Origin of the sequence: Aquibaculum arenosum (genome assembly GCF_029222965.1) — a bacterium.
Lineage (GTDB): Bacteria > Pseudomonadota > Alphaproteobacteria > Kiloniellales > DSM-21159 > Aquibaculum > Aquibaculum arenosum.
This window is the reverse complement of record NZ_JARHUD010000006.1, coordinates 1-225,156: the sequence shown is the minus strand read 5'-3', so window position 1 is coordinate 225,156 and position 225,156 is coordinate 1. Positions and strand designations below refer to the sequence as shown.

203 protein-coding genes, 2 tRNA genes and 1 pseudogene (1 of these 206 only partly in view) are annotated in these 225,156 nt (G+C 65.8%); 87 read left to right on the top strand and 119 right to left on the bottom strand.

Going from position 1 to position 225,156, the window contains the following annotated elements:
• Positions 1-1,877: the 5' portion of a CTQ-dependent glycine oxidase GoxA gene (gene goxA / locus P2G67_RS11460; RefSeq protein WP_275823181.1), read on the bottom strand. 187 nt of this gene lie to the left of the window's left edge; 1,877 of the gene's 2,064 nt are visible here — the first part of the coding sequence; its start codon is at positions 1,875-1,877; its stop codon lies beyond the left edge, outside the window.
• A 102-nt stretch (positions 1,878-1,979) separates the two neighbouring features.
• Positions 1,980-5,135, bottom strand: a complete 3,156-nt coding sequence (gene putA, locus P2G67_RS11455; protein WP_275823179.1) for a bifunctional proline dehydrogenase/L-glutamate gamma-semialdehyde dehydrogenase PutA — start codon at positions 5,133-5,135, stop codon at positions 1,980-1,982.
• A 158-nt stretch (positions 5,136-5,293) separates the two neighbouring features.
• On the opposite strand from putA, the gene P2G67_RS11450 reads away from it, so the two are divergent.
• Complete coding sequence (locus tag P2G67_RS11450) at positions 5,294-5,791, top strand: Lrp/AsnC ligand binding domain-containing protein (protein ID WP_437124258.1); 498 nt, start codon at positions 5,294-5,296, stop codon at positions 5,789-5,791.
• A gap of 45 nt (positions 5,792-5,836) precedes the next feature.
• On the opposite strand, the pseudogene P2G67_RS16430 reads toward P2G67_RS11450, so the two are convergent.
• Positions 5,837-5,971 (bottom strand): annotated as a pseudogene (locus tag P2G67_RS16430) (DsrE family protein); the annotation flags it as partial.
• A 47-nt stretch (positions 5,972-6,018) separates the two neighbouring features.
• On the opposite strand from P2G67_RS16430, the gene P2G67_RS11440 reads away from it, so the two are divergent.
• From P2G67_RS11440 to P2G67_RS11420, 5 genes are all read left to right on the top strand, one after another.
• The gene (locus P2G67_RS11440) at positions 6,019-6,207 is read left to right on the top strand and encodes a hypothetical protein (RefSeq protein WP_275823177.1); all 189 of its coding nucleotides are present in this window, start codon (positions 6,019-6,021) and stop codon (positions 6,205-6,207) included.
• Positions 6,208-6,426: 219 nt separating this feature from the next.
• On the top strand, positions 6,427-7,098 hold the full coding sequence (locus P2G67_RS11435) for a tetratricopeptide repeat protein (RefSeq protein WP_275823175.1): 672 nt from the start codon (positions 6,427-6,429) through the stop codon (positions 7,096-7,098).
• 113 nt (positions 7,099-7,211) lie between these two features.
• Positions 7,212-8,006 carry an SDR family oxidoreductase gene (locus P2G67_RS11430; protein WP_275823172.1) on the top strand — a complete coding sequence of 265 codons (795 nt, stop codon included), beginning with the start codon at positions 7,212-7,214 and terminating at the stop codon, positions 8,004-8,006.
• A 123-nt stretch (positions 8,007-8,129) separates the two neighbouring features.
• The gene (locus P2G67_RS11425; protein ID WP_275823170.1) at positions 8,130-9,737 is read left to right on the top strand and encodes a carboxyl transferase domain-containing protein; all 1,608 of its coding nucleotides are present in this window, start codon (positions 8,130-8,132) and stop codon (positions 9,735-9,737) included.
• A 20-nt stretch (positions 9,738-9,757) separates the two neighbouring features.
• On the top strand, positions 9,758-10,561 hold the full coding sequence (locus P2G67_RS11420; RefSeq protein ID WP_275823168.1) for an enoyl-CoA hydratase-related protein: 804 nt from the start codon (positions 9,758-9,760) through the stop codon (positions 10,559-10,561).
• A gap of 30 nt (positions 10,562-10,591) precedes the next feature.
• On the opposite strand, the gene P2G67_RS11415 is transcribed toward P2G67_RS11420, so the two are convergent.
• Positions 10,592-12,388 (bottom strand): acyl-CoA dehydrogenase, encoded by a 1,797-nt coding sequence (locus tag P2G67_RS11415; protein WP_275823166.1) that lies wholly within the window; start codon positions 12,386-12,388, stop codon positions 10,592-10,594.
• 277 nt (positions 12,389-12,665) lie between these two features.
• Between P2G67_RS11415 and P2G67_RS11410 the strand changes: the two genes are divergently transcribed.
• Genes P2G67_RS11410 through P2G67_RS11395 form a run of 4 tightly spaced genes read left to right on the top strand, consistent with a single transcriptional unit; the run spans position 12,666 to position 16,086 of the window.
• Complete coding sequence (locus tag P2G67_RS11410; RefSeq protein WP_275823163.1) at positions 12,666-13,643, top strand: ABC transporter substrate-binding protein; 978 nt, start codon at positions 12,666-12,668, stop codon at positions 13,641-13,643.
• A 55-nt stretch (positions 13,644-13,698) separates the two neighbouring features.
• Positions 13,699-14,550: an ABC transporter ATP-binding protein gene (locus tag P2G67_RS11405; protein ID WP_275823161.1), complete on the top strand. Its 852-nt coding sequence runs from the start codon at positions 13,699-13,701 to the stop codon at positions 14,548-14,550.
• Positions 14,550-15,302 (top strand): ABC transporter permease, encoded by a 753-nt coding sequence (locus tag P2G67_RS11400; protein WP_275823159.1) that lies wholly within the window; start codon positions 14,550-14,552, stop codon positions 15,300-15,302. Before P2G67_RS11405 ends, P2G67_RS11400 begins: the two co-directional genes overlap by 1 nt.
• Positions 15,303-15,306: 4 nt before the next feature.
• A complete protein-coding gene (locus P2G67_RS11395; protein ID WP_275823158.1) occupies positions 15,307-16,086 on the top strand; it encodes an ABC transporter permease in 780 nt (259 codons plus the stop codon).
• 6 nt (positions 16,087-16,092) lie between these two features.
• On the opposite strand, the gene P2G67_RS11390 is transcribed toward P2G67_RS11395, so the two are convergent.
• From P2G67_RS11390 to P2G67_RS11380, 3 genes are all read right to left on the bottom strand, one after another.
• Positions 16,093-16,959 carry an isocitrate lyase/PEP mutase family protein gene (locus P2G67_RS11390; protein WP_275823156.1) on the bottom strand — a complete coding sequence of 289 codons (867 nt, stop codon included), beginning with the start codon at positions 16,957-16,959 and terminating at the stop codon, positions 16,093-16,095.
• A 29-nt stretch (positions 16,960-16,988) separates the two neighbouring features.
• Positions 16,989-18,425 carry an FAD-binding oxidoreductase gene (locus P2G67_RS11385; protein WP_275823153.1) on the bottom strand — a complete coding sequence of 479 codons (1,437 nt, stop codon included), beginning with the start codon at positions 18,423-18,425 and terminating at the stop codon, positions 16,989-16,991.
• 86 nt (positions 18,426-18,511) lie between these two features.
• A complete protein-coding gene (locus tag P2G67_RS11380) occupies positions 18,512-20,308 on the bottom strand; it encodes an SLC13 family permease (RefSeq protein WP_275823151.1) in 1,797 nt (598 codons plus the stop codon).
• Between the two features lie 583 nt (positions 20,309-20,891).
• On the opposite strand from P2G67_RS11380, the gene P2G67_RS11375 reads away from it, so the two are divergent.
• The 4 genes from P2G67_RS11375 (at position 20,892) to P2G67_RS11360 (ending at position 24,906) form a co-directional block, all read left to right on the top strand.
• Positions 20,892-21,389, top strand: coding sequence for a hypothetical protein (locus P2G67_RS11375; protein ID WP_275823149.1), 498 nt, complete (start codon positions 20,892-20,894; stop codon positions 21,387-21,389).
• Positions 21,376-22,140, top strand: a complete 765-nt coding sequence (locus P2G67_RS11370) for a response regulator transcription factor (protein ID WP_275823146.1) — start codon at positions 21,376-21,378, stop codon at positions 22,138-22,140. The genes P2G67_RS11375 and P2G67_RS11370 overlap by 14 nt, the downstream gene beginning before the upstream one ends.
• Positions 22,141-22,148: 8 nt before the next feature.
• Positions 22,149-23,672: a sensor histidine kinase gene (locus P2G67_RS11365; RefSeq protein ID WP_275823144.1), complete on the top strand. Its 1,524-nt coding sequence runs from the start codon at positions 22,149-22,151 to the stop codon at positions 23,670-23,672.
• A 79-nt stretch (positions 23,673-23,751) separates the two neighbouring features.
• Entirely contained in the window at positions 23,752-24,906 is a 1,155-nt protein-coding gene (locus P2G67_RS11360) for a mitochondrial fission ELM1 family protein (protein ID WP_275823142.1), read from the top strand.
• A 25-nt stretch (positions 24,907-24,931) separates the two neighbouring features.
• On the opposite strand, the gene P2G67_RS11355 is transcribed toward P2G67_RS11360, so the two are convergent.
• From P2G67_RS11355 to P2G67_RS11335, 5 genes are all read right to left on the bottom strand, one after another.
• Positions 24,932-26,212: a TRAP transporter large permease gene (locus tag P2G67_RS11355; RefSeq protein ID WP_275823140.1), complete on the bottom strand. Its 1,281-nt coding sequence runs from the start codon at positions 26,210-26,212 to the stop codon at positions 24,932-24,934.
• A gap of 5 nt (positions 26,213-26,217) precedes the next feature.
• Complete coding sequence (locus tag P2G67_RS11350; RefSeq protein WP_275823138.1) at positions 26,218-26,712, bottom strand: TRAP transporter small permease; 495 nt, start codon at positions 26,710-26,712, stop codon at positions 26,218-26,220.
• Positions 26,713-26,859: 147 nt separating this feature from the next.
• A complete protein-coding gene (locus P2G67_RS11345) occupies positions 26,860-27,849 on the bottom strand; it encodes a C4-dicarboxylate TRAP transporter substrate-binding protein (RefSeq protein ID WP_275823136.1) in 990 nt (329 codons plus the stop codon).
• Positions 27,850-27,954: 105 nt separating this feature from the next.
• Positions 27,955-29,025, bottom strand: a complete 1,071-nt coding sequence (locus tag P2G67_RS11340; protein ID WP_322099694.1) for an Ldh family oxidoreductase — start codon at positions 29,023-29,025, stop codon at positions 27,955-27,957.
• Positions 29,022-29,765: an SDR family oxidoreductase gene (locus tag P2G67_RS11335; RefSeq protein ID WP_275823134.1), complete on the bottom strand. Its 744-nt coding sequence runs from the start codon at positions 29,763-29,765 to the stop codon at positions 29,022-29,024. The genes P2G67_RS11340 and P2G67_RS11335 overlap by 4 nt, the downstream gene beginning before the upstream one ends.
• Positions 29,766-29,885: 120 nt before the next feature.
• Between P2G67_RS11335 and P2G67_RS11330 the strand changes: the two genes are divergently transcribed.
• Both P2G67_RS11330 and P2G67_RS11325 read left to right on the top strand, forming a co-directional pair.
• Entirely contained in the window at positions 29,886-30,656 is a 771-nt protein-coding gene (locus tag P2G67_RS11330) for an SDR family NAD(P)-dependent oxidoreductase (RefSeq protein ID WP_275823132.1), read from the top strand.
• A 25-nt stretch (positions 30,657-30,681) separates the two neighbouring features.
• Positions 30,682-31,656 carry a GntR family transcriptional regulator gene (locus tag P2G67_RS11325; protein ID WP_275823130.1) on the top strand — a complete coding sequence of 325 codons (975 nt, stop codon included), beginning with the start codon at positions 30,682-30,684 and terminating at the stop codon, positions 31,654-31,656.
• A 23-nt stretch (positions 31,657-31,679) separates the two neighbouring features.
• On the opposite strand, the gene P2G67_RS11320 is transcribed toward P2G67_RS11325, so the two are convergent.
• Entirely contained in the window at positions 31,680-32,129 is a 450-nt protein-coding gene (locus P2G67_RS11320; RefSeq protein ID WP_275823127.1) for an Lrp/AsnC family transcriptional regulator, read from the bottom strand.
• Between the two features lie 152 nt (positions 32,130-32,281).
• Between P2G67_RS11320 and P2G67_RS11315 the strand changes: the two genes are divergently transcribed.
• Entirely contained in the window at positions 32,282-33,535 is a 1,254-nt protein-coding gene (locus tag P2G67_RS11315) for a D-amino acid dehydrogenase (protein WP_275823125.1), read from the top strand.
• Between the two features lie 9 nt (positions 33,536-33,544).
• Here the strand turns inward: P2G67_RS11315 and P2G67_RS11310 are convergent, their stop codons facing one another.
• The 9 genes from P2G67_RS11310 to P2G67_RS11270 all read right to left on the bottom strand — a co-directional run bounded on the left by P2G67_RS11310 (position 33,545) and on the right by P2G67_RS11270 (position 41,797).
• The gene (locus tag P2G67_RS11310) at positions 33,545-34,246 is read right to left on the bottom strand and encodes an ABC transporter ATP-binding protein (RefSeq protein ID WP_275823123.1); all 702 of its coding nucleotides are present in this window, start codon (positions 34,244-34,246) and stop codon (positions 33,545-33,547) included.
• Between the two features lie 10 nt (positions 34,247-34,256).
• Positions 34,257-35,015, bottom strand: coding sequence for an ABC transporter ATP-binding protein (locus tag P2G67_RS11305; protein ID WP_275823121.1), 759 nt, complete (start codon positions 35,013-35,015; stop codon positions 34,257-34,259).
• Positions 35,008-35,973, bottom strand: a complete 966-nt coding sequence (locus tag P2G67_RS11300; RefSeq protein ID WP_275823119.1) for a branched-chain amino acid ABC transporter permease — start codon at positions 35,971-35,973, stop codon at positions 35,008-35,010. Before P2G67_RS11300 ends, P2G67_RS11305 begins: the two co-directional genes overlap by 8 nt.
• A 3-nt stretch (positions 35,974-35,976) precedes the next feature.
• Positions 35,977-36,900 carry a branched-chain amino acid ABC transporter permease gene (locus P2G67_RS11295; RefSeq protein WP_275823116.1) on the bottom strand — a complete coding sequence of 308 codons (924 nt, stop codon included), beginning with the start codon at positions 36,898-36,900 and terminating at the stop codon, positions 35,977-35,979.
• Between the two features lie 112 nt (positions 36,901-37,012).
• Positions 37,013-38,191: an ABC transporter substrate-binding protein gene (locus P2G67_RS11290; RefSeq protein WP_275823114.1), complete on the bottom strand. Its 1,179-nt coding sequence runs from the start codon at positions 38,189-38,191 to the stop codon at positions 37,013-37,015.
• 332 nt (positions 38,192-38,523) lie between these two features.
• Positions 38,524-39,030 carry an Lrp/AsnC family transcriptional regulator gene (locus P2G67_RS11285; protein ID WP_275823112.1) on the bottom strand — a complete coding sequence of 169 codons (507 nt, stop codon included), beginning with the start codon at positions 39,028-39,030 and terminating at the stop codon, positions 38,524-38,526.
• Positions 39,031-39,041: 11 nt separating this feature from the next.
• Positions 39,042-40,079: a succinylglutamate desuccinylase/aspartoacylase domain-containing protein gene (locus P2G67_RS11280; RefSeq protein WP_275823110.1), complete on the bottom strand. Its 1,038-nt coding sequence runs from the start codon at positions 40,077-40,079 to the stop codon at positions 39,042-39,044.
• A gap of 25 nt (positions 40,080-40,104) precedes the next feature.
• Positions 40,105-41,076: a hydroxyectoine utilization dehydratase EutB gene (gene eutB, locus P2G67_RS11275; RefSeq protein WP_275823108.1), complete on the bottom strand. Its 972-nt coding sequence runs from the start codon at positions 41,074-41,076 to the stop codon at positions 40,105-40,107.
• A 1-nt stretch (position 41,077) separates the two neighbouring features.
• On the bottom strand, positions 41,078-41,797 hold the full coding sequence (locus P2G67_RS11270) for a GntR family transcriptional regulator (protein WP_275823106.1): 720 nt from the start codon (positions 41,795-41,797) through the stop codon (positions 41,078-41,080).
• A 334-nt stretch (positions 41,798-42,131) separates the two neighbouring features.
• Here P2G67_RS11270 and P2G67_RS11265 point away from each other — a divergent pair, with 334 nt between their 5' ends.
• Both P2G67_RS11265 and P2G67_RS11260 read left to right on the top strand, forming a co-directional pair.
• Complete coding sequence (locus P2G67_RS11265) at positions 42,132-43,289, top strand: M24 family metallopeptidase (protein ID WP_275823104.1); 1,158 nt, start codon at positions 42,132-42,134, stop codon at positions 43,287-43,289.
• A 130-nt stretch (positions 43,290-43,419) separates the two neighbouring features.
• Positions 43,420-44,868, top strand: coding sequence for a TrkH family potassium uptake protein (locus P2G67_RS11260; RefSeq protein ID WP_275823102.1), 1,449 nt, complete (start codon positions 43,420-43,422; stop codon positions 44,866-44,868).
• 17 nt (positions 44,869-44,885) lie between these two features.
• Here the strand turns inward: P2G67_RS11260 and P2G67_RS11255 are convergent, their stop codons facing one another.
• Positions 44,886-45,740: a C40 family peptidase gene (locus P2G67_RS11255; RefSeq protein WP_275823100.1), complete on the bottom strand. Its 855-nt coding sequence runs from the start codon at positions 45,738-45,740 to the stop codon at positions 44,886-44,888.
• Entirely contained in the window at positions 45,737-47,821 is a 2,085-nt protein-coding gene (locus tag P2G67_RS11250; protein ID WP_275823098.1) for a 4Fe-4S binding protein, read from the bottom strand. The genes P2G67_RS11255 and P2G67_RS11250 overlap by 4 nt, the downstream gene beginning before the upstream one ends.
• 265 nt (positions 47,822-48,086) lie before the next feature.
• On the opposite strand from P2G67_RS11250, the gene speB reads away from it, so the two are divergent.
• Entirely contained in the window at positions 48,087-49,052 is a 966-nt protein-coding gene (gene speB / locus P2G67_RS11245; RefSeq protein ID WP_275823096.1) for an agmatinase, read from the top strand.
• 99 nt (positions 49,053-49,151) lie between these two features.
• Here speB and P2G67_RS11240 read toward each other — a convergent pair whose 3' ends face one another.
• Positions 49,152-49,346, bottom strand: coding sequence for a hypothetical protein (locus P2G67_RS11240; protein WP_275823094.1), 195 nt, complete (start codon positions 49,344-49,346; stop codon positions 49,152-49,154).
• 231 nt (positions 49,347-49,577) lie between these two features.
• Between P2G67_RS11240 and fdhD the strand changes: the two genes are divergently transcribed.
• The 12 genes from fdhD (at position 49,578) to P2G67_RS11180 (ending at position 60,265) form a co-directional block, all read left to right on the top strand.
• Complete coding sequence (fdhD, locus tag P2G67_RS11235; RefSeq protein ID WP_275823092.1) at positions 49,578-50,519, top strand: formate dehydrogenase accessory sulfurtransferase FdhD; 942 nt, start codon at positions 49,578-49,580, stop codon at positions 50,517-50,519.
• Positions 50,509-51,177 carry a molybdenum cofactor guanylyltransferase MobA gene (gene mobA / locus P2G67_RS11230; protein WP_275823089.1) on the top strand — a complete coding sequence of 223 codons (669 nt, stop codon included), beginning with the start codon at positions 50,509-50,511 and terminating at the stop codon, positions 51,175-51,177. Before fdhD ends, mobA begins: the two co-directional genes overlap by 11 nt.
• The gene (locus P2G67_RS11225; protein WP_275823087.1) at positions 51,174-51,791 is read left to right on the top strand and encodes a DUF3305 domain-containing protein; all 618 of its coding nucleotides are present in this window, start codon (positions 51,174-51,176) and stop codon (positions 51,789-51,791) included. Before mobA ends, P2G67_RS11225 begins: the two co-directional genes overlap by 4 nt.
• Complete coding sequence (locus P2G67_RS11220; protein WP_275823085.1) at positions 51,791-52,510, top strand: DUF3306 domain-containing protein; 720 nt, start codon at positions 51,791-51,793, stop codon at positions 52,508-52,510. The genes P2G67_RS11225 and P2G67_RS11220 overlap by 1 nt, the downstream gene beginning before the upstream one ends.
• 209 nt (positions 52,511-52,719) lie before the next feature.
• On the top strand, positions 52,720-53,313 hold the full coding sequence (locus tag P2G67_RS11215; RefSeq protein WP_275823083.1) for a TorD/DmsD family molecular chaperone: 594 nt from the start codon (positions 52,720-52,722) through the stop codon (positions 53,311-53,313).
• Positions 53,314-53,401: 88 nt separating this feature from the next.
• On the top strand, positions 53,402-53,596 hold the full coding sequence (locus tag P2G67_RS11210; protein ID WP_275823081.1) for a formate dehydrogenase: 195 nt from the start codon (positions 53,402-53,404) through the stop codon (positions 53,594-53,596).
• A gap of 44 nt (positions 53,597-53,640) precedes the next feature.
• Entirely contained in the window at positions 53,641-56,535 is a 2,895-nt protein-coding gene (locus P2G67_RS11205; protein ID WP_275823079.1) for a formate dehydrogenase subunit alpha, read from the top strand.
• Positions 56,536-56,561: 26 nt separating this feature from the next.
• The gene (gene fdh3B / locus P2G67_RS11200) at positions 56,562-57,158 is read left to right on the top strand and encodes a formate dehydrogenase FDH3 subunit beta (protein WP_275823077.1); all 597 of its coding nucleotides are present in this window, start codon (positions 56,562-56,564) and stop codon (positions 57,156-57,158) included.
• A gap of 119 nt (positions 57,159-57,277) precedes the next feature.
• Positions 57,278-57,478, top strand: a complete 201-nt coding sequence (locus P2G67_RS11195) for a hypothetical protein (protein ID WP_275823075.1) — start codon at positions 57,278-57,280, stop codon at positions 57,476-57,478.
• Positions 57,479-57,538: 60 nt separating this feature from the next.
• Positions 57,539-58,678, top strand: coding sequence for a formate dehydrogenase subunit gamma (locus P2G67_RS11190; protein ID WP_275823073.1), 1,140 nt, complete (start codon positions 57,539-57,541; stop codon positions 58,676-58,678).
• A 25-nt stretch (positions 58,679-58,703) separates the two neighbouring features.
• Positions 58,704-60,044 carry a WD40 domain-containing protein gene (locus tag P2G67_RS11185; protein ID WP_275823071.1) on the top strand — a complete coding sequence of 447 codons (1,341 nt, stop codon included), beginning with the start codon at positions 58,704-58,706 and terminating at the stop codon, positions 60,042-60,044.
• A 98-nt stretch (positions 60,045-60,142) separates the two neighbouring features.
• Positions 60,143-60,265: a hypothetical protein gene (locus tag P2G67_RS11180; RefSeq protein ID WP_275823069.1), complete on the top strand. Its 123-nt coding sequence runs from the start codon at positions 60,143-60,145 to the stop codon at positions 60,263-60,265.
• An 84-nt stretch (positions 60,266-60,349) separates the two neighbouring features.
• Here P2G67_RS11180 and fdhF read toward each other — a convergent pair whose 3' ends face one another.
• The 3 genes from fdhF to P2G67_RS11165 all read right to left on the bottom strand — a co-directional run bounded on the left by fdhF (position 60,350) and on the right by P2G67_RS11165 (position 65,095).
• Entirely contained in the window at positions 60,350-63,118 is a 2,769-nt protein-coding gene (gene fdhF, locus P2G67_RS11175) for a formate dehydrogenase subunit alpha (protein ID WP_275823066.1), read from the bottom strand.
• Positions 63,118-64,824 carry an NAD(P)H-dependent oxidoreductase subunit E gene (locus tag P2G67_RS11170; RefSeq protein ID WP_275823064.1) on the bottom strand — a complete coding sequence of 569 codons (1,707 nt, stop codon included), beginning with the start codon at positions 64,822-64,824 and terminating at the stop codon, positions 63,118-63,120. The genes fdhF and P2G67_RS11170 overlap by 1 nt, the downstream gene beginning before the upstream one ends.
• 85 nt (positions 64,825-64,909) lie before the next feature.
• Positions 64,910-65,095 carry a DUF3553 domain-containing protein gene (locus P2G67_RS11165; RefSeq protein ID WP_275823062.1) on the bottom strand — a complete coding sequence of 62 codons (186 nt, stop codon included), beginning with the start codon at positions 65,093-65,095 and terminating at the stop codon, positions 64,910-64,912.
• A 140-nt stretch (positions 65,096-65,235) separates the two neighbouring features.
• Here P2G67_RS11165 and P2G67_RS11160 point away from each other — a divergent pair, with 140 nt between their 5' ends.
• The 5 genes from P2G67_RS11160 to P2G67_RS11140 all read left to right on the top strand — a co-directional run bounded on the left by P2G67_RS11160 (position 65,236) and on the right by P2G67_RS11140 (position 72,917).
• Positions 65,236-65,862, top strand: coding sequence for a histidine phosphotransferase family protein (locus P2G67_RS11160; protein WP_275823060.1), 627 nt, complete (start codon positions 65,236-65,238; stop codon positions 65,860-65,862).
• Between the two features lie 374 nt (positions 65,863-66,236).
• Complete coding sequence (locus P2G67_RS11155; protein ID WP_275823058.1) at positions 66,237-67,283, top strand: Fe(3+) ABC transporter substrate-binding protein; 1,047 nt, start codon at positions 66,237-66,239, stop codon at positions 67,281-67,283.
• Positions 67,284-67,592: 309 nt separating this feature from the next.
• Positions 67,593-67,790 carry a toxin-antitoxin system HicB family antitoxin gene (locus tag P2G67_RS11150; protein WP_275823056.1) on the top strand — a complete coding sequence of 66 codons (198 nt, stop codon included), beginning with the start codon at positions 67,593-67,595 and terminating at the stop codon, positions 67,788-67,790.
• A gap of 146 nt (positions 67,791-67,936) precedes the next feature.
• Positions 67,937-69,433 carry a DegQ family serine endoprotease gene (locus P2G67_RS11145; protein WP_275823054.1) on the top strand — a complete coding sequence of 499 codons (1,497 nt, stop codon included), beginning with the start codon at positions 67,937-67,939 and terminating at the stop codon, positions 69,431-69,433.
• Between the two features lie 622 nt (positions 69,434-70,055).
• Positions 70,056-72,917 (top strand): Rne/Rng family ribonuclease, encoded by a 2,862-nt coding sequence (locus P2G67_RS11140; RefSeq protein ID WP_275823052.1) that lies wholly within the window; start codon positions 70,056-70,058, stop codon positions 72,915-72,917.
• 115 nt (positions 72,918-73,032) lie between these two features.
• On the opposite strand, the gene accC is transcribed toward P2G67_RS11140, so the two are convergent.
• The 6 genes from accC to nthA form a co-directional block, all read right to left on the bottom strand.
• A complete protein-coding gene (gene accC / locus P2G67_RS11135; RefSeq protein WP_275823050.1) occupies positions 73,033-74,376 on the bottom strand; it encodes an acetyl-CoA carboxylase biotin carboxylase subunit in 1,344 nt (447 codons plus the stop codon).
• A gap of 21 nt (positions 74,377-74,397) precedes the next feature.
• A complete protein-coding gene (gene accB / locus P2G67_RS11130; protein ID WP_275823048.1) occupies positions 74,398-74,847 on the bottom strand; it encodes an acetyl-CoA carboxylase biotin carboxyl carrier protein in 450 nt (149 codons plus the stop codon).
• Entirely contained in the window at positions 74,844-75,302 is a 459-nt protein-coding gene (aroQ, locus tag P2G67_RS11125; RefSeq protein WP_275823046.1) for a type II 3-dehydroquinate dehydratase, read from the bottom strand. Before aroQ ends, accB begins: the two co-directional genes overlap by 4 nt.
• A gap of 212 nt (positions 75,303-75,514) precedes the next feature.
• Positions 75,515-75,838, bottom strand: coding sequence for a nitrile hydratase accessory protein (locus tag P2G67_RS11120; protein ID WP_275823044.1), 324 nt, complete (start codon positions 75,836-75,838; stop codon positions 75,515-75,517).
• Positions 75,825-76,484, bottom strand: coding sequence for a nitrile hydratase subunit beta (nthB, locus tag P2G67_RS11115; RefSeq protein WP_275823042.1), 660 nt, complete (start codon positions 76,482-76,484; stop codon positions 75,825-75,827). The genes P2G67_RS11120 and nthB overlap by 14 nt, the downstream gene beginning before the upstream one ends.
• The gene (nthA, locus tag P2G67_RS11110; RefSeq protein ID WP_275823040.1) at positions 76,481-77,158 is read right to left on the bottom strand and encodes a nitrile hydratase subunit alpha; all 678 of its coding nucleotides are present in this window, start codon (positions 77,156-77,158) and stop codon (positions 76,481-76,483) included. The genes nthB and nthA overlap by 4 nt, the downstream gene beginning before the upstream one ends.
• Before the next feature lie 190 nt (positions 77,159-77,348).
• Here nthA and can point away from each other — a divergent pair, with 190 nt between their 5' ends.
• Complete coding sequence (can, locus tag P2G67_RS11105; protein ID WP_275823038.1) at positions 77,349-77,981, top strand: carbonate dehydratase; 633 nt, start codon at positions 77,349-77,351, stop codon at positions 77,979-77,981.
• A 3-nt stretch (positions 77,982-77,984) separates the two neighbouring features.
• Here the strand turns inward: can and hemB are convergent, their stop codons facing one another.
• From hemB to P2G67_RS11090, 3 genes are all read right to left on the bottom strand, one after another.
• Positions 77,985-79,031, bottom strand: coding sequence for a porphobilinogen synthase (gene hemB / locus P2G67_RS11100; protein WP_275823035.1), 1,047 nt, complete (start codon positions 79,029-79,031; stop codon positions 77,985-77,987).
• A 103-nt stretch (positions 79,032-79,134) separates the two neighbouring features.
• On the bottom strand, positions 79,135-79,695 hold the full coding sequence (locus tag P2G67_RS11095) for a hypothetical protein (RefSeq protein ID WP_275823032.1): 561 nt from the start codon (positions 79,693-79,695) through the stop codon (positions 79,135-79,137).
• Between the two features lie 327 nt (positions 79,696-80,022).
• A complete protein-coding gene (locus P2G67_RS11090) occupies positions 80,023-80,466 on the bottom strand; it encodes a host attachment protein (protein WP_275823030.1) in 444 nt (147 codons plus the stop codon).
• A 155-nt stretch (positions 80,467-80,621) separates the two neighbouring features.
• Here P2G67_RS11090 and P2G67_RS11085 point away from each other — a divergent pair, with 155 nt between their 5' ends.
• Positions 80,622-83,057 carry a Lon protease family protein gene (locus P2G67_RS11085; protein ID WP_275823028.1) on the top strand — a complete coding sequence of 812 codons (2,436 nt, stop codon included), beginning with the start codon at positions 80,622-80,624 and terminating at the stop codon, positions 83,055-83,057.
• Positions 83,054-83,827, top strand: coding sequence for a hypothetical protein (locus tag P2G67_RS11080; RefSeq protein WP_275823026.1), 774 nt, complete (start codon positions 83,054-83,056; stop codon positions 83,825-83,827). The genes P2G67_RS11085 and P2G67_RS11080 overlap by 4 nt, the downstream gene beginning before the upstream one ends.
• A 6-nt stretch (positions 83,828-83,833) precedes the next feature.
• Here the strand turns inward: P2G67_RS11080 and P2G67_RS11075 are convergent, their stop codons facing one another.
• A complete protein-coding gene (locus P2G67_RS11075) occupies positions 83,834-85,204 on the bottom strand; it encodes a sodium-dependent transporter (RefSeq protein ID WP_275823023.1) in 1,371 nt (456 codons plus the stop codon).
• A 142-nt stretch (positions 85,205-85,346) separates the two neighbouring features.
• On the opposite strand from P2G67_RS11075, the gene P2G67_RS11070 reads away from it, so the two are divergent.
• Positions 85,347-86,210: a universal stress protein gene (locus tag P2G67_RS11070; RefSeq protein ID WP_275823020.1), complete on the top strand. Its 864-nt coding sequence runs from the start codon at positions 85,347-85,349 to the stop codon at positions 86,208-86,210.
• A 16-nt stretch (positions 86,211-86,226) separates the two neighbouring features.
• Here the strand turns inward: P2G67_RS11070 and P2G67_RS11065 are convergent, their stop codons facing one another.
• Together P2G67_RS11065 and P2G67_RS11060 are read right to left on the bottom strand one after the other, a co-directional pair.
• Complete coding sequence (locus tag P2G67_RS11065) at positions 86,227-86,631, bottom strand: DUF3775 domain-containing protein (RefSeq protein WP_275823018.1); 405 nt, start codon at positions 86,629-86,631, stop codon at positions 86,227-86,229.
• A gap of 110 nt (positions 86,632-86,741) precedes the next feature.
• A complete protein-coding gene (locus P2G67_RS11060) occupies positions 86,742-88,433 on the bottom strand; it encodes a thiamine pyrophosphate-binding protein (RefSeq protein ID WP_275823016.1) in 1,692 nt (563 codons plus the stop codon).
• Positions 88,434-88,632: 199 nt separating this feature from the next.
• On the opposite strand from P2G67_RS11060, the gene P2G67_RS11055 reads away from it, so the two are divergent.
• Complete coding sequence (locus P2G67_RS11055; protein ID WP_275823014.1) at positions 88,633-91,056, top strand: thiamine pyrophosphate-binding protein; 2,424 nt, start codon at positions 88,633-88,635, stop codon at positions 91,054-91,056.
• Positions 91,057-91,097: 41 nt separating this feature from the next.
• Here the strand turns inward: P2G67_RS11055 and P2G67_RS11050 are convergent, their stop codons facing one another.
• Together P2G67_RS11050 and P2G67_RS11045 are read right to left on the bottom strand one after the other, a co-directional pair.
• Positions 91,098-91,652 carry a DUF924 family protein gene (locus tag P2G67_RS11050; protein ID WP_275823012.1) on the bottom strand — a complete coding sequence of 185 codons (555 nt, stop codon included), beginning with the start codon at positions 91,650-91,652 and terminating at the stop codon, positions 91,098-91,100.
• Positions 91,633-93,252, bottom strand: a complete 1,620-nt coding sequence (locus P2G67_RS11045; RefSeq protein WP_275823010.1) for a sensor histidine kinase — start codon at positions 93,250-93,252, stop codon at positions 91,633-91,635. Before P2G67_RS11045 ends, P2G67_RS11050 begins: the two co-directional genes overlap by 20 nt.
• Positions 93,253-93,297: 45 nt before the next feature.
• On the opposite strand from P2G67_RS11045, the gene P2G67_RS11040 reads away from it, so the two are divergent.
• On the top strand, positions 93,298-93,894 hold the full coding sequence (locus P2G67_RS11040) for a GNAT family N-acetyltransferase (protein WP_275823008.1): 597 nt from the start codon (positions 93,298-93,300) through the stop codon (positions 93,892-93,894).
• Positions 93,895-93,928: 34 nt separating this feature from the next.
• On the opposite strand, the gene P2G67_RS11035 is transcribed toward P2G67_RS11040, so the two are convergent.
• The 3 genes from P2G67_RS11035 to P2G67_RS11025 all read right to left on the bottom strand — a co-directional run bounded on the left by P2G67_RS11035 (position 93,929) and on the right by P2G67_RS11025 (position 96,961).
• Positions 93,929-94,002 (bottom strand) — tRNA-Gly (locus tag P2G67_RS11035).
• Between the two features lie 92 nt (positions 94,003-94,094).
• A complete protein-coding gene (typA, locus tag P2G67_RS11030) occupies positions 94,095-95,927 on the bottom strand; it encodes a translational GTPase TypA (protein ID WP_275823006.1) in 1,833 nt (610 codons plus the stop codon).
• 41 nt (positions 95,928-95,968) lie between these two features.
• Positions 95,969-96,961: an adenosine kinase gene (locus P2G67_RS11025; protein ID WP_275823005.1), complete on the bottom strand. Its 993-nt coding sequence runs from the start codon at positions 96,959-96,961 to the stop codon at positions 95,969-95,971.
• Positions 96,962-97,334: 373 nt separating this feature from the next.
• On the opposite strand from P2G67_RS11025, the gene P2G67_RS11020 reads away from it, so the two are divergent.
• The 3 genes from P2G67_RS11020 to P2G67_RS11010 all read left to right on the top strand — a co-directional run bounded on the left by P2G67_RS11020 (position 97,335) and on the right by P2G67_RS11010 (position 99,227).
• On the top strand, positions 97,335-98,075 hold the full coding sequence (locus P2G67_RS11020; RefSeq protein ID WP_275823003.1) for an EI24 domain-containing protein: 741 nt from the start codon (positions 97,335-97,337) through the stop codon (positions 98,073-98,075).
• A 39-nt stretch (positions 98,076-98,114) separates the two neighbouring features.
• Entirely contained in the window at positions 98,115-98,786 is a 672-nt protein-coding gene (locus tag P2G67_RS11015) for a bactofilin family protein (RefSeq protein ID WP_275823002.1), read from the top strand.
• Between the two features lie 75 nt (positions 98,787-98,861).
• Positions 98,862-99,227: a hypothetical protein gene (locus P2G67_RS11010; protein WP_275823001.1), complete on the top strand. Its 366-nt coding sequence runs from the start codon at positions 98,862-98,864 to the stop codon at positions 99,225-99,227.
• 32 nt (positions 99,228-99,259) lie between these two features.
• On the opposite strand, the gene P2G67_RS11005 is transcribed toward P2G67_RS11010, so the two are convergent.
• Positions 99,260-100,042, bottom strand: a complete 783-nt coding sequence (locus tag P2G67_RS11005) for an EipB family protein (protein WP_275823000.1) — start codon at positions 100,040-100,042, stop codon at positions 99,260-99,262.
• A 326-nt stretch (positions 100,043-100,368) separates the two neighbouring features.
• On the opposite strand from P2G67_RS11005, the gene P2G67_RS11000 reads away from it, so the two are divergent.
• Positions 100,369-101,409 carry a dienelactone hydrolase family protein gene (locus P2G67_RS11000; protein ID WP_275822999.1) on the top strand — a complete coding sequence of 347 codons (1,041 nt, stop codon included), beginning with the start codon at positions 100,369-100,371 and terminating at the stop codon, positions 101,407-101,409.
• 94 nt (positions 101,410-101,503) lie between these two features.
• Complete coding sequence (locus P2G67_RS10995) at positions 101,504-102,262, top strand: HpcH/HpaI aldolase family protein (protein ID WP_275822998.1); 759 nt, start codon at positions 101,504-101,506, stop codon at positions 102,260-102,262.
• A 25-nt stretch (positions 102,263-102,287) separates the two neighbouring features.
• On the opposite strand, the gene P2G67_RS10990 is transcribed toward P2G67_RS10995, so the two are convergent.
• The 4 genes from P2G67_RS10990 to P2G67_RS10975 form a co-directional block, all read right to left on the bottom strand.
• Complete coding sequence (locus tag P2G67_RS10990) at positions 102,288-103,241, bottom strand: ABC transporter permease (RefSeq protein WP_275822997.1); 954 nt, start codon at positions 103,239-103,241, stop codon at positions 102,288-102,290.
• Entirely contained in the window at positions 103,238-104,182 is a 945-nt protein-coding gene (locus P2G67_RS10985) for an ABC transporter permease (RefSeq protein ID WP_275822996.1), read from the bottom strand. Before P2G67_RS10985 ends, P2G67_RS10990 begins: the two co-directional genes overlap by 4 nt.
• Positions 104,183-104,217: 35 nt before the next feature.
• A complete protein-coding gene (locus P2G67_RS10980) occupies positions 104,218-105,912 on the bottom strand; it encodes a peptide ABC transporter substrate-binding protein (protein ID WP_275822995.1) in 1,695 nt (564 codons plus the stop codon).
• Positions 105,913-105,973: 61 nt separating this feature from the next.
• Positions 105,974-106,819, bottom strand: coding sequence for an aldo/keto reductase (locus tag P2G67_RS10975; RefSeq protein WP_275822994.1), 846 nt, complete (start codon positions 106,817-106,819; stop codon positions 105,974-105,976).
• 277 nt (positions 106,820-107,096) lie between these two features.
• On the opposite strand from P2G67_RS10975, the gene thrC reads away from it, so the two are divergent.
• Genes thrC through P2G67_RS10960 form a run of 3 tightly spaced genes read left to right on the top strand, consistent with a single transcriptional unit; the run spans position 107,097 to position 110,407 of the window.
• A complete protein-coding gene (thrC, locus tag P2G67_RS10970) occupies positions 107,097-108,506 on the top strand; it encodes a threonine synthase (RefSeq protein WP_275822993.1) in 1,410 nt (469 codons plus the stop codon).
• Positions 108,503-109,789 (top strand): M16 family metallopeptidase, encoded by a 1,287-nt coding sequence (locus P2G67_RS10965; protein ID WP_275822992.1) that lies wholly within the window; start codon positions 108,503-108,505, stop codon positions 109,787-109,789. The genes thrC and P2G67_RS10965 overlap by 4 nt, the downstream gene beginning before the upstream one ends.
• Positions 109,790-109,798: 9 nt before the next feature.
• Positions 109,799-110,407 carry a GNAT family N-acetyltransferase gene (locus tag P2G67_RS10960; RefSeq protein WP_322099693.1) on the top strand — a complete coding sequence of 203 codons (609 nt, stop codon included), beginning with the start codon at positions 109,799-109,801 and terminating at the stop codon, positions 110,405-110,407.
• A 29-nt stretch (positions 110,408-110,436) separates the two neighbouring features.
• Here the strand turns inward: P2G67_RS10960 and P2G67_RS10955 are convergent, their stop codons facing one another.
• The 3 genes from P2G67_RS10955 to P2G67_RS10945 are packed head-to-tail and all read right to left on the bottom strand — an operon-like array spanning position 110,437 to position 114,432.
• A complete protein-coding gene (locus P2G67_RS10955; RefSeq protein ID WP_275822991.1) occupies positions 110,437-111,411 on the bottom strand; it encodes a TRAP transporter substrate-binding protein in 975 nt (324 codons plus the stop codon).
• A 41-nt stretch (positions 111,412-111,452) separates the two neighbouring features.
• The gene (locus P2G67_RS10950; protein WP_275822990.1) at positions 111,453-113,309 is read right to left on the bottom strand and encodes a TRAP transporter large permease; all 1,857 of its coding nucleotides are present in this window, start codon (positions 113,307-113,309) and stop codon (positions 111,453-111,455) included.
• The gene (locus P2G67_RS10945) at positions 113,287-114,432 is read right to left on the bottom strand and encodes a CaiB/BaiF CoA transferase family protein (RefSeq protein WP_275822989.1); all 1,146 of its coding nucleotides are present in this window, start codon (positions 114,430-114,432) and stop codon (positions 113,287-113,289) included. Before P2G67_RS10945 ends, P2G67_RS10950 begins: the two co-directional genes overlap by 23 nt.
• A 118-nt stretch (positions 114,433-114,550) precedes the next feature.
• Here P2G67_RS10945 and P2G67_RS10940 point away from each other — a divergent pair, with 118 nt between their 5' ends.
• Positions 114,551-116,170, top strand: coding sequence for a FumA C-terminus/TtdB family hydratase beta subunit (locus P2G67_RS10940; RefSeq protein WP_275822988.1), 1,620 nt, complete (start codon positions 114,551-114,553; stop codon positions 116,168-116,170).
• Between the two features lie 27 nt (positions 116,171-116,197).
• On the opposite strand, the gene P2G67_RS10935 is transcribed toward P2G67_RS10940, so the two are convergent.
• Entirely contained in the window at positions 116,198-116,842 is a 645-nt protein-coding gene (locus tag P2G67_RS10935) for an XRE family transcriptional regulator (RefSeq protein WP_275822986.1), read from the bottom strand.
• A gap of 132 nt (positions 116,843-116,974) precedes the next feature.
• On the opposite strand from P2G67_RS10935, the gene P2G67_RS10930 reads away from it, so the two are divergent.
• Together P2G67_RS10930 and P2G67_RS10925 are read left to right on the top strand one after the other, a co-directional pair.
• Complete coding sequence (locus P2G67_RS10930; RefSeq protein ID WP_275822984.1) at positions 116,975-117,349, top strand: hypothetical protein; 375 nt, start codon at positions 116,975-116,977, stop codon at positions 117,347-117,349.
• On the top strand, positions 117,346-117,891 hold the full coding sequence (locus tag P2G67_RS10925; RefSeq protein WP_275822982.1) for a hypothetical protein: 546 nt from the start codon (positions 117,346-117,348) through the stop codon (positions 117,889-117,891). The genes P2G67_RS10930 and P2G67_RS10925 overlap by 4 nt, the downstream gene beginning before the upstream one ends.
• A 63-nt stretch (positions 117,892-117,954) precedes the next feature.
• Here the strand turns inward: P2G67_RS10925 and P2G67_RS10920 are convergent, their stop codons facing one another.
• The 5 genes from P2G67_RS10920 to P2G67_RS10900 all read right to left on the bottom strand — a co-directional run bounded on the left by P2G67_RS10920 (position 117,955) and on the right by P2G67_RS10900 (position 124,120).
• Complete coding sequence (locus P2G67_RS10920) at positions 117,955-119,265, bottom strand: O-acetylhomoserine aminocarboxypropyltransferase/cysteine synthase family protein (protein WP_275822980.1); 1,311 nt, start codon at positions 119,263-119,265, stop codon at positions 117,955-117,957.
• A 297-nt stretch (positions 119,266-119,562) separates the two neighbouring features.
• Positions 119,563-120,345: a DUF2182 domain-containing protein gene (locus tag P2G67_RS10915; protein ID WP_275822978.1), complete on the bottom strand. Its 783-nt coding sequence runs from the start codon at positions 120,343-120,345 to the stop codon at positions 119,563-119,565.
• Positions 120,346-120,348: 3 nt separating this feature from the next.
• Complete coding sequence (locus P2G67_RS10910; protein WP_275822976.1) at positions 120,349-120,948, bottom strand: DUF1326 domain-containing protein; 600 nt, start codon at positions 120,946-120,948, stop codon at positions 120,349-120,351.
• 111 nt (positions 120,949-121,059) lie between these two features.
• Complete coding sequence (locus P2G67_RS10905) at positions 121,060-123,018, bottom strand: winged helix-turn-helix domain-containing protein (protein ID WP_275822974.1); 1,959 nt, start codon at positions 123,016-123,018, stop codon at positions 121,060-121,062.
• Positions 123,019-123,238: 220 nt separating this feature from the next.
• Positions 123,239-124,120, bottom strand: a complete 882-nt coding sequence (locus P2G67_RS10900) for a hypothetical protein (RefSeq protein WP_275822972.1) — start codon at positions 124,118-124,120, stop codon at positions 123,239-123,241.
• A gap of 316 nt (positions 124,121-124,436) precedes the next feature.
• On the opposite strand from P2G67_RS10900, the gene P2G67_RS10895 reads away from it, so the two are divergent.
• The 4 genes from P2G67_RS10895 (at position 124,437) to P2G67_RS10880 (ending at position 128,276) form a co-directional block, all read left to right on the top strand.
• Positions 124,437-125,576 carry an isobutyryl-CoA dehydrogenase gene (locus P2G67_RS10895; RefSeq protein WP_275822970.1) on the top strand — a complete coding sequence of 380 codons (1,140 nt, stop codon included), beginning with the start codon at positions 124,437-124,439 and terminating at the stop codon, positions 125,574-125,576.
• Positions 125,577-125,628: 52 nt separating this feature from the next.
• Complete coding sequence (locus P2G67_RS10890; protein WP_275822968.1) at positions 125,629-126,693, top strand: enoyl-CoA hydratase/isomerase family protein; 1,065 nt, start codon at positions 125,629-125,631, stop codon at positions 126,691-126,693.
• Between the two features lie 72 nt (positions 126,694-126,765).
• Positions 126,766-127,662 (top strand): 3-hydroxyisobutyrate dehydrogenase, encoded by an 897-nt coding sequence (mmsB, locus tag P2G67_RS10885; RefSeq protein WP_275822966.1) that lies wholly within the window; start codon positions 126,766-126,768, stop codon positions 127,660-127,662.
• Positions 127,663-127,811: 149 nt separating this feature from the next.
• Positions 127,812-128,276, top strand: coding sequence for a MarR family winged helix-turn-helix transcriptional regulator (locus tag P2G67_RS10880; protein WP_275822964.1), 465 nt, complete (start codon positions 127,812-127,814; stop codon positions 128,274-128,276).
• A gap of 58 nt (positions 128,277-128,334) precedes the next feature.
• Here P2G67_RS10880 and P2G67_RS10875 read toward each other — a convergent pair whose 3' ends face one another.
• From P2G67_RS10875 to P2G67_RS10825, 11 genes are all read right to left on the bottom strand, one after another.
• Complete coding sequence (locus P2G67_RS10875) at positions 128,335-129,579, bottom strand: EAL domain-containing response regulator (protein ID WP_275822962.1); 1,245 nt, start codon at positions 129,577-129,579, stop codon at positions 128,335-128,337.
• A gap of 346 nt (positions 129,580-129,925) precedes the next feature.
• Entirely contained in the window at positions 129,926-130,219 is a 294-nt protein-coding gene (rpmB, locus tag P2G67_RS10870; protein WP_275822960.1) for a 50S ribosomal protein L28, read from the bottom strand.
• Positions 130,220-130,347: 128 nt separating this feature from the next.
• Positions 130,348-130,674: a thioredoxin TrxA gene (trxA, locus tag P2G67_RS10865; RefSeq protein WP_275822958.1), complete on the bottom strand. Its 327-nt coding sequence runs from the start codon at positions 130,672-130,674 to the stop codon at positions 130,348-130,350.
• Positions 130,675-130,809: 135 nt separating this feature from the next.
• Positions 130,810-133,896: a molybdopterin dinucleotide binding domain-containing protein gene (locus tag P2G67_RS10860; protein ID WP_275822955.1), complete on the bottom strand. Its 3,087-nt coding sequence runs from the start codon at positions 133,894-133,896 to the stop codon at positions 130,810-130,812.
• Positions 133,889-135,067 (bottom strand): NrfD/PsrC family molybdoenzyme membrane anchor subunit, encoded by a 1,179-nt coding sequence (gene nrfD / locus P2G67_RS10855; RefSeq protein ID WP_275822953.1) that lies wholly within the window; start codon positions 135,065-135,067, stop codon positions 133,889-133,891. The genes P2G67_RS10860 and nrfD overlap by 8 nt, the downstream gene beginning before the upstream one ends.
• A complete protein-coding gene (gene dsrO / locus P2G67_RS10850) occupies positions 135,048-135,827 on the bottom strand; it encodes a sulfate reduction electron transfer complex DsrMKJOP subunit DsrO (RefSeq protein WP_275822951.1) in 780 nt (259 codons plus the stop codon). The genes nrfD and dsrO overlap by 20 nt, the downstream gene beginning before the upstream one ends.
• 300 nt (positions 135,828-136,127) lie before the next feature.
• Positions 136,128-139,661 carry a double-strand break repair helicase AddA gene (addA, locus tag P2G67_RS10845; protein ID WP_275822948.1) on the bottom strand — a complete coding sequence of 1,178 codons (3,534 nt, stop codon included), beginning with the start codon at positions 139,659-139,661 and terminating at the stop codon, positions 136,128-136,130.
• The gene (gene addB, locus P2G67_RS10840; protein ID WP_275822946.1) at positions 139,658-142,675 is read right to left on the bottom strand and encodes a double-strand break repair protein AddB; all 3,018 of its coding nucleotides are present in this window, start codon (positions 142,673-142,675) and stop codon (positions 139,658-139,660) included. Before addB ends, addA begins: the two co-directional genes overlap by 4 nt.
• A gap of 31 nt (positions 142,676-142,706) precedes the next feature.
• Complete coding sequence (locus tag P2G67_RS10835; protein ID WP_275822943.1) at positions 142,707-143,882, bottom strand: acetyl-CoA C-acetyltransferase; 1,176 nt, start codon at positions 143,880-143,882, stop codon at positions 142,707-142,709.
• Positions 143,879-145,105, bottom strand: a complete 1,227-nt coding sequence (locus P2G67_RS10830) for an alpha/beta fold hydrolase (protein ID WP_275822941.1) — start codon at positions 145,103-145,105, stop codon at positions 143,879-143,881. The genes P2G67_RS10835 and P2G67_RS10830 overlap by 4 nt, the downstream gene beginning before the upstream one ends.
• Complete coding sequence (locus tag P2G67_RS10825; RefSeq protein ID WP_275822939.1) at positions 145,089-145,517, bottom strand: hypothetical protein; 429 nt, start codon at positions 145,515-145,517, stop codon at positions 145,089-145,091. The genes P2G67_RS10830 and P2G67_RS10825 overlap by 17 nt, the downstream gene beginning before the upstream one ends.
• Positions 145,518-145,649: 132 nt before the next feature.
• On the opposite strand from P2G67_RS10825, the gene phaR reads away from it, so the two are divergent.
• Positions 145,650-146,306, top strand: a complete 657-nt coding sequence (gene phaR, locus P2G67_RS10820; protein WP_275822937.1) for a polyhydroxyalkanoate synthesis repressor PhaR — start codon at positions 145,650-145,652, stop codon at positions 146,304-146,306.
• A 63-nt stretch (positions 146,307-146,369) separates the two neighbouring features.
• Here phaR and P2G67_RS10815 read toward each other — a convergent pair whose 3' ends face one another.
• From P2G67_RS10815 to P2G67_RS10805, 3 genes are all read right to left on the bottom strand, one after another.
• Positions 146,370-147,461 (bottom strand): aromatic acid exporter family protein, encoded by a 1,092-nt coding sequence (locus P2G67_RS10815; RefSeq protein ID WP_275822934.1) that lies wholly within the window; start codon positions 147,459-147,461, stop codon positions 146,370-146,372.
• 173 nt (positions 147,462-147,634) lie between these two features.
• On the bottom strand, positions 147,635-148,618 hold the full coding sequence (locus P2G67_RS10810; protein WP_275823349.1) for an NAD(P)-dependent oxidoreductase: 984 nt from the start codon (positions 148,616-148,618) through the stop codon (positions 147,635-147,637).
• Positions 148,534-149,451 (bottom strand): amidohydrolase family protein, encoded by a 918-nt coding sequence (locus P2G67_RS10805; RefSeq protein WP_275822932.1) that lies wholly within the window; start codon positions 149,449-149,451, stop codon positions 148,534-148,536. Before P2G67_RS10805 ends, P2G67_RS10810 begins: the two co-directional genes overlap by 85 nt.
• A gap of 155 nt (positions 149,452-149,606) precedes the next feature.
• On the opposite strand from P2G67_RS10805, the gene P2G67_RS10800 reads away from it, so the two are divergent.
• The 4 genes from P2G67_RS10800 to P2G67_RS10785 all read left to right on the top strand — a co-directional run bounded on the left by P2G67_RS10800 (position 149,607) and on the right by P2G67_RS10785 (position 154,000).
• On the top strand, positions 149,607-150,608 hold the full coding sequence (locus P2G67_RS10800) for a TRAP transporter substrate-binding protein (protein WP_275822930.1): 1,002 nt from the start codon (positions 149,607-149,609) through the stop codon (positions 150,606-150,608).
• A 67-nt stretch (positions 150,609-150,675) separates the two neighbouring features.
• Entirely contained in the window at positions 150,676-151,248 is a 573-nt protein-coding gene (locus P2G67_RS10795; protein WP_275822927.1) for a TRAP transporter small permease, read from the top strand.
• A 66-nt stretch (positions 151,249-151,314) separates the two neighbouring features.
• Positions 151,315-152,589 carry a TRAP transporter large permease gene (locus P2G67_RS10790; RefSeq protein WP_275822924.1) on the top strand — a complete coding sequence of 425 codons (1,275 nt, stop codon included), beginning with the start codon at positions 151,315-151,317 and terminating at the stop codon, positions 152,587-152,589.
• A gap of 22 nt (positions 152,590-152,611) precedes the next feature.
• Positions 152,612-154,000: a flagellar biosynthesis protein FlgA gene (locus P2G67_RS10785; protein ID WP_275822922.1), complete on the top strand. Its 1,389-nt coding sequence runs from the start codon at positions 152,612-152,614 to the stop codon at positions 153,998-154,000.
• Positions 154,001-154,008: 8 nt separating this feature from the next.
• Here P2G67_RS10785 and P2G67_RS10780 read toward each other — a convergent pair whose 3' ends face one another.
• Positions 154,009-155,019: a 4-hydroxythreonine-4-phosphate dehydrogenase PdxA gene (locus P2G67_RS10780; RefSeq protein ID WP_322099692.1), complete on the bottom strand. Its 1,011-nt coding sequence runs from the start codon at positions 155,017-155,019 to the stop codon at positions 154,009-154,011.
• An 86-nt stretch (positions 155,020-155,105) separates the two neighbouring features.
• Here P2G67_RS10780 and P2G67_RS10775 point away from each other — a divergent pair, with 86 nt between their 5' ends.
• Entirely contained in the window at positions 155,106-155,828 is a 723-nt protein-coding gene (locus P2G67_RS10775) for a GntR family transcriptional regulator (RefSeq protein ID WP_275822919.1), read from the top strand.
• A 36-nt stretch (positions 155,829-155,864) separates the two neighbouring features.
• Here the strand turns inward: P2G67_RS10775 and P2G67_RS10770 are convergent, their stop codons facing one another.
• The 7 genes from P2G67_RS10770 to P2G67_RS10740 form a co-directional block, all read right to left on the bottom strand.
• Positions 155,865-157,079 (bottom strand): CaiB/BaiF CoA transferase family protein, encoded by a 1,215-nt coding sequence (locus P2G67_RS10770; RefSeq protein WP_275822917.1) that lies wholly within the window; start codon positions 157,077-157,079, stop codon positions 155,865-155,867.
• 39 nt (positions 157,080-157,118) lie between these two features.
• Positions 157,119-157,901, bottom strand: a complete 783-nt coding sequence (locus tag P2G67_RS10765; RefSeq protein WP_275822914.1) for an enoyl-CoA hydratase/isomerase family protein — start codon at positions 157,899-157,901, stop codon at positions 157,119-157,121.
• Positions 157,902-157,914: 13 nt separating this feature from the next.
• Positions 157,915-159,198, bottom strand: a complete 1,284-nt coding sequence (locus P2G67_RS10760) for a TRAP transporter large permease (RefSeq protein WP_275822912.1) — start codon at positions 159,196-159,198, stop codon at positions 157,915-157,917.
• Positions 159,195-159,719: a TRAP transporter small permease gene (locus P2G67_RS10755; RefSeq protein ID WP_275822910.1), complete on the bottom strand. Its 525-nt coding sequence runs from the start codon at positions 159,717-159,719 to the stop codon at positions 159,195-159,197. Before P2G67_RS10755 ends, P2G67_RS10760 begins: the two co-directional genes overlap by 4 nt.
• 138 nt (positions 159,720-159,857) lie before the next feature.
• Positions 159,858-160,853, bottom strand: a complete 996-nt coding sequence (locus P2G67_RS10750) for a TRAP transporter substrate-binding protein (protein ID WP_275822908.1) — start codon at positions 160,851-160,853, stop codon at positions 159,858-159,860.
• A gap of 173 nt (positions 160,854-161,026) precedes the next feature.
• The gene (argC, locus tag P2G67_RS10745) at positions 161,027-161,956 is read right to left on the bottom strand and encodes an N-acetyl-gamma-glutamyl-phosphate reductase (protein ID WP_275822906.1); all 930 of its coding nucleotides are present in this window, start codon (positions 161,954-161,956) and stop codon (positions 161,027-161,029) included.
• 81 nt (positions 161,957-162,037) lie between these two features.
• Positions 162,038-163,480, bottom strand: coding sequence for an aldehyde dehydrogenase family protein (locus P2G67_RS10740; protein WP_275822904.1), 1,443 nt, complete (start codon positions 163,478-163,480; stop codon positions 162,038-162,040).
• Between the two features lie 146 nt (positions 163,481-163,626).
• On the opposite strand from P2G67_RS10740, the gene P2G67_RS10735 reads away from it, so the two are divergent.
• Positions 163,627-164,349 carry a 4'-phosphopantetheinyl transferase family protein gene (locus P2G67_RS10735; RefSeq protein WP_275822901.1) on the top strand — a complete coding sequence of 241 codons (723 nt, stop codon included), beginning with the start codon at positions 163,627-163,629 and terminating at the stop codon, positions 164,347-164,349.
• 37 nt (positions 164,350-164,386) lie between these two features.
• Here the strand turns inward: P2G67_RS10735 and P2G67_RS10730 are convergent, their stop codons facing one another.
• The 10 genes from P2G67_RS10730 to P2G67_RS10685 form a co-directional block, all read right to left on the bottom strand.
• Complete coding sequence (locus tag P2G67_RS10730) at positions 164,387-165,253, bottom strand: metallophosphoesterase family protein (RefSeq protein WP_275822899.1); 867 nt, start codon at positions 165,251-165,253, stop codon at positions 164,387-164,389.
• 63 nt (positions 165,254-165,316) lie between these two features.
• Entirely contained in the window at positions 165,317-166,093 is a 777-nt protein-coding gene (locus P2G67_RS10725) for an ABC transporter ATP-binding protein (protein ID WP_275822897.1), read from the bottom strand.
• On the bottom strand, positions 166,090-167,115 hold the full coding sequence (locus P2G67_RS10720) for a FecCD family ABC transporter permease (protein ID WP_275822895.1): 1,026 nt from the start codon (positions 167,113-167,115) through the stop codon (positions 166,090-166,092). Before P2G67_RS10720 ends, P2G67_RS10725 begins: the two co-directional genes overlap by 4 nt.
• A gap of 2 nt (positions 167,116-167,117) precedes the next feature.
• Positions 167,118-168,155 (bottom strand): iron ABC transporter substrate-binding protein, encoded by a 1,038-nt coding sequence (locus tag P2G67_RS10715; RefSeq protein ID WP_275822893.1) that lies wholly within the window; start codon positions 168,153-168,155, stop codon positions 167,118-167,120.
• Complete coding sequence (locus tag P2G67_RS10710) at positions 168,152-169,312, bottom strand: putative sulfate/molybdate transporter (RefSeq protein ID WP_275823345.1); 1,161 nt, start codon at positions 169,310-169,312, stop codon at positions 168,152-168,154. The genes P2G67_RS10715 and P2G67_RS10710 overlap by 4 nt, the downstream gene beginning before the upstream one ends.
• 168 nt (positions 169,313-169,480) lie before the next feature.
• A complete protein-coding gene (locus tag P2G67_RS10705) occupies positions 169,481-169,687 on the bottom strand; it encodes a TOBE domain-containing protein (protein WP_275822890.1) in 207 nt (68 codons plus the stop codon).
• A gap of 10 nt (positions 169,688-169,697) precedes the next feature.
• Positions 169,698-170,495, bottom strand: a complete 798-nt coding sequence (locus P2G67_RS10700; protein ID WP_275822888.1) for a molybdate ABC transporter substrate-binding protein — start codon at positions 170,493-170,495, stop codon at positions 169,698-169,700.
• Positions 170,496-170,508: 13 nt separating this feature from the next.
• Positions 170,509-171,369, bottom strand: a complete 861-nt coding sequence (locus P2G67_RS10695) for an ABC transporter substrate-binding protein (protein WP_322099691.1) — start codon at positions 171,367-171,369, stop codon at positions 170,509-170,511.
• Positions 171,363-172,061: an ATP-binding cassette domain-containing protein gene (locus tag P2G67_RS10690; protein WP_275822885.1), complete on the bottom strand. Its 699-nt coding sequence runs from the start codon at positions 172,059-172,061 to the stop codon at positions 171,363-171,365. Before P2G67_RS10690 ends, P2G67_RS10695 begins: the two co-directional genes overlap by 7 nt.
• Positions 172,062-172,092: 31 nt before the next feature.
• Entirely contained in the window at positions 172,093-172,794 is a 702-nt protein-coding gene (locus tag P2G67_RS10685; RefSeq protein WP_275822882.1) for an ABC transporter permease, read from the bottom strand.
• Positions 172,795-172,875: 81 nt separating this feature from the next.
• Here P2G67_RS10685 and P2G67_RS10680 point away from each other — a divergent pair, with 81 nt between their 5' ends.
• Entirely contained in the window at positions 172,876-173,763 is an 888-nt protein-coding gene (locus P2G67_RS10680) for a substrate-binding domain-containing protein (RefSeq protein WP_275822880.1), read from the top strand.
• 89 nt (positions 173,764-173,852) lie between these two features.
• On the opposite strand, the gene P2G67_RS10675 is transcribed toward P2G67_RS10680, so the two are convergent.
• A complete protein-coding gene (locus tag P2G67_RS10675; protein WP_275822878.1) occupies positions 173,853-174,632 on the bottom strand; it encodes an enoyl-CoA hydratase-related protein in 780 nt (259 codons plus the stop codon).
• 220 nt (positions 174,633-174,852) lie between these two features.
• On the opposite strand from P2G67_RS10675, the gene P2G67_RS10670 reads away from it, so the two are divergent.
• The 3 genes from P2G67_RS10670 to P2G67_RS10660 all read left to right on the top strand — a co-directional run bounded on the left by P2G67_RS10670 (position 174,853) and on the right by P2G67_RS10660 (position 178,345).
• The gene (locus tag P2G67_RS10670) at positions 174,853-175,734 is read left to right on the top strand and encodes an alpha/beta fold hydrolase (RefSeq protein WP_275822876.1); all 882 of its coding nucleotides are present in this window, start codon (positions 174,853-174,855) and stop codon (positions 175,732-175,734) included.
• Between the two features lie 122 nt (positions 175,735-175,856).
• A complete protein-coding gene (locus tag P2G67_RS10665) occupies positions 175,857-176,861 on the top strand; it encodes a GlxA family transcriptional regulator (protein WP_275822874.1) in 1,005 nt (334 codons plus the stop codon).
• Entirely contained in the window at positions 176,858-178,345 is a 1,488-nt protein-coding gene (locus P2G67_RS10660; RefSeq protein ID WP_275822872.1) for an L-lactate permease, read from the top strand. The genes P2G67_RS10665 and P2G67_RS10660 overlap by 4 nt, the downstream gene beginning before the upstream one ends.
• Here the strand turns inward: P2G67_RS10660 and P2G67_RS10655 are convergent, their stop codons facing one another.
• Positions 178,346-179,986: a ShlB/FhaC/HecB family hemolysin secretion/activation protein gene (locus P2G67_RS10655; protein WP_275822870.1), complete on the bottom strand. Its 1,641-nt coding sequence runs from the start codon at positions 179,984-179,986 to the stop codon at positions 178,346-178,348.
• Positions 179,987-180,383: 397 nt separating this feature from the next.
• Between P2G67_RS10655 and P2G67_RS10650 the strand changes: the two genes are divergently transcribed.
• Together P2G67_RS10650 and P2G67_RS10645 are read left to right on the top strand one after the other, a co-directional pair.
• Positions 180,384-181,307, top strand: coding sequence for a hypothetical protein (locus P2G67_RS10650; protein WP_275822868.1), 924 nt, complete (start codon positions 180,384-180,386; stop codon positions 181,305-181,307).
• A 62-nt stretch (positions 181,308-181,369) separates the two neighbouring features.
• The gene (locus tag P2G67_RS10645; RefSeq protein WP_275822866.1) at positions 181,370-182,698 is read left to right on the top strand and encodes a hypothetical protein; all 1,329 of its coding nucleotides are present in this window, start codon (positions 181,370-181,372) and stop codon (positions 182,696-182,698) included.
• 12 nt (positions 182,699-182,710) lie between these two features.
• On the opposite strand, the gene P2G67_RS10640 is transcribed toward P2G67_RS10645, so the two are convergent.
• The 5 genes from P2G67_RS10640 to P2G67_RS10620 form a co-directional block, all read right to left on the bottom strand.
• A complete protein-coding gene (locus tag P2G67_RS10640; protein WP_275822864.1) occupies positions 182,711-183,814 on the bottom strand; it encodes an NAD(P)/FAD-dependent oxidoreductase in 1,104 nt (367 codons plus the stop codon).
• 68 nt (positions 183,815-183,882) lie between these two features.
• A complete protein-coding gene (locus P2G67_RS10635) occupies positions 183,883-185,172 on the bottom strand; it encodes an energy transducer TonB family protein (protein WP_275822862.1) in 1,290 nt (429 codons plus the stop codon).
• Positions 185,169-185,585 carry an ExbD/TolR family protein gene (locus tag P2G67_RS10630; protein ID WP_275822860.1) on the bottom strand — a complete coding sequence of 139 codons (417 nt, stop codon included), beginning with the start codon at positions 185,583-185,585 and terminating at the stop codon, positions 185,169-185,171. The genes P2G67_RS10635 and P2G67_RS10630 overlap by 4 nt, the downstream gene beginning before the upstream one ends.
• 11 nt (positions 185,586-185,596) lie before the next feature.
• On the bottom strand, positions 185,597-186,043 hold the full coding sequence (locus P2G67_RS10625; protein WP_275822858.1) for an ExbD/TolR family protein: 447 nt from the start codon (positions 186,041-186,043) through the stop codon (positions 185,597-185,599).
• Positions 186,027-186,905, bottom strand: a complete 879-nt coding sequence (locus P2G67_RS10620) for a MotA/TolQ/ExbB proton channel family protein (RefSeq protein ID WP_275822856.1) — start codon at positions 186,903-186,905, stop codon at positions 186,027-186,029. Before P2G67_RS10620 ends, P2G67_RS10625 begins: the two co-directional genes overlap by 17 nt.
• Positions 186,906-187,147: 242 nt before the next feature.
• On the opposite strand from P2G67_RS10620, the gene P2G67_RS10615 reads away from it, so the two are divergent.
• From P2G67_RS10615 to P2G67_RS16425, 3 genes are all read left to right on the top strand, one after another.
• Positions 187,148-188,533, top strand: a complete 1,386-nt coding sequence (locus P2G67_RS10615; protein WP_275822854.1) for an FAD-binding oxidoreductase — start codon at positions 187,148-187,150, stop codon at positions 188,531-188,533.
• Between the two features lie 114 nt (positions 188,534-188,647).
• Positions 188,648-188,917 carry a hypothetical protein gene (locus P2G67_RS10610; RefSeq protein ID WP_275822852.1) on the top strand — a complete coding sequence of 90 codons (270 nt, stop codon included), beginning with the start codon at positions 188,648-188,650 and terminating at the stop codon, positions 188,915-188,917.
• Positions 188,914-189,255 carry a type II toxin-antitoxin system RelE/ParE family toxin gene (locus P2G67_RS16425; RefSeq protein ID WP_367575376.1) on the top strand — a complete coding sequence of 114 codons (342 nt, stop codon included), beginning with the start codon at positions 188,914-188,916 and terminating at the stop codon, positions 189,253-189,255. The genes P2G67_RS10610 and P2G67_RS16425 overlap by 4 nt, the downstream gene beginning before the upstream one ends.
• A gap of 38 nt (positions 189,256-189,293) precedes the next feature.
• Here the strand turns inward: P2G67_RS16425 and P2G67_RS10605 are convergent, their stop codons facing one another.
• The gene (locus P2G67_RS10605) at positions 189,294-189,908 is read right to left on the bottom strand and encodes a TMEM175 family protein (RefSeq protein ID WP_275822850.1); all 615 of its coding nucleotides are present in this window, start codon (positions 189,906-189,908) and stop codon (positions 189,294-189,296) included.
• An 11-nt stretch (positions 189,909-189,919) separates the two neighbouring features.
• Positions 189,920-191,146 carry an alpha/beta hydrolase family protein gene (locus tag P2G67_RS10600; RefSeq protein WP_275822848.1) on the bottom strand — a complete coding sequence of 409 codons (1,227 nt, stop codon included), beginning with the start codon at positions 191,144-191,146 and terminating at the stop codon, positions 189,920-189,922.
• A gap of 245 nt (positions 191,147-191,391) precedes the next feature.
• On the opposite strand from P2G67_RS10600, the gene P2G67_RS10595 reads away from it, so the two are divergent.
• Both P2G67_RS10595 and P2G67_RS10590 read left to right on the top strand, forming a co-directional pair.
• On the top strand, positions 191,392-192,753 hold the full coding sequence (locus P2G67_RS10595; protein WP_275822846.1) for a hypothetical protein: 1,362 nt from the start codon (positions 191,392-191,394) through the stop codon (positions 192,751-192,753).
• 57 nt (positions 192,754-192,810) lie between these two features.
• Positions 192,811-193,716, top strand: a complete 906-nt coding sequence (locus P2G67_RS10590) for a DUF4339 domain-containing protein (protein ID WP_275822844.1) — start codon at positions 192,811-192,813, stop codon at positions 193,714-193,716.
• Between the two features lie 15 nt (positions 193,717-193,731).
• On the opposite strand, the gene P2G67_RS10585 is transcribed toward P2G67_RS10590, so the two are convergent.
• The 6 genes from P2G67_RS10585 to P2G67_RS10560 all read right to left on the bottom strand — a co-directional run bounded on the left by P2G67_RS10585 (position 193,732) and on the right by P2G67_RS10560 (position 200,068).
• The gene (locus P2G67_RS10585) at positions 193,732-194,997 is read right to left on the bottom strand and encodes an MFS transporter (protein WP_275822842.1); all 1,266 of its coding nucleotides are present in this window, start codon (positions 194,995-194,997) and stop codon (positions 193,732-193,734) included.
• Between the two features lie 7 nt (positions 194,998-195,004).
• Entirely contained in the window at positions 195,005-196,294 is a 1,290-nt protein-coding gene (locus tag P2G67_RS10580; RefSeq protein ID WP_275822840.1) for a TRAP transporter large permease, read from the bottom strand.
• The gene (locus P2G67_RS10575) at positions 196,270-196,797 is read right to left on the bottom strand and encodes a TRAP transporter small permease (protein ID WP_275822838.1); all 528 of its coding nucleotides are present in this window, start codon (positions 196,795-196,797) and stop codon (positions 196,270-196,272) included. Before P2G67_RS10575 ends, P2G67_RS10580 begins: the two co-directional genes overlap by 25 nt.
• A gap of 64 nt (positions 196,798-196,861) precedes the next feature.
• Entirely contained in the window at positions 196,862-197,872 is a 1,011-nt protein-coding gene (locus P2G67_RS10570; protein ID WP_275822836.1) for a TRAP transporter substrate-binding protein, read from the bottom strand.
• A gap of 46 nt (positions 197,873-197,918) precedes the next feature.
• Positions 197,919-199,088 (bottom strand): CaiB/BaiF CoA transferase family protein, encoded by a 1,170-nt coding sequence (locus tag P2G67_RS10565; protein WP_275822834.1) that lies wholly within the window; start codon positions 199,086-199,088, stop codon positions 197,919-197,921.
• 8 nt (positions 199,089-199,096) lie between these two features.
• Positions 199,097-200,068, bottom strand: coding sequence for a hydroxymethylglutaryl-CoA lyase (locus P2G67_RS10560; protein ID WP_275822832.1), 972 nt, complete (start codon positions 200,066-200,068; stop codon positions 199,097-199,099).
• A gap of 132 nt (positions 200,069-200,200) precedes the next feature.
• On the opposite strand from P2G67_RS10560, the gene P2G67_RS10555 reads away from it, so the two are divergent.
• Positions 200,201-200,911 (top strand): GntR family transcriptional regulator, encoded by a 711-nt coding sequence (locus tag P2G67_RS10555; RefSeq protein ID WP_275822830.1) that lies wholly within the window; start codon positions 200,201-200,203, stop codon positions 200,909-200,911.
• Positions 200,912-200,918: 7 nt separating this feature from the next.
• Here the strand turns inward: P2G67_RS10555 and P2G67_RS10550 are convergent, their stop codons facing one another.
• Positions 200,919-201,656, bottom strand: coding sequence for a polyamine aminopropyltransferase (locus P2G67_RS10550; protein WP_275822828.1), 738 nt, complete (start codon positions 201,654-201,656; stop codon positions 200,919-200,921).
• 67 nt (positions 201,657-201,723) lie between these two features.
• Here P2G67_RS10550 and P2G67_RS10545 point away from each other — a divergent pair, with 67 nt between their 5' ends.
• From P2G67_RS10545 to P2G67_RS10535, 3 genes are all read left to right on the top strand, one after another.
• On the top strand, positions 201,724-202,317 hold the full coding sequence (locus P2G67_RS10545) for a hypothetical protein (protein WP_275822826.1): 594 nt from the start codon (positions 201,724-201,726) through the stop codon (positions 202,315-202,317).
• Between the two features lie 44 nt (positions 202,318-202,361).
• Complete coding sequence (locus P2G67_RS10540; protein WP_275822824.1) at positions 202,362-205,325, top strand: FAD-binding and (Fe-S)-binding domain-containing protein; 2,964 nt, start codon at positions 202,362-202,364, stop codon at positions 205,323-205,325.
• 105 nt (positions 205,326-205,430) lie between these two features.
• Positions 205,431-208,124: a cation-transporting P-type ATPase gene (locus P2G67_RS10535; RefSeq protein WP_275822822.1), complete on the top strand. Its 2,694-nt coding sequence runs from the start codon at positions 205,431-205,433 to the stop codon at positions 208,122-208,124.
• 152 nt (positions 208,125-208,276) lie between these two features.
• Here P2G67_RS10535 and P2G67_RS10530 read toward each other — a convergent pair whose 3' ends face one another.
• The 3 genes from P2G67_RS10530 to P2G67_RS10520 all read right to left on the bottom strand — a co-directional run bounded on the left by P2G67_RS10530 (position 208,277) and on the right by P2G67_RS10520 (position 210,438).
• Positions 208,277-209,446, bottom strand: coding sequence for a mandelate racemase/muconate lactonizing enzyme family protein (locus P2G67_RS10530; protein ID WP_322099690.1), 1,170 nt, complete (start codon positions 209,444-209,446; stop codon positions 208,277-208,279).
• Between the two features lie 69 nt (positions 209,447-209,515).
• On the bottom strand, positions 209,516-210,046 hold the full coding sequence (locus P2G67_RS10525; RefSeq protein WP_275822820.1) for a PAS domain-containing protein: 531 nt from the start codon (positions 210,044-210,046) through the stop codon (positions 209,516-209,518).
• Positions 210,043-210,438: an acyl-CoA thioesterase gene (locus P2G67_RS10520; RefSeq protein ID WP_275822817.1), complete on the bottom strand. Its 396-nt coding sequence runs from the start codon at positions 210,436-210,438 to the stop codon at positions 210,043-210,045. Before P2G67_RS10520 ends, P2G67_RS10525 begins: the two co-directional genes overlap by 4 nt.
• A gap of 92 nt (positions 210,439-210,530) precedes the next feature.
• On the opposite strand from P2G67_RS10520, the gene parE reads away from it, so the two are divergent.
• Positions 210,531-212,531 (top strand): DNA topoisomerase IV subunit B, encoded by a 2,001-nt coding sequence (parE, locus tag P2G67_RS10515; RefSeq protein WP_275823339.1) that lies wholly within the window; start codon positions 210,531-210,533, stop codon positions 212,529-212,531.
• 14 nt (positions 212,532-212,545) lie between these two features.
• Here the strand turns inward: parE and P2G67_RS10510 are convergent, their stop codons facing one another.
• From P2G67_RS10510 to P2G67_RS10490, 5 genes are read right to left on the bottom strand one after another with little or no spacing between them, the layout of a single operon-like run.
• Positions 212,546-213,532, bottom strand: coding sequence for an MDR family oxidoreductase (locus P2G67_RS10510; RefSeq protein WP_275822815.1), 987 nt, complete (start codon positions 213,530-213,532; stop codon positions 212,546-212,548).
• A gap of 46 nt (positions 213,533-213,578) precedes the next feature.
• The gene (locus tag P2G67_RS10505) at positions 213,579-214,151 is read right to left on the bottom strand and encodes a peroxidase-related enzyme (protein WP_275822813.1); all 573 of its coding nucleotides are present in this window, start codon (positions 214,149-214,151) and stop codon (positions 213,579-213,581) included.
• Between the two features lie 23 nt (positions 214,152-214,174).
• Positions 214,175-216,493, bottom strand: a complete 2,319-nt coding sequence (locus P2G67_RS10500; protein WP_275822812.1) for a molybdopterin-dependent oxidoreductase — start codon at positions 216,491-216,493, stop codon at positions 214,175-214,177.
• Positions 216,494-216,550: 57 nt separating this feature from the next.
• Complete coding sequence (locus P2G67_RS10495; RefSeq protein WP_275822810.1) at positions 216,551-217,312, bottom strand: CoA transferase; 762 nt, start codon at positions 217,310-217,312, stop codon at positions 216,551-216,553.
• Positions 217,309-218,154, bottom strand: coding sequence for a CoA transferase subunit A (locus P2G67_RS10490; protein ID WP_275822808.1), 846 nt, complete (start codon positions 218,152-218,154; stop codon positions 217,309-217,311). The genes P2G67_RS10495 and P2G67_RS10490 overlap by 4 nt, the downstream gene beginning before the upstream one ends.
• A gap of 280 nt (positions 218,155-218,434) precedes the next feature.
• On the opposite strand from P2G67_RS10490, the gene P2G67_RS10485 reads away from it, so the two are divergent.
• The 3 genes from P2G67_RS10485 to P2G67_RS10475 all read left to right on the top strand — a co-directional run bounded on the left by P2G67_RS10485 (position 218,435) and on the right by P2G67_RS10475 (position 221,122).
• Positions 218,435-219,337: a peptidylprolyl isomerase gene (locus tag P2G67_RS10485; RefSeq protein ID WP_275822806.1), complete on the top strand. Its 903-nt coding sequence runs from the start codon at positions 218,435-218,437 to the stop codon at positions 219,335-219,337.
• Positions 219,338-219,401: 64 nt separating this feature from the next.
• Entirely contained in the window at positions 219,402-220,631 is a 1,230-nt protein-coding gene (gene argJ, locus P2G67_RS10480) for a bifunctional glutamate N-acetyltransferase/amino-acid acetyltransferase ArgJ (protein ID WP_275822804.1), read from the top strand.
• Positions 220,632-220,732: 101 nt separating this feature from the next.
• Positions 220,733-221,122, top strand: coding sequence for a (deoxy)nucleoside triphosphate pyrophosphohydrolase (locus P2G67_RS10475; protein WP_275823337.1), 390 nt, complete (start codon positions 220,733-220,735; stop codon positions 221,120-221,122).
• A gap of 26 nt (positions 221,123-221,148) precedes the next feature.
• Here P2G67_RS10475 and folD read toward each other — a convergent pair whose 3' ends face one another.
• The 3 genes from folD to P2G67_RS10460 form a co-directional block, all read right to left on the bottom strand.
• Positions 221,149-222,060, bottom strand: coding sequence for a bifunctional methylenetetrahydrofolate dehydrogenase/methenyltetrahydrofolate cyclohydrolase FolD (folD, locus tag P2G67_RS10470; RefSeq protein WP_275822802.1), 912 nt, complete (start codon positions 222,058-222,060; stop codon positions 221,149-221,151).
• A 118-nt stretch (positions 222,061-222,178) separates the two neighbouring features.
• Positions 222,179-222,496, bottom strand: coding sequence for a DUF167 domain-containing protein (locus tag P2G67_RS10465; RefSeq protein WP_275822800.1), 318 nt, complete (start codon positions 222,494-222,496; stop codon positions 222,179-222,181).
• A complete protein-coding gene (locus P2G67_RS10460; protein ID WP_275822798.1) occupies positions 222,493-222,786 on the bottom strand; it encodes a YggT family protein in 294 nt (97 codons plus the stop codon). The genes P2G67_RS10465 and P2G67_RS10460 overlap by 4 nt, the downstream gene beginning before the upstream one ends.
• 286 nt (positions 222,787-223,072) lie before the next feature.
• On the opposite strand from P2G67_RS10460, the gene P2G67_RS10455 reads away from it, so the two are divergent.
• Positions 223,073-223,148: transfer RNA gene (locus tag P2G67_RS10455), tRNA-Ala, on the top strand.
• Positions 223,149-223,198: 50 nt separating this feature from the next.
• Here the strand turns inward: P2G67_RS10455 and P2G67_RS10450 are convergent.
• Positions 223,199-223,513 carry a transposase gene (locus P2G67_RS10450; RefSeq protein WP_275822796.1) on the bottom strand — a complete coding sequence of 105 codons (315 nt, stop codon included), beginning with the start codon at positions 223,511-223,513 and terminating at the stop codon, positions 223,199-223,201.
• Positions 223,514-223,550: 37 nt separating this feature from the next.
• On the opposite strand from P2G67_RS10450, the gene P2G67_RS10445 reads away from it, so the two are divergent.
• Both P2G67_RS10445 and P2G67_RS10440 read left to right on the top strand, forming a co-directional pair.
• Positions 223,551-223,772 (top strand): hypothetical protein, encoded by a 222-nt coding sequence (locus P2G67_RS10445; RefSeq protein WP_437124257.1) that lies wholly within the window; start codon positions 223,551-223,553, stop codon positions 223,770-223,772.
• Positions 223,773-223,848: 76 nt separating this feature from the next.
• Entirely contained in the window at positions 223,849-224,937 is a 1,089-nt protein-coding gene (locus P2G67_RS10440; RefSeq protein ID WP_275822794.1) for a hypothetical protein, read from the top strand.
• Positions 224,938-225,156: the final 219 nt, after the last annotated feature.

The window sequence follows — 225,156 nt, the reverse complement described above, 5'->3', positions numbered from 1 at the left end:
GCTTCGGCGTGATAGCCGATCCCGGCCACGCCACGGGTCCAGGCAACACGATGCTGAAAGAAGCGCTGGCGTTGCTCAGCATCAAGGTCGTCGCGCATGATCTGCTCGTAAAATTCCTCCTGCAGCACGTCCACCGGGATCAGCGCCGGCCACCAGACGGCTGTGGGGAAGTCGCTCTGGAGCGCCACCTGCTGGCAGCTGAAGACGTCGCACTGCCAGGGCAGGCCCATCCAGCGGGTCAGGTCGCCCGGCATCTGCGGGCCGATCGGTGGCGGTGCGCCGTTGCCGCCCGCGAAAGCCGCCTCGGGTGTGAGCAGCCTGCCGATGTCCTGGATCAGGCTCTCGCGCTTGCCCCGGGCGATGCGGAAGGGCTCGCGGCTCTGGCCGTGAGCGATGGCGTACATTTCCCGGTGGCGCAGGTAATAGGTCAGCTCGACGCCGGGATGGAAGGCGCCGCCGGAGCAGGGCTCCAGGGCCGCGCGGGTGAGGGCCTCCGGCTGGCGGGCGATGGGGATATCCTCCAGTGTCACAATCGCTTCGGCCTCCGGCTCGTGCAGATCGTCCACGAAATCACCCGCCGCCCAGGCTTCCAGGAAGCCGTACTGCCGTTCGGGGAACTGGAACCAGAAGAGCGGGCTGCCGCTGTAGTTGATGCCGTCGCCCAGCATGTAGGGCAGCTTGTGCTGCTCCTCGCGGAAGGCGTCCTCGCCCTGAGCCCGCGGGTTGCGGAACTTCTCGAAGACCGAGCGACGGAAGGCGGCGTTGTCCTCCTCGGGGACGGCTAGGCGCGCCAGGTAGTCGGGGTCGGAAAAGTCGCCGATGTCGAGCCAGCCCTGGCGCAAATGCGCTGCGGCGGAGACCCACTCCATCAGCGCCAGGCGATGGAAGATGGGATAGATGTGCTCGCGGAAGGACAGCGGCAGTGCCGGCGCCTCGCGCCAGCCCTCGCGCAGGTTCAGGTCCTCGATGGTGTCGTAGAGCGTGGTGATCGGCGGAATTTCCGGCGCGAAGTTGGGTCCGGCACAGGCGACCCAGGCATGCTCCGCCTCCAGGCTGCGCCCGTCGGGCAGGCGCACCCGGGCCGAGACCGGTCCGTCGCACCAGTCGTCGTGCCAGCCGTCGTTGTCGGCGAAGTTGGTGATCGGGCTGCCGTTGGGGCTGTCGGAGCGGCCGTCCGGCGGCACGACGAGCAGGCGCCCATTGTCGTCCGTGCGCAGGTGGCCCAGGCCGACCTCCTCCAGGTCGAAGAAGCGATCGCTCATGGCATAGGCCGGATCGTCACCTCGCGGGTTGGTTCCCGCGCCGGCGATGCGGGTGGCGCCGCCGTCGATGACCAACATGCGCTCGCGCTCCGTATTGGGCACGATGTAGTCGTTGCGCTTCCGGCCCGGGATGCCCGGTGCCAGCGCGCCGTTGTCCAGCGGGTTGGTGAAGCCGTACCAGGCCGCCTTGGTGTTCGCGACATGCACCTCCCACTCGATCTCCGCCTCTTCTGCGGTGATCTCGCCGATCACCCGGTTCTCGGCGTCGAAGGCATAGAGGCGAAAGCGCTGGGCCTGCTTCTTGATCGCCTGGTCGCCGTCCTTGAAGCCGCCTTCGGGCTGCGGCGGCAGGCCGGGCACTTCCGGGGCCAGAAACCACTGATCACTGCCGCCAACACGGCAGATGCCGATGGGCGGATAAATACCGATGCGCGCGATCTCCGCGCCGGCGGGTGCGCTTTCGCCGCTGCCGGCAGCGATGGCCGCGCGGGGGAAGAAGGGCAGGGCGGAGCCCAGAGCAGCGGCGCCGACGCCAGCGAGAAAATCGCGCCGTCGGATTCCTGATTTGTTCGTGCCCGAACTGCGCCCGCGCGTCTCGTCCGCTGCTTCTGCCACGCCCCTGTCCCCCAGCCTGGTTCTGTTCTGCGAAGCAGATTGGCCAGTGCACCGCGGGGAATCAATCTTCCTGTTTCAGAGGGTGGCCTGATCGATCGCGCCTCAGACCGGCAGTTCCTCGTCCAATGACATGAGAGAGGCATTACCGCCCGCGGCCGTGGTGTCGATGGAAATGACGCGCTCGGTGGCGAAGCGGTGCAGGTAGCGTGGTCCGCCCGCCTTGGGGCCGGTGCCGGAGAGGCCTTCGCCGCCGAAGGGCTGTACCCCGACCACGGCGCCGATCATGTTGCGATTGACGTAGTGATTGCCGGCCCGCACGCGATGCCGGAGGTATTCGACGGTGGAATCGATGCGGGTGTGCAGCCCGAAGGTGAGGCCGAAGCCAGTGCCATTGATCGCCTCAACCACCTGATCCAGCCGGTCTGCCTTGTAGCGCACCACATGCAGGATTGGTCCAAAGACTTCGCCCTGCAGCCTCGACAGCGAGTCGATCTCAAAGGCGGCCGGCGCCACGAAGGTGCCGTTGGCGCAGTCGGGACCCAGGGCGGTGCGGGCGATCAGGCGGGCTTCCTGGTTCATGCGCTTGGCATGGCCGTTGAGCATGTCCCGGGCCTCCTCGTCGATCACCGGACCCACGTCGGTCGCCAGGTCAGCCGGGTTGCCGACCCGCAATTCCTGCATCGCGCCTTCCAGCATGGTGAGCGTGCGTTCCGCCACCTCGTCCTGCACGAAGAGGACGCGCAGTGCCGAACAGCGCTGCCCCGCCGACTGGAAGGAAGAGATGAGGATGTCGTTCACCACTTGCTCCGGCAGGGCGGTGGAATCAACAATCATGGCGTTCTGCCCGCCGGTCTCGGCGATCAGCGGCACGATGGCGCCGTCACGCGCGGCCAGGGTGCGGTTGATCAGCTTGGCGGTGGCCGTGGAACCGGTAAAAGCTACGCCGGCCACCCGCTCGTCGGGCAGCAGGGTCTTGCCCAGAGCCGCACCGTCGCCTGGCAGTAGTTGCAGCACATCGCCGGGTATGCCGGCGCGGTGCAGCAGGCGCGTTGCCGCGGCGGCGATCAGGGAGGTCTGCTCCGCCGGCTTCGCCAGCACGCAGTTGCCAGCGACCAGGGCGGCGACGACCTGTCCGGTGAAGATCGCCAGGGGGAAGTTCCAGGGACTGATACACAGGAAGACGCCGCGGCCTTCGAGCTGGATCTCGTCGCGCTCGCCGGTCGGGCCGGGCAGGGCCTGGGGCCCGGCGAAATCCTGGCGTGCGCGCAGCGCGTAGTAGCGGCAGAAGTCAACCGCTTCGCGCACCTCGGCGATGCCATCTGCCACCGACTTGCCGGCCTCGCGGGTGCAGAGCGCCATTAGCTCAGCGCAGTTCTCCTCCATGAGATCGGCGTAGCGTTCCAGGCAGCGGGCGCGTTCTTCCGCCGGCGTGGCGTTCCAGTCGAACCAGGCGCGCTGAGCCCGGGCCAGTGCCTGCTGCGCCTGTTCGGGTGTGGCGTCCACCACATGGCCCACCAGTTGCTTGCGGTTGGCGGGGTTGCGCACTTCGCGCTTCGGCCCCTCGAGGGCACGGCCCCCGACCAGGGGTGCTGCCTCCCAGCCGCTTTCGGCCGCCTTGGCCATGGCCTTGCCCAGCGGCACCAGTTCCTCGGCGGCCCAGAGGTCCAGACCAGCGGAGTTGCGCCGACCCTCCCCGAAGAGCCTTTCCGGCAGGGGAATGTGCGGATGGGGGATCTGTGTCAGGCCGCGCACCCGGGCGACGGGGTCGGCGACGATCTCCTCGATGGGCAACGCCTCGTCCTGGATGCGGTTGACGAAAGAGGTGTTGGCGCCGTTCTCCAGCAGACGCCGGACCAGGTAGGCCAGCAGGTCCTCATGGCTGCCCACCGGCGCATAGATGCGGCAGGGGCGGTTCAGCTTGTCCGCGCCGACGATCTCCTCGTAGAGCGCTTCACCCATGCCGTGCAGGCGCTGGAACTCGTAGTCATCCCGGTCGCCCGCCATTTCCAGCACGGCGGCCAGGGTGTGGGCGTTGTGGGTGGCGAACTGCGGGTAAAAGGCATCGCGCTCGGCCAGCAACTTCCGGGCACAGGCCAGATAGGACACGTCAGTGGAGGCCTTGCGGGTGAAGACCGGATAGCCTGCGTGCCCGCGCTCCTGGGCGCGCTTGATCTCAGTGTCCCAGTAGGCGCCCTTGACCAGGCGCACCATCAGGCGCCGCTCGTGCCGGTGGGCCATGTCGGCCAACCAGTCGATGAGCCGCGAGGCCCGCTTCTGATAGGCCTGGACCGCCAGCCCGAAGCCGTTCCAGCCCTTGAGGTCCGGGTCGCCGGAGACCGCCTCGAGCACATCGAGCGAGAGGTCCAGGCGCTCGGCCTCTTCGGCATCGACGCAGAGATTGATGTCATGCTTCTTGGCGTCGAGGCAGAGCGTCTTCAGGCGCGGCACCAGTTCGTTCATCACCCGGTCGCGCTGAGCGAACTCATAGCGCGGATGCAAGGCGGAGAGCTTGACCGAGATGCCCGGTGCCTCGATCGGCCCCTTGCCCGCGGCGGCCTTGCCGATGGCGGCGATGGCGTCGCGATAGGATTTGAAGTAGCGCTCGGCATCGGCCATGGTCCGCGCGGCTTCGCCCAGCATGTCGTAGGAATAGCGATAGCCCTTGCCTTCCTGGCTGCGCGCGCGCTCGGTGGCCTCCTTGATCGTCCGGCCCATGACGAACTGGCGGCCGAGGATGCGCATGGCCTGGCGCACGGCGCTGCGGATGACCGGCTCGCCGGAGCGGTGAATCAGCCGGCGCAGGACACCGCGGGCGTCGCGGCGTTCTTCCTCCTCCAGGCGCACCACCCGGCCCGTCAGCATCAGCGCCCAGGTCGAGGCGTTCACGAAGAGGGACTCGCTGTGCCCCAGATGGCGCTCCCACTCGGCCGCGCCGATCTTGTCCTCGATCAGCTTGTCCACGGTGTAGGAATCGGGCACGCGCAGCATGGCCTCGGCCAGGCACATCAGCACGATGCCCTCCTTGGAGGAGAGTTCGTACTCATGCATGAAGGCGTCGATCCCGCCCTGTCCGATGCGCGAGCGCCGCACCGCTTCCACCAGGGCGCGGGCCTGGCTGCCGATGCGATCGACGGCGGCGCTGGGCAGTTCCGCTTCCGAAAGCAGGCGGCGCACCACCCGGGTCTCGTCGGCGCGGGTGTCGGTCCGCAGGGCTTCACGCAGGGGGCCCGCCTGGGCGAGAGCAGGGTCGAGGATCATGGCAGCGCCTCCTGGGTTCGACGTGCTGTCGGGATCTTGTCGGCTGCGCGCTTCCGCCGAGGTGCGAGCTTTGCCGTGGCTTGAATATAGCCGTCAGCAAGCGGAATATCTGCTCGTTCTTCGGGAAATGACCGGATATCACGCTGGGGGTTGGGGTTTTGGCAGAATATGATTCCGGGCAGGAGATTCGACCGCTCGACCGCATCGACCGGCGCATTCTGCGCGCCTTGCAGGAGGAGGGGCGGCTCACGAACGTGGAACTGGCCCGGCGGGTGGGCCTGAGTCCCACACCCTGTCTTGAGCGCGTACGCCGCTTGGAGCGCGCCGGCTACATCACTGGCTATCGCGCGGTTCTGGCGCCGGCAAAGCTGGATGCGGCGCTGCTGGCCTTCGTGCAGGTCACCCTTGACCGCACCACGCCAGATGCCTTCGAGCAGTTCCGCGCGGCCGCCGCGGCCCGTCCCGAGGTGCTGGAGTGCCACATGGTGGCGGGCGGTTTCGACTATCTCCTGAAGGTGCGCGTGCGCGACATGGCCGCTTATCGCCACTTCCTGGGCGAAACCCTGACCGCCATCGGCGGCATTGCCCAGACCCACACCTACGTGGTGATGGAGGAGGTGAAGTCGGACGGCCCCCTGCCGATTGCCCAGGGGTAGCCGCGGCCCGGAAGAGTTCTTCCGGGCCCGCAGCCAAGGATAGTGTCAGAAGCTCAAGGTGGCGGCGCCGGCCTTGATGCGCTCGTGCATCGCCGAGGCGCCGGTGATGATGACGCCGTCGAGCAGATCGCTTTGCTCGTAGCCGCGTGCCTTGACGCAGGGTGTGCAGGCCCAGAGCGTGCCGCCGCGGGCGAGGAAGCGCGCATAAGGTTAGCCAGGGGTTGGGCGTGCGCGTGATCGGCGGCGCGGTGGCGCACGATGTCGACGGCGGCGCTGGTCAAGAACATGGCCACATCGAGACCGGCGGTCATCCCGCCATTGGCGATGGTGAAGGCCACGGAGGCCAGTTCCTCTTCGGGTCCATGGGTCACAATCACGACAAGCTGGCGTTGCTCGAGCATCGTTTCCTCCCATGACAAACAGGTGTCTGGAAAGACTGCGGCAGTTGTCTATGCCTTGCTTGAAGAGATCTCGGTCGAAACGTGGATTCTGTTCTGCGTGCCCGAAAATGGCAGATTTCAGCCGTTATCCTGAAAGTCGAATCCAGGCCCTCTCCATGTTTCCTCCACTCGGGCGTCAAGCAACCGCATGGGACCAGGCGCATGCTGGTGATGAAGCAAAAGGAGAGGATCTCCATGGCACAGGTACAGCAAGCCAGCACGGCGACAGCTACGACCGCCGACGATTCCGAGTTTGTTCGGTTCTGGAATGACGTGCTCGGGCCGAAGTTCAACCGCTTCCGGCACATTCTGGTCGGAGGCCTGAGCCGGCACAGCGAAGCGGTTTTTCCAAAGTTGCCGGTGCGCGAGGGCGACCAGGTGCTGCGGCTGGTGCGACAGGAGTACGATCTGGCCATCGACGCGCTGGAGCATGCCTTGGACCTCAATCCTTTCCTCGCGGTCTCCCACTGCGGACTGGGGGATTCGCTGGTCTACGAGGGACGAATCGAGGAGTCTGTGGAGCACTTCGAACGCGCGATTGCGCTCAGTCCCCACGATCCCTTCCGCTGGGCGTTCTATGCGTACAGGTCCCTGGCGCATCTCTTCGGCGGTGACCCCGAGACCGCAGCCCGGGTGGCGCGCCGTGCGGTCCAGGTGCCGAACGCTCACTTCTCGGCGCATGCCAATCTGCTGTCGGCGCTGGGCCACCTGGGCGTCACCAGCCAGGTGGCCGCCGCCCGCAACGCGCTGGAGCGGGTCCGCCCCGATTTCAGCCTCGAGAAGGCCCGCGCGCGCCTCTTCTACATCAAGCGTCCTGAACACCTGGAGACCTACCTTGAAGGACTGCACCGCGCCGGCTTGCGGTGAGGACCCCTATTGTGCACTGGCGGATTATTGCGGCCCCGGACGTGAGGGAACTTGCGGGCGGGCCGGGATGACGATGCTATAAGGGGGAAGCCAGAACACAAGGAGAGGCATTCATGACCCAACCCCCGATGCTGCGCGCCGATGTCAGCGGCCAGCGCGTGATCCTGACCGCCGGTGCATCCGGCATAGGCCGCGCCATGGCCGAGACCTTCATCGCCAACGGCGCCCGTGTCGAACTCTGCGATGTGGACGAGAACGCGCTGGCGGATACGGCGGCCGCCTTGCCGCAGGCGGGCGTGCATCGTTGCGACGTTGCGGACTCCGCGGCGCTGGACGGCTTCTTTGCGGATGCCCTGGAGTCTCTGGGCGGCCTCGATGTTCTGATCAACAACGCAGGCATTGCCGGACCGACCAGCCCGGTGGAGGAGATCACCGAGGAGGAGTGGCGACGCACGCTGGACATCGACATCACCGGTCAGTTCCTCTGCGCCAAGCGCGCGGTGCCGCATCTGCGCCGGGCCGGGGGCGGGGCGATCATCAATCTCTCCTCGGCAGCCGGTATCTTCGCCTTTCCCATGCGCTCGCCCTATTCGGCCAGCAAGTGGGGGGCGGTTGGCTTCACCAAGACGCTGGCGGCGGAATTGGGTGACGCGAACATCCGCGTGAACGCGCTCTGCCCCGGTGCGGTGGAAGGGCCGCGCATTCGCGCCGTGATCGCGGCAAAGGCCAAGCAGCGCGGCATCTCCGAGGCCGAGATGGAGGAAAGCCTGCTGACCGACGTCTCGCTCAAGTGCTTTGTCTCGCCCTACGATATCGCCAACATGGCGCTTTATCTCTGCAGTCCGCTGGGCGCGACGATCAGCGGCCAGGCGCTTTCCATCGACGGGCACATGGTGGCGATGCGCTGACGCGCCCTTGTCACCTCTGCCACGCCTGCGACCTGCACCAGCAGCGCGGCCGCTCTTGCCCTCCGGGGAGTGGGCCGCGCATGCTGTGGCCGGTTCGATCCAGTAAGAGAGCCTGTCCGATCCATGACCCGCATCCGCACCACACTGTCCACGCGCGGCGATGAATTCGAACGCAATCGCGAGGCTATGGAGGCGCTGGTCAGCGACCTGCGCGCCAAGGTCGCCACGGTCAAGGAGGGTGGGGGTGAGCGCGCACGCGCGCGTCACCTGGACCGCGGCAAGCTGCTGCCGCGTGAGCGGGTGCGCAACCTGCTGGACCCCGGTGCGCCATTCCTGGAGTTTTCTCAGCTTGCCGCCTGGGAAATGTACGGGGAGTCGATCCCGGCCGCCGGCATCATCACCGGGGTAGGGCGCGTCGCCGGACGGGAATGCGTCATCATTGCCAACGACGCCACGGTCAAGGGCGGCACCTACTACCCCATGACCGTGAAGAAGCACCTGCGCGCCCAGGAGATCGCCGAGCAGAACCATCTGCCCTGCCTCTATCTGGTGGATTCCGGTGGCGCCAATCTGCCCAGCCAGGATGAGGTCTTCCCCGACCGGGATCACTTCGGGCGCATCTTCTTCAACCAGGCCAACATGTCCGCCAAGGGCATCCCGCAGATCGCGCTGGTCATGGGTTCCTGCACCGCCGGCGGGGCTTACGTGCCCGCCATGTCGGATGAATCGGTGATCGTGCGCAACCAGGGCACCATTTTCCTCGGCGGTCCGCCGCTGGTGAAGGCGGCGACGGGGGAGGAGGTGAGCGCCGAGGATCTGGGCGGTGCCGAGGTGCACAGCCGCGTGTCGGGCGTCGCCGACCATCTGGCGGAGAACGATGACCACGCGCTGGCCATTGCCCGGCGCATCGTCGGCAACCTGAACCGGCAGAAGCCCTCCTGGCTCGAGCACAGCGAACCGCGTCCACCGGCGCACGACCCCGAGGAGTTGCTGGGCATCGTTCCCACGGACCTGCGCAAGCCCTACGACGTGCGCGAGGTGATCGCGCGCATCGTCGACGGCAGCGAACTGGACGAGTTCAAGGCGCTCTACGGCACCTCCCTGGTCTGCGGCTTTGCGCGCATCTGGGGCTATCCTGTCGGAATCGTGGCCAACAACGGCATCCTCTTCAGCGAGTCGGCCCTCAAGGGCGCCCACTTCATCGAGCTTTGCGCCCAGCGTGGCATCCCCCTGGTCTTCCTGCAGAACATTTCCGGCTTCATGGTGGGTCGAAAGTACGAGGCGGGCGGTATCGCCCGCGATGGCGCCAAGCTGGTGACCGCCGTGGCCACGGCGAAGGTGCCGAAGTTCACGGTCATCATCGGCGGCAGCTTCGGCGCCGGCAACTACGGCATGTGTGGGCGTGCCTACGATCCGCGCTTCCTGTGGATGTGGCCCAATGCCCGCATCTCCGTGATGGGCGGTGAGCAGGCGGCCAACGTGCTGGCCACGGTGCGCCGAGACGCGCTGGCGGCCCGCGGGCAGGACTGGCCCGAGACCGAGGAAGAGGCCTTCAAGGCGCCGATCCGCAGCCAGTACGAGGAGCAGGGGCATCCCTACTACGCCACGGCGCGCCTCTGGGATGATGGCATCATCGACCCCCGCGACACGCGGCGCTGCCTGGGGCTGGGTCTGTCGGCGGCGCTTAACGCCCCGCTCGAGCCGACGCGCTTCGGCCTCTTCCGCATGTAGGACCGCAGAGGGACCGCGCCATGAGCGAACCGCAGGACGACAAGCCCCTGTTCAGGGAAAGCTACGACGCGCGCGGCATCGCGCGTATCACCCTCGACCGGCCGGAGGTCCACAACGCCTTCAACGACCGCCTGATCGCCGACCTGACGGCGACGCTGCACGGCATCGATGGCGACGAGACGGTGCGGGCGGTGGTTCTGGCGGCGGAGGGGCGCTCCTTCTCCGCCGGCGGCGATCTCAAGTGGATGCGCGCCACCGCCGACTACACGGCGGAGGAGAACCTGCGCGACGCCGAGGCCCTGGCGGAGCTGATGCGCGCGCTGAACGACCTGGGCAAGCCGACTTTGGCGCTGGTGCAGGGGCCGGCCTATGGTGGCGGCGTGGGCCTGCTGGCCTGCTGCGACCTCGTGGTGGCGGTGGAGACCGCGAGCTTTGCGCTGAGCGAAGTGCGCCTTGGCCTTATCCCTGCTGCGATCTCGCCCTACGTGGTCGCGGCCATCGGCGCGCGGGCGGCCCGGCGCTATTTCCTCACCGGCGAGCGCTTCTCCGCCGAGGAGGCGCACCGCATTGGGCTGGTGCACAAGGTGGTGGCGCCCGACCGCCTTGAGGATGCCGCGCACCGCCTGTTGGACGAACTGCTGGCTGGCGGTTCCCAGGCGCAGTGCGAGGCCAAGCGCATGATCTTCGACGTGGCCAACGCGCCGGCCGACGCCGCCCTGCGGCGGGAGACGGCCGAGCGCATCGCGCGCATTCGGGCCTCCGATGAAGGCCGCGAAGGCCTCAACGCCTTTTTGGAGAAGCGCAAGCCGACCTGGACGAGGTAAGCCACTGCGGCTTCTGGCGGCAGGCCCGCCTCAGAGCGCATCCTCTTCCAGCGCCAGCGTGCTGGCTGAGCCACGGATGGCAGCCGCTGCCGCGGCCACGGCTTCGGGCAAGATGCTGTCGGCATAGAAGCGGGCGGTGGCGATCTTGGCTTCCAGGAACGCGGTGTCGCTGTCGGGGTCGTCGATCTGCTCGGCCGCAGCCAGCGCACCGCGCGCCAGCAACCAGCCGCCGGCCAGCGTGCCGGTCAGGCGCAGATAGGGCGTGGCGCCGGCGGCGGCTTCCTGCGGGCGCTCCGGGAAGGTCTCCATCAACCAGCCCGTCGCCTGCTCGAAGGCATCCGCCGCCTCGTCCAGACCGCGACGCAGGGCCGAGAAGGCGGCACCCTTCGCCTGACCCACCTTGGCCTGGGTGGCGCGCACCTCTTCCAGCAGGCGCAGCGCCGGCTTGCCCTCATGGCGCATGATCTTGCGGGCGATCAGGTCCAGGGCCTGGATGCCGTTGGTGCCCTCGTAGATCGGCGTGATGCGGGCGTCGCGGTAGTGCTGTGCGGCGCCCGTCTCCTCGATGAAGCCCATGCCGCCGTGGATCTGAATGCCGATGGAGGCGACCTCGCAACCGATGTCGGTGCACCAGGCCTTCACCACGGGCGTCAACAGTTCGAGCACGTCGACCGACTGGTGCCGGCGCACCTCGGGGTCGGGATCGGCCTTGGCCCGGTCGAGAGATGCGGTGGTGAAGTAAGCCAGCGCCCGCGCGGCTTCGGTCTGGGCGCGCATGGTCATCAGCATGCGGCGCACGTCGGGATGGCGGATGATGGGCACGGAATCCGGATCGCGGCTCCCCATTTCCCGGCCCTGCAAGCGGTCCCGGGCATAGCTCAGCGCCTGTTGATAGGCACGCTCGGCGATGGCAACACCCTGGATTCCCACGGAAAGCCGGGCATTGTTCATCATGGTGAACATGTACTCCATGCCCCGGTTTTCCTCACCGATAAGGAAACCGATGGCGCCCTCGCTGTCGCCGAAGGACATGACGCATGTGGGCGAGGCCTTGATGCCCAGCTTGTGCTCCAGCGAGACGCAACGCAGGTCGTTGCGCTCGGCCGGATTGCCCTCGGCGTCGGGCAGAAGCTTCGGCACCAGGAAAAGGCTGAGGCCCTTGGTGCCCACCGGAGCGTCGGGCGTGCGGGCCAGCACCATGTGGATCACGTTCTCCGACATGTCATGCTCGCCATAGGTGATGTAAATCTTCTGGCCGCGAATGCGCCAGCGATCGCCGTCGGGTTCCGCCCGGGTGCGCGCCGCACCCACGTCCGAACCGGCCTGGGGCTCGGTCAGGTTCATGGTGCCGCTCCACTGGCCGCTGATCATCTTGGCCAGGTAACGCTCCTTCTGTTCAGGCGAGCCGTGCGCCTGCAACAGCTCCACGGCCCCCTGATTCAGCAGCGGGCAGAGGGCGAAGGACATGTTGGCGGCGTTCCACATCTCCTGTACCGCCACGGCCAGCGACCAGGGCAGGCCCTGACCGCCGTGATCCTTGTCGAAGGGCAGGGCGTTCCAGCCGCCGTCCACATAGTGGCGATAGGCCGCCGCGAAGCCGTCGGGCGTGCGCACCACGCCGTTCTCCAGTTGGGAGCCAGCGATGTCGCCGGGCTGGTTCAGCGGTGCCAGTTCCTCCGCAGCCAGCTTTCCGGCCTCCTCCAGGATGGCATCGACAAGATCCGGCGTTGCTTCCTCGTAGCCCGGCAGCGTCGCGATGTCGGCCAGGCCGGCAATCTCCTGCAGTACGAAGCGCATCTCGTCGATCGGGGCGCGATAGTCGCTCATGGCTCGGCTTTCCCTACGGAGTACAAAGTCGGTGGTTGCCCGGTCGGATGTTTGCCCGGGGCACCGGGTCTAGATAACCACCCAGCCCGCCCCTGTCCATGAAGCGGGCGGACCGCGCGACCCAAGGCGTGTCGCACTGGCGCGCGAGCTGTATTATGGTGGTGAGGTGACGGCGTGTGGGGCGCTTGCGGGCAGAGCGCAAATCTCGCTAGCGTGTACGGCGCGAACGTCAAACGAACGAAGAAGCAAAGAACAACACGGAACCGGGAGAACATCCATGAGACTTGCGAAAACCATGCCCGTTCTGGCGGCGGCCGGGGTGATGTCACTGCTTGTCGCGCCGGCGAAGGCAGTCGACCTCACGGTCACGCATTGGGGTGTCCTGATGTACGGCGTGCCCTTCGCCGTGGCCTGGGATCAGGGCTACTTCGAGGAGGAGGGCATCGAGGTCGATGGTTTCATCACCTCGCAAGGCGGCGGCACGACGCTGCGAAACGCGCTGGCTTCCGAGGTGCCCTATGGCGAAACCGCCCTGGCCGCCGTGGTGGCGGCGGCGCATGAAGGCCTTGATCTCACCATTGTGCACGCCGGTGTGCGCAGTGTGGGCGACCTGCTCTGGGCGACTCGCAGCGATGCCGAGGACGTCAACGAGATCGACGACCTGAAAGGCCGCCCAGTCGGCTACACCAGCCCGCGCTCCGTGTCCCAGTCGGTGCTCTTCATGTCCATGGATGCCGCCGGTATCGCCACCGACGACTACGATCCCCGCTCGCTCGGTGGTGTCGGCTCAGGTCTGACGGCGCTCGACGAGGGCGTGGTGGATGCGGCCCTGGTGCTCGAACCGGTTTGGACCCGGCTGCAGGATAAGTACAAGCCCGTCTTCTTCGCCGGCGACCTGCTGCCCCCCATGACTCAGACGGTGGGTGTGGTGCGCACGGACTATCTGGAAGAGAATGGCGACACCATCCGCGGCATCATCGAGGCGCGCCGCCGCGGCGTCGAGTTCATCTACGACAATCCGCGTGAGGCCGGCGAGATCCTGGCGCGGGTCTACGACATGGACGAGGAGATCGCGATCACTGCGGTCGAGAATGTGGCCGCCATCGACTACTGGAGCCGCGGCGACTTCGAGATCGAAGCCATGAACAATATGCTCGACGGCCTGCGCCTCGTGGATGCCATCGACGACGGGCCCTTCGACTGGTCCGGTCTGATCGATGAGCGCTATCTGCCGGAGGACCTGCAGGGCGAATAGCGGGCTGCCTCCTGTTTCGCCTGATCCAGCCGGGAGTTGAACCAGGGAGTTGAGTATGTCGGACAGCGCGGCTCTGCACGCGTCTGAAACCGCGCGGGTGGAGCCGCAAGCGCATGTCGAGGTCCAGGGCATCACCCGGGTCTATCCCCCGGTGGCCGGCAATCCGGCGGTCCACGCGCTGGGACCGCTGGATCTGACCCTGCGCCAGGGGGAGTTCTTCTCCGTGGTGGGGCCGTCCGGGTGCGGCAAATCCACCCTGCTGGACGTGGTGGCCGGCCTCGCCGCGCCCTCGGAGGGAACGGTCCGTTTCGAGGGCAAGCCGGTCGCCGGACAGGTGCCGGAGGGAATAGGCGTCGTCTTCCAGGAGGACGCCTCCTTCCCCTGGCTCACGGTCTACGACAACGTCGCCTTCGGTCTGCGGCGCCAGGGGGTGAACCGCGGCGATCTGGCGGCGCGGGTGGACTATGCCGTGGAGTTCATGGGTCTCAAGGACTTCGCCCGCGCCTATCCGGCACAGCTCTCCGGTGGCATGCGCCAGCGGGTGTGCATCGCGCGCACCCTGGTGCTCAAGCCCCGGCTGCTGCTGCTGGATGAGCCCTTCGGGGCGCTCGACCAGCAGACACGCCTGTTGATGGGCGATGAGGTATTGCGGCTCTGGCGGGAAACCGGGGCCACCATCATGTTGATCACCCATGCGCTGGACGAGGCGGCGATGCTCTCGGACCGTGTCGGGGTCATGTCCTCGCGGCCCGGGCGCTTCATCGAGGTGCTAGAGACCGGCTGGCCGCGCGAACGGGACAGCCGGATCGTCTCGGAGGAAGCCTTCGGGCGCATCACCAGCCGGCTCTGGTCACTCTTGCGCGAGGAGTCGCTGGCGGCGATTGGCGGCAGGGGGGCAAAGGCCTGATGCCCGTCTGGCTGATCCGCCTGATCGTCGTTTTTGCTGCCTTCGGGCTGCTTGAGATCGCGTGTCGTAGCGGCTGGATCGACGCCTACACCATGCCGCCCCCCAGCCTGATGCTGGTCTATGCCTGGCAGGTGCTTGCGTCCGGTCGAATGACGGAAGACATCCTGCTCACCTTGCAGAACGTCGGCGCGGCTTTCGTCTTTGCCGTGGTCATTGGCTTCCTGGTCGGCGTCTTGCTGCACCGCTGGCCCCGGCTGCGTCGAGCCGTGGATCCGTTGTTGGCCAGCTACTACGCCGTGCCGGTCTTCATCTTCTATCCGCTGTTCATCGTCATCTTCGGGCTGAACAACTGGCCGCTCATCGCCATCGGCTTCCTCTTTGCCGTGGTGGCGATGGTGATCAACACGCTCAATGGCTTCGACCGGGTGCCGCGGGTCTTCTTCAAGACCGCCCGAGTGCAGGGGTTCAGTCGGCCGGCGGAAGTCTGGTTCATCACCCTGCCGGCGGCCGCGCCCTATCTCTTCACCGGGGTGAAGCTCTGCGTTGCCTATGCCTTCATCGGCGTGGTGGCCGGCGAGTTCATTCTTGCCGGCGCGGGATTGGGCTACGAGATCGCCTTTGCCTACAACAACTTCGACAACCGGACCATGTACGGGCTCATGGTCTTCCTGCTGGTCTTCGTGACGGTCGTGAACATGGCGCTGCATGTCTGGGAGCGGAAGCTGCACGCTCGCCGCAGCCGGGGAGGCTGAGGCGATGGCGCAGGCACAAGAGGCAAGCAACAGCGTCAGGAGCGAGCGTGCGCGCGGGCTGCAGGATGCCATCCTAGTCGTCCTGGGCATTCTGGTGGTCTGGCAGGGGCTGCATTGGCTGGCCGGAGATGTGGCGGTGAGTTCGCCCTGGGCCACGGTGTCTCGGCTGGTGGAACTGCTGCTCGACCCCGGTTTCTGGCCCAATGTTTGGGAGACGCTCTATGCCTTCGGCTTGGCGTTGCTTTACGCGCTGCTTGGCGGCTTGATCATTGGCGTCACCCTGGGCGGGCACCGCCTGTCCGGCGAGGTGGCCGAGCCCATCCTGGTTGCGCTCTACTCGATCCCCAAGATCACGCTCTATCCCGTGATCCTGCTGCTCTTTGGGTTGGGGATGTCGGCCAAGGTTGCCTTCGGCACCATCCACGGCATCATCCCGGTGATCATCTTCACCATGAACGCCGTGCGCAACGTTGCGCCGGTCTATCTGCGCACGGCCCGGGCCTTGCGCATGGGGCCGCTGTCCACCGGCTGGCGCGTGCTGCTGCCCGCCACGGTGCCGGAAATCGTCTCGGGCTTTCGCATCGGTTTTGCGCTCACCCTGCTGGGCACGCTGATCGGCGAGCTTTTCGCCTCGCAGCGGGGCCTGGGCTTCATGATCATCCGCTCCATGGAGCGACACGATGTCCCGACGCTGCTGGCCGTCTCCTTGCTGCTCTTCCTCTTCGCGACGCTGTGTAGCTGGGCGCTGCTGATCGTGGACCGCCGCCTGAATAGGCGGCTGTAAGGCGCCTCAGGACTTCTTGTCCTCGGCGTGGCGCCGTTCGAAGTCCCAGACTGCTTCGAAACCCATCAGGCGGCTGAAATCCATGAAGTCATAGAGCTCTCCGCTGTAGCGGCGGCTGTCGCCGGTGTTCAGCAGTGCGCCATAGGCCTCGCGCAGGGCGGACCCGGCGGCAAGAAAACCAAGGGCGGGAAAGATCGCGAGGCTGTAGCCCAAGGCCTGCAACTCCGTGCCGCTCAGCACCGGCGTGCGACCGCCTTCCACCATGTTGGCCAGCAGCGGCTGATCGAAGCTGCGGCAGACCCGCTCCATCTCCTCCACGCTTTCCGGTGATTCGATGAACAGCACGTCTGCGCCGGCCTCGGCAAAGGCTTCGCCGCGGCGCAGAGCTTCATCGAGGCCGAGCGAAGTACGGGCATCGGTGCGCGCGACGATCAGGAAATCCTGGCTGTCGCGCGTCTCCACCGCCACCCGGATCTTGCGCAGCATGTCCTCCAGCGGCACCACCCGGCGTCCTGGGGTGTGGCCGCACTTTTTGGGAAACTCCTGGTCCTCGATCTGGATCGCCGCCGCGCCCGCCCGCTCATAGCCGCGCACCGTATGCTCGACGTTGAGCAGCCCGCCATAGCCGGTGTCGCCGTCGGCGATCAGCGGCACCTTGGAGGCTGTCGTGAAGGCACTGACGCGCGAGACCATGTCACTGTAGGTGGCAAGGCCCGCATCCGGCAGCCCCAGGTGTGAAGCAACCGTGCCATAGCCGGTCATGTAGTGCGCCTCGAACCCCAGGGAGTCGGCGATCTTTACCGAGATCATGTCGAAGACGCCGGGGGCGATCAGGATCTCGGGTTGCGCAAGGCGCTGTTTCAGGCTGGGCACGGGGGATCCCTCTTTCGTCGTTCGATGTGTCAGAGCAGCTTGCCCGGGTTCATCAGGCCTTGCGGGTCAAAGGCCGCCTTGACCCGGCGCATCATCTCCAGCTCCAGCGGCGACTTGAAGCGCGCATTCTCGTCGCGCTTCATGCGGCCGATGCCGTGTTCGGCGGAAATCGACCCGCCAAAGCGATGCACGATGTCGTGGACCAGGCTGTTAAGTTCGTCCCAGCGCTCCAGGTAGGTGGCGGTGTCCGCGCCTTCGGGCTGGCTGAGGTTGAAGTGGATATTGCCGTCGCCGACGTGCCCGAAGGCCACCGGGCGAATGCCCTCGCAGGCCTTCGCCACCGCCGCGCTTGCCTCGGCGATGAACGCCGGCACGCGGGAGACCGGGACAGAGACGTCGTGCTTGATCGAGCCGCCCTCGTGTCGCTGTGCCTCGACCACGCCTTCGCGCAGGCGCCAGAAGGCGGCGCGCTGCGCCTCCGTCTCCGCCAGCGAAGCGTCGCCCACCAGCCCTTCCTCGTAGGCGGTCATCAGCGTCTCTTCCAGCGCCTCGCGCAGTCCGCCCTTTTCCCGCCCGCCAAAGAGCTCGATCAGCACGTACCACTCGTGCGGGGCCTCCAGCGGATCCTGGCAGCCCTCCACGTGGCGGCAGGCGAAGTCGAGCGCGATGCGTGGCAGCAGCTCGAAGGAGGTCACGCTTTCGCCGGAGGCGGCGCGGCAGCGCCCGAGCAGGGAGACCGCCGCTCCGGGATCACGGACCGCGGCGAAGGCCGTCACCACCTCGCGCGGCCGGGCATAGAGCTTCAGCACGGCTGCGGTGATCACCCCCAGCGTTCCCTCCGCGCCAATGAAGAGCTGCTTCAGGTCATAGCCGGTGTTGTCCTTGCGCAGGCTGCGCAGTCCGTCCCAAACCTGCCCGTCCGGCAGCACCACCTCGAGCCCCAGCACCAGATCGCGGGCGTTGCCGTAGCGCAGCACCTGCACGCCGCCGGCATTGGTGGAGAGGTTGCCGCCGATCTGACAGCTCCCCTCGGCACCCAGGCTCAGCGGGAAGAGCCGGTCCGCCTCTTCGGCGGCCTGCTGTATCTGCTGCAGGATGCAGCCGGCCTCGACCGTGATGGTAAAGTTCTCCGCGTCCAGGGCGCGCACGCGGTTCATGCGGCCGAGATTGAGGACGATCTCCTCGCCGGCTTCGAAGGGAATCGAGCCGGCTACCAGGCCGGTGTTGCCACCCTGGGGCACCAGCGGCACTGCGGCCTCGGCGCAGAGGCGCACCACTTGCGCGACCTCTTCGGTGCTGGCCGGGCGCACCACCAACGGCGACTTGCCGATATAGCGGCCGCGCTGGTCCCGCAGGTAGGGCAGTTTTTCGTCCTGGTCCTCGATCAGACCGCGCTCGCCGACGATCTCGGCCAGGCGCCTGCGCAGTTCGGCCAAACGGCCGGTTGTTATCGTCTCTGTGCTCATGGCGCGAAGCTTACCGCCCCCTCGGGTATGACGCCAGACGTGCCGTCACCTTCAGGCAAGCAGCAAACAGCCGGCACGACCTGCCTCTACAGCGGCCAGACCAGCAGGATCATTGGCACGGCTACGGCCAGCACCAGGAGCTGCAGCGGCAAGCCCATGCGCCAAAAATCGCCGAACCGATAGCCGCCGGGCCCGAGGATCAGGGTGTTGTTCTGGTGGCCGATGGGGGTGAGGAAGGCACAGGAGGCGCCTACAGCCACCGCCATCAGGAAGGGATCGGCCGCTGCATCGAGGCTGCGGGAGACGCCGATGGCGATGGGCGCCATCACCGCTGCAGTGGCTGCGTTGTTCATCACGTCGGTGAGCCACATGGTGACGAGCAGCATCACCGCGAGCGCCACCACCGGGATGCCGCGGGCCACGTGCTCCACCAGATTGCTGGCAACCAGTTCCGCTGCGCCGGTTTGCGACACGGCATTGGCCACCGGGATCAAGGCCGCCAGCAGCACGATCACCGAGCCGTCGATCGCGGTGTAGACCTCGCGCAGTGGCAGGACGCGCAACAGCACAGCCAGCAGAGCCGCGCCCACGAAGGTCAGCGCCGGCGGGGCGATGCCCAGGGCTGCCGTCGCCGCCCCGCCGATGAGGAGTGCACCGGCGATGGCGGCCTGGCGCGGCTGCATCAGGCGCAGGCCGCGACTGCCCAGCGGTGCGCAGCCGAAAACGCTGATGAAGTTGCTGATCCGCTCCTCTTCGCCTTGCAGCAGCAGCACGTCGCCTGGCGCGAAGCGGAGCCGGTTGAGCCGCTGGCCGCGCGAGCGGCCCTGGCGTGACACGGCAATGAGATTGAGACCAAAGCGAGTCCGAAGACGCATTTCCAGGGCGCTGTTCCCGATCAGGCGGGAATCCGGGAGGATCACCACTTCTTGCAGCTGCACATCATCGGACTGCAGGTGCTTTTCCTGATTGCCGTTCTCGTCATCGCGCCCCACCAGAACCAGACCGAGGCTTGAGGCGGCGCCCGAGAGGCCTTCGGGGTCGGCCTCGATGATCACCACGTCGTTCTCGGTCAGCCGTCTGTTGCGGTGTGGAACGAGGATGCGCCGCTCGTCCCGGGCGAGCGCCAGGATGACAGCGTCGTGGCCCTTCAGCTTGTCCTCAAGTTCTCCCACGGTCCACTCTTCCAGCGCGGCTTCGGGCGTGAGGCGAACCTCGCTGAGATAGGCGCCCACGTCGAAGAGCTTGCCTTCCCGCGCCGTGCCTTCACGGGCCCTCGGCACCAGGCGCCAGCCGATAAAGGCGATGAAGGCGACGCCCACCAGGGCGACCGGTAGGCCGACCGGGGTGAAGGCGAACATGCCGAAGGACCCTCCGTCCAGATTGTTGCGGAAGCCTGCAACGATCAGGTTGGGCGGTGTGCCGATCAGGGTGGTCATGCCGCCGAGAATTGAGCCGAAGGACAGCGGCATGAGCACCAGCGCCGGATTGATGCTGTTCCGGTCCGCCGCCTGAATCGCCACCGGCATCAGCAGTGCCAGCGCGCCGACATTGTTCATGAAGGCCGAGAGCACCGCCGCCAGCAGGCAGGCGGAGAGAATCAAGAGCGTCGGACCAGCCTTCTGGGGCAGGGCGCGGTTGGCGATAACGTCCACTGCGCCGGTGATGGTCAGGGCGCGGGACAATACAAGCACCGCCGCCACCGTGATGACTGCCGGATGACCCAAGCCGGCAAAAGCGCCATCCGTCGGCACCAGCCCCAGCGCCACGGCCGCGAGCAGCAGGCAAAGCGCAACAACGTCATGGCGTAGCCTTCCCCAGACGAAGAGGCCCAGCGCTGCGACGATCAGTGCCAGGATCAGGGTTTGGTCCAGGGTTGGTGCCAAGTTCGCTCCTCCTTGAGGGCGACCTCCGGCCTCATTCAGCCCACGTGGTGCTGGGCGAAAGGCGAAGTGTGAGTGCCGCCAAAGTCTCCTTTAACGATAGCGCAGGGGTTTCTGTCCAGCAGACGGTTCCTATCGACGCAAAGGTCCCCGCTCGCCAGTCGGCGGCGGCGCCTGATTCGCAGCTGGGGCCAAAAGTCGCGAAACCTGTGTCAAAAGAGGTAATGGGCTACCAGCAATTTGCCGCCGCTGTGCGTGATGGCGCCCTTCGCGCACGGCCGTTATTGACCGGACCCTGTTGGCGCGCCAACACGACGCCTCCAAGAAATCAGGCCTCACAGAGGCTAAATGCGGATTGGTTCAATTTGAGTAAAACGGAAGGCGCGCACCTCCTGTATAGCGGGTGGTGCTATGGAGGAAGTTCGATCGTGCGCCCGGTCCCGGCCGATGTATACTCACTATGGCTTTATCGGGGCAAGACAGAGGCTTGACGCTTTCCTTTGGGAGTGGACTCTATAATGCAGGCTTCCCACAAAAGCCATAATTATCCGTTTTCTACGGCCGCGCTCTAATCAGGGACAGGAACTTGGACGATAACAGTGACAGGGCAGTGTTTGGTGCAGCACCGCAACCGAAGAATTGCGGCGGTCGCTTTCTACTGGTAGCAGTGATGATGCCGTTCCTGTTGCTGGCTGGCTGTGAAACGACCGGTGAAGAGAGGGTCGAGGTTGTGCTGGGAGAGGTTCTAGAGCCTGACCAGCAGGTTTCGGAGCCGGCTGAGGGACGGCGCGGACGGCCGACGGCCGCGGGCCCGCGCAAGCCCATGCCGCCCCTTACTCTCACCACAATTGTCGGGCGAGATGAGGCCGGAACGGTTGAGATGTTGGGGCAGCCCGCCCAAGTAAGAGTAGAATCGCCGGCAACCATTTGGACGTATAAGCGCGGCGAATGTCATCTGGAGATATACTTCTATCCCTCACTGCGGGAGCGTCGTTTGCAGTCCCTGACCTACGAGATCGACGGCCCCGACGATCAGACCGATTGTCTTCAGCAATTTGGATTGGCGGAAAATGGTACTAGCTGAGGCGGCCGCCTTCCCGGCCAACGAAAAGGTGCGGATTGCGATCGTCGATGACGATCCCCTGTTCCGTGAAACCCTGACAGAGAATCTCACCGAGGCGGATTTCGCCGTCCAGGCCTTCGACGGCGGCGAGCCCTTCTTCCACTGGCTGGGGGATGGCGGCGAAGCCGACCTGGTGCTGCTGGACTGGCGCATGCCGGACATCAACGGCATCGAGGTGCTCCGACGGCTGCGTGATGACGGCATCGAGGTACCGGTGATTTTCCTGACCGCGCTCAGTGAGCAAATATACGAAGAGGCCGCCCTGCACAGCGGCGCCGTCGACTTCGTCGAGAAGTCACGCAGCTTTGCGATTTTGCGCAAGCGGATCGATCTCATCCTCGACGGAGCGAAAGCGCCTGGTGCCACCGCTGGCGGTGAGGAAGGGCAAACCCGGCGCCTCGGCGAGCTGGAGCTGAAACTGGACAGCAGCCGCGCCTTCTGGAAGAACAAGCGCGTCAATCTCAGCTTGACAGAATTTAAGCTGGTACAGCTCATGGTCGAGCGCGCGGGACAGGATGTGACCTATCGGGAGCTCTACGATCTGGTGCACGGGCGCGGTTTCGTCGCCGGCTCCGGCCCGGACGGCTACCGGGCAAACGTCCGGACCTTCATGAAGCGCATACGACAGAAGTTCCGTGAACTCGATTCTGAGTTCGACGAGATCGAGAATTACCCGGGCTTTGGATACCGCTGGCGTAAGGGGCAGTCGTAGCGTCGCTCATGGTGCGAACCGCAGGTCGGATATGGCGCTCTCTCGGGGCGAAGCTTTTCGTCATTCTGGTGATTTTTGTCGCCGTGCCCGTGGTGCTCTACGGGCCCTTCCGCCTTGCGGACAAGGAGCGCAACACCCTGCTGCTGCAAAGCGTTCAGCAGCAGGGCTGGCTCATTGGTCATAGTCTGAAGCCCTTCCTGGAGCGCTTTCAGGGCACCGATGCCGCGGTGCTGCAGGAGACCATTGCCGACCTCGGGCAGCAGGGCGTCAAGGTGCGCCTGCTCCTGCGCCCCCTGGAAGCGGCGGGCAGCAGTTCCTTCTTCCTGGTGGCCTCCACCGACCAACTCGGCACCGATGAGATGGAGCAGGAACTGGAACAGCTCATCGAGACTGATGTGCTGGTCACCCTGGAAGAGACCTGCCAGGGACAGCAGCCCCTGGCGACCCGCTACGTCTCCCCGGATGGTGAAGAGGAAGTCCTGACCTCCATCACCCCGGTCAACGGGCCGCGTGGATGCTGGGCCGTGGTCACCGCCCACCCCACCTCCGGCCTGCTGAGCGCCACCTTGGGCCAACCCTACTGGCAGATGCCCGAAGTGCGGCTCGCGGCGGCCATTTATCTGCTGATGGCCGTGGTGATCATCCTGCTCTTCCTGGGCTTCTGGGTGAGCCTGCGCCGCTTTGCCGGCTTGGCCGAACGTATTCGGGCGCGCTCGGTGGTCGATGGTGCCTCCTTCGCCAAGCTCAATCGCATGCCCGAGCTGGCAGGTGTCGCCGAGGAGTTCGACCGCATGGTGGCCACCCTGGAAGACTCCTCCCGGGAGATCCGCTACGCCGCCGAGGAGAATGCTCACGCCCTGAAGGCGCCCCTGGCGGTGATCAGCCAATCGGTGGAACTGCTGCGCCGCGCGGTGTCGCCGGAGCATGAGCGCGGCCAGCGCGCGCTGCATCTTGTTGAGCAGTCGGTGGCCAGGCTCGACGGTCTGGTGGCTGCGGCGCGGCGCATGGAAGAAACCGTTGCCGAGCTGATGAACCCGCCGCGCGAGCGCATCGACCTCTCTGCGTTGCTGGGGCAGTTGATCGCCCCCTATGCCATCGGCGCGCCCGGCAATGCCACCGTGCGCGTGGTTTCTCACCTGGAGCCGGGCGTCGAGATCCTTGCCAGCGACGAACTGGTGGAAACGGTCGTCGAGAACCTGTTGGACAACGCCGTGAGCTTCTCTCCGCCCGGCGGCGAGGTGCGCATAGCCCTGGTGCGTGAAGGCAACAAAGCGGTGCTGTCGGTGGAGGATCGTGGTCCCGGCGTCGTCGACGGCGATGTGGAGCGCATCTTCGAGCGCAACTATACGAAGCGGCCCAGGAGCGCGTCGGACGGTGAGCTGGGGCACCCAGGCGGCATTAAGCTGCCGAACTTTGGCATTGGTCTTTGGGTGGTCCGCCGCAACATCGAGGCCATCGGCGGTACGGTGCGCGCGGAGAATCGCGAGGGCGGCGGTCTGCGCGTGCGCGCCGAGATGCCGCGCAGCGACTGATCTTCCGCTCCGCGGGCCGGTTTGACCCGCTTGGTGCCGCCGTCTATCAAGACCCTCCCCGAGCGATGGACTCCCCGCTTTGCCGCAAGAAACGGACACTCCCCACCAGCAGCCTGCGCTAAGCGATCCGCTGGATGCAGACCCGCCCAAGGTCTGGCTGATGATGGGCCACCGGGCCGGGGACAACACCCAGGTGCTGGCTCTGGCCGAGGCTTTGGGTTGGCCCTATGAGATCCGGCGCTTCGTCTACAAGCCCTATGAACTGCTGGTGAACCTGACCCATGGACCGACACTGCGCGGGGTGGTGCGGGAGAAGTCGTCTGCGCTGCACCCGCCCTGGCCCGACCTGGTGATCTCGGCCGGGCGGCGCAACGAACCGATTTGCCGCTGGGTGCAAGCCCAGGCGCGGCCCGAGAAACGGGTGCGGCTGGTGCATCTCGGCCGGCCCTGGGCAGCCTTCCACCGCTGGGATTTGGTGGTCACCACGCCGCAATACCGCCTGCGCGACCATCCGGTCATCCTCCAGAACAAGACCCCCCTGCATCGGGTCAAGCCCGAACGGCTGGAAGCCGATGCCGAAGCCTGGAAGGACCGCCTGGCCCATCTGCCGGGTCCCTACATCGCGGTGGTGATCGGCGGCAACAGCGGGCCCTACAGCTACGACGCGGCGGCCGCCGAGCGCCTCGGGCGAGAGGCCTCGGCACTGGCAAAACGCCACGGCGCCTCGCTGCTGATCACCACCAGTGCGAGGACCGGGCCCGAAACCCTGGCGCCCTTGGAAGCCGCGCTAGACGTCCCGCACCTGCTCTATCGCTGGCGGCCCCAGGACCCGGACAACCCCTACTTCGCCTTCCTGGGCCTGGCCGAGCGCGTGGTCGTGACCGGCGACAGCGTCTCCATGGCCACTGAGGCCTGCGCCACGGGCAAGCCGGTCTATCTCTTCGATCTGGGTGTCGGCTGGCGCTCCATGCGTGACGCACGCAGGCAAGGGCGTTGGGCCTTCTTCAACGGCGGCGATGCCTTCGACTTCCGGGCCTTCGTTTACCTCATGGGCATGCGCCTGGGGCCCAAGCGGATCACCCGCGACATCCGCATCATCCACGACTACCTGCTGCGAAGCGGTCGCGCCGCCTGGCTGGATGAGGGCGATCCGCCGCCCAACCCGCCGCCTTTGGAAGACATTTCACGGGCGGTGGCGCGGGTGCGCGCGCTTTTCGCTGCGCCAAGCGCATAGAGCTAAAGGCGCCGAGCAGGGGCGCTCAGCCGAAGATCAGGTTCGGCAGGAAGAGCACTGCGCCGGGCAGAAACACCAGACCCAAGATGACCAGTGTGACGGCGCCCAGGAAGGGCAGGGATTCACGAGTGTACTCTCCGACCGGGCAGCGCAGGATGGAGCAGACCGCATACATGGCTGCCCCCACCGGCGGCGTGAAGTTGCCGATCGTGGCTGCGAGGATGAAGATGATGCCAAAGTGCACGGGGTCGGCGCCGAGCTGACGCATCAGCGGCAGGAAGATCGGCGTCAGCATGATGATCAGCACCGTTGCATCCACGAAGAAGCCGATGGCCAGCACCAGGAGCGCGATGAGGATCATCACCAGCCAGGGCGTTTGGGTGATGCCGGTCACCCAGCCGGCTGCCGCCTCGGGCAGCCGCTCCATGACGATTCCGTAGCTGAAGATGGCCGAGAGCGCGATGAGGAACATGACGGCGCCCACGTCGGCGAGGCTGCTCTCGAGGCCTTCCACGAAGCCGCGGAGCTTCAGGCGCCGATAGACCAGAACGCCGATGAGCAGAGCATAGACCACGGCAAAGGCGCCAATCTCCGAGGGTGTGAAGATCCCCATGCGCAGGCCGACCAGCAGGAAGACCGGGAAGAGCAGCGCCCAGATGCCGGCGATTAGCGCCCGGCCGACTTCCGCGGCGGCAGGTGACTTCTCGCGCTCCGGCTTGTAGCCGCGCTTTGCCGCCGTCCACCAGACAGTCGTGGCCAGCGCAACCCAGAGCAGCAGGGCAGGGATGAAGCCGGCGGCGAAAAGCCGGCCGATGGAGACTTGGCCGATGGTGCCGTAGAGGATCATTCCGATCCCGGGTGGAATGATTGGGGTCAAGGTGGCGCCGAAGGCGAGGATGCCGCCGGTGAAGCCTCTGGTGAAGCCGCGGCGCACCATCTCGTGGCCCAGCATTCGGGTCTGCATGGCCGCATCGGCAATCGCCGAGCCGGAAACACCACCCATTAGAGCCGAAAGTGCCAGGGACACCTGGGCCAGGCCGCCGCGCAGGCGGCCAGTCAGGATCGATGCCAGATCGAGCAGGCGCTCCGTGATGCCGGAGCGATTCATGAAGTTGCCGGCCATGATGAACAGCGGCACGGCCAGCAGAGCGAAGTTCTGCGTCTGCGAAACGGTCACCTGCACCGGGATGGTGAAGGGCAGTTCCGGATTCTGTACGAAGAAGAGTGCGCCGGAGATGCCGATTGCGAAGGCAACGGGCATGCCCATCAGCAGCAGGACGGCGAAGGCGGCGATGACCAGAAGCATGGCGGCTAGGGACTTCCGCTCACGCGCGCGGCGTCCGGCTCCTGCCGCACCAGGCCCACCATGCGATGCAGTGTGGTGACCAGCAGCAGCGCGCTGCCCACGACGATGCTGGCGGTCACCCAGGAGTAGCTGACGCCAGGGATGCCCTGGAAGCTACGAGCGCGGCTGGTCCAGGACAGAAGGGTGCCGGCATAGATGACGTATCCGAGGAAGCCGGCGATGATGGTGTGGTTGATCAGGGCAAGGGCCTGCGCTGCGCGTGGCGGCAGGCTGTTCGGCACCAGGTTGATCGACATCAGCGCATCGCGCCGCCAGGCGATATCGGCACAGAGAAAGCAGCCCCAGGCAAAGAAGCAGGTGGCGAGATCGATCGTCCAATTGAGGGGATGGCCCAGCATGCGGGCGATCCCGCCTGTAAAGATCAGCGCCACCATGAGCAGCAGGAAAGTTCCTGCCAGAATGGCTTCGATACGTCTGAGCAGCGAAGCGAGTTTCGCCATTCTAAGCCTTTATGTCCCGTTCCTGGAGTGGGCCGGCACGCTCGGGCCCACAGAATAATCGCTGTCGGCGCAGGCAGCGACAGAAGAAGGGGGAAGCCTGCGCCCGATCGGCCCGAAGCAAAGGGCCAATCGGGCGTGAGCGTTACATCAGTCCTGGATTTCCGCCTGGACCTGGTCGCGGGCTTCCAGCAGGTCCAGCGCTTCATAGGCCGCATCACCAGCGGCGCGGAAGGCCTCGAGGTCGACGTCCTCCACGATGGTCATGCCGGCCTCCTGGAGCTGCGCCTTGGCTTCCTGAGTGGCCTGCTCGATCACCCGCGAGGTCTCCTGGCCAGCCGCGCGGCATTCTTCCACCAGGGCCGTCTGGTAGTCCTCGGGCAGGCCGTTGAACCACTCCGCACTGACCACCTGGAAGTTGATCAAGAGGATGTGCGCGGTCTCGTTGGCGTGGCTGAGCACCTCGTTCAGGTTGGCGGCCGTGATGTTCGGGTAGACCAGCTCGGCGCCGTCAACGGCGCGCTGCTGCAGACCTGGATAGATGTCGCCGAAGTTCATGGCCGTGGGCGTGGCGCCCAGTGCGCGGATCGATTCCTGCCAGATCGGTGCCGGGGGCGTGCGGATGCGCAGACCATCCAGATCCTCGGGCGTGCGCACGGGCTCGTTGGTGAAGAAGTGCCTGAAGCCCTGCACCCAGTCGAAGCACACCACTTGGATGCCGTGGTCGTTCGCCAGTTCGTCCATCCACTCCTGCATGGTCGGCGAGTCCGCCAAGGCGAAGGCCTCCTCCAGTGAGCCTACGAAGTAGGGACCATTCACCACCGCGATACCGGGCACGTAGTTGCCCATGCGCGCTGCGTCGGTGTTCTGGCCGATGTTGGCGCCCTGGCGGATCTGCTCGATGATGTCTTCCTCCACGCCGAGCTGGGAGCTGTGGTAGACATCCATCTGCAGGCCGCCGTCGGTCCGCTCCTCGACCCGCTCGGCCCATTTCTGGAAGCCTTCATGGAAGGGTTCGCCCGGTCCGAGGACATGGTTGAAGCGCAGGCTGTATTCCTGCGCCGTGGCGGTGCCGTGGGCGCTGAGGGCCAGAACGGCGCCAGCGCACGCGAAGGTCAGGCTCTTGGAAAGGCTTGTCATCGGTTTCCTCCTCTGAACGACCCCCCTGTCTCATGGGGCTAGGGTTGCTGCACACTATGCTTCCAGCGGCCCGGCCGCCGCCTGGGCCTTGGGCTTCGCATCCTTTCACGGCACCGATAGCCGATAGCGTTCGGCCAGGCGCTCGAAGTTCTCAAGTGTCGTGGGGTCGATTGGAATACCATTACGGCGTCGCTGCTCTGCTTCGGCCCATTCACGGTCGCCGGGGGCCATGACCTGTCCGCTGGCGCGCGCCGGGGAGGCACGCAGCGCCTCCAGATAGTGCTCCATCCCCGCCTGGAAGTCGTCGCGTGAAACAAAGGCATCGGGACACATCGCAAGAGCAAAGGCACCCAGTTTGCGCGGCGTGCTGAGATCGGGTCCGCCCATGGGCAGCAGTTCGAAGCTGAGCCGCATGCCGGTGACGACAGCACTGAGGATCTCGGCCAGACCGGCGAGGCCCGCGCCTTTGAAGCCGAAGGCCCCGCCCAAGGGAGCGAGCATGGCCACCGCCTCGGGGTTCGCCGTGTCCTCGCCTCGCTCATCCGAGGCAACATCCGGGGGCAAGTCCTGCCCCAGGCTCTTGTAGAGTTGGACGCGATTGAAGGGCACGGCACTGCTTGCCATGTCCAGTAGCCAGGGCTTCTGTCCCGCTACCGGAACCGCGCAGGCGATAGGGTTGGTGCCGTGAAAGCGCTCCGCTCCCTCGTGCAACCGCACGAAGCTGTCGGCATTGCAGGTGACCAGGCCGATCATGTCCGCTTCCGCCGCTGCCAGGGCGTAGGCCCCGGCCGGGCCGAAGTGGGAGCTGTTGACGATGCCGACGGCGGCCAGGCCGCAGTCTTGTGCGAGGGTGGCCGCTTCCTCCATGGCGCGATAGCCGGCAAGCGCACCGTGCCCGTCATCGGCGTCGAGCAAGGTGGTGGCGCGCGCGGTTCGCTTGAGCGTCACCTCTGGGGCGGGGTTGACGCGGCCGCTCTCGAGAACTGTGGCGTAGTGATCCAGCAGCCGGATCCCGTGACTGTCCACGCCGTGCAGCGATCCGTGCATCATAGCGCGCGTGGCAGCCTCCGCCGTGGGCTCATCGGCGCCGGCGGCCGCCAGAACCTGTCGGCTGAAAGCAGCCAGGTTTTCCGGTACCACTCGGTAGGCGGCGGGCGGCGGCGCGCCGTCGGTCACAGCGTCTGACCTCCATCCACCACCAGGGTGATGCCAGTGGTGAAGGCAGACTCATCGCCGGCTAGATAGAGGGCGGCGGCCGCCATCTCCTCGGCGGTGCCGAGCCGACCCATGGGCTGGCGTGCCAGGAAAGCCTTGCGGGTGGCTTCGGGTTCTTCCGAAGCCTCGATCCGCTCCTCCAATGAGGGGGAAAGCGTGGTGCCAGGGCAGAGCGCGTTGACCCGCACGCCGGAGCGAATGACATCGCGCGCCGCAGCCTTGGTGAGTCCGATCATCGCGGCCTTGCTGGCCCCATAGGCCGCGCGACTGGCGACACCGGTGACCGAGGATGCGACGGAGGCCACGTTGATGATTGATCCGCGGCCCCGCTCGATCATGCCCGGCAGCACCGCGCGCATCATGCGAAAGGCCGAGGTCGCGTTCTGGTCAAGGCTTCTGGCCCAGTCCTCCTCCGAGCAATCAAGGATCGAGCCGTTGTGCACCCAGCCTGCACAGTTCACCAGGACATCCACCCGGCCGAATACGGAAACCAGGTGCTCGATGCCGGCAGGGTCGGTGACGTCCAGTTCGTAGGGCGTGATGCCCGGATGAATGCTGGGCAGATCCGCCATCTTCGAGCGCGTTCGGCTGGCCGCCGCAACGTCGGCGCCCTCGCGGGCGAAGGCAAGGGCAATGGCCCGGCCGATCCCCTGGCCGGCGCCAGTCACGATGGCACGCTTGCCTGCCAGTCTCGATGACATCGTTACCTCCTTGTGCGAGCCGACTTCACGCTGGCGCCTGTTTGTCTACTGTGTACACTATACATTCGAGGTTTTGGAGAGCAACCGGCTTTGTGAGATAAGGGGCAAAAGGAGAGGCGCATGTTTTCACCCGAGAACTTTTCCCTGCAGGGCCGGCGTGCCCTGGTAATCGGCGGCGCCGGGGGCATCGGGCTCGCGCTGGCGCGTGGCTTCGTGGCGTCCGGCGCGACAGTGCTGCTTGCCGGGCGTGACGAGGCGAAGCTGCAGCGCGGCGAGAGCGAGCTGGGCCAGGTTGGGGCGGGACCCTTCGTCTACACAGTCGATGCGCGCAGCGTCTCCGCACTCGAGACGCTGGCCGAGACCGTGGAGCGCGAGCATGGCGGGCTCGACATCTTGATCAACTGCCAGGGTACGACCGCCATCAAGCCGGCCCTGGAACTGAGCGAGAGCGAGTGGGACGCCATCATCGACACCAATCTGAAAAGCGCATTCTTCGCCTGCCTGGCGTTCGGCCGCAGAATGCTGGCGCATCAGCGTGGCGCAATCATCAACATCACGTCACTGGCGGCGCACTACGGCTGGGCCAATGCCGCCGCCTACAGCGCCAGCAAGATGGGCTTGAGCGGGATCACCCAGTCCCTGGCCGCCGAATGGGGCGAGCAGGGCGTGCGGGTGAACGCGATTGCGCCCGGCTTCTTCATGACCGACCTGAACCGCGAGCGGATGCCCGAAGCCCGCAAAGAAGAAGCTCGCAAGCGCGCCGCCATGAAGCGCATGGGCGAGCTGGACGAACTGGTGGGCGCAGCCGTCTACCTGGCCTCCGATGCCTCCGCCTTCGTGAACGGCACGACCCTGCGGGTGGATGGCGGCTATCTCTCCTCGGGCATCTGAAGCGCGCGCGCCAAGTGGGAAGGCCATGAGCGCTTCGCGGCCTGTTGCGCACCTCTATCAGCGCGCCCGCGCCATCCTCGCGGCCCAGATTGCCGCAGGGCAACTTGGCCAGGGAACGCGGCTGACCGAGTCGGCCGTGGCCGCGCAGTTCGGCATCAGCCGAGCGCCGGCCAGGCGGGCCCTGGAGGAACTGGCGCGCGATGGCCTGCTGGTGCGTGCGCAAGGGCGGGGATACGAGATCGCCGGCCGGCCGGGGGAGCAGGCGCCGCCCCAAGCCGATGCGGCAGCCGTGGCGACGACCCAACTGCTATCGCCGCCGCGCTGGGAAGCCATCTACACCGAGGTGGAGGAGGAGATCATCGGCCGCATCTCCTTTGCCCGCTGGCGAGTCAACGAGGCTAAGCTGGCGCGCCACTACGCCGTCAGCCGCACGGTGGCGCGGGAGGTGGTCGCACGGCTGCAGCAGCGTGGCCTGGTCCTGAAGGACGAACGCTCGCGCTGGTTTGCCCCGGCCCTGACCCCGGAGCATGTGGGGGAACTCTACGAACTACGCGCGGTGCTCGAGCCCGTGGCTCTGGCTAAGGCGGTGCCTCACCTGCCGCCGGCCTTGCTGCCGGCCATGCGCTCGGCGCTCGAGAGTGCTCTGGCGGGGGCCGAGCCGGTGGAGGGGCCGGTGCTCGACCGCCTGGAAGAGGAGATGCACGTCACGCTGCTGGGACACTGCGGCAACCGCGCGCTGATGCAGGCGATCACCATGCCCCAGTCGCTGCTGATCGCTCACCGCTTCCTCTATCGCTGGACGCCGCGACTGTTCGAAACGGAGCCCTTCCTGCCGGAGCATCTGGCAGTGGTGGATCACCTGCAGGCCGGAAAGGTCCAGGAGGCCGCTGCGGCTCTGGAACGGCATCTCCATGACTCCCGCGAGCGGGCGCTGGCCCGCGTCAAGGCCATCCGCAATGAGTTCCAGCCGGAAGAGCTCTCCTATCTTGAACGGCTGTGAGCACTGGGGAAGCAGTCCTCAGCTCACCGATGCGTGAGCACGTTGCGGATGGAGAAGCTGGAGTGGACGCGGGAGACGCCGGGTAGGACCGAGAGGATGTCTTTGTGGATGCGCTCGAAGGCGTCAGGGTGTTCCACGTTCACGCGCAGCAAATAGTCGGCGACCCCGGTCATCAGATAGCACTCCCGGATCTCCGCATGGCGGCGCACCGCTGCCTCGAAGCGATGGAAGTAGTCTTCCGTCTGGCGTTCCAGCGTGATCTGGATGATCACGGCGATGCCTGCGTCGGCTGAAGCGCCGCCGATGAGCGCCGTGTAGCCGCGGATCACGCCTTCCTGCTCCAGGATGGAGACCCGCCGCAGACAGGCCGACGGGGAGAGGCCCACCTCGGTGGCCAAGCGCGCGTTGCTCACCCGGGCATTGCGGCGAAGGACGCGCAAAATGTTTCGGTCAACCGCGTCCAGCTGCTTCATGGCATTTCCTTCGTCACGGTGATCGATCCTGCGAGAATACCTGCAAAGTTGGTAGTTTCTGTACCTGTTTCGACGGACATTTCGCACAGCCTTCCAATACCCTGCAAGCCCGAGCTGTTGGTTTCACCACTTGAGAATGGGTTGTTGCGGGTATGCGGATCGTAGTTCTGGGGGCCGGGGTGATCGGCATCACCTCGGCTTATTTCCTGGCGAAAGCCGGGCATGAGGTGACGGTGGTCGACCGGCAGGAGGGGCCGGCGCTCGACACCAGCTTTGCCAACGCGGGGCAGATCTCGCCCGGCTACTCCTCCCCCTGGGCGGCCCCGGGCATCCCGCAGAAGGCAGTGAAGTGGCTATTCCAGAAGCATGCGCCGCTGGTCATCCGGCCGCGACTCGACCCTACTGCCTGGCGCTGGCTTTGTCAGATGCTGGGCAACTGCACGGCTGCCCGCTATGCGGTGAACAAGGGTCGCATGGTGCGCGTGGCGGAGTACAGCCGCGACGTGCTGCGGGACCTGCGCGCCGCTGAAGGTATCACGTACGATCACGGCACCCGCGGCACCCTGCAGCTCTTCCGCACGCAGGAACAGCTCGATGCCATCGACAAGGACGTCGAGGTGCTTCGTAAGGACGGCGTGCCCTTTGAGGTCCTGGACCGTGATGGCTGCGTGGCAGCGGAGCCGGGACTTGCCGGCGCGCGCGCGCCGCTGGTCGGCGGTCTGCGCCTGCCCAACGATGAGACCGGCGACTGCTACAAGTTCACCACGGCCCTGGCCGAGCGCTGCGCCGCCCTGGGGGTGAGCTTCCGCTATGGCGTGGAGATTCGGAGCCTGCAGCGCGAGGGGGATGCGATCACCAGGGTGGACACCAGTACCGGCCCGTTCGAAGCCGAGCGATTCGTGGTGGCGCTGGGCAGCTATACCCCCGGCCTGCTCCGGGAGCTGGGCATCAAGGTGCCGGTGTATCCGGTGAAGGGCTACTCCATCACCCTGCCCATCGTGGATGCCAGCCGCGCGCCGCTTTCCACCCTGATGGATGAGACCTTCAAGGTCGCCATCACCCGCTTGGGCGACCGCATCCGCGTCGGCGGGATGGCCGAGATCGCTGGCTTCAGCGACGATCTGCCGCGGGCGCGCCGCGAAACCCTGGCCTTGTCGGTGGAGGATCTCTTCGGTGGGGCGGGCGACCATTCCCGCTCGCTCTTCTGGAGCGGCCTGCGGCCCATGACCCCGGACAGCACGCCGATCATCGGCCCGACCCGCTACCGGAACCTCTTCCTCAACAGCGGGCACGGCACGCTCGGCTGGACCATGTCCTGCGGCTCGGCGCGGGTGCTGGCGGATCTGATCAGCGATCGCAAACCGGAGATCGAGGCGGAAGACCTGGCTCTCTCACGCTACGCCTGAACCTGTGGGTCAGACGCCGAGATAGCGTTCCTGCACGGCCTTGTCGGCAAGCAGCTCAGCGCTGTTGCCGCTCCAGACGTTGCGGCCGCGCTCGATGATGTAGTGGCGGTCGGCCAGGCGGGTCAGTGCCGCTACCGATTTGTCGATCACCAGGATGGCCTGCCCCTCGGCTTTCAGGCGCGCGAGGCACTCCCAGATTTCGTGGCGGATCAGGGGCGCCAGACCCTCCGTCGCCTCGTCCAGGATCAGCAGCGCCGGGTTGGTCATCAGCGCCCGGCCGATGGCCAGCATCTGCTGCTCGCCGCCGGAGAGCTGGTTGCCCATGGAGCTGGTTCGTTCCTGCAGGCGGGGGAAAAGTTCGAAGACCCGTTGCAGGGTCCAGGGATTGCTGCGGCCATCGCGGTTCGCGGCCGTGGCCAGCAGGTTCTCGCGCACCGAAAGGTTGGGGAAGACCTGTCGCCCTTCCGGCACCAGGCCCAGACCCTGCTTGGCGATGCGGTGTGAGGGCAGGCTGCGCACCTCGCGGTTGCGAAAGCGGATGCTGCCGGTGGCGGCCGGGGTCAGGCCGGTGATGGAGCGCACGGTGGTGGTCTTGCCCATGCCGTTGCGGCCCATCAGCGTGATCACCTCACCGGCACCGACCTCCAGGCAAACGCCGAAGAGCACCTGGCTGGCGCCGTAGTAGGTCTCGATGCCTTCCAGCTTCAGCATCAGTGCCTCCTCATACCGCCAGGCTTTCGTCGCCAAGGTAGGCGCGCCGCACCTCTGCGTCGGCGCGGATGGCGTCCGGCGTGCCCGAGGCGATGGCGCGGCCATAGACCAGGACTGTGATGCGTTCGGCCAGGGCGAAGACGGCGTCCATGTCATGCTCGATCAGGAGGATGGTGATGCTGCCGCGCAGGGCGCGGAGCAGATTCACCATACGTGCAGAATCCTCCGGCCCCATGCCGGCCATGGGCTCGTCCAGCAGCAGCAGCTTGGGTTGGGTCGCAAGTGCCATGGCGATCTCGAGCTGGCGATGCTCGCCATGCGCCAATGCGGCGGCCGGCACGTTGGCGCGGGCCTCAAGCCCGACCTGACGCAGGGCCTCCATCGCCGGATCGGTCAAAGCCGGGTCGCTGTCCGCGGGGCGCCAGAAGCGGAAGGAATGTCCGGCATGAGCCTGCACCGCCAGGGCCGTGTTCTGCAGCGCCGTCATGTCGTGAAAGATCGAGGTGATCTGGAAGGAGCGTGCCAGGCCCAGGTGCGGCCGCTTCCAGCCCGGGACCTGGGAGATGTCCTGGTCGGCAAAGAGAATGCGCCCGGAGTCCTGGCGCAGTTCGCCAGAGAGTTGGGCGATCAGGGTGGTCTTGCCGGCGCCATTGGGGCCGATCACCGCATGAAGCTCGCCAGGCGCAACCGAGAAGGAGAGGTCATCGGTTGCGGTCAGGCCACCGAAGCGTTTGACCAGTCCTTCGACGGCCAGCAGCGGCTCAGCCATGGGAGCCTCCTGCCGTATGGCTGCGTTGGCGCCGCGGGGTCAGCAGGCCGAAGAGGCCCTCGCGCGCGAAGATCACCACGAGAATGAGGATCGGCCCCAGGAAGAGCTGCCAGTGGCGGGTGAAGTGGGCGATCACGTCTTCGAGCAGCAGCAGCGCGATGGCGCCGAGAACCGGTCCGAAGAGGCTGCCCAGCCCGCCCAAGATCACCATGATCAAAAGCTCGCCAGAGCGAGTCCAGTGGGTGTAGGCCGGGGAGACATAGAGCGTGAGATTGGCCAGGAGCGCCCCGGCGATGGCGCAGATCACGGCCGAGATCACATAGGCGGTCAGGCGGTAGCGGTAGGTCGGGAATCCCAGGGCGGTCATGCGCTGCTCATTGGAGCGCGCGCCGCGGATCACCATGCCGAAGCGCGAATTCACCAGGCGCCAGCTCACCAGCAGCGCGCCGCAGAGCAGCAGGAAGGTGGCGTAATAGAGGGTTGCGTCGTTGGAGAGGTCCAGCGGGCCCAGCCGCGTGCCGCCCTCGATGCGCATGCCGTCGTCGCCGCCATACTGTTCCTGGCTGATGAAGAAGAAGTAGGTCATCTGCGCGAAGGCCAGCGTGATCATGATGAAGTAGATGCCGGCGGTGCGCAGGCAGATTGCCCCGATGATCAGCGCCACCAACGCACCGGCGCCGACGGCTAACAGCAGGTCCGGCAGGCCACCTTCAACGCCGTGAAAGCGCAGTGCGCCCACGGCATAGGCGCCGATGGCGATGTACATGGCGTGACCGAAGCTCACCATGCCGCCGAATCCCAGAATGAGGTTCACGCCGACGGCGGCGAGCGCGAGGATCATGACCCGCGACCAGAAGCGCAGCCAGTAGGGCTCGTCCACCGCCCAGGCGAGCAGCGGCATCAAGGCGAGCCCGGCCAGGACGACGATCACGGTGATGGTCCGCAGATCAAGGCGCATGGCTCAGCGCCCCTTCGGCGGGAAGAGCCCGCGCGGCCGGAAGAAGAGCACCGCGGCCATGAGGATGTAGATCAGCATGGAGGCGAGCGCCGCCCCGATGGTGTTGGCTGATTGCGTTTGGAAGAGTTCGCGCAGCAGGGCCGGGAGGAAGGAGCGGCCGACCGTGTCGATCAGGCCGACCAGCAGCGAAGCGATGAAGGCGCCGCGGATCGATCCGATGCCGCCGATGACGATGACCACGAAGGTCAGGATCAGGATCGGGTCGCCCATGCCCGGTTCCACCGAAAGCAGCGGCGCCACCATGGCCCCGGCCAGGCCGGCAAGCGCGGCCCCCAGCCCGAATACCAGGGTGAAGAGCAGGGAGATGTTCACGCCCAGCGCCCCGACCATGGGCCGGTTGCTGGCCCCGGCGCGGATCAGCATGCCCAGGCGGGTGTGGGAGATCAGCAGGTAGAGCAGCAGCGCCACCAGCAGGCCCACCAGGATGATCGCCAGCCGCCACTTGGGATAGATCAGCCCCGGGATGATGGTGACGAAACCGGTGAGTGCCTCGGGAATGGCCATGGGGATGGCGGCCGACCCCCAGAGCACGCGCGCCAGCTCGTTGAAAAAGAGGATGAGGCCGAAGGTGCAGAGCACCTGGTCCAGGTGGTCGCGCTGATAGAGCGTGCGCAGGGTGATGAACTCCACCACCACGCCCAGCAGCAGTGTCGCCGGAATGGCGAAGAGGATGCCCAGCAGCGGGTTGCCGGTCCAGGCAGTGGCGGCAGCGGCGAAGTAAGCGCCCATCATGTAGAGCGAACCGTGCGCCAGATTGACGAGGTTCATGATGCCGAAGACCAGAGTCAGTCCAGCGGCCATCAGGAACAGCATCACGCCGAACTGAAGGCCGTTGAGCGTCTGGATCAGCAGCAGCGTGGTGGACATCGCAGCAGCGGCTCACGCGAAAGGAACAGAAAGGCCGCGCGGGCGAAGGATCGGCGCGGATCCTTCGCCCGTGGCGTTACGAGAGACCGGGCGGCATACGCTGCCCGAAGCCTTACCACTGCATTGCGCAGTCCTGGTGATAGGCGTCCTGGAAGTCTTCGGCCACCATGTCGCCCAGGGCGATGGTGGCGCGGCCCTGGTCGTCGGAGACCACCTCTCCGGCGTACCAGTCCTGGACCGGGAAGTGGTTGTTGCCGAACTGGAAGTCGCCGCGGATCGATTCGAAGTCCGCCTGGCGCATGGCGTCGCGCATACCTTCCTTGTTGGAGAGGTCGCCATCCACCGCACGGATCGCCGAGTCGATGAGCGCGGCTGCGTCGTAGCCTTGGGCTGCATAGACCGAGGGGATGTAGCCGAAGCGCTCCTCGAAGTCGGCCATGAAGCGCTGATTGACCGGCGTGTCCATGTCCGGGGCCCAGAAGTTGGGGCTGGAGTAGCCGCCCATCATCTCCTCGCCGATCGCCGGCAGGGTGGTGCCGTCGACGGTGGAGCCGGAGTAGAGCGGCAAGTCGATGCCGGAAGAGGCGTACTGCTTGACGAAGTTCACCCCCATGCCGCCAGGCAGGAAGATGAAGACCGCATCCGCACCGGCCGCAGCGATCTGGGCAATTTCAGCCGAGTAGTCCGGCTGGTTGATCTGCGTGAGGATCTCGCCGGCGATGGTGCCGTGGCCCTCGAACTCGCGCTTGAAACCGGCCATGGCATCGCGTCCGGCCTGATAGTTCGGCGCGATGAGGAAGGCGGACTCGACGCCGTCGTTCACCGCCTGCAGACCAGCGGCCCCATGCAATTGGTCGTTCTGCCAGGAGGTGGAGAAGAAGTACTCGGAGCAGCTCTCCCCGGCGATGGGCGAGGGCCCCGCGTTGGTGGAGATCAGGAAGGTCTCGCTGCCGACCACGTCTTCATAGACCGCCATCATCACATTGGAAAAGATGATGCCGACCACGAAGTCGACGCGGTCCGACTGGAGGTAGCGGTCGATGATCTGCTTGCCGACGTCGGGCTTGAGCTGATCGTCGGCCTCGATGATCTCGACGTCGAGGTCCCCCAGCGTACCGCCCAGATGCTCGATGCCGAGCTGGAAACCGTCACGGTTGTGTTCGCCGAGCACGCCCGGCGGGCCGGAGAAGGTGGCCATATAGCCGATCTTGACCGACTCGGCCTGAGCCGCGCCCGCCGCAAAAGCGGCAGCGGCCACGCCACCGGCCAGCATGGAAAGGTGCTTCTTCATTTCACGTCCCCCTGTTCGTTTGCCTTGCTTAACCTAGCCTCACCCACCGCCTCGGCGAAAGCCTCCGAAACGCGGACAGCGCCATTCTACTGTTGTGAAGAATTTGTGGGAGATTGGAAAGAGGCTGCTGCGGCCCCTTCCTCCCGTGCGTCCGCCGCGCGGCAGCGCAGCATCGCCAACGGCGTTGGAGACCCCGACCGGGGCATTGCCCGTCCTATCCATGGCTGCTCGCCTCCCGTTGGGGCGGATCGCTGCCGCGCCTCGATTATTATTTTAAGCTTAAAATTCTCTGTGTGCCGCTGTCCAGCGATCTTTGTGGCTGCTCCCCGTCCCTACAGTCCCTCCTCGCGTCGCTGGGATTCTGCGAGCAGGTGCTCCAGGGGCAGGGGGGCGGCGCGCTTGATGGGCTTGGTGACCACGTAGGTGAAGTAGCGGCCGATGCCGATGTCGGCGGCCAGCAGGCGGTCGATCAGTTCCTGGTAGTGCGCAATGTCGAGCGCCAGCACCTTCATCAGGTAGTCGCTGCCGCCGCCGATGGCATGGCACTCCACCACTTCGGGCGTGTCTCGCACCGCCGCCTCGAAACGCGCGAAGTCCTGGGCCTCGTGGCGCTTGAGCGTCACCTCGACGTAGACGGTGGAGCAGCGCAGCACCCGCTCGAGCGCCACCTCGCCACGATAGCCTGTGACGATTCCCGCCTTCTCCAGCCGCTTTAGCCGCTCCAGACAGGCGCTGGGCGAGAGGTGGATGCGCTCGGCGAGGCGCTGGTTGGTGATCCGGCCCTCGCGCTGCAGGACGGAAAGGATGGCCAGGTCGCGGTCGTCGAGGCGCGCGGACATGAGAGCGGGGATCAGCTCTGGGGATAGTCGCTGGCGATCACCGCGACGCAATCGCCGCGGGCCACCAGCCCCGGCACGTGCCGGCACCAGAGTATGCCGTCGATGGCGCTGCGATAAACCGAGGGCGGGCGGTCCACATCTTCAAAGTGATGCACCTGACAGATGGCCTGGCCGGCTACGACCTCGTCGCCCAGGTCCACCAGCATTTCCAGGATCCCGGCATCGCGGGAGATCACGAAGGCGCCGCCTTCCGGCGTGTGGAGGATGCGCCCTGGCTCGGCCCTCCCGCGGTGATCGGACTGCCTGTCTTCCTGGAGTACGTCGAAGTGCCGCAAAAGGTTATGCACCCCCCGCTCGGCGACGGCGACGCTGCTGGCGGTAGCGGTTCCGGCGCCGCCCAATTCGGTGGAGATGAAGACCTTGCCCAAGGTTTCCACTGCGGTATCCAGCATACCCTCGCTGTCGAGCTCGGTCAGGATCGCCGCCGCCGGCGCATCGAAGGCCTTGAGCGCGGCCAGGGTGCGGGCGTGCAGGTCCGAGTCGGGCAGGGCGTGCATGATCACGCTGGGCACGAACTCCAGCGTTTTGCCGCCGGAATGCAGATCGACCACCACATCGACCAAGGGCAGAAGCTCGCTGTAGACATAGTGGGCGATCATCTGCGTGACCGTCCCGTCGCGCTGTCCCGGAAAAACCCGGTTCATGTTGAGGCCGTCGATGGGCGAGAGACGGGTCGCAGAGCACACCGCGGGGTGGTTGAGCGAGGGCAGCAGGATGACCCGCCCGCGGATCATCTCCGGCTCCAGCCACTGCGCCGCCTTCATGAGCGCGATCTGCCCCTCGTACTCGTCGCCATGGCTGCCGGCGGTGAAGAGCAGCGTCGGCCCCTCACCATTGGCGATCGAGATGATGGGCATCTGGATCGAACCCCAGGCCGACTCATCGCGCGAATGGGGAATGGTGAGGAAGCCCCGGTGCTTGCCCGGTGTCCCCACTGGGATGGAGGCGGTGACGCGCACTGGCGCCGTTGAGGTGGACGATCCATCCATGATGCTTTGCTCCCGAATCCTGCCTTCAGCTCACCACGGCGAGGAAGGCCTTCATGTCCACATTGCAGCCGCTGATGATGGTGGCCGTCGTCCGACCCTCGCCCCCGGCTTTGCCGGCCAGCAGGGCTGCCACGCCCACCGCAGCGCCCCCCTCACTCACCAGGCGTTCCTCGTGGAAGAGGTGGCGCATGCCGGCGGCAATCTCGGCCTCGCTCAGCAGCACCACGTCATCCACAAGATCGCGCACCAGCGGGAAGGTATAGCGATTGTCCAGGCCGATGCCGCCGCCCAGGCTGTCGGCCAGACTTTCCTCTTCGGTGACGGCCACCGGCTTTCCAGCCTGCAAGCTATGATACATGGCCGGCCCCCGCTCCATCGAGAGTCCGACCACCCGTGTATTCGGGAGCGACCCCTTGATCGCGAGCGCAATCCCGGCAAGCAGGCCGCCGCCTGAAAGCGGGATCAGCACCTCCTCCACCTCGGGGAGGTCCTCCACAATCTCCAGCCCCAGCGTGCCCTGGCCGCTGATGATGTGCGGGTCGTCGAAGGGCGGGACGTAGACCATGCCTTCCTCTTGGACCAGTCGCTTGGCCTCCACTTCCGCCTCGTCCTGGCTGCGCCCGATGACGCACAGTTCGGCGCCCAGGGCCCGAATAGCGGCGCGCTTGTTCTCGGGCACCAGTTCCGAGAGGCAGACCACGGCGCGCAGGCCCAGGCGCCGGGCGGCAAAGGCCACGGCGCGGCCGTGATTTCCGGTGGAGACGGTGACCACGCCACGCGCTCGCTCCTCCTCGCTGAGGCAGAGCAGCCGGTTGGTGGCGCCGCGCAGTTTGAAGGCGCCAGTTTCCTGCAGGCTTTCCAGCTTGAGATACACTGGCGCGCCGTTTGCTTCGCTGAGCGCTTCGCCCTGCACCAGGGGCGTGCGGCGCAGCAGGCCGGCGGTGCGGCGGCGCGCGAGATGGACGTCGCGCAGGGAGGGCAGGGGCAGTGCCGTCATGTCAGTCGGCCTCCGTTTCTGGGGCATGCCGGTCGCGGATGATCCGGTAGTAGCTGTTGGCAATGTGGTTGCGCCGATGGAAAGCAACAGCGCGCAGGTCGCCGCGCTCCAGAGCCGTCAGAATCTCCGCCATCTCGCCCCGGAATATGTCGATCTCCTCGGGGAAGTCCATGCCCGGCAGCGCATAGAGAAAGAAGCGCGAGGAGCGGTAATAGAGCTGTTCGGTGACGTCGCGCAGCGCCGAGTTGCCAATGAGCGTGATCAGCAGCTGGTTGAAGGCCATGTTGATGCGGCAGAACTCCGGCTCGTTGGGGGCATCGCAGAGGGACTCGCAGCGGTCTATCAAGCCGCGTAGCGTCGCCAGCTCCTCCGCTGTGGCGCAGCGAGGGTCGAGCTCGCCCATCAGTTCGGCAAGGCGCATGCGCAGGGTGTAGACCTGCTCCAACTCCACTTGGTCAATCACCGTGACCAAGGTGCCCACGCCGTGCCGGCTTTCCACCAACCCGGCAGCCTCCAGTCGACCCAGCACCCGCCGGATCGGGGTGCGGCTGACCCCGAACTCCTTCGCCAGCGCTTCCTCGCTCAAGGCCTCGCCGGGTGGATACTGCAGCAGGCAGATGCGCTCGCGCAGCTCCTGGAACATGAAATCGAAGCGCTCGCGCGCCGAGTGAGCCTTGGCGGTCAGGCGGGCGGAGGCAGAGGCGCGGCGGCTACGCGCCATCAGCGGACGGGTGTTCCGGCGCAATGACTCAGGCTTAAAGCGACATCATCTCGAAGCACTTTCATCATCATGGCCGGTCTCGCTAATGCGCAGAAAAGTGCCGTCAACGGCACCCTCAAGGGGCGATCCGTCAGCAGCGATGCGCCTGGAAAATACGGGCGCTTGCATCGTTGCGCAATAGTTGGATACATCTCCGGCAACACCCTCTCGTCAATGGTGCGAAAAATCTTGATTGCTCTGCAAACGAGAGCCGGTGTAGCAAGAGATGTATCCAACTCAATGCGACCCGGCGCCGCAAGCTCGGGCGGGTCGGCAGTTTCAAGGGAAGGCCAAGATGCGGCAGCGCGAGGATCTGGTTTTCACGATGGCCGAGTACGTCCGGCGTTTGGCGACCTTGCGGCGGGCGATGGCCCGGCGCGAGCTCGATGCGCTGATTGTCACGACGCCGGAAAACCTCTGCTATCTCACCGGTTATCACACGCCGGGTTACTACTGGTTCCAGGCCCTGGTGGTGCCGCTGGAGGGCGAGGTCTTCTTCGTGACGCGCCGCCTCGAGGATTCGAACGTCCAGACCTACACCTGGGTCTCCTCGTCCTTCCCCTACGATGACTTCGAAAGCCCGGCCCTGGAACTGGCCAGGCGCATCGACGAGCAGGGGCTGGGCGAAGGGCGCCTCGGCTACGAGCGGCACAGCTACTTCTTCCGTGCCAGCGAGCAGGATGTCTGCTGTGAAGCCTTGCCGAACGCGAGTTTCGTCGATGCCTATGGGATCGTCGAGGACCTGCGCCTGGTCAAATCCGACGATGAAATCGAAGTGATGCGGCAGTCGGCGCGTACCACCGAAGCCGGCATGCAGGCCGGCATCGACGCTATTTCGGCCGGTGCGACCGAGAACGACGTTGCGGCGGAAATCCAATGGGCCATGACCAAGGCGGGCAGCGAGTACCCTGCGATTGCGCCCTTTATTGCTTCGGGCTGGCGCGGTTCCATCGGACACGCCACCTGGATGGGCCGGCGCATCGAGCCCAACGAGGCTGTGTTTCTTGAAGTCGGCGGCTGCATTGCCCGCTATCACACGGCCATGATGCGCACCGTCTTTGTCGGGGATGCACCGGATGCCGTGCGGCGTGCCGAAGCCGTGGTGCGCGATGCCATGCGGGCCACCATGGAGACGATCAAGCCGGGAGTGCCGGCCCAGGAGGTGGACCGCGTGGCCAGAGCGGTGATCCGCGAAGGTGCACCAGACAGCGCCCAGTCCTCACGCACCGGCTATTCCATTGGCCTCGCCTTCGCACCTGACTGGGGCGAAGGGCATATCCTCTCTCTGCTGGAAGGGCAGGAGCGGCTGCTGGAAGAGAACATGACCTTCCATCTGATCCCCTGGGTGCAGGTGCCCGGCATGGCCGGCGTCGGCTTGTCCGAGACCGTGCGGGTGACCGCGGATGGCTGCGAATCGCTTTTCGACTTCCCTCGCCAAGTTTTCGTGAAGTAGCACCGCACCGGCAGCGGGCAGCGGAACGGGTCGCGGCCAAGTTTAGATTTGCCTTCCGCGCCCTGCCGCCCGAAAGTGCGGCGGCCCGGCACCGGCGTTTGGGGCTGGGAGTGAGGGGTTCTTCGCCGCGATGCTCGTGTTCCGCCCGGTGCTGCATCTGCTCAGCCTGCTGCTGCTCACGCTGGGCGCGGCCATGCTGTTGCCTGCGGTGGTCGGTCTGGCGGAAGGTTCGGATGGCTGGCAGATTTTCGCGGCCTCCTCGGCGTTGACCATCACCTTCGCCGGTGCCCTCTATTTGAGCAGCCGCGGCGAGGAGACCAGGCTCAACATCCGCCAGGCCTTTCTGCTGACGGCGCTGGCTTGGGCGCTGGCGTCTGCCTTTGCGTCGCTGCCTTTCCTTCTGGCTGGGCTGCAAGGGGTAGGGTTTGCCGATGCGCTGTTCGAGGCCACCTCGGGCCTGACCACCACCGGCGCAACCGTGCTCCACGGATTGGACGAGCTGCCGCGCAGCCTGCTGCTCTGGCGCGGCATCCTGCAATGGTTGGGCGGGGCGGCCGTGATCATCATGGCGGTGGCCATCCTGCCCTTCCTGCAGGTGGGTGGCATGCAGCTCTTTCGGTCCGAGCGCCCGGAGCGTCACCATGTCAGCCTGCGGGTTAGCGATTTCAGCATCCTGATCGTCGAGTGTTATCTGTCGCTGACCTTTCTGTGCCTGCTGGCCTACTGGGCCGCCGGCATGGGCCTGTTCGACGCGCTGGTGCATGCCATGGCCACCATCTCCACCGGCGGCTTCTCCACGATGGATGCCTCGCTGGGCCACTGGCCGCAGCCGGCGGTGCAGTGGACTGCCGTGGTCTTCATGTTGGCCGGGGCAATGCCCTTCGTGCTCTACGTTCAGGCACTGCGCGGGCGCCCGGTTGCCTTGTGGCGCGATCCGCAGGTCCGCTGGCTGCTGGCGCTGCTCTGTGCCCTGGTGCTTTATGCGGCGCTGCGGCTTTGGCTGGAGGCTGGACGTGCGCCCGGGGAGGCCTTGACGGTGGCGGCGGTCAACGTGGTTTCGGTGGTCACCACCACCGGCTTCTTCTCGGAAAATTACAGTCTCTGGGGAGATTGGGCGGTCGTCACCTTCTTCTTCCTAATGTTTCTCGGCGGCTGCTCGGGGTCCACCTCGGGCTCGATCAAGACCTACCGGCTCTACGTGCTGACGCAATCGGCCCTGATGCAGCTCAAGCGTCTTACCCACCCCAATGCCGTGCTGCTGGTGCTCTACAACCGCCGGCAGATTGACGAGCCGGTGCGCTCCTCAGTCGCCGCCTTCGTGCTGCTGTTCTTCGTAACCGTGGCCGCTCTCGCCCTGGCCCTGGCGGCGCTGGGGCTGGATTTCGTGACCTCGATCAGCGCCTCGGCCAGCGCAGTTACGAACGTCGGGCCGGGTCTGGGGGATGTGGTCGGCCCCACCGGCACCTACCGCGCCTTGCCAGACATGGCGAAGTGGCTGCTCTGTCTGGGCATGCTGCTGGGTCGGCTGGAGCTCTTCACCCTGCTGGTTTTGGTGATGCCGCGCTTCTGGCGCGGATAGGGGCTGCAGGAGAGGCGTCAGGGACGGCGAATGCAGCGCAGTCCGCGGCCGCGCTCGACCTGAACGCGGGCATCGATTGCCGCGAAGGGTTCTTCGACCACCAGCATGGGCCCACCGGTGGCATGCAGCACCCGCTCCGCATCCAGCGCCAGCGCCACGTGGCCGGGCCAGTAGAGCAGGTCGCCCCGCTGGCGCTGTGCGTCGGGCGGCAGTTGGCGCCCCGATGCTTCGCAAGTCTCTTGCTGGTCGCTGTCCCGCGGCAGGACGAGGCCGGCGGCGCCCAGTGCGAGTTGGACCAGTGCAGAGCAGTCCAGCCCCAGGCTGCTGCGACCGCCCCAGAGGTAGGGCAGCCCCAGGAAGCGCCGGGCCGTGGCGATATAGTCGCTATCGGCTTTATCGCTCGGGGCCAGATGTGCCGCAAAGATCCAGCCGCCGCCCTCGATCTCCGCATAGGACCCGCTATAGCGCGTGACTCGCAGGACGGAGGCGAAGGACAAGAGATCAAGCGGTGGTGCCTTGACGTCCGGCTCCGGAAGCAGCGGCGTGCGCAGCGCCGCCACGCGATGATCGGGCGCCGCACGCAGCGGACCGAGAGTGCTTTCGCGCACCCAGCCCACATAGCCGTCGCTCTCGTTCTGAACCCAGGCCCAGCCGTCCGTGCGGTCGAACACCCGCAGCCTTTCCCCGAAGAGCAACTGACTGTCGTTGCCGGCCTGGGCTGAGGGCATGGGCTTTAGGTCGGCACAGCCGACACAGAGGGTCGCCGGGCTGCCCTCCGTGAAGCGCTGAGCCTCGACCCGTCCGCGCAGCCGGGCGTCCGCCAGGTCGGCGCGGTAGGCGTGGAGGCGTGGGTCCAAAGGCGCGTCGGTCACGAGTCGGACGATCCGTTGGACTTAACCGTTCCGGCTTCGGCCAAACGCCGCTTGGCGCGTTCCACTTCGCGCTCGCGCAGGTCGTCTTCCGTGGTGCGCATAACAGGGCGTTCACCGTAGGAGATGGCGGCTGTACTGGTCTCGAACTCGGTGACCACGCGACAGTCGTCGCACATCATGATGCGCTCGACTCGGCCGCTGTCCTGGAACATAGAATGGGCCCCGGCCAAGCGATCGACAATGCGCTCGATAGAAGCGCCGACCCCGAAGGGTTTGCCGCAGCGGATGCAGTTGAACGGCGTGGCACGGTTGAGCTCGCGGGCGGTGCGCGCCTCCTCCTGGAAGTTCAGACGCGGCTCCAGGGCGATCACCTTTTCCGGACAGGTCGCCTTGCACAGGCCGCATTGCACGCAGTTTTCCTCGATGAAGCCCAGCCAAGGCATTTCCGGATCGTCGATCAGCGCGCCGGCCGGACAGGCGGTGACGCAGGCTTGGCACATTGTGCAGCCGCTGGTGTCCACGTGGATTGTGCCGAAGGGCGCGCCTTGCGGCAGCGGCAGTTGGTCAACCGGCTGCGGCGCTTTGGCATGGAGGTGGTGCAGGCCCAGGAAGGCGCGGGCGCGCTTGCCCCCCATGGGCAGGAAGAGCCCGGCTTCGGCGCCGGCGGTGGACGGCAGCGCACGCAACGCCGCTTCCACCGCATCCGGATCCTGCTGGTCGAGCAGGTGGATGCGCCCACCGCCATAACCCAGGCCATCCATCACCGTTTCCACCAGGCCGAGGGTGCCTGCCAGGGCCTGCACGTCCTCGCGCTTCTCCGGCGCCACCAGCAGAGCGATTTGCGCCGCGCCCCAGGCCAGGGCGTCGAAGTAGAAGTCGAAGCCCAGTTCGGTCACTTCGTTGACCGGCAGCGGCAGCACCCGCGCCGGCAGTCCGCCGCCATGTCGCGCGATCAGTGAGATGACTTCCGCGCCATAGCGCTCGTCGTGCAGCAACAGCACAGGGGCTTCGCCGCCGGCCTTGCGGTAAGACTCCAGGAGGCTGCGGGCCTGCTCGAACAGGCTGGTGGTGGCGGGAAACTGGTACTCGATCGCCCCCGTCGGGCAGAGCGCGGCACAGAGGCCGCAGCCGCCGCAGACATGCGGGTCGATTTCGACAGTTTCGCCAAGCGACGTGATGGCTGAAAGCGGGCAGTTGTCCAGGCACAGGCGACAGCCGGTCTTGCGGCTGCGGCCATGGGCGCAGATCTCGGCATCGTAGCGCACGTAGCGCGGCTTCTCGAACTCGCCCACCAGATCGCTGGCGGCCAGCGCCACCCGCTGCACGGCCACGGGGTCGGCAGGGTCGGCGCGCAGATAGCCGTCCAGCCGTTCGCCGGCCGGGAAGAGCGGCGTGCCGCCGGTCAGGTCGAGGATCAGATCGCATTCGCTGTAGGCACCGTCGCGTGGCGCGTCGAAGGTCAGACGCTCGCGCGAAGAGGGCGAGGCCGGGGCGTAGCCATCCACGGTCACTCCGAAGTCCCCGAGGTAGCCCTTGGCAGCGACGATGCGGCCGAGGAACACCGGCACATCCATGATCCGTGGCGGCGCGATCTCCTTGGCCTCGCGCAGAAGCACGGTGACGTCCAGGCGGCCCTTGAGCTGGGCCGCGACCTCGAGCGCCCGCTCGTCCTTGCCGTAGATCAGGCAGATGCCTTCGGACTTCAGTGAGATCAGCGGCGCCGGCTTCGCCTCCTGGGTTGCAGCAGCCAATAGCGCGGCCATCTTGGCGGTCGCAGCTGCGCCTTCCTCGCCCCAGCCTGCGGTTTCGCGGATGTTGGCAAAGCGCAAATCGGCGTCTGGCCGCTCCTCCTCACCCAGCTCCGAGAAGAGGGGGGCTTCTTGGGTGCAGGCGACCAGCAAGGGCTCGCCGCTGTTGAGCGCTGCCTCATAGTTCTGCAACTGAGCGCGGCAGAGTTGGGTGTGAAGCGGCAACTCTCCCTCGGCGCCGAGCGCGCGCAAAGCCTCTGCAAGGCGCGCGCCGCTCAACGGCATGGTTTTTTCGCAGTCGCAGACAAGCAGCTTTCGGCCACGCAGTTTCATGGGGCCATCCTTCTCCTGATCCCGTCTGGCGCTTCGCATGCAGCGCGCGCCTCGCCGGTTATTCTTGATTGCTCACTCGTGTCACGCGCAGCCTTGGCGTTCTCCTTGCCCGGCCAAGTCTGCGCCTCTCCGGGGTCGACATCGGGGTATTTGCGCTCAGACTATCAGGACGCCCCGTGCTTGCAGCCCCAAAATAAGTGGGTTTATCTCTGCGGCCGGGTTGCGGCGCCTGCAGGCGGGGCAAAACAGGCATAGGGAGTGGATCATGGCAAAGCGCCAGGCTGGCGATCAGGCATTCGTGGCGACGGAGAACAAGGGCGCGGTGCAGGAGCATACCTTCGCCGGCGCGCTGTCATTCCTGCGGCGGCGCTATTCGAAGGATCTGAGCGACGTCGACCTGGCGGTGATGGGGGTGCCCTTCGACCTGGCGACCACCAATCGGCCGGGCGCCCGATTCGGGCCGCAGGCGGTGCGCGCGGCTTCGGCCATCATGGCCTGGGCGCGGCCGCATGGCCTGCCGTTCGATCCGCGCGACCTGCTCTCGATTGTCGATACCGGCGATTGCGTCTTCGATCCCTTTCATCCGGCCACGGTTCCCGATGCCATCGAGGCGGCGGCGCGTCGGGTGCTGGATGCCGGGGCAGCCTTGCTGTCCATTGGTGGCGATCACTTCATCAGCTACCCGCTGCTCAAGGCCCATGCGGCCAAGCACGGGCCACTGGCCCTGCTACACTTCGACGCACACAGCGACACCTGGACCGGCGAAGAGGACGACATCAACCACGGCACCATGTTCTGGCATGCCCAGCGCGAGGGACTGATCGATCCGGCCTGCTCGGTGCAGGTGGGCATTCGCACTTACAACGCCGAAACCCATGGCTTCACCATCCTGGATGCGCCTTGGGTGCACCGGCATGGCATCGATGATGTGATCGCCCGCATTCGTGAAACTCTAGGCAATCGCAAAATCTACCTGACTTTCGATATCGACGGCCTGGACCCGGCCTTTGCGCCGGGGACCGGCACGCCGGTGGTCGGCGGGCTCAGCACGGCGCAGGCGCTGGGCATCTTGCGCGGCTTGCAGGGCCTGAACTTCGTCGGCTTCGATGTGGTGGAAGTGGCGCCGGCCTATGACAGCGCCCAGATCACGGCTCTGGCGGCGGCTCAGATCGGTTTCGAATTCCTGGCACTCTACGCCACACGACCGGGTGGTCCCCAGGCCCCGGCCTAGTTCCTCGCGAACTTGGCCTTCGAGAATAGGCCCAAAGAGAAGAGGCGGCCGCGCGATTGCGGGCCGCCCCTTCTCTGATCTGCGCTTTCGCGTCGGCGCTCAGGCGTGGCGCGCAGCGCTGCCCAGGCTTTTGGTCTGCCCGCTGGACTTCAGCCAGGCGAGGAATTGTGCGGCGTAGTGTCGCATAGCCTGCGCCCGCAGCCGACGGGCCTCGGCGTCCATCTGCACGCTGTCGGCATAGCCCTGTTCGCGAAGCTGGGTGAGGAGGACGTCGAATTCGGAAGTGCGCGGCATGATATATCTCCGGGTATCGGGTTCGGGGCGGGTCGATCCCGCCTCTTTGTGTGCAAGTGCGATATTGCATCGCACAAACGAAAGATAGGGCAGCGTTCCTGTCTCAACAACCGGACGGGCCGCCTCATCTTTCGGAGGCAGCCATGCAGGATTGTCGGAAGAGGGCCGTCATGACTCGGCTCTTGTGGCCGGACTGCGCAGCGCCCTATAGGTGGCAGGAGGGAGAATGAGATGGCTGATACGAGCGTGGCGCCGCCAAGAAGCCTGCGAAAGGGCACGGCAAAGCTGGAGGCGGTCGAACTGGCGGAGTTCCTGCTGCGTCCGGACCCGCAGGACCCGCGCCTGACCAGTCGCGTCGAAGGCGTGGATGAGCAGGGCCGGCCGGTGGAAACTGCGGTCGTCACCGAGCGACCGCTGACGCTGTATCTGAACCGGCAGGAGATCGTCACCATGATGACGATCGGCGATTACCCCGACTATCTGGCGGTCGGTTACCTGCTCAATCAGAACATGCTGCGTCCCGACGACGAGATCGAGGGGGTCGACTACGACGAGGAACTCGACGTGGTTGTGGTCCGCACCCGGCGCGAGACGAACTATGAAGAGAAGCTGAAGAAGAAGATCCGCACCTCGGGCTGCGCCCAGGGAACGGTGTTCGGCGACCTGATGGAGCGCTTCGACGAAGTCGCGCTGTCGCAGGGTGCCCGCCTGCATACCAGTTGGCTCTACGCCCTGACCCGCAAGATCAACACGGCACCAAGTCTCTATCTCGAAGCCGGCGCGATCCACGGCTGCGTGCTCTGCCAGGGCGAGCGGCCGCTGCTCTACATGGAGGACGTCGGGCGCCACAATGCTGTGGACAAGATTGCCGGCTACATGCTGCTGCACGGCCTCACGCCCGACGACAAGATCTTCTACACCACCGGGCGCTTGACCTCGGAAATGGTGATCAAGACGGTGCAGATGGGCATTCCCATCCTGGTTTCGCGCTCCGGCTTTACCGCCTGGGGCGTGGATCTCGCGCGTCAGGCCGGACTGACCCTGATCGGCCGAGCCAAGGGGCGGCGCTTCATCGCGCTCTCCGGCGCCGAACGCATAGTCTACGACGCAGAGCATCGCGATGAGGAGGAGGCCCCGCGACACGGGCGCAAGGGGGCACGCGATGACGCATGAACTTTCCAACTTCTGCGGCGTGCTGCTGGCCGGCGGCCAATCGCGGCGTATGGGTGGGGGTGACAAGTGCCTGCGGCCGCTGGGCGGCCGGCCCTTGCTGGCGCGGATCATCGAGCGGGCGCGCCCGCAGGTTGGGCCGCTGGTGATCAATGCTAACGGCGACCCCACGCGCTTTGAAGCCTTCGAGCTGCCAGTGGTGCCGGACAGCATTGGCGGCTTCGCCGGGCCGCTGGCCGGTGTGCTCACTGGCATGGAGTGGGCGCGCGAGCATGCACCTGATTGCCCCTGGATTGTGACCTTCGCTGGCGATGCGCCCTTCTTTCCGCAGGATCTGGTGGCACGTTTGGCTCAGGCGCGCGAGCATGAGGGTGCTGACATTGTCTGCGCAGCCTCCGGCGGGCGTGACCATCCCGTCTTCGCGCTTTGGCCGGTGGCGCTGGCGGACAGCCTGCGTGCAGCCATGGAGGCCGGCGTGCGCAAGGTGGATGTCTTCACGGCGGACCATCGGTTCGCCCGGGTCGACTGGCCAGTCGAACCCTACGATCCCTTCTTCAATGCGAACCGCCCGGACGATTGGGCGGAGGCCGAGCGCCTATTTGGCAGCGAGGCCGTGGAGGGCGCGGAGCCAAGAGCTGCCCAGCCCGGAGGTAAAGCATGACTGAGGCGACAGAGGACCTGAAGCGCATCGAGAACCTGCCCCTGGGCGTGGTGCTGGAACGTCGCCGGAGCAAGCATCCCTGGCAGGACTATAGCTGGCGACCGCTAGACGTTCTGGTCGGCGCGCCGGCGCGCGATCCGCGCGGTGAGTGGCTGACGCTGCGTGAGGAGGGCGAGGGAGAGGCCGCATTGTTCCATGCCGGCACCCTCACTCTGGAACTCCACCGTAAGGACACGCCGGAACTGAAGATAAACCTGCAGCAGCGCCAGCCGCTGATTTACGTGGTGCTGCGCAAGGGAGTCGATGCGGGCAGCCGCCATCCCTGGGTGCCGCTGCTGGTCACGGCCAATGTGATGGAGGCGGAGTTCTACAGCGTCAGCGGCGAGGAACTCGTCGAAGGCGTGCCCATGCCGGCGCCGGTGCATGCCTTCGTCGAGGCCTTCGTGGCGCAGCACCATGTCGAGGTGCCCTTCTACAAGCGCAAGCGAAAGCCCCACGACCCGCGCAAGGGCGGGCCGCCCCCTGGCAAGGGGCGCGCGGCCGAGACCCAGTCCGGTTCGGGGCGTGGTGGCCCGGGGACCGGCGGTCACAGTGGACCAGAAGGAGGTGCCTGATGGCGCATTCGGACGACGAGGGCTTCCTGTCGCGCTGGGCGCGCCGGAAGGCGCAGCGCGAGAAGGATGCGGAAAGGCGCGATGCGGTGTCGGCAGCCGAACAGGCCGAGCCGACCCCAGAGAGTGCGGCCGACTCGCTTTCCGACGCCGGTGAGGGCGAATCGACCCTCGGCGAGGAGACAGTTTCCGCGGAGGATCTGCCGGATCCCGAAACACTCGGCCGGGATGACGACTGGACGCCCTATCTGAAGCGCAATGTGCCGAGCGAACTGCGCGTGAAGGCGCTGCGGCGGCTGTGGCGGCTGGACCCCGTCTACGCCAACCTCGACGGTCTGGTGGACTACGCCGAGGATTACAACGGCCCCGCCTTCACCGGAAAGCCGGTGAAGACCCTCTTCCAGGTGGGCCGTGGCATGGTGCTTCCTGAAAAGCAGGAAGCAGCAGAAAAAGCGGCAGAGGAAGATGCAACGGACGCCACCGCAGTGCCCGCGCAAGAACTGCCCGATTCGATCGAAGCCGCGCCGGTCGCGGATGAAGAACAGCAGAATGCTGAGGCCCTCGTCGACTCTGATGATCCGCTGGCGGTGCCCCGGGTGTCGGGTGACGCCGTGGAAGGGGCTCCCGCATCGGTGGATTCTCCTGCCGTCCAGGGTGAGACTGCCGAAAACCATCAGAAGCGGCCACGCCGGGCACTTGCCCGGCGCTGGGGCGGCCAGTAATTGCACAATCATAAGAGGCATTTGCGGCGATTCTGACGCCTTTGTGCAGGCAGGATTGGGTTGACCCTGTTCGCGTTCTGACGTTTAATTCCTGCAATGAACTGAAAACGATCCCTGAACAGCAGGGAAAAACACCCTGCTCGGGCAGCATCCTGGTCGTCAAAAGGCGGTCAGAGTTGTGCTGAGCGAGCATGGCAGGAGAGAAGGGCATGCCCTTAGTTGAGGTGGCTGAAGAAGACCGCCTTCGTTTGGGTTGGTACACGTTGCTGGCACGCCTCTTGAGTGGTGCGCCGGATCGGGACTTTCTTGTGTCTCTGGCTGCGCTGGAAGGTGATGAGACCGAGTTGGGCCAGGCGGTTCAGACGCTGGCACAGGTCTCCCGACGCAGCGAGCCGAAAGAGATCGAGCAGGAGCATTTTACGCTCTTCGTCGGTGTCGGCCAGGCCGAGCTTCTGCCCTACGCTTCCTATTACCTGACTGGCTTCCTGCATGACCGGCCCCTGGCGCGACTGCGCGGGGAGATGGCCGAGCTTGGCATTGCGCGCCAGGACAACGTCAGCGAGCCCGAGGACCACATCGCTTCCCTGTGTGAGATGATGGCCGGGCTGATCGGCGGTTCCTTCGGCGAGCCGGCCGACCTGGCCACACAGCAACGCTTCTACGACACGCATATCGGCTGTTGGGCGCCGCGGTTCTTCGAGGACCTGCAGGCATCGCCCTCGGCCCGTTTTTTCATGCCCGTCGGCACGATCGGCAGTTTGTTCCTGCAGATCGAAGCCCAGGGTTTCGAGATGGCGGCCTAGCGCCAAAACGTGGAGTCCGGACCCGGAGGGCGGGAGCTAGGTACAGGCCCGGCCGGAACGGATCGCCATTGGAGGAGGGGTGAGTGAGATGAAGGATGAGAAGGTGACCTCGACAGCGCGGCGAGATTTTTTCCGCAAGGCGGGTCTGGGCGTCGGTGCGCTGGGCGCCGCTGCGGTAACCATGGCTGCCGGAGGCGAGGCCGAAGCCGCTGAGGAACGCAAGCCGAAGGGCTACCAGGAAAGCGCGCATGTGAAGCGCTATTACGAGCTCGCCAGGTTCTGATCGCCTCGCTGGCTGGAACGGCTTAAGAAATTCAGGAGAGGTCAATGCTTACCAAAAAGGCGAATGGAGCGGCGTCAGGCCCCCGTTTGTCCAAGGCGTTTGCCGGAGTGATCGGCGGCGCTGTGGACCGCCGAACCTTCCTCAAGCGCTCCGGCCTGGCCGCGGGCGGTGTCGCTGCTGCCTCGGCTATGTCGCTGGGCCGCGTGCGGAAGGCCGAGGCGCAGTCCTCCAACGGCTCCGCGGAGATCCGCAAGTCGGTCTGCACCCACTGCTCGGTGGGCTGCACGGTGCTTGCAGAGGTGAAGAACGGCGTCTGGGTCGGGCAAGAGCCCGGCTGGGACAGCCCCTTCAACCTGGGCTCCCACTGCGCCAAAGGCGCGGCGGTGCGCGAGCATGCGCATGGCGAACGCCGCCTCAAACACCCGGTGAAGCTGGTCAACGGCCAGTGGGAGCGGATTTCCTGGGATCAGGCGATCAACGAGATCGGCGATCAGATGCTGGACATCCGTGAGACCTCCGGTCCTGACTCGGTCTACTGGCTGGGCTCTGCCAAGCACAATAACGAGCAGTCCTACCTGATTCGGAAGTTCGCAGCCTACTGGGGCACGAACAACATCGATCATCAGGCGCGTATCTGCCACTCGACCACGGTCGCAGGTGTTGCCAACACCTGGGGCTATGGCGCGATGACCAACAGCTACAACGACCTGCACAACGCACGGGCGATCTTCCAGATTGGTGGCAATCCGGCGGAAGCCCATCCGGTGGCGATGCAGCATATGCTGAAGGCGAAAGAGGAGAACTCCGCCCCCTTCATCGTCTGCGACCCGCGCTTCACGCGTACGGCCGCCCACGCCAGCGAGTACGTTCGCTTCCGTCCGGGTACGGACGTGGCGCTGATCTGGGGCATCCTCTGGCACGTCTTCGAGAACGGCTGGGAGGATCGCGAGTATATCCGCCAGCGCGTCTACGGCATGGATCAGATCCGCGCCGAGGTGGCGAAATGGACGCCGGAGGAAACTGAGCGTGTAACCGGTGTTCCGGGCTCGCAGCTCCACCGTGTCGCCCGGACTCTGGCCAACAACCGGCCCTTCTCCATCGTCTGGTGCATGGGCTCCACCCAGCACGCCACGGGCAACGCCAACGTGCGCGCCTACTGCGTCATGGGCCTCGCACTGGGCATCATCGGCAAACCCGGCGGCGGTGCGAACATCTACCGCGGCCACGACAACGTGCAGGGTGCGACCGATCTCGGCGTTACCCAGGACACTCTGCCTGGCTATTACGGCCTGGCCACGGGTTCCTGGAAGCACTGGGCTCGGGTTTGGGAGACCGACTACGACTACTTGCTGTCGCGCTTCGGCTCGCAGGAGCTGATGGAAAAGGCGGGTGTTCCGGTGTCCCGCTGGTTCGACCTCGCGCTCGAATCAAAGGAGAATATCGACCAGCCGGACAACCTGCGGGCCATGGTGTTCTGGGGTCACGCCCCGAACTCCCAGACCCGTATGCCGGACATGCGGCGCGCCATGTCGAAGCTCGACATGCTGGTCGTGATCGATCCCTTCCCGAGTGTGACCGCGGTCATGCACGACCGCACGGACGGCGTCTATCTGCTGCCGGCGACCACTCAGTTCGAGACGGTGGGGTCGGTGACCGCCTCCAACCGCTCCCTGCAGTGGCGCGAGAAGGTGATGGATCCGCTCTTCGAGTCGAAGGTCGACCACGAGATCATGTATCTCTTCGCGGAGAAGTTCGGTTTCGCCGACGAGATGTTCAAGAACATTGCGGTCGAGGGCAAAGAACCTTCCGTGGAGGACATCACCCGCGAGTTCAATCGCGGTATGTGGACGATCGGCTACACCGGTCAGTCGCCGGAGCGACTCAAGGCGCACATGGCCAACCAGCAGACCTTCGACAAGACCTCGCTGCGGGCGCTTGGCGGTCCCTGCGATGGTGACTACTACGGTCTGCCCTGGCCTTGTTGGGGAACGCCTGAGTTCAACCACCCGGGTTCGCCGGTGCTCTACAACGCGGAGCAGGCAGTGGCCGACGGTGGCATGGGCTTCCGCGCCCGTTTCGGTGTGGAGCGCGACGGCGTCAACCTGCTCGCCGACGGCAGCCACAATCCGGGCTCGGAGATCGAGGACGGCTATCCCGAGTTCACCATGGCCATGCTCAAGTCCCTGGGCTGGGATTCCGATCTCACCGAGGAGGAGATGGCCGCGATCGAGCATGCCGCTGCCGGTGGTGACATCGATGCGGTGAACTGGAAGATCGACAACTCCGGCGGCATCCAGCGTGTCGCGATCGAGCATGGCTGTGCCCCGTACGGCAACGCCAAGGCCCGGGCGGTGGTGTGGAACTTCCCGGATCCGGTGCCGCTGCACCGCGAGCCGCTCTACACGCCTCGGCGCGATCTCGTGGCGGACTATCCGACCCACGAGGACCGCACCAGCATGCGCCTGCCGTTGCTGTTCAAGTCGATCCAGGATCAGGACTTCTCGGAGAACTTCCCGATCGTTCTCACGTCCGGCCGACTGGTCGAATACGAGGGCGGCGGCGACGAGACCCGCTCCAATCCCTGGCTGGCGGAACTGCAACAGGACATGTTCGTGGAGATCAACCCGCGCGATGCCAACAACCGCGGCATCCGCGACGGGGATGACGTCTGGGTCTATGGTCCAGACAACTCCGACGACAATCCTGTGCGGATCAAGGTCAAGGCCCTGGTGACCGAGCGTGTCGGCAACGGCGTGGCCTTCATGCCCTTCCACTTCGGCGGCCATTGGATGGGCGAGGACCTGCGGTCCAAGTACCCCAAGGGCTCCGATCCCTATGTCTTGGGTGAAAGCACGAACACCATTCAGACATATGGTTACGACGTCGTCACGCAGATGCAGGAGACGAAGTCGACCCTGTGTCAGATCGAGCGTGCTTGAACCCGGATTGAGAGAGGAGAACTGAGATGGCACGCATGAAGTTCCTCTGTGACGCCGAGCGTTGCATCGAGTGCAACGCCTGCGTCACGGCGTGCAAGAACGAGAACGAGGTCCCCTGGGGGATCAACCGTCGCCGGGTGGTGACGATCAATGACGGCAAGCCGGGTGAGCGTTCGATCTCCGTGGCCTGCATGCATTGCTCGGACGCGCCTTGCATGGCGGTCTGCCCCGTCGATTGCTTCTATCAGACCGATGACGGTGTGGTGCTGCACTCGAAGGACCTCTGCATCGGTTGCGGCTACTGCTTCTACGCCTGTCCCTTTGGGGCACCGCAGTTCCCGCAGGCCGGCAACTTCGGTAGCCGCGGCAAGATGGACAAGTGCACCTTCTGCGCCGGCGGTCCGGAAGAGGATGGCTCCCAGGCCGAGTTCTCGAAGTACGGCGGTAACCGCCTGGCCGAGGGCAAGCTCCCGCTCTGCGCGGAGATGTGCTCGACCAAGGCCCTGCTGGCCGGTGATGGCGACAGCGTTTCGGGCATCTTCCGCGAACGCATCGTCGGACGCGGCTTCGGGTCCGGCGCCTGGGGATGGGGTACGGCCTACGAAAGCAAGGCCGGTTCCTAAGCCGACCACCCTAAGATCGAGGGCAGCAGAGGGCGGCGGCGTTTCCGCCGCCCTCTGCGCCTCAAACGAGGCTCGCAGCTCGGCGGGCCTCGCATTCTTGAAAAGAGTTTAGAGACGGCATGATGCAATCTCTCCGGACGTTCGGCGTCCTTGTGTCGTTGGCTGTGGCCGGGGTCCTTCTCTCCGCCTGCGATCCGGAGGAACAGGACCGCGTGCTGCTCTATGAAAAGGGAACCTACCTGGGGCAGGCTGACGAAGAACTGTCACCTGAAGCACGCCAGGAGTTGCGCAATCGGGCGCGCTATCAGCGTGGCTTGTAAGCCTTTAAGCTTGGCCACGGGGTTGATCCCAGGAAAGAAGAAGTGGGAAGGGAAGGTTCCATGACCCGACAAGGTATCCAGTCCTGGCGACAGGTGATCCTGACGGTCGGTCTCGGTTTGGCAATTCTGCTGTCGGCCTTCGTGATAGAAGCCGGCTCGGCGGCGGCACAGACCGGCGGGCGCGATGTCCCCGGCTTCTCGCCACAAGGCGGCGAGGTTCCGGGCGGCGCACTTGGCAGCGACGCCACGGCAGATATGTGGCGCGCCATCCGCCAGGGCGACGCGGGTAGGGTGGTTCAGCGCGACGGACAGGCAGGCGTCATGATCCAGTCCGAGGGTGACAACTGGCGAGCCGTGCGCAATGGTCCGCTCAAGCTTTACAGCGCTTGGATCATGCTGGGCATGCTTGGGCTGCTGGCACTCTTCTTCCTGTTGCGCGGGCGCGTGCGCATTGAGGCGGGCCCGGCAGGGCGAACCATCGAGCGGTTCAGCGGCCTCGATCGCTTTGCCCACTGGCTGACGGCCACGACCTTTGTCGTTCTGGCGTTGACCGGCCTGAACCTCATGTTCGGGCGCTATTTCCTGTTGCCGTTGGTGGGTCCGGAGTTCTTCGGCACCCTGACCCTGGCCGGCAAGTATGCCCACAACTACCTAGCCTTCCCTTTTATGCTGGGTATTGTGCTGATGTTCGTTCTCTGGGTGAAACACAACATCCCGAACCGCCATGATTTCGTGTGGGCCGCAAAAGCCGGCGGTCTCTTCAGCAAGCATTCCCATCCGCCTGCCCGCAAGTTCAATGCCGGCCAGAAGGTGCTCTTCTGGCTGGTCATCATCGGCGGCCTTTCCCTTTCGCTTTCCGGCATCGCCCTGTTGTTCCCCTTCCAGACGGATCTCTGGGGCAAGACGCTGGGCTTCCTGGCCGGCCTCGGCCTGAACGTTCCGACGAACATCTCGCCGATGATGGAGATGCAGCTCAACAGCATTTGGCATGCGGCGGTCGGGGTGGTTATGATCGCTATCATCCTGGGCCATATCTATATCGGCACTCTGGGTATGGAGGGCGCCTTTGCAGCCATGGGTTCCGGCAAGGTGGATCTTAACTGGGCGCGCGAGCACCACAACCTCTGGGCCGAGGAAGAGGAACGCAAGAGTCGGGCGCCAGCGCAGCCACCGCGCAAGGCCGCTGCACCTGCAGAATAGGCTCCGGGCGGCGCTGGCACAGGCCATGCGCCGTTCTTCTGTCTGCCGGCGCGCAGTCCGGTTGGCCGCGACGGCGCTCCTGGCCTTAGGGTTTTTGGGGAGCGGATCGGCGCAGGCCGAGCTGCGTGGCCATGGCGGCTTCGTCAAGGACGTCGCGCTTTCCCAGGATGGGCGTTTCGCGCTGACCGCCTCCTTCGACTACACCGTGATCTATTGGGATGCCGAGCGGCAGGAGGCCTTGGCGGTGCTGGATGCCCATGAAGCAGCGGTTAATGCCGTTGCCTTCCTGCCCGGCGGGCGTGCGCTTTCGGCCAGCGACGACGGCACCTTGCGGGTCTGGGACCTGAATGCTCAAGACACGCAGCGGATCCTGCGCGGCCATGAAGGGCGGGTGCCGGCACTGGCCCTCTCGCCGAATGGAGATCTGGCCGCCTCCGGCGGATGGGACAACAGTGTGCGTCTCTGGGATGTTGAGAGCGGTGAGGCACTGCATCTGCTCGAAGGGCACGAGAACAACGTCAATGTCGTGGCCTTCTCGCCCGACGGCAGGCAGCTCCTGAGCGGCGGCTACGACGGCAAGCTGCTGCTCTGGGATGTTGAGAGCGGTGACCTGCTGCAGGGCCTGGAAGGCAATGGTTTTCCCATCAATGCCCTGGTCTTCGTCAACGATGGTCGGGAGGCCATCAGTGCGGGGGTGGACGAAAGTCTGCACCTTTGGGACCTCGAATCAGGGTCCAGGCTCGCCGAAGTGGGGCGGCACGAGGGCGCGATCCTGGCGCTGGCGCTTTCTCCCGACGGTGAGACCCTCGCCAGTGCCGGATTGGACCGGCGCATCCGCTTTTGGGACGTTGAGCATCGCGAGGAGCTCATCAGTCTCCCGGGCCACCTGGCGCCGGTCTGGTCGCTCGCTTTCGCCCCCGACGGTGCGCGCCTCTTCTCAGCCGGCTCGGACGAGGTGGTACGGGTGTGGGACCTGGAAAGTGGCGAAGAGATCGGGGTGTCTCTGGCCACGCGGGAAACGCCTCCGATAGACCTTTCCGGCGATCCGGAGCTGGCGCGGGGCGAGAAGGTCTTTCGCACCTGCGCCGTTTGTCATTCCGTGACACCGGGCAGCGGTCGTCGTGCGGGCCCGACACTCTACAAGGTGTTCGGGCGCCCGGCCGGCAGCGTGGAAGACTACAACTACTCCAGCGCGCTCGATGGCTCCGACATCATCTGGACGGGGGAAACTATTTCCGATCTCTTTCGCCTGGGCCCCGATCTCTACACACCCGGTTCAAAGATGCCGGTGCAAAGAATCAGCGGCGACGAAGACCTGGCGGCCCTGATGCGCTATCTTGAGGAAGTGACCGGGCCGCAAGAGTAGATCGGAATAAATGCGTGAATCGGGTCTAACGTAAAGCTTTAGAGACGTGAGTCGGCGACCTGGCATGTGCCGGGCTGTCAGTGAAGTGGAGAGACTGCATGAAAGCCTTTGTTGCCGCCGTTGTCGTTGCCGTTGTTCTGGCCGTCGGCGCTCACTACGGCCTGCACGGCCTCGGCCTGACCTCGGCCAATGTCTTCGCCGGAGAAAACGTGCGGCTGTAGCGGCCAGGTCGCGCGCCTTGCTGCGCGCTGACCCACGGCTTGGGCAAAGGATCCAGGGGAAGCGTGAGGCTTCCCCTGGATTTCTTATTCCGCGGCCACGGCCTCTTCCGATTCCAGCCGCACAGCCGCGAACTTGAATTCCGGAATCTTGCCGAAGGGGTCGAGCTGCGGGTTGGTCAGCACGTTGGCGGCGGCCTCGTTGAAGCAGAAGGGCACGAAAACCATGCCCGGGGGCACGTCGCGATCTTCGCGCACGCGCAGGCTGATGCTGCCACGGCGGGTCGTGAGCCGCACCCGATCGCCCGCTCGCAGGTCACGCTCGCCGAGTTCCTTGGGATGCAGGCAGGCGATGGGCTCGGGCTCCAGGTTGTTGAGCACCGAGGCCCGACGGGTCATGGCGCCGGTGTGCCAGTGCTCCAGCAGGCGCCCGGTGGTGAGAACCAGGGGATAGTCCGAATCCGGAAGCTCCGCAGGCGGGACGAGGCCGGTCGGCACGATGCGACCGCGACCATCGGCCGTGGGGAAGCCGGCGGCGAAGATGATCTCGTTGCCCGGCTGGTCGGGGGCGTCGGCGGGGTAGGTGACCGACTCTTCGCGCTCCACCCGTTCCCAGGTGATGTTGTTCAGTGACGGCATCACCTGCGCCATCTCGGCAAAGACGTCGCGCGGGTGGCTGTAGGTCCAGTTGAGGCCGATGCGATTTGCCATTTCCTGGATCAGTTCCCAGTCCTGGCGGGCCTGGCCCGGCGGCTGCACCGCGGGACGGCCGATCTGCACCTGGCGGTTGGTGTTGGTGTAGGTGCCCCACTTCTCCGCATGGGCGGAGGCGGGCAGCACCACATCGGCATGCCAGGCGGTCTCGGTCAGGAAGATGTCTTGCACCACCAGATGCTCCAGCTTGGCCAGGGCCTTGCGGGCGTGGATCTGGTCGGGGTCGGACATGGCCGGGTTCTCGCCCTGCACATACATGCCCTTGATGCGCCCTTTGCTGACCGCGTCGATGATCTCCACCACGGTCAGGCCGCGGGCGGGATCAAGACTGCGGCCCCAAAGTTCTTCGTACATCTGCCGCACGCCCTCGTCCTCCACCGACTTGTAGTCCGGGAAGACCATGGGGATGAGCCCGGCGTCGGAGGCACCTTGGACGTTGTTCTGCCCGCGCAGGGGGTGCAGGCCGGTGCCGGGGCGCCCGATCTGGCCCGTGGTGAGCGCCAGAGAAATCAGGCAGCGGGCGTTGTCGGTGCCGTGGACATGCTGACTGACACCCATGCCCCAGAAGATGATCGAGCGCTGGGAGCGGGCGTAAAGCCGTGCCACCTCGCGGATCGTCTCCGCCGGGATGCCGCAGACCTCGGCCATCTTCTCCGGCGGGAAGTCCTGCACGCTGACCTTGAGCTCCTCAAAGCCCTTGGTGTGCGCCTGGATGTACTGCTCGTCGTAGAGGCCTTCCTCGATGATGGTGTGCAGCATGGCGTTGAGCAGGGCAACGTCCTGGCCCGGCTTGAACTGCAACATGTGGCTGGCATAGCGGGCCAGGCCCTGTCGGCGCGGATCCATGATGACCAGCTTGGCCCCGGCCTTGGCTGCCTGCTTCAAGTAGGTGGCGGCCACGGGGTGGTTTTGCGCCGGGCGCGCGCCGATCAGGATGATGCAGTCGGCCTCGAGCGCGGCGGTGAAGGGGGCGGAAACGGCGCCGGAGCCAATGCCCTCCATCAGCGCTGCCACCGAGGAGGCGTGGCAGAGTCGGGTGCAATGGTCGACATTGTTGGTGCCGAAGCCCTGGCGCACCAGCTTCTGGAAAAGATAGGCCTCCTCGTTCGAGCCCTTGGCGGAGCCGAAGCCCGCCAGCGCCTGTCCTCCGTCGCGCTCCAGGATGGTCCTGAGCCCGCCCGCGGCGCGCTCCAGCGCTTCCTCCCAAGTCGCCTCGCGGAAGTGCGTCCAGGGATTGCTGGAATCGATCCTGTCGTCCCAGCGCTTGGGCGCATCCTCACGGCGGATGAGCGGCACGGTGAGCCGCTCGGGGCTGTGGATGTAGTCCCAGCCGAAGCGGCCCTTGACGCAAAGTCGCTGTTCGTTCGCCGGACCGTCGCGCCCGTCGATCTGCACGATCTTGTCGTCCTTGACGAAGACCTTGGTCTGACAGCCGACGCCGCAGAAGGGGCAGAGGCTGTCCACCGTCTTGTCGGCCCAGACCGTGCGGCTGTCGTTGGCCTCATCGAGCAGGGACTTTTCCATGAGGGCGCCGGTGGGGCAGGCCTGCACGCATTCGCCACAGGCCACGCAGGTGCTCTCGCCCATGGGGTCGTCGAAGTCGAAGATCACCTTAGCGTCGCCGCCACGATAGGCCATGCCGATCACGTCATTGACCTGAACCTCGCGGCAGGCGCGCACGCAGAGACCGCAGTGGATGCAGGCATCCAGGTTGACCGCCATTGCCGGGTGGGTGACGTCGGGCACCGGGCTCTCGTCCGCGGGAAAGCGGCTGTCGGCCAGCTCCAGCTTCTCGGCCCACTGCCAGAACTTGGATTCGGGGTCGTGGCTGGTCTCGCGCTCCGGCTGGTCGGCCAGCAACAGTTCGAAAACCATCTTTCGCGCGGCCTTTGAGCGCTCTCCGGCAGTGGTGACCACCATGCCTTCGGCGGGCTGGCGGATGCACGACGCGGCCAGCACCCGCTCGCCTTCGATCTCCACCATGCAGGCGCGGCAATTACCGTCGGCGCGGTAGCCGGGATCGGGGCTGTAGCAGAGGTGCGGGATCTCGGTGCCCTCGCGCGCGGCCACCTGCCAGATGGTCTCGTCGGCAGCGGCTTCGACTTCGCGGCCGTCAAGGGTGAAGCGGATGGTCTGGCTCATCACTGAACCTCCTCGGGGAAGTACTTGAAGGCACAGAGCAGCGGATTGGGCGCCGCCTGGCCGAGGCCGCAGATCGAGGCCTCCATCATCACCTTCGACAGCTCATCGAGCAGCGGCTTGTCCCACTGCGGCGCGTCCAGCAGCTTGACCGCCTTCTCCGTGCCAACACGACAGGGCGTGCACTGGCCGCAGGATTCATCCTCGAAGAAGCGCATGAGGTTGCGCACCACGTTCTTGATGTCATCCTTGTCCGAGAGCACGACAACCGCGGCCGAGCCGATGAAGCAGCCGTGCTCCTGTAGCGTGTCGAAGTCGAGCGGCACAGTGTCCATGCTGGCCGGCAGGATGCCGCCCGAGGCACCGCCGGGCAGGTAGCCCTTGAAGCTGTGCCCCTCGGCCATGCCGCCACAGTATTCCTCGATCAGCTCGCGGATGGTGATGCCGGCTGGCGCCAGCTTGACGCCCGGCTCCTTGACCCGGCCCGAGACCGAGAAGGAGCGCAGGCCCCTGCGGCCGTGGCGGCCTTCACCTGCAAACCACTCGGCGCCCTTCTCCAGGATGTCACGCACCCAATAGAGCGTCTCGACGTTGTGGATCAGGGTGGGGCGGCCCCAGAGACCCTTCTGCGTGGGGTAGGGCGGCTTGTGCCGCGGGTAGCCGCGCCGGCCCTCGATGGACTCCAGCATGGCTGATTCTTCGCCGCAGATGTAGGCGCCCGCACCGCGGCGCAGCTCAAGGCGGCAGTGCTGAGTGAGGCCTGCCTCCTCGAGAGCCGCGATTTCACGCAGCAGGACTTCGCGCAGCTCGGGGTACTCGTCGCGCAGATAGATCCAGCAGGTCTCGCAGCCAGACACCGAGGCAGCGATAAGGGTGCCTTCCAGGAAGCGGTGCGGGTCGCGCTCTAGGTACCAGCGGTCCTTGAAGGTTCCGGGCTCGCCCTCATCGGCATTGACCGCCATCAGCCGCGGCCCAGTCTCCTGGCGCACGAACTTCCACTTGAGGCCTGAGCGGAAGCCGGCGCCACCCAGACCGCGCAGGCCGGAGGCTTCCAGCGTCTCCATCGCCGTCTCTGGCGCCAGGCTGCCGTCCAGCACCTTGGCCAGCAATGCATAGCCGCCTTCGGCCCGGTAGGCGTCCAGGGGGCGATAGTCGGGCAGGCGGGGATGGGTTTCATGCGTCGCGACCAGTTCGGCGATGCTTTCGACACTGGCCTTACCGGTATGGCGATGGCCCACCTCGGCCACCGGCGCAACCTCACAGCGGCCCATGCAAGGCGCGCGCACCACGCGCACCTCGCGGCCGAGACTGTCCGGAAGCGCCGCCAGCAGGGCTTCCGCACCCATCATTTCGCAGGTCAGCGAATCACAGACCCGTATGGTGAGCGGTGGCGGCGGGGCTTCCTCGTCCATCACCAGGTCGAAATGCGCATAGAAGGAGGCGGTCTCGTAGACTGCGGCCAACGGCAGGCTCATCTCCTCTGCCAGGGCTGCCATATGGCGCGCCGAGAGGTGGCCGTAGTGATCCTGGATCAAATGCAAATGCTCGATCAGCAGGTCGGCCCGCCGCTCCCGCGTGCCCAGAAGCCTGCGCACGTCCTCCAGGGCCTCGGGCTCGACGCCGCGGCCCTTGGGGGCGTAGATGCCGCCGCGTCGACCGCGCCCGCCACGCTGGGGAGAGGACGGGGGTGTGAGCGTTCCATCGGGCATCTCTGTTAACCTGCTTTCTCTGTTGTCTTTGGTGTGTGGGGGCATCTTCTGTCGATCGCCAGGGCTGCGCGAAATAGCGCGCGCTTCAACTGGCCGGCGGCTCGACGATCTCCAAGGTGACGGTGGCGGTGTCGATCAGAAGTTTGCCGGCATGCTCAAAGTTCACCGTGACCCGCGTGCCGACGGCCGACTGCACCTGCCCCAGGCCCCAGTCTGGCTGCTGCGGGTGGCGGACGAACTGTCCCGGTACATAGTCGATCCCGTCGGTCATTCTACACATATTCTAGCTTGTCAGCGCCATGGAGGAGTCTACAAAGACGCCTTGGGGTGCACCAAGATCAAGAACGACGTTTGCAAACCGTGGAGCGACACCGCCGTGGCATCCATGGATGCTTATGGGAATGGGGCGTAATGGGGCAAAGTGATGTGAGGTTGGCTGAGCTGCTTGCGGCTCGGCTCTGTCATGATCTGGCCAGTCCGCTTGCGGCCATCGACAATGGCCTGGAGCTGATGACCGATCCCGATTTCGGCGACGTGGCGCAGGCCGGCGAACTGGTGGGCGACAGCGTGCGTCAGGCTGTCGCCAGTCTCAATTTCCTGCGCGCGGCGTATGGCAGCGCGGGGGCGATGCTGGGCGATCCGCACTATCTGCAGGAGGTCGCGGAAAGCTGGCTGACGCGCCGCGGCATTGCGCTCAACTGGAATATCGGCACCGCCGGCCTGCGTCCGGAATTGGGTCGGCTGCTGCTCAACCTGCTGGCATTGGGCGGCGAAAGCCTGCCGCGCGGCGGCGCGCTCACGCTCAGCGCGGCACAGGCTCCGGCGGCGCAGCGCTACGGTCTGATCGCCGAGGGGGCGGACGCGGGCCTGCGCCCGGAGATGCAGCGCGGGCTTGACGTGCTGCTTGCGGACGGCCTCGATCCCCGAGGCTCCCAGGCCTTCTTTCTGCGTCGTCTGGCCGAGGACCTCGGTGGCACCATCGAGGCGACTCAGGAAGCTCCCGACCGTCTTTCTCTCGACCTGATCCTGCGCAGCTAGAGCGTGAATCCGCTCTGAATCAAGGGTGTAGAGCAGATTCATGACTCAAACCGGATCGCTTCGCGAACCCGATTTGCGTCGATCTGCTAAGCGCGAAGGGCGCTTTACATCAGCAGCATGGGCCAAGCTCCCCCTAGGGGCGAGGCCGCCCGGACCACAGGCAATGGGCCTGCCCGGTGGGCTCCGCATAGGCGCAATGGCAGTGCTTAAGCGCTGCGGCAGGGCATTACCCGTGTTGACGATAAGAATGATTTGCATTAACTCTGCGATTGCGTCGCAACACGCGGCCGGTGCCTGTGCCGGCACGGAAGGGCGCATAGGTGTCCAAAGCCGCTCATTGCTACAACCGCTTCATCGACGGGAGTTTCCGACACATGACCCTTTCTCGACGCCACCTCGCCAGCACGGCCGCCCTTGCCGGGCTCGTCGGTGGACTGGCTTTCCTCGCCATGGCGCCCGCCGCCCAGGCCGAGGGCGAGCTCAACATCTATTCCGCGCGCCATTACGATTCCGATGCCGCCTTGTTCCAAGACTTCACTGAGCAGACCGGCATCGAGATCAATCTGATCGAGGGCAGCGGCGAAGAACTGGTGGCCCGCATCCTGAACGAGGGCGCGAACAGCCCGGCGGACATCTTCATCACGGTGGATGCCGGTCGTCTCTGGCGCGCCGAGCAGGAGGGCATTTTCCAGGCGGTCTCGTCTGACACGCTGGAGGAGCGCATTCCGGATCATCTGCGCCACCCCGAGGGTCTCTGGTACGGCTTTTCCACCCGGGCGCGCACGCTCTACTACAATCCAGAGATCGTGGACGAACCGCCGTCCAGCTACGAGGACTTGGCCGATCCGCGCTTTGAAGGCCTGGTCTGCATTCGGTCTAGCTCCAACATCTACAACCTCTCGCTCATGGCCTCGCTGATCGACGTGCATGGCGAAGAGGGTGCGACCGAGTGGGCCGAGGCGGTGGTGAACAACTTCGCCCGCGATCCCCAGGGCGGCGACACCGATCAGATCAAGGGCGTGGCCTCCGGCGAGTGCGGCGTCGCCATCGCGAACCACTACTACTACCTGCGCCTGGTTCGCTCCGACGACCCCGACGACCAGGCTGTGGTGGAAAAGGCCAAGCTGGTCTGGCCGAACCAGGACGAGCGTGGCGTGCACGTCAACGTGTCCGGCGCCGGCGTTGCCGCCAATGCACCCAATCCCGACGCGGCGCTGGCCTTCCTCGAATACCTGACCACGGACTCCGCCCAGACCTATTTCACCGAGGGCAACAACGAGTACCCGGTGGTCGAGGGCGTGCTGGACAATCCGGTGCTGGAAGAGTTCGGCGTGCCCAAGGCCCACGAGATCAACGTCTCGGTCTACGGCGAGAACCAGCCACTGGCCCAGATGATCTTCGATCGCGTCGGCTGGCGCTGAGCCTCTACCGCAGTCGTCTCTCGTTCCTCAAGGCAGGGGCCGCGCATGCGGCCCCTGTTTTGCTTTGGGGCCATGGGCATTTGCTCAATGAAAGCAACTGGATTTGGTTGCAGCCTGAGGCTCCCATGGTATTTGCTGTGATCGAAGAGGATCTGGTTGAGTACCATGCTCGAGTACAAAGGCTATCTCGGCTCGGTCGAGTACAGCGACGCGGATGAGGTGTTCCATGGTCGGTTGGAGTTTATTCGAGATCTTGTGACCTAGGAGGGCAAGGACGCGAAAGGCCTGAAGGCTGCATTCCATGAAGCCGTGGACGACTATCTGGCGCTTTGCGAGGAGGAGGGTCGAAAGCCCGATGTGCCATTGAAAGGCAGCTTCAACGTGCGGCCCGGCCGAGAACTGCATCGGCGAGCCATGTTCTACGCCAAGCGCCGAGGCCTCAACCTGAATACCGTGGTCAGCGACGCATTGCGTCGGTATCTCGACCGGGAGGATCACGCGGCCTGATCGCTCTTCACCCCCCTTGCCCCCGGCCGGCTCATCTTTCAGAGTCCATGACGGAAAATTAATGCAACGGACAGCGGCAATTTAGGGCTTCGTGCTTATCTCTTGCCGTGAAGCAACTTTCCATTTGGAAACGGAGGCCGTAGCTGATGTCACTTCTTTCCCTTCAACCCCGCAAGGCCGCGGCCGCCGCGGTGGTCGCCGGCGGGGCGCTGCTCTGGTCGGGCGTTGCCTTTGCCCAGGAGATGCCAAGCAGCTTTGCCGACCTGGCCGATCGGGTCAGCCCGGCGGTGGTCAACATCACCGCCAGCCAGAGCGCTCAGCCCGAAGAGCGCGGCCGCGGCTTCGGCGGGTCCCCCTTCCCGGAGGGCTCGCCCTTTGAGGAATTCTTCCGTCAGTTCGAAGATCGTTTCGGCGACCTGCTGCCCGGCCCGCGCGACCAGCAGTTCCGCGGGCCCGGCGCGCCGCGCCAGGGCGTGGGCTCGGGCTTCATCATTGATGCCGAGGGCTACGTGGTCACCAACAACCACGTGGTAGACCAGGCTGACGACATCCGCGTGCGCTTGTCCGACGGGCGTGATCTGGCGGCGGAACTCGTGGGCACCGATCCCCAGACCGATGTGGCGCTGCTCAAAGTCGAGGCCGACGAGAATCTGCCCGCGGTCGACTGGGGCGATTCCGATGATGTACGCGTCGGCGATTGGGTGCTGGCAGTGGGCAATCCCTTCGGCCTGGGCGGCTCGGTGACTGCCGGCATCGTCTCGGCCCGCGGCCGCGACATCCAGGCCGGTCCCTACGATGATTTCATCCAGACCGACGCGGCCATCAACCGCGGCAACTCCGGTGGTCCGATGTTCAACCTCGAGGGTGAGGTGATCGGCATCAACACCGCGATCTATTCGCCTTCCGGCGGCTCCGTGGGCATTGGCTTCGCCATTCCCTCCAGCATGGCGCAGGACGTGGTTGAGCAGCTGCGCGAAGGCGGTCAGGTGGAGCGCGGCTGGCTCGGCGTGCGCATCCAGGAGGTGACGCCCGAACTGGCCGACGGCCTGGGCCTCGACGGTGCTATGGGCGCGCTGGTGGCCAGCGTGCAGCCCGACAGCCCGGCCGAGGCCGCCGGTGTGCGGGCCGGCGACGTGATCACCGCCTTCGACGGCCATGAGGTCGAACGGATGCGCGACCTGCCCCGGCTCGTGGCGGCGGTGCGTGCCGGCAGTGAGGTCGAAATGGACGTTTGGCGCGATGGCGAGACCGAGACACTGGACGTGACCATCGACCGTCAGACGCCGGAGGCGCTGGCCGCCATGTCCGGGCAGCAGCCGGCGCCGGCCGAGGCCGAGGAGCAGCCTTCGGAGCGCCTTGGCGCGCGGCTGTCCAGCCTGGGCGATGAGGAGCGTCAGGCCTTCGGCATCGACGGCGAGCAGGTCGGCGTGGTGATCGCCGAGATCGACCCGACCGGTCGCGCCGCCGCCCAGGGTCTGCGCGTTGGTGATGTGATCGAGGAGGTCGACGGCAACCCGGTCAGCAAGCCGGGCGACGTCGACAGCCGCCTGGCCACGGCGGAAGAGGAGGGTCGCAAGGCCGTGGTCCTCCTGCTCAAGCGCGGCGGCGAACCCCTCTACCTGGGGCTCAAGCTCGAAGCCTGAGGCAACCGGCCGGAGTCTGAATGGCTCCGGCTGATTGTCAGTGCGACAAGGGCGTCTGCCCGTTCTACGGAACGTGCAGGCGCCCTTTTGTGTTTGTGCTCAGCCGTGTGCCGAGGTGCTCGCCACAGACTCTCGCAGGGATCGGCCTTGACTTTTCCCCGCTGGCATTGCGTCAAAGTGATTGTCGTGAGGTCTTCAGAGGTCTAATCTGGCTTTGCCTGGCATCCTCGAGGGTTCGTTCATCGAGGTGCGGCCGTTTCAAATGGATCGGGTGATGGCTGCTCCGCATGACAAGCGGTAGCGCCTCCCGCCGAGGCAGGCGAAGCGGTCACCGCGCAGGACATTAACCGAGGCTTCGCGGTTTGCGAAGCGTGGCCTCATTTCGCGGAGCGGAGCCGATTTGCGCGTCCGCTCCTGCGCTCCTCGCAACCATCGTGGTGGCCCCACCGGGCCGGCCCCGGGAGAAGCACAAGTGCGCGTCGAACAACGCCGACGAATTTGCTGGGGGCGCCGCCAATGATTCTGTTTTCACATCTGACAAGCGCGCCGCCGGCCGCGTCGACCCGCGGGATAGCGTCCCCGGTCGAAGCCGCCGCCGCTCGGCGCGCACTGGAGTTCCCGTATGGCACAACGGATGCTAATCGATGCTACCCGCCCGGGCGAAGCCCGGGTGGTCGTTCTCAGCGGTAACCGGGTCGAAGAATTCGACTACGAGACCGCCACCAAGACCCAGGTCAAGGGCAATATTTATCTCGCGAAGGTCACCCGGGTGGAGCCTTCGCTGCAGGCCGCCTTCGTCGAGTATGGCGGCAATCGCCACGGTTTCTTGCCGTTCAGCGAGATCCACCCCGACTACTACCGCCTGCCCATCGCCGACCGCGAGCAGTTGATCGCTGAAGAGGCTGCCGAACGCGCGCGCCAGAGCGAGAAGGCTGATGCCGCCGACAGCCACGATGGCGATGAGGGTCCGAGCGAGGGCCCACCGGAATCCGCAATGGACCGGGCGCTGGACCAGGACGTGCCGGAAGAGCCCGACAATGGCGAGAGCAAGGAGGGCAACGGCAGCGACATAGAGGTCATCGCTTCGGAGACCTCGGTCGATACTATTGGCGGCGACGACATCGAGGATGCTGCACGCCGGCGCGCCCAACTCCTTCGCAAGTACAAGATCCAGGAGGTCATCAAGCGCCGTCAGGTGATGCTGGTGCAAGTGACCAAGGAGGAGCGCGGCAACAAGGGTGCGGCGCTCACCACCTACCTCTCCCTGGCCGGGCGCTACTGCGTGCTGATGCCCAACACCGCCAAAGGCGGCGGGATCAGCCGCAAGATCTCCAGCGCCGCCGACCGCCGCCGTCTCAAGTCGGTGGTTTCCGAGTTGGACATCCCCGAGGGCATGGCGGTGATTGTGCGCACCGCCGGCAGCCAGCGCACCAAGACCGAAATCCGCCGCGATTACGAATACCTGCTGCGGCTCTGGGACGACATCCGCAACAAGACGCTGGAATCCAGTGCACCTTGCCTGGTGCATGAGGAAGCCAACCTGATCAAACGGGCCATCCGCGACGTCTACACCCGCGAGATGGACAGCATCGAGGTGGAAGGCGAGGAAGGCTACAAGGCAGCGCGCAGCGTGATGCGCATGCTGATGCCCAGCCACGTGAAGAAGGTCACCCAGTACAAGGAAGCCGGGGTCCCACTCTTCCAAAAGCACCGAGTGGAAGAGCAGCTCGAGGCCATGCACGCGCACACGGTGCAGCTGCGCTCGGGCGGCTCGATCGTGCTCAATCCCACCGAAGCCCTGGTGGCGATCGACGTCAACTCCGGCAAGGCGACGAGCGAGCGCCACATCGAGGAAACGGCCTTCAAGACCAACCTCGAGGCCGCCGATGAGATCGCTCGGCAGCTGCGCCTGCGCGATCTGGCCGGCTTGATCGTCATCGACTTCATCGACATGGAGGAGTCGCGCCATAACCGTGAGGTGGAGCGGCACCTGAAGGAGGCGATGAAGCAGGACCGCGCTCGCATCCAGCTGGGCCGCATCAGCCCCTTCGGCCTGCTCGAGCTGTCGCGCCAGCGCCTGCGTCCCTCGCTGTTCGAGACGGTAAACATCGCCTGCCCCACCTGCCGCGGCCTTGGCCACCTGCGCTCGCCGGACTCTCTCTCGCTGTCCCTGATGCACCAGGTGGCGGACGAGGCGGCGCGTCGCGGTGCGGGGCGCATCGAGGTGCAGGCGCCGGCTGCCTTGGCGCTCTATCTGCTCAACGAGAAGCGCAGCCACGTGCAGGACCTGGAAAATCGCTTCGGCATCACGCTCTTCGTGCGGGTCGATGACAACCTTGGGCCGCAGGAGTTCGTGCTGCGCCGCCTGACCAGCGAGGGTCGCGTCGAGGAACGGCGCATCGACACCCAGCAGAGTGCGGCCCCGGCCACCATCGCCGAGGAGGCCGAGACCGAAAGCTCGGAGAGCAGCGAGGGCAAGGGGCGTTCGAGCAGCCGCGGTCGTCGTCGCGGCGGACGCAGCCGCAACAACCGCGAGGACTCCGCCGAGACGAGCGCGCCGGAGACCCAGGAGACCCAGGAGACCGAGGAAGCCGCCGAGGCCAGCCAGCAGGCTGAAAAGGCCCCCTCGCCGGGCGAGGACGAGGACGAGCAGGAGCGCGCCAGCAAGCGCCGTCGCCGCGGCCGCCGAGGCGGTCGCCGCCGTCGCAGCAAGCGCGACGACGAGGAGCAGCAGACGACGGTGCAGGGCCAGGACGGTCAGTCCCAGTCTGATGAGCGGCAGGACGCCGGTAGCGCAGAGAGCGAGCCATCGGTGGAGCCTGCTGAGCAGAGCAGGACTGCCGAGGATGCCAGTGAGCCCGTGACGAGCGAAACCGCTCCGGCAGCCGAGTCCACCGCCAGCGCTGGCGAGGCAGCCGAGGCTTCCGATGCCACGGAGACGGTGGAGGAGGAGAAGCCGGCTCCGAAGAAGCGCAGCCGGCGCAGCCCGCGTCGCAAGACCGCTGCTACGACTGAGGAAAGCGCAGCGGAAGCCACGCCGTCCGAAGGCGAGACGGAGACGGGTGAGGCTGAAAGCAAGCCCAAGCGCCGCCGCGCCCCGCGCCGCAAGTCTGCCGCAGCCGACAAGGCGCCGGAGACTGTGAGCGAGACCAGTGGAGGGTCGACCAGTGAGGCCGCAAGCGAGACTCCGGCACAAGCTGCTGAGGAGCCTGTCCCGCAGGTCGAAGCCGAGCCGGTGCAAACGCCAGCGTTGGTGACTCAGCCGGAACCGCAGGAGCCCTCTCAGCCTGAGCCGGCAACCGAAGCCTCGACGCAGCCTGATGCGGAGCCAACTTCCGACAGCCACGGCCCGGCGCAGCAAAGAGCCGCGCCGCAAGGCGTGGCGGCGCACCAGCCCGCCGATGAGGGTGAGACTGCGGTTGCCGAGGCGGAAGAAGAGAAGCCGGCTCGCCCGCGGCGTCGTGGCTGGTGGGCCCGCGGCTGATCACGGTTTCCCTCGAAGTCTTTCGAGATCAGAAAAGCGAAGGGTCGCCGCAGTGCATGCGGCGACCCTTTGTCTTCTGATCAGGCGCTATCCCGGCAGGCGCCGGACCCTGCCTCTACCGGTGAGCGGCCATCCACTTCTCCAGCCAATGGATGTCGTAGTTGCCGTTGATGAAGCTGAGGTCCTCAACCAGGCGACGGTGGAGCGGCAGCGTGGTCTCGATGCCGTCGATCACCATCTCTTCCAGGCAACGGCGCAGGCGCATGAGGCACTCGTTGCGGGTCTGGCCGTGTACCACCAGCTTGGCGATCAGACTGTCGTAGTGCGGCGGCACGCGATAGCCGCCGTAGATGGCGCTGTCCACGCGCACGCCCAGGCCGCCCGGCGGGTGGTAGTCGAGAATCTTACCGGGGGAGGGCACGAAGGTTTCCGGATGCTCGGCATTGATCCGGCACTCCACCGCGTGTCCGGTGAAGGTCACATCCTCCTGCCGGATCGTCAGCGGGTGTCCGGCGGCAATGCGGATCTGTTCGCGCACCAGATCGATGCCGGTGATCATCTCCGTGATGGGATGCTCCACCTGCAGACGGGTGTTCATCTCGATGAAGTAGAAGTTGCCGTCCTCATAGAGGAACTCGATGGTCCCCGCCGAGCGATAGCCGAGAGTGAGCATGGCCTGGCGCGCGATCTCGCCGATGCGGGCGCGGGCCTCGGCATTGAGGGCGGGGGAGGGGGCTTCCTCCAGCACTTTCTGATGCCGGCGCTGCAGCGAGCAGTCGCGTTCGCCCAGATGCAGGGCATTGCCTTGGCCGTCGGCCAGGATCTGCACCTCGATGTGCCGCGGGCGGGTCAGGTATTTCTCGATATAGACCTCGTCGTTGCCGAACGCGGCCTTGGCTTCGTTGCGCGCCATGCGATAGGCATCTTCGATTTCATCGGCATTGCGCGCAACCTTCATCCCCCGTCCGCCGCCCCCGGCGGCCGCCTTGACCAGAACCGGATAGCCGATTGAGGCGCCCACTGAGCGGGCCTCCTCCAGGCTGGTCACGGCACCGTCGGAGCCCGGCACGACCGGAAGGCCCAGCTTGATCGCCGCTTCCTTGGCCTGGACCTTGTCGCCCATCATGGCGATGTGCTTTGGCTCCGGGCCGATGAAGACGAGGCCGTGCTCCTCCACCATCTCGGCAAAACGCGCGTTCTCGGAGAGAAATCCGACACCGGGGTGAATGGCATTCGCGCCGGTCATGGTCGCGGTGGTGAGGATCGCGGCCATGTTGAGGTAGGACTTGTTGGAGGGGGCGGGGCCGATGCACACGCTTTCGTCGGCCAGGCGCACGTGCATGGCATCGGAGTCCGCCGCAGAGTGGACCGCCACGGTAGAAATGCCCATCTCGCGGCAGGCCCGGTGGATGCGCAGCGCGATCTCGCCGCGATTGGCGATCAGGACCTTTTCAAACACCGCTGGTGCTTCCTTCTCGCTTCACTCGAGCACCAGCAGGGGTTCGCCGAACTCGACCGGCTGTCCGTCCTGCACCAGAATCTGCGAGACCCGGCCGGCGCGCGGTGCAGGCAGGGCGTTCATGACTTTCATTGCCTCGATGATCAGCAAGGTCTGGCCCTCGGCGACCGTATCGCCCGGCTGTACAAAGGGCTTGGCGCCCGGCTCGGAGGCGAGATAGGCCGTGCCCACCATCGGTGAGGTGACGGCGGAGCCGCTTTCCGCTGCAGCGGGGGTGGCCGGGCCAACTTCGGCCGTGGTCTGAGCCGACGCAGCGCTGGCCAGGGGCGCCGCGTGCACCGCGGCAGGGGTCTTGGCCACGCGAATGCGGTGGTCGCCGGCCTCGACCTCGATCTCGGTCAGGCCGGTGTCCTCCAGGATCGAAGCGAGACGACGCAAAGCGTCTTCGTCGAGCGGAAACTTACGGTTCATGCGCCGTTATTGCCTTTCAATCGATTTGCGAGCGCCAGCAGTGCTGCTCGATAGCCGTCAAAGCCCAGGCCGCAGATCACGCCGAAGGCCTGGGGGGTGACGTAGGAGTGGTGGCGAAAGCTCTCGCGTCGGAAGATGTTGGACAGATGCACCTCGATGGTCGGCAGGCCCACGGCCTCCAGTGCGTCATGCACGGCAACGGAGGTATGAGTGTAGGCACCGGCGTTCAGGATGATGGCGGAGAAGCTCGGCGCCGCCTCCTGGATCCAGGTGACCAGTTCACCCTCATGGTTGCTCTGTCGGCAATCCACCTCCAGTCCGAGACGTGCACCTTCATCACGACACAGTGCCTCCAGGTCGGCCAGGGTTGCCGTGCCATAGACGTCCGGCGCCCGACGGCCAAGCATGTTCAGGTTCGGGCCATGAAGCACCAGCACGCGGATGGCGTCAGACAAGTTGGGCTCCTGCGACGGTCGAGGGGTGCAAAGCGTTATCACGCCCGGGCCAGAGGAGCAATGTTCCGAGGTGCAGGCGGAAGCCGGTTTCTGGCCGGCATGTGATCTTCTCGCAGGCGGGCGCGAGCGCGAACAGCAGGATCGTCACATACGCCGTCTGCTGCGAATCTCGCAAGCAACAAATCACTTTGGCGGATGCCAGAAGCGGTCGATCAACCCCTGTCGGCCAGTCTGACCGGCTGCCCGTGCGGTGTGGTGCGATAGGCTTCTGCCCAGGCCTGTTCCAGGCGGTCGAGGTCGGGACTTTCAGCCAGACGACGATCGGTGAGAAGCACTTCCAGCGCTTTCAGCCAGGCCTCCCAATAGCCGCCCTCGCTGTCTTCGGCCCCAGCGGCGCGCCGATTGCGCAGCTCAGCGCCGAAGACCTCGGCCCATTCACTCCAGGTGAAGCGGCCGGTTTCGTTCAGGCGAACGGTGATGGCGAAGGCCTGGGCCTGCCAAGGCTCGGCAAAGACCTTCGGTTCAGGCGGCTTCAAGGTGCGGCTCCCAGAGGTCGAGGGTGACGCAGTCCTGCGGCCGGCCTTGCGGCCCCCAGAGTTCCCGCGCCGAGAAACGCACGGCATAGAGATGCTGTGGCGCTTCGCCTAGGAAATGGGCGTTGCTGTCGGCGAAGACGTGGGCGCCGTGATGCATGACGATCTCGCCGCGCTTGCCACGGGCGTAGCGGGGCAGGCGGGTGTGACCGGCCGGGTGGTGATTGATGGCGCGCACGCTCTGGCCGATGGCAAAGCGCGGTGCCTGATCGACGGCGCGATCGGCGGGGCCGCCACGCCGCAGGGCCGCCAGGGCCTTGGTGGCGTCGAGCGGCGGCTGTGCCTTGCTGCTGCCTGCTGCGGGCTGCCCCTGGCGCAGTTCCTCTGCGCTCACCAGACCGTGCTCGACCATCATGTTGGCCAGGGCCTCGATCCAGCGTTCATAGTAGCTGTAGCGCAGATAATCGGCCGGCGGCAGCTTCTCGCGCGCGTGGCGCGAGGCATCGATGTTCCACTTGCCCCAGGCCGCCATGGCCAGCGTCAGTGCGAGGGCGCGCTCCTCCCACTCGCCATGGAAAACCGGTTCGTTCTCCTCCAGGGGGAGCGCGCCAAAACCATGCATGCCGCCCATATCGTGGACGCCGTTCATGACCGCGCCTCCTCGGGTGAGAGCGGAAGTCCGGTACCAATCATGGAGTCCCGGGTCACCAAGTCCGCCAGTTCCTCCTCACTCATCCCTTCGGTGCCAGCCGGGCGCTCCGGCAGCACCAGGTAGCGGACCTCCGCAGTGGAGTCCCAGACTTGCACCGCCTTGTCCTCAGGCAGCTCCACGCCGAACTCGCTGAGCACCCCGCGGGGATCGATCACGGCGCGTGAGCGATAGGCGTCCGACTTGTACCAGACCGGCGGCAGGCCCAGCACGGGCCAGGGGTAGCAGGAGCAGAGTGTGCAGACGACGAGATTGTGCGTTCTCGCATCGTTTTCGACCACCACCATGTGCTCGCCCTGCCGGCCCTGGAAATCCAGTTCGGCAATGGCTGCCGTGGCATCCTGACGCAGGCGCTCCAGATAGGCCGGATCGCTCCAGGCGCGGGCGACCACGCGCGCGCCATTGCGCGGGCCGACCTTCTCGGCATAGGTCTCGATGATGGCGTCCAGCGCCTGCGGGTCGACCAGTCCCTTTTCCACCAGGAGCGTCTCGATGGCCTTTACGCGCAGCGCGGCGGGCGAGGGCGGATGCTGATGCTCGTGATCATGATCATGACCGTGATCATGATCTCCATGCCCGTGGCTGCCGTGTTCGTGCTTGCTCTCATCATGCATCACAGTGGCTCCCTGACTGGTCCTCAGTTTGGCCTAAGAGGTTGCCGCTGTCATCCCGCCAAAGCGCGGCTCGGCGCCGCTTGGCGGTCGTGGTGGGGTCTAGGGATCGCCACCTTCGCACAAAGCACTTGCACGGCGGGAAGCGGCACGCCATTTCCCTCTCGTTCATGCGAAAATCAAGGTCTCACCGATGATCAGCAAGCTGCTGGAAAACAATCGCCGCTGGGCTGCGCGGCAAACCAAGGTCGATCCCGACTTCTTCACCCGCCTGTCTCAGCAGCAGGCGCCGGAGTATCTCTGGATCGGCTGCGCCGACAGCCGGGTTCCGGCCAATCAGATCGTCGGTCTCGACCCGGGCGAGCTTTTCGTGCATCGCAACGTCGCAAACATCGTCCATGGCGCCGATGTGAATTGCCTCTCGGTGCTGCAGTTCGCGGTTGAGGTGATCAAGGTCAGGCATGTCATCGTCTGCGGTCACTACGGCTGCGGCGGTGTGCGCGCCGCCTTGGCTGGGCGGCAGTTCGGGCTGATCGACCACTGGCTCTGGCCGCTGCGGGAACTGCGCGCCACCAATGCCGAGGAATTGGCCCGTTGCGAGGACGAGGACACGCGCGTCGACCGCCTCTGTGAGATCAACGTCGCAGCCCAGGTTCTGAATGTGGCGCGCACGCCCATCGTGCAGAACGCCTGGCATCGCGGGCAGTCCTTGAAGCTGCACGGCTGGGTCTACGGCCTCAAAGACGGCATCGCCCACGATCTGAACCTGACCATCTCAGGACCGGACGGCCTGGACCCGGCTCACGTGCTGGAAGCCCTGAATTAGGCCTCAGCCTTCCTTGAGCTTACGGGCCACGTCGAGGGCGAAGTAGGTCAGCACGGCGCTGGCACCGGCGCGCTTGAAGGCGAGCAGCGATTCCAGCATCGCACGCTCGCCGTCGAGCCAGCCCTGGTCGGCCGCGCCGCGAATCATCGCGTACTCGCCCGACACCTGGTAGGCGAGGGTGGGCACCGCGAAGGTGTCCTTGACCCGCCGGATGATGTCGAGATAGGGCATGCCCGGCTTCACCATCACCATGTCGGCGCCTTCCTGCAGGTCCAATGCGACCTCGCGCAGGGCCTCGTCGCTGTTGGCCGGGTCGAGCTGATAGGTCTTCTTGTCGCCTACCAGCGCGCCGCTGGATCCGATGGCGTCGCGGAAAGGGCCGTAGAAGGCGCTGGCATACTTGGCGGCGTAGGAGCAGATCTTCACCTGCTCGAAGTCTGCTGCATCGAGGCAATTTCGGATGGCGCCCACCCGACCGTCCATCATGTCGGAGGGCGCGATCACGTCGCAGCCGGCTTCCGCCTGAACCCGGGCCTGCTTGCACAGCACCTCGATGCTCTCGTCATTGAGCACCTGGCCTTCATGGACCAGGCCGTCATGGCCCAGGGAGTTGAAGGGATCGAGTGCCACGTCGCAGACGATGCCGATCTGCGGTACAGCCGCCTTGATGGCGCGCACGGCGCGGCAGACGAGGTTTTCCGGATCCACGGCTTCCCGGCAGTCCGCGCTTTTGCGGGCGTCGGCGACGTGAGGAAAAATCGCGATCGCCGGAATGCCCAGGGAGGCGGCAGCGCCCACGGCCTCGACGGCTTCGGCGACAGTGTGGCGGCGCACGCCCGGCATGGAGGGGATCGTGGTCTGGGGCTCGTCATCCTCGCGCACGAAGATCGGCCAGATCAGGTCCTCGACCCCCAGCCGATTCTCGGCGACCAGATCGCGCACCCAGGGGGCGGTCCGATTGCGGCGCATCCGGATTTGCGGATAGCTGCCGGCAAGTGCAGGTGTGGCAAGCGGCCCGGCCAGAGGCCGAGGAGTGCGGTAATCCGACATCGATCTACCCGAGTGACTTGTTGGTGAGGATTGCCGCGCAGTCTAAGTTCAGCGGCCCCGCGCAACAAGCATTGCCGGGTGCCGTTGGTGTCGCAGCTCAGAATCAAATGGGTGCAGTGGTTCGCTTGCCAAGCAAACCGGGCAGACGGCTGTGTGCCCTGATCCATTCTGCGGTGTGCGGACAGATCCAGGACGCAGCATTGATGATCGTCTGGTGATCTGTTTCCAGGTTGCGGTGTAGTATCGGTTCATGGTGAGCAACGCGATTGCGCAGTCGTCGTACTGAGTTGAGAGCCCCTAGCACTTGCTTGCGTTCATGATGCAACGGTCGATACGGAAACGCATGGCGGCAGCATCGACGCCATAAGGGGACTTCGTAATCTGGTCCGAGCAGACCCACCCAGAATCCGAAACTGAGTTCGGCAACCATGCCGCTGGGTGTGATTGGCTTGCGGTCTCTACGGAGCGTGGTTTTGGCCCGAGCAATCATCGTTGTTTGTGGATGTCGGATATCTTTGATTGCAGCATCGTACCAATCTGCGCCGAAGCGATTGCTGAACTGGGCATGCAGCGCATTGCGCAAGGCAATCTCTAGGCCTTGAAGTGGGGTATAGAAGCCCTCGCTGAGGATAGTATTATGCACGTAGAGCTTGATCGCAGCCACGTGGTCGCCGTCCGTCAGTTCGGCATATCGCTGTAGTCTATCCTCCGAAAGTGCAGCGCGTATGGCGTTCACCTGCGCAGATGTATAGCGAAAACTCACTTGATTTTAACCGCCACATTCGCACATTAGGCGTTGTAAGCCCCGGTACCGCCTCTGCTTTGCACGCGGCCGGGGCCATTCATTTGTGCTTATTTTGTATCACTGTGGCAGTGATTTCTACTATTTTCGGTCGTTGTGCGCTGCGAGCGCAGGTCGACGCCTACACCCAACGCAACGCTTGGCGCGGAGCGAGCCAAGCTCGACTGGATTGAACGGAAGCGCAGGCAATCACAATGCCTCGGTGCGCGTTTCCACTTCGCGCGCATCGGCGTGCGTCAGGTCGGAATCCAGTTCGGCCAAGATCCTTGCTGAGAGTGACTTGGAAAAGAGGCGGCGCAGCTCGCCAAGCGCGCGGGGGGCGGCAACGACGATCAATTGGTCGAAAGCCCCGGACTTCTCCTTCTCCTCCAGCCATTCGACCACCTCGCGCAGAAAGGACTGTTCGGCTAGGTCGTGCGGATCGCTGGGCGGCTCCATGGCATGGCGTCCCGGCCCTGCGCTGTCGTGGGTGCGTCCCGGGCGCTCATTGCCCAGGTCGCGGGAGTGGGAGCGGTTGCCGGTGAAGCTGCCCTCATCGAGCTCACTGAGACGCTTGCTTGGTTCTTGACGGGAGAAGGTGCGCGCTCGTGCGCCATCTGCAACAAGCAACCAAGTCGTACCGCGGCGTAACATGACAGGCCCCTTTGCTTTGTGTTCGAATGGCTTGCACAACCTGTGCGATTCTTGCGGCATAGTGACCGCCGGCCTTTGATCTGCCGCAATACGCGATGCAGACTGAGCTGGCAGGCTGTCCAGGTGCGTTCCTCTTCCGCAAACAGAGGTTTGGTATGCCCAGTTCCACGGTCACGGTTCCTCTCTCGCCGCTCACCGCCGAACGTTTGCGGTCCCGCTGTGAGCCGGAGCTCTTTTCTTTCGAAACGACAGCGGAGCTGGAGCCGCTCGACGGTTTCATGGGCCAGGACCGGGCGTTGGAGGCTGTGGAGTTCGGCACCGCGATCGAGCGCAGCGGCTTCAATCTCTTCGTTATGGGGGCGTCGGGGACGGGGCGGCACACGGCCATCGAAGCCTATTTGAACCGTCTGGCCGGTTCGCGACCGGCGCCGGACGACTGGGTGTATGTGAATGATTTCGAACTGGCGCAGCGCCCACGCGCGCTGCGCCTGCCCACCGGTCGCGCCATAGCCTTGCGGGATGGTATGACGACGGTGATCGAGGATCTGCTCGGATCCCTGCCCGGGGTGTTCGAGAGCGACGAGTATCGTCGCCGGCGCCGCGCCATCGATGAGGAGTTCGAGGAAGCTCAGGAAGAGGCTTTCGAGGGATTGCGTAAGGAAGCGGCGGAGCGCGACGTGGCGCTGTTGCGCACGCCCATGGGCTTTGCGCTGGCGCCCATGCGCGACGGCCAGGTGGTCAAACCGGAAGCGTTCAATGCCTGGCCTGAGGGAGAGCGCACTGCCGCGCAAGCAGCCATCAGCGAACTGCAGGACTCCTTGCGTATTGTCCTTGAGCGTATCCCGCGCCTGGACAAGAAGCGTCGCGAGCAGCTGCGCGAACTCAATCGTGAGTTTGCGGCGGTGGCGGTTGATCATGCTCTGGAGGATCTGCGCTCAGCCTTCGCGGATCTCCCCGACGTCGTCCCATTCATCGATTCGGTGCGTGCCGACCTTGTGGAAAACGCAGGCATGCTGTTGCCATCAGGCGGCGAGGAGGAGCCACAGCAGAAACGCGCCGATGCGCCGGAGCTGCGCCGCTACAAGGTCAATGTCATCGTCTCCAACGGCCATGCATCCACCGGTGCGCCGGTGGTGCGCGAGGACAATCCCACCTTGCCAAACCTGGTCGGCCGCATCGAGCACCTGCAGCAAATGGGTGCGTTGGTTACCGACTTTCTCCTGATCAAGGCCGGCGCGCTCCATCGGTCCAACGGGGGCTATCTCCTGCTGGATGCGCGGCGAATTCTCACTCAGCCCTTGGCCTGGGAAGCCTTGAAGCGTGCCCTGCGAAACGGCCGGATCGTGATCGAATCCCTGGCCGAACACCTCAGCCTGCTCTCGACTGTCTCACTCGAGCCGGAAGCCATCCCCTTCTCCGCCAAGGTCGTGCTTTTCGGAGATCGGATGGTCTATCACCTCCTGTGTCAGTTCGATCCCGAGTTTCAGGAAATCTTCAAAGTTGCGGTCGACTTCGATGAGGAGGTGACACGCAGCGAAGCCAGTGCCCAGCACTATGCCCGCCTGATCTCCGGCCTGGTTGAGCGCGAGGCGCTGCTGCCATTTGATCGGAATGGTGTGGCGCGCCTGCTGGAACACGCCAGCCGACTGGCAGAGGACGCCGAGCGTTTCTCGGTGCGTTTGGGCCCCATCGCCGATCTGGCGCGCGAAGCTGATCACTGGGCCCGCGCGGAATCGGCTTCAACCATCACTGACCGCCATGTCGTCCGCGCAGAGCAGGCGGCAATCCGGCGCCTCGACCGCCTGCGGGACAAGAGCCGTGAAGCCACCCTGCGAAACATCCTGCTGGTCGACACGGAAGGCACTCGGGTGGGCCAAGTGAACGGGCTCAGCGTCATCTCCTTGGGGCGCATTGCTTTCGGCCGGCCGAGCCGCATCACTGCGCGGGTGCGACTGGGCAGTGGCAAGCTGGTGGATATCGAGCGCGAAACGGAGCTGGGTGGCCCCTTGCATTCTAAGGGCGTGCTCATCCTCTCCGGGTTGCTGACGGCCCGCTATGCCCGGGACTGGCCGGTGTCCCTTGCCGCCAGCCTGGTCTTTGAACAGTCCTATGGCGGTGTCGATGGCGACAGCGCCTCGACGGCCGAGCTCTGCGCCCTGCTGTCCGCCATTGCCGAATTGCCGTTACGCCAGGATCTGGCGATCACCGGATCAGTGAATCAGCATGGTGAGGTGCAGGCGATCGGCGGCGTCAACGAGAAGATCGAGGGCTTCTTTGAACTCTGCGCCGCCCGTGGTTTGAGCGGGACACAGGGTGTCATCATCCCGCAGGCCAACGTGCAGCACCTGATGCTGCGAGAGGAGGTGGTCGAGGCCTGTGCCGCCGGACGTTTTGCGGTTTATGCCGCCGAGCATCTCGACCAGGTGATGGAACTCATGACCGGGCGTCTAGCCGGTGAGCGAGGCGAGGACGGTCTTTTCCCCCCGGACAGCGTTAATCGCCTTGTGGAAGATCGCTTGATCGCCATGGCGCGGCGTCGGCTGGAGTTCGGAAAACAGGGCGAGAGGAACAGCGGAGGTTCTGCATCATGAGCCCCGCGGGCGAATTCTGGCGACCGCGGCGCCTGTTGCTGAGCCTGTCGGAGGAGAGCGATTCCGGCCCCATGCTGACGCGCATGGCGGGGCTTGCCCATTCGCTCGAAGCCGAGGTCACGGGTGTCCTGGTCGAGGAGGCGGCGCTCTACGATCTGGCGGCGTTGGCTTTCAGCACAGAATTGGGCGCGGTGACGGGCCGGCCGCGTCACTTGGAGACAGCGGAATTGGCGGCGCGGGCGCGGAGACAGGAGGCTGCCGTGCGCCGCGCCCTGGCCGGGCTGGGCGAGCAACTGGGGCGGCCGGTGCCGCTGGAGGTTCTGCGCGGACATCCTCTCGACCCCCTACGTCGTGCAGGACGGGAGGATCTGGTTTTCTCTGCGGGAGCGCTTGCGCTGCTGCAGGACCGCACAGAAGCGACCGCGATGCTGGAATGCCTGCGGCACACCGCCGGTTTCCTCTTGTCGCCGCTGCGCGGCGGCGCCGCACCGGGACCGCTGGTGGCGAGCTTCTCCAGTCAGGCCATCGCTGATTCCCTGCTGCCGAGCCTGAAGCGCCTGGCCGGGGCGGCCGGGATGGACGTACAGATCACGGCCGGCGGTTTCGACAGCCTGCTGGCCGGTGTCCACCTGGCCGAACGTGCGCGCGCCAGCCTCCTGGTGGCAGACCTGCCAGGCGGGGCCGGCCCGGAGCATGTGCGCGCCCTGCGTCTTGCCTTGCGGCGTCTGACCTGCCCCCTGCTGCTGGTTTCCAGCGATACGGAGGGGTGAGACTGTCTAAAGCAGGCCCAGTGAGCGCAGCAGGATCAGCAAGATGGCGCAGGGGATGATGTAGCGCAGCAGTATGAGCCAGAGGCGGGCCCAGAAACCTTCCACCAGGTCCGCTTCCGCGATTGCCTCGCGCTCGGACCAGACCCAGCCGACCAGCAGGGCAAGTCCAGTGCCGGCCACTGGCAGCAGCAAGTTTGAGACGACGTGGTCGATGGTATCGAGGATTCCGCGCCCGGCCAGTTGCACTGACTCCCAAGGGCCGAAGCCCAGTGAGGAGGGAACGCCGAGGAGGAAAACGGTTGCACCCAGCACCAGCGTCGCCTGGCGCCGGGACAGCGCAAGCACCCGCATCGCCCAGGCCACCGGCACTTCGAGAAGTGACACGGCAGAGGTCAGCGCGGCCGCTGCCAGCAGGAAGAAGAAGGCCAGCGCCACGCCGCTGCCGCCGGGCATGGTCGAGAAGACCTGCGGCAGAACGACGAAGGCCAGAACCGGGCCCTGCGCCGGCGCCATGCCGAAGGCAAAGACCGCCGGGAAGATGGCAAGCCCGGCGATGATGGCGAAAAGCACGTCGCCTGTGGCCACGGCCCCGGCGGCCGAAGGCAGGCGATGCTCGCGGCCGAGATAGCCGCCGTAGGTGACCAGCACGCCCATGGCGAGGCTGAGGGAAAAGAAGGCCTGGCCCAGTGCAGCCAGATAGACCGCGGGATCGGACAGGGCGGACCAGTCGGGGGACAGAAGGAAGGCCACGCCGGCCGCTGAACCGGGCAGGCTCATGGCGTAGATCGCCAGTCCGACCACTGTCACGCCCAGCAAGGGCATGACGAGGCGGCTGAGCCGCTCCAGGCCGCCGCGCACGCCGGCCATCACGACCCAAACCGTGATTGCCATGAAAAGGAAATGCCAGAAGAGCGGCTCGATGGGATCGGCGATGAGGCTCTGGAAGCGCTCGCCGTGGTCTCCCGTCTGTTGCGGCAGCAGCAGGCCCAGCAGGTAGTCCGTCAGATAGCTGAGCGTCCAGCCGGCGATCACCGAGTAGTAGCTGAGGATGAGCGTCGATCCCAGAACGGCCAGCATGCCGAAATGCCTCAGCGGGCTGCGCGGCGCCGCGTGCCGGAAGGCCTGGACCACATCCCCCTTTGAGCTTCGGCCCAGTGAGAACTCCGCCAGCAGCAACGGCAGCCCGAGCAGCAGCACGGCGCCGAGATAGACCAGCAGGAAGGCGCCGCCGCCATTGTCTCCGGCCACGTAGGAAAAGCGCCAGATGTTGCCCAACCCGACGGCGGAGCCCAGGGTGGCAAGTATGAAGGCCGTTTTCGTGCTCCACTCTTCACGAGGAGAGCCGGGTGGCTGCATCGGGGAGGGCGTTGCGCTCATGCAGGAAGCCTGATCGGATGATGGTGAAGCAGGGGGCGGCCAGTGTGGCCTGCTCTTTCGCTTGGCACTTGATCTGTCTCAAGGCAAGCGATCACAGCGCCTGCATGCTGTTATCCGAACATTAATGGAAGGATGTGTCGACATGTCCATCGCGTCCATTCTGGCGCTCGTGGAAGGCGACGAGAGCAGCTCTGCCGTGGTGCGGGCGGCTTTCGAACTGGCTCAGCGTCACGATGCCTACCTTGAAGTGCTGCATGTGCGGCCCGACCCGCGCGACGCCATTCCCTTGATGGGCGACGGCATGACCGGTGCCATGGTGACGCGGGTCATGACCGAGATCCGTGAACAAGGCGAGGTGCAGGCAGCGGAAGCGCGCCGGCTCTTCGAGGAAGCCTGCCAGACGGCCGATCTGCCGGTGCGCGATGTCGGGGAGCAGGAGCCGCGCCGCGGGCGCGCGGCTTGGCGCATGATAGAGGGCCGGCCGGAAAAGATGTTGGTCGATTGCGGTCTCTTGTTCGACCTTGTGATGATCGCTCGCCCCGATCCGGAGAAGGAGGGGAGTGCAGCCTCGAGCTTGGAGACGGCGCTCTTCGAGGTCGGTGGCCCGGTTCTGGTGGTGCCCCCGGACTATACGGGGCGGATCGGCGAGCGGGCGGTGGTGGCTTGGAACGGCAAGCGCGAGGCGGCGCGGGCGATCACTGCTGCGCTGCCGCTGCTCAAGCGTGCCAAGGCGGTGCGGGTGCTGAGTGTTGCGGAGGCTGATAGAAGCGCCGACCCCCGGGCTGCGGCGCGACGGCTTGCCCTCCATCACATCGAGGCCGAGGCTGTGGAGCTGCCCGAAGGCCGGCCAGCAGGTGAAGCGCTGCTCCAGGAAGTGTCGGCCCAGCACGCGGACCTGCTGGTGATGGGCGCCTACGGCCACAGTCGGTTGCGCCAATTTGTGGTCGGCGGCGTTACCCGGCGCCTTTTGGCTGAAGCCCCGGTGCCTGTGCTCATGGCGCACTGAGTGGTGAGGAGACGGCCTACAGCCTGCCCATCTCGTATTCCGTGCAGGAAAAGCCCAGCGCCGCCAAGCCCTCCTCCAGAAGATCGCCCAACTGCGGTATGCCAAGCAGGTAGTCGGGGACGTGCTTGTCGCGCACGTCCGCCGCTTCCCGGCGCGCCTCCTCCCATTCCTGGGCGGTGTAGTCTTCGCGCCCGATCCAGGCCAGGGCCACGAGGTCGATCTGCTCATCCTCGTTCAGGCCGATGATCGCCCCGCTCAGTTCCTCGCCCGTCGGGTCGTCGGGCTGATCCTCCAGGATGTCGATGGCGCGGTCGTCGCTGGGGTTGGAGCCTTCGTCCGGGTCGACAATGGGTTCCTTCTCATCGAACTCCCGTGCCTTGACGATGATGTAGCAGACCTTTTCGAGAGGGATGGTAAGCATGGGCGCGGTTCCCGATTACAGAGCCGTGTAAGCAGCGCATTGATCTTCCGCTCCCGCCGCCTGCCCGGCATTGACCTGCCGCAATAGCCTGCATCTGCCTCGCTACCGCCTCAGGCAATCCACTCCGTCACCGGAGCGGCGGCCTCATGCAGGGGCTGGGAAACCACATCAACCAGCGTCGGCCCGCCCTGTTCCAATGCCGCCGCAAGCGCACCGCGCAGTTCGGCGGGGTCTTCCACGCGCCAGGCCTTGAGACCAAAAGCTTCGGCGACCCGGGCGTGGTCGGTGCGGTCGAAATCGACCGAGTAGTAGCGCTCCCCGAAACCGGCATGCTGGCCTGCCTTGATCCAGCCGAAGCTGGCATTGGAGAAGACGATCAGGGTCACTGGGGCGCCGAGGCGCACCAGAGTTTCCATCTCACCGGCGGTGAAGCCGAAGCTCCCATCGCCCATGACGGCAACGCACTTGGCCTGCGGCCGGGCGAACCAGGCGCCGACCACGCCGGAAAGCGAGTAGCCGAGCGCGCCGTGGGCCCGGTTGCTGATGAAGCGGCGACCGGGTTCCTCCTGCTCCAGGTAGGCGGAGAAGTAGGGGCAGGGCGTGCCGGGGTCGGCAACGACCACGGAATCCTTCGGCAGGAGCTCGCGCAGGTGATGCACCACGGCTTCCGGCCGGATCGGACGCTGGCTTGAGTTTGCCAGTTCCTGGAAGCGGGCGAACTTAGTCGCCCTGACTTCTGCCACCTGCGCCTGTACCTGCGAGGAGTCCCGGGACGTTGGCAGGGCTTCGCGCAGCAGCGGCAGCAGTGCTTGCAGAACGCGCTGCGCATCGCCGATGGCCGCGGCTTCCGGGCGGTAGTTGGCACCGGGCACCGCGGGGTCGGCGTCGATGTGGACGATCTTGGTGCCGGGGGCCGGGTGACGCCAGCGCTCAGTGGTGACCGAGCCGGCCCGGCAGCCAATCATCACGACCAGGTCGGCGCTGTCCAGCAGCTCTCGGGTTTCGACGCAGCCGCCGTTGCTCCCCACCACGCCGGCGGCCAGGGGATGGGTTTCCGCCAGGCTGCCTTTACCGCTGACTGACGTGACCACGGGCGCGGCGAGCAGTTCGGCGAGCGCCTGCACTTCCGCTTCCGCGCCCGAAAGCACGGGGCCGCCGCCGCAGAGGATGATGGGGCGCGATGCGGCCAGTATTGCCTCGGCGGCCGCTTCCACCGCCTGCTGATCCGCACCGCTGCGTTCAGTGGGAAATTGGCCGAAGCGGCTGTCGGCCCAGACCGTGTCGGCCTCCACCGGTGCCTTCTGCACGTCGAAGGGCAGCCCCAGATGCACGGCACCACCACGCCCGCCGGTCGCTTCCTTGAAGGCACGGCGGATCAGCGACGGCAGGCGCCCGGCGCTGTCGATCACTGCGTTCCACTTTGTGACAGGACGGAAGAGAGCCTCTTGGTCGAGCTCGGTCAGGGCATAGCGCCCGCGTGCACCGACGCCGATATCGCTGGTGATGGCGAGCAGTGGCACGGAGGATTCATTGGCCTCGGCCACGGCCGGCAGGATGTAGGTCGCGCCGCCACCGCTCGGTCCCTCGCAGACACCGATCTTGCCGCTGACCCGGGCATAGACATCGGCCATATAGCCGGCGGAGCGCTCATCGCGGGTCAGGACGTGGCGCATGCCGTGGTCGAGCCGATAGAGCGCGTCGTACCAGGGCAGGGAGGTGTCCCCACAGAGCCCGAAAATCACTTCGACCCCGTGATGCTGCAGCAGTCGCACCGTGGCCTCGGCACCCGTGAGTTGGTTCATGACGACTCCCTCGTGTCTGGATTCCCCATTCAGCCTGCCACGACAGGGGCTGTCCTCAAAGGCAGTCCTCTGGGTGCTTTTGCGAAAATTGCGTAAAGATCATTTGCAGTGCAGGAAAAGTACATGAGGTGGGTTTGCCGCCGGCCCTGGCTTTCACTATGATCGCCGCCATCTGCCAACGCCCCTGGAGGCCTCTGCTATGTCCACGGCCCTGTCCGCCGTTGATCAACCCGCGCGCAAGGAAGAGCTGGAAGTGCTCGGCGAGTTGGAGCGTAAGGTGCTCTGGCTGTCGACCTGGACAATCCATCAGGCCAATCACCTGCGCAACAGCCGCGACGGCCTGAAGGTTGGCGGGCACCAGGCGTCTTCCGCCTCCATGTCGGCGATGATGACGGCGCTCTACTTCAACGTCCTGCGCCCGGAGGATCGGGTCGCGGTCAAGCCGCACGCCAGCCCGGTGTTCCACGCCATCCAGTACCTGCTGGGCAATCAGGACGTGGAGGCTCTGCGCGATTTCCGCGCCTTCGGCGGCGCCCAGTCCTACCCCTCGCGCACCAAGGACAAGGACGACGTCGACTTTTCGACCGGCTCCGTGGGCCTGGGCGTGGCCATGACCAGCTTTGCCTCGCTCACCCAGGACTACCTCGACATGAAGGGCCTGCTGCCCAAGGGACAGGAGCCCGGGCGCATGGTGGCGCTGGTGGGCGATGCCGAGCTCGACGAGGGTAACGTCTACGAGGCGCTGCTCGAGGGCTGGAAGCACGACGTGCGCAATGTCTGGTGGGTGATCGACTACAACCGCCAGAGTCTGGATTCCGTGGTCACCGACCGCCTCTTCGGCCAGATCGACAAGCTCTTCGACACCATGGGCTGGCGGGTCGTCACCCTGAAGTACGGCAAGCTGCTGCACGAGGCCTTCAAGCGCCCCGACGGCGATGCGCTGCGCCAGTGGATAGACGACTGCCCCAACAGCCTCTATTCGGCGCTGGTCTTCACCGGCGCCGCGGGATGGCGCAAGCATCTGCTGGCCGACCTGGGCGACCTGCCCGGTATTCGGGCCCTGCTGGACGAGCTGGACGATGCGGCGCTGGAAGCCTTGATGACCAACCTCGCCGGCCACGATCTCGAGGCCGTGCTGGAGGCCTTCCACAGCATCGAGGACGACAAGCCGACCTGCTTCATCTGCTACACGGTCAAGGGCTTCCGCCTGCCCTTCGCCGGCCACAAGGACAACCACGCCGGCCTGATGAATCCGGAGCAGATGGCGGAGTTCCAGCGGCGCCAGGGTGTCCCGGAGGGGCGGGAGTGGGAGCCCTTCTCCGGCCTCTCCCTCCCAGAGGAAAAGCTGCGCGGTTTCCTCGATCAGGTGCCCTTCAACGCTCGGGGGCAGCGGCGCTATCCGGGCGACTATGTGCCGGTGCCGGAAAGCCTGCCCAAGCCCGAGGGCCATCGCATGAGCACCCAGGAGGCGTTCGGCCGGATCCTGGGCGAGATCGCGCGTGAGGACAGCCCGCTGGCGGAGCGGATCGTCACCACCTCGCCGGACGTGACCGTCTCCACCAATCTCGGTGCCTGGGTCAATCGCCGCGGCATCTTCGACCGACATCCGCGCGAGGACGTCTTTAAGGCGGAGAAGGTGGTCTCGGCTCAGCGCTGGGCCATGTCGCCCCAGGGGCAGCATGTCGAACTGGGCATCGCCGAGAACAACCTCTTCCTGGCGCTGGCGGCGTTGGGGCTGTCGCATTCGCTCTTCGGCACCCGCCTGCTGCCGATCGGCACGCTCTACGACCCCTTCATCCAGCGCGGCCTCGATGCCCTCAACTACGCCTGCTATCAGGAAGCCCGCTTCATCGTGGTGGGCACGCCCTCGGGCATCAGCCTGGCGCCGGAAGGTGGCGCGCACCAGTCTGTGGGCACGCCCCTGATCGGCATGTCGCAGGACGGTCTGGCCGCCTTCGAGCCGGCCTTTGCCGACGAACTGGCCGCCATCCTTGGTTGGTCCTTCGACTATCTGCAGCGCGGGCCGGACCATCCAGGGCATGATGCGCTTCCGGGTACGCAGTGGCTGCGCGATGAGAAGGGTGGCTCCGTCTATCTGCGCCTTTCAACCCGCCCATTGGAGCAGCCGGAGCGCGATATCGATGCCACCCTGCGCGAGCAGATCATCACCGGCGGCTACTGGCTGAAGCCCCCGGCGGAGGGCGCGGAACTCGCCATCGTCTATAGCGGCGCGGTGGCGCCCGAGGCGCTGGCGGCCTGGGAAGCCATCGCTGAAGAGGTGCCGGGCGCCGGCCTGCTGGCGGTCACCTCCGCCGACCGCTTGAACGCTGAGTGGACCGCCGCCGCCCGCGCCCGCCAGGCTGGCCGGCCCGACGCCGCCTGCCACGCCGACCGGCTGCTGGCGCCCCTGGCGCCGGATGCGGGACTGGTCACGGTCCTGGACGGTCACCCGGCGACGCTGGGTTGGCTTGGGTCGGTGCGCGGTCACCGGGTGCAGTCGCTGGGCGTGGAGCACTTCGGCCAGTCCGGCGACCTTCTCGACCTCTATCGCGAGTACGGCCTGGACCGCGACGCCATCCTCGATGCCTGCGCAGCCGCGTTGGTGCAGCGGCTGCGCGGATAGAGCGGACCGTCGTTTCGCGACGACGGGACGCTATCGCAATCTCAGAAGCTGGACTCCGGCTCCTGCAGGAAGGCGGCTTCCTCGGCCGTCGTCTGTCGGCCGAGGGCGGCGTTGCGGTGGGGAAAGCGGCCGAAGCGCGCGATGATGTTGCGGTGGATCACGGCGTAGCGCGTCCACTCGTCATCGCCCAGCGCCGAGATCAGGGCGACCGCCCGCTCCTGATCGGCGAGATCTTCGCTGTGCTCCAGAGGTAGATAGAGAAACAGTCGCTCAGCCGGTCCAAGCTCCTGGTCCTGGCCCGCGGCAAGGGCTGCCTCGGTGATCGTGCGCGCTCGGGCGTCGCAGACAAAGGCTTCCGGCGAGCCTCGATGCAACTGACGTGGTACCTGGTCGAGCAGCAGGATCAGGGCGAGGGCGCCCCGCGCCTCGCGCGCCCAATGGTTGAACCCACCCTCCTGCGCCTGGCGATAGGCGGAGCCCAGCGTCTCTTCCACCTGAGCATCGAAGGCGTCGGACCGCACGAACCACTGCACCTCGCGTCCCGGCGCGAACCAGAAAGCGAGCACCTGCTCCGGGTCATGCGCTGGATTGTTCATTGTCGCTCTCCGCTGGGGTGTCGGTGGCTGCCGGCGGCCGGGCGGGGCTGCTGGCAATGGTCTTGATGCTTTCGAGCGCACCCAGGGTGATGGTCACGCGCGTACCCTGGCCCGGTCTGCTCTGGATCTCGAGGCTTCCACCATGCGCTTCGGCCAGTCCCTTGACCAGAGACAGGCCCAGGCCCGTTCCGGCCGCGCTGCGGGTCATGGGGTTGTCGACCTGGCGGAAAGGCAGCAGTGCTTGGGAGATCTCATCCTGGGTCATGCCGATGCCTTCATCGATCACCGAGATCTGGCACTGTCCGTCCCTCTGCCTCCCGGTCAGCCAGACGCGGCCGGGCGGCGGCGTGAAGCGGATGGCGTTGGACAGCAGGTTGACCAGGATCTGCCGCACAGCGAGGGGGTCGCCGATAAAGGGCAGGAACTCGGGCATGTCACGCAGGCTGGCGCGCACCCCACGCTCATGGGCCAAGTGCTCCACCAGGCGCAGGGCTGACTGGGCGGCCTCGACCAGATCGCAGTCCTCCGGGCGCAGCACCAGTTGGCCCGCTTCCACCTTGGAGAGGTCGAGGATGTTGGTGATGATCGAAAGCAGGTGCAGGCCGCTGTCGCGGATGTGCTGGCAGTATTCCTCGTAGCGGTCATTGCCCAGCGGTCCGAAGAGCTGGGCCAGCATGGCATCGGAATAGCCGATCACCGCGTTGAGCGGCGTACGGAGCTCGTGGCTGATGTGGGCCAGGAAGTCTGACTTGGCACGGCTTGCCTCCAGGGCCTCGTTGCGCGCCTGCTCCAGCGCCTGTTCCGCCCGCTTGCGATCGGTGATGTCCTCCACCAGCCCCTCGAAGCCGAGGATGCGGCCGTTGGGGCTGTACACCGGCCAGCAGGTTTCCGACATGAGGAAGCGGCTGCCGTCGCGGCGCAGCGCGTAGGCCTCGAAACCGCGCAGGGCGCCGCGGCGCATGGCCAGTCGCACCACGCGGCCGCGATCGCGTGGGTCGGCGTACATGTCGATGCTGTAGGGAAAAGTCTGCAGGAATTCCTCAACGCTGTCGAAGCCGTGCATGCGCGCCAGCGCTGGATTGACCTCCAGATAGCGCCCGTCCATCGCGGTGCGGTAGATGCCCTCGACGGCGTTGGCGAAGATGGACTGATAGCGTGCATGGCGTTCGGCCAGTTGGTGCTCGGCAATCCTGGCGTCGGTGACGTTGCGCGCGCTGCCGCGATAGGCCACGAGCCGCCCTTCACGATCGTAGACCGGTTTGCCTGAGAGGCGCACCCAGACGCGCGAGCCGTCTGGCCGGTCGAAGTGGTATTCGAGATCGCGGAAAGGCCGCTCCTCGACCATGTAGCTGGCGATGGTCTCGGGCAGATCCTTGGGCTCGACCCCGATCTCCTGCAGCAAATCGCGCCGCAAACGCCCTTCCGGCCGCTGGCCCAGCTCCATCGGGCCGCCACCGGAGTAGAAGGTGTAGCGCTGCTCCAGGTCTGTTTCCCACAACCAGTCGGCGCTGGTTTCCAGGAAATCCCGGAAACGCTCCTCCATCAGCGTCGCCGGCTGGGCTAAGCGCTGGTTGATCGCACCCTTCTTCGACGGTTTCAAATCCCCAGGCTGCTCCCTTCTTCCCTTGGCGGAAGGAAAGCACAAATGCGCGAGCCTCGCACCTTCAATTCGCGCATGGGCAAGCGGCTTGCCTTCCCCGATGAGGCCTTTTATTGCGCTGGCAAATCAATGCAGAAGGAAACTACAGCGATGCGGCAATCCTGCCCGGTGCGGCCATTGGAGTCGGATGATCTCGAGACGGTTTTGCAGCTCAACAACGCCGCCGTGCCGACAGTGAACAGGCTTGATGCCGCGCGCCTGAAAGATCTGGTGGCGCAGAGCGAGGCGGCCCTGGCCCTGGGGCCGGTCGGTGAGCCCCAGGGCTTCATGTTGGCCATGGGGCCGGGGCTGGCCTACGACAGCATCAACTATCGCTGGTTCGCCAAGCGATACGACGCCTTCCTCTATGTCGATCGAATCGTCGTGGCCGAAAGCGCCCGCGGCAGCGGCACCGGCCGCGCGCTCTACAAGGTAGCGATGGAGCGGGCGGCGGGCCGGCCGCTCTGCTGCGAAGTCAACTTGCGCCCACGCAACGAGCCTTCCTTGCGCTTCCACGCCGGCCTGAGCTTCACCGAAGTGGGGCGGCAGGAGAATGACGATGGGACGAAGGAGGTGGCGCTGCTGGTGCGGACCGGTGCGTGACTGCCCGTTACCGGTGTACGCAGGCGTTGAACCTTGGAGCGGGTGAAGGGAATCGAACCCTCGTCGTCAGCTTGGGAAGCTGCTGCTCTACCATTGAGCTACACCCGCCGCGCGTCTTTTGACTACACCGAGCCTCGGCGCCGCGCAAGGGCTCCGAAGCGGTGCTGCGCAAGGCTACGCAGCACCCGCTCCTGCGTGTCTCAACCTGCCTCGGCTTCGCGACGGCGCTGGTCTTTCTTGCGCTCGTGCGGGTCGAGCAGGCGCTTGCGCAGGCGGATGGACTGAGGCGTCACCTCGACCAGTTCGTCGTCCTCGATGTAGCTCAACGCCTGCTCCAGGGCGAAGGTTCGCGGCGGGGTCAGGCGGATGCTCTCGTCCTTGCCCGAAGCGCGCACGTTGCTGAGCTGCTTGGCCTTCAGCGGGTTAACCTCCAGGTCATTGCCGCGGGCGTTCTCGCCGATGACCATGCCTTCATAGACTTGGTCGCCCGGGGAGATGAAGATCACGCCGCGTTCTTCCAGGTTCCACAGCGCGTAGGCCGTGGCGGCGCCGCCGGCGTTGGAGATCAGCACGCCGTTGCGCCGACCCTGCAGCGGTCCCTTGTAGGGCGCGTAGCCGTGGAAGAGGCGGTGCATGATGCCGGTGCCCCGAGTGTCCGTGAGGAACTCTCCATGGTAGCCGATGAGGCCGCGCGAGGGGGCGAGGAAGACGAGGCGCTGCTTGCCGCCGCCGGAGGGGCGCATTTCCTGCACTTCGGCGCGGCGCTGACTCAGCTTCTCCACCACGACGCCGGCGAACTCCTCATCGACGTCGACCTGCACCTCTTCCACCGGCTCAAGACGCTGGCCGTTCTCGTTCTTGAAGAGCACGCGCGGGCGGCTGATGGAGAGTTCGTAGCCTTCGCGGCGCATGGTTTCGATCAGCACGCCGAGCTGCAATTCGCCGCGGCCGGCCACCTGGAAGGCGTCCTTCTCCTCGGTTTCCTTGATCTCGATGGCGACGTTGCCTTCAGCCTCGCGCATCAGGCGGTCGCGAATCATGCGGCTGGTGACCTTGTCGCCCTCGCGGCCGGCCAGCGGCGCATCATTGACCGAGAAGGTCATGGCCAGGGTGGGTGGATCGATCGGCTGGGAGGGGAGCGGCTCGCTCACCTCGGGGGCGCAGAGGGTGTCGGCCACGGTCGCGCCATCGAGCCCGGCCACGGCGATGAGGTCGCCGGCTTCGGCACGCTCCACCGGCACGCGCTGCAGGCCGCGGAAGGCCAGCAGCTTGGTCAGGCGGCCCTCCTGCAGCAGCTTGCCGTCGCGCGACAGGGCACGCACCGTCATGTTCTGCTTGGCAACGCCGGAGTGGATGCGGCCCGTCAGCACCCGGCCGAGATAGGGGTCCATCTCCAGGGTGGTGGCCAGCATGCGGAAGGGGCCGTCGCTCTTCTCGGTCGGTGCCGGCACCCGGTCAACGATGGCCTGGAACAGCGGGGTCATGCCGGCGTCCCGCGGCGCGGCGGGATCGGTCACCGCCCAGCCTTCCTTGGCCGATGCGAAGAGGGTGGGAAAATCCAGTTGCTCTTCGTTGGCGTCGAGTGCGGCGAAGAGGTCGAAGACCTCGTCCTGCACCTCAAAGGGGCGCCCGTCCGGCTTGTCGGCCTTGTTCACCACCACGATCGGGCGCAGCCCACGGGCCAGCGCCTTCATGGTGACGAACTTGGTCTGGGGCATCGGCCCTTCCGAGGCGTCGACCAGCAACAGCACGCCGTCGACCATGGAGAGGATGCGCTCCACCTCACCACCGAAGTCGGCGTGGCCTGGAGTATCGACGATGTTGATGCGCGTGCCCTGCCACTCGATCGAGGTGCACTTGGCGAGGATGGTGATGCCCCGCTCGCGCTCCAGATCTCCGGAGTCCATGACACGCTCGGCCACCTGCTGATGGGCGCGGACCGCGCCCGAGTGGCGCAGCAACTGGTCAACCATGGTGGTCTTTCCGTGGTCGACGTGGGCGATGATAGCGATATTGCGCAGGGCGTTGGTCACGCGCCGTTTACTCCAGCAGGGTGCTTTCTCGTGCCCGGTCCTCAGAGACCGTACTTCGCAGCGAGATCGGAAAGGGATCGCGCCGGGCGCGGTCCCAGGTGGCTCACGGCCTCACCGGCCGCGAGGGAGGCCAGACGACCGCACTCGTGCAGATCGCGGCCCTGGGTGTAGCCATAGAGGAAGCCGGCAGCATAGAGGTCGCCGGCGCCGGTGCTGTCGAGCAGATCGCCAACCTGGATGGCGTCCACCACGTGCACCTCGTCCCCCTTGAGCACCACCGAACCCTTCTCGCTGCGGGTGAGCGCCGCGACTTCGCAGTGGCCGCGCACGTGCTGCAGCGCCTCGTCGAAATCCGCGCTTTCATAGAGCGAGACGATCTCGGACTCGTTGGCGAACAGCAGGTCCACGTGCCCGTCCACCAGATCGCGGAAAGATTCGCGGTGGCGGTCGACGCAGAAGGGGTCGGACAGAGTCAGCGCCACCTTGGCGCCGCTGGCGCGGGCGGTTTCGGCCGCCTCCAGAAAGGCCTGCTTGGCGTCGGGGCTGTCCCACAGATAGCCCTCAAGATAGAGCACCTTTGAGCGCTTGATGAGCTCATGGTCCACGTCCTGGGGACCGAGCTGCACGGAGATGCCGAGATAAGTGGCCATGGTGCGCTGGGCGTCCGGCGTCACGAAAATGAGGCAGCGCGCTGTCGGTGGACCGTCGGTCGCCGCGTCGCTGGTGAACTCGATCCCCGTGGCGCGAATGTCGTGGCGGAAGATGCCGCCGAGCTGATCGTTGCGAAGCTTGCCGATGAAACCGCCGGAGCCTCCGAGCGAGGCCAGGCCGGCCATGGTATTGGCGCAGGAGCCTCCGGACACTTCGGTGGCGGGTCCCATGGCGCCGTAGAGGTGCTCCGCCCTGCTCATGTCAATCAGGGTCATGGAGCCTTTCGGCAGGTCTTGTTCCTTGACGAAGCTGTCGCTTGCCTGGGCCAGGACGTCGACGATGGCATTACCGATACCCACGACGTCGAGCGGCTCATTCCGCATGCGCGCCTCCCTTGAATGCTGTGCTGTCAGGATTTTCGCGGGGCGCAGGAATACAGCCTCAGACCGCTTGCGTCCAGTGTGCTGCACCTGCGAAGAACGCAAGACCGCCCCGCACGAGAAGCCGGGCGGTGCACCGAAAGCCGCAGTCCGCTGTCAGGACAGCGTAATGTCGAGCCGCACGAACTCCCCGCGATAAGTCGCGTGTGCAACGTAGATGGCGGTGCCGTCCGCCGAGCGCAAGACCAGGTCCATCAACTACCCAGGTCCATCAACTACGAGGTCTCTGGCTCCGCTGGAGAGAGTGTGTGCTGCCGCCGATCCGTCGCACGACGACTTGCAAGGCGAGGGCGGCGGCAGTAAGGCTGCGGGCGTCATGCTTTCCGACTTGATGAGGGCCTTCGGCCAGCTTTCCGATCCCGCTGCGCGGCGCGTGCTGTGGCAGGCTCTGGGGCTTTCGCTTCTCACGTTCGGCCTGCTCTGGGTCGGTGCGACCTTGGGGCTGTCCTGGCTGGGCGAGGGCCTGGTGGGCTGGGCCCAGGCCCGAGGTTGGGAAGGCTTCTGGCTCGAGACCATCGAGTGGATCTATGCTGCCGCGGCGATCAGCGGCGTGCTCGTCACCACCTTCCTGCTGTTTCCGGCTGTGGCCGTTCTCATGATGACGCTGCTCCTCGATCCCATCTGTGAGGCGGTCGAGCGGCGCTGGTATCCACAGCTTCCGGAGGGGCGCAGCCAGCCTTGGCGGGAAATGCTCTGGGACGCTGCCCGCCTTACGGGGGTGACCGTGGCCGTGAACCTTGTCGCCTTGCCGCTCTACCTGATTTTGCTCTTTTTTCCGCCCTTCAATCTCTTTGTCTTCTACGGAGTGAACGGCTATCTTCTCGGGCGGGAGTATTTCGAGGTCGCCGGGGTCAGGCGCTTGGACTCGGGGGAGGTCCGGGCCTTGCGGCGACGCAACAGGGGAAGTGTCTTCGCGGCGGGGGTCATCATAGCACTGCTTTTCACCGTGCCCTTGGTGAACCTCGTCATGCCGATCGTGGCCACGGCCTTCATGGTGCACCGCTTCCAGACCCTTCGGGTTCGGGAGCGGTCCGGGGATGGGGGAGTCGGTCTGTAGGCTGCTGGTTCAACCGACGACCAGACGAGGAAGTAACGCATGTTTGGACGCAAGAAGAGCAGTCACGACGAGGAAACCCACAATCCGGAGGAGCCCCGTATGGCGCCCACCCCCCGATCCAGCCGACCCGATGCCTCGGCAGTGCTCGACCGTCAGCCCGTACCGCCGGTGAGCCGCCCCGTGGCGCAGTCGCCCGGCGGCCCTGCTCAGGCGCGCCGCGCCCCTGAACAATCCCCGACCGCCGCAGCCAGCCAGGAGAAGTCGATGGAAAAGACCGAAGGAGAGGGCAAGAAGCTCATCGTAGGTAAGGGCATCCGCCTCTCCGGCGAGATCCAGGCCTGTGAGAAGCTGGTGGTCGAGGGCGAAGTCCATGCCGATCTGACCGGCGCGCTGGTGCTGGAGATCGCGGAAAGCGGCCTCTTCAAGGGCCGAGCCACCGTGGACTATGCGGAAATCTCCGGCAGCTTCGACGGTGAACTGACCGTGCGCGACCGCCTGCTGCTGCGCGGAACGGGCCAGATCGACGGTGATCTGCGCTATGCGGAAATCGAGGTGGAACGCGGCGGACGCATCCGCGGCACCATCGGCGAGCAGGACGACAGCGTCGGAAAGGCCAAGCCGCAAGCCAACAAGGCGGAGAAGGCGTCGAATGGCGGGGGCAATGGCCGTAGCGCTCCGGCGGCCAAGGAAGAAGAAGCAGCAATTTCCTGATCCATCAGCAGCAGCGTCGCGGCGGTGAACAGCAAAGCGAACAAGCAAGTGCATGGAGGCAGGATCGCGCAGAGCGTGGTCCTGCTCTCCGCCTTGTTGCTGGCGGGCTGTGTGACCAACGGCGTGCCGCATGCCGGCCCCGAGGGGCAGTCGGAAGCGGCTGTTGCCGCACCGGCCAACCTCGACGTCCGATCAGAAGAGCTGATCGGACTGCCGCCCTCGGCCCTGGCGGAAACGCTGGGGCAGCCACCGGTGCTGCGCCGTGACCAGCCAGCTGAGATCTGGCAGTACCGTGGGGGGGACTGCGTGCTCGACGTCTTTCTCTATGAAGGCGACAGTGGTTCCCAAGTGGTGCACCTGGAGGCGCGCGACGGGCGCGCCAATCCCCTTGCGCCGCAGGACTGCCTCATGGACCTGGCCGGCGGTGCGGCTACAGGGTAGTCCGGCGTCAAGGTGACGGCCTCTGGCCGAGGTCAGCAGCCCGGGTCGGGCAAGGCTTCCAACTCCACCAGGCGCGCGCGCAGCGAGAAATCCCCATAGTCGAACAGCAGGTTGTCGGCGACCCCGTTGCCGTAGAGGGTTAGGGTCTGCTCATGTAAAGGCAGGGCGTCCACTTCGCCCGGCGAGAAGAAGGCAAGCTGCACCCGCCAGCCCGGCTCATCGGCCAGCAGTTCCGCACCGCTGCTGCCCTCGGGCAGCGGAAGTTCGCGCTCACCAGGCGCATAGGCAGCCACCGGCAGCACCGAGACACCCGAAAGGCCACCGTCGTCGCCCGAGCCGTCGAAGACGAGCCGCCAGAACGGCAGCGTTTCCTTCGTGGCATGGGCCAGGATCTCCAGGCTGTGCGCGGTGGGAAAGACCGTGCCGGCCGGCAGCGCGACCTCGAAGCCGTTGGGATCCTCGAAACGGGCACGCCCGGGGCCATTCCCATCACCCAGTTCCGCCTCGCCGCGGGTTTCTTCCGTCTCGAGCCCGTCGAAGAAGCGGCGGATGATGAACCGGTAGCGCTGTCCGCTCTTGGCCTCCCAGGCGTTCAGGGTCCAGCCGAAGTCGACCCGCGGGCCCTCGGCGCGATCGAGCAGCACACGCGAGCGCTGCTGCACCGTCCAGCCGGAACATACGTCGGCCCACTCGAACTCCAGGCGGCCCACCGCAGACGCGATCTCCGGGCTGCTCAGCGCCCGATCGAGGGAAAGGTCGTAGGCGGCGCGATGAGGCTCAATGGCTGCGGTCACCACCTCCAGTGACCCAGGCACGCCCGGTGCTGCCGCCGCGAGAGCGGAGGGAGCCGCAAGCAGAAACAGGGCGGCTAGCCCGAGTGTTCCTCCCGCAACCCCGGTTACCCGCGACCGGCCGGCGGTCGAGAGTTGCCATGACACTGCGCTTTCGTCCCGACAGGACTTGTCCACTTTCAATCCCTTCGCCACCTATCCTGCAGCTATAGCAACAACCTCCCCTCTTAGGCAAAAGAATGACTGAATTCCCGTTGATTGTTCCCCGCCCCGTTGCACAGACCCCTCACTCTCGAGGGCAGGCGAACGTGATGGGCTGGCGGGGCGGGATGGTCGGCTCAGCAGCGCTCATGTCTCCGCTTTTTATTCTGGTGCTGCTCCTGGCGCTTGCCTCCGGGCCGGCGCAGGCACGCGATGCCGCAGCCGCGCTCATGCAAGAGAGTTGGCCCAGTGGCAGTGCGGGCGGGCAAGGCGAAGAGCAGGTGAGCTTCGAGTCGGAGGATCCCTTCACCCTGCGCCATGTAGGCGCGGCGCCCAAGCGCGAGGTCTCGGCTCGACTCTACCTGCCTGAGGACACCGAGGAGCCGGTGCCGGCCGTCATCCTGTTGCATGGGGCCGGCGGTGTGATGGGCGCCCGGGAACTGACCTACGCCCGGCAGTTCGCCGATATGGGTGTGGCGGCGCTGGTGCTCGATGCCTTCGGCAATCGGCGGGAGATGGCGAGGGGCTTCATCCAGCGACTTCTGGAAATCACCGAGGCGATGCTGCTGGCGGATGCCTATGCCGGGCTCGCCTACCTCGATGACCGGCCAGAGGTGGATGGCGAGCGGGTCGCCCTGATCGGCTTCTCCTACGGTGCTATGGCCACCATGTTTGCCGCCTACGAGCAGGTGGCAGAGATCTACAGCCCCGAGGGCCGGCGTTTTGCCGGTCACGCCACCTTCTATGGCCCCTGCATTGCCCGTTTTCGCGACAATCGCGCCACGGGTGCCCCGCTGCTGATGCTGATCGGCAGCGAGGACGAGATCACCGACCCCGCGCGCTGTGCGGCCGTGGCCGAGGAACTGCGCGACGGCGGCGCCGAAGTGGCAATGATCGTCTACGAGGGCGCCTATCACCAATGGGACGGGGCACGCCCGGGCCCGCGGCGCACCGGCCGCAATCTCGCGCCTTGCGAACTGACCGTCACCGCTTCGGGACGGGTGCGCGACGGGCGCACCTTCATTCCCATGGCTGATCCCCTGACCCGGCGGCTGATCCTTGGTCTCTGCGCCGGCGCCGAGGGCTATCTCATGGGCCGGGACGAGGCGGTGCGTGCACGTTCCAACGCCGATCTCGGGCGCTTTCTTGCCGAAGTCTTGTCGGCACCGCGGGAAACCGCGGCGCAATAGGGACCTTTGGGGTGAACGTCGTTTTCCCCACCGGTTGAAGCGGTCATACTCGCGCCCGCGTTTATGCTGGTGATCAATGGAGACGGAAACGACGATGCGCGAGAATCTTCTCAAGCGACTCTGGGCGGAAGACAAGGCGGCGGTGAACGGCTGGTGCGCGGTTCCCTCCTCATTTGCGGCCGAGATCATGGCCCATCAGGGGTGGGATTCCCTGACCATCGATCTGCAGCACGGGGTGGTCGACTACCAGACCGCTGTCACCCTGTTGCAGGCCATCTCCACCACCGCCACCGTACCCATGGTTCGGGTGCCCTGGCTGGAGCCGGGCATCCTGATGAAGATGCTCGATGCCGGCGCCTACGGCGTGATCTGCCCGATGATCAACGACGGCGAGGAAGCCGCGCGCCTGGTCTCCGCCTGCCGTTATCCGCCGCTGGGCGGGCGCAGCTTCGGGCCGATCCGCGCCAGCCTCTATGGCGGTGCGGACTATCCAGCCCATGCCAACGAGACCGTGGCGGTCTTTGCCATGGTGGAAACCCGCCGCGCGCTGGACAACCTGGATGCCATCATGTCCGTCGAGGGGTTGGACGGCGTCTATGTCGGGCCGTCCGATCTGGCCTCGGCTCTGGGCTATGCGCCGGGCTTCGACCGGCAGGAACCGGAGCTGGTGGAGGCAATCGATCTTGTCCTGGCCAAGGCCAAGGAGCACGGACTGGTCGCCGGCATCCACAACGGCAGCACAGCCTACGCACGACAGATGATCGACAAGGGCTTCCGTCTGGTGACCATCGGTTCCGATGCCCGCTTCATCGCCGCCGGTGCGGCGCAGACCGTGGCCGAAATGCGCGCCTGAACGAAACCTTCGCTCCCGGGCCGCCTCATCGCTGCGTGAGGGAGGCCCGGGGATCGAGGGCATCCTGTAAAGAATCGCCCAGGAAGTTGAAGGCGATCACCGTCACGAAGATCAGCAGTCCGGGCAGAACCGCCAGGCGGGGCGCGGCCCAGAGGGTCTCCTGGGCGCCGCTCAACATGTTGCCCCAACTGGGCAGCGGCGGCTGGATCCCCAGCCCCAGGAAGGACAGTACGGATTCCAGCAGAATCACGTTGCCGATGGAGAGCGTGGTCGCCACCAGAATGGGCGAAACGGCGTTCGGTAGCAGGTGACGCAGCATGATGCGCCAGGGACCGGCACCAAGCGCTTCGGCTGCGCGCACGAACTCGCGGCGCTTCAGGCTCATCACCGCACCGCGCACCAGGCGCGCCACGGTCGTCCAGCCGAAGAGGCTGATCAGGATGACGATCTGCCAGAAGCTCGCCATCTCCGAACGGGCGGCCGATTCCGGCAGTCCCAGCTTGGTGAGGTCGACGGCGGCCAGCACGATCAGCAGCGGCAGCAGGGGCAGGGCGATGACCGTGTCGGCCAGGCGCATCAGCAGGGCATCGAGGCGGCCGCCGAAGTAGCCGGCCAGGAGGCCCAACAGGCTGCCGATCACCATGGCGGCCAGGGCGGCGGCCAGCCCGACGGCAAGCGAGATGCGCCCGCCGTAGAGCAGACGCACCAGCAGGTCGCGACCCAGTTCGTCCTTGCCCAGCGGGTGTCCGGCCGAGGGCACCTCATAGCGGCCGAGCAGGTCGGCGCGTGTCGCATCCACCCCCAGCATCTGCTCAACCAGCGGCGCGGCCAGGGCACCGAGCGTCAGGAGCAGCAACAGGGCCAGCGAGGGCAGTGCTGCCGGATGGCGCAGGAACCGGCGCCAGGCCAGGCGGCGTGGCGAGGCCGAGGGCGCGAGTGCGGCGCGTCTCTCTGCGGCTAGGCCGTGGCTGTCGCTCATCTGTACTCGATCCTGGGGTCGAGCCAGGCATAGACCAGATCCGCCAGCAGATTGGCCAGCAACACCGTGCCTGTGGCCAGCAGCAGACCGATGAGGGCGAGGTTGTAGTCATTGCCCATTATGGCGTCGTAGATGGTCTTGCCCATGCCGAGCCAGCCGAAGACCGTCTCGGTGATCAGCGCGCCGCTGAACAGCATGCCCAGATCCAGGGCCAGGATGGTCACCACCGGGATCATGGCGTTGCGCAGGGCGTGGCGATAGACGACTTGGCGATCGGAGAGGCCCTTGGCGCGTGCGGTGCGCACATAGTCCTGGCGCAGAGCCTCGCGCAGGGCCGCGCGGATGTGCCGCAGCAGTCCCGCGACACTGGCAACCGAGAGCGCCACCACCGGCAGGATCATGTGACGCAGACGCTCAGCCAAACTGCCATCCCCCATGCCACCGGCCGGCAACCAGCCGAGGTAAACGGCAAAAAGCAGGATCAGCAGGATGGCGAGCCAGAAGGGTGGCAGCGAGGCGCCGGCGAAGGCGCCGAGATTGACACCGACATCCATGAGGCTGCCGGGCCGCCGCGCAGCCGCGACGCCCAGAGGGAGCGCAACAATCAGCGCCAGCAGCAGGGCAGCGCCCATCAGCAGCAGGGTGTTGCCCAGGCGCGGTAACAGAATTGTCTCCACCGGCCGGTTAAAGAGGCGTGAGTAGCCAAGGTCGCCGGACAGGACGGAGGTCAGCCAGGCCCAGTAGCGGGCGAGCAGTGGCTGATCCAGGCCGTAGACCGCACGCAGACGCTCGGCATCGGCTGCGCTCATGTTGGGATCGCCGGAGATCATGATGTCGATCGGATCGCCCGGCATCAGCCCTATGAGCAGATAGACCAGGAAGGACATGAGTGCGAGCACCAGCAGGGATTCGAGCAGGCGCTGCAGGAGGAAGCGGCTCATGGGGTCTGGGTCTTTGTAGCGGGCGCCATCACAGCTCAGTCACGGCGATGCCACTCCTCCACCCAGTTGCTGGAGGCGAGCATGTGCCCGGTGGGGCGCAGCCCGGCCAACCAGTCCGGCACGATGAATGGCTGAGCCCGCCAGAACAGCGGCAGGACGGGCAGCTCCTCGGCGTAGATGGTCTGCAGCTCGTGCCATAGTTCCAACCGGACCTCCGGGTCGAGCTCCACCTCGATGAGGTCAATCAGTTCATCCACCCGTGGATCGCTGAAGCCAGAGTAGTTCTGTCCTGTCCAACCATTATCGGCCGTCGGGATCTCTTCGGAATGCAGCGTGGTGCGCGGCACGTGCTCGGGCGAGCTGAGCCAGCCGAAAAGCGCCATGGCGCCGTAGTTGCGGCGGTCCAGGGTCTGGCCGAAAAAGACCCGCGGCGTTTCATTGCGAATGCGCGCGTCGACCCCCACCTCGCGCCACTGACTTTGCAGCACCTGCTGCAGCAGCTCGCGAGTGCGGTTGCCAGCCGTGGTCATGAAATCGAGCCGCAACGCCTCGCCTTCGGCATTGTGCCGCACGCCGTCGCGCAGCTCCGACCAGCCGGCTTCGTCGAGCAGCGCCCCGGCGCGTTCCGGGTCAAAGGCGTAGTGCTGGATGTCTTCGGCGTGGACACGGTCGAGCGGCGAGACGTTGCCATGGGCGACCGGGTTGTGGCCGCCGAACAGCCGCTCGGACACCGCCTCCCGGTCGATGGCGTAGAGCAGCGCCTGCCGCACCCGGCGGTCAGCCAGGACCGGATTGTCGAGCAGCAGGTCGATGTGTTCGTAGAAGAGGCCGGCGACGTATTCCACCTGGTAGTCACCGCCAAGCCGCGGCTCCAGCGACATGGCCTGGTCCACCTCCAGTCCCAGTTCGCCGGCGATCATGTCGATCGAGCCGGAGAGCAGGTTTGCCTCCAAGGCGGCGCTGTTCTCAATGGCACGCACGGTGATGCGGTCGAAAGCCGGCGGCTGCCCGTACCAGGTTTCGTTCGGTTCCAGCGAGATTTCCGCGCCGGGCGTGATCTCGGTGATGCGATATGGCCCCCAGGCCAGCGCTGGATTGGTAGGATCGGCATCGAAGGCGGTACGGTTGCGATAGGCGTCGGGGTCGGACTCGAAGATCGGGCGCTCGATGTGGGCCGGCAGCAGACGGAAGTCGGCGAAGACGTTGTACCGAAAGCTGACGCGGTCGGTCAGGAAGGTGAAGCGCTTGCCGTCGTGCACCCGCACGTCCAGCAGCCGGCGATAGAGTTCTGCGTTGGAGATGCCGGAGCCCGGGTGGCGTCCCACCTCCCAGGTGAAGACCACGTCCTCGGTGGTCACCGGGGTGCCATCGCCCCAGGTCGCCTCGGGATGCAGTTCCAGGGTGATGGCCAATCCCTCGCCGCCGTCGGGCAGGGCCTCGCGCTCGACCAGGCCGTTCTCCAGGGTCGGCAGCTCTGTGCAGAGCATGCAGCTCGGTTCCCAGTCGTGATCGAAGTGACTGAGCGGGCGGTTGGTCATGGCGAGCACGTAGTACTTCGCAGCCATGGCGTCGATGTTGGGGTGCAGGGTGCCGGGAAATTGGGTGATGCCGATGGTCAACTCGCCGTCGCCGCCGGCCGCGGCAGCCGTATCGGATTGCAAAACCGCGCCGGCGAGACTTGCCACCCCAATCACGGCTGCGACAAGAATACCTCGGCTGACATCACCCATATCCCTCATCCCCCGCTTGCTGTTCGCGTAACCCCTGTGAACTCTGTCCTGCCTCTTGTATCTAAAGAATGTCCAGGGGCTGAGGGCCGTCGGGCGGCGGAAAGCCCCGATCCAGCTCCTCGAGATCCTCTTGTGTCAGTTCCACCGACAGGGCCGCAATGTTCTCCTCCAGGTGGTCCAGATCGCTGGCCTTTGGGATTGGTAACACGCCCTCCTGACGCAACAGCCAGGCTAACGCGATCTGGGCCGCCGTGGCCGTGTGGCGCTGTGCGATGCGCTCCAGGGGGCGTTGGTACAGCAGTCGCCCCTGCTCGATGGGCGAATAGGCCATGACCGGCACGCCGCGCGCCTGACACCAGGGCAGCAGGTCGGCCTCGATGCCGCGGCGTGAGAGGTTGTAGAGGAGCTGGTTTGTGGCCAGGCCCTCGCTGCCCGGCAGCGCGGCAAGCTCCTGGCAATCCTCCATGTCGAGGTTGCTGACCCCCCAGGCGCCGATCTTGCCCTCCGTCTGCAGCGCCGAGAAGGCTTCCAGCGTTTCCTCCAGAGGCCAACTGCCGCGCCAGTGCAGCAGGTAGAGATCAAGATGGTCGGTGCCCAAGCGGCGCAGGCTGGCCTCGCAGGCGCGCCGGGTGCCCTCGCGGCTGGCGTTGTGCGGCAGGACCTTGCTGACCAGGAAGACAGAATCCCGCCGGCCGGCAATGGCCTCGCCCACCACCTCTTCGGCGCCGCCGGAGCCGTACATCTCCGCCGTGTCGATCAGCGTCAGGCCGCGGTCCAGTCCGGCTTGCAGCGCCCGGACCTCGCGGGCGCGCTCCTGCGCGCGTTCGCCCATGCCCCAGGTGCCAAGGCCGAGTTTGGGCACCGTGGTCCCGCCGGGGAAGGTAATGCCGGGCTTGTCTGCTGTCATGGATCGTGATCCTCCTGCCTGCCGTTCAGGTTCTGCGGTTCTCGCTGGGGCGCCGCCGATTCCTGCAAAGGTGAGGGGCCAGCGGGCCGGGATCAATCCCGTTGGCATGTCACCGCTGCCTTGTTCGTGCCCGGAGGCAGGACTAGAGTGCCGCCTTATGGAGCCTGTCTGGCCGGATTTCGGCCCTTGTAGGCGGGATGAGACACAACGGAGTTCGATGTTCCCTTCAGGTCAAGCCGGCCGAGCGGATCGCGCTCCCGGCACGGATAAATCAAGCATGCGCTATATTTCTACCCGCGGCCAGGCGCCGGCGTTGGGTTTCGACGAGGTTTTGTTGGCCGGTCTGGCGCGCGATGGCGGCCTCTATCTGCCGGAGAGCTGGCCCACGCTGACGCCGGATCGCCTGCGCAGCCTCGCCGGACTCTCCTACCCTCAGCTTGCTGCGGCAGTGATGCGCCCTTTCGTGACCGGCTCCGCGATTGAGGATCGCTTCGACCGGCTGGTGGCCGAGGCCTACGCGGGCTTCGAGCACAGCGCGGTCACGCCGCTGCGTCAGCTGGATGCCAATGACTGGCTGCTGGAGCTCTTCCACGGGCCCACGCTGGCCTTCAAGGACGTGGCGATGCAGTTCCTGGGCCGCATCTTCGATGCGGTGCTGGAAGCCCGGGATGAGCGGGTGACGATTCTGGGCGCCACCTCGGGCGATACCGGCGCGGCGGCCGTGGAGGCCTTTGCCGGGCGCAGCCGCATCGACCTCTTCATGCTGCATCCCGAGGGCCGTGTCTCCGAAGTGCAGCGCCGGCAGATGACCACGGTGCAGGCCGACAACGTGCACAATCTGGCGGTCCGCGGCACCTTCGATGATTGCCAGGACCTGGTGAAGGCCTGCTTCAACGACCATGGCTTCCGCGACGGTCTGCACCTCTCAGCGGTCAATTCGATCAACTGGGCCCGGGTCATGGCGCAGATCGTCTATTACGTGGCCTCGGCGGTGGCTTTGGGCGCGCCGGAGCGGCGGGTGGCCTTTGCCGTGCCGACGGGCAACTTCGGCAATGTCTTCGCCGGTCACGCCGCGCGCTGCATGGGGCTGCCCATGGAGCGGCTGGTGGTCGCCTCCAACAGCAACGACATCCTGGCCCGCTTCTTCGAGCGCGGAGAGATGGCGATCGAAAGCGTGGTGCCCACGCTCTCACCCTCGATGGACATCCAGGTGTCGAGCAACTTCGAACGCCTGCTGTTCGAGCTGCTGGACGGGCAGGGGGCGGCCGTGGCCGAAACCCTGACCAGCTTCCGGCGCGAGGGGCGTTTCGCCCTGCCGGATGCGGTGATGGAGCAGGTGCGCGCCGGCTTCGACGGTTACAGGCTCGATGACGAGGGGACCGTGGCGGAGATCGCGCGCTGCTATCAGACCTGTGGCGCGGTGCTCGATCCGCACAGTGCCGTTGGTCTGGCGGCAGCCCGGGCGCGGCGCGATGATCCGGCGGTGCCGATGATCACCCTGGCCACCGCGCATCCGGCCAAGTTCCCGGATGCCGTGGAACGCGCTATCGGCCAGCGGCCGGCCCTGCCGCCGCGTCTGGCGGACCTGCATGAGCGCCCGGAATGCCTGACGGTCGTGCCCGCCGACGAGACGCAGCTCAAGGCTTTCATCGGTGCGCGCGCGCGCGTGCAGACGGAGGCGGCATGACGGTGGAGGTTACGCGGCTCGCTAACGGGCTGACGGTCGCCAGCGACAGCATGGCGGAAGCCCAGTCGGTGTCGCTCGGCGTATGGATCGGAGTAGGCACCCGGCACGAGACGCCGCAGAGCAACGGTGTGGCGCACCTGCTGGAGCACATGCTCTTCAAGGGCACCCCCAGCCGCTCGGCACAGGACATCGCTGAGCAGATCGAGGCGGTGGGTGGTCACCTCAACGCCTACACTGGCCGTGAGATCACGGCCTATCATGCCAAGGTGCTGACCGAAGACCTGCCGCTGGGCCTGGAGCTCATCGCCGACATTCTGCAGAACTCGCTCTTCGAGGATGCGGAACTGGAGCGCGAGCGCCAGGTGGTGCTGCAGGAGATTGGCCAGGCGGCCGATACGCCCGACGACATCATCTTCGACCATTTCCAGGAAACCGCCTTTCCGGACCAGGGCGTCGGACGGCCGGTGCTTGGCCGGCCCGACATAGTAAGCCGGCTGGATCGGGACGCCGTGCGCGGCTTCCAGCAGGCCAACTATGGTGGAGACTGCATGGTGCTCGCCGCGGCGGGCGCGGTGGAGCACGCGCGCCTGGTTGATCTGGCGGAGCGTCACTTCGGCGGCCTGCAGCGGGAGAGTCGCGCGGTCACCGACCAGCCGCATTACCGCGGCGGCGACTACCGCGAGGCCCGTGAGCTGGAGCAGGTGCACCTCATCCTGGGCTTCGACGGCATCGGCTTTCGCGATAGCGACTACCATGCCTGTGCCGCCTTCTCGACCGCCTTCGGCGGTGGCATGTCCTCGCGCCTCTTCCAGGAACTGCGCGAGCGCCGCGGGCTGGTCTACTCTGTCTTCTCCTTCGCCGCGGCACAGGTGGACAGCGGAATCTTCGGTGTCTATGCCGGCACCGGCGAACGCGAAGCGCGCGAGCTTCTGCCCGTGCTCTGCGACGAGTGGCAGCGGGTGGCGGAAGAGGGGCTGAGCGACGCCGAATTGGCGCGCGCCAAGGCCCAGTTGCGCGCCAGCATCGCCATGGGACGGGAGCGGAACGAGAACCGCGTCGAGCACCTGGCCAATCAGATTCTCGTACATGATCGGCCGCTTTCGGCCCAGGAGATCCTCGCCAAGGTGGAGGCCGTGGACCAGGCGGATATATCCCGGGTTGCCCGGCGCCTGCTTGCCAGCCGTCCGACCTTGGCTGCCCTCGGGCCGCTCAGCGAGGTCGAAGCCTTCGAGCAGCTCTGTGCGCGCTTCGCAGCGCCGCAGGCGGCTCGGGCTGCTGTCTGAGGTCATGCGGTGCTGCGCCCGCTACTCCTCGGTGGGGCAGCCGGACCGATCCTGACCCATAAGCGTGTTCTGCTGCGCCCGCCCCAGGCCCGCGACTACGACGCTTGGGCGAGCCTGCGCGAGCGCAGCCGCGCCTTCCTGGAGCCCTGGGAGCCGACCTGGCCTGCGGACGCGCTCAGCCGCAGGGCCTGGCGCTGGCGCCTGCGCCATTACGAGCGGGACCAGCGCGAGGGCTGGGGCTACACCCTCTTCATCCTGCGGCGGGACGACCGGGAATTGCTCGGGGGTATCACGCTAGGGAACCTGCGCCGCGGCGTGGCCCAGACCGGCAGCCTGGGCTACTGGATGGGCGAGCCTCATGCCGGCCGCGGCTATATGAGCGAGGCCCTCTTCGCCCTCTTGGACTTTGCGTTCGGCCCGCTGGGCCTGCACCGGGCCGAGGCGGCTTGCCTGCCGCACAATGCGGCCAGCCGCGCCCTGCTGCTTAAACTCGGCTTTCGCGAGGAGGGCATGGCGCGCGGCTATCTGCGCATCGCCGGGCGCTGGCAGGACCATGTGCTCTACGGTCTGCTCGCCGAGGAGTTCGCGGCAAGGCGCCGTCGCTTGCTCGGCGCATGACCAGCCGGAGCCGGGCGGACCCGACCCAGTTACTCGGTTTCGACGATGGCCTTGATGCGCTCCATGCCGCCCACTTCCGGCGCGTAGCTCTCCCAGAAGGGCTTGATGGCCTCCTGCCAGGCGGCACGGTCCACTGGCACCACCTGGGCGCCTTCGCTCTCGGCCAGGGCCATGGAGCTGGCGTGATCCTCGGCCATCAGCGCGTTGAAGTGATCCGCCGCCTCGGCGCCAATCTCCAGGAAGGCCTCCTGCTGCTCCGGCGTCAGGCTCTGGTAGAAGTCCTCCGATAGGAAGAGAATGCCCAGTGCCCAGATGTGGCCGGTTTCCACCACATAGGGTACCACCTCGTGCAGGCGGAAGCCGACGGTGGCTGATTTGGTGAGGTCCATCATGTCGACCACGCCGGTCTGCAGCGCGTTGTAGACTTCGGGAATGGGAATGGGGGTCGGGTTGGCGTCCAGGCTCTCCCAAAGCTGGGTGTGCAGCGGGCTCTGAATCACCCGGATGCTCTGCCCGGCCACGTCCTCGGGGCTGTCCAGCGGCTCCTTGGCCAGGAGGTGCCGGGCGCCGTAGTTCACATAGCCCAGCACGCGGAAGCCCTGCTCGCGGTAGAGTTCGCGGAACTCATCGCCGATGGGTCCCTTCATCACCTGGTCTACATGCTCGGCGTCGCGGAACACAAAGGGCATGTCGAAGACCTGCCCCTCGGGAACCCAGGCGCTCATGTTGGCCAGGGTGGAGAGGCTGCCATGGATGGAGCCGAGGCGCGCGCCTTCCGCCACCTCACGCTCGCCGCCCAGGGAGGCGTCGGTGGCGATGCGCAGATCGAAGGCGCCCGGCAGCCGCTCCTCCAACCGTTCCTCGATGTAGGTCCAGACCAGCGTCTCCGGTTTGTCCGGTCCCAACAGCGAGGCAATGGTGACTGGACGCTGGGCCTCGGCGGTGCCGGCCGCAGCAACCAAGAGGCCGGCCAGCAGCAAGGCTGGCAGCTGGTGCAAGCGCATGAAAAACTCCCTTGTTCCCCAGTTCCCTATTTCGCCCAAGCCTAACGAATAAGCTCCAGCAGGCCAATGGACACCGCCGGGACATAGGTTACGATGGCGAGCCCGATCAGCAATGCGGCCAACAGCGGCAGCAGGGCGCGGAACACCTTGTGCACCGGCGTTTCCGTGACGGTGGCTGCGATGAAGGCCAGCATGCCCACCGGCGGGGTCAGACCGCCGAGCATCAGGTTGACGACGATCACCAGGCCGAAGTGGATCGGATCGATTCCCACCGCCACAACCACCGGCAGGAGCAGCGGCGCCAGGATCAGGATCGCGGCCCCGATGTCCAAAATCATGCCGAAGAGCAGCAGCAGCAGGTTGGCGAGCAGCAGGATCAACCAGGGGTTCTCGGTGAGGCCGGTCAGTCCGCGCACCAGGTCCTGCGGCACCTGCTCGGCGGCCAGGATGAAGGCGAAGGGTGCGGCGGCGCCGATCAGAAGGCCGATAAGCGCGCTTTCCTGGGCCGAGCGCTCGAGGCTCTCCCAGAGGCCCCGCAAGCCGTAGGCGCGGTAGACGAGGAGGCCGAGCAGCAGGGCATAGGTGACGGCCAGCACGCCCGCCTCAGTCGGTGTCACCGCGCCGATGCGGATGCCGCCGATGATTACCACCGCGAGGAAGAGCACCGGGGCGGCGTGAAGCCCGTGGCGCAGCCGGGTGGCGCCATCCGTCCGCCTCCCGGCCGGGGCCTGTCCCTGCCGCCGGGCCAGGAGGTGGACGGCGAGCATCAGGCACAGTGCAAGCAGGAGCCCCGGGCCGATGCCGGCGAGCCAGAGCGCGCCTACGGAAAGGTTGCCTGCGGCCGCCAGGATCAGCAGCGCCACCGAGGGCGGGACGATGTTGGGCAGTACGCCGGAGGCGGCCGTGATGGCGCAGGCCAAGGGCGGTGAGTAGCCGTGGCGGATCATCTGTGGCGCCAACAGCTTGGCGCTGAGCGAGGCCTCCGAATAGGAGGAGCCGGAGATGCCACCGTAGAGCAGACTGGAGACCACGCTCACCTGCCCATGGCCGCCGCGCATATGCCCCACCAGGCTGAAGGCGAAGTCCATCAGGCGGCGGGTGAGGCCACCGGCGTTCATCAGCGTGCCGGCCGTCAGGAAGAGCGGCACGGCGAGCAGCAGGAACTTGCCAGCGCCGTTGACCAGGTTCTGCACCAGCGCCGGCGGCGGCAGCAACGGCAGGGCGACGCCGGAAAGGAACACCCCGAACAACAGCGCGAAGGCCACCGGCACACCCAGGAGCAGGGTGGCGAGAAAGCCCAGGCCCATGACCAGGCTGACCGAGGCTGCCGGCAGGCTCACCGCTTCGACGTGATGCAGCAGCAGATAGAGCAGCGCGCCCAGCAGCAGACTGAGCGGTCCCTGCCAGCGGGCGATGCCCCGCTCGAAGCCGGCCAGCGCGATGCAGAGCAGGCTGGCGAGACAGCTCAGCGGGATGAAGAGGAACTTGAGCCAGACCGGCAGCAGCAGCGCCGGGCTGGTGCCGCCGATGCGCTGCATGAGCTCCAGGCCCGCGATCAGCAGCATGAGGGTGACGTAGGCGACGATCCCGTCGATCAGAATGGCGAGCGCCGGTTGCCACACCGGCGGCAGGCGGTCGCGCAGCAGGGTGAGTGCGATGTGCTGGCGCGCCCTGAGTGCCAGCGGCAATCCCAGAAAGATGATGTAGATGAACAGCCAGATCGCCGCTTCCTGCGCCCAGACCAGGGAGGTGCCCAGGAGGTAGCGCCCGGTGACATTGGCCAGCAGGATCAGGATGAGTCCCGACAGGCAGAGCGTCGCCAGGGCGGCGATGCTCCGGTCCAGGCCGTGGAGCAGGCGGGCCGCCGCGCTTCTCTCAGCGACTGTGCTGGCTGTCACCGGCAAACTCCGCACGGACCGCTTCGTCATGCTCGCCCAAGGCCGGCACGGCTCCCAGGCGGTCTTCCTCCATGCCTGGAACCACTGGCGGCGGCGCCAAAAGCTGCACGTCACCAGCGCTGGTGACGACCTGCACGTAGCGGTTCTGCGGGTGGGCGGCGAGGTCGGGTAGGGTGGAGAGGCGGCCATAGGCGATGCGCGCGGCCTCCAAGCGTTCGATCACCTCCGGCCGAGACAGCGTGCTGAAAACGGAGTCGATCGCGGCATTGAGCGCCGGGCGGTTGGTGACCCGATCGGGACCGCTGGCAAAGCGTGGATCGCCGGCCAGCTCCGGCCGACCCAGCACCTGTTCGCAGAAGGCCAGCCATTCGCGCTCGTTCTGGATCGAGAGCAGGATTCCCTGCCCGTCGCCGCAGCGGTAGAGTCCGTAAGGGGCGATCGTGGGATGATTCAGGCCCGGTCGCTCAGGAGTAATGCCGCCATAGACGTGCTGCAGATAGGGCACGTTCATCCAGTCGGCCATGGCGTGGAACAGCGAGACCTGGATGCCGCGGCCCTGACCGCTGCGTTCGCGGGCGAAGAGGGCCTGAAGCACTGCCTGGTGGGCGTACATGCCGCAGGCAATGTCGCAGACCGAGACCGCGACCCGTCCCGGCTCGGCCGGCGAACCGGTCAACTCCGCCAAGCCCGACTCCGCCTGCACCAAAAGGTCATAGGCCTTGAGGTGTGCCAGCGGGCCGCTCTCTCCGTAGCCGGAGATGTCGCAGGTGATGAGCCGCGGATGGGCGTCGCGCAGCGCGGCGCTGCCCAGCCCCAGGCGGGTGGTGGCACCCGGCGCCAGGTTCTGGATGAAGACGTCGGCGCGCGCGATCAGCTTGCGGACGAGGGCGAGGTCGTCCGCTTGTTTGAGGTCGACCCGGCAGGATTCCTTGCCCCGGTTCAGCCAGACGAAGTAGGCGCTCTCGCCCCTGACATGGCGATCATAGCGCCGCGCGAAGTCTCCCTCGGGCCGTTCCAGCTTGATCACCCGGGCGCCCGCGTCGGCCAGGCGCGAGGCGCAGTAGGGGGCGGCGACGGCCTGTTCCAAAGCAACGACGAGCAGGCCTTCGAGATCGCGCGGCATGGTTTTCCCTTCTTGCCAGGTCCGGCCCAGACTGGTTCCCCAGGCACGGGCGGCGTAGCTTCCTTTAGACAGGCTGTTCTGACAACCACGCGACCCGCCTGAAAGGGAGATGGCACTCATGGCCGAGGCAGACTATGCGCCCCTGTTCCAACACGGGCCCGATCGCACCGACTACGAGCGCCTGGGCGACGGAGGCGTGGTGCGCGAGCGCTGGCGCGGCCGCGACTGGCTGATCGTGCCGCGCGAGACCTTGGCCGATCTGGCCGCGGAAGCCTTCGCGCGCTCGGCTCACCTGCTGCGTCCCAGCCATCTGGCTCAGCTCCGCGCCATCCTCGACGACCCGGACTCCGGCGACAACGACCGCAGCGTGGCCAGGGCCCTGCTGCACAATGCGGTGATCGCCGCCGCCGGCGCTTTGCCGCTCTGCCAGGACACCGGCACCGCCGTCGTCATCGGCGAGAAGGGCGAGCAGGTCCTGACCGGCGGGGAGGATGTCGCCGCCTTCTCGGACGGCATTGCGCGCACCTATGCCACGCGCAATCTGCGATTCAGCCAGCTTGCGCCGCTCTCTCTCTATGAGGAGCGCAACACGGGCAGCAATCTGCCGGCGCAGATCGAGATCGCCGCCGGTCCCGGCAGCGACTACCGGCTGCTGTTCGTCGCCAAGGGCGGCGGCAGCGCCAACAAGACCTTCCTTTTCCAGCAGAACACCGCGCTGCTTTCGCCTGAGCGTCTGCGGGCCTTTCTGGCGGAGAAGGTGGCAACCCTGGGCGCGGCGGCCTGTCCGCCCTACCATCTGGCACTGGTTATCGGTGGTCTGTCGGCGGAGCAGACACTCAAGACCGTGAAGCTGGCGAACTGCCGGGCGCTGGATAATTTGCCGGAGAGCGGCGATGCCAGTGGTCGGGCCTTCCGGGACCGGGCACTCGAAGCGGAAGTGCTGGCGATCACCCGTGAACTGGGGATCGGCGCGCAGTTCGGGGGCAAATACTTCTGCCACGACGTGCGGGTGATCCGCCTGCCGCGTCACGCTGGCTCGCTGCCGGTGGGGCTGGGGGTCTCCTGCTCGGCCGACCGGCAGACGGCAGCAAAGATTACGGCGGAGGGCGTCTTTCTGGAACGCCTGGAGGCCCATCCGGAACGCTTCCTTCCGGAGTTGGACGAGTGCGTGGCGCCGGCGGTTCCCATCGATCTCACCCAGCCGATGGAGGGCATACGGCGCCAGCTTGCGACTTTACCCGTCGGAACCCGCCTCTCACTGACCGGCCCCCTGGTGGTGGCGCGCGACAAGGCCCATGCGGCGCTGTCCGAGCGCCTGGCGGCGGGGGGAACCCTGCCGGACTACCTGCGCGACCATCCCGTCTACTATGCCGGCCCGGCCAAGACGCCCGACGGCATGGTCAGCGGCGCCTTCGGCCCGACCACGGCCTCGCGCATGGACGGCTACATGGAGACCTTTCTCGCCGCGGGTGTCTGGCCGATCAGCCTCGGCAAGGGTAATCGGAGTGCTGCGGTGGCGGACGCCTGCGCGCGCCACGGCGGCTTCTACCTCGGCACCATCGGCGGCGCGGCCGCGGCCATCGCGCGCGATCACATCCGTTCGGTGGAAACGCTGGACATGGAAGAGCTGGGGATGGAGGCCGTGCGCCGGATCGAGGTGGTCGACCTGCCGGCCTTCCTGGTGATCGACGACAAGGGCCGCGACTTCTACCGCGACCGAGCTCCGACCGCAGCATAGGGCATCGCGGAAAACAAGGAAACTTGTTTATCCATTGTAATAAACGCCCACCACTAGATGCAGATCGCTGACCTGGCTGCGGGCGATCTCGAACTCCTGGGCGGGGTTGAGCTGGCGCAGGCGCAGTCGTTCGGCGTCGAGATTGACCAGTTCCTTGACCCAGGCGCGATGCTCCCCCTCCTCGGCTGCCACGATGACCAGCACGTCGCGTCCAGGGCGTACCGGGCGCTGCGGGTGGATCAGCAGCAGGTCGCCCTGGCGATAGCGCGGCTCCATGGAATCGTTGACCACATACATGGCAAAGGCATCGCGCACCGTGGCGAGAGGCGCGGGGCGCTGGATCCATTCGATTGGGTCAAAGGTGACCACCATGCCATCGGGACCGGCCTGGGCACTGGCAAAGACCGGTAAATCGCGCGCATTGAGCAGCGCCCCACCGACCTGTGGCTCCGCCGCCTCCGGTGCGGCGGGCTGGTAGCGCCCCTCGGCCAGGGCCTTGGGGTCGGCGCCCATCACCTCTGCCAGTCGCAGGAGATAGCGTGGGTTGCGGATGCTGCCGGCCTCGAGCTGCTGCACCGCCTGCTGCGACACGCCGAGGCGTGCTGCGAGCTGCGGCTGTGACAGCCCGGCCGACCGGCGCCAGCGCCGCAGAGTCTGAGCCAGCGTATCCATGTACTCATCTTGCCATAGCGCTTCGTGCCTTGCAACAAGGAACATGGCAGATCACAAGAAAAATGGTTGAAAAGAGAACAAACATAGAACATGCTTTTCGGGTCGATAGGCAAGCCAAGAGGGAGGCAGGCGATGGTGGCCCAGCGCAAGGAAAGGCAGAAAACGGTCACGGATGCGGATGAGAAACCTGATCCACTCGACAAGGAAGCAGAGGAGGAGGTGCGGGAAAGTCTGCACGCCATGGCCGCTCGACTGCATCCCGGTGTGGACTGGGAGCGGATGAGCCCTAAGTCCGTGCGGTCTGCCTTGGGGCTGACCCCGGATTCCTGCCGAGAGGGTCGGGAGTATCGTTATGGCCGCCTGGCGCGCGGTGCGGGCGATCCACTGCCCCAAGCGGCCAGTCTGGCGTTCCGGTTGGGGTGGCGCCACGGCAAGCCGGCCAAAGGGCGGCGCCGACGCTGGCGCGCCCGTCCGGCCGGAACGAGGGTGAAAGGAGGCGCGGCATGAAGCGGTGGCGGGGTCATGACGGTTCCGGAAGGGTCGGACGAGGGCAGGACGCGCTTGAGCTTCAGCGGCGGCACAGCCCGACTGAGCGGGTGGATATTCTCCTCGACCGCTGGCTCGACGTGGTGAGCGAAACGACCGTGGTGCGCGAAGAGCGCCAGTCCGTCGAACGCCGTGTGCTGGACGCGCGGCTCTGGGGATCACTGGGAGCGGGGCAGCAGCGCGCAGCTGTGCGGCTGGAAGCCGGCTTCTCCATCCTGACCCGCGGCATCGGCATGCAGGCCAGCGCCATCGGCCGACCGCGGCTCGACGGCACACCCCAGGAGCCGGACTACCCGCAGGAATTGGTGGAGGACTATTTGCGCTGGAGCCGGGCTTGTCGCCAGGACGGGCTTGACCATGACATGGTCATGGACGTGCTCGGCCAGGGCTATTCCTGCGCCGAAACCGACCGACGTCGGCGGCAACGCAAGGGCAGGGCGGCCCAGGGCTTACGCGACGCCCTGAGCCTCTTTTGCCGGCTGCGCGGTTGGCCACCGGAGTAGTGGGTAGGGGACTGGCGCCCAGGGGGTAGACTGTTCCCCTGGGCGCTTGTCAGGAGGCTGTGCTCAGCCCGCTGCCTTCGCGGCGGCGGCCAGGCCGCGGTCGAGATCGGCGAGGATGTCGTCGATGTGCTCGATGCCGATGGAAAGGCGGACGTAGCTCGGCGTCGCGCCGGTGGCCTGCAGTTCTTCCGCCGTTAGCTGCGAGTGGGTGGTGGTGGCCGGATGAATCGCCAGGCTCCGCGCGTCACCAATGTTGGCCACGTGGTACAGGAGCTCGAGCCCGTCGATGAAGGCGCGGCCGGCCTCGATACCGTCCTTCAGTTCGAAGCCGACCAGACCGCCAAAACCGCCCTTCAGGTAGGTTTCGGCGCGCCGGCGCTGCTCCGCATCCTCGTGCAGGGAGGGGTAGATGACCCGCGCCACCTCCGGCCGGTCGCGCAGCCACTCCGCCACCTGCTGGCCGTTGCGGCTGTGTTCGCGGATGCGCAGCGGCAGGGTCTCCAGCCCCTGGATGAACTGGAAGGCGTTGAAGGGGCTCATGGCCGCGCCGAGGTCGCGTAGCAGCGTGACCCGGGCCTTGAGGCCATAGGCGATGGGGCCGAGCGGCTTCACTGCTTCGGTCCAGACGGCGCCGTGATAGCTGGGGTCCGGCTGGGTCAGCAGCGGGAAGCGCTCGGCGTGAGCTTCCCAATCAAAGTTGCCGCCATCGACGATAAGGCCGCCGATCGAGGTGCCGTGGCCGCCGATGTACTTGGTGGTGGAATAGACGACCACGGCGGCGCCGTGCTCGAGCGGCCGGCAGATGATCGGGGCGGCCGTGTTGTCCACGATCAGGGGCACGCCCACTTCACGCCCGATGGCGGCCACCTCGCCGATCGGGAAGACGTGCAGCTTCGGGTTGGGCAGCGTCTCTGCATAGTAGGCGCGGGTCTTGGCGTCGGTGGCCCGGCGGAAATTCTCCGGATCGGAGGGATCGACGAACCGCACCTCGATGCCTTGCTGGCGCAGCGTGTGGGCGAAGAGGTTCCAGGTGCCGCCGTAGAGGTCGGTGGCGCTGACGATGTTGTCGCCGGCCTGGGCAATGTTCTGGATGGAGTAGGCGGACGCGGCTTGCCCGGAGGCCACTGCCAGCGCCACGGCGCCGCCCTCGATGGCCGCAACGCGCTTTTCCAGCACGTCGCAGGTCGGGTTCATGATCCGGGTGTAGATGTTGCCCAGTTCCTTCAGCGCGAAGAGATCGGCCGCATGGTCCGTGCTCTCGAACTGATAGGAGGTTGTCTGGTAGATCGGCACGGCGACCGACCCAGTGGTGGGGTCGGCGCGATAGCCGGCATGCAAGGCAAGGGTTTCGGGATTTCGGGAATTCTGGCTCATGGTTCACTCCTCTTGTGTTCACGTCTCCGGCGCAGTCCGCCAGCGGGCGAGGGGCTCCACGATGCCGTGGCGCTTTAGCATTTGGTGACCCGGAGCAAGCTGCCCCCTCAAATCCCGGGAGCCGGTTGGGCCGGCCAGTCCGCAGCAAAAACAAAAAACACCGCTCGGCCAAGGCCGGGCGGTGCTCCCAACGCTTTAGCCGTACTTTTATAGCGCCCGCAAGCTGTCTCACTCAAATCGGCGCTGTTGATGACCTAGCATTGCCACTCTTCGTCGTCAAGAAAGGCAGCGCCGTTGCTAAACGGCCAGCAGAACAAAGTAGGCTGCGCCACCAATCAGCAGGATACCAGTGAAGCGTGAGATGGTCGCGCCAAAGGGGGCAACCTTCTCCGCCGTCACCAACAGGGTCAGCAGTGCCATCCAGGCCAGGTTCATGGTGCCGCCCACGAAGGCGAGAACCATCAGCGCCCAACAGCAGCCGATGCACCAGCTTCCATGCTTCAGTCCCATCAGCATGGCGCCACGGTCGCCGTCGCGCCAAGCGGACATGAGGAAGCCGAAGGGCGAGCGACATTTGGTCAAACAGGCGTCCTTGAACCCTGTCAGTTGATAGACCCCGGCCGTCAGCAGCAGCGTTGCCGCCACCCAGGGGCTGGTGAGCACGCCCATGGGGGAGAGAACCAGGCCCGCCTGAAGACCCCACTGCATTCCAGTGGCCGCAATGCTGTAGCCGGCCCAGGCAACAAGATAGGCGCTGGTGAAGAGAATGCTCCGCCGCCGCGCCACTTCGGGCTGCCGTCGCGCCACGAGCTGCCTGTACAGCAGCACCATGGGCACTGCGCCCGGCAGCATCATTGCCGCCATCATCACGGACCACATTGCGAACACGGCCGCGACGTTCGTGGGAGTCCATACGGCTGTGCCCGGCATCATCAGGTGGACCAGTCCCGAATGCATACTGCCCGTATGCATGGTCATAGCTGGCCACATAACCAGGCCCCAGGCCACCATGATGGCGGCCAGCAGCCCCGCGAGCGTCGCGGGGCTGCTGGTGCGCAGGATACCTCCTTCGCGTTCCATGGTTCAGCCTTCGTAGGCGAAGGGTGAATAGAAGGCAGTGCGGCCCGTCACGTCGCAGCGGATGTCACCTGCCTGCAGCTTGAAGGTGCTGGACTTCGCGACAGTGGCCGGAAATCCCGGCGCCACAGCGAGTGGATGCCCGCTGATCGAGGCCTTGCCGCCATCGAGTCCTTCGATCGCCTGCAAATCGGCTTCCGCCACGGAACCCACGTCGAGGCGGCATCCCCGGTCGGATTGCTCGAAGCGAATGCGCGCCGGTGTCACCTCCGTCACCTCGCCGATCAGCGGGGATAAATTGGCAGGGTGGCCGCCAGCCGCGCCGGAGAAGATGCGCTGCAGCGCCGCGCGCTGTTGATCATCGGCACGATCGTCGAGATAGAGCGCCACGCGCCAGTTGCCATCCGTCATACGGCCGGGCGAGTGGAGGGCGAGCGCGACGTTGAGGTCTTCCAGCCGGACGCCGCCGTCCTCGCCTTCGTCGATGTGCCAGCCCACCAGCCCGGTGCAGGTGCCGCCGGTCGGCTTCTCGGTGTAGACACAAGGGCAGGCGCCTTCGCAGGTGCAGGCTTCCGCGTAGAATCCTTTAAGGTTCCAACTGGCCATGACAGCCTCCTCTGTGTTGAAGCGGTTGGGGTGAGAGTGTGACCCCGGACTTATTTGCCTGCATGAGGACTGCATGAGAATTTCATGGGAGGGAGTGCCGCGACTGCAGGCTCAGCGGCCTTGGCCGTTTTCCTCCTCTCGAAGGGCGTAGCCGTAGCCGCGCACCGTTCGAATCAGCGCGGCTCGCGTGCCGAGCTTGCGACGCAGGGACGCCACCACGGTATCGACGACGTTGCTCCCGCCGTTGAAGTGTCGCCCCCAGATGTCATTCAGAAGAGCGTCGCGCGCGACCGCCTGGCCGGGACGTTCCCAGAGGTAGCGTATCACCTCGAACTCGAGCGGGGTGAGGGGGACCGGCCCGGCCTCACCGCGCAGGCTGCGTCCTGTGACATCCAGGAGCCCCTGCTCTTCTTCCCCCAGTTCCTTGCCGACGAGCCAGGACAGCCAGCCATCCACCGACGCCGCCCCCATGTCCAGCATTGCCGTGTGGAAGGTGGTGCCCTCGCACTCCACGGCGCACTCCGGGAGCATGCGAAAGCCAAGCTGCGTTGCAACGGCACTGTAAGCCGCCGGCTCTGCCAGGGTCAGGTAGACTCGGCGCAGCCGCGGGCGCTGCTCCATGTAGCAGCGCTTGATGTCGAGCCAGGCGGCCGCCTGCACCGGCGAGGGCTGTTCGCCGTCCCGCCAGCTCAGCCAACGTCGCAGGAACAGGGCGCACTGTCCGCGGGGCAGCCGGTTTTCGCGAAGGTGGTTCCACCAGCGCGCGGTGATGGGATCATCTCGCAGCAACGGTTCCGGCAAGGTCGCCGGATCGAACATCACATAGAATCCGGCAACCTCTTGCTCCGGCTGCAGGACCACGGAAAAAGTCTGGGGTGCGCGCTCCCACAGGCGCTCCAGGGCGGAGCGGCAGCCGGCCGGCTCATGGGCCCCCGCCACAGCCTTGATCGCCGCCCCGTGTTCGGGCTGTGCCTCGGTTATCGCCAGCGACGAGGATTCCCGCGGAAAGAATGCGTCTCGTACAGCCGGGTTGCGCAGCAGATAGATCAGATCAGCGGTATATCGCCACAGTTCACCCCCGTGGGTGCCGGCCGCTGCTTCCCGGAGCAGGCGCCAGGCAGCGCGTCGGGCCTGGCGGAAGCCCTCTGGGTTGCAGGCTTCGAAATCGGCGGCGATCGCTTCACGGATGGCGTCGTGCAGCGACAGACCGCTTTGGTCGGAATCGATGAAGGGGAGGTGAGCAATGCGGTCCAGAAGCGCCTGGCCGCCTGCAGTGGGCGCGACTGCCTCGATCAGGGGCACCGTAATGCGACGGACGACCGAACTGGCGCGCAGGACATCGCGCAGCTCGGAGTCTTCCACCGAACCGAGGTAGAGGCGCGACAGTTGATGGAGAACGCGCTCCAGAGGGGCGTCGCTGTCCAGACCTTCGCTGCGGGCCAGGGTCGCTGCCATCGTGAGAGCGAGCGGGTGGCCGTGGGCAAACCGCACGATCGTTTCTGCGGCATGTGGCGGCGCACCGGCATGTTCGACCAGCTGGCGTGCGGCCGCGTCGTCGAGCGGCCGCAGGTGCAGCGCCCGAAACAGGCCGTGCCAGTCCGGATCCATCAGCCAGGATGGATTGGGAGGAAGGCGGCTTGCGAGCACCAGGCGCGCGCTCGCGGGGAGTGCCGGCAGCAGCGCCTGGCGCAGCCAGGTGTCGAGCAGGCTGAGATTTTCGTAGTGGTCGAGGATCAGGAGAACCGGATGCCCACGTCCGGCCAAGACCCTGCGGGCTTCCAGGGGAGACAGAACCGACTGGCCGAGCGCTTCGGAGAGGCTGTGCAGCAGTCCTGTGGCTGTGGGCTCGATCGCTGTGCCGTCCAAAAGGACGCTCTCGTTCGCGGCACTGGTCGCTTGCTCGGCCAGGTTCCGCAGAAGCGTGGTCTTGCCGATGCCCGACATGCCATGCACATGAGTAACGATGGGGGCGTCCCCGTCCAGGCAGCGCAGCAGCGCGTCCTGCTCGCGCTCCCGTCCGACCATGCCGTGATGGCTGTTTCGTAGCAGGCGGTCGCGGATCGTGCGCACGTCTGCTCCCTGGGCCGGTCCGGACCCTGGTGCCTCTCCGGTGCGCGATCATGGCGTTCGCAATGTTCGAGCGCTGCGCCGGTCAGCTGGAGACGAACTGTGAAATATTATGGATAAATTAGCAATAGGCCGGCGCCATTGCCGGCCAGGGACGGGCAGCACCTTTGGGGGCCGCTTTCACTCGATGTGGGTGGAGTGCTTCACCCTGCCGGCGGCGGGCTCAACTCCATGTCACGCGATGCGGGTCCATGAAGGGGATGGCGACCGCGCGGGTCAGGCGCGACAGCAGCGCCAGGCCACGCCCCTGACCGGGCTGGCGATAGGGCACGAGCAGTCGCTTGTAGGTGACCCAATGGCTTTCTCCTTGTGGCGGGGAGATCAGCGTTCTCACGTGGTCGAAGCGCGGCTGTGCCGATTCCAGAGTTGGCTTGTAGGGATCCCAGACGCGCCGCAGCAGACCGTCGGCGCAGGGCGCGAAATCGTAAGGGCGTCCCTTGGCCTCGGCAGCCCAGGCTTCGCCGAAGACCTGCCGCAAGGCCGAGTTCGCACCGATGTGAGAAAAGAGGAGATTGGCATCCTCCTCGGCAAAGAGGACCAGCTTGTCCATCAGGCCACGGCACTCAAATTCCGCACGCAGCTCCGCTGTGAGATAGCCGTCGCTGTCCTGAAGCCCTTTGAGCAGCAAGCTGAAGCCGTTGTGTGTGTTCATCGCTTCGGAAAGCGACCGCTGCAGAATGCTGGGGCGGGGCAGGGGCGTGACACCGCTGTAGGCACGGGTCCAGCGCATGCGGTCCAGGGCGCTGCCCCCTTTGGCATGAAGCTCCTCATGCCAGCCGACGAAGCAGAACCGCAGGAGTACCGGAACGCGCACCTGGCGCAGATAATTGCAGGCCTCATTGAGGGCTGCTTCGCAGACGTGGCGGATGTCCCAGCTTACGACGATGCGGTGGCTCGTTTCCTCCAGGCGCAGCATGCCGAAATGGCGGTACATCATGTCCCGGCCGAGCGGGGTGTCCAGGACCGTGTTGTGTCCCCCCGTTGCCTCGCTCTCTGCGGCTTCGCCGAGGGGATTCCATCGCCCCCGGTCATCGATCCACCACATCTTTGGGCACGGCTGTGCCTCTTCACGCACTTGCCGCTGCCGAACTGCTACGCCTACCATATACTCCCCCCAGCCCGCCTCTCTATTGGGCGGTTACTTCCCATTCCTGACCGACATGCTAGACCTTTGGTTGGCGGACCTACAACCCGATCTGACGTATTTGAACAACATTCCCTTTAAGGCTGTGGTGAGCCCCGGGGATTCGTTTCGTCGGGCCGCGAATTGACAGGTCGCGGGCCCTTTCTATGATCGCGGTGCCGCGGCTTTGATTATGATATCTGTGACGGCGTTTGGTGCGCAGACGGGGAGACGGGTGATGGATTTCCAACTCGCAGAGGAACAGCGCGCCTTCCAGGCCATGGCGCGTGATTTCGTGCGCGCTGAAATGGCGCCCCATGCTGCCAAATGGGATGCCGATTGCATCTTCCCGGTCGAAGCCTTGCGCAAGGCAGCCAGTTTGGGGTTTGCCGGCATTTATGTCGGGGAGGATGTGGGCGGTTCGGGCCTCTCGCGACTTGATGCCACCATCATCTTCGAGGAACTGGCGGCGGCGTGCCCTTCGACCGCGGCTTATCTGTCCATTCACAACATGGCCGCCTGGATGATCGATCGTTTCGGCAATGATGCGCAGCGCAATGCCTTCCTGCCGAAGTTGATGAGCATGGAGCATTTCGCCTCCTACTGCCTGACGGAACCGGGTGCCGGCTCCGACGCGGCCAACCTGCGCACCCGGGCGGAGCGTGACGGCGATCACTATGTGCTGAACGGCAGCAAGGCCTTCATCTCCGGCGGTGGCAGCAGCGACATCTATGTCGTGATGTGCCGGACCGGCGGAGAGGGGGCCAAAGGCATATCCACACTGGTCGTACCCAAGGACACGCCCGGGCTGTCCTTCGGGCGCAAGGAAGAGAAACTGGGCTGGAACAGCCAACCCACTGCCGCCGTGATCTTCGAGAACGCGCGGGTGCCGGTCGCCAACCGCCTCGGCGAAGAGGGCGATGGCTTCAAAATCGCGATGATGGGCCTCGATGGCGGGCGCCTGAACATTGCGGCCTGTTCCCTAGGGGGCGGACGTGCTTCACTGGAGGCTGCCCTGGCCCACGTGAAGGAGCGGCAGCAGTTCGGCAAGCCGCTTGCCGAGTTCCAGGCCACGCAGTTCAAGCTGGCGGATATGGCGACGGAACTGGAGGCCGCACGCCTGCTGCTACATCGCGCTGCGACGGCATTGGATGCCGGTGCGCCGGATGCGACCCAGCGCTGCGCCATGGCCAAGCGCTTCGCCACGGACGTGGGGTTCAGGGTCGCCAATGAAGCGCTGCAGCTGCACGGCGGCTACGGCTACATTCGCGAATATCCCATCGAGCGCTACCTGCGCGATCTCCGCGTGCATCAGATCCTGGAAGGGACCAACGAGATCATGCGCGTCATCATCGCGCGCCGCCTCCTGGCCGAGTGAGTGCGGCACTGCCCGACGTACGAGACAGCTTCAATCACCAAAAGGAAACAGTATGACCGAAGAGCCAGAGATCCTTTTTGAACAGCGTGGCCCGCTGGGGCTTGTCACGCTTAACCGGCCCAAGGCACTCAACGCCCTGACACTCGGCATGATCAGGGAACTGCAGACCAGGCTCGATGCCTGGGCGCAGGACCCTTCAGTGGCGGTGGTGGCGATTCAGGGGGCCGGGGAAAAGGCTTTCTGCGCCGGCGGTGACGTGCGTGCAGTCTGGTACGCGGGCAAGGAGGGCGGCTCCCTCACCCGCGAGTTCTTCTATGAGGAATACACCGTCAATCGGACCATTCATGCCTTCCCGAAGCCCTTCGTCGCCTTGGTCGACAAGGTCTGCATGGGCGGCGGTGTCGGGCTGTCCATTCATGGCAGCCACCGCGTGGTCGGCGACAAGACCATGCTGGCCATGCCCGAGACGGCCATCGGTCTCTTTCCCGATGTCGGCGGCTCCTGGTTTCTGCCGCGTTTGCCCGGCCGCAGCGGCCTCTGGATGGCGCTGACGGGTGCGCGCCTGAAGGCGGCGGACTGTCTGCAGCTTGGCATTGCCACGCACTTTGTTCCAAGCGCACAGCATGGCGACCTGATCGATGCTTTGGCTGAGGCGGATTATGCCGAGGATGCGGCCGCCGCGGTCAATGGCGTGCTGGGTCGACTGTCTGGCGATCCGGGTCCCTCGGCTGTACAGCCTTACCTTTCCGACATTACCCGCCTCTTCGCGGCGGATACGCCGGAAGCGATTCTGGAGGCTCTGAACGCCGATGGTGGTGATTGGGCGCGTGAACAGCGCGACATTCTCGCCACGCGCTCTCCCACCTCGATGAAGATCACCGCGGAGCAGCTCCGGCGCGGCGCCGAACTGAGCTTCGACGACTGCATGACCATGGAGTATCGTATGAGCCAGGCCTGCATGGCGGGCCACGACTTCTATGAAGGCATTCGCGCGGTTCTGGTGGATAAGGATCACAGCCCGAAATGGGACCCCTCCAGCCTCGACGCGGTCGATGCCGCGCTGGTGGAGCGGCATTTCGCTCCCTTGGGAGAGCGCGATCTGACGTTCAACGACTGACACCTTCAAGGACTGATGGCCGAAAGGCCGGCGCTCGACCGGCTGGCCTGAGCAAGAACAGGGAGGATAGATATGGCGACAATCGCATTCCTGGGTCTGGGCAATATGGGTGGCCCAATGGCGCGCAATCTGGTGGCGGCCGGCCATCAGGTGCACGGCTTCGATCCTTCCGAGGGTGCCAGACAGGCCGCTTCGGACGGCGGCGTTGAGATTGCAGAGAGCGCTGCCGCGGCCTGTGCTGCGGCTGAGGTCGTCTTCACCATGCTGCCGGCCGGCAGCCATGTGCGCGAAGCTTACTTGGGGGAGGGGGGCATTCTCGCCAGCACGCCGCCGGGGGCGCTTTTCATCGATTCGTCGACCATCGATGTGGCCAGCGCCCGCGCGGTGCACGAGGCCAGTGAAGCAGCCGGGTTCTTCATGGTGGATGCGCCGGTCTCGGGCGGCGTCGCCGGAGCCGAGGCGGGCGCCTTGACCATGATGGTGGGGGGCAGCGATGCTTCCTTTGCCAAGGCACAGCCATTTCTGGACGTGGTCGGCGGCAAGGTGGTGCACGCGGGCCAGCCTGGTAATGGTCAGGTTGCCAAGGTCTGCAACAACATGATGCTTGGCATTTCCATGCTGGCTGTGTGTGAAAGCTTCTCGCTAGGAGAGAAGCTCGGCCTCGACCCCAAGACGCTGTTCGAGATCTCCTCGGCCTCTTCGGGCTCTTGTTGGGCAATGCTGAATCATCACCCCTTGCCCGGCATCGTTCCCACCGCCGCAGCCAATCGTGACTACAAGCCTGGCTTTGCTGCGGCTATGATGCACAAGGACCTGAAACTCGCGCAGGAAGCGGCCGCGCTGGCCGACTGCGCGACTCCAATCGGTGCAGAAGCGGCCCAGCTCTACAGTCTTTTCGTGGCAGCCGGCCACGGTCATCTCGATTACTCGGCCATCGTTCGTATGATACAAGGCAAGGCCGCAGAGTAACCGATGGTTGTTGTGCCTGGTCTTCCTTCAGTGGAAGTGCCGGATTATTTTCCCTTTAAAAGCAGGATACCCTGTAGTACTCACTTATGAAGTATACTAATAAGGGCTCTTTGGGTGCGTCCCTTGAAGGGTCTGGTTGGAGGACCGGAGTGAAGGCCACTTACATCGATACCATTCGCATGGTCGAGAGATTGCACCGGCAGTGCATGGAAGTGATCAAAGGGGAAATTGATCGCCGGGGCATTCGCGATCTGAACAACATTCAGGCCTTGATTCTCTACAACATCGGAGATGGCGAGCTGTCCGTGGGCGAATTGACCCAGCGCGGCTACTATCTGGGCTCCAATGTTTCCTATAACGTCAGGAAGCTGGTTGGGAACGGCTACCTGATACAGGAGCGCTCGCCACATGATCGCCGCTCCACCCATGTGCGGGTCAGCGAGAAGGGGCAGGAGGTCTCACGCTATCTCGATGAGTTCTTCGAGCAGCACGCCAATGGGTTGGACGAAATCGGGTTGGAACAGGCAGATTTGGAGAGAACCGGCAACGTGCTGACGCAGCTGCTACGCTACTGGTCCACGCCGACACAGTATACCAGCGCCTACGAACGCTGACACAGGGCTTAGAGCGGGTCGCGTTCAATTGGAATCGCTACGCGATCCGGTCTGAGGCTCAAGCACGCAAGGAGGAGGCAGAGCCACTGCCGCCATTGCTGTGCTCCTGCTGATTGACCCACTCCACGGCGGACTTCCCTTCCATAGGGCGGCCGATGAAATAGCCTTGCGCGTAGGCACAGCCCACTGTCGCCAGGAAAGACAGGGTCCAGTCGTCTTCCACGCCTTCCGCAGTGACTCGCAGTCCGAGACGACGGCCCAGGTCGGTGATCGAGGTGATGATCTTCTGCGCCTCCTCTGAGTGTTTTGCCGTCGTCACGAACTTTCGATCGATCTTGATCGTCGTACAGGGCAGGCGCAACAGCTCCGACATCGAGGAATAGCCGATGCCGAAATCGTCGATGCTCAGCTGAAAGCCGTTCACCCGCAGGCGTGTCAGGATGTTGAGGGTGGTGGTCGGGTCTGACACGCGTCCGGTGTCCGACAGCTCCAGCACAATGCGTTCGGGGGCAATGTCTACGGACCTGGAAGCTGCTGCTATGCGGTCGATGAAGGAGTCGCCGTGGAAGCTGTGTGCCGAAAGATTGAACGCGAGAAGCAAGTCCGTTTCGCGGAAATGCCTACTGAACCACATTAGACCCTGAGAGACGATGATCTCGGACAGACGGTCGATGAGTCCGGCAGTCTCCGCAACGGCAAGGAAATGCTGCGGCAACAGCAGGCCCGCTTGCGGGTGGGACCAGCGCACCAGAGCCTCGAAGCCGACAGGGGTGCCGGCGGCACAGCTTATCACCGGCTGGTAGTGAAGCGTGAACTGGCCGTCGTTCAATCCCTGGACGATGCTGTCTGGCGAAACGGCAGGATGCGCCTTGGGCTCGTAGTCCGTGTCACTGGGCTTCGCGTGCGCGGATGTGTCGCTCGTATCAAAGAGCAAGGCGCGCAGTTTGCTGCTACTGAACGGCTTGATCAGGACGCCGGCGACCGTGAGACCGTCCTCCTCGGCCATGGCACGCGCGGCGCCGAGCACCGGATCGTCGAGGCCGCTGAGGATGATGATCCTGGCCTTGCACCCCATGGCCGCCAGTCGCCGAAGCACCGAGAGTCCGTCCTCGCCCGGCATCGCCAGATCGACGGAAACGTGGGTCGGCTGCCACTCTTCCGCCAGCCGCGCGAACTCTTCGCTGTCGGTGGTGGCCTTGGCTTCAAAGCCACTGTTGCGCGCCAAAAGTTCGAGCATGCGACCGATCGCGGGATCATCGTCGATGGCCAGCAAGCGCGGTGTGGGCGAGAGCGACGACGCCACGGAGTCAGATCCTCCGAACGGCTTCGAGACTGCTGGACGCTGGATCCGGTCTGCAGGCGTCACTCATTTGTCTCTCCTGATTGTCGCGGGGTGCTCTTGACCGCACCATTCCGGACGCAACTTACGCTGGACCATCTATTATTGAGAGTACGGCCTTCTTGGACACTGCGCCAATATGTTTTGACCGTTTGTACAATAAGCGCAACGAAAGCTATCAGCAACGCAAGGCTGCAATGCAGAAACCCGCGAGCTGCTTTTGCAACTCACGGGTCAGGGATTTGGTTCTGCGCTCCCCTGCTGCCGTGGCAGGAGGAGTGGTCAGGGCGCGGGCCGGCGCCCAGACGTATCAGGCTTGGGCGGTGGCTCCAGCCTGGGACACCTGGCGCTTGAGGCGCTGCGCCTCCGGGCTCAGGCGGCTGTTGTTCGTGTTGAGCAGGAAGGCATCGAGGCCACCCTTGTGCTCAATGGTGCGAATCGCCGAGGTCGTCAGGCGCAGGCGCACCATGCGCTTGAGCGCATCGCTGTAGAGGGAGGTCTGCTGCAAATTCGGCAGAAAGCGACGCCGCGACTTATTGTTCGCGTGGCTCACGTTGTTGCCGGACTGCACGCCCTTGCCGGTGAAGGCGCAACGTCGTGCCATGATTCCGATTCCACTTGCTGCATGTCATAAAGAAACGCCGGATGCCGCAGAGGCCTCCGGTCGCGGTCGAGTGCTTCTACGCAAGCGGGCCCGCTGCGTCAAGGCCGCGCGCCCGCCTGCGGAAGAATTCAGGCTTCGATATTCTCTTCGATCCAGGCCTGAAGCTGGTTCTTGGGCAGGGCACCGATCTTCGTCGAAGCCACCTGGCCGTCGCGAAAGATCATCAGAGTCGGGATGCCGCGGACGCCATATTTGGAGGGCGTCATGGGATTCTCGTCGATGTTGAGCTTGGCAATCTCGACCTTCTCCCCAAGAGCCTGGGAGATCTCCTCCAGGGCTGGGGCGATCATCTTACAGGGGCCGCACCATTCGGCCCAGAAGTCCACCACTACGGGCTTTCCGGCCTTCAGAACGTCGGTATCGAAACTCGCGTCGGTCACTTTGGAAGTGCTCATGGCTTCCTCTTGCCTGTTGGGCGCCGTCGTTTGGCTGCGCTGAGTATTGGGAAGCCCACCGGGAGCGTCAAGGCACCCCTCCCGATGGGGAGATACGCGCAATAGTAGCGCAACACGCAGAGCCTTGCCTTCGTCTTAGACCTTAAGGAGGCGCACCGGCAGGCCCTGCCGCACCGCGGCGCCTGAGACGCCTTCCAGCCAGGTTCCGGCAACCTCGCGGGTGGGGTCTGCGAAGCCGAGGTCGTTGATGTTGACGCCGGCGGCAATCCACCGGTTGCCCGCCACGGCCTCGCCGTCAACGACATGCTCGCGAGCTCCCAGTTCCTTGTGGCCGTAGCTGTGCTCGATGCCGATGCAGCCTTCCATCACGCCGTCGGTGACCACGGCGACCCCTCGTACTTCGCCGCCAGGGCTTTGCAGGACCACTTCGCCGCCATGCTTAATGCCCAGGCGCTCCGCGTCCCGCCGGTTCACCAGCATCGGGTTGTAGGGCTTGATCATGCGTAGCCGTTCAAGGCCAATGGCGTAGCTGTTCATCACGTTGGACTTGTAGGAGAAGGCCAGATAGGGCCATTCCTCCTCCGGGTAGTGGTCGCGCATGGCTGATCCGTCAGCCATCTTCGGCACCATGAAGCGCGCCGTGCCGTGCAGCCGCTTACCAGACATGCTGTCGACCGTGGTCGCTACGCTCTCGTTCCAGACGCAAAGCTCGCGCGTCCAAGTGTTGCCGAGGCGATCTCCCTGTCGCGCCGCATCAAATGTCTGGTAGCGGCCGCCGCGCGAATAGAGCCGGGCGACGGGGCCGCGCTCGTCCGGCGGAAGGGTTGCCTCCAGTTCGGGGAGCAGCCGCTCCAGCCCGGCGAAGGCGATGTCTTCCTCCGTCGCGTCAGCCAGCACGTCTCCCGTGAACGCCAGATTCGCAGCCGCCCGAAGATAAAAGTCCTCTGCCCGGTCGAGCGAATGCTTGTTGCCCTGAGCGTCCGTGATGGCGTCCGCGCCGAATCCGGGCAGGCCCAGCTTCTTGCCCAGTGCGATGAAGAAGCTATCCATGCTGACCGGCTCTCCGTCGGCCGTCTTGACCTGACGCGGCTCGACGATCGGCCAACAAGCGGTTGTCATTTTGGTCAGGGTGCCAGACCAGGAACCGGTGAAACCCCATACCTCGTACATGACCGAATCCGGGACGATGTAGTCGGCGAAGGTGCTGGTTTCGTTGATGAAGCCGTCAACCGCCACGTAGAGGGGCAGAACAGACGGATCCCGCAGCTTTTCCTCGATCAGTCCGCGCAACCCCGTCTGGCCGTAGATCGGATTGCACATGACGCCGATCAGAGCCTTGATCGGGTAGGGGTAGCCTTCCAGGGCGGAGGGCAGGTGCTCCGTCAGGGTGGGTGGTGCCAGCTTGCGCCAGGGCGCGCGCGCCGGATAGGGATTCTGGCCTGCTTCCTTGAGGCGCTTGAACTCACTGGTCTTCTCATAGGGAAAGCGCGAACGAGAGAGAAAGACGCCAGTCGGTTCGCGCTGCCCCTCGAAATTGGCCAAGTCATAGCGTGGACCAGCGCCCGTACCATTGAAGGAGCCGCCTCCGTGGGCGCTGCCGCCCGCGTGGTTCACGTTGCCCAATAGCACGTTCAAGATTTGTAGCGCGAAGGCTGCATCGAAGCCCGCGCCCGACATCATGCCGCCATGGCAGTCAACCACTGCGGTGCGACCGTGCTCTGCCAGTTTGGCGGCGATCCGGCGGAAGGTGGAAATGGGAATGCCGCAGGCCTCGGAGAGCGTCTCCAGTTCGTGCTCCATGGCGGAGGCGCGCAGGAGGTTGAGAGCCGTCTGGACTTCGATCTGCTCGCCTTCGGCGGTGGCGACGTCGCCTTTCCAGAAAAGCGTGGCCTTGGTGACTTCGGCGGCGGGAACGATGTTACCGTTAGCGTCGGCCACTAACACCCCGTCATCCTCTGCGCCCGCCTCTGTCTGCCCCAGATCCGATTGGCGCAGGAAGGCACCTTGGCGGGGATGCCCCTCGCTGGTGATAACCAAGTGGGTGGCATTGGTGTTGGTGGCCTCCCCGGCGGCCTGCGCAGCCGCGGCATTGGGGTAGGCAAGATAGTCGTGGGCGATGCCATCGCGTTCGAAGAGAAGGCGGATCAAGGCCATGCCCAACGCGCTGTCGCTTCCGGGCCGGATTGGCACCCATCGTGAGCGTTTAGTGGTGGAGCGCGCGACTGAGGCGTTGAGCGCAGGGTCGACGACCAGGTACTCCAGGTCGCCGTCGACCCGCGCCTTCGAGATGAGGCGACCCTGCCGCTTGAAGGGGTTGCCCGCCTGCGAGGGGGCGCTGCCCACGAAGAGCGCGAAGGTGGCCTCTTCGAAGTCGGGCTTCACATGGGCGTTCCTGGCCAGGTCGTTCAACATGGCCCCCGCTCCCATGCGGAACGCAAGGCCGCAGTAGGAGCCGTGATGGCCGTAGTTTCTCGTACCGAAAGCCTTGTCTGAGAAGCGCCGCAACAGGGCCGAGCGGCCATAGTCGGTGGCTTCCATGACCAGAAGCTGGTTGGTCTTGGGGCCGTACTCCGGATTCTCCGGATCGAGAGGCGTCTCGTAGTCGTTGATGGCTGCCAATCCGTCGACGTGGCCCTCACCGAACAGATCACCACCCTCAACGATCTCTTCGATCAACTGCTCGAAATTTATGGCGGTCCACTTGCCTTCCCCGCGCTTGCCGGATCGCTTGAGGCACTGGGTCACGCGGTGTGGGCTGGAAATCTGCGCGATCATCGCGTTGCCGCGGGCGCAGGTCGTAGAGCGCTTGGACCAGCCCTGATCCTGGTAGAGTGTCGTGGTCAGAAGCGCGTCCTTGACCGAGGTCGCCTCGTCCACGTGCTCGTCTGACGATAGGGGGTTGTAGGGATTCCCAAGAGCCCGCAGCACAGTTTCGCTGCGATTGTCGATGCGCACGCGTACACCGCACTTCGTGGTGCAGCCGTAGCAGACCGTAAAGGCGACTCGCTGGTTGGGGTTTGGCGTAATGTCGCCTGTGCCCATGTCGACCGTATATTCCGGCTCCAGCGCATTTCCGTAGATCGGATGCTTCGGCTTCTCGCCAGAGGTGCCCGAAAGCCCACGATACATGCGCGACAGAGGTTCGGAGTAACCTGCGACAAAGGCGGCCGCCCCGGCTGCGGCCGCGCCGCCCTTCAGAAGATTGCGGCGTGACTTATCCATGAGTCGCAACTCCTTGGTTGGGCGACAGGGGCGCAGGGCGTGGTTCACCTGTGCTGCCGCCGAGGGCGGCTCGCCAAGGGACAAAAATGTCGATGATGAGGATGACGGCGAGCCACAGGCCAAAGATGCCGATGACGCCACCCCAGCCGCTCGATTGCCAACCCACGATGTATTCGGAATAGCCGGCGGTCTGCTTCTGGACTGTTTGCACATGCATGAGAACGACCCAGCGGGCCATCCACGCCATGTGCAACGCAACCAAGCCGAGGATCCATGGTCCAAGAATCTTGGGTTTGTTGCTCCACCCAGCGCGCCACAGCATGAGCCCGGCGGCCAGGGTGAGCACTGCTCCGGCAAGCATTCCCCAAATGGCTGTGTTGCGCCAATGCGGCTCGTGACGCACCGAGTCGATCGCGGCCGCTATCGAACTGCCTTCGACGAACAGCCCCTCCATACCCCACATCAGGACCACTCCGGCCGTCAGCAGACCGAAGAGCGTGATAACACCAAGCATCTTGCGGTCCGTTCCAGCGTCCCACGGGCCTGCGACGCGGTTCAGCAGCAATACCAAGCCGGCAGCTCCCATCATTCCGGTCGTGAGCAACAGCGGGGGCAGCCAAATGGTGTTCCACAGCGGCCGGCCTTCGACGACGGCGATCTCGCTGCCGGTGTACACCATGATCGACAGCGAAAGGATGGCAGCCACCACTGCGAGAATCCGCACAGCAAAGTGGGGCGTTTGCCAACCGCCCAGGGTCGCGATCCGGGCGATGCGTCCCGTCCAGTCCTGGCGCTCACGCCAAGCCAGCATCGGTTCGCGCCAGACCAGCCAGGCAAGTCCGATCACCGCAAAGACGAACGGCGGCAGCAGCAGGCTGCCGATGGACATCCAGGAGGTGGAAGTGAAGTGGGCGTAGAAGTGCCAGAAGCGCAGTGGTTGGTGGAGGTCGGCCAGGAGCGCGATGGGCGCGCATATGGCCGTTGTCATCGCGGCCAGCAAGGCATAGCGCGCGGTCGCCGCCCACCGGCCGTTCCTGCCGAACAGCAAGCCCGGCAGCGCCAGCCAGACGCTGCAGTAGGCCAGCGCGACAAGAAAGAAGTACTGGACCGCCCAAGGGTACCAGGCGATTTCGTAGCGGGGCGCAAGGATCTCAATGACCGGAGAATTCATAACCCATCTCGCTGAAATCTTCGCCGCGCACATCCCAGACCGAGGCCAGGGCTTCGGGGCGGTCAATGAAGCGATCATCCATGCCTAGATAGAAGACATGCGGGTGCGTACCCTTTTCGGGCTGGAGCACCTTCAAGTCACTGTAGTGCTCATCCATCATCTTCGAGATCGTGCTGTCGGGATCCAGGATGTCCCCAATAATGCGCGCACCACCGACGCAGCTTTCGACGCAGGCCGGCGAAAGCCCCGCTTCGAGCCGGTGAGTACAAAAGGTGCATTTGTCCGCGGTTTGCGTGTGCTCGTTGATAAAGCGTGCGTCGTAGGGACAGGCCTGAACACAGTAGCCACAGCCGACGCAACGGTCGCTGTCCACGACGACGATGCCGTCATGCTGCTGATATGTGGCCTGAACCGGGCAGACCGGCACACAGGGCGGATTGTCGCAATGATTGCACAGGCGCGGCAGAAAGAAGGTGGAGAGATCGCCGGTCGCTTCGTCCTCGACCTCATACTGCGAGACGATGGTGCGAAACTTGCCAAGCGGGGCATCGTTCTCGAGATGGCAAGAGACCGTGCAGGCCTGGCAGCCGATACAGCGCCGCAGGTCGATCAGCATGGCCCAGCGCTTTTCGGGATCGCCACCCCGGCGCGGCGGTTGTTCATTGATTTTGGCATGGGCGACTGAAGCGAGCGGGACGAAGGCGGCTCCTGCGGCGAGACGCGCCAACTGTCCCATGAACATCCGTTTAACCAGGTCCATAAGCCCTCCTCACCTCGATGCCGCCGGGCGCACGCTGGTTGCTGCTTACACTCTAAACAACAAACTTAGCCTAACCAGAAAAATGGGTCATTGACTTCTATAAAATGATCACAGGGGGAGGTGAAAGTCTCGAAAGCCATGCCTTGATCTGCAACATATGAACAATTTTACCGTTCTTATCGGCATCTCTGTCGCCGCCACTTTCAGGGTGACTCTCCACCCCGACAGATCGCTGGCTACATTATCGCTGTGCAAAACACGGAGATAAGATATTTGCAGTCAGGTTCAAGCAATCGTTGCTTATGGCAGCATTGCATCCAGCACAGCCGAGTCCAAAGGCATGAGCCGGGGCCCGTCGGTCCAGAGCAGGGCGCAATGCAGCTGCCGGCCTGGGTAGATGTCGCGGAGCAGGGCGCGGTAGGCGGCCATCTGCCGCAGGTAGGCTGGTGCCACCTGGGCGGCGGTCTGTGGCGGCGGGCGGTTGGTCTTGAAATCGACCACGAGCACCTGCTCGCGATCCACGTAGAGCCGATCCAACTGCCCAGAAAGGGCGAGAGGGCCCTCGGGTGTCTGCACCAGGCCGGCGATCGGTACTTCGGCGCGGCTACCGGGGCCGAACAGCGCTGCAAAATCCGGTGTATCCAGCACGGCCAGAACTTCGGCCAGCAACGACTCCGCCGTATCGTCCGCGAGACCATGCTGTGTCTGCGACAACCAGCGCCGGCCGGCAGCCGCCCGCTGCCCGACCGGCAGATCGGGCAGGCTTTGCAGCAGCCGGTGAATCAGGATGCCGCGTCGGAAGGTGCCGTCCTTGCTGCCTTGCAGCGGCGAGCGCGGCGCCGGGTCGCTTTGAGCGGGGCGCGAAGGGGCGAGTGGTCGTGATGGCGCCCGTTCAGGGAGGGGTTGCTGTCGCACCCAGGCTGGCAACGCAGGCGCCGCAACTGCTTCAACCTTATCGCCCGGCATATCCGGCCCAGCGGTCTGCGGTGCCTCGAGGCGCCAGCCTTCGCCGCTCCAGCCTTCGCCTTCGGGCAGGTCCTCGGTGAAGTCGAACGTGATTTGCTCCGCCAGACCACTGGCGCAGGCCTGTTCGACCAGTTCGTACCAGTTGCCCTGCGGGGCGCTCTTGCTGGTATGCCAACCACAGACGTAGAGACGGTCTTCCGCACGGGTCAGCGCAACGTAGAGCAGGCGATGTTGTTCTTCGGCCATCGCCTCGCGCTCGGCGCGGCGCGCTGTCGCAGCGGCGCGCACCTCCAGTTCCTGCCGCGGCGCCCAGAGCGGCAAGGGCGCGGGTTCATCGTGCTGCGGTGCCAACCAGAGCAGGCGGGTGCGGTCGTTGGGGAGCTGCAGGGTATCGGGCAGGAACACCACCGGCGCCTGGAGTCCCTTGGCGCCATGCACCGTCATGATTCGGACTTCCTCGCCGCCGGCCTCCATGTCGCGCTTGATCTGGCGCGGGCTGCTTTCCAGCCAGTGCAGGAAGCCCTCCAGGGAGGCGGTGGAGTCGCGTTCGTAGGAGCGGGCGAGGTTCAGGAACTCCTCGATGGGGTCAGCCGCATCGGGGCCGAGTCGGCGCAGCAACCGGGTGCGCCCGCCCTGCGCCAGCAACTCGGCGTAGAGCTCGAAGGGTGGTCGGGTGCGCGCCTGGCTGCTCAAGCCCTGCAGGAAATCGAGTGCCTGGCGGCAGGCTTCGTCATCGGCAGCGCGCGCCTGCAGCGCCGCCCAGAGATTGCCGGGGCGATTCCAGGCCAGGTCGAAGAGTTGCTCCTCGCTGAAGCCTATGAGCGGCCCTTTCAACACAGTGGCGAGGGTGAGGTCGTCCTCCGGCAACAGCAGGGAACGGCCCAGCGCCACCAGATCCATGACCGCCAGCTGCTCCATCAGGATCATGCGATCGCTGCCGGCGACGGGCACGTTGCGCTGCTTGAGTTCGCGAATCAGCTCTACCACGCAGGCGTTGCGGCGCCGCACCAGGACCAGAATGTCGCCGGCGCGCATGGGGCGTCCACGGGAGTCGAGCCAGGCCTCATCCCCGGGCCGGGCGTCGGGGCTATTCACCCAGGTCGCTATGCGCGTGGCGATGAGTCGCGCCAGACGGGTAAGCGGTTCGGCCTGGCCGCGGCGCCCAGGAACCGCCACCCAGGGATCCTCTTCCTCCTCCTTTTCCGGGCTTGGCGCCGGCCAAAGCTCGACTCGTCCGCCCTGACCGACGCGCACGGGGTCGTGGGCCAGCCAGGGCTGGCGGAAGTGCAGGCCGCGCTGCGCCGGCCCCTCCTGGAACACGGAATCGACCAGGCGGAGCACGGCTGCACTCGAGCGGAAGGAGTGGATCAGGTCCACCGGGTCCCAGCGCCGCTCCGCATCCCGCGCCCGCCCGGCGAAGTAGCCTTGCATGTGGGTGAACTGCTGCGGGTCGGCCCGCTGAAAGCGGTAGATCGATTGCTTAGCGTCGCCCACGGCGAACAGCGAGCGCGCCGGCCCGGCCATGCGCGCCTCGGCGGCGCCTTCGCCGGCGAAGAACTCCTCGGTGAGCAGCCGGACCACCTCCCACTGCTCCGGGTTGGTGTCCTGAGCTTCGTCGATCAGCAGGTGGTCCAGGCCGCCGTCCAGCTTGTAGAGCACCCAGGGCGTGATTGCTGCGCGGCGCAGCAGATCGCGGGTGCGCAGGATCAGGTCGTCGTAGTCCAGCAGCGCATGCTCGCGCTTTCCGCGCTCATAGGCCTCCAGCACCGCTGCGCCCAGCCGCAGCAGTGCCCGCGTGCCGCAAGCCAGCGTGAGCGCGCGGTGGGTCTCTCGCACTCTTTCGAGACGATGGGCTTCTTTCTGCAGTGCGTCTTCGGTTTCGGGGTGGGCGGTGCAGAGTTTCTTGGTCAAATAGGCATCGCGCTTTTCCCCGTCGGACTTGAAGAACAAGGAGAGATAGCTCTGCCAGAGTTCTTGGCGTTCGCTGCCCTCGGCAGCCAGCCACGGCCGCAGCAGGGCGGCACGATTTTGGTCCTGCTTCGTGCCGGACTCCAAGACGACGACCGCCCGACGCAGTGCGGCTCCCTCGAAGGAGGCTTCCGCGCAGGCACTTGCGAGACACGCTTCCGGAGTCGCATCAGCGGGCACGCCGAGCTGCCGGGCAACGGCATCGGCGAGGGCTTCAGGCCCCTTGAAGTGGGCGAGCAGTTCGTGCAGGCGGCCGCGCTCGCTCACGAGTGATCCCAGCAGGCTTGCAAAGTCGCCTTCGCCCACCAGCGGGGTGATGCGCGCAAGGGCATCGGCGAGGGCGGCATCGCGGCCGGCGTCGGCCAGCACGCGGTCGCGGGCCGCGGCCAGACGTTCGCCCGCGCCCTGCTCCTCGATGAGACGGAAGTGCGGTGCCACACCGGCTTCCAGGGGAAAGCGGCTCAAAACCGACTGGCAAAAGCCGTGGATCGTCTGGATCTTCATGCCGCCGGGAGAATCGAGCACCCGCGCCAGGAGCTGCCGGGCACGCAGGCTTTCCTCCGGCTCCGCGGGCCGACCGAGCAGCTGAAAGAGCCTGTCTGTCAGCACCTCCTCGTCGGAGGTGGCCCAGTCCTGCAGCACCTTTGCCAGACGGTTGCGCATCTCTGCTGCCGCCGCCTTGGTAAAGGTCAGGCAGAGCAATCGTTCAGGCGGCGTGCCGCGCAGCAGCAAGGTCAGCACCCGGTCGGTCAGCACCTTGGTCTTGCCGGTCCCCGCCGAGGCATTGACCCAGACGGAGGCTTCGGGGTCGGCGGCGCGCAGCTGCAGGGCCGTGGCCCGCGCACGCTTTTCCAGGCGCAGGTCTTCCGGGGTCATTGCTGGTTCTCTTGCCTGGCTCATGTCTCGTTCTCCCCGCCGAAACTGGCCCATTCCTTATGGCGTGCGAGGTGGGCATAGTCGTTGAAGCGCGGCGCACGGCCGGGCCGTGGCAGGGCGGGGTAGGGCGTTTGCGGATCGGCGAAGTCCTCGATTCGTCGGCGCAGCCCTTCGAGCGCGATCTCAGCCACCTCTGAGGGTGTCGTGCGTGACCTGCCCAGAGCCGCGCATTCTTCGCCGGCCGGGGTGCCGCCGGTCAGTTTCCAGTAGAGCAGCTCCGCCACCGGAGCAGCCGGAATGCCCGGAAAGCCTCCAGTAGCGGCGATTGCGGCTTCAAGAGGGAGCTGCGGTGCGTAGCCGGCGAGCACTTCCTTGCCGCTGGGGGGACTGCCGGTCTTGTAGTCTACCAAGGTGAGCGAGCCATCGGGATGCTGTTCGATGCGGTCGGCCTTGGCCGTCAGGACAAAGCCGCCGAACTCCAAGCGCCCGCTGACCTCAGCAAACAGGCGCGGATGAGTGGCCCGGCGCTGACGCTCCTGTTGCACGATCCAGGCGGCGATCCGCTGGAAGCGCGGCCACCAGAAGGCGTAGAGACCCGGCCGCGCGCGCAGCGGCTCAAAGTGATCCCGCGCCAGTTCCAGCAGACGCGGCTCGGCTTCCTCCGGTAGCTCTTCGGGGAAGGCGACTACAAAGCCTTCCAGCACGCTGTGGATCATGCTGCCGCGGTCGGCCGCGCTGGGGTCCGCGTCCAGCGGGTCCAGTTTGCGCAGCCTGAGTATGCGCCTTGCGTAAAGCGAGTAGGGATCGCGGATCCACTCCTCCACCCCGGTGACGGGGAGGCGGGTCGGGCGTGCGGGCAGGGGTGGCCGCGGCGCCGGCCGGCCCTGCGGCTCGTGACGTTCCGCCCGGTCCAGCGCCTGCGCCCAGCCCGCCCAGCGGGCGCTATCGTCACGGATGGCGTCGGGAACGCCCAGCGCTTGGAAGAGGGCCTCGAGGCGCAAGAGCCAGCGCGAGGGGACCGTTGGCGTGCCATCCACCTTGCGTGCCCGGGTGAGCACCACCTGTTCGGCGCCCAGAGCCTGGACGAAGTCGTGCGCCGCCAGGCCGACCCGCCGTTCCAGCGGCGGCAGGCCGAAGTCGACGCGCATGGGACGTGACAGCCAGGGACCCGGATCGCTCTCCGACGGCCAGGTGCCCTCCACCAGACTGCCGAGGATGACGAGATCCGGTTGCTGCAGGCGAGCCTCGATTGGTCCGAGAATGGCCAAGCGGGGATGGCGGCCGAAGCGCGGGCGCACCACGCGCTGGGCCAGAAGCGTGTCGAGCAGTGCCGGGTAACCCAGGCTGGCCATGCTGGCGCTGGCCTCTGCAGCCTCGGAGAACTCCTGCAGGAAGTCCGCCGCTGCCTCGCCTTCCTCGCCGGACCAGAGACGCTCGGCGCCCGTAGCCTCGCTGCTGCTCGCCAGGCCTTCGGCAAAGGCAATGTGGGCGGCCAGCACTTCGGTAAGAGTCTTGCCCTCGCGCAGAGCTCCCATGAAGGGTGAGGCCAGGTTCTCGAGGCTGTCCAGCAGCGGCGTCAAGGCGACGGCCACGTCACCTGCCTGCAGCTGGGCGGCGCGCAGCCCCTCGATGCCAGGCGCCGGACGCGGCCCGCGCAAGACCAGGCGATCGAGCGCGCGCACCTGGCCATGGAAATCCCTAAGTGAGACACCGCCAGCGGCCAGCGGATGCTTCAGACAGGCGAGCAGCGGCACCGGCGCGAAGCCTTCCCAGACTGCCGCGGCGGTCAGGCGCAGGAAGCTGCCGGCTTCCGTTTCTGTCAGCGGCCGTCCGGCGGAGTCGTCGATGGCGATGTCCCAGCGCGCCAGCTCGGCCGCTACGCGCCGCGCCAGGGCGCGGTCCGGCGTGACCAGGGCAGCGGTGCGTTCGGGTGTCTCCAAGGCCTCGCGCAGCAGCAAAGCAATGGCCGTGGCCTCTTCGCCCTGGGTTTCCGCCTCGATGCGCGTGACGCCGGCAAAGGCCGTGCGCACCGTCTCCGGTGGGCCCGTGAAGGCGCTCCACTGTTGGGTTGCGGCGGCGGGCAGCATGGCCGCATGCAGCAGCCTGTTCCTCGCACTCCGATCGGCGGGAAGCGGTGCAAAGGGCGGTCTGTCTTCGAAACCGGAGCGGCCCGGCCACGCCCCGACCGCCTCGCGCTCCACGCCGAGATGGGCGAGCAGCCGTGCCATGGTGTGCTGCGGGTGCGCCGGATCCTCGGCAATGGAGGCCCAGGCCGCGGCGTCGCTGTCCCGGTCCAGTCCGGGCAGCACCACTTCCCCCTGCGGCAGTGCGGCGATGGTGCCCAGGAGTGCCGCGGTCGAGGGAATTGAACCGGTGGAGCCGGCGGCGATGATGGGCTTGTCCGGCGGATTGCTGATCCAGGCCGCCACCTGGGCTTCGTGCAGGCGCCGCCGTCGCTCGGCAGGACCAAGGTAGCCGAGTTCCTCCTGCACCAGGGGCCAATGGGTGGCGACGATCTCCAGGAAGCGCAGGGTCTCGCCCCAGTGCTCCGCGTAGCGCTCGGGCACGAGGTCTTTCAGGTGCGTGAAGTCCAGGCCTTCGGTGTCGACCTGGTCGATCAGACGGGCGAGTTCCTGCGCCAGCGGAGCCACCCGCTCCTCGTCGGGCGCTTCGGCCCGGCCAGCCGCCTGGCCCCAGGCGACGATCAGGCGGGCAAGTTGAAGCTGGCGCAGCAATGGCGGGACCGCCTGCGGCAATGTCAGGTCGTCGGCAGGCAGGCCCTCATCGGCGGAGAGCAGCAGCTCGTCGGCGTCCAGATCGCCCAGCGGCAGCAACCGCGGCAACAGCAGCGGTGCGCCGTCTGTCACCCGCAGGAAGGCATCGCGCAGCGCGCGGCAGGCGCGCCGGGTCGGCAGGAGCAGGGTGACGCCGGCCAGTGCCTCGGGCTCTGGAAAGCGCCAGAGCAGGCCCCGCGCCAGCGTATCGACGAAGGCGACCCCGCTCGGGATCGAGGATATGCGGAGCTGTTCCGCCGGCATCGATCACCCGCGCGGGGTCGCGCTTGTCAACTCAGTCGCGGGCCAGGCACATGGCGATGCCCATGCCGCCGCCGATGCAAAGCGTAGCGAGGCCCTTCTTGGCATCGCGCCGTGCCATCTCGAACAGCAGGGTATTGAGCACGCGGGCGCCGGAGGCCCCGATGGGGTGCCCAAGAGCGATGGCGCCGCCGTTGACGTTCACCTTCTCGGGGTCCCAGCCCATGTCCTTGTTCACCGCCAGCGCCTGGGCGGCGAAGGCCTCGTTGGCTTCGATTAGGTCGAGGTCCTCCACGGACCAGCCGGCCTTCTCCAGCGCCTTGCGGCTGGCCGGGATCGGGCCGGTGCCCATGATCGCCGGATCGACGCCGCAGGTGGCCCAGGAGACGATGCGCGCCATGGGTGCGAGCCCGCGACGCTGGGCCTCATCGGCGCTCATCAGCACGACCGCAGCGGCGCCATCGTTGATGCCGCTGGCATTGCCGGCCGTCACCGTGCCTTCCTTGTCGAAGGCCGGACGCAGCTTGGTCAGGCTTTCCGCCGTGGTCCCGTGCTTCGGGTGCTCGTCGTCGCTCACCACCGTCTCGCCCTTGCGGGTCTTGATGGTGACCGGAACAATCTCCTCCTGGAAGCGGCCGGCCTTCTGCGCTGCCTCAGCCTTCTGCTGGGAAGCGGCGGCGAAGGCGTCCTGCTCCTCACGGGTGAGCTGCCACTTGCGGGCTACGTTCTCCGCGGTGTTGCCCATGTGATAGCCGTGGAAGGCATCCCAGAGGCCGTCCTTGAGCATGGTGTCGATGAACTTCACGTCGCCCATCTTGTGGCCATTGCGCAGGTTGGCGCAGTGCGGCGCCTGGCTCATGGATTCCTGACCGCCGGCGACGATGATGTCAGCGTCACCCGTGGCGATCGCCTGGTAGCCAAGCGCCACGGCGCGCAGTCCGGAGCCGCAAAGCTGATTGATCTGATAGGCGGTCTTCTCCTGCGGCACCTGGGCCTGCATGGCCGCCTGGCGGGCCGGGTTCTGACCGGTTCCGGCAGTGAGGATCTGGCCGAGCACCACCTCGTCCACCTCGCCGGGCTGGACCTTCGCGCGCTGCAACGCTGCTTCTATGGCCACGCCGCCAAGGTAGGAGGCGGACAGGCTCGACAGTCCGCCGTTAAAAGCACCGACCGGAGTCCGGGCGGCGCCGACGATCACCACGTTCGTCATGTTGGATCGCTCCTTTTGCGCTTGCGGCCTTTCGCGGCCGCGTTTTGCAGTCTGGCACCGCGTGCGGGCCCCTCTCGCCGCAACGCAGCATTATGCTGCACCTTACTGCGCCCGCCACGCCCTCTCAAGGTTCCGCTCCGGGCCTTTTGCGCCAGCCACTCGGCCAGTTCGGGCCAGAGCGTCTTGCGCGCACGGGCGCTGGCGATCATGCCGATGTGCCCGGCCGCGGGCTGCTGCAGGCTGGCATGCGGCAGCGCAGCAGCCAGGGCACGGGCCGAAGCCGGGGGCACGATGCGGTCGCTTTTCGGGATAACGCAGAGCGCAGGCACCTCCACCGCGGCCGGCTCCACCGGCTGGCCTGCGACGCGCCAGCGTCCCTTCACCGGCTCGTTGCGGGCGTACCAGCCGCCCAGGCACTCCCGGGCCACCGGAGCGGTCAGAGCCACACCGTCGTTCAGCCAGTCCTCCAGGGCGACGAAGGCCTGTGCCTCGGCGCTCTGCGGGTCGAGGCGGGCGAAACGCCGGAACTTGTGCACAGCGGTCAGCGGATCGAGGGTGGCGAACAATGCCTGTACCGCGTCCACGGGCAACTGGCCCAGCAGTTCCATGACCGGAGACCAGCTAAGCAGCGCGCTGCGCGCCACGCCCGCTTGGCCGGGTGCAGCATGGAAGTCCCAGGGCGTTGCCATCAGGGCGAGACCGCTTATCTCCTGTCCTCGCCGCTGGGCCAGGGCAAGCGCGAAAAGGCCGCCCATGCAGTAGCCGAGCACCAGTGGCGGGCGGCCGGTTTCCGCCAGCACCTGGTCTAAAGCGGCTTCCAGGCGGCCGATGATGTAATCGGTCAGAGTAAAGCCGCTTTCCGCCTCGCCGGGCTCGCCCCAGTCCAGCAGCAGCGGCCGGAAGCCGCCGGCCGCCTCCGGGGTGGCGAGCCAGCGGGCAAAGCTGCGTTCCTCCATCAGGTCAAGGATGTAGGCGCGATTGACCAGGGAGGGCACCAGCAGGAGGGGCGGCCGCTCTTCCTCCGGGTTTCCGAAATCCAACAATCGCGTGGCGCCAACCTGCCAAAGTGTGGGCGGGTCGATCAGGCGGCGGCGGTAGGGGTGTCGGCGATAGGCAGCTATGGCGCCAAGAAAGGCGCTGCTGCGTGCCGCGATTTCTTGTTCAAGCGCTGCGGCGAAAGGCTCCGTCGCAACGCCCGCCAAATCATCAGCGAGAGCCAGCACCGCTGTCGGAGGTACGCTCCATGGCGGCGAGCTGGCGCTCCAGTTCTGCCAGGCGAGCACGGAGCGCCGCCAGGTCGCCTGCGCTGCTGCCAGATGCAGGCTGAGCGGGCGTGGGCCCAGGCGAGGACGTGGTGGTTGCTTCTCCGCTTGCTGCTGCAGGTGCGGGGGGACGGTCATTGCGTGCCTCTTCTCCCGTGGCGTGCGCCGAGGCTGGTTCGTTGGGAGCCAGGGGGCCGGCATTCCAGAGTCGCGGCGCAAGCGCCCAGCCTGCGCCAGCAGCTTCGAACCAAGCCCGAGTCAGGCGGTCCATCGCTTCGCCGAAGGCGGGGTCGGCGGGCAGGGCGCTGTCTTCGGCTTCGAAGGCGTCGATATAGCGCTGCGCCAGGGTCTGGAGATCGGGCTGCCGGTTCATGGCCGCACTATAGACCCTGCCGGGCGGCCTCGGCCACCGCCCGGGAATCATTACATTGACAGTAAATTGTGCGGCACCGCACAATCGCGCCAGCGAACAGCTGATACAACGCAACGGCGAGAGGCGAGGGACGTGACCGCAAAAAACGGCACCAGGGACGAAACGTCGCCGATCATTATCAAGAAATACGCAAACCGACGGCTCTACAACACGGCGACCAGCAGCTACGTCACCCTGGATCATCTGTGCCAGATGGTGAAGGAAGATGTGGAATTCGTGGTCTATGACGCCAAGAGCGGGGAGGACATCACCCGCCAGGTGCTGACCCAGATTATCGTGGAGGAGGAGGCCAAGGGCGAGAACCTCCTGCCCATATCCTTCCTGCGCCAGCTCATCTCCTTTTACGGTCACGGCATGGGTTGGATGGTTCCGGGCTACCTGGAACAGATGATGCAATCCTTCACTGGCAATCAGGAAGCCATGGCCAAGGCCATGCAGGATGCCATGGGCGGTTCCTTTCCGATGCGTGGCATCGAGGAGATGAGCAAGCAGAACATGGCCATGTTCGAGCGCGCCATGCAGATGTTCTCGCCCTTCCAGGGGCAGGGGCCTTCGGGTTCTGCCTCGGGTCGGAATCACTCTGCCGGTACCGCTCCCTCCGGCGCCAGCACCCCATCCGAAGCGCCAGCCGATGCCGGGGCGCAGTTGGACAGTCTGCGCGAACAGGTCGAACTGCTACGCCAGCAACTCGACAAGCTTTCCGATGAGAAGGACGGCAAGAAAGAGTAGTTTCGCTCGCAACCGTTCGGATGTGCTCGCGGATCAGGGCCGGGCGCGCCGGCTTGGCTGCGTTTAGTCCGAGCCGTCTGGGCCGTCAGCCTTGCCGCAGGCTGCTAGGTTTTCCAGTTCGCTTACGGCGCGGCGCAGTTCGTCCAAACCGAACAGCAGAGCTTGGACCGACTGTTCGTTGATGCTGTTTCGCTCTGCCGGGCGGTCTTTCAGACAGTCTTGTGCAGAGCGCTGCGCCTCATGGAAGCGCTCCCAGAGTTTCTGGTCGGGGCCGGTGGTTTGATTCTTTCCGACCATCTCGGCCAAGGCGGGCAGCAGTTCACAAAGCGCCCGATGCGCCTCGGTGAAGTGCGGCATGATGGCTTCGTGATCCTCCGGCCCGAACTGATCACGGCCCCGCGCGATCACCCGTTCGATAATGATTAGGCTGTACCAAAGCTTTTCCGCCTGCCGCGTCATCTCGCGAATGTCAGCCCCCCCGGCCAGGTGCGCCCGAAAGCGGGTCGATCTGGCAATGCTGCGGGCTTCTTCCAGGGTCTCTAACATGCAGCGTTGGACATCGCTGCGTTCGCGCCGTTCTTCCCGGCTCAACTCGCGGTTCGCGCTCTTCAGGGTGAGGTCAACCAGCTTCTGGCATTGGCGCAGGGCCGTGGCGAGGGAGCGTTGAGCCCTGTGGCGGCCCAATTCCGGCCAGATCGTGACACTGGCGATGGCCCCCGCCACACCGCCCACGCCCACCGCCAGCGCCGTTCCCGCGGCACCTTCCAGGTCGGCTGTTGGCTGGAGTGCGACCACCGCACCGGCGGCGGACGCATAGTCGAGCTCAGGTTCCAAGTTCGCCAGCGCATTGGTGATCGCGGCGACCAGGGCAATGCGCAGCGGCATCAGCTCGAAGCCGCTGAATAAGTAGACCACCGCCACGCCCAGCCCCGCGCCCAGCCCGGCGGCCACGAGACGCTGAAAACTGGAGCCGAGGGTCTCGTCAAGGCTGGCGTGGATGGTGAAGAGGGCTGCAATGATTGCCCAGGAAAGCTGCCCCAGACCCAGTTGCTTCATGACAACATAGGCCAGCAGCGCTGCTGCTACCGACTGCAGCGCGATGCGCAGCACATCCTTGTAGCGACCGGCTGGAAGCAGTGTCTCCAAGGTCGGCATGGCGGATCAGTTGCCTTCGATGCCCAAGCGGAACACCAAATAGCAATTGGCCGGCCTTCGATGCAACTGACGCCCGATCCTCTCCATCGATACTGTCTCCCGCTGCTGCCGCGACATGCGGCCTATGCTGCGGTGAACCCGGCGCACAATGAAGAGGTTCCGGGCTTGAGCAGTTACTCCTTGTTTTGCTCAGGGTAGAGCTTCACCACAGCCGCGCCGTCCAGTTCGCTGTGCCCCTGAGCAACCAGCAGGCGGAAGAGCGTGGTCGCGGTGGCTGCCATTGGCATCGCAATATGCTGCTTGCGTGTCGCCTCCTGCAGCATCTCCAGATCCTTGAGAATCTGGCGCGCGTAGCCGCGCGGCGCATAGTCCCTTTCGACCATGCGCGGAAAGATGTTCTGCAGCACCGCGGAATTACCCAGGCCGGGCTCCAGGGCCTCCGGGATCTTGCGCGCATCGACGCCATAGGCCTCCGCCAGGCGCAGCCCCTCGGCCACGATGCAGTAATTGGTCAGGCAAAGCGCCTGGTTCACGAGCTTTGTGGCCTGCCCCGCCCCGCTGGGACCCATGTTGGTCAGGCGGCCGAGCTGCTCGAGCAGCGGCCGGGCCGCTTCCAACGCCTCGTTGTCGCCGCCGGCCATGATGGCAAGCGTACCGGCCTCGGCGGCCGGCGGTCCGCCGGAAACGGGGGCATCCAGGAACTGGCCGCCTGCGTCGGCCACCTGAGCGGCGGCCTTCATGGTCGTGTCCATCTCGGTGGTGGAGAAGTCGACGACGGTCTTGCCCTTGATCTGGCCGCTGCCTGCCAGTTCCTCCACCACGGCTGCCACGGCGGCGGTCGTGGTGACGCAGATGGCCAGGATATCGCTCTGCGCAGCAACGGCGCTGGCGGACTCGGCCACCTCAACGCCGCGGCTCTGCGATTCCTTCCGGCGGGTCTCGTCGAGATCGAAGCCGACCACCTTGTGGCCGGTGGCGATCAGGCGCGTCGTGAAGCCGGTGCCCATGAGGCCCAGGCCGATGAAGCCCACTGTTTGAGACATGCTATTCCTCCCGTTCTGTTTATGAAGGCTTACAGGCGATAGATCCGAACCGCGTTCTCGTGGAAGAGGGCGTGCTTCGCGACTGGAGAGAGATCGTCGACTGCGGCCAAGAATCCCGCGAAGATCTCGCTGAAGCTGCCCACCAGGCTGTCGACTGGAAAGTTGCTGGCAAAAAGGCAGCGCGTGACACCCAGAATCCCGATGGCGTCGCGAATGATGGGCCTGTTGGCTTCCACGGTCCAGGGCAGGCCTGCTTGTCCCAGGCCGGAGATCTTCATCGCCACATTGGGCAGGTCGGCAACATTCTCCAGCGCCCGCCGCCAGGCGGCCAAGCCCGCTTCACTTCGATCGGCCGGCAGGGCCGTGTGGTTGATGATGATCTGGGTCACAGGGAAATCGCGCGCGAGGTCGGCTGCCGCGTCCAGATGCCACCAGGGCGTCTGCAGGTCGAAGGACAGACCATGCTGCGCCAGCAGGGCATAGCCGGCACGCCAGGTCGGGCAGTCCATGGACCCGGCTTCGCCGCGCCGCGCAGCATCGGGGCTGGCGGCCGAGCGGGGCTTGTGTCGGATGCCGCATACCAGGGAACGTGCCGCCTGCGCTGCCAGCACCTCCTCCACATCGGGGCGGTCCAGCCAGGCCTGGGCGACGCAGGCGCTGGGCAGGCCTTCCCGCTCGGCCAAGACCTCCAGCCAGCGTGTCTCGCCCAGCGGGTCTTGCGGGTCGTGTTCGGCCTCGATGTGGACCGTCTTGACGATGCGGAAATCCCGGCTATCGCGCCGATAGTCTGCCGGAAGGTAGTTGCGGCGGATGGCGCTGTAGTCGCCATAGCGGAAGGGGATCAGGTCCGGATCACAAAGCCAGGGATGGTAGTTTTCCTGGAGATTCCAGAAGTGCTGGTGCGCGTCGACGATGGGCAGCGGTGCGGCAGCCTCGGCTTCACTCATGCGGTCGTCCTTCCTGCCGGCACAGGGTCCGGCTGTCGTGTCGTCGGCTCTTCCCTTGGGAATTTTGGTATGCAATTCTAGGGGAGCCTTGATCGTGCTGTCCAACAAGAACGATGGGGGCCAACAACACTTACCCTGATGGGAGGAACAGACCGATGCTCCACCGGAGTCTTATTGCCGCAGGCGTCGCAGCCAGCCTCGGGCTTGGCATGCAGGCGACCGACCTTTCGGCGCAGGAAGTGAATCTGCGCTACGCTCATGTGGGCGCCGAAGGGGATATCCAATACTGGTACGGGGCCGAGGCCGCCGAGCGGATTCCCGAAGTGACCGACGGACGCATTACCGTCACCGTCTTCCCCAACTCGCAGCTTGGCGGCGTGCAGGAAACCATTGACGGCGTGCGCAGCGGCTCCATCGCCATGGCGCACCACGAGTTTGCTTCTCTGGCGCAGCTTGCGGAAGATATCGCCGTCTTCAGCGCTCCCTTCGTCTATCGTGACGGTGAGCACGCGCTCGCCGCCACTGATCCCGCCAACTCGGAAATCATGCAGGAGTTCAATGAGCGCCTGATCGAGAATGGCGACATGCGCATTATCGGGCGCCTCTACCGGGGTGCGCGCCAGATGACTGCCAACCAGGAAGTGCTCTCGCCAGCGGATCTAGAGGGCAAGCCCTTCCGCGGCGTTCCGCTGCAGCTCTGGACCAGCATGGTGAGCGGCTTCGGCGCGACCCCGACTCCGGTCGAGGTGAGCGAACTGCCGACAGCGCTGATGACCGGCATGGTCGTCGGTCAGGAGAACCCGCTGACCATGATCAACGCCAACAAGCTCTACGAGGTCCAGAGCCATGTGATGCTGACCGCGCACATGCAGAACGTGCTGCCGGTCTTCATCAATGAAGAGGTCTGGCAGAGCATCAGCGAGGAGGATCAGGAGGCCATTCTCGCCGAGCTCGACGAAATGGCCCAGGAGACCCTGGCGGACGCCAACCAGGCCCAGCAGGACCTGATCGTCGAACTGGAAGGCAAGGGCATGACCTTCATCACCGAGGAGGATGGCCTGGATATCGAGGCCTTTCGCGAAGGTGTTGTTGCCCAGGTGAATGAGGATTTCCCGACCTGGGGTCCCTACATGGAGCGTATCCGCGCAATCAAATAGGTCTCGATGTTGCCGGGGCCGGAGGTTGCTGCCTCCGGCCCCGGAGCCTGTGTAGAGTGCCCACTGCATGTCGCCTCCGACAATCGATGCCCCCCTGCCGCCGCCCGAGGATCACACGCTCGTTGACCGACTGATGCGGCCGGCGCGCGTGACCCTGCGCAAACTGGGTCTGTTGCTTCTGGCCGTCATGGTGGCGCTGCCGGTGCTGCAGGTGGTGCTGCGCGAGTTCACGCCCTTTACCTTCGTCGGGGCGGGCGAGCTGACGCGCTTCATGCTGATTTGCATCGTCTTCATCACACTGCCCTACGTTGCCGCCTCCGGCGTTTCGATCCGAATGGAGGAGTTGACGGCCGACATGCGCGCGCAGTGGGGCAAGGCCTTACGAATGCTCATCGCCGCCAGCGGCATGGTCGGCTTCGGTGTGGCAGCCTGGTCGGTGGGGTTGGCCACGCTGCGCAATCTCAACAACGCTACGCCGACGCTTGGTATTCCCTATTGGGTCTTCTTTTCAGCTGCCTTCGTGGGCCTGCTGTTCGCCGCCTTGGAATGCGCCATTCAGATGGTGAAGGCTTGGCGCGGCACGCCGCTCTACGTGAGCTTCGAAGAAGAAATGCCGCCAGAAGACCTGCCGGAGATCTGATGTGATAAGTAACCTGAACGGGCAGCCCTCAGTGGCAGTCTCCGGCGGCAGACCGAGCTCGCGGCCATGACGCTGCTGATCATCGGCGCCTTCTGCGTCTTCTTCATGCTCGGCTGGCCGGTGGTGCTGGCCATCATGCTGCCGGCCATCGTTTACATTCTATTGAACGACCTTCCCTTCCAGCTCGTCGGGCAGCGTATGACCTACGCGCTGGATTCCTTCCCGTTGGTCGCAGTGCCGCTCTTCATCCTGGTCGGCAACCTGATGAACCAGGCCGGAATCACTGAGCGCATCTTCCGCTTTGCCGACACGCTGGTCGGGCGCGTTCCGGGCGGACTGGGCCAGGTCAACATCTTCTCCAGCCTGATCTTCTCCGGCATGAGCGGGGCGGCGCTGGCCGATGTGGGTGGCCTCGGCCGCATCGAGGTCAAGGCGATGACGAAGCGCGGTTTTACCCCGCAGTTTTCCGGCGCCTTGACCTGTGCCTCGGCGGTGGTGGGACCGATCTTCCCACCTTCCATTCCCCTGATCATCTACGGCTCGGTCACCAGTGTCTCCATCGTGCAGCTCCTGCTGGCCGGCATCATTCCAGCGTTGATCTGCGTGGTGCTGCTGATGCTGACGGTGGCCGTCATGTCACGCTGGCGCAAATTTCCCCGCTCGGAGCGCTGGTCGCGGCCGAGCGAGATCTGGCGCGACCTGAAGCCGGCCGCCCCGGCGCTGCTGACGCCGGTGCTGCTGGTGCTGGGCATGCTGCTGGGCTTCTTCACCCCGACGGAGGCGGCGGCGGTCACGGTGGTCTATGTGCTGCTGATCAGCGCTTTCGTCTACCGCACCCTCTCCTGGGCGCATGTCCGTTTTGCTGCCTATGAGACGCTGAAGAGCACCTCGGCCATCCTGATCATTGTCTCCGCGGCGGCGATCTTTGGCTGGATCATGGCCATCGAGCAGGTGCCGCAGGTCTTCGCCCAGCAACTCCTCTCGCTCAGCACCGATCCGCTGGTCCTGCTGCTGATCGTGAATGTCATCCTGCTCCTGGTCGGCATGATCCTGGACAGCACCACGGCCACCCTGCTGGTCATTCCCATCATCGCCGGCCCCCTGCACATGGCGGGCGTCGATCCGGTGCATCTGGGTGTCGTGGCGATCTTCAATCTCATGCTCGGGCTGTTGACGCCGCCCATGGGGCTGGCGCTCTTCCTGATCACCGACATCGCCAGGGTGTCCATGCGCGCTATCCTGAGGGAACTTGTTCCCTTCTACATCCCGCTGGTCGGGACCCTGTTGCTGATCACTTTCTTCCCGGAAATCTCGCTCTGGCTGCCGAAGATGCTTCGGTAGGCCCTGGCAGACAGGAGACCCCATGAACCTACAAGCTCTTCTTCCGGCGCCCGGCGCGCGCCCTGTCGAAGTCGCTCTGGTCGGAGCGGGCGAGTTCGGTCGGACCTTCCTGTCCCAGGTGCGCCGTGTTGCGGGGATGCGGGGGCGGGTGGTCTGCGACCGCGACGGCGCCAGGGCCGTGGAGACGCTGCGCGCCATCGGCATCGCCGAGGACGACATCCGGCGCTGCGACAGTGCAAAGGAGGCCAGTGAGGCCTTCGAGGCGGGCCGGCATGTGGTGGTCGAGGACTCGGCGCTGCTGCTCGATCTGCCGCTCAGCATGGTCGTGGAGGCCACCGGCATTCCCGAAGCCGCCGCCGCCATCGCCGAAGGCGCGCTGGCGAATGGCATGCACGTGGCCATGGTGACCAAGGAAGCGGAGAGTGTCGTGGGGCCGCTTCTGGGGCGGCGGGCGCATGACGCGGGGCTGGTCTACACGCCCGTCGATGGCGATCAGCCCAGCCTTCTCATCGGGCTGGTGGGTTGGTGCCAGCTGCTGGGCTTGGATGTCCTCTCCGCCGGAAAGGCCAGCGAGTACGATTTCGTCTACGACCCTGCCAGCGATGAGGTCAGCGCCCAGGGACGCAGCGTAGCGCTGCCCGAGATGCGCGCGCTCTGGGATGTGCCGTCTGACCGGCTTGCGGACAGCGCCCGGCAGAGGGCAGCCTTGCTCGCCGACTTCTGGCACCGCACCGTGCCAGACCTCTGCGAGATGACCATCGTGGCAAACGCCACGGGTCTGCTGCCCGATGCACCGGCATTGCATGCGCCGATCGCCCGGACGGTGGAACTGCCGGATCTCTTTGGCCTCCAGTCGGAGGGTGGCCTGACTGCACGGCGCGGCAGTGTCGACATCTTCAACTGCTTGCGCCGCCCCGACGAGCTGAGCTTCGCCGGCGGCGTTTACGTCATCGCCGCGGCGCCGGACCCGGAGACGGCGGGCCTTTTTGCCGAGAAGGGCATTCCAGTGAGCGCTGATCGCAAGCGCGTCCTGGTGCACAACCCGGTCCACCTCCTGGGGGCGGAGGCGCCGATGTCAGTGCTGTCGGCCTGCTTGGCGCGGAAGTCAACCGGTGGTGCGGCGCCGCAGCCGCTTGTGGACCTCGTGGCCCGTGCCGAGAAGGACATTCCCACAGGGACGGTTTTTGAACTCGGCTGGCGGCACAGCATCGCCGGTCTGGCGCCGGAAATGCTGCTTTCGGGAGAGATGGGCGGGGCCGAGAGTGCCTTGCCCTATTACCTGCTGCCCGGCACGCGGGCCCTGACGGACATTCCTGCCGGTGCCCTGGTCACCCGGGCCATGGTGGCGCCGCCCGAAGACTCGGTCCTCTGGCGGCTGCGCGCCGAGCAGGACCGGGTCTTCACGCAGTAGCGCTCATATCACTTCCGGCTTGCGGCCATCTGCTTGGCCATGTTGAAGGCGAGCCGAGTCGGCTCCAGGCGGGCGATACCCTTGCCGGCAATGTCGTAGGCGGTGCCGTGGGCCGGAGTGGTGATCGGCACGGCGAAGCCGGAGAGCACGGTGATACCACGATCGAAGCCGAGCAGCTTGATGGCGATCTGACCCTGGTCGTGGAACATGGTGAGTACCGCGTCGAAGTGCCCGTCGCGCGCCCGCACGAAAACCGTGTCGGACGGGTAGGGGCCCTCCACCGCGAAGCCTTGCGTCTGGGCCAGCGCCTGCGCCTTGCGCACGGTGGGCTCGATCACGTCGATCTCTTCCCGCCCGAAGGAACCGCCGTCGCCGGCGTGGGGGTTCAGCGCCGCCACGGCGATTCGGGGCCGTTCGAAACCCGCTTCCTTCAAGGCCCTGACCGCCAGATCCAGGTGTTCCAGCAGCCGTTCCTCGGTGATCAGGTCGGCCACGTCTCGCAGCGGCACGTGGGATGTCACCCGGGCGTTCCAGAGATTGTCGACGACGTTGAACTCCGCGACGGTGCCGCTGTGACCCAGGCGGTCGGCGGCAAAGCTCATTTCGTCATCGAAGGGATTGCCACCGAGGCGCAGCGCTTCCTTGTTAAAGGGCACGAAGGTGATGGCATCCACCTTCCCCTCGCGGGCGAGGTCGAGGGCAAGGCCGAAATTCTCCAGGGCCGAGCGGCCGCCGATGGCAGAAGCCGTTGCGGCGGGCAGGTTCGCCGGATCGAGATTGCCCATGTCGTAGAAGATCGGACGGCCGGGCTCCGGCTGGGGCGGGGCGGCGTCGCGAGGTAGGGTTTCGATATCCAGGCTGATGCCCAGTGCCGCCTCACCCTTGGCCAGCACCCGCCGATCACCGATGGCGAGCACGCCGGCATCCGCGCAGGACTCCGGCAAGTTGAGTACGCCCGCCATCAATTCCGGGCCGATGCCTGCCGGATCGCCCATAACCAGTGCGATTCTTGCTGTCACGCTTCTGTTCCTCCAGTGGTAATTGTGGCGGGGTTGGACTTCCGCGCAGGTCGCTTGCCGTGGTATGCAATATGCGGAGGCAAGGAATGACCAACAAGATCACACAGATTGCCGAACCCGCGGTGGTGAGCGGACCGGGCGACGGGGGCCGAAAGGGTTCCCACGTGGCGGCGCGCATCCGGGAAATGATTATTCAAGACGAGCTGCCGCCTGGCGCTCCGGTGCGTGAGCGCGCGCTGTCGGAGCGACTGCAGGTATCGCGCACGCCGCTGCGCGAGGCGATCAAGATTCTTTCGGCCGAGGGGCTTGTGGAGGTGCAGCCGCATCGGGGTGCGGTGGTGGCCAATCCAAGCAACGAGGAGTTGCGCGGCCTGGTCGAACTGCTGGGCGTGCTCGAGGCCTATGCCGGCGAACTGGCCTGCCGCCACCGCACCGAAGCGGACTTGCAGGAACTCCGTTTGCTGCAGAACGAAATGGAACAGGCCTTTGCCCGCGACGACCGCCTGGGCTATTTCCGCTGCAACCAGGCGATTCATGTGAGGATCGTCCGGGCATCGCGCAATCGTTCCCTGATCCAGCATCACGAGGTTGCGAATGCGCGGCTCTACCGAGCGCGCTACATCTGCAACCTGCGCACCCGGCGCTGGACCTCGGCTCTGCAAGAGCACGAGGAGATCCTGGAAGCCCTGGAAGCGCGAGACGAGGCGCGGATCGCCAGCATCTTGCGCAACCACGTGCTGCGGGCCTGGGACAAGATGGTCGTGATGCTGGAAGAGGCGGCGGCTGAACCGAAGCGCAACGCCTCCTGAGCCTGTCCTGTGCGCCACGTCTCCGCTGTCCTCGCTTCAGGCCTTGGACGGAAGGTCGGCGGCAATCACCGCACCCTCGCTCACCAGTCGGTCGATCTCCTCGGCCGTGAAGCCCTGTTCCGCCAGCACGTCGCGGGTATGCTCGCCCAGCACCGGTGCCCCCTGACGCGGCCCGCCGGGTGTATCCGAGAACTTGATCGGCAGCCCCAGGGTCTTAACGGAGCCCAGCGTGGTGTGGGGAATCTCCGTCACCATCTCGCGCGCCAGGACCTGCGGGTCCTGGTGCATCTGCACCACGTCGTTCACCGGGCCGGAGGGCACACCGGCGGCGTCGAGCAGTTCCAGCCACTCGGCGCTGTCACGCTGCCGGAAGCAGGCATTGAGTTCAGCTTCCAGGGCCGGGAGGTTGGCCATGCGGTCGGCGTTGGTCTTAAAGCGCGGGTCTTCGGCCAGTTGCGGGGCTTCCAGCACATCGACGAGGCGCAGCCAGTTTGCCTGGTTGGCGCCGCCGACGACGATCCAGCCGTCCCGCGCCTCGAAGGCCTGATAGGGCGCTGAGAGGGGGTGGGCTGAACCCATGGGCCCCGGCGCCTCGCCAGTGGCCAGGGCCATGGCCGACTGCCAGTAGGTGTGGATGATGCCGGCTTCCAGCAGCGAGGTCTCCACCATCTGCCCCTGGCCGGTGGTTTCACGGTTGCGCAGGGCCGCCAGGATGCCGATCACCGCCAGCAGGCCGGCCGTGATGTCGGTGAGCGGTGGACCGCACTTCACCGGCGGTTCGTCGGGCGAAGTGCCGGTGATGCTCATGATGCCGCTCATGGCCTGTGCCACGAGATCAAAGCCGCCGCGGTCGGCATAGGGGCCGGTGCGGCCGAAACCAGAGATGGCGCAGTAGATCAGGCCGGGGTTCTCCTTGCGCAGATCCTCGTAGTCGAAGCCCAGCTTGGGCAGGGTCTGGCGCCGGTAGTTTTCAACCACCACGTCCGCGTCCTTCAGCAGGCGGCGCAGCACCTCCTTGCCGCCCTCGCTGCGCAGATCAACGGCGATGCCGCGCTTGTTACGGTTCATCATCAGGAAGGAGGCGGCCTGATCGCCGATCTGCGGCGGGATGGAGCGGCGGGTATCGTCGCCACCGGGGATCTTCTCCACCTTGATGACGTCGGCCCCCATGTCGGCCAGCATCAGGGTGCAGGCCGGCCCGGCCATGATGTGAGTCAGGTCGACGACCTTCAGGCCCTTCAGTGCAGTCATGTCTTCTCTTCTGCTAACGAGTCTTCTGCTTGCGGGGGATCAGCGGCCGGTGAAGGCCGGCTTCTTCTTGTCCAGGAACGCGCGGTAGCCGATTTGGAAATCCTCGGTGCCGAAGCAGGTAAAGCTCTCATCATTCTCTTCAGCGGTGAGGGGCGCCGGGTCCATCAGGCGTCGCGCGAACTTCTTGTGCCAGCGGGCGACCAGCGGCGCGCCTTCGGCAATGCGCTTGGCGGTGGCGAGACTCTCCTCGGCCACCTGCGCATCCTCGACCACGCGGTTGATCAGGCCCATGCCCAATGCTTCCTCGGCGCCGAAGATGTCGCCTTCCAGCAGGATGCGCAGGCTGTTCGAACGGCCCACCGTTTCGACCAGTCCGCGCATCTCGTCATAGGCAACCACCAATCCGAGGCGCTTCACCGGAATGCCGAAGCGTGCACTCTTGCCGGCAATGCGCAGATCCGCACAGAGCGCCGTCTCCAGCCCGCCGCCAACGCACAGTCCGCGGATCTCGGCAATCACCGGATGGCGGCAGGATTGAATGGTGCGCAAGGCGCCGTGGGTGCGCTTCGCATAGGCGCGGGCTTTCTCGATGGTCGAGCGGTTCTCTTCGAACTCGGAGATGTCTGCACCGGTGCTGAAGGCCTTCTCGCCCGCGCCCGTGATCATGATGCAGCGCAGGTCACTGTCGGCATCGAAGCGCTCGAACAGGCTGCTCAGTTCGTCCCACATGGCGTTGTTGATGGCATTGAGGCGCGGCTCGTGGTCGAGCACGACGCGCGCGATGCCGTCGTCGAGAATTTCGTGTCGGATTGTCCCGGACATGGTCTTTTTCATCCTATCGATAGAACATTTCCACCAGCGTCATCGACACCGGCGGCACGTAGGTCACCAGAAGCAGTAGCGCCACGAGCACGCCGATGAAGGCGACGTTCACCTTGCTGACGTCCCAGACATCGGCTTTCGCGATCGAACAGGCGGTCATCAGCACGCTGGCAACCGGCGGCGTCTGCTGGCCAATGGCGAGGTTGAGGGTGACGATCAGGCCGAAGTGCACGGGATCGATGCCGATGGTGTGCACAATCGGCATGACGATCGGCACCACCAGAATGATCGCCGCGGCCCCATGAAGAAAGCACCCCAAGAGCAAGAAAAGCACGTTCAGCATGGCGAGAACCGCATAGGGGTTCTCGGTGACCGAGATGATCGCCTGGGTGAGCTGCTGCGGCACCCGCGCCTGGGTGAGATACTGGCCCAGCAGCGCCGAGGTGGCCACCAGCAGCATGACCACAGCCGTCTGGATTACGCCGCTGCGCAGGCTGTCGAAGAGTTCGCGGAAGCTGAGCTCGCGATAAACGACGCCGCCGATGAAGAGTGCGGCCGCGACCGCGAGGCCAGCGCCTTCGGTAGCGGTAACGAAACCGCCGAAGATGCCGCCCAGGATGATCAGTGGCAGAAGGAAGGCCCAGGCGGCTTCCTTGAAGGTCACCCAGACGCGCCGGAGCTGGAAGGCTTCCTCGACGGGGAAATTGTAGCGAACGGCGAACCAGTAGGCGAGCCCGGCCATCATGGCGGCGCCGATCAGGCCGGGGATGATGCCGGCCACGAAGAGCTGCACCACCGAGGCATCGGCGATCACCGCATAGAGGATCATCGGAATGGACGGCGGGATGATGATCGCCAGCGAGGCTGAGGAAGAGGTGATCGAGGCGGCGAACTCTTTGGAGTAGCCGAGGCGCTTCATGGCCGGGATCAGGATGGAGCCCAGGGCCGCCACGTCGGCCACGGCCGAACCGGAAATCTCCGCGAAGAAGAGCGAGGTGCCAATATTGACCATCGAGAGGCCGCCGCGCACGAAACCGACCAGCGCCGAGGCAAAGGCGATCAGCCGGCGCGAGATGCCGGAGGTGTTCATGATCGCGCCGGCCAGCACGAACAGGGGAATCGCCAGTAGCGGGAAGGAAGTGGCGCCTTCGAACAGCACCACGGCTGACATCACCAAATTGTCAAAGCCATAGGTGTACCAGAGTGCCCCCATGGCAACGACGCCCAGAGACACGGCGATGGGGACATTGATCATCACCAGGGCGATCAAGGCCACGAACATGAGAATTGGGATCATGTCTTGATCTCCCCCCCGAGGACCCGTTCAGGGTCGACTGGTCCCGAACCGCGTGCGGCTTCCTTGACGCGATCGGGGAGGGTGAGCAGCTCGGCCAGGATGAAAAGCGCGCCGGCAATGGGGATGACGCTCTGGCTGAACTGGGTGGTGACCCACGGCAAGGAGATCAGCGTGTCGCCCCACAGGATCATCACCACTTGATAGCCGAACCAGGTCACCAGGCCGAAAAAGCCGATAACGATGGTTTCAGAGAAAAGGACCAGCGCGATGCGCAGGGGCGGGGGCGCTAGGGCAACCAGGTTTGGGAAGCCGAGGTGTGCGCGTTTCAGGGCGGCCAGGGCGGCACCATAGTAGGTGATCCAGGCCAGCATGATCGAGGCGACCTCGTCATACCAGCTCAGCGAAGCACCGAGTTTACGGGTGGTGACGCCCCAGACGATCAGAATGGCCAAGGCCGCCATCAGGAACACGCAGAAGACAATCAGTATCCATTCCAGGCTCTTGCTCACCGCTTTGAGCATCGCTCACTCCCTGTACAGCCCCATGCCGTTCTTCCGGTGCGCGGCGGACGCAGTCGTGGGTCCGCCGTGCCCAGGGGTGGTGTCGATGGGCTGCCCCCGCTGCGGAACCGGTCTCGCGCCGCAGCGGGGGCAACGCGATCAGCAGCCGTCGGCCAGAGCCAGGGCGCGCTCGATCAACTCCGCCCCGCCGGGAACCTCCTCGGCGAAGATGTCGTAGACCGATTGGGAACCGGCGACGAACGCCTCGCGATCGGAGACGTTGAACTCCATGCCGGCATCAAGAAGCTTCTGCTTGGTCTCTTCCTCCAGTTGCGCCGCTTCCTCGTAGGTCCAATCCTGGGTTTCACGGCCAGCTTCAAGCAGTGCTTCCTGCACCTCTTCCGGGTAGCTCTCGAAGCGCCGCAGGCTGGCTGCCGGGAAGCTCGGCGTGTAGACGTGCCGGGTTTCGGTCAGGTAGGTCTGCACCTCCTGGAAACGTCCGGCGTAGATGTTGGAGTAGGGGTTCTCCTGGCCGTCGATGACGCCGGTCTGCAGACCGACGAAGACCTCGGAGAAAGCCATCGGGGTTGGGTTGGCGCCATAGGCTTCGAACATGCGCACACGCCACACACCCTGCGGCACGCGCAGTTTCACGCCATCGAGATCTTCCGGCGTGTTGATTGGGCGGACATTGTTGGAGATGTGGCGGAAGCCGTTCTCCCAGATGCCGATGAGCTTGTAGCCGGCTTCCTCCACCTTGGGCGCCAACTCAGGCCAGACGATTTCTTCGCCGATGCAGCGCATGTGCTCGCGTGAGGCCACGAGGTATGGCAGGTCGAAGAGGCCGAACTCCGGCACGATGGTCGACATGATCGTAGAAGGCTGCGACATGTCCTGGGTGCCGAGCTTCAGCTTCTGCAACATCTCCCGATCACTGCCGAGTTGGCTGTCGGTATAGACGGTCACGGTTCCGGCATCGCCCAGCTTCTCATTGACGCGCCGGGCAAATTCCTCGGCGGACATGGATTGCATGTTGCCCGGCGGGCTGGTGGTGCCGAACTGCATGTCGAGGCCTTGGGCCTCGCTCTCTTGTGTCGAGAAACCGGCCAGCAGGCCGAAAGCGACAGCGGGAACGAGATACTTCCAGCGGGTCATTGCTTTCCTCCCAGAAAACAGGGGCGGATTGTTCCGTCCTCCTGTGGCGTTCTACGCCCAGGGAAGGATTGCATACCATTTTTTTGCAGCGGTCAACGCGCTCGGCCGTAATCGCGTGTAAGAAAACGTCGAGAGCGGCTGTGTCGGCTATTCAACAGCGGGAAGAACGGAGGTCAGCCTAACCCCAGCATGAGCTCCAGATTCTGGACAGCAGCGCCGGATGCGCCCTTGCCCAGATTGTCCAGGCGGGCCACCAGCAGTGCCTGCTTATTGTCCTCATTGCTGAAGACAAAGAGCTCCATGTCATTGCTGTCGTTGAGCGCTTCCGGCTCCAGGCCGGTGGGCGGCGACTCAGCTAGGGGCTGAACGCGGACGTAGCACTGGCCTTCATAATGCTCGGTCAGCACGGCATGGACGTCGCGCCCGCTCGGCTGCTTTGGCAGGGACCAGAGCTGCAGTGGCACCTGCACCAGCATGCCCTGGCGGAAGCGCCCGACCGCCGGAAAGAACACCGGCTTGTGCGCCAGACCGGCGTAGCGCTGCATTTCCGGCAGGTGCTTGTGGGCCAGGCCCAGGGCATAGAGCCGGTAGTTCTCCTGCGTGGGATTGTCGCCGCGCCCCTCGAAGGACTCGATCAACTGCCGGCCGCCGCCGCTGTAGCCGGAAACGCCGTGAACGGCGACTGGATAGTCGGCAGGCAGCAGGCCGGCGTCGGTGAGCGGGCGCAGCAGCGCGATCGCCCCGGTCGGGTAGCAGCCGGGGTTGGCGACGCGCCCGGCCTCGGCGACCGTGGCCTGCTGTGCGCGCGTCATCTCGGGAAAGCCGTAGGCCCAGCCATCGGCAACGCGGTGGGCGGAGGAGGCGTCCAGCACCTTTACGCCTGGCCGCTCGATCATGGCCACGGAGTCTCGTGCCGCATCGTCCGGCAGGCACAAAACCACCAGATCGGCGGCATTGAGCAGGCGACGGCGTTCGGCGGTGTCCTTGCGCAGCTCCGGGTCGATGGTCAACAGCTCGATGTCGGGGCGCTGTTCCAGCCGGCCGCGGATCTGCAGTCCGGTGGTTCCGGCTTCGCCGTCGATAAAAATCCGTGCTTTTGCCATCGTGCGTGTGACCTTCGAACCGCAATAGTGAGAGAGCGCCCCGGCCGCAGCAGAAGACTGCGGCCGGGGCTGTAACGCCGGTCAGAGCGGCAGGGTGTAGCTGGTCTTGACCGTGGTGTAGAACTCGGCGGCGTAGCGACCCTGCTCGCGCGCACCGAGGGAGGAGCCCTTCCGGCCGCCGAAGGGCACGTGGTAGTCCACGCCCGCCGTCGGCAGGTTGACCATTACCATGCCGGCTTGGGAATAACGGCGGAAGTGGCTCGCGTACTTCAAGCTGCCGGTGCAGATGCCCGACGAAAGGCCAAAGTTGGTGTCATTGGCGACCGCCAGTGCTTCGTCGTAGTCCGCGACCTTGATGACAGTCGCGACCGGGCCGAAGATTTCCTCCCGGTTGATCCGCATGTCGTTGTTGGTCTCGGTGAACAGCGCCGGCTGCAGATAGAAGCCCGGGGTGGCCCGGTTCAAACGCTCGCCGCCCCAGTGCAGCTTTGCACCTTCCTGGCGGCCAATGTCGATGTAGGAGATATCCTGTTCCAACTGCCGCTCATCCACGACGGGACCGATGTGGGTGCCTTCCTTGAGAGCATCATCCACCACCAGGCCCTGGAGCCGCTCGGTGACCGCATCGACGAAGCGATCATGGATGCCTTCGGTGACCACCAGGCGCGAGGAGGCGGTGCAACGCTGGCCGGTGGAGAAGAAGGCGCCATTGACTGCGGCCTCGACCGCCGTCTTGAGATCGGCGTCGTCCAGCACCACCAGCGGGTTCTTGCCGCCCATCTCGAGCTGCACCTTGCGCATCTTCTCCGCGCAGGCGGCGGCGACGCGCTTGCCGGTGGCGACCGAGCCGGTGAAGGTCACGGCGTCGATGTCGTCGTGGTCCAGGATGGCCTGACCGACCACGGAGCCCTTGCCCATGACGAGATTCAGCACACCCGCTGGCAGGCCCGCGCGCTGCAGGATGTCCACCAGTGCCCAGCCGCAGCCCGGCACCAGGTCGGCCGGCTTGAACACTACCGTATTGCCGTAGGCCAGGGCCGGCGCGATCTTCCAGGCAGGGATTGCAATCGGGAAGTTCCAGGGGGTGATGATGCCCACCACGCCCATGGGCTCGCGTGTCATGGTGACCGAGACGCCGGGGCGCACACTGTCGAGCATCTCGCCGGACAGGCGCAGGCATTCGCCGGCGAAGAAGCCGAAGATCTGCCCGGCACGCGCCGCCTCGCCGATGCCCTCGGCCAGCGTCTTGCCTTCTTCGCGGGCGAGCAGGCGACCGAGCTCTTCCTTGCGGGAGAGGATCTCGTCCGAAGCGGCCTTCAGGATGTCGTGGCGCTGCTGGATCGAGGAGGTTCCCCAGGCTGGGGCTGCAGCCTTGGCGGCGGCGATGGCCTGCTGCGTCTCGTCGGCGGTGGCCGAGGCGTAGAGGCCGACCACGTCGTCCGTGTTCGAGGGGTTGATGTTCTTGCCGGCGTCGGTGGCGTCAATCCACTCGCCGTTGATGAGGTTGCGATGGACGTCTGACATGGCTTGCGTCTTCCTCGTTCTTTAAGCGTTCAGGAGCCCGACTTGTGCGGGCGTCTGCGGGGGTTTAGCAGAGCCGGGCCCATAGGTGTAGCCTGAGCACGTTTATACTTGGGCTTCCTCGGGATATGGAGTTGGAAGGCGAGGGTATGCAAGGAGCGGTGCTGGAAGACGTGGAGGCGGAGGTCTGGGTGCTGCCCACCGGCAGGCTTGCGTTCGACCGCGAAATGGCCATGGCCGGCCTGCTGAGCGCCGAGGAGCAGGCACGCGCCGCACGCTTTGCCTTCGAGCGCGACCGCCGGGACTATCGCTTTGCCCACGGCCTGCTGCGTCTCTTGCTCAGCGCTGCCGCGCCGCGTGATCCGCGCGACTGGCGCTTTCGCCCCGGCCCCGGCGGTAAGCCGGAATTGCAGCCCGGGCAGGCGGATCGGCTCTACTTCAACATTTCCCACACCCGGGGCTGCGTCGCCTGCCTGGTGGGGCGCCGCCCGGCCATCGGGGTCGATGTGGAAAGCCGGGACCGGCGCACGGCGGCCGAGGTCGGACGCAGGCTCTTCGCGCCCAGTGAAGTGGCCCAGCTCGAGCATCCGGTTGAGAGCGAGCGCTGGGACCGCTTTTTTCGGATCTGGACCCTGAAGGAGGCCTACCTCAAGGGCAGCGGTATCGGCCTACGCATGCCGCTGGATTCCTTCGCCTTCGACCTCGATCCCTTCCGGCTCACCTTCACGCCCGCGGTGGATGACGACCCTAGCACCTGGCATTTCGAGCAGCGCCAGTTGCCCGAAGGCTTCATCGTCGCGGTGAGTCAGCGGGAGCCGGCCGGACCGCCTTCCTTGCGCTGGCGCCTGCTGCAAGACCTGCCGGACCGCTGAGGGTTTCAGCGGCTGGGGGTTTCAGCCCCTGGGGGTTTCAGCGCCCGTGAAAGATCGTGCCGGGTTCCTCGGCCGGTGGCGGTGGGCCGGGCAGGATCTCCCGCAGATAGGGCTTGAGGCCCTGGCTCTGCCGCCACTGCTTGGGATAGCCCAGCGAGACCTCCTCGAAGCGCGTACCGTCGCGCCAGTCGGTGCGGCGGATGTGCAGATGCCCGCTGATACAGGCGAGCGCGCGATAGCGGCGGTGCCAGGTCTCGGTGGCCCGGGTGCCGCACCAGGGGGCGAAGCGCGGGATGCGCGGCAGATAGACGAACTCCTGGCGCAGCGGATAGTGGTTCACCAGGATGGTCGGCAGGTGCGCCGGCACTTCCCGCTCGAGCCGCCCGGCCGTGCGGTTGATGCGATCCGCACACCAGGCTTGGCGCGAGGGGTGCGGGTCCGGCGAAAGCAGCACTTCATCGGAACAGACAGAACGCTCTTCGGCAGCCCAGTCCACCACCCCCTCCAGGGCGACCTCCGAGGGCCGGAAGCTGTAGTCATACAGAAGGAAGAGCGGCGCAATCACACACTCGCCCCCGGGGCCGGTCCAGCGCGGAAAGGCATCTTCCGGGGTGATGGCACCGGCGGCGCGCGCTGTTTCCACCATCAGCTCGTACTTGGCTTCGCCGGCAACGCTTCCCTGGTCGTCGCGCAGGGTCCAGAGCTCATGGTTGCCCGGGGTCCAGATCACCTTGGCAAAGCGCGCGCAGAGCGCTTCCAGCACATCCCACAGGGAGTCCGGCCGCTCGGCGACGTCGCCGGCAACGATCAACCAGTCATTAGGATGTTCGCCCAGCTCCTCCACCGCGTTGCGGTTGCTCTCGATGGCGGCGTGCAGGTCGCTGATGGCGTAGAGTTTGGACAAGACACCTCACCTCTTCAGACGAGGGGAGGCTTCGCCGTCATCCCTGACAAAGTCAAGTTTGCCTCAGCCGTAGTGCGGTACGCAGATGCGGCCCTCTGCGGTCTCGAGCACCTGAACCTCGATACCATAGAGCGCCTTGAGGTGAGGTGGCGTGATGACCTCCGACACGGGTCCCGAAGCAGCGAGCCCTCCATCGCGCAGCAGGATGGCCCGCCCCCCCAGCATGAATGCTTGGTCCGGGTGGTGGGTAGAGAGCACGATGCCGATGCCGCTGTCGGCCAGGCGCCGAATCTGCTGTAGCACCCGTACCTGATTGCCGAAGTCGAGTGAGGCGGTGGGCTCGTCCAGGATCAGGAAGCGAGGTTCCTGGGCCAGCGCGCGGGCAATGAGGCTGAGCTGCCGCTCGCCACCGCTGAGCTGCGGATAGGGCCGTTCGGCCAGGTGGGTGATGCCTAGTTGCTTAAGCGCTGCTTCAGCCGCGTCCTGGTCGCGGTGTCCTGGGCTGGCGAAGGCCGAAAGGTGCGCGGTGCGCCCCATGAGGACCATCTCCCGCACCGAGAAGGGGAAGTAGCCGCCGCCGGCTTGCGGCACATAGCCGAAGCAGCGCGCCATGGCGGGCCGGGACCAGCCGCCGACGTCCTGGCCGTCGACACGCACGCTGCCCCCAATGGGTTCGATCAGCCGCAGCAGGCTCTTGAAGAGCGTGGTCTTGCCGCTGCCGTTTGGGCCCAAGAGGCTCAGTGTTTCGCCTGCAGTGAGCGAAAAGCTGATGTCGCGGCCGATGGGCTTGCCGTCGTGCCCGATGACCAGCTCTTCCACCGAAAGCCGCGAGCGTGTCATTGCCACCCCCGCCGGCTGCGCGCGAGCACCCAGATGAAGACCGGCGTGCCGATGATGGCGGTCAGCACGCCCAGAGGGATCTCCAGGCGACCGAGGCTGCGCGCGGCCGTGTCCACCAGCAGGAGGAAGGCCGCGCCCAGCAGGGCCGAGGTCGGGAGCAGGCGTCCGAAAGAGGGGCCGACCAGGAAGCGGGCGAGATGGGGAATCAGCAGGCCGACCCAGCCGACGATGCCGCTGACCGAAACCACGGCAGCGGTCATCAGTGTGGCACAGACTACGGTGAGGCCGCGCAGCCGGCCGGTTTCCACCCCCAAGGCCCGCGCCTCCTCTTCTCCCAGGGTCATGACGTTGAGGCGCCAATGCAGGAGCAGCAGGGGCAAGGCGCCGAGCAGGAAGGCGGGGGCAACGGACCAGAGCTCATCGAGCCCGACGCCGGCCAGGCTGCCCAGCAGCCAGAAGGTGATGGCGGGGAGCTGGTTGTAGGGATCGGCCAGGACCTTGAGGAGCGCGACGCCGGAGCCGAAGAGTGTGCCGATCACGATGCCACCCAGTACCAGGACCAAAATGCGGTCGTGCTGGCGCAGCATGGCAGCGGTCAGCATCACTGCGCTGACGGCGGCAAGTCCGCCGACGAAGGCCATGCCCTGTATCGCGATGATCGGCAGCGACAGGAAGATGCCGAGCACGGCGCCCAGAGCCGCGCCCGACGAAACACCGAGAATGTCCGGTGACACCAGAGGGTTACGGAAGAGTCCCTGGTAGGCTGCACCTGCCGTTGCCAGGGCTGCCCCGACAACGATGGCCACCAGCACGCGCGGGCCCCGCACCCGCTCGATGACCGCCACGGCCGCCTGGTCGATCATTGGCGTCTGGCCGCTCAGCCGGGCCGTGGCCCAGGCGAAGAGCTCGTCTGGGCCAAGAGGATAGGAGCCGAGGGAAAGTGCCAGCAAGACGCCGGCGCCCAGCGCTGCCAGCGCCGCGCCCAAACGCCAATCGAGCAGGAAGTCGCGTCCCTTGCGCATTCCTATTCCGCGCTGGGACGCAGAAGGGCTTGCACCTCCTCTGTCGTCGGCTCGCGGTGATAGAAGAGCCGGTAGAAGTCCTTCACCTTCGCCTCGATGCCATCCTGAGAGAAGTGTTCAGGATAGAGCAGGCTTGCCAGCCAGGACAGACCGATCAAGCGGTTGGGGCCTGGCGGGAAATCGACCCAGGGGAAGGGGCTACGCGGCGCCGAGTATACCTGCCCTTCGCGCACGGCCGTCACCTGCTGCCATAGCGGATCCGGCTCTGCATTTGCGGCAAAATGCGGATCGACTGTGACGATGATCTCAGGATCCCAGTCGAGGATCTGCTCCATCGATACTGAAGCAAGTCCACCGCGCCCGAGACGTTCGCCCGCAACATTGGTAACGCCAAGCAGAGCCAAAACCTCCACATTGATCGAGCCGGAGAGAGCGGTTTCGAGGCCTGCCGGCCCGCGCGCATAATAGACTCGCGGACGTGTTGTCTCCGGTATCTGAGCGATGCGCGTGCGGATTGTCTCCACCTCCTGCTCCACCCAATCAGCCAGTTCTGCCCCCCGCTCCGGATGACCCAACAGCGCGCCGAGCGTGCGGAAGGTATCGGCCGTGGCGTGGAAGCGTCCGTCGAAAAGCAGGGTTGGAATGCCGCTTTGGCTCTGCACGCGCACCGCCAGATCGCGATAGGTTGGTGCGGTCGATCCGACGTCGATGATCAGGTCGGGCGCAAGCGCCATGACCGCTTCGAGATTTGCCGATCCACCGCGCCCGGTCAGTCGTCCCACGGTGGGCAGACTGGCATAGGTTTCCGGCAGCAGCGCCGCCTCATCCGGCCGGGGTGTCCGGGTCCAGCCGAGCAGCGTCTCGGGAGCGATGGCGTAGACAAAAAGTGAGGCCGGCGGGCCGGCGGCGAAGACACGTTCCACCTGCTCGGGCACGGTGATGCTGCGGCCGGTGGCGTCCTCGACCACGCGGTCCTGCGCCAGAACGGAGAGCGGCAGGAACAGGAGAAGGAGAACAAGGGACAGCAGCTTGCGAGTCATGACGGCGTCTCCTTTCCGATCAGGCGTTCCAGCAAAAGTCCGACCAGCAGGGCCAGGGCCAGATCGATGGCCACGGCCACACCTGCGGTAACGACCAGGAGCAGCAGGGGACGGCCGCGACGCTGGTGCACGTTGCTGGTCCGGCCGAGTTCAAAGGCAGCCAGCAGCAGCAGCGCTCCCAGCACGGCCTCAGGGATGCTCTGGAGCAGAAGCGCCGATTGCTCCCCGAGCAGGAGGCCGCAGGAGAGCAACAGCAGTCCGAGCGCGATCGGTGCGGTGCCGCTGCGCGCGCCAAGCCGGTACTGCGCAGCCAGCCCGCCGGCGCCGTGACACATGGGGATGGCACCGAAGGGAGCGGTCAGCAGGTTGCCCAACCCGGTCGAGATGCCGAGTTTTCGTTCGTTTACCGGATGCAGTTCGTTGGGATAGTAGCGGCGGGTCAGCGCCGCAGTGACCACGATGGCGTTGGCGAGGGTCAGCGGGACTTGTGGCACCGCTCCATGCAGAAGTCCGTCCAGCCAGGCCTCGCCCGAGGGCAGATGCAGCTCGGGCAGAGCGAAGGTCAGACTGAGCGACGGAACGGCGGGAAAGCCGTGCAGTGTCCAGTAGAGCAGAGTTGCCAGCGGCAGCACGATGAGCGCTGCTGGCAGGCGGGGCGCGCGCCACATGCACAGCAGGAGGGCGGCGAGAGTCAAGCCGCCGGTTGCCGGCGCGCTTTGGAGCAGTGACAGCGAGGCCAGGGCAAGCAACAGCGCGAGGCCAAGCTGCAGCCCGCTGGCGATGACGGGGCCAATGAGGCGGGCCAGCCAATTGAGAAGCCCAGTGAGCGATGCCACAAGGAAGAACAGGCCGATCAACAGGCCGGAAGCGGTTACGGCGCCCGGCGTCATCGGCAGCGCCACCATCGCCGCACCAACCGCCTTCATCGGCTGAACGGCCAGCGGGACGGCGAAGATGAGGCCCGTGGCGATGAGGAAGAGCCCAAAGCCGAACAGCATGCCCACAGCCGGCATGCCGACGGCAACGATCGCGCCCAGCAGATAGGGCAGCAGCGTCCCCAAGTCGCCGAGCGCGCCCGAGAACTCGCGGATGTCTCCGCTTAGGCGCGGACGTGCAAAAAGAGGTTTTTCATCGGGGCCTTGGCGCTGACAGCGCACCAGAACATCCGGCAACCAGCCACGACGCGCATGTTCGCGGCGGCGAAGGCCGGGCGGAGGTGGTCGACGCGCGTCAGCAACCAAGGTGTCCCTGCTTTACCGTTCCGGATCTGGGGCGGCGCACGGGATCCGGAAAGCTTGTGGATTCCATGCGCCGGCTTCCAGGTCCTACTTGCCGACGAGCACGTCGCTCGCCTTGATGACGGCGGTCGCCTCGTCCCCGGTTTTGAGATCGAGATCGTCGACTGCTTCGTTGGTGATGGAGGCGGTGATCACCGCTCCGCCGCCGACCTCGATGCGGACATGCGCCGTGGTCTGGCCCTTCTGGACCTCGACAACGCGGCCCTTGAGCAGATTGCGTGCGCTGAGTTTCATCACTTCACTCCTAGTTGGAATCTTCAAGCAGCGGCGCATCGAAGCCGTAGGAGGAGAGGATCGACTGTCCTGCTTCCGAAAGCAGGAAGAAGGCCAGGTTGGCGGCCTCGATGCGCTGCGAGAGCACAATCAGGCCGTAGCTGGCGCCCACATTCAAGGCCGAAGGCACTTGGATCACCTCGAGGCCGGGAACTTCCCGCGCTGCCAGCACCGCATTGGTGCAGTAGGTCAGGAAGAGGTCCGCCTCCTCCTCTTCGAGCAAAAGCCCGTAAAGCGTGCGATCCGGCGGCGGCTCCGGGGAGTCCGGCCCACCCACCAGTTGCATGGCTTTGGCTTCCAGTGCCTCCTGGGCACCGGCCTGAACTGCTTCGGCCCTGCCGAAGAGTGCCCAGGCATAGTCCCCGGAAGGATCGGCGCCGGGCGTCGAAATCGCCAGCCGCACCTCCGGATCGAGCATGCGCTCGAGGAGGTTGTCCCCGGTGATGCCCAATCCCGGTCGCGACAAACCGCACAGCCGATTCCCAGTGAATTGTACCACCGGACTCGTGCTTTCGCTGCGCAGCGCTTGCGGGTGCTTCATGTTTGCCGAAGCGAAGAGATCGGAGGCTTCACCGTCGGCCAGCCGCTCGCGCAGCAGACCCGAGGGAGCGTAGGTGGCTTCCACCGCCACCCCCGTCTCGGCGGAGAAGGCCTCGATCGCTTCGTTCATGGCCGCGCGCAGGCTGCCGGCCGCATGCAGTTGCAGCGGTTCGGCAGCCTGGACGGCAGGGGCAAGCATGCAGAGGCTCAACAGCAAAGCCAGACGCATGGTGAGCCGCTCCTCACGAGGCGTTCGGATAGAAGAGCTGCTCGCCGTTGAGCTCATAAGAGCCAATGGCTTCCTGCCCTTCCTCGGAGACCAGCCAGTCGATGAAAGCCTGGCCCTCCTCCGCCTTGACGTGTTCGTGCATCTCTGGGTTCACCAGGATGACTCCATATTGGTTGAAGAGGCGATCATCGCCCTCGACCACGATCTCCAGGTCGCCGCGGTTCTGGAAGCTGATCCAGGTGCCGCGGTCGGCCAAGGCATAGGCCGGCATCTGGGCGGCAGTGTTCAGCGTCGGCCCCATGCCGGAGCCGGTTTCGCGATACCAGTTTCCGCCCGGCTCGACATCGGCCATACCCCACAGGGCCAATTCGGCCTTATGGGTACCGGAATCGTCGCCGCGGGACGCAAAGGTGCTTTCGGTCTCGGCAATGGTGGCAAAGGCCTCCACAACGTCATCCGAGCCCGCGACCCCGGCCGGATCGCTGTTCGGCCCAACCACGACGAAGTCATTGTACATGACCTCAAATCGCTCGACGCCGTAACCTCCTTCGACGAACTCCTCCTCGGCGGCCTTCGCGTGGACAAAGACCACATCCGCGTCGCCGCGCCGCCCGGTGTCGAGCGCCTGCCCGGTGCCCTGGGCAATCACCCGGACCTCAATGCCCGTCTCCTCCTCGAAGAGGGGCAGGATGTGGTCGAACAGACCGGACTGCTCGGTAGAGGTGGTCGAGGCGACGGTGATGAACTCCTCCTGGGCCAGGGCCTGGGTGCTGCTCAAGGCAAGGGCCGACAGCCCGGCCAATCCCATGGCGGCACCGGCGAGGATGTTCCTCCGCGTCGAATTGAATTCACGCGCGTTCGTGTGCTTTACCATAGTAGCTCTCCTTTCATGAAGGCATCTGCAGCCTCGCTGCGAGGCTGTTCAAAGAACTCGGCTGCCGGTGTCTGCTCCAGCAGTCGACCGTGGTGCAAAAAGATCACCTCGTCGGCGAGGCGACGTGCCTGGCCCATGTTGTGGGTCGTCATCACGATGGTGACGCCGGCGCGGTGAAAGGCCTGGATCATCTCCTCGATGGCGTGGGTTGCCCCCGGATCGAGCGCCGCGCAGGGCTCATCGAGGAAGAGCACTTCGGGGCGTAGAGCCCAGGCGCGGGCCATGGCCAGGCGCTGCTGTTCGCCGCCGGACAGCACCCTGGCCGGACGGTCCGCCAGGGCTTCCAGCCCGAAATGCCGTAGGGCCGCCAGCGCCTGCTCCTTGCGCTGTGCGCGGCCAATGCCCTGGAGCGCCAGGGCGTGGGTTATGTTTGCCAAGGCAGAACGCCGCAGCATCACCGGGCGCTGGAAGACCATGGCGTGGCGGCGACGCGGGGTATTTGCGCCGGCACCCAACCATGTCACTCGTCCTTTCGTGGGCTGCAGTAGTCCGTGGCAGAGACGCAGTGTCAGGCTTTTGCCAGCCCCGTTGGGGCCGAGCACCATGATGCGCTGACCGGAAGTGACCTCTAGCCCGATGTCTGTCAGCAGCGGCTTGCCGCGAACGGCAAAACTCACAGCCTCTAGGCGCAAGGGGAGTATGCTTGGAACCCCGTGCATCAACTCAACCCGTGGTTCGCTGCGCAAAGCGCCCGGTTCCATAGGCCAGTGTGTTCAGCAGCAGGGTGAGGAGGATGAGCAGGATGCCCAGGCCCAGCGCCAGTGCCAAGTCCCCACGGGCGGTCTCCAGCGCGATAGCCGTGGTCATGGTCCGGGTGTACCCGGCGATGTTGCCACCGACGATCAGCACCGCGCCCACCTCAGCACTCGCGCGGCCGAAACCGGCCAAAACGGAGGTGATCAGGCTGAAGCGCGCGTCACGGAGCAGGGTGGGGATGGCACGAGCGGTGCTGGAGCCAAGCGAGCGCAGCTGCTCCTCATACTCCTGCCAGAGGTCCTCGATGACCTGTCGGGTGAGCGAGACGACGATGGGCAGGATCAGCACCGTCTGCGCGATGATCATGGCGGTGGGCGTGAAGAGCAGGCCGAGCCCGCCAAAGGGCCCTGAGCGCGAAAGCAGCAGGTAGACCACCAGCCCGGCAACCACTGGCGGGAGACCCATCATGGCGTTGAAGATGACGATGGCCGCGCCCCGGCCGCGGAATCGATAGATCGCCAATGCCGCTCCGATCGGCAGGCCGAGGAGCGAGGCAAGCAGCACCGCTGTCAGGCTGACACGCAGCGACAGTATGACGATCTCAACGAGCGCTGGATCCAGTTCTACGATGAGTCGCCACGCGGCCAGAAAAGCGTTTTCCTGTCCCATTCCCCTCCGTCCTTTGCAGACAGTATGCAAATCCTCTATGATTTAGCCAAGGATGTAATCAGTGCAGGATTTTGCTTAACAATGCAGAAGGCTCCGGAGTTAATGACCACGGCGGAGGTCGCCGAGTATCTTCGGCTGGGGGAGCGCACGGTGTACGATCTCGTCCGACGCAAGAGCATTCCCTGCTCACGCGTGAGTGGAAAACTGCTCTTTCCCCGGCGCCTGATCGACATGTGGATCGAGCGCGAGGTAGCGATGGAGGGGCCGGATCTAAGTGAGCCGCCGCCCATCGTGGCCGGAAGCAGTGACCCGCTGCTGGAATGGGCCCTGCGGGAATCCGGCTCCGGGCTGGCCATTCTCTCGGAGGGCAGCGGGGAGGGGCTGTCGCGCCTGGCGCGCGGCGAGGCCATGGCGGCTGCCATGCATCTGCGCGACTCGGACAGCGGCGAGTACAATCTCCCCGCCCTACGTGAGGCCGGTGGGCTCTACGACGCCGTGCTGCTGCACTGGGCCTGGCGGCAGCAGGGTCTGTTGGTGGCGCCGGGCAATCCGCTGAACATCCGCTCCCTGTCCGATCTGGCAAAGAGCAAGGGACGCCTGGTGTTGCGACAGAGCGGGGCAGGCGCGCAGCAGTTGTTACTGCACCTGCTTTCCGAGTCCGGATTGACTCTCGGCAGCCTGCACACCCTCGAGCGGCCGGCCCTCACTGAGAGTGACGTGGCCTCCTTCATCGCTGACGGCGAGGCGGACTGCGGCCTGGCGATCGCTTCCGTCGCGGCACACTACCGCTTGGATTTCGTGCCGCTGGTGCAGGAGCGCTTCGATATCGCGGTTCGCCGCCGGGCCTACTTTCAGCAACCGCTGCAGGCGCTCTTCGCCTTCATCCGCACGCCGTCCTTCGCCGCCAAGGCCAAGGCGCTGGGGGGCTATGACATCTCCGAAAGCGGGAAAGTGCTTGATGCAGGCTAGAACCAGTTGGCTCTAACACTTTGATTTAGACCGATTCACGCATTTAATCCGAGCCCAGGGAGGTTCGGATTAAATGCGATCCGGCTGGATCAGCGCCCCTGGAAGTGGGGCTGTCGCTTTTCGACGAAGGCCTGCACTGCTTTGCGATAGTCTTCACTCTCCATGGCCCGTCGCTCCACGGCCTCGATCACGGCCTGGTCCAGGTCTTTGGTGCCGTCGGACAGTTGACCGAGGATGGCCTTGGCGCCGGCGATCGACAGCGGGGCGTTGCGGGCCAGTCGCCCAGCCAACTCACGTGCAGAGGCCAGGGCGTCGATCTCCACCAACTCGTCCACCAGGCCCATTTCCTGCGCCTGCCCGGCCGGTAGCCGCTCGGCGGCGAAGAGGATGCGCTTGGCGTTGGTCAGCCCGACCACGTTGAGCAGATTGCGGGTTTCCTTCACGCCATAGACGATCCCCAGCCGGGCGGCGGGCACCGAGAAGATCGCATTGGACTCGGCAATGCGAAAGTCGTTCGCCACCGCAAGGCCGCAGCCGCCGCCCACGCAGTAGCCGGCGATGGCGGCGATGGTCGGCTGGGGCAACTTCAGCATGGCATCGTTGGCCTCGTCCACCGCCTCGGCATAGGCTTCGGCCTGTTCCGGTGTGGCGCGGACCGTCGAGAATTCCGAGATGTCGGCGCCGGCACAGAATTGCCCGCCGGCGCCGGTCAGGATGACGCAGCGGACTTCGGGATCGTCGGCAAAGCTGCGATAGAGCTCGGCAAGTCGGCGCCAGAGCGCGAGCGTAAGGCAGTTGCGCCGTTCCGGCCGGTTCAGTGTGACCACCACCACGCCGCCCGGCTCCCGGGCCAACTGAATCTCGCTCAAGGTCGCGCTCCTTTCCTACCGTGCAATCGCTGCGCCGCGTGCCGGCAAGCTTGCCCCTCGACCGGCGCGACGGCAAGGCAGGGAGTCTGACTTTTCGTCGCAGCAGCGCTCTCGACGATGCGATGCCTTGCGATCGTCCGAGCCGTCGCCTCCTGTGCTACAAGAGCAGTCATTCCATTGCCCCGCCCGCGCAGGCCACGGACTTGGAAGGGTCGAGAGCATGCTGGACGCCTTTGAGGAACATCGGATCGCGCTGGACGAAGCGGAGATCTATCTGCGCTGTGGTGGTTCCGGACCACCGTTGCTGCTGCTCCACGGCTATCCGCAGACCCATGTCATCTGGAACCGTATCGCCGCGACCTTGGCGGAGCGCTTCACGCTGGTCATGCCCGATCTGCGGGGCTACGGCCGCAGCCGGGGCCCCGCGCCCGATCCGGCGCATCGCCACTATTCGAAGCGCGCCATGGCCGGCGACATGGTGGCGGTGATGGAGCGTCTCGGCTTCGAAACCTTCGGCGTGGCAGGGCACGATCGGGGCGCGCGCGTCGGCTACCGCCTCTGCCTGGATCACCCGGAACGGGTCACGCGCTATGCCAGCCTCGATGTGATCCCGACCCTGGAGGTCTGGGAGGCAATGGACGCGGACGGCGCGCTCGCCACCTATCACTGGCCCTTCCTGGCCGTGCCCGCGCCGGTGCCGGAACGGCTGATCGGTTCGGATCCGGACTTCTATCTCCGCCACCTGCTGGAGCGCTGGGCCGCGGATGTGACCGCCCTCGATCCCGCCGCGCTCGAGGACTGCCTGACGCATTTCCGCGACCCGGCAGTGATCGCGGCCACCTGCGAGGACTATCGCGCCGGCGCCACGCTGGACCGCGAGCATGACCGCCAGGATCGCGAGGCAGGGCGCAGGATCACCTGTCCGATGCTGGTGCTTTGGGGACGGGACTATCTCGGCCATGGCGGCGAATCGCCGCTGGCTGTCTGGCGCCGCTGGGCCGAACATGTGGAGGGCAAGGGCTTCGCAGGCTGCGGCCATTTCCTGCCCGAAGAGGCGCCGGATCGCACGGCGGACGCGCTGCGTCGCTTCTTCGGACAGTAGGCGGCAGCGCAGGCACCGCCAGTCCACGCGCGCGGCGGTGAGCGGCCGCTTTCATTCGCCACCGTCGGGGACGGTTGCGGGGCCTTGCCTTTAACCCCCGCTCGCCAGAAGCTTGGGGCATCATGACCACGGCCACGCAAACAGCTCGAACGGAAGACTCGCACACGACCAAGCGGCGAATCGCCCTGGTGCTTTTGCCCGAGTTTGCACTGCTCCCCTTCAGTTCGGCCATCGAACCTCTGCGGGCGGCCAACCGCTTTCTGGGGCATGAGGCCTACGCGTGGGATCTGTTTGCGGCGACCGGACCGCGCGCCGAGGCCTCCTGCGGCATCGGTTTCGAAGTGCAGGCCCTGCCAGCCGAGCCCAAGGGCTATGATCTGATCCTCGTGTGCTCGGGCCTGCAGGCGCATCGCTTCACGGACGAGGCCCTGCAGGCCTGGCTGCGCCGGGCGGCGCGCAGCGGCATCGTGGTGGGCGCGCTGGGCGATGCGACATTCGTGCTCGCTAAGGCGGGTTTGCTGACCAACCGGCGCAGCGTCATCCACTGGACCTGCCTTGACGGTTTTGTCGAGAGCTATCCGGAAATCGATGTGCGGCCCGACTCCTTCCTGGTGGACGGCAACATCATCACCTGCTCCGGCGGTACGGCGGCCTTCGAGATGATGCTGCAGTTCATCGAGCGGGATTTCGGTCCCGCCCTGGCTGACCAAGTCTCCGACTACTTCCTCTACCTGCGCGAACAAGAGCATGGCGCGCGCGGGCCTCTGCCGCTTTCGATCCGGCTGCGCATCTCCCATCCGCGGCTGCGTAAGGTCGTGGAGCTGATGGAGGAGAACCTGGAGGAGCCGCTGGCGATCAGGGATCTGGCCGATGCGGTGGACATCTCCACCCGCCAACTGGAGCGGCTCTTCCGCAGCCAGATCAAGACCACGGCGAAGAAGTACTACCTGGAGCGCCGCCTGCAGAAGGCCCGGCGTCTTCTGGCCCACTCCGCGCTATCAGTCACGGAGATCAGCCTGTCCTGCGGTTTCCAGCAGCAGGGCCACTTCAGCCGCCAGTATCGCCTGGCCTTCGGCGAGAACCCAAGCGAGACACGGCGGCGAGGATTGGGCAGCCTTCCGACATGACGCTGCTGCTGGCGGCTTCGCCGGTGCTGCTGTCCGCCGGCGCCCTGCTGTTTGCCCGCCAGTCAGCCACTCGCGCCGGATTGCTCGGCCTGTTGACGGCGATCGTGCTTGCCCTCGCGCTGGCACAGTTCCGGCTGATGCCTGCGGCTCTGCTCGATGCGGTGCTGCGCGGCGCGCTTACCACCCTGGTGGTCGCCTACGTCCTGCTCGGCGGCGTGCTGCTCTATCAGGTGATGCGTGCGGGCGGCGCGCTGGAGACCCTCTCGGCGGCCGTGGCGCGGGCCATTCCCGACCCGGCCCACCGACTCTTCACCCTGGTGCTGGGCGTATCCGTCTTCTTCGAGTCAGCCACTGGTTTCGGTATCGGGATCGTGGTCTGCGCGCCGCTGTTCCTGGCGCTGGGCTTCACGCCCCTGCGTGCGGCCTTCCTGGCCCTCCTTGGGCAGTGCGCGGTGCCCTGGGGCGCGCTGGCGATCGGCACCATCCTCGGAAGCCAGTTGTCGGGCGTGCCGGCCAGCGTTCTGGGCACCCTTGGGGTGCTGCTGTCCTGGCCTTTCATCCTGCTTTGCGGCGCCTTGGCCATGGTGGTGGCCGGGCAGTGGCGCCCGCTGCCCAAGCGGGCGCTTCAGCTTCTGGCCTACGCCGCACTGCTGTGCGCAGTGCTCTGGCTCGCCTCGCTTTGGGTCGGGGTGGAACTGGCCGGCATTTTGGCCGGATTGGCCGTGACGCTCCTGGGTCTGCTCAGCGGGCGGCGTGCCCCAGTGGCACGGCGTGACTCAGCGACACAGCCGGAGGAACGGAGGCCTCAAGGTGCGCTTGCCCGCGCCCTGCTGCCGGTCTCGGTGCTCCTGCTGGGCTTGCTGCTCACCCGGCTCTGGCCCGCACTGCGGGAACTGAGCAGCGGCCTGCTAGTGTTCGAGGTGGAGCGGCTGGGCTTCGCGCTTCCGCTTTTGCATCATCCGGGCTTCTGGATGCTGCTGGGTGCGATCACCGGCGTCTTCGCGCTTTCTCTCAGCGGCAGTGAGGTGGTTCGCCTGTCCGGCCAGGCCTTGCGCCAGTGGGCGGTGGCAACCCTGGCGGTGGCCGGCTTTCTGTGCATGGCGCAGGTGATGTTCGATGCCGGCATGATCGCTGCTTTGGCGGAGCGCATCGCCGCGGCGCTGGGCGCCAACATGCTGTTGCTGATGCCCTTCATCGGTGCATTGGGCGGCTTTCTCACCGCCAGCAACGCCGGCGCCAATGCCATGTTCATGCAGTTCCAGGTGACCTCGGCTCAGGCGCTGGCCTTTCCCAGCGACGCCGTTGCCGCCGCTCAGAACGCGGCCGCCGCCAATGCCACCCTGGCTTCTCCCGGGCGGGTGGTGCTGGCGGCGACCGTGACCCAGTGCACGGGCCAAGAGGGACGACTGCTGCGCTGGGCCTTGCCCGTGGTGTTGGCCGGCACCCTTCCCATGCCGCTGATCCTGATGTGGCTTATCGGCTGATCAGAATTGATAGCTCAGCTTGAAGAAGGCGCGGGTTCCCAGGTCGTCGACGTGGCGGCTGCTGTAGGCCGGGGTCGAGATGCCAACCTGCAGATAATTCTTGTAGGTGATGCCGACGCCCACCGCCGTGACATGAGCCGAGCGGAAATCCATGTCGTCCATCTGATTGCGCAGCCAGGCGTAGTCGCCGAAGGCGAAGGCGGAGAAGCCGGACAGCGCGTCGCTGTGCGAGGCAAGGTCATGTATCAGGCTCAGAGAACCGGTGACGCCGCTGTCGCCGGAAAGCGAGGCAGCCGCAAAGCCGCGGCCGAGGCTATCGCTGCCAATGGACAGGCGTGCCGCCGACGGCAGGCGGGTCAGCGCCACCTGGGCGCGCGCACCGAAGTCTGCACGGAGGCTGTCCGTCAGTCCGTGACTGATGTTCAGATCACTGGATAGGAGAGTGAAATCAGGGCGGCCCTTGAAGCGCGCGCTCATCGGGTCGTCCGCAGCCGTGGCACCGAATGCATTCAGTCCCTGTGAGACGTTCAGGCGGGCCAGCAGACCGCCGCGCGTCAAACTGCGGTCGTAGCTGGCACTGACGCTCAGCCAGCGTTTGCGGTCGTCCACCACCTCAAGCGACCCGGCGTGGATGCTGTCGTTCTGCCCAGAGAGTTCTACCTGGCCAATCAGGTTGTGCTGGATGCGACGCAGGAAAGGGTACTTCAGCCAAAGCGTTCCCACGCGGCTGTGCACTTGCAGGTCCTGCTTGCGTGCATCACCGCCCGGCGTGGAGCGGACATAGGTCAGGCTGTAGCCGGCGCTGAGCCCGTTTGTGCCCAAGGGGTAGCTCTGGGTGAACTGGCCCAGGCGGAAGCGGCGCGGGGTAATCGGGTTGACCACACCCACCAGCATGCTCTGCTCGAACTGGTCGAGCAGGTTGGGACCCGTGCCGACGAGGGTGAGCTGCAGCGGGCCCGTATCCTCGTTGGTAAAATTGTCGAGTTGCGTGACGGCCGAGCTGGGAATGCGAGAGATCGCCAGGGTCAGGCGCCCGGCCCCCACACGTTCGGGAACCTGCTCCAGCAGCGCATCGACATCGATGCCTTCCAAGTCGGCGATCAGCAGCAGTTGCCGCTCCAACTGGGACACCCGCAGGGGCACCTGGCCGACCATCCGGTCGATGTAAGGCTGCAGGCGCTCTGTGATGCCGGGAATCTCGCTCTCGACCGTCACCTCTTCCAAATAGCCCTCGAACACCTCGATGCTGAGCACGCCGCTGCCGGTGTTCCAGGAGGTGACCAGGGCGCGCGCGTAAACATCGGACTCGCGATAATAGCGCTCGATCGCTTCGATCAGTGCCTCGATATCGCTGCGGCCGATGCCCTGCTCGAGCAGCGGCTGCCAAAGCGGCGCGAGTTCGTTGCGCGTCAGGTATTGGGCCCCGCTGATCTCGACCTGGGTCAGGCGGAAGGCCGTTTCCGGCAGGTCCACGAGACTGCGCCGCTCCAGGGGTACGGAAAGCGCGACCCGGCGCTGCATTTCCAGCGGCGGCCGGAACTCCTGTATCACCCGGTTCTGTTCGACGATGACGTTCTGGATCGCACGGTTCTGAGCCTGGGCCCCAGGGGCTCCGGCCAGGAAAACCGGGGCAAACAGCAAGGCGAGTGAGAGCTGGGCACGTTGCCGCAGCCGTTTTAAAAGCGATCGTTGGGGTGCGGCACAACACTGTGGCATCTCTGGAAGCTGGGTCCTACTCGTGACATGGGTGATCGGACCCGCTGGCCGGTCCGTTGTGAACAATCGGAAGGGCCGGGAAGAGAGGGAGACGCTGCATGGGGCAACAGCGTCTCCCAGTCCCGAAGCTCGGGGATCGATGCTTGGGGCATCTTGGCATTCCCCACCCCCCTTTTGGGCTGCCCGAACCTACTATGCACCCCTTTCGGGTGGCCTGTCCCTCGTAGTGATTCGCATTGTTTTGCTGTTTGTCGTAAAAGGCATAAAAGAAGTGCACGGGACCGCAATGCGCCATCTGGTTGAAATTGGAAGAAAACTCGAGTTGACGGCCACCGCCTTGGGTTGTCTTACTCGAAAGGAACTTTGCGCGGCTTTCGAGCGGGTCAATCCCAGCACCGTGCTGACGGTGCAGAACAGCTACAACTGGATGAGCGGGCGTGCCGCGCCACGCAATTTCAGCCTGTTCGAGGACTGGGCGCAGGTTCTGGGCTTGCCCGAAGGCCCCCACTTCATCATGTCGTCGAGCCTGCCGGACTTTGCTGCTGCCCTGAGCCAGCGCTTTGCGCTGCCGGCCTCGGCCTTGGAACCCCTGGGTCTCTCGGGGCGAGGTCGCAGGGAGGCAATGCAGACGCCGGCAAGCTGGCGCAACGCTTCGCTGCTGCAAGGCAGCTTTCTCGTTCTGAGCGCGGCCTGGTCGCCCCTGGCCCGGGGGCAACTGCTGCTGGGCGCGATCCGCTTCGAGCCCTGCAAGGAGGGCCTCTCCGCCGTCTACAGCGAGCAGCTGCTGGGGCGCTGCGTGCGCTTCAGCGGCGAGGGGGCGGAAGACGGCCGCAGCGGCCAGTTGGTGCTGCAGTGCGACGCCAATGCCGGGACCTACTTCATGTCCTTTCACCTCCCGACGCTGCCCGGAAATCTCTCCGGCGGTATCTTCGCCGGCAACGCGATCTATGATCCGCAAGCGCAGCCCACGGCCGGGGTTCTGCTCTTCCTGCGCAATCACGGCCAGGATCACGACGACTTGGAAGCAAAGCTCGGCTATGTACCGCTTGAGCCCAGCGAATTGGCGCGATGCCTCACCTGGGTCGGTTACGGCGAGGATCCGGACTTGGCCGCCGAGTGCGCCCTGATGACGCTGCTGACCGAGCGGGAAGCGGCGCCGGTGCTGTCGGTGCGGCAGGAGGCGGTGGCCGAGGCCGCTGCCTTGTTGGACCAACGCCGGCTTCTTATGTCGAAAGCTGTATCATAGGGCTTCGCGCCCCGCTGGTGGCTCGCTCCGCAGTTGCCGGCAGGCCGGGAAAGGGAGATTTGATGTCAGAGAACAGCGTCCCCGAAACGCCGTCGCTCGAAACGCGCCGGCAGAGCATCGACCGCGACTACCGCCAGACCAGCGCCGAATACTACGTTCCCTTTCGCGGCAGCTATATCACTGCTCCGGTCATCACCCTTTCCCATGATCTGTTGATCTATCGCGCCGACAATGGGCGCCTGATTGCTGAAATGCAGGAGTATCTGCTGGGCCGCGGGCTGGAACGCGAGGCTTGGCAGCGCGAGCAGGACAGCCGCGAGGTGCAGGTTACGCTGCACGAATTGCTGCTGGACAAAGCACGCGATCCTCAGGGCCCGATCTATCAGGAGCTGGAGCGTCAGGCGCAGCAGATCGAGCCTCTGCTGATCACCGTGGACGGCGTCGTGGTCAACGGCAATCGACGCCTAGCCGCGATGCGCGAACTCCTGCACGGGGATGCGCAGCGCTATGCCGGCTTTGCCGAGCTGCGCGTGGCGGTGCTGCCGGCGGATATCGAGCCGGCCGACGTCGAGTTCGTGGAAGCCGCCCTGCAGATGGCGCCCGAGACCAAGCTGGCCTACGGCTGGGTCAACCGTCGCATGAAGCTGAAGCACCAGCGCGACACCTTGAAGCTGGCGCCGGAGCGGATCTGCGAAGCCTATCGGATCGACGAACCGGAACAGCTCGACCGTGAGATTGCCCAGCTGGCTCTGGTCGAAGACTACCTGGAGAATTTTCGCGAGGAGCCGGGCCACTACGGCCTGGTGGGCGACTGCGAAGCACTTTTCGCCGGCCTGCAGGAGCAATTGGCAGCCTTACCCAAGGAGTTGCGGGGGCATTGGCGTTTGGCCGGCTTCACGCTGATCGATGGCCGGCAGGCAGTGCAGGGGCCGATGGGCAGCTACTTTCCCTTTGCAGCTCCCGTGCCTGAACAGATCCCCAGCCAGGCGCTGCGGCGCTTTGCGCAGGAGCGGGCGATGGTGGTGGCCGAGGAAGAAGGCAACGATACCGCAGGCATCGACGGCTCCGGCTGGCAGGAGGATGTCGATCTCATCTTCGCCAGCCCGCAGCACAGTGCACGCAACGCCAAGCTGCTCTATGAAGTGATGGAGGCGCTGCGCGCCGAGCACCACGAACGGCGTGCCCCGGCGCGTGCGCTGGCACGTGTCTCCAAGGCGAAGGAGATGCTGGGCGACCTGACGCCGGAGACGCTGAACGACAAGCAGCGCCGCCGGCTGCGCGCTGACATGGCCGCGCTGCAGGCCCAGGCGGCCTATCTTCTGGGTGAGGGAGAGGCACCGGCGAGATCGGACGGTGTGATCGACCGGCTCTATCGCAAGCTGCGGGCCTGAGCGAGGTTCAGTTCAGTCCAGCAGGCCGGCGACCTCTTCCGCCAGGGCCAGGCTCGCGGTCAGACCAGGACTCTCAATTCCGAAGAGATTGACCAGGCCGGCCACGCCATGCTCCGCCGTGCCCTGGATCACGAAGTCGGAGGCCGGCGCGCCCGGTGGCGTGAGCTTGGGGCGGATGCCGGCATAGCCTGGCAGCAGAGAGGCGTCGGGAAGTTCGGGCCAGTAACGGCGCACCGCCGCGTAAAAGGTTTCGGCCCGGGTTGGGTCCACATCCAGTTCCTCCGGCCCCTCGACCCATTCCACATCGGGGCCGAAGCGCGCCTGCCCGCCGAGATCGAGGGTTAAGTGCACGCCCAATCCGGCGGCTTCCGGCACCGGATAGATCAGGTGGCTGAAGGGCGCCCGGCCGGCGAGCGTGTAGTAGCTTCCCTTGCAATACCAAGCCTGGGGCACGGCACTCGCGGGAAAGCCCTCCAGGCTGGACGCCAGACGGGGCGCGTGCAGGCCAGCGGCATTCACCACCTGGCCCGCCAGCAGCGTCATGGGTGCGGCGCCGCCCACTTCCAGGCGGATACCGCCATCTTCCACGCCGCCGCCGGTGACCGCTGCGTCGAAGGCCAGCATGGCGCCGGCATCCTCCGCCTCGCCTTGGTAGGAGAGCATCAGGCCATGGCTGTCGAGAATGCCGGTTGAGGGGGAGAGCAGGGCGCCCACGCTGGCAAGCGCTGGCTCGCGCGCCTTCACCTCGGCCGCCGAGAGGAACACCAGGTCGTCCACGCCATTGGCCGTGGCCTTGTGCTGCAACGTCTCCAAAACCGGGAGCTGTGCCTCCTCCGTGGCGACGATCAGCTTGCCGCAGCGGCGGTGCGCGATGCCGCGGCTGGCCAGGTAGTCGTAGAGCAGCGCCTTGCCGCGTACGCAGCTAAGGGCTTTGCGCGAGTCCTGGGGGTAATAGATCCCGGCATGGATCACCTCGCTGTTGCGGGAGGAGGTCTCGGTGCCGATCGCCGTTGCCGCCTCCAACACGATGACGTCCCGCCCAGCCTGCGCCAGGGCTCGGGCGCAGGCCAAGCCCACCACGCCGGCGCCGATCACAACGCAATCTATGCGCTCCATTCCACCCTCAAATCCGTTTCGCAGCGCCGGCGATCATGCCGCTCCAGCCGCGTCGAGAAAAGGTCGCTTCAGCGCAGCGAGAAGATCACGGGTACGGTGAAGCTGTAGCGTTGCCCGCCGATCTCCGGCGGCAACGGGGGCAGGGGGTCGGCGCGGCGGATCATCTCCTCCACCGCCTGGTCCAGCACTTGCTGGCCGGCACTGCGCACGATCTCGTAGTTTAGCACGCGGCCCTCGCGGTCCATCTCGACACGCAACTGGGCCGTTCCCTCCTGCCGCAGGCGCTGCGCGCGCCGCGGATAATCCTTGTGCCGTTCGAGCCAGGCGAGCAGCAGCGCGTGATAGTCGGCCTCGGCGCCGGGATTGCCGCCGCTGCTGCTGTCCGGCCCGTCTCCGGCCTCGTCTTCCGCCGCGCTGCCCGCCGTGCCCTGATTGCCGGCAATGTCGCTCGTTTCCGCCTCGCCGCTGTCGGGCGCCGGGGCATTCGCCGGTTCCGCCGGTTCCGCCGGTTCCGGTGTGTCTGCTGCTTCCTGTGGTGCCGGAGTCGTCTGCGGTTCCGGGGCAGGTGCCGGGGCAGGCTCCGGAGTTGGTCGGGGCGCAGAGCGGGGTTTGGGTGGCGGTGCCGCGGTGGGGGCTGGGCGACGTTCGGGTTCGGCGGCGATCACCGCTTCGTTCGGCGCCTCCACCGCCTCTGCGGGCGTGTTATCCGACGTCTCTTCCGGTGTCGGCTCTAAGGGCGATACCGCGGCTTCTTCGGCCTCGACCGATTCAGGCTCGGTGACTGGCTCGCTTTCATCGACAACAGCCTCAGTCTCAGTCGAGGCATCTGCCAACGCTTCAGGCTGTGCCTCGGCCTCCAGCTCGCTCTCCAGCGGAACGACTTCGGCAACCGCAGCGTCCGGCACCTCTTGGCTCTCCGCCGCAGTGGAATGGACTTCAGGCTGAGCGGTGGACACCTGATCCACCTGGGCTTGGGGTTGTGGCGTGCTGGGCTGTGCCTCGGCGACCTGTGTCGTCTCCACAGGTACGGTTTCCGGCAGTTCCGCCTGCTCCAGCGTCTCGCTCACAGTCTCCTCAAGCGGGCGATCCTCCGGCGGCGTTTCGGGCTGCGGTGGTTCGGTTTGGCTGGCGGTCTCGCTTTCTTCGCTCGGCTCCGCCGTCTCGCTGGCGGCGGTCGCGGCGACACTGCCGGGTGCGCTCCCGGCGGGGCCGAGCGCGATCTCCACGCCGCCCTCGCCGGTGGCGGCGGCACCGGGGGTAGGCGTCTGGATGAAGGCCGCCAGCAGCGCTGCATGCAGACCGAGCGCGATCAACAGCGCCAGGATCCAGTGCCGGGGACGCAGTTGACTTGGCGTCACGGTTGGGCGTCTCGCTGGGGCTGGGTGATGAGCTGCAGCCGCTCGATGCCGTGGCCGCGCAACTCCTCCATCAGGGCCACCACCTCCGGCGTGTCAGCCCGGCCGTCGGCGCGCAGCCGCAGCTTCGCCGGTCCCTCTCCATCCAGAAGCGGGGCCAGGTGCTGTCCCAGCTTGTCGCGCGAGACAATCTCGCCGTTCAGCGCCAAGCTGCCGTCACGCCCCAGCAGCAGGTTCGGGATCTCCGGCTGCGGCAGGCCCTCACTGATGGATTCAGGTGCCTCTACTTCGAAGGGATCACTGCTGGTCAGGCGACCAGCCACCATAAAGAAGATCAGCAACAGAAAGACGATGTTGATGAGGGGCAGCAGCGAGTCTTCGCTGCTGCGACGCCGATGTCTGGGAGCAAAGCGCACGGATTGCCTCCTCAGCCCGCCGGCGGCAGCAGGGCCAGCTCCTGCAGGCCCAGGCTGTCCAGTCGGTCCAGTACGCGCACCGTCTCCTGCAGTGGTACGCCCGGGCCGGCCCTCAGCAGCACGCGCTGATCCGGCACCCGCTCTAGGCGGGTGCGCAGCCGTTGTTCCAGCTCGACGACGCTGATCCGCTCACCGGCCAGGTGCAGGATCACTCCAGCACCCTGGTCGGCTGCGCGCAGCTCCACCAGCATTGCGCCTTCGTCGCTGCCCGCCGCAGCCGTCTGGACCGGCGTGCCCATATCGTAAGCGCGCCATTCCATGAAATTGGACGCCAGCATGAAGAAGACCAGAAGGATGAAAACGACGTCGATCAGCGGCGTCAGCGAGATGCCGGCGCGGCGGCTGCGGGGACGCGCAATGGCAAAGCGTCCGGCGGCGCTGTCATTCCCCGGCGGCATGCAGGCGCAGTGCTCCTTCGTGGCTGTCCGGCGCAGGCCGCTGGACGCGGGGCGCTGCGGTGAGATCGACAGTGAAGACCTGGGTAACCAGGCTTTCCATTTCGAGCGCCTGGCGCTCGACCCGGCGCTCCAGCAGGTTCAAGAGCGCCACCACCGGAATGGCCACGGCAAGGCCCACCGCGGTGGTCAGCAGGGCTTCCCAGATGCCGCCGGACAGGATCGAGGGATCCACCCGATTGCCCGCCTGTTCCAACGCCTGGAAGGCGGCGATCATGCCCAGTACCGTGCCGAAGAGACCCAGCAGCGGCGCCAGCGCGCCGATCACTTCCAGCGGTCGGAAGCCGCCACGCAGAGCCTCGACTTCCTCGCTGCCGAGGCGTGCCAGTTCCTCACGCAGCATCGGCTCGGGCAGGTCGTCGCGCAAGCGGCCGCGGATCGCCAGCGCGAGCAGTCGCGCGCCCGGGTTTCGCGCGCCGGTCAGGCGGTTCAGCGCCTCCTCCGCCCGGCCACTGCGATAAAGCGCGAGGGCGGCGCGGGCGCGACGGTTGATGCCGACGCCCAGGCGCCCGAACTGCCACAGCTTCATCAGGATGATGGCAAGAGCCACGACCGAAAGCACCAGCAGGATCGCAACGACCGCGCCGCCTGCCTGAAGCAGTGCCAGCGGCTCGGCGAGCGGGCTCAACATCTCGGCGGGCAGTCCCAGAATTTCCGGTGGCGCTGCATCGGCCATACCGTCGAGGCCATCGTTGCCGTTGGCGATGGGGTCAACCTCGGGACCGGTTGCCTCTGCCGCCGCCGGTTCGGCCGTGGTCGCGCCTGGGGTGGTGCCTTCGGCGGCGGGCGTTTCGCTTTCGTCCATACTGCTGTCCTCGCTTTCGACACGGCTCCAGGGATTGCTGATCCGTGGGAGCGGTGTCTCGCATGCAAATGCGAACCACTATCGTTCGCGCCTTCTAGCCTATGCCCTCCGGCCTGTCGAGCCTCCTGCGGGCGACTTTCGGGAGTGGCCACCGAACTGTCGGGCGGCTGGGCGCACGATCCACACTTGTGCCACAGGTGTAGGCGATTAGAGTCGGCTGCAACAGTCGGAGGATGAAAGCAATGGGCGCAGTGACCGCCGTCACAGATGAACTGATGGATGCTTTGAAGGCCCTGCTGGGCGAGCGGCTCTCTACCTCTGCCGCGGTGCGCGAGCAGCATGGCAAGGACGTGAGCTTCCACGAAGGCCATCCGCCCGATGCCGTGGCCTTCGCCGAAACCACCGAGGAGGTGGCAGAGATCGTGCGCCTTTGCGCGGCGCATAAGACACCGATCGTTCCTTTTGGCACCGGCACCTCCCTGGAAGGGCACATCTCTGCCCTGAAAGGCGGGGTCTGCATCGACCTGGGCCGCATGAACAGCATCATCGAGGTCAACGGCGAAGATCTCGATTGCCGCGTCCAGGCCGGGGTCACTCGCAAGCAACTGAACGAGTATCTGCGCGATACGGGGCTGTTTTTCCCCATTGATCCCGGCGCCGATGCGTCTCTAGGCGGCATGGCGGCAACGCGGGCGAGCGGCACCAACGCGGTGCGCTACGGCACCATGCGCGAGAACGTGCTGGGCCTCACCGTGGTGACCGCCGACGGCCGCATCATCCGCACCGGCGGGCGGGCACGCAAGTCGTCGGCCGGCTACGACCTGACGCGCCTTTTCGTTGGATCCGAGGGCACGCTGGGCGTCATCACCGAGGTGCAGCTACGCCTGCATGGCATCCCTGAGGCCATCTCGGCCGCTGTCTGCCCTTTCGAAACCCTGGAGGGGGCGGTGAACACCGTCATCTTGACGATTCAGTCCGGCATTCCGGTCGCCCGCATCGAGCTGCTGGACGAGGTGCAGATGGGCGCCTGCTCCGAGTACTCGGATCTCGGCTATCCGGCGCTGCCGACCCTCTTTTTTGAGTTCCACGGCACCGAAGCCGGCGTGAAGGAGCAGGCCGAGCGGGTTGCCGAGTTGGCGAGCGAGTTCGGCGGACGCGACTTCCAGTGGGCCACCCAGCAGGAGGATCGCACGCGGCTCTGGCAGGCGCGCCACGATGCTTACTGGGCCGCCAAGGCCCTTAAACCCGGCAGCGGCGGTTGGGCCACCGATGTCTGCGTGCCGATCTCCCGCCTCGCCGAGTGCATCATGGAGACCAAACGGGACATCGAGGAAAGCGGACTGCTTGCGCCGCTGGTGGGGCACGTGGGCGACGGCAACTTCCACCTCGTCTACCTATTGGCTGAAGGTGATGAGGAGGAGTATCGCCGCGCCAGTGCCCACAACGACCGCATGGTGATGCGCGCCATCGCCATGGGCGGCACCTGCACCGGAGAACACGGCGTCGGCTACGGCAAGATCCCCTTCCTGCAGGCCGAACACGGCGAGGCCGTGGCCCTGATGCGCCAGATCAAGCAGGCCCTGGACCCCGACGGCATCATGAACCCGGGCAAGGTGCTGCCGGCGTGATAGCAGACTGGTCGAACCTCTACTACAGAGGTTGCGCTAGCGGGAGCGGCACATGATATTCCATAAGCACCGCTGTCGTGTTGCGTGATTCAGATCTAACCTCTGGAGGGGCCTGTGACCGTAAAGACCACGCTTAGCTTTACCGAACGGCACCATCGTTACCTGCAGGAAAAGGTTGCGCAGGGCGAGTATGCCTCGCCGAGCGCGGCAGTCGCTGCGGCCTTGGAACAGGTAATCCGCGATGAGGAAGAGCGCAGCACCGCCCTTGCGGCGGCGGCAGATGAGATTGTTGCCCGAATGAAAACGCCAAGGGCGGAGTTCGTAGAGCCGAAGGTTGCTTTTGCTCAGGCCCGAATAGCTCTTCAGGCGACGCGCAAGGTGTGAGCTACGCGGTCTGGTTACACCCTGCTGTAGCTGGCGACTTTGAGGCTATTGGCCGTTGGCTGTTCGATTACGCCGGGCCCCAGACAGCGGTGCTCAAACTGTCTGAGATCGAAGCTGCAGTGATGAGCCTTGCGGAAATGCCGCATAGAGGATCAGTCAGGGACGAGATTGCCCCTGGATTGCGTGCTATTCCAGTCGGCCGGAAGGCGGTCGTTGCTTTCTCAGTCGATGACGCCCGGCGCGAAGTGATGGTGTATTCGGTCACCTACGGCGGTGCTGACTGGATGAGTAGAAGTGTTACGCGGCAGCGATCGCCGCATGCCCAAGACCCAGACTGATCCTGTCTGGGGATTCCCGTTGTCCGGCGACTCCTCTGTTACTTCTGATCTATTGCATCGGTTACCGACCGCCGGGCATAGAAGCCGTAGGGGATCAGCAGCAGCCAGACATAGAGCGCTCCGGCCGTCGAGAGCGGCGCGATGGCCAGCGAAATGCACGCGACAAGCGGGCCGCCGAAAAGGCTGCGCCTGGCCGCGCGAATCTCGTCCAGTGTGTCGGCCGAGGCGATGCGCTGCGCGAAGGTCAGAACGGCGATCAGCAGGGCCCAGCTCACAAGCAGGGTGCCGGAGAAGCCCATCACCGCCACGGGATCGTCGGGGAAGGAGGTGATGTTGCTGAGGCTCCAGGGGGTAAGCGTCACCGTGGCCAGGAAGGCCAGGGTGAGCGAGTGGTGGAAGGCTGTACCGCGCGGTGTCAGCTCGCTTGCCATGTGCTGCAACCGCCACAACACGCCGACCACGAAGAAGGAGATTATGTAGCTCTCCAGCACCGCTGTGTTCGCCAGCAGGACCCTCAGGAAACTCTCGCCGGCCTCCCGGTCGGGGATGCGCAGTTCCAGCGCCAGCAGGGTCAGCACGATGGCGAAGACCCCGTCCGAGAGGGCGTCGAGGCGCTGGGGTGCGGAGGCAAAGCGGATGCGGGGCAGGGGCAAGGCGCGGCTCCTCAGCGCGAGTCCGCGAAGAGCTCGTCAAGCCAGTCATAGATCACGGCGTTGGCCAGCGGGAGATTGCCGACCTGGCAGTGCATGTCCGCGCCTTCGGCCGTCGTGAAGATGCGCTTTCTCACAGGGCCGGAGATGGTGTTGGCAAAGGCCTCGACCTGGCGCAGGGTTTCCTGACCCTCACCATCACCCGCGAGCGCAAGTGCCGGGCAGCGTATATCGGGTAGGTTGTCCACCCGGTAGTCTTTCAGTGCCTCGATCCACTCACTGAAGCTCTGTACCCCATAACGCCGGCAGGTCGCTTTGAAGTTGAGCTTCGTGGCTGGCGGCATCACCTCGTCCGGCACGCTGTCGACCTCATCAAGCCGAAGGTCGTCGGCCTGGTCGGACGCGCCCGAACTGCCCTTGAGGAAACCCGACATATAGGCGTCCAGATTCACGATAGGGGCGTTGGCGATCAAGGCCTGGAGGCGCGGCTCGTGGGCCGCTGCCCGCACGGAAAAGTAGCCGCCGAAGCTGATGCCATAGAGCGCCAGTCGCTGCGGATCCACATCCGCCCGTGCCAGCACAAAGTCGACGATCGCCCGCACGGGCACCTCATAGTCGGGCCGGAAAGTGAGCTGTGGGTGACGGCGCATCGTGCCGACCTGGCCCGGGCCTTGGACGCTCAAAACTGTCCATCCGCGTTCCAATCCGTCGCGAGCGGCCTGGTACCAGAGCTCCTCCGTTGTGCCGTCGAAGCCCGTCATGCAGATAAGCGTCTTGTTCGGCGAGGCGCTGTAATCCGGACGTGCCAGGAAGCCGGGCAGCGTTAGCCCTTCGTAGGGAACCTCGACCGGTTCGACGACGTAGGGAAGGTGCTTTGCGGCACGCGCGAAGGCCCCGGCGGAGGCCAGTCCCAGGCGTTGCGCCTCTTCGCCGAAAGGGTCGCAGAAGTACTCGGCCGAGCGATAGTAGCTCGATGCGCGCAGGAAGTGCTCGCGAGCGGAGACGCTGTGGCCCCGCTCCTCCGCCTGGCTCGCCAAGGTCATCAAGCCGTCGGCAAGACTGCCGAAGGCCGCCGGCCAGGCGGTGGGATCATCGCTGCCCATGCGCGCGCGGGCGGCCATGATCTCGCCGGGGCTGCCGCCGCCGGAGGTGCAACTCCCGAGCAGCCGCATCAACTGGAAATCAAGCTCTCCCGAGGCGAAGCCCTGGATGCGCGTTGTCGTGCGCTCGACCGACGCCATGACCATCCTCCCGTGTGCTGATTCAAAGGGAGACTGCCAGTTGGGGATTTCTGTCGTCAAGCTTCGGCGGACTATCCAGGGTAGCCCTCGAAATCGGTATAGTTACCAAAGGCTTTACACCTGCCACGGCACAGGCGCGTGCGGAATGATTGCGTTTCGCTTTGGAGGGACTAGGGGAAGTCGCAGTGTCCGCCTATACTCGTCCGGCGGCCGGCGACGGGCCGGCCGGCATAGGGGCCAGGGTGATGACACGATCCCGCATAAGCTTTGCCCTCGTAGCCGCCTTGGTTGCGGGTGTCGCAGTGTTCTTCGCCTCGTTGGAGACACGCTCGGCGGAGCCGCCGCCGCTGCCCACGGCCGGGACCGGCGGGCGGGCAGGGCCGCCGCCTCTTCCCAAAGCCGGCCCACCGCCCTTGCCCGGTGGCGCGGCAGGTGTGCCGCCGCCCATGCGGACCGATCAGGCTGGTCATGCACTGCCGCCGATGCTGCGGCTCCGGCAGCATGTCTTCTATGACCGTCAAGGTTTCGGACAGGCTGTGGAAGCGGCTGCCGCCTTGCTGCCGACTGACTGGGAGGTGGAGGGCGAGATCGTCTGGGCCGGGGTGTCGCCCTCTCTTTCCTGTATGGCCAGCGACGCCCAACTGCTTCTGCAGGCTGGCAGCGTGGATGGACTCTGGGGGATTGAGGTCCTGCCGGCACCCAAGACCGTCTGGTATGAGCTCGATCTCTCCGGCGCCACACTGTTCCCGGGTTTAACCGGCGCGCTGGATCACGAGGCCTTGATGCTTCGCCCGCTCATGGAGCAGGCGGAAAGCAGCATGCATCGTCCCGGCAGCTTCTGTCGCCTCACGCCGCGCACGGGCGTCGAGGGCCTGGCCGAGGATGCCTTCCTGCCCGGTCTGCGCCCCGATGCCCGTATCATCGACCGCGAGCCGGTGCCCGACGTGTTGGCCTATGTGGAGCGGGAACTGGGGCAGATCCAGACGGCGGGCCTCGACGTGCGCATGATGCCGCTGGCTGAGAGCTACCGCCTGCAGCGGCAAACCCCTGCCGGGCCGGTGGAGGAGATGCTTCTCTTCTCCGGCTGGCGCATGGCCACGCGCCTGCCCATGGCCGACGGCGCGGCCACAATCAGCTCCGACGTGAACGGTCTGCCGGTCCTGCTCATGCGCTATCCGGCGGGGGCGCGCGAGCAGGCGGAGCCTCTGTTCACCGCGATCTTCTCGTCCTTGCGCTTCAGCCCACGCTGGGAAGCCGCCATGGCAGCGCATCGCGCGAAGATGGGCGAAATCGCCCGCAAGGGCGCTGCAGATCGCAGCGCGATCTGGGCGGAAACGAGCCGCCAGATCTCCGACATCCAGATGCAGGGCTGGGAGAACCGGCAACAGAGCGCCGACCGCATGATGGCGCTCACCAGCGACCAGATCCGGGAGGTGCGGCCGTTGCGCGACCCCCAAACCGGTGAGAGCTTCGAGCTTCCCCAGCATTACGAGAGCTTCTACCGCAACCCGCAGGGCGAGCTTCTCATGTCCACGAACCCGGAGTTTCGAGCTCATGAACTCTTTCCGCACGAAAACTGGGTAAGGCTCGAGAACGCACCCCGATGACATGTTCAGGCAAGGCTTCGCAGGAACCGGGGCCGGTCACAAGGAAAGTCTGAGAGCATGAGAAAGCACGGTATCACCCTATCCCTCGCCCTCGCAGCACTGCTGTCCTTCGCCTTGCCGGCACAGGCGGAGCAGCCCGCGGAATGGTATGCGGCCATCGAGGGTGACGCCCAGGGCCCCTTCACGGCCGAGGAACTCCAGGTGCAGCATCTGGCGCCCGATACTCTGGTCTGGCGCGAGGGAGAAGCCGACTGGGCTCCGCTGAGCGGCTTTGCGGAACTGCAAGCCCCCGTCCGCAGGGCGGTGGCACCACCGCCGCTGCCCGCAGCGGCCAGCGAACCCCCGGATGAGCGGGAGTACTTCCTCGACGAAACCGGCGCCGCATCGGCGCCCCTTACCCGTGACGACGTTGCCTCGCGCCTTGCCGAAGGCCGGGCCTCGGCCGATACGCTGGTGTGGTTCGACGGCATGGCCGATTGGGCGCCTTTGCGCGATACACCCCTGGCTGCGCTGCTGTCCGCGGCGCCCCCTGTCGTGGCGGCACCCGCACCGGCGCGGCCCACAGCCGAGGCCGCCGGTTCCGATCCTCAAGCCCTGCTGCCGGGCCGCTGGCAGGCCGAGATGCGCGAGCATTTCGACGGCATGGCGCAGCCCATCGTGCTCACCATCCTTCTGGAGTTCGGGCAAGGCGGGGAGTATTCGGGCAATGCACACTCCCGCCTCGACCTCAGTGCCCAAGGCATGCCTGAACCGGTCGATCTCGAACTGTTTCTGCAAGGGCGCTGGAGCGCCCGATCGCTCGATTCGGACCGCATCGAACTGCACACCCAGGGCTTCCAGGTCGTGCGCCTGCCGGCCCTGGAGGTGGAGGAGCGCGAAGAGATGGATGACCGCTCCATCTTCGAGATCCTGGACCCGGACACCCTGCGCGACGAGGACGGAACGGTTCTGCGCCGGATGTGAGCGCTGTGGGGGAGGCTAGGCCCCCACCTTCGCGCTGCGGCGGCTGTAGCGCAGGGTGAGCAGGCCGGCGGCGCCGCCGATCAGCGCCGGGGCAATCAGCAGGGCGTAGGTGGCGGCGTAGCTGTCGATCCAGCCATAGAGCTGGACGAAGATTGCCGGGCCCACCAGCACCCCCGAGAAGGTGCAGAAGGTGGCGACACCCGTGGAGGTGCCCACCATGGACGGTGGGGTGAGACGCACCACCTCGGAGAGGAAAACGCCATTCCAGCCCACCGCCGAGGCGCCAAAGACAGCGGCGATGGCAAAGGCGAGCCAGCGCGGGGAGTCGCCGTTGAGCTGCGAAAAGCCGAGGCAGCAGGCGGCGGTGATCAAACCTACGATCGCCAGGACCAGTGCGTTGCGCTGCAGCCGGTCGGCCACCAGGCCCCAGGAAAGGCGCCCCGCGACGCCGAAGACCTGCACCGTGGCCAGCAGCGAGCCTGCCAGCACGGCGCCGAAGGCCAGTTCCGTCACGGCCAAGGAGACCACGAAGGTCATCAGGCAGAGCTGGATCGCGCCAAAGCAGAAGCCGCAAAAGCAGAGCCACCGCAGCGCCGGCTGGGCGAAAACCCGCCCCGCGCCGCGCAGTGCACCAAGCCCGATGGGGGCATCGCCCCGGCGGTCGCAGTCCCAGGTTTCCCGGGCTGGGGAGAGTGTCACTGCCAGCAACAGGGCCACGGGAACGATGACGGCCACTGCCGGCTGCCAGCCCCAGTTCACAGCGATCCAGGGTGTGAGCAGGCCAGCGGCGATGCCGCCGATGGGCACGCCGGTTTGCTTGATGGAGAATACGAAGCTGCGGTTCCGCGTCGTGGTGTAGCGCGCCAGGATGTGCGCCGCCGAAGGATTGGTCAGGCCATAGGAAAAGCCGATAGCAATCGAGGCCACTGCAATGGCGGGCAGGGCCGGCAGCACGACGATGGCGCAGCCCAGCGCGCAGCAGAGCAGGGATACTTGGCTGATCCGGCAGGGCCCCCAGCGCGAGACCAGCCCGCCGGCGATGAGGGAGGTGCCGGTGGCCACGAAGTAGATGATCGTGATCTGATAGCCCACCAGAACCGGCGGCAGGTCGAAGGCTTCTGCCACCGTGGGCGCGATGGCGGCCAGGGCCAACACGGCCCAGGCACCGATCCCCTGGGTGAGCAGCGTGGCCGCCAGCACACCCGGCAGGCCCAGCAACAACGCGCCTGCGCCGCGTGCTGCCGGCGGCTGTGATTTACTGTCCTCGCTTGTGGTGCTCACGGTGGCGTCACTGGATGATGCTGGGCAGCCAGGTGACCAGATCCGGCACCAGGATGAGCAGCACGATCACCGTTATGATCGGAATGAGGAAGGGCAGGACGGCGCGCACGACCTTCTCGAAGGGTATGCCGACGATCTCCACCAAGACGAAGAGCACGTTGCCAAACGGCGGGGTGATCACGCCGACCGACAGGGTGATGACCATCAGAACGCCGAAGAACAGTGGATCGATGCCGAGCGACTGCACCGTGAGCATGAAGATCGGCGTGAAGATCAGGACGGCCTCCACCACGCTCATGAAGCAGCCGATCACAAGGAAGAAGGCGGCGATGAGGAAGAGAATGACCGTCAGGCTGACATCCAGGCTGGTGAGCGCCAGGGCCAGTTCCTGCGGAATGCGCAGGCGCACCAGCAGCCAGCCGTAAAAGGTGGCGATTGCGATGATGAACATGATCACCGAAGTAAAACGCACGGTGCGTTCCAGGACGCCCACCAGATCGCGGACACTGACGTCGCGATAGACGACAAAGGCGAGGAACAGGGCGTAGACACAGGCCACGGCGCCGGCCTCGGTCGGCGTGAAGATGCCACTCCAGATGCCGCCCACGATAATCAGTGGAGTGAGCAGCGGCGGCAGGGCACGCCAGAACAGCCGGGCGATCTCCAGACAGGACGCGCGCGGCGAGCGCGGCAGGTCGATCCAGAAGGAGACGATGAAGCTCGTGGCCATGAGCGCCAGGCCGATGATGATGCCGGGGATCAGGCCGGCGATGAAGAGCGCGGCAATGGAGGTGCCCGAGAGCCAGCCGTAGACCACCATGGCGATCGACGGTGGGATGACCGGGCTGATGATGGAGGCTGCGCCGGTGATGCCGGCGGCAAAACGCATCGGGTAGCCCCGGTCGCGCATCGCTTTCAGTTCCAGCTGCCCGATGCCAGCCACGTCGGCGACCGCCGTGGCGGACATGCCGGCGAAGATCATGCTGGCCACCACGTTCACATGGCCGAGCCCACCGCGAATGTGACCGACCAGTGCGTTGGCGAAGTCGAAGATCCGGTTCGTCACAGAGCCCACGTTCATTAACGAGGCAGCAAAGATGAAAAAGGGGATCGCCAGGATGGGGAAGCTGTTGAGCCCGCGCATCATCTGCAGCGCGAACAGCTCCGTGGGTATGGCGGAAATGCCACCATCGATCGCCAAGACAGCCAGGCAGGTCAGGCCGATGGAGATCGCGACGGGAACGCCCAGCGCGAAGAGCAGCACCATCAGGCCTAGGAAGACGACGAGGTATTCCATTCCGTTTCCGTTTCCGTGACGGCCACCATGCTCGGCCCCCGGCGCAGCAGGCGCCCGAGATGCAGCAGGCTGAAAATGATCATGGCGCCCAGGCCGATAACCAGGGCGAGGTAGAGATAGCTGTAGCTGATGCCCAGCGCCGTGGTGGAGTTGTTGGCGCTGACCGACATCATCGAAAACGCGCCCTTGAAGGCCACGGCGAAGAGCAGCAGCGAGGCGAGCTCAATGAAGATACTGAGCGCGTAGCGCGGCCGCAGTCCGATACGTCGCAACAGCACGTCGATGGTGATGTGGCGGCGGCGTGACCAAGTGGCCGCGGCGCCCAGCATGACCATCCACATCAGCAATCCTGCTCCGATCTCCTCGGACCAGGGCACGGAGACGTGAAAGACCTGACGTCCGACCACCGACCAGGCGATGACCACCACGAGCGTGAGCATCAGGATCAGCGCGACAATCTCCAGCACCCGCGCGATGGCGGCTTCGATCCGCTCCAGGGTCATAGGAGTTCCTGTATCCGGGCTGGCCAAGGGAATGGGGGCGTCGTGACGACGCCCCCCTACCTGATTACTGCCCTTCGGTGGCAGCGATTGCCGCTTCAATGTCGGCGGCCACGCTGTCCGCCTTGTCGGCGAGCGCGCGCTCAACCGCCGGGGCGGCCTTCTCGCGGAAGGGTGCCTGATCGACGTCGATGAAGGTCATGCCATTTTCGATCAGGCCTTCGCGATAGAACTCGTCCTTCTCCAGCTCGACCTCGTAGCCATGCTGACGGGCTTCGTGCACGGCCTCGGTCAGCATCTCCTGGTCGGCTTCGTCCAGACCATCCCACCAGGGGGCTGATGCGACCCAGTGCCAGGGGAAGGAGAGGTGAGAGGTGGTGATGATGTGGTCCTGCACCTCCCAGAGCTGGCGCGTATAGGGGGAGGCGAGGCTGTTCTCATGTGCCTCGACCTGGCCTGTACGCATGGCCAGATAGATGTCCGGCGCCGGGATCACCACGGCCTGTACGCCCAGCTCCTCCCAGACGTCCACCCAGACCGGAATCTGCGGCAGCCGCATCTTCAGGCCTTCGAGATCGTCCGGTGAATTGATTGCCGGTGTGGAGGTCATGTGCCGGAAAGCGCGCATCTGCGGGCCAATGTAGTGCAGGTTGCCGCGCTCCCGCGAGACCTGCTGCATGGCCTGACCGGACTCAGTCTCCATGATGTAGTGCTCGACCGCGCCCCAGTTGGGGAAGACGAAGGGCACGGAGACGGCGTCATACTCCGGCGCGTACTGGCCCATGAAGGCGCCGCCGGTGAGGGCCATCTGCGTCTGGCCGAGGTTGAGCAGCTCCAGCACCTCGACTTCGTCGCCGAGCTGCCCGCCCGAGTAGACGTTGACTTCGAAGCTGCCGTCGGAGCGCTCTTCGACGATCTCCTTGAAGCGCAGCATGGCCGCTTCTTCGGAACCGCCGGCGCTCATGGTGTTGTGCACCTCGATCACATCCTGTGCCTGGGCTGTCGCGACCAGGCCCAGGGACAGGGCAACCGAAGCGGCCAGCGCCGTACGGCTGAGAAGTCCAGTTCTGAGATTCATAAGGTTCTTCCTCCCTCTCATAGCTCTTGCAAGACGTTACGCCGCACTAATCATCGTTTGCGGCGCGTTGCGGCAGATCCCGCAGTGCCCCCAGCACTTCATCATTGTGCGCACCCAGATCGGGCGCGGGCAAACGGACTCTACAGGGTGTGCCATCGAGTTTCACCGGAAAGCCGAGCATGCGCACGGTACCGTGTCCCGGGTGTTCCACTTCCATCACCATTTCCTGGGCCAGGACCTGGGGGTCGGCAAAGACCTCCGCCAGATTCTGGACCCGTCCGCTCGGCACGCCGGCGGCGTTCAGGCGTTCGATCCACGTGGCCTGGGTTTCGCTCTGCATGCGCTGGGAAATCAGGGCATTCAGCTCGTCGCGGCGAGCAAAGCGCTTGTCGTTGTGATCGAAGCGCGGGTCGTCCAGCAGCTCTTCCAGCCCAATGGTGCGCATGAAGCGCCGCAGGATGACCTCGTTGCTGGGTGCCACCGCCACTTCGCCGTCGCTGGCCTTGTAGAGGCCGTAGGGCGCGACCAGGGGGTGGTCGTTGCCGGTGCGCGGCGGCAGCTCCCCGCTCATGAGATGCTCGCTGCCGAGATAGGCCATGAAGGAGAGGATGCCGTTCAGCATCGCGCTCTCCACGTGCTGGCCCTTGCCGTTGATGTCGCGGGCGCGCAAGGCGTTGACGATGCCAAAGGCGGCATAGAGGCCGGCGACCAGGTCGGTGATCGGCTGTCCGCTGCGCAGCGGCTCCTGATCCGCGCGGCCGTTGACGCTCATGAAGCCGCTCATGGCTTGGGTGATAAAGTCGAAGGCCGGCCGGTCGACGTAGGGACCTGTGCTGCCGTAGCCATTAATGTTGGCGGTCACCAGCTGCGGGTTCAGCTGTTTGAGTCGCTCCGGCCCGAAGCCCATGCGGGCCATCACGCCCGGGCGGAAATTGTCCACCAGGACGTCGGCGGTCTGGATGAGCTTGGCGAGCTGTGCCTTGCCTTCCTCGCCGTAGAGGTCGAGCTCGACCGACTTTTTGTTGCGATTAAAGGAGGCGAAGTACCAGCTCAGGCCGTCGCGAATCCCGCCCTGCGCGCGAACGGGGTCGCCCTTGCCGGGGGGCTCGATCTTGATGACCTCGGCGCCCATGTCGCCCAGCAGCATGGTGCAGAAGGGTCCCGAGAGCACCCGGGTGAGGTCGACCACCCGAATGCCATCCAATGGCTGACGCATGTTCTGGCTCACCCGCAGGCCGTCGCCACTTCGTCGAGCGCGCTGAGGCGCAGCCGCGGCCCCGCCTTCATCACCTGGCCGGGAAGCGTGCGGCCGACGACCTCTTCCACGCGCTGCGCCACGCTGCAGAGGCGCTCGAGGTCAATGCCGGTTTCCACGCCGCACTCGTGCAGCAGGTAGACCAGATCCTCGGTGCAGATGTTGCCGGTGGCACCTGGCGCGAAGGGGCAGCCGCCGATGCCGCCGATGGAGGACTCGAAGGTGGAAATGCCTTCGGCGAGTCCGGCGTAGACGTTCACGAGCCCGACGCCACGCGTGTTGTGGAAGTGCAGCGCCAGGTCGGCGTCCGGCAGTTCTGCCTTCATCGCGCGGCACAGTGCGGTCACCAGCGGCGGGGTCGCCATGCCGGTGGTGTCGCCTAGGGCCACATGGGTGATGCCGAGGTCGCGGTAGGCGCGGGCGATCTCCAGCACCGACTCGACGGGCACGTTGCCCTCGAAGGGGCAGCCGAAGGAGGTGGCGATGGCGCCCTGCACCTCGATCCCGGCCTCTTCGGCAATCCGGCAGACGTCGCGGAAGCCGGCCAGGGTTTTTGCCCGCGGGCTGTTCATGTTCTTGAGGTTGTGGCTCTCGGAGGCCGAGACGAAGACCACCATGGCATCGACACCGGCCTTGGCAGCCCCTTCGGCACCGCGGGCATTGGGCACCAGGGCCGTCAGCTTGGCGCCCGCCTTGCGCGTCACGCCGGCCATGACTTCGGCGGCATCGCGCATCTGCGGCACGGCGCGCGGAGAGACAAAGGCCGTCGCCTCGAACTGCGGCACGCCCGCCTCGATCAGTGCGTTCAGCACCTCGATCTTCGTTTCCGTGGGAATCCACTCCGATTCCGCCTGGAAGCCATCGCGGGTGCCAACTTCGACGACTCGCGCCTTGGCTGGAAAGCCGTCCGGGCGGGGGGCTTTGATCGTTCCGTCGGGCATAACGCGCTTGCTCCTCAAGGGTGTCTATCGGCGGGACCGCTGTCGGTTCGGACGCTTTCCCGTTTTCTGGCGTACCAAATTGGTATACCGTTATCCTAGCCGGTCAAGCGGAGCAGGAAAAGGGGTGTCAGCGTGGAGGCAGTGGAATCACGTCAGGCGGGAAATGGCGGCGTAGGCGTCTATGAGCGTTTGCGTGCGGATATCCTGAGCCTGCATCTGCTGCCCGGGGAGCGCATTTCCGAACGGGCGCTGGAGGCGAGGCTTGGCAGTTCGCGCACGCCGATCCGCGAGGCCTTGCTGCGCCTCGAAGTGGAAGGGCTGGTCAGCCGCGAGGGCCGCAGCCTGCGCGTCGCCCCCATCGATCTGGCCGAGTTGCTTGAAGTCTTCGAGTACCGTGAAGCGATCGAAGCGGAAGCGGTACGCTTGGCCTGTCGGCGTGCCAAGGCGAAAGACTTGGCCGAGGTGGCGCGCATGCTCGATCGAGTCGAGGGAGACGACTCGCCGGAAACCTGGTTCGACGTCGGCACCGAGGTGCATGTCAGCTTCGCGCGCCTCAGTGGCAATCGCTTTCTGGCGCGGGCGGTGCAGGACACGGTCACCCGTATCGCGCGTGCGCGCTGGATGATGGCCAAGTCCGAGCAGGGGCGGGCGGATTCCCTGCGCGAGCACCGCGAGATTCTGCAATTCATCGCCCAGGGTCGCCCTGACGAAGCGGCCGCCGCCGTGATCGCCCATACCCGCATCGTACGCGACACGCTCGTGGCGGCGTTGCGGGAAGGCCAGCGCAGTTTCCGGGCGCATGGCCTCGCGGTGCTCGACCAGGCGGAAGCGCTGGCCGACTGAAGCCCCCTCAGCTTTCCGCTTGCGAACCCTTTTCGGCCTTCCGCCCCAGGTAAACCGTCTGAACGACGTTGCGGTCCTGCAAGGGGTTGTAAAATTCCACCGGCGCCGCCCGGGCCTGGGCGAAGGCGGCTTCCATGCGCTGCGAGAAGTTGGGGTCCGGCGGCTCGTTGGACCAGAGTCCGAAAATGCCGCCCGGCCGCAGGTGGCGCGCCAGAGCCTGCAGGCCTTCGGGGCGATAGAACGCGGTGCTGCGGTCATCGAGTAGGGCGTCCGGGGAATGGTCGATGTCGAGGAGGATGGCATCGAAGCGGCGGCTTGGCTGCTCGGGATCGAAACCGGCTTCGCTGCGCGCCAGGGCAAAGAAGTCGCCGGCCAGCAGACGACAACGCTCATCCTCGGCAAGGGCGCGCCCCATGGGCAAGAGGCCCTGGCGGTGCCAGTCGATCACCGGCTCCAGCAGGTCGATGACCAGGAGCGACCCGATGGGGTGTTCGAGCGCTGCTTGCGCGGTGTAGCCCAGGCCCAGGCCGCCGACCAACACCGCAGCGCCTTCCTGCTTGGCCAGGGCATCGAGGCCCAGGTGCGCCAGGGCAATCTCGGAAGCGGTGAAGAGGCTCGACATGAGAAATTCGTCGCCGAGCTTGATCTCATAGACCTCGACCTTCAGAGAAAGCTCCTGCCGGCGGCGAAGGCTCAAGGGGCCGATCGGGGTTTCCCGATGGTCCAGTTCTTCAAACAGGCGCATGCAGCACGGGCTCCTCGTTGAATTTTCGCCGCGCCCGGGGCGTCTGACGTTATAGTGATCGTTTGTTATGACACAGTCCTTGAGCAGCTCCCAACAGCAGCGCTTCCGCAAGCTCCTCACGCTTGCGGCGGAGAGCCCCTTCGCGGGCGAACGCGAGGCGGCTTTGGCCGCGGCCGAACGCATGGCCGATTCTGCGGGCATGGACCTGGAGGAGGCGGCGCGCGCCTGTGGGCGCCAGGAGCAACAGGAGCACGAGGCTGCCGGCCCGAGCCGACCGGCAGGCGCAGAGATGGAGCCGGGCTGGACCGAGAGCATGAGTCCCTCCATGCGTCGGGCCGCCTGGGCCGGCTATGCCTGGGAGGCCGCGGCAAGCCGGGCGCGCCAGCGCCACCGCGAGGAGGTCGCCCGCCGCCAGCGCGAGGAGGAAGCCCAGCGTCGTGCTGATTCCAAGCGCGGGCGGCACAATCAGCCACGCAGTGACCGATCCATGCCGCGCGGCGACTTCGCGCGCGTGCTGCTGCTGGAAACGGGCCTGCCTTTGCGCGACATTGCGGAAATCACCGATCTCGGCATGTATGAAGTTGTCGGGCTCAAGCTCAAGCTGAGACGCGAGATCGAACGGCAACAGGCCCGGCGCCGGTCCCAGCAGGCGCACGCCTGAGACGATAAGAAACAGTTGGCGCGAAAGCGCCGAAGGAGAGAGCCATGCCACTCGACCAGTCCGCCGGGGCCGATGCGAGCGATTCTGCCCTGGCCCGCCGCCTGTCGGCGGAGCTGGAAGGGGAGGTGCTCTTCGATGGCTTCAGTCGGGGGCGTTACGCCACCGATGCCTCGATTTACCAGATCCAGCCGCTGGGCGTGGTGGTGCCTCGCAGCGAGAACGACGTCGAGAAGGCGCTCACCATTGCCCGCGAGGAAGGCGTGCCGGTGTTGCCCCGCGGTGGCGGCACCTCCCAATGCGGCCAGACAGTGGGCGAGGCCTTGGTGCTCGATCTCTCCAAGTACCTGCGCGGGCTCGTCTCCCTCGATGTCGAGGCGCGGCGCGCGACGGTGCAGCCGGGGATCGTGCTGGATCACCTGAACCGGCAACTCAAACCGCACGGTCTCTGGTTTCCCGTCGATGTCTCCACCGCGAGTCGCGCCACCATTGGCGGCATGACCGGCAACAACTCCTGCGGCTCACGCTCGCTGCGCTACGGCACCATGCGCGACAATGTAGAAGGCATCGCCGCGGTGCTGGCCGATGGCAGCCCGCTCGACTGCGGCGTGCTGGAAGCTGGTGCGCCGCGCAGCAATCACCCCTCCGCGCAGCAGGACCTGATCGACGACCTGCTTGGGATCGCCACGCGTGAGCGCGAGGAGATCGCCACGCGCTTTCCCCGTCTGATGCGTCGGGTGGGCGGCTACAACCTCGACGCACTCCTGCCGGCCGGAGAAGCGCTGTCCGGCGAGATCGCGCGGCGGCCCGGCGACCCACCCAACCTGGCGCACCTGCTGGTCGGCTCTGAAGGCACGCTGGCCTACTTCAAGCAGATCGAACTGCGGCTTGCGCCCCTGCCGCGCAACAAGGTGCTCGGCGTCTGCCACTTTCCCACCTTCTACCAGGCCATGCAGGCGCCGCAGCACATCGTTGAGCTCGGGCCGACGGCAGTGGAACTGGTCGACCGCACCATGCTCGGTCTGTCGCGCGACATTCCGGCCTTTCGTGAGGTCGTGGATCAGTTCGTGCAGGGAGAACCCGACGCCCTGTTGCTTGTGGAGTTCGCCGAGGAAGACCAGGCCGAGAACCTGCGCCGGCTGGACAGGCTGATGGAACTGATGGGCGACCTGGGCCATCCCGGCGCCGTGGTGAAGGCGGTGGACCCGGCCTTCCAGTCCGCCATCTGGGAGGTCCGAAAGCAGGGCCTCAACATCATGATGTCGATGAAGGGCGACGGCAAACCCGTCTCCTTCGTCGAGGACTGTGCTGTGCGCCTGGAGGACCTGGCCGAGTACACGCGGCGCCTGACCGAGGTTTTCGAGCGCCACGGCACCACCGGCACCTGGTATGCCCATGCCTCGGTCGGCTGCCTGCATGTGCGCCCGGTCCTGAATATGAAGGACCCGGTGGGCGCCAGCACCATGCGGGCCATTGCCGAGGAGGCCTTCGAGTTGGTGCGGGCCTATGAAGGCAGCCATTCGGGCGAGCATGGTGACGGCCTGGTGCGCTCCGAAGCCCATCGGCAGATGTTCGGCGAGCGTCTCCTGGGCGCTTTCGGCGAGGTGAAGCAACGCCTGGACCCCGAGTGGCGGCTGAACCCGGGCAAGATCGTCGCGCCGCCGGCCATGGATGACCGCAGCCTGATGCGCTATCCGCCGGACTACGGCGTCTCGCCGCTCGACACGGCGCTGGACTGGGCTGCCTGGGGCGGTTTCGCCGGGGCGGTGGAGATGTGCAACAACAACGGCGCATGCCGCAAGTTCGATGCTGGGGTGATGTGCCCCTCCTATCGGGTCACCCGCGACGAGCAGCATCTGGTGCGCGGCCGGGCCAACAGCCTGCGCTTGGCGCTGTCGGGCCAGTTGGGACCCGATGCCCTTACGTCGGACGAGATGGCGGAAACCTTGAAGCTCTGCGTCTCCTGCAAGGGCTGCAAGCGCGAGTGCCCGACCGGCGTCGATATGGCGCGCATGAAGATCGAGGTGCAGCATCAGCGCGCCCAGGCCAAGGGTGTGCCGCTGCGTGAGCGCCTGATTGCCCACCTGCCGCGCTATGCCCCCTGGGTGGCGAAGGTTCCCTGGCTGGCGAACATGCGAGACGACTTACCGGGCGCAGCGCGGCTCAGCGAGAAGCTGCTGGGTCTGGCGGCAGAACGGCGACTGCCCCGTTGGTCCTCGCGGCCCTTTCTGCCGCGGGAGAATGCAATGGGACCGGTCGAGGGGCGGGAGGTCGTTCTGCTCGCCGACAGCTTCAATCGCTGGTTCGAGCCGGAGAACCTGGAGGCCGCCTGCGCCGTGCTGGTGGCTGCGGGCTGCCGGGTACATCTGGCCAAGGCGCCGGATGGCGGGCGTCCGCTGTGCTGCGGGCGCACCTATCTCGCAGCGGGCCTAGTGGATGAGGCGCGGGCCGAGCAGGGGCGCACACTGGCGGCGCTGCGACCCTTCCTGGAGCGCGATCTGCCGGTGATCGGGCTCGAGCCCTCCTGCCTGCTTACCTTCCGCGACGAGGCCATGGCGCTGCAGCCGGGCGCGGAAACCGACCGCCTTTCGCGCAAGGCGTTGCTCTTCGAGGAATTCCTGGCCCTGGGGCTGGACGAAGGCTGGCTGGAACTGCCGCTGCAGGCCTTGCCGCAGACCCGTGCACTGCTGCATGGGCATTGCCACCAGAAGGCCTTCGCCGCTTTCAAGCCGGTGGAACGGGTGCTGAAGCTGATCCCGGGCCTTTCGGTGGAAACGGTGGAGACCTCCTGCTGCGGCATGGCTGGTGCCTTCGGCTATCAGGCGGAAACCCTTGAGGTTTCGCGCGCCATGGGCGAGGCCGACCTCCTGCCGGCGGTGCGCGCCGCCTCCGCGGACACCTTGATCGTGGCGGATGGCACTTCCTGCCGCCACCAGATCGCCGACGGAAGCCAGCGCGAAGCGTTGCACGTGGCGCGCGTGCTGCAGCAGGCATTGCGCTCCGAAGCATAGGCGGCCAGGGCAGCTTCCGCCCGGAGTTTGATTCATGTCATGTCTCTCCGCCGCTTGGCGGCCCTATCAAGGCTGGTTTCATCCCTTCACACGGAAAGGATATCCATGCCCGACGCGAGCGACACTCCTCCACCCTGGCATCACCGGCCGGTTCGCGAAATCTTCGAGGAGCTCGCGACCTCTGAAAGAGGGCTGGCGGATGCAGAGGCCGAGCGCCGGCTGGAGGAGCACGGGCCCAACCGTCTTCAGCCTCCGAAGGGGCGCGGCCCGCTGCGGCGCTTCTTGGCGCAGTTCGAGAATGTCCTGATCCAGGTTCTGGTCGTGGCGGCCCTAATCACGGCGCTGCTGGGACATTGGATCGACAGCGCCGTCATATTAGGCGTCGTGATCATCAACGCCGCTGTCGGCTTCTTTCAGGAAGGCAAGGCCGAGCGCGCGCTGGAAGCCATCCGCGACATGCTCTCGCCGGAAGCCACCGTTGTGCGCGACGGCCAGCGCAGGACCATCGATGCCGGTACGCTGGTGCCAGGCGATCTGGTGCTGCTGAAATCCGGCGACAAGGTGCCGGCGGACCTGCGCCTGCACCAGACTCGCAGCCTCCAGGTGCAGGAGGCAGCATTGACCGGCGAATCGCTGCCGAGCGAGAAGGACAGCGAGCCGGTCGAGATCGATGCTCTGCTGGGTGATCGTCGCTCCATGGCCTATGCCGGCACGCTGGTGACCCAGGGCAAGGCGGCCGGTGTGGTGGTGGCGACGGGCCCGCGTACGGAAATCGGTCGCATCAGCGGCATGATGGCGGATGTCGCGCCCATGACCACGCCGCTGCTGCGCAAGATGGCGCAGTTCGGCCGCTGGCTCAGCCTTGGAATCCTGGTGCTCGCGGCGCTTACCTTCGCTTTCGGCATCCTGTTGCGCGACTACGATGCCAGCGAGATGTTTCTGGCGGCTGTCGGTCTGGCGGTGGCAGCCATTCCGGAAGGCCTTCCGGCGATCCTGACCATTACGCTGGCGATCGGGGTCACCCGCATGGCCGGGCGCAATGCCATCATCCGGCGGCTGCCGGCCGTGGAGACCCTGGGCTCGGTCACGGTGATCTGTTCCGACAAGACCGGCACGCTGACGCGCAACGAACTTTCGGTTCAGCGTCTGATCACCGCAGAGTACGACCTCGAGGTGAGCGGCACGGGCTACGGACCTGAAGGCACCTTCTCTTGCGACGGCAACCGCTGTGATCCTAAGGATTTGCGGGCTGTGGAGGCTGCGTTGCTGGGCGGGCTGCGCTGCAACGACGCTGAACTACACGAGACCGCTGAAGGCTGGATCCTGCAGGGCAATCCGACGGACGGGGCCCTGCTGGCGTTGGCAGCCAAGGCGGGCAGGGATCTGGGCTATGAGCAGAAGGCTTGCCCGCGCAGCGATGTGATCCCCTTCGAGTCCGAGCACAAGTTCATGGCAAGCCTGCACCACGATCACCGCGGGCAGCGAATGATCTATGTGAAGGGCGCCCCGGAGATCGTGCTGGAGCGCTGCGACCGGGAACTGGCCGAGGCGGAACGGCGCCCCATCGATCGGGAGGCATGGCTGTCCCGGATCGAAGCCCTCGCTGACCAGGGCATGCGAGTGTTGGCCATTGCTGAAGCCGACGCGGCGCCTGACAAGCTGGCTTTGACCTTTGATGACGTGAAGGGCGGCCTGACCCTGCTCGGCATCTACGGCATCATCGACCTGCCGCGCGACGAGGCCATCGCCGCGGTTGCCCGCTGTCATCGGGCCGGGATCGCCGTGCGCATGATCACCGGGGACCACGGCGCGACCGCGCTGGCCATCGCGCGCAAGCTGGGGTTGGGGCAGAACGGCAAGGTGCTGACCGGGCAGGACCTGGCCACCATGGACCAGGCAGCGTTGGAAGGAGCGGCGGGTGAGGTCGAGGTCTTCGCCCGCACCACGCCGGAGCAGAAGCTGCGACTGGTGGAGGCTCTGCAGCGTCGCGGCGAAGTCGTGGCCATGACAGGTGATGGTGTCAACGATGCGCCGGCACTCAAGACGGCCGACGTCGGCGTGGCTATGGGACACAAGGGTACGGAGGCGGCCAAGGAAGCCAGCGAAATGGTGTTGGCCGACGACAACTTCGCGTCCATCGCACAGGCGGTCGAGGAGGGGCGCCGGGTCTACGACAATCTGAACAAAGCCATCCTCTTCATCCTCCCGACCAATGGCGGCGAGGCTTTTGTTATCATCGCTGCGATCCTTCTGGGCCTCTCCCTGCCGATCACGCCGGTGCAGATCCTCTGGGTGAACATGATCACCGCTGTCACCCTGGCGCTGGCCCTGGCTTTCGAGAAGGCGGAGCTGGACATCATGGACCGGCCGCCCCGCCCGCCGCGTGAACCGCTGCTATCCGGCTTCCTGCTCTGGCGCATTCTGCTGGTTTCGCTCCTTCTGCTCGGCGCTGCACTCGGCCTTTTCCTCTGGCTCATTCAGCAAGGGGCCTCACTGGAGGTGGCACGTACCGCAGCGGTGAATGCCTTGGTCGTCGGGGAGATCACCTACCTCATCAACACGCGCCATCTGCGTGCCTCCTGTCTCTCCTGGGAAGCGCTGACCGGCAGTCGACCGGTCCTGATCGCTATCGGGGTGGTGGTGGTGCTTCAGGGCCTCTTTACCTATGCGCCGCCGATGCAGTTGCTCTTCGGCTCGGCTTCACTGGGCGGGCAGGAATGGGCCTTGATCTTCGGTGGCGGCCTGCTGCTCTTCGGCATCGTCGAGATTGAGAAGGCAGTGCGACGCCGCTGGTGGTGAGGCGCGCACAGGGATCTCAGTGCAGATCGCGTTCAATTGGTATCGCTTTGCGATCCAAGTGGACCGCGTGAATCTGCACTATCTCTTTGGTGTTAGACCGGATTCACGCGTTCAATCTGAAACCTTGTGGTTCAGATTGAACGCGACCCGGTCTAGTCGAAGAGCTGCCGGAACAGGTCCATCAGGGCAGCCTTTGTCTCGAAGCCAACACCCGGCACAGCCGGCAGGCGGACCTGACCATTATCAATGGGTATGTCGTCGGCAAAGCCGCCGAAGGGCGCGAAGATGCCGGGGTAGGACTCATTGCCGCCCAGCCCCAATCCGGCGGCGATGCAAAGCGCGAACTGGTGGCCGCCATGTGGGATGCAGCGGGCCGGTGACCAGCCGGCGCTGCGCATGGCGTCGAGCGTGCGCAGATACTCCACCAGGCCATAGGAGAGCGCGGGGTCGAACTGCAGCACATCGCGATCCGGCCGCATCCCGGCGTAGCGCAGCAGGTTGCGGGCATCCTGGTGCGAGAAGAGGTTCTCGCCCGTGGCCATGGGGCCGTCGTAGAACGCAGCCAGCGTGGCCTGCAGCGCGAAATCCAGCGGATCGCCCGGCTCCTCGTACCAGCGCAGTCCGTAAGGGGAGAGGGCCTTGGCGTAGGCGATGGCGGTTTCCAGATCAAAGCGGCCATTGGCGTCCACCGCCAGGCGCTGGCCATCGCCGCCCAGCAGGTCCAGCACCGCCTCGATGCGCGCGCAGTCATCCTGCAGCGACGCACCGCCGATCTTCATTTTCACCGTGTCATAGCCGAGATCCAGGTAGCCGCGCATCTCCTCCTGCAACCCCGGCAAGCCCTTCTCCGGATAGTAGTATCCGCCGGCGGCATAGACGAAGGCGGAGTTTGCCGCAGTGCCATTGCCATAGCGCTCAGCCAGGAGCTGTTGCAGCGGCTTCTCCTCGATTTTGGCGACGACATCCCAGAGCGCCATGTCAACCACGCCCACAGCGACAGAGCGCTCTCCATGCCCACCGGGCTTTTCGTTGCGCAGCATCACATTCCAGGCCTGGAAGGGGCAGAGATTGTCCCGTTCGCGATCGAGCAATTCCTCGGGCGCGGCATCGCGCAGGCGGGGAAGAATGCGCTCGCGCAGGATGCCCGCCTGGGCGTAGCGGCCGTTGCTGTTGAAGCCATAGCCCACGACGGGCCGCCCATCGCGCTGCACGTCGGTGGTGATCTTCACCACCGAGACATCCATGCGGCTGAAGTCGATGTAAGCGTTGCGGATGTCCGAGGCGATGGAGGCGGTGGCCTCCTCAATCGCAAGGATGCGCATTGGCAGTCGTCCTCTCTGGCGCACTGCGCAGCGGACCAGGCTCCGCAGCGCTATTGGTGAATCCTGGTATCACGCCTCCAGATCGCCGGCCACGGTTTGGTGTTCGTCCTGATCGGTTGCCAGGGGCTGATAGAAGATGGCGCCGAGCAGGAAGGCGACGGGCGCTTCTCCCTGAGACAGCGGGAGCAGAATGCGTTCGGCCTCGAAGCGTCGGCCGTTGGGAAAGTTCATGGGACCGCAGCGATACTTGGGCGTCCAGTCGGTCAAGATTTCGCTCCACTGGTGCGAGGTGTCGCTGCGCTGGACCAGCGGAAAGGTCTCATCGAGCGTGGCACCTTTGAGTGAGCGGCCATAACGACCCTCGATCTCGTCGCCGACCAGGCGGAAGCGCATGTCAGGAAAGCTGCCTGCCTCGCCTGGAGAGACAACTTCTATAAGCATGATATAGGGCAGCAGCGGCCCGAGCGGGATCGGGTCCAGCGCGGCGCGTGGCATGGGGTGCCCCTCAGGCGGGCAGCGCTCGCGCCAATAATTGTAGAGCTGATGAAGTCGCTCGTTACCAAGGTCGGCCAGTCGAATAGGCTGGCGTAGCGGCGTCATGGATTGACCGCCGGCAGTGTGCGTGGGCGCCCCTGTTCATCAATGGCCACATAAACGAAGGTGCCCTCGGTCACCTTCACCTCCTCGTCGGAGAGATGTCGCTTGGCCCAGGTCTCGATCACCACGGTGAGCGAGGTGGTGCCGACACGGGCCAAACGGGCATAACAGGACACCAGATCACCGACGAAAACCGGCTTGTGGAAGCGCATGGCCTCGACTGCCACCGTGGCGATACGACCCCGGGCCCGTGCGTGGGCCGGCACGGCGCCCGCGAGGTCCATCTGCGCCAGCACCCAGCCACCGAAGATGTCGCCGTTGACATTCGCATCGGCGGGCATGGCCTGGGTGCGCAGAGCGGGCTGCTCGCGCGGTGGTGACGGGTCAGCAGTCATAGGTGGCGATCTCTACCATATTTCGTGGAGCTTCGCGTATTGAAATACCGCATCTGCTTGCGACGTAGAAGGTGACTCCTATAATGCCGCGCATGGCCGATCTCTTTCAAACGCTTCCCGAAGACGAGCAGGGCTACTCCGCCAAGGACATCGAAGTCCTGGAGGGTCTTGAACCCGTACGCCGCCGCCCCGGTATGTACATCGGGGGAACGGATGAGCGGGCGCTGCATCACCTGGTCGCCGAACTTCTCGACAATGCCATGGACGAGGCGGTGGCCGGGCATGCCACACGCATCGAGGTGGCGCTCGAGCAGGGCAACCGGGTGAGCGTGCGCGACAACGGACGCGGCATTCCCATCGACCCGCATCCCAAGTTCCGCGACAAGTCTGCACTGGAGGTGATTCTCACCACGCTGCATTCGGGCGCCAAGTTCACGGCCAAAGCCTATCAGACCTCGGGCGGGCTGCATGGTGTCGGTCTGTCGGTGGTGAACGCGTTGGCGCAGGAATTGACCGTCGAGGTGGCGCGCGACCGCAAGCTCTGGCGCCAGGTCTATGCCCGCGGCCTGCCCCAAGGGCCACTGGAGCCCGCAGGTGCGGTGCACAACCGCCGGGGCACGACCATCGTCTTTCAGCCCGACCCCGAGATCTTCGGCGCCCACGCCCGCTTCATCCCGGCACGGCTCTACCGCATGGCCCGCTCCAAGGCTTATCTCCACCGCGGTGTCGAGATACGTTGGAGTTGTGATTCCGCTCTGCTGGGCGAGGGGGACAAGACGCCGCCGGAGGCGACGCTGCACTTCCCAGACGGTCTGCGGGACTTCCTGCAGGCGGTCATGGGCGAGCGGGCGACCCTGGTGCCCGAGCCCTTTGCCGGGCAGGCGGAATTTTCCGGTAAGGCGGGCCGTGTCGAGTGGGCCGTCACCTGGCCGGCCGACCGCGACGACGGCTTCACCTCCTCTTACTGTAACACCGTGCCCACGCCCGAGGGCGGCAGCCATGAGCAGGGCCTGCGCTCGGCCCTTTTGCGGGCGATCAAGGCGCACGGCGAGATGATCGGCAATCGCAAGGTGGCGCAGATCACCGGCGATGACGTGCTGGGCGGCTCCTGCGCCCTCCTGTCACTCTTCATTCCCGATCCCCAGTTCCAGGGGCAAACAAAAGAAAAGCTCTCCTCCCCCGAGGCGGCCAAGCTGGTGGAAGCCGCGATCAAGGATCACTTCGACCACTGGCTTTCGGCCGATCCGGCGCGCGCTTCGGCATTGCTCGATCGTCTGGTGGAGCGCGCAGAGGAGCGCTTGCGCCGGCGCCAGGAGAAGGAGCAGTCGCGCAAGACGGCCACCAACCGGAAACTGCGCCTCCCCGGCAAGCTTGCCGACTGCGCGCGCAGCGGCGCGGACGGAACGGAACTCTTCCTGGTGGAGGGCGATTCGGCCGGCGGTTCGGCCAAGCAGGCACGCCGGCGCGACACCCAGGCGGTGCTCCCCCTGCGCGGCAAGATCCTGAACGTCGCTTCCGCCTCACCGGAGAAGCTGCGCGGCAACCAGGAGGTCCAGGACATCGGTCTGGCTCTGGGCTGCGGGCTGCGCAAGGATTTCGACGTCAACAAGCTGCGCTACGAGCGGGTCATCATCATGACCGACGCGGACGTGGACGGTGCCCACATCGCGAGCCTGCTCATCACCTTCTTCTTTCGCGAGATGCCGGGCCTGATCGAGGCTGGACGCCTCTTCCTGGCCCAGCCGCCGCTCTATCGCCTCAGCCAGGGCGGCAAGGTTGCCTACGCCCGGGACGAAGAGGATCGCGAGCGGCTGCTGGAAGGCTTCGGCGGCAAGGGCAAGGTCGAGGTGAGCCGCTTCAAGGGCTTGGGCGAGATGCCGCCGGGCCAGCTCAAGGAAACCACCATGGATCCCGACAAGCGCACGCTGCTGCGCGTGGTGATCCAGGAGGCCACCGATCTGGACGAAGACGGCACGGAACGCCGCCTGGCCGAGGAGCGGGTGGAGCAGCTCATGGGCCGCAAGGCCGAGCTGCGCTTCGCCTTCATCCAGGAACACGCCCGCTTCGTCACGGCTGATAGCCTGGATGTATAGGCGGCCTTGCTCGTTTAACCGATCTCAATAACCACCCGGCCGCGAACCTGACCGGCCAGGATCTCGTCGGCCAGCTCGGGCAGCCGTGACAGGGGCTCGACTTGGGTCATGTTGGCCAGGGCCTTGGGATCGAGGCTTTCGGCCAGCAGGCCCCAGGCCTCCTCGCGCCGGGCCGGCGGCGCCATCACCGAGTCGACGCCGATGAGGGCCACGCTGCGCAGGATGTGCGGCAGGACGGTGGCCGGCAGGTCGGGGCCGCCGGCGAGACCGCAGGCTGCCACCGCGCTGCCGTAGCAGGTCTGGGCCAGCACGTTGGCCAGGGTCGTGGAGCCGACGGTGTCCACGGCCCCGCCCCAGCGCTCCTTCTGCAGCGGCTTGCCCTTCTCGGAGAGTTCATCGCGGGCGACGAAGCTGCCAGCGCCCAGCGCGGCCAGGTAGTCGTGGGTCTCGGGCCGCCCGGTGGCGGCGGTCACCTGATGGCCGCGGGCGGACAGCAGGGCGACGGCAACCGAGCCGACGCCGCCGGCCGCGCCGGTCACCAGCACCTCGCGCCCGGCCGGCAGGCCCCATTTCTCCAGGGCGTGGACGCAGAGCGCCGCGGTGTAGCCGGCCGTGCCGATGGCCATGGCCTGCTCCAGGCTGAAGGCATCGGGCAGGCGGGTGAGCCACTGCGCCTTCAGGCGCTGATAGCGGCTGTAGCCACCCCATTCGCTTTCCGAAAGGCCCCAGCCATTGACCAGCACCTTGTCTCCGGACTGCCAGTCGGGTGAGCGGGACTCGACCACCGTACCGGCCAGGTCGATGCCGGCCACCATGGGCAGGCGCCGGGCGATGCGCCCCTTGCCGCTGACTGCCAGGCCGTCCTTGTAGTTCAGTGTCGAGTAGGCGACCTCCACCAGCACCTCATGGTCCGGCAGGTCGTCGAGACCCAGCTCGGCAAAGCGTGCCTTCGGCTTGCCCTCGACCTCTTCGATCAGCAGTGCCTGGAAGCGTTCGGCCATGGTGTTCTGCCCCTCGTGCTGTGGTTGTCTTTCCGGGTCGCCGCGTTCAGCCGCGGCCCAGCGTGTAGAACTCGTCGTTAGGACGCATGCCCGTCACGTTCGCCAGGCGGTTGGACAGGGCGAAGAAGGCGGAGATGGCGGCGATGTCCCAGATGTCGTCCTCGGTGAAGCCCTGCTCCTGCAGCGCCGCGAAGTCCGCGTCCTCCACGCTTTCGGCTTGCTTTGAGACCTTGAGCGCGAAGTCGAGCATGGCGCGCTGGCGCGGCGTGATGTCCGCCTTGCGATAGTTGATCGCCACCTGGTCGGCGATCAGCGGGTTCTTCATGCGGATGCGCAGGATCGCGCCGTGGGCGATGACGCAGTACTGGCACTGGTTGGCCGCACTGGTCGCCACCACGATCATCTCCCGCTCGGCCTTGGTGATATTGCCCGGCCGCTCCATCAGGGCGTCGTGGTAGGCGAAGAAGGCGCGGAACTCGTCCGGCCGGTGCGCGAGCACCAGGAAGACGTTGGGCACGAAGCCCGACTTCTCCTGCACCGCCAGGATGCGCTCGGCGATATCCTCGGGCAGGTCGGCCATACGGGGAACGGGAAAACGGCTGATCGGTTGTTCGCTCATTGCGGTGCCCTCTCGCTGAATCTCTAACCCTGCGCCACGGCCTGGCGCAAGCTACGGTCATAGTAGTCGGTGGGGTCTGGTGCCGGACCGTCATAGGCTTCGATCTGCACCATGCAGGTGTGGGCCGCGCAGCCCTGGCCGAAGCTGGAGGTGGGCACGTCCGGCGTGAGGACGTTGGGATTGCCGGAGAGCTCGAGGCGACCGTCCTGGGAGTAGGTGAGCCAGGAGCCGGTGGGCAGCACCACCACGCCCGGTGTGACCGCGTCGGTCAGGCTGGCGGTGGCGAGGCAGCTGCCACGCTCGTTCCAGACGCGCACCGTCGCGCCGTCGGCGATGGCGAGCTTCTCGGCATCGGCCGGGTTGAGGCGTAGCTGCTCGCGGCCGTTGCGCTTTTCTGCCAGGCTGGTCGGTCCCTGGTGCAGCTGGCTGTGCAGGCGCCCCGTGGGCTGGTTGGACAGCAGGTGGAAGCCCGCGCGTTTGCCGTCGAGCCACTCCTGCGGCGGCAGCCAGGCCGGATGCGCCAGGCAATCCTCGTAACAGCGTTCCGCCAGAAGCTGGCTGCCGAGCACGATGCGCCCGCTTTCCGTGGTGAGGGGACTGGCGTCCGGGTCCGCGCGGAAGGCCTCCAAATAGGTGTGATTCTCCTTCGTGGGCACCGGCACGTAGCCCGCTTCCCAGAAGCCGTCGAAGTCCGGCATCGCGTGGCCAAAACGCTCCTGACTGTTGTGCCGGACCTTCTCGTACATGTGGCGCAACCAGCCCATCTCGTCGCGGCCTTCGGTGAAGTCCTCCAGCACGCCCAGCTCCTTGGCCAGGCCGCAGAAGATGTCGAAGTCGTTGCGGGCCTCGCCCAGGGGCTCCACCGCCTTCTGCATGGCGATGATCAGGTCGCAGCGGCGATTGCCTGCGATGTCGTTGCGCTCCAGCGAGGTGGTGGCCGGCAGGACGATGTCGGCACGCAACGCCGCTGCCGTCCAGCAGGGGTCCTGCACCACGATGGTCTCCGGCCGCGCCCAGGCGCGCTCCAGGCGGTTCAGGTCCTGATGGTGGTGGTAGGGATTGCCGCCGGCCCAGTAGACCATGCGGGTCTCCGGGTAGCGGTAGGTCTTGCCCTCGTAGTCGAAGGCGCCGCCGGGATTGAGCAGCAGGTCGGTGATCCGTGCCACGGGGATGAAAGCCCGGTTCGGCTTGGTCAGCTGCGGCAGCGACGGGGAGCGGGAAAGCGGGATGGCGGCGCCCATGCCGCCCAGCGAGCCGTAGCCATAGCCCACGCCGCCGCCGGGAAGGCCGATCTGTCCGATCACCGAGGCCAGGCCCAGCGCGGCCCAGTAGGGCTGCTCGCCATGCTGGGCGCGTTGCAGGCTCCAACTCACGGTGATCATGCTGCGCGTGGCGGGCAGCTGCGCCGCCAGATCGCGGATGGCCTGGGCATCCAGGCCGGTGAGCGTCGCGGCCCACTCAGCGGTCTTCTCCACGCCATCGCTGTGCCCGGCGAGGTAGTCGAGGAAGAGGTCCGCTCCGCTGGTGTAGCGCTCCAGGAAGGTCAGATCGTGGTTGCCGGCGCGGCGGATCTCCTGCGCCAGGGCCAGCATCAGCGCCGTGTCGCTGTTGGGGCGGATCGGCCACCACTCGGCGCCGACCCACTCCGGCAGATCATCCTTCACCGGAGAGATGTGGACCACTCGCACGCCGCGCTCGGCGATGCGCTTCAGGTTCTCTTCCAGGGTGTGGGCGCCGATGCCGCCGGCCTCGTTCTGCGCGGTCCTGGGCGCCAGAGCGCCGAAGACGAGCAGTGTCTGCGTGTGTTCGGCGATGGCGTCAAAGGTTGAGGCCTTGCCGACGCAGGCCTCGTCGCTGCCCAGCGTATGCCGCAGGATCGCGGGGCCGGCGGCGATGCTGTAGGTGTCCACATGGCCGGTGTAGCCGCCCACCAGATTGAGCATGCGCTTCAACTGCGAGGGGGCATGGTGAAAGCGCCCGCAGCTCGTCCAGCCGTAGGAGCCGGCGAAGATGGCGTCGTTGCCGTGGTCCTGGCGCACCCGGTCGATCTCCGAGGCCACGAGCCGAAAGGCCTCCTCCCAGGACAGCGGCACGAAACGCTCCTGCCCGCGACCGCTGCCGTCGGTGGGACGGCCGGCGCGCTTGGCCTCGAGCCAGCTCTCCCGCGCCATGGGCTGGGCGATGCGCCGCGCCGGATCGACCCAGTCGGTGATCGAGCCGATGATGGGGGAGGGGGCCGGATCCTCGGGGATCGGCTCGGTGCCGACGATCCTGCCGTCCTGCACCAGGACGCGATAGGCGCCCCAGTGGCTGGCGTGTTGTACGGCCTTCACGTCACTCATGGCACATGCTTCCTCTGATCGGCTGCAAAGCCGATACGGTTCATCTTGTGTCTGTCGTCAGTCACCGCCGGTCGTGGTGATCTCTGCGGCCAGTTCGGCGGCGAAGCCGGGGTAGGTCTCGGCCAGTTCATCCAGTACGCGTCCGCGCAGCAGGGCGAGGGTCTCGGGCGTGGGCGCTTGCGTTAGCGGCGGCTGCGGCTCGTGCGCGAAGCTGAAGCCGGTTGCCGCGCGGATCTCTTCCAGGCTGTGGCCCGGATGCACCGAGCGCAGCGTGAAGCCGGGGCGGCTGGACTCGAAGTCGAACAGCCCCAGGCCGGTCAGCAGCGCGCTGGGCCCGCCCGGGCGGTAGACGCCCTCGGGCGAGGCGCCGGGGGCGGAAATGAAATCCACCTTCTCCACAAAGATGCGCGGGCTGTGCTCCTCCCGGAAGAGGATGACGCGCGGCACCACGAAGTAGAGGTAGGAGGAGCCGAAGGATCCGGGCCAGCGCACCTTACCGTTGGGATAATCACCCACGCCCACAAGATTGACGTTGCCCTGGCCGTCGATCTGCCCGCCGCTCAAAAAGAAGGCGTCGATCCGCCCCTGACCGGCGCAGTCGAAGAGCTCGACCGAACCGTTGGTGAAGAAGTTGTGCGCCACCGAGCCGAGGATGGACAGGCGGACCGGCGGTGTTGCTTCCTCTTCGGCCAGCGCGCGGCGCAGCATGGCGCCGGCCGCCGGGATCGGCGAGGCCGCACCGACGGCCACATGCCGCACGCCGCGCAGCAGTTCGGCGATGGTGGCAATCATGATCTCGCGCTTGGAGGCCTCGGTCATGGCGCGCCGCCCCTGATGCCGGCGGCTTCCGCTTGAGCCTCTTCCAGCCAGGCCGCGAAGCCTTCGGGGGTGCGGGCCTCGGCGGCATAGCGCTTGAGCGCCGGCAGGTCGCCGCCATAGACGCCCCATAACCCATAGGGCCTGGCACCCTGCGGCACCTCTATCACCTGGTCGACATAGAGCGCGGGCAGCGTCCCGGCGGCGGTTTCTTCCGTGGCGAAGAGGTCGTCCACCAACCGCTCGACCGTGACCAGGGAGCGCCGGGCGGCATAGGCCATGGTCGCCAGCTCGCGCCTGCGTCCGATCCAAACATTTCCCTGCCGGTCGCCCAGCGGGCAGTGAAAGAGCGCGAGGTCCGGGCGGATGGCCGGTATGAGCACCACCGGGTCCGGCGCGTCGGAAAAGGGATTGTCGATCACGCGCCAGTCGTTGCGCTGGGCCAGCACGTCGGTGCCGAGCAGGCCGCGCATCGCCGTGAAGGGGGCGCCGCGCTGTGCGGCCTGCAGGCCGGCATGGATGGCCGGGCAGGTGGCATCGCGGATCACGATGCTGCCTTCGCGCACCGCCCGGTTGAAGCAGGGTGCACCGCCGGCCTCGCCCAGGGTCATGGCGCTGGTCTCGATCGAGCGCACGCGCCCGGCGCCGATCAGGATGTCGGCCTGCAATCCGCCGGTCGGCACGCAGACCAGGTCGAAGTCCTTGGTCCCGCTTGCCAAGAGCGGCCAGGTCAGCGCCATTGAGACCCCGGCATAGTCCACCGGCAGGGCCAGGCTCATGCCGGACTGGAAGAAGGTGGCCGCTTGGGCCAGTTGGTCGCGTGTGGACGGGGGTGGCCGGGACAAGAGGTGTCGTGTTCCTGATCGCATGCGGCTCGAGCCTGCATCGCGGGCCCAGCCTAGGAGCCGGGGAACGCTAGGACCGGCTCCGGGGGCTGTCAACGCACCGCCCGACGCAAGGCCGCGGCACTCTCGCGTCTAAGGTCCGGATTGCGCCCTGGGCTGCCCTTCGCCACGCAGGCGCAACTTGTACTTTGCGCAGTCTTCTGCATAGTGCGAAGCCCGGAAAGGGAGGTCGCCGACCGGCCTGCACTCGACACAGAAATTCCCCGAAAGGGAGTCCTTCATGCGCTTTGAGCTACTGTCATCCGTTCGTCCCCTCTGTCATGCCGTCGTGCTGGCGACCGGTCTGGCCATCGGCTTTGCCGGTGCTGCCGCCGCACAGCAGGAAGGCATGGGCGAAGACCCTGTGGTTGCCACGGTCAACGGCAGCGAAATTCGCTACTCCGACGTGATCCGCTCGGCCCAGGACCTGCCGGCCCAGTATCAGCAGAACCTGATGCAGGTCTTCCCGGCGTTGGTGCAGCGCCTGGTGGACATGCGCCTGATGGAGCAACAGGGCCGCGAAGACGGCCTGGAGGAGAACGAGCGCGTGCAGGCCCGCGTGGCCCAGGCCGAGAGCGAGGCCATCAGCCAGATCTGGCTGCAGCAGCGCCTGGAATCGGCCATGACCGAAGAAGCGCTCGACGAGGCCTATGAGGCCTGGGTGGCGGAGAACCCGCCGCAAGATGAGGTCAAGGCACGCCACATCCTGGTCGAGGAGGAAGAGCAGGCCCGCGACCTGATCGCGCAGCTTGAAGAGGGCGCCGATTTCTCAGCGTTGGCGGAGGAGCACTCCACGGACCCCAGCGCCGAGGGGCGTGGCGGCGACCTTGGCTACTTCACCCGCGACCGCATGGTGGCGCCCTTCGCCGATGCCGCCTTCGATATGGAGCCGGGCAGCCATAGCACCGAGCCGGTGGAAACGCAGTTTGGCTGGCACGTGATCCTGGTAGAGGATCGCCGCGAGGCCGAGCAACCCTCGCGCGATCAGGTGCGCGGCGAGCTGCAGGAAATGATCGCGACCGCAGCCATTGAGGAAATCCGCACGCAACTGCGCGAGGATGCCGAGATCGAGATCCAGGACTTCAGCGGCGGCGCCGCTCAGCCAGAAGCCATGCAGCCGGAAGAGCAGCCCGAAGAAGAGTAACCCGGGCTTCAGCCCCGATGAGGCCCTCCGGGCCGGCAGCGAGACCGTAAGGATCCCTTCAGCGATGCTTTCCAAATCTCCTCTGGCGCCGGAGGGCTTTCCGGTCCTCCCGGCCATTCCCGGTGTCGAGCTGGCAACCGCTGCCACTGGCATCCGCTATCGTGGGCGCGATGATGTTCTGCTAATGCGCTTTGCCGAGGGCACGGCGGTGGCCGGAGTGCTCACCCGCTCCCTGACCGCCGGGGCGCCGGTGGTCTGGTGCCGCGAGGCACTGGCCGGGGGTAGCGCGCGCGCCGTCCTGGTGAACGCCGGCAATGCCAACGCCTTCACCGGCAGCAAGGGCATGGAGTCGGTGCGGCGCACGGTGAAGGCCAGTGCCGATCAGATCGGCTGCCGGGAAAGTGAAGTCTTCATCGCCTCGACCGGCGTTATCGGCGAGGTGCTGCCCGACGAGAAGATCACCGCGCACCTGGGCGACCTGGCGCAACGTCTGGCGCCGCATGGCTGGGAGGCGGCGGCGCGGGCGATCATGACCACCGACACCTTCCACAAGGGCGCCAGCCGCAAGGCGCGCATCGACGGCGTCGAGGTCACGCTGAACGGCATCGCCAAGGGCTCCGGCATGATCGCGCCGGACATGGCCACCATGCTGGCCTTCGTTGCCACCGACGCGGCCCTGCCGCCGGCGGTGCTGCAGCGCCTGCTGACCCGGGCCAACGACCGCTCCTTCAATTCGATCACGGTGGATGGCGACACCTCCACCAGCGACACCCTGTTGCTGGCCGCCACCAGCGCGGCAGGCAACGCGGCAGTGGAGGATGCAGCCGACCCGCGGCTGCGGGACTTCTATCGCGCGCTGGAATCGCTGCTGATCGATCTGGCGCAGCAGGTGGTGCGCGACGGGGAGGGCGCCCAGAAGTTCGTGACCATCGAGGTCAGGGGCGCTGCCAGTGCGCGCGCGGCGCGGCGTATCGGCCTGTCGATCGCGAACTCGCCCCTGGTCAAGACCGCGATCGCCGGCGAGGATGCCAACTGGGGCCGGGTGGTCATGGCCGTGGGCAAGGCCGGCGAGAAGGCCGACCGCGACCGCCTCTCGGTGGCCATCGGCGGCGTGACCATCGCCGAGCAGGGCCAGCCGGTCGAGGGCTATGACGAGGCCCCGGTGGCAGAGCACATGCGTGGCCGCGACATCCTGATCCAGGTCGACATCGGCATTGGCCGCGGCAAGGCCCGGGTCTGGACCTGCGATCTGACCCACGGCTACATCGACATCAACGCCGACTATCGGAGCTGAGCGTGACCGGGCAGGTGGGTCCGCAAGACGTGGCCGAGACCGAAGCGCCCCAAGGCTGCTGGGAGGCCGGCACTCGGGCCGCGGCCGAAGGCAAGCCGCTCCTGCTGGTGGCGGCCGCGGCCCTGGTGGACGCAGACGGCCGGGTGCTGATCGCCCGCCGCCCGGAAGGCAAGCCGCTCGCCGGACTCTGGGAGTTTCCCGGTGGCAAGGTGGTCCCCGGCGAGACGCCGGAGCAGGCTCTGGTGCGAGAGCTTCATGAGGAACTGGGGCTGGACACGCGGGCGAGCTGCCTGGCCCCTATCGCCTTCGCCAGCCACGCCTACGCGGATTTCCATCTGCTGATGCCGCTCTTCGCCTGCCGGGTCTGGCAGGGCAATCCCACGGCCCAGGAGGGGCAAGAACTCGCCTGGGTCAAGCCGGTGCGGCTTGCCGACTACCCCATGCCCCCGGCCGACGAGCCGCTGGTGGCGCTGCTGCGCGACCTTCTTTAAGGCAGCGCAGCCTCGTTTGCCGGCCCTCACAGTTCCGGCGCGGGCAGGCCCTTGGCGCGGCAGGCGGCGGTTAGGGTGTTGGCCAGCAGGCAGGCGATGGTCATGGGGCCCACGCCGCCGGGCACCGGGGTGATGGCGCCGGCCACCTTGACGGCCTCCTCGAAGGCCACGTCGCCCACCAGGCGGTTCTTGCCGTCAGCGCCTTCGATGCGGTTGATGCCCACGTCGATCACCGTTGCGCCCGGCGCGATCCAGTCGCCGCGCACCATTTCCGGCCGGCCGACCGCCGCCACGAGAATGTCGGCCCGGCGGCACTCCGCGGGCAGGTCTTTGGTGCGGCTGTGGGCGATGGTGACGGTGCAGTTGGCGCCCAGGAGCAGCTGCGCCATGGGCTTGCCGACGATGTTGGAGCGGCCCAGCACCACCGCGTGCTTGCCGGAGAGGTCGCCCAGGCGGTCCTTGAGCAGCATCAGGCAGCCCAGCGGCGTGCAGGGCACCAGGGCGTCCTGACCCGTGGCCAGGCGGCCGGCGTTGATGACGTGGAAACCGTCCACGTCCTTGGCCGGATCGATGGTGTCGAGCACCGCGGCCGAATCGATCTGCTTGGGCAGGGGAAGCTGCACCAGGATGCCGTGGACGCTCGGGTCCTCGTTGAGCTGTTTCACCAGGGCGAGCAGCTCCTCCTGGCTGGTGGTGTCGGGCAGGCGGTGCTCGAAGGAGGCCATGCCGGCCTCCTTGGTCTGCTTGGCCTTGTTGCGCACATAGACCTGGCTCGCCGGATCCTCGCCCACCAGCACCACGGCCAGGCCCGGCGTCAGGCCGTGCTCGGCGTTCAGCTTCGCCACCGCGGCGCCCACGCGCTCGCGCAGTCCGGCCGCAAAGGCTTTGCCGTCGATAATCTTCTCGGCGATTTTCTCGGCCTGTGCGCTGTCACTCATGCCTGCATCCTCTGTGCTTTGTGTCGGGTCGGCTGCGACCCTGCCTGTTGGTCGCCATCATGCAGCGGGAGACAAATGCGGCCTGCCGGAAAGCGTCGACTTTGCTCCCGCATCCGACTCACCCGGTCGACGGGTAGCGTGCCGCCAGCATCTCTTGCAGCTCTGTGCCGCAATCGCGCAGCAGCAGGGTCTTGTTGCGCGCCTTCTGTCCCGCGATCAGTTCCAGATCGCTCTTGCGCAGCTTCCACTCCTTGGCCAGCAGGGCGATCAGCGCGGCATTGGCTTTGCCGCTTTCCGGCGCCGCCGTGACCTTGACCTTCAGCACCGCGCGGCCGTCGGCCAGACGCTCAACTCCTTCGATGCCAAGACTGCGTGCGCCGGGCTGCAGCCGGACCGAGAGGCGCAGACCCTCCGGTGTCTGCTGCCAGGCGGTCATCGCAGCAGGGCGGGCGCCACGTCGTAGAGCAGCAGGTTGCGCAGGAAGATCAGCAGCAGGATCAGGATCATCGGCGAGATGTCGATGCCGCCGAGGTTGGGCATGATGCGCCGAATCGGCCGCAGGGCCGGCTCGGTGATCCGGTTGAGGAAGTCCCCGACCAGGTAGACGAGGCGGTTGCTCGTGTTCACCACATTGAAGGCCACCAGCCAGCTGAGCACTGCCCAGATGATCAGCAGCCAGATGTAGATGTTGATCACGGTGTCGATCAGGTAGAAAAGAGCAACCATCGGGCTTCGGCTCCATGGCAGGGACGATGCGGGGGCAGGGACAATACGGCGCACAACCTAAAGACCCGCCCGCCGCCCCGCAAGCCGGGCGAGAGCGCGGCGCTCCGATAGGGTGCGAACCCCTGCGCAGCGCCGGCAGAACGAGCGATCCCGGAGGCCTATGACGGACGCGCTGGCCGCTTGCAAAAGGCTCCGGCAACGCGCTTGACAAGCCCCGCCCGCCCGAACACTATCCGCCCGCCTCGCAAGGGCGCTCCCAGGCGCTCCGGCAAGGCTTCCCAAGGTCGGGGCCGTAGCTCAGTTGGGAGAGCGCAGCAATCGCACTGCTGAGGTCAGGGGTTCGACTCCCCTCGGCTCCACCAAATTCCCCACATAAAAAGGCTCTTCCCCATTATCGGGGGATGGGCATTCATCAGACCCGATTGATGACGCCGTTCCAGCCGCAGAGGGCAAGGACCCTCATACGGTAGTTCTGGAAGTTCCTGAAGCCGAGAGCGCGGCGCGAGATCATCTCCATCTTGGTATGAAATCCCTCGGTGATGCCGTTGGATTTGGAAAAGCGCCACATCCGGACAATGGGCTCGAGCCAAGAGCGTAGTGTCTCGGCCAGAGCCTTGGCCGGGCTGTTGGCAAACTGCTCGAGCAGGGCCAGGAAGCGCGGCAAAAGCTTGCGGGCGCGGTTGGACCGGCCCAGCACCTTCAGCACCGTTATGAACGAGCGCGTCATGTAAGACTCCCGGGTCTTCAACGTGATTCTTGATCAAATGCCGAAGGACAAGGTCGAGGAGGCTTACAACTATCGCCTGGCCGCCCTGGCGGTCGAGCCCGGCACCCACGCCATCGATCAGGTCGGATGGCACATGACCGACCAGCTCATCCTGCCCGACAACGAAACCCTCGAACACTGCTGCGATGCTTGGAGCAAGCTCATCGACCAGCCTTGGTGCATCATGTCGCTCGGTTGGGGCCAATGGGTACATCAGTAGTGATCAATGGCCATTGGTGCTATTCTTCTTTTGTAGTCGTTGATCGACAACACTTGAAGCTTGGGGGCCTAGGGGGATGGCATTGTTCGACTGGCTATTCGGAAAATCGAAGGCGCGGAAAGACAAGGCGCTAACTGCCAGAGCTGGCTGGGCAGTTTCGGAGAACGGCAATCCGATGCTAATAGAAGGCTCAACCCGCATCACCGTCTTTCAGCAAGACCGTGGGTGGAAGTATTGCATATCCGATATTGAAGATCGGGAGGAGCCGTACTTTTCCGAGGCATACTCCGACAAGCGAGAAGCGCAGGAGGAAGCGCTCGCACGCCTTCGTGGAGAACCAGCGCGACATCCGCCGCACTCCGCATCATACGTCGAGAATCGACGTGAACGTTGGGAAGCGCAGATTCGCGATCGCGCACAGCTGATCGAGGAGATACAGCGATATCTTTCAGAGAATTCCGATCTAAGCATCACGGCTCTCCGGAAGCCGGAGGCTAAGGTCACCAGTCACCTAAACCAGCTTGAATGGCAGATTGCCGAATATCGCCGTGCAGGTGTTTCGGTTGACCTCATCACAATAGCTGAAAAGCAGAAGCCGGCGCTCACGAGACTTGCGAAAGAAATTTCGTCCAGAATTGATGCTAAATTGGCGCAGCGACCGCCCCGGAAAGCTCTGGTATCGGACAGCCAATTGTCATCCGATCTTGCCAGAAAGGTCGACGAACTCATCCGCCTGTTCGCCGACAAACCAGTCATGGACGAAAACGAGCGGGAGCTTCTGTATCGGCAAACCACACGCGCCACCACGGCGAAGATGCTCGATGAAGGGATTACCTATGGTCAGGCGTCAGGAGCACCAGAATTTTTGAACCAAGATGAAGAATCCTTTCGAATTTTCATGAAACAGGCTGACCAAGATCTTGGATGGCAGTGCGATACCGTGACCGATTCCTTCAATCGGTATTTGGAAACTGGCGAGATTCCGGCGCCACACTATCCGATGAGGATTGCCATTCTCCTGCGCAAGGCCAAAGATTTTGATCGAGAGAAGCGGTTTCTAGAAGTCTGGTGCAAGCACTTCCCGTCAGGGAATGGAGCCACCTATACTCGGTTAGTTGAAAGAGCGAAAAAATCAGGCGCAATTCCGTTAAAAACGCATGTCTAAATCCACCTGAAAAGCCGCTGGCCTCGTATTGGTGGCGCTCTGGACGCACGGACAAGCCCGCGCAACGCCAGTTGAGGATGAAAACCGAGAGTCAGATGAGGACCTCTAACAACCGGGTTTGATGTTCTGAAGCAGCCAAGCCGCGCCGTGCTTCAGTATTGCGCTCGCCTTACCCTGCAGCCTCGGCGGGGCTATGGAGGTCGGCGGTCCTCTCTGTCG

Bases quoted from the DNA above. Each gene is read 5' to 3' on its own strand.
- P2G67_RS11225 (WP_275823087.1), top strand. From the start codon at position 51,174: ATGACTGAGGCGACAGAGGACCTGAAGCGCATCGAGAACCTGCCCCTG.
- P2G67_RS11345 (WP_275823136.1), bottom strand. From the start codon at position 27,849: ATGACAAGCCTTTCCAAGAGCCTGACCTTCGCGTGCGCTGGCGCCGTT.
- argC (WP_275822906.1), bottom strand. From the start codon at position 161,956: ATGGCAAAAGCACGGATTTTTATCGACGGCGAAGCCGGAACCACCGGA.
- P2G67_RS11090 (WP_275823030.1), bottom strand. From the start codon at position 80,466: ATGTTACGCCGCGGTACGACTTGGTTGCTTGTTGCAGATGGCGCACGA.
- P2G67_RS10640 (WP_275822864.1), bottom strand. From the start codon at position 183,814: ATGGAGCGCATAGATTGCGTTGTGATCGGCGCCGGCGTGGTGGGCTTG.
- P2G67_RS10755 (WP_275822910.1), bottom strand. From the start codon at position 159,719: ATGCTCAAAGCGGTGAGCAAGAGCCTGGAATGGATACTGATTGTCTTC.
- P2G67_RS11000 (WP_275822999.1), top strand. From the start codon at position 100,369: ATGTCTCCGCTTTTTATTCTGGTGCTGCTCCTGGCGCTTGCCTCCGGG.
- P2G67_RS10700 (WP_275822888.1), bottom strand. From the start codon at position 170,495: ATGCGTCTGGCTTTGCTGTTGAGCCTCTGCATGCTTGCCCCTGCCGTC.
- P2G67_RS10940 (WP_275822988.1), top strand. From the start codon at position 114,551: ATGGCCGAGGCAGACTATGCGCCCCTGTTCCAACACGGGCCCGATCGC.
- P2G67_RS10545 (WP_275822826.1), top strand. From the start codon at position 201,724: ATGACACAGTCCTTGAGCAGCTCCCAACAGCAGCGCTTCCGCAAGCTC.
- hemB (WP_275823035.1), bottom strand. From the start codon at position 79,031: ATGTCGGATTACCGCACTCCTCGGCCTCTGGCCGGGCCGCTTGCCACA.
- P2G67_RS10500 (WP_275822812.1), bottom strand. From the start codon at position 216,493: ATGAGTGACGTGAAGGCCGTACAACACGCCAGCCACTGGGGCGCCTAT.
- P2G67_RS10465 (WP_275822800.1), bottom strand. From the start codon at position 222,496: ATGACCGCCTGGCAGCAGACACCGGAGGGTCTGCGCCTCTCGGTCCGG.
- P2G67_RS10955 (WP_275822991.1), bottom strand. From the start codon at position 111,411: ATGCGCTTGCACCAGCTGCCAGCCTTGCTGCTGGCCGGCCTCTTGGTT.
- dsrO (WP_275822951.1), bottom strand. From the start codon at position 135,827: ATGGACCTGGTTAAACGGATGTTCATGGGACAGTTGGCGCGTCTCGCC.
- P2G67_RS10990 (WP_275822997.1), bottom strand. From the start codon at position 103,241: ATGAGCGACAGCCACGGCCTAGCCGCAGAGAGACGCGCCGCACTCGCG.
- speB (WP_275823096.1), top strand. From the start codon at position 48,087: ATGGCAAAGCGCCAGGCTGGCGATCAGGCATTCGTGGCGACGGAGAAC.
- P2G67_RS10895 (WP_275822970.1), top strand. From the start codon at position 124,437: ATGGATTTCCAACTCGCAGAGGAACAGCGCGCCTTCCAGGCCATGGCG.
- P2G67_RS10915 (WP_275822978.1), bottom strand. From the start codon at position 120,345: ATGGAACGCGAAGGAGGTATCCTGCGCACCAGCAGCCCCGCGACGCTC.
- P2G67_RS11050 (WP_275823012.1), bottom strand. From the start codon at position 91,652: ATGAACAATCCAGCGCATGACCCGGAGCAGGTGCTCGCTTTCTGGTTC.
- P2G67_RS10750 (WP_275822908.1), bottom strand. From the start codon at position 160,853: ATGACCCGCTGGAAGTATCTCGTTCCCGCTGTCGCTTTCGGCCTGCTG.
- P2G67_RS11145 (WP_275823054.1), top strand. From the start codon at position 67,937: ATGTCACTTCTTTCCCTTCAACCCCGCAAGGCCGCGGCCGCCGCGGTG.
- P2G67_RS10860 (WP_275822955.1), bottom strand. From the start codon at position 133,896: ATGGATAAGTCACGCCGCAATCTTCTGAAGGGCGGCGCGGCCGCAGCC.
- P2G67_RS10680 (WP_275822880.1), top strand. From the start codon at position 172,876: ATGCAGAAGGCTCCGGAGTTAATGACCACGGCGGAGGTCGCCGAGTAT.
- P2G67_RS10665 (WP_275822874.1), top strand. From the start codon at position 175,857: ATGACCACGGCCACGCAAACAGCTCGAACGGAAGACTCGCACACGACC.
- P2G67_RS10600 (WP_275822848.1), bottom strand. From the start codon at position 191,146: ATGGCGTCGGTCGAGCGCACGACAACGCGCATCCAGGGCTTCGCCTCG.
- P2G67_RS10445 (WP_437124257.1), top strand. From the start codon at position 223,551: ATGCCGAAGGACAAGGTCGAGGAGGCTTACAACTATCGCCTGGCCGCC.
- P2G67_RS11185 (WP_275823071.1), top strand. From the start codon at position 58,704: ATGCGCCGTTCTTCTGTCTGCCGGCGCGCAGTCCGGTTGGCCGCGACG.
- fdhD (WP_275823092.1), top strand. From the start codon at position 49,578: ATGGCTGATACGAGCGTGGCGCCGCCAAGAAGCCTGCGAAAGGGCACG.
- P2G67_RS10785 (WP_275822922.1), top strand. From the start codon at position 152,612: ATGAACCTACAAGCTCTTCTTCCGGCGCCCGGCGCGCGCCCTGTCGAA.
- P2G67_RS10615 (WP_275822854.1), top strand. From the start codon at position 187,148: ATGGGCGCAGTGACCGCCGTCACAGATGAACTGATGGATGCTTTGAAG.
- P2G67_RS10525 (WP_275822820.1), bottom strand. From the start codon at position 210,046: ATGACGCCGCTACGCCAGCCTATTCGACTGGCCGACCTTGGTAACGAG.
- P2G67_RS10770 (WP_275822917.1), bottom strand. From the start codon at position 157,079: ATGACTGCACTGAAGGGCCTGAAGGTCGTCGACCTGACTCACATCATG.
- nthA (WP_275823040.1), bottom strand. From the start codon at position 77,158: ATGCATGATGAGAGCAAGCACGAACACGGCAGCCACGGGCATGGAGAT.
- P2G67_RS10935 (WP_275822986.1), bottom strand. From the start codon at position 116,842: ATGGATACGCTGGCTCAGACTCTGCGGCGCTGGCGCCGGTCGGCCGGG.
- P2G67_RS10535 (WP_275822822.1), top strand. From the start codon at position 205,431: ATGCCCGACGCGAGCGACACTCCTCCACCCTGGCATCACCGGCCGGTT.
- P2G67_RS10965 (WP_275822992.1), top strand. From the start codon at position 108,503: ATGACGGTGGAGGTTACGCGGCTCGCTAACGGGCTGACGGTCGCCAGC.
- P2G67_RS11410 (WP_275823163.1), top strand. From the start codon at position 12,666: ATGAGACTTGCGAAAACCATGCCCGTTCTGGCGGCGGCCGGGGTGATG.
- P2G67_RS11405 (WP_275823161.1), top strand. From the start codon at position 13,699: ATGTCGGACAGCGCGGCTCTGCACGCGTCTGAAACCGCGCGGGTGGAG.
- P2G67_RS11250 (WP_275823098.1), bottom strand. From the start codon at position 47,821: ATGAAACTGCGTGGCCGAAAGCTGCTTGTCTGCGACTGCGAAAAAACC.
- P2G67_RS11425 (WP_275823170.1), top strand. From the start codon at position 8,130: ATGACCCGCATCCGCACCACACTGTCCACGCGCGGCGATGAATTCGAA.
- P2G67_RS10800 (WP_275822930.1), top strand. From the start codon at position 149,607: ATGCTCCACCGGAGTCTTATTGCCGCAGGCGTCGCAGCCAGCCTCGGG.
- fdh3B (WP_275823077.1), top strand. From the start codon at position 56,562: ATGGCACGCATGAAGTTCCTCTGTGACGCCGAGCGTTGCATCGAGTGC.
- P2G67_RS10735 (WP_275822901.1), top strand. From the start codon at position 163,627: ATGCAAGGAGCGGTGCTGGAAGACGTGGAGGCGGAGGTCTGGGTGCTG.
- P2G67_RS11170 (WP_275823064.1), bottom strand. From the start codon at position 64,824: ATGCCCGATGGAACGCTCACACCCCCGTCCTCTCCCCAGCGTGGCGGG.
- P2G67_RS11315 (WP_275823125.1), top strand. From the start codon at position 32,282: ATGCGGATCGTAGTTCTGGGGGCCGGGGTGATCGGCATCACCTCGGCT.
- P2G67_RS10900 (WP_275822972.1), bottom strand. From the start codon at position 124,120: ATGTGGTGGATCGATGACCGGGGGCGATGGAATCCCCTCGGCGAAGCC.
- P2G67_RS11025 (WP_275823005.1), bottom strand. From the start codon at position 96,961: ATGCGGAATGAGCCGCTCGACGTCGTGGGTATCGGTAATGCCATCGTC.
- P2G67_RS11165 (WP_275823062.1), bottom strand. From the start codon at position 65,095: ATGACCGACGGGATCGACTATGTACCGGGACAGTTCGTCCGCCACCCG.
- P2G67_RS10980 (WP_275822995.1), bottom strand. From the start codon at position 105,912: ATGGGTGATGTCAGCCGAGGTATTCTTGTCGCAGCCGTGATTGGGGTG.
- P2G67_RS10685 (WP_275822882.1), bottom strand. From the start codon at position 172,794: ATGGGACAGGAAAACGCTTTTCTGGCCGCGTGGCGACTCATCGTAGAA.
- P2G67_RS11160 (WP_275823060.1), top strand. From the start codon at position 65,236: ATGGGGCAAAGTGATGTGAGGTTGGCTGAGCTGCTTGCGGCTCGGCTC.
- P2G67_RS11260 (WP_275823102.1), top strand. From the start codon at position 43,420: ATGCTCGTGTTCCGCCCGGTGCTGCATCTGCTCAGCCTGCTGCTGCTC.
- fdhF (WP_275823066.1), bottom strand. From the start codon at position 63,118: ATGAGCCAGACCATCCGCTTCACCCTTGACGGCCGCGAAGTCGAAGCC.
- P2G67_RS10995 (WP_275822998.1), top strand. From the start codon at position 101,504: ATGCGCGAGAATCTTCTCAAGCGACTCTGGGCGGAAGACAAGGCGGCG.
- P2G67_RS10765 (WP_275822914.1), bottom strand. From the start codon at position 157,901: ATGTCCGGGACAATCCGACACGAAATTCTCGACGACGGCATCGCGCGC.
- P2G67_RS10945 (WP_275822989.1), bottom strand. From the start codon at position 114,432: ATGCCGCGCGATCTCGAAGGCCTGCTCGTCGTTGCTTTGGAACAGGCC.
- P2G67_RS11285 (WP_275823112.1), bottom strand. From the start codon at position 39,030: ATGTCCGCGCGCCTCGACGACCGCGACCTGGCCATCCTTTCCGTCCTG.
- P2G67_RS10975 (WP_275822994.1), bottom strand. From the start codon at position 106,819: ATGACAGCAGACAAGCCCGGCATTACCTTCCCCGGCGGGACCACGGTG.
- P2G67_RS11310 (WP_275823123.1), bottom strand. From the start codon at position 34,246: ATGCTGAAGCTGGAAGGCATCGAGACCTACTACGGCGCCAGCCAGGTG.
- P2G67_RS11365 (WP_275823144.1), top strand. From the start codon at position 22,149: ATGGTGCGAACCGCAGGTCGGATATGGCGCTCTCTCGGGGCGAAGCTT.
- P2G67_RS10485 (WP_275822806.1), top strand. From the start codon at position 218,435: ATGCGCTTTGAGCTACTGTCATCCGTTCGTCCCCTCTGTCATGCCGTC.
- P2G67_RS10530 (WP_322099690.1), bottom strand. From the start codon at position 209,446: ATGCGCATCCTTGCGATTGAGGAGGCCACCGCCTCCATCGCCTCGGAC.
- P2G67_RS11320 (WP_275823127.1), bottom strand. From the start codon at position 32,129: ATGAAGCAGCTGGACGCGGTTGACCGAAACATTTTGCGCGTCCTTCGC.
- P2G67_RS10575 (WP_275822838.1), bottom strand. From the start codon at position 196,797: ATGACCCTGGAGCGGATCGAAGCCGCCATCGCGCGGGTGCTGGAGATT.
- P2G67_RS11270 (WP_275823106.1), bottom strand. From the start codon at position 41,797: ATGGCGCGTAGCCGCCGCGCCTCTGCCTCCGCCCGCCTGACCGCCAAG.
- P2G67_RS11370 (WP_275823146.1), top strand. From the start codon at position 21,376: ATGGTACTAGCTGAGGCGGCCGCCTTCCCGGCCAACGAAAAGGTGCGG.
- P2G67_RS11155 (WP_275823058.1), top strand. From the start codon at position 66,237: ATGACCCTTTCTCGACGCCACCTCGCCAGCACGGCCGCCCTTGCCGGG.
- nthB (WP_275823042.1), bottom strand. From the start codon at position 76,484: ATGAACGGCGTCCACGATATGGGCGGCATGCATGGTTTTGGCGCGCTC.
- mobA (WP_275823089.1), top strand. From the start codon at position 50,509: ATGACGCATGAACTTTCCAACTTCTGCGGCGTGCTGCTGGCCGGCGGC.
- P2G67_RS11240 (WP_275823094.1), bottom strand. From the start codon at position 49,346: ATGCCGCGCACTTCCGAATTCGACGTCCTCCTCACCCAGCTTCGCGAA.
- P2G67_RS10705 (WP_275822890.1), bottom strand. From the start codon at position 169,687: ATGAAACTCAGCGCACGCAATCTGCTCAAGGGCCGCGTTGTCGAGGTC.
- P2G67_RS10595 (WP_275822846.1), top strand. From the start codon at position 191,392: ATGACACGATCCCGCATAAGCTTTGCCCTCGTAGCCGCCTTGGTTGCG.
- P2G67_RS11420 (WP_275823168.1), top strand. From the start codon at position 9,758: ATGAGCGAACCGCAGGACGACAAGCCCCTGTTCAGGGAAAGCTACGAC.
- P2G67_RS11300 (WP_275823119.1), bottom strand. From the start codon at position 35,973: ATGCGCCTTGATCTGCGGACCATCACCGTGATCGTCGTCCTGGCCGGG.
- P2G67_RS10505 (WP_275822813.1), bottom strand. From the start codon at position 214,151: ATGAGCGAACAACCGATCAGCCGTTTTCCCGTTCCCCGTATGGCCGAC.
- P2G67_RS10910 (WP_275822976.1), bottom strand. From the start codon at position 120,948: ATGGCCAGTTGGAACCTTAAAGGATTCTACGCGGAAGCCTGCACCTGC.
- P2G67_RS10660 (WP_275822872.1), top strand. From the start codon at position 176,858: ATGACGCTGCTGCTGGCGGCTTCGCCGGTGCTGCTGTCCGCCGGCGCC.
- P2G67_RS10580 (WP_275822840.1), bottom strand. From the start codon at position 196,294: ATGGAATACCTCGTCGTCTTCCTAGGCCTGATGGTGCTGCTCTTCGCG.
- P2G67_RS11210 (WP_275823081.1), top strand. From the start codon at position 53,402: ATGAAGGATGAGAAGGTGACCTCGACAGCGCGGCGAGATTTTTTCCGC.
- mmsB (WP_275822966.1), top strand. From the start codon at position 126,766: ATGGCGACAATCGCATTCCTGGGTCTGGGCAATATGGGTGGCCCAATG.
- P2G67_RS10825 (WP_275822939.1), bottom strand. From the start codon at position 145,517: ATGAACCGGCAGCCCGATCTCCAGACCCTGGCGCAGCGCTATATCGAC.
- P2G67_RS11065 (WP_275823018.1), bottom strand. From the start codon at position 86,631: ATGCTTACCATCCCTCTCGAAAAGGTCTGCTACATCATCGTCAAGGCA.
- trxA (WP_275822958.1), bottom strand. From the start codon at position 130,674: ATGAGCACTTCCAAAGTGACCGACGCGAGTTTCGATACCGACGTTCTG.
- P2G67_RS11190 (WP_275823073.1), top strand. From the start codon at position 57,539: ATGACCCGACAAGGTATCCAGTCCTGGCGACAGGTGATCCTGACGGTC.
- P2G67_RS11265 (WP_275823104.1), top strand. From the start codon at position 42,132: ATGCGGCAGCGCGAGGATCTGGTTTTCACGATGGCCGAGTACGTCCGG.
- P2G67_RS10550 (WP_275822828.1), bottom strand. From the start codon at position 201,656: ATGCGCCTGTTTGAAGAACTGGACCATCGGGAAACCCCGATCGGCCCC.
- P2G67_RS10495 (WP_275822810.1), bottom strand. From the start codon at position 217,312: ATGACCGAGGCCTCCAAGCGCGAGATCATGATTGCCACCATCGCCGAA.
- P2G67_RS10620 (WP_275822856.1), bottom strand. From the start codon at position 186,905: ATGGACGAAAGCGAAACGCCCGCCGCCGAAGGCACCACCCCAGGCGCG.
- folD (WP_275822802.1), bottom strand. From the start codon at position 222,060: ATGAGTGACAGCGCACAGGCCGAGAAAATCGCCGAGAAGATTATCGAC.
- P2G67_RS10890 (WP_275822968.1), top strand. From the start codon at position 125,629: ATGACCGAAGAGCCAGAGATCCTTTTTGAACAGCGTGGCCCGCTGGGG.
- P2G67_RS10720 (WP_275822895.1), bottom strand. From the start codon at position 167,115: ATGCGCAAGGGACGCGACTTCCTGCTCGATTGGCGTTTGGGCGCGGCG.
- P2G67_RS10565 (WP_275822834.1), bottom strand. From the start codon at position 199,088: ATGCGTCAGCCATTGGATGGCATTCGGGTGGTCGACCTCACCCGGGTG.
- P2G67_RS11290 (WP_275823114.1), bottom strand. From the start codon at position 38,191: ATGAAGAAGCACCTTTCCATGCTGGCCGGTGGCGTGGCCGCTGCCGCT.
- P2G67_RS10520 (WP_275822817.1), bottom strand. From the start codon at position 210,438: ATGACTGCTGACCCGTCACCACCGCGCGAGCAGCCCGCTCTGCGCACC.
- P2G67_RS11080 (WP_275823026.1), top strand. From the start codon at position 83,054: ATGAGCCCCGCGGGCGAATTCTGGCGACCGCGGCGCCTGTTGCTGAGC.
- P2G67_RS10740 (WP_275822904.1), bottom strand. From the start codon at position 163,480: ATGTCAGACGTCCATCGCAACCTCATCAACGGCGAGTGGATTGACGCC.
- P2G67_RS10460 (WP_275822798.1), bottom strand. From the start codon at position 222,786: ATGGTTGCTCTTTTCTACCTGATCGACACCGTGATCAACATCTACATC.
- P2G67_RS10795 (WP_275822927.1), top strand. From the start codon at position 150,676: ATGTCGCCTCCGACAATCGATGCCCCCCTGCCGCCGCCCGAGGATCAC.
- P2G67_RS11195 (WP_275823075.1), top strand. From the start codon at position 57,278: ATGATGCAATCTCTCCGGACGTTCGGCGTCCTTGTGTCGTTGGCTGTG.
- P2G67_RS11335 (WP_275823134.1), bottom strand. From the start codon at position 29,765: ATGTCATCGAGACTGGCAGGCAAGCGTGCCATCGTGACTGGCGCCGGC.
- P2G67_RS10715 (WP_275822893.1), bottom strand. From the start codon at position 168,155: ATGACTCGCAAGCTGCTGTCCCTTGTTCTCCTTCTCCTGTTCCTGCCG.
- P2G67_RS10925 (WP_275822982.1), top strand. From the start codon at position 117,346: ATGAAGCGGTGGCGGGGTCATGACGGTTCCGGAAGGGTCGGACGAGGG.
- P2G67_RS11020 (WP_275823003.1), top strand. From the start codon at position 97,335: ATGCTTTCCGACTTGATGAGGGCCTTCGGCCAGCTTTCCGATCCCGCT.
- P2G67_RS11015 (WP_275823002.1), top strand. From the start codon at position 98,115: ATGTTTGGACGCAAGAAGAGCAGTCACGACGAGGAAACCCACAATCCG.
- P2G67_RS11085 (WP_275823028.1), top strand. From the start codon at position 80,622: ATGCCCAGTTCCACGGTCACGGTTCCTCTCTCGCCGCTCACCGCCGAA.
- nrfD (WP_275822953.1), bottom strand. From the start codon at position 135,067: ATGAATTCTCCGGTCATTGAGATCCTTGCGCCCCGCTACGAAATCGCC.
- P2G67_RS10985 (WP_275822996.1), bottom strand. From the start codon at position 104,182: ATGAGCCGCTTCCTCCTGCAGCGCCTGCTCGAATCCCTGCTGGTGCTC.
- P2G67_RS11415 (WP_275823166.1), bottom strand. From the start codon at position 12,388: ATGAGCGACTATCGCGCCCCGATCGACGAGATGCGCTTCGTACTGCAG.
- P2G67_RS11140 (WP_275823052.1), top strand. From the start codon at position 70,056: ATGGCACAACGGATGCTAATCGATGCTACCCGCCCGGGCGAAGCCCGG.
- P2G67_RS11395 (WP_275823158.1), top strand. From the start codon at position 15,307: ATGGCGCAGGCACAAGAGGCAAGCAACAGCGTCAGGAGCGAGCGTGCG.
- rpmB (WP_275822960.1), bottom strand. From the start codon at position 130,219: ATGGCACGACGTTGCGCCTTCACCGGCAAGGGCGTGCAGTCCGGCAAC.
- accB (WP_275823048.1), bottom strand. From the start codon at position 74,847: ATGAACCGTAAGTTTCCGCTCGACGAAGACGCTTTGCGTCGTCTCGCT.
- P2G67_RS11280 (WP_275823110.1), bottom strand. From the start codon at position 40,079: ATGGATGGATCGTCCACCTCAACGGCGCCAGTGCGCGTCACCGCCTCC.
- P2G67_RS10920 (WP_275822980.1), bottom strand. From the start codon at position 119,265: ATGAGCCAGAATTCCCGAAATCCCGAAACCCTTGCCTTGCATGCCGGC.
- P2G67_RS10510 (WP_275822815.1), bottom strand. From the start codon at position 213,532: ATGGCCGAACGCTTCCAGGCACTGCTGATCGAAGAGGTCGAGGGCAAG.
- P2G67_RS11040 (WP_275823008.1), top strand. From the start codon at position 93,298: ATGCGCGAGCCTCGCACCTTCAATTCGCGCATGGGCAAGCGGCTTGCC.
- P2G67_RS10930 (WP_275822984.1), top strand. From the start codon at position 116,975: ATGGTGGCCCAGCGCAAGGAAAGGCAGAAAACGGTCACGGATGCGGAT.
- P2G67_RS10815 (WP_275822934.1), bottom strand. From the start codon at position 147,461: ATGCCGACCTTGGAGACACTGCTTCCAGCCGGTCGCTACAAGGATGTG.
- P2G67_RS11295 (WP_275823116.1), bottom strand. From the start codon at position 36,900: ATGTCCACCACGCTGCTGCTGATCCAGACGCTCAACGGCCTTCAGTTC.
- P2G67_RS11060 (WP_275823016.1), bottom strand. From the start codon at position 88,433: ATGAACCAACTCACGGGTGCCGAGGCCACGGTGCGACTGCTGCAGCAT.
- addB (WP_275822946.1), bottom strand. From the start codon at position 142,675: ATGCCGGCGGAACAGCTCCGCATATCCTCGATCCCGAGCGGGGTCGCC.
- P2G67_RS11070 (WP_275823020.1), top strand. From the start codon at position 85,347: ATGTCCATCGCGTCCATTCTGGCGCTCGTGGAAGGCGACGAGAGCAGC.
- P2G67_RS11205 (WP_275823079.1), top strand. From the start codon at position 53,641: ATGCTTACCAAAAAGGCGAATGGAGCGGCGTCAGGCCCCCGTTTGTCC.
- P2G67_RS10670 (WP_275822876.1), top strand. From the start codon at position 174,853: ATGCTGGACGCCTTTGAGGAACATCGGATCGCGCTGGACGAAGCGGAG.
- P2G67_RS11350 (WP_275823138.1), bottom strand. From the start codon at position 26,712: ATGGCGAAACTCGCTTCGCTGCTCAGACGTATCGAAGCCATTCTGGCA.
- P2G67_RS10760 (WP_275822912.1), bottom strand. From the start codon at position 159,198: ATGATCCCAATTCTCATGTTCGTGGCCTTGATCGCCCTGGTGATGATC.
- P2G67_RS11435 (WP_275823175.1), top strand. From the start codon at position 6,427: ATGGCACAGGTACAGCAAGCCAGCACGGCGACAGCTACGACCGCCGAC.
- P2G67_RS10790 (WP_275822924.1), top strand. From the start codon at position 151,315: ATGACGCTGCTGATCATCGGCGCCTTCTGCGTCTTCTTCATGCTCGGC.
- P2G67_RS11430 (WP_275823172.1), top strand. From the start codon at position 7,212: ATGACCCAACCCCCGATGCTGCGCGCCGATGTCAGCGGCCAGCGCGTG.
- P2G67_RS11215 (WP_275823083.1), top strand. From the start codon at position 52,720: ATGCCCTTAGTTGAGGTGGCTGAAGAAGACCGCCTTCGTTTGGGTTGG.
- P2G67_RS11305 (WP_275823121.1), bottom strand. From the start codon at position 35,015: ATGGCTGAGCCGCTGCTGGCCGTCGAAGGACTGGTCAAACGCTTCGGT.
- P2G67_RS11330 (WP_275823132.1), top strand. From the start codon at position 29,886: ATGTTTTCACCCGAGAACTTTTCCCTGCAGGGCCGGCGTGCCCTGGTA.
- parE (WP_275823339.1), top strand. From the start codon at position 210,531: ATGGCCGATCTCTTTCAAACGCTTCCCGAAGACGAGCAGGGCTACTCC.
- P2G67_RS10775 (WP_275822919.1), top strand. From the start codon at position 155,106: ATGACCAACAAGATCACACAGATTGCCGAACCCGCGGTGGTGAGCGGA.
- addA (WP_275822948.1), bottom strand. From the start codon at position 139,661: ATGAGCCAGGCAAGAGAACCAGCAATGACCCCGGAAGACCTGCGCCTG.
- P2G67_RS11055 (WP_275823014.1), top strand. From the start codon at position 88,633: ATGTCCACGGCCCTGTCCGCCGTTGATCAACCCGCGCGCAAGGAAGAG.
- P2G67_RS11355 (WP_275823140.1), bottom strand. From the start codon at position 26,212: ATGCTTCTGGTCATCGCCGCCTTCGCCGTCCTGCTGCTGATGGGCATG.
- P2G67_RS11385 (WP_275823153.1), bottom strand. From the start codon at position 18,425: ATGAGCACAGAGACGATAACAACCGGCCGTTTGGCCGAACTGCGCAGG.
- P2G67_RS10725 (WP_275822897.1), bottom strand. From the start codon at position 166,093: ATGACACGCTCGCGGCTTTCGGTGGAAGAGCTGGTCATCGGGCACGAC.
- P2G67_RS10440 (WP_275822794.1), top strand. From the start codon at position 223,849: ATGGCATTGTTCGACTGGCTATTCGGAAAATCGAAGGCGCGGAAAGAC.
- P2G67_RS10540 (WP_275822824.1), top strand. From the start codon at position 202,362: ATGCCACTCGACCAGTCCGCCGGGGCCGATGCGAGCGATTCTGCCCTG.
- P2G67_RS10560 (WP_275822832.1), bottom strand. From the start codon at position 200,068: ATGCCCGACGGAACGATCAAAGCCCCCCGCCCGGACGGCTTTCCAGCC.
- P2G67_RS11325 (WP_275823130.1), top strand. From the start codon at position 30,682: ATGAGCGCTTCGCGGCCTGTTGCGCACCTCTATCAGCGCGCCCGCGCC.
- putA (WP_275823179.1), bottom strand. From the start codon at position 5,135: ATGATCCTCGACCCTGCTCTCGCCCAGGCGGGCCCCCTGCGTGAAGCC.
- P2G67_RS10695 (WP_322099691.1), bottom strand. From the start codon at position 171,369: ATGGTAAAGCACACGAACGCGCGTGAATTCAATTCGACGCGGAGGAAC.
- P2G67_RS11180 (WP_275823069.1), top strand. From the start codon at position 60,143: ATGAAAGCCTTTGTTGCCGCCGTTGTCGTTGCCGTTGTTCTGGCCGTC.
- can (WP_275823038.1), top strand. From the start codon at position 77,349: ATGATCAGCAAGCTGCTGGAAAACAATCGCCGCTGGGCTGCGCGGCAA.
- P2G67_RS10570 (WP_275822836.1), bottom strand. From the start codon at position 197,872: ATGAATCTCAGAACTGGACTTCTCAGCCGTACGGCGCTGGCCGCTTCG.
- P2G67_RS10835 (WP_275822943.1), bottom strand. From the start codon at position 143,882: ATGACGAACGTGGTGATCGTCGGCGCCGCCCGGACTCCGGTCGGTGCT.
- P2G67_RS11220 (WP_275823085.1), top strand. From the start codon at position 51,791: ATGGCGCATTCGGACGACGAGGGCTTCCTGTCGCGCTGGGCGCGCCGG.
- P2G67_RS11400 (WP_275823159.1), top strand. From the start codon at position 14,550: ATGCCCGTCTGGCTGATCCGCCTGATCGTCGTTTTTGCTGCCTTCGGG.
- P2G67_RS11075 (WP_275823023.1), bottom strand. From the start codon at position 85,204: ATGAGCGCAACGCCCTCCCCGATGCAGCCACCCGGCTCTCCTCGTGAA.
- argJ (WP_275822804.1), top strand. From the start codon at position 219,402: ATGCTTTCCAAATCTCCTCTGGCGCCGGAGGGCTTTCCGGTCCTCCCG.
- P2G67_RS10805 (WP_275822932.1), bottom strand. From the start codon at position 149,451: ATGAGTGAAGCCGAGGCTGCCGCACCGCTGCCCATCGTCGACGCGCAC.
- thrC (WP_275822993.1), top strand. From the start codon at position 107,097: ATGCGCTATATTTCTACCCGCGGCCAGGCGCCGGCGTTGGGTTTCGAC.
- P2G67_RS10645 (WP_275822866.1), top strand. From the start codon at position 181,370: ATGTCAGAGAACAGCGTCCCCGAAACGCCGTCGCTCGAAACGCGCCGG.
- P2G67_RS10450 (WP_275822796.1), bottom strand. From the start codon at position 223,513: ATGACGCGCTCGTTCATAACGGTGCTGAAGGTGCTGGGCCGGTCCAAC.
- eutB (WP_275823108.1), bottom strand. From the start codon at position 41,076: ATGACGGCACTGCCCCTGCCCTCCCTGCGCGACGTCCATCTCGCGCGC.
- P2G67_RS10625 (WP_275822858.1), bottom strand. From the start codon at position 186,043: ATGCCGCCGGGGAATGACAGCGCCGCCGGACGCTTTGCCATTGCGCGT.
- P2G67_RS10590 (WP_275822844.1), top strand. From the start codon at position 192,811: ATGAGAAAGCACGGTATCACCCTATCCCTCGCCCTCGCAGCACTGCTG.